Here is a 230,686-nt window from a genome sequence, read left to right on the forward strand (position 1 = left end):
TGCCGATTTCGTGTTCCTCGCCACTCCATCCTTGATTCAGAACCCATGCTCTCCTATCAATCTCCCGCATCCCAGCACCATAGCTTAGTTTAGCCCATCAGTGGCCGGACTTCTGGGGCCAGCTCAAAGGACACTGTAATGTCCCGCAGAAAGACGGGATAAACAAGAAACTCGGAAAATGGGTTAACACCATGCGGTGGCACTTCAAGCAAGGAAAACTAAGTCCCGACCGGGTCCGGCAACTCGAAATGTTGGGATTTGTTTGGAACACGAAGAGGAAAGCGGTGTGAGAGACTTTGGTGACCGTGGACGAGCCGTGCATCGAAGACACCGCCCGCGCGGTGTATGACGCGTTCGGTTTGGACAAGGTGCCAGCGTAGCGGCGATCACCGGTCGCCACGAAATGCTGGCAGACCGAGACTCTACTTCCCGGAAACTCCCTCGGCAAAAACGAAACTGGTAGATTCCTCCGGTCTCGTTCAAACCTTGCCGAATGAAAGTGCCGAAGTCGAAGCCCGGACGCTCCAAGGACCCATCCGGACTGACGGACTCCCCCAGTAGCTATTTCGAGCTTCTGGCAGCAATCAAGCAACGGGTCGCCACGGCCCAGGTCCGTGCTCATGTCGCCGTCAGCAGGGAATTGAATCTCCTTTACTGGCAAATCGGACAAGAGATCGTCGCTCGTCAAAAGCTGGAGGGATGGGGAAAGTCTGTGATCGAGGAACCGGCATCCGACATCCAGTTGGAGTTTCCCGGAATTCAAGGCTTTTCAGCAAACAATGTCTGGCGCATGAGGGCCTTCTACCTCGCGTATCTGCCCGAGCGGCCAAAATTTGCGCAGCCTGCGCAAGTTTTAGCCAGCCCCACCCATCCAATTCTGTCACAGCCTGTGACAGGGATTCCCTCCAACGCGTCAGAGTCAATTCTTGCGCAGCCTGCGCAAGAATTGTCACCACCGGAGATCCTCTCCATTCCTTGGTTCCACAACGTCATCCTCATTCAGAAAATCAAAGACCCCGCCACCCGCCTCTGGTATGCGGCGAAGACTTTGGAAAACGGCTGGTCGCGGAACATCCTCACGCTCCAGATCGAATCCTGCCTTCACAAGCGCCACGGCAAGGCCATCACCAATTTCAAGCAAACCCTGCCCGATCCCCAGTCCGACCTGGCCCAGCAGATCGTCAAGGATCCCTACAACTTCGGTTTCCTCACCCTCGGCCATGTGGCGCGGGAGCGGGATCTCGAACTCGGGCTGATGGAGCATCTCAGCAAGTTTCTCGTCGAGCTCGGCACCGGCTTCGCCTTCGTCGGCCGGCAGGTCCACCTCGAACTCGGTGGCGACGATTTCTATCTGGATCTCCTTTTCTATCATCTCAAGCTGCGCTGCTTCGTCGTCATCGATCTGAAACGCGGTGCTTTCAAACCCGAGCACGCCTCCAAGATGAACTTCTACCTCAACGTGGTGGACGACCGGATGCGGCATGCCGACGACCAACCCAGCATCGGCATCATCCTCTGTCAGGACAAAAAAGGCCTCGTCGCGGAATATGCGCCTGCGCGGCATGAGCAAGGCCATCGGAGTGAGCGAATACCAACTCACCCGCAAGCTCCCGAAAAAACTCAAGGGGACCCTGCCGACCATCGAGGAAATCGAAAAGGAACTCGGCAAGCCCTGAACATCAGCCAACTTCCACATGAAAATCCTATCAAAAGCCCGCGCCATCCGCGACGCGGTCGCCGAACGCAAACGCCTGCGCGGACCCGCGCAACTCGAATACGCGATTGCCGACAGGCTTGCGATGCTGGATGCCGGCGCATGGAACGTGCTAACAGCCGATGCGGGCTTTTTTATGTCGCATGCCTATCTCACGGCGCTGGAGGCCGTGTTGCCCGACAATCTCGCGCCGCGTTATGCATTGATCTTCGATGGCGCACAAAAGCCGGTCGCCGCGGTTTACATGCAGTTGGCTGACATCGGTGTCGCGCAGGTGCGGCCGAAAAAGGCGGTCGCGGCGGAAAGGCCCCCGCTTGCCGCGTTGGATAAACTGGCCGCGCGGATGAGCCAGCGGGTGCTGACCTGCGGCAATCTGTTATGCTACGGCCAGCACGGCGTGGCATTCGCGCCGGGCGTTGATCCGGAAACCGCATGGCACGGCGTGGCGGAAGTGCTGTATCGCGTCCGCACGGCTGACAAACTCCGCGGAACGACCCATTTCGTGCTGATCAAGGATATCCACGGGCCGCACAAGCAGAACTCATCGGGTCTATCAAATCTGAGCTACCGCTACGTCGAGACCGAGCCTAACATGGTGTTGGCGCTGGATGCCGCTTGGAAAAACCACGACGACTACCTTGCCAGCCTGGCGTCCAAATACCGCAGCGGGATCCGCAACAGCGTATTGAAACCCATCGACGAAGCGGGCTGCACGATCGAAGCCGTATCCGATGCGGGAGTATTGCAATCCCGCATCCACGAGTTGTATCAGGCGGTGCAGAGCAATGCGGATTTCCGGCCGTATGAACTGGGACCTGATTATTTCCCGGCATTGCAGCGGGTGGCGGGTGAGCGGTTGCGCTTCAGCGTCCTTAAGCGCAATGAGGCGGTGCTTGGCTTCCTGATCACGCTGGCCGACGGGGACACGGCGATTGCCTATCACATCGGATTTGATCGCGAGGCGGCGTCCGGCCTCCCGATCTATCTGCGGTTGCTGCACGTCGGCATCAGCGATGGAATCGCACTCGGCTGCAAACGGGTTTCATTCGGCCGCACGGCGCTGGAACCGAAGGCCGCCCTGGGTGCGAAGCCGGAGACCTTCGGCGTTCTGCTGCGGCATCGCCAGCCGGTTTTGAACAAGCTGATCAAGCGCCTGCTAACGGGAATCGAGCATGATGATGCGCCGGACCGCAATCCGTTCAAGAAGGCGGCGAACGCCGGCTGATACGGCGCGTGTTCGAGAAACGAAAATACCCCCGGCCGGGTGAGGCGCGAGGGTGTTCGAAATTTCAGAATCCGCAGGAAATCAGTATTTCACGCCGCAGCCATAGGGTTGGTTTTTGGCGTTTTCCACTTCCTTGCCGGCGAGGACGGCGTCGAGGGCGTTGGCGAAGAGTTTGTCGGCGGTGGCGAGATCTTCCTTCTCGGTGGTAGCCTTGGAATCGATGGCTCCGTCATATGAGAGCATGCCTTCCTTGTTGATGATGAACATGTGCGGCGTCACCTTGGCTCCGAAGGCCTTGCCGATTTTACCATCGGAATCGATGATGAAATGGGTGGCCTTGTTGCCCTTTTCCTTCACGAGTTCGGCCATTTTAGGGGTTTCCAGAAATCCTTCGTTGCCTTTGGCCGCGGAGTTCACGGTGATCCAGACGACGCCCTTGGCGGTGTAGTCGGCCTGGAGCTTCTGCATGTTGCCGGACGAGTAATGCTTGTTCACGAAAGGGCAGCCGAAGTTGACCCACTCGAAGACGACGACCTTGTCGCGGAGTTCGCCGAGTGAGACGACGTTGCCGTTGATGTCCTTGGCGTTGAAGGCGGGAGCGCCTTGGCCGATTTCGGCTGCGGTGGCGGAGACGAGCGCGAATGCGCCGACGAGGGCGGAGAGGATGATGGATTTCATAGGTTGGAGGAGGTTCTCAATTCAGCGTTAAACGTGGTGCAAGTCGTGGAGTTGTCGAATGGGTTTTTATTTCGCGGATTTCCACGTCAGTGAAATCGGTGCCTGGTCGGATTTCGCGGCGAGGACGAGGGTGAGTTCGGGAATGGCTTTGGTCGCGTATTCGCTTTTCGGAACTTCCGCGGTCCACTTCGCGCCGTCGCTGGCGAATAGAATTTTCGCCGCGGAATCAATGACTTGGGGCGTCGCAGGGAAGACTTCGTATTCTCCGAGATTCACGTTTTTGTTGGTGAGTCCTTCGATGGTGAGCAGCAGGGTTTTCGGGTTCTCGACGACTTTGAGCGTGATCCGGTTTCCGGGGGTCAGCGGGATCTTCCGCAAGGCGGCGTCGATCAATTTCGCGTCGGCGGTCGGAGCGGGTTCCCCGGCATTCAGCGCGAGTTCGAGGTCCGCGGTTCCGGGGACGCAGAGCCGGTCATTGCAGGTCAGCCAGGAGACTTTCCCTTTCAATTTCGCCTCGCCGGTGAAGCCAGCTGGCGGGGTCACGGTGACGGGAAAAACGACGGTGCCCTCGTAGCCGAAGCCCGCCAACCCGCTGGTCGTGAACCGCTTGGGGACCGGATGCTCTGGCGCGCCCGCAGTCCAGCCGTCGGGGAGCTCCCATTTCACGGAAATTTTCATGCCGCTCTCGCCCGGGTTGATCCAGTAGGTGTGCCATCCTTCCTCAACGGCCAGCTTGAGTCCGGTTTTCACGGGCATTCCCGCCTCGCAGGTTTTGGACGAGGTGATCCAATCCGCCGACGCCTTGCCCGATTTGACGGCGGCAAGGGAAACGGTGCAGAGCGAGGCGAAAATCAAGGCGGTTTGTGCGAACATGGCGACTCGACTCTAGCTGCCAATCCGCCCCGGGCAAGCTGCGGTGCGGGGTTCTTTCGCTCGACAAATCCCGATCCGCGTGTCGATTTAGTCACCATGCGCGTCCGCATTTTCAGTCTCTTGTTCGCCTCGTTTGCCCTCTCCACGGCTCAGGAAACGCCTTCCGTCGATCTGCGTGAGTTACTACAGGATCGAGACGGCAAACTCACTCAACTCGCACAAGGAGCCGTGGGGAAAAACGGCGGTAACCAGTTCTTCTATTTCCCCACCCGTGACGAGCCGTCCACTCCGGCGAAATGGGGGTTGAAATTCGAAACCATCGATTTCAAGTCGGGCGACGGCACGCCGCTCCACGGTTGGTTCATCCCCGCGAAGAACAAGGCGGCGAAACTGGCCAAGGCCACCGTTGTTTTTTCACACGGCAACGCCGGATCTATCAGCTATCACATCGGCTTCTGCGCCTGGCTCGCCGAGGCCGGATACAACGTCATCATGTATGACTATCGGGGCTTCGGAAAATCCGGTGGCAGCGTCGATCGCCGGGGGATGATCAATGACGTCAAAGCCGCCTTCGCCTATGCGCTCAAGCGGCCCGACATCGATTCCCACCGGCTCATTTCCTACGGCCACAGCCTCGGCGGCGCCCAATCCGTCACCGCCCTCGGCGAGACCCCGGTGAAAGGCCTGCGTGCCATCATCATCGACGGGGCGTTCGCTTCCTATCAGACGATGGCGCGCGTCATCGGCGGCCAGCTCGGGGCCAGTCTTGTCACTGACGAACTCGCGCCCAAGGACTTCGTCGAAAAACTTTCGCCTGTCCCGCTGCTCGTCGTCCACGGCACCCGCGACGAAGTGGTTCCTGTTTCCCAAGGACTTCAGCTTTACGAAGCTGCGGGAAAGCCGAAGACCTTGTTCGAGGTGAAATCCGGCCGCCACGGCACCGCCCTTTCCGATGACAATGGAGCTTATCGGAAGCGGATGTTGGACTGGATCGCCAAGACCCTGGACGGTTGAATACTCGCGCCTTGTGCCGGCTGAGGCGCTGGGAAAGGATGCGCCGCCGATGTTCAAGGATTTTTCATTCTCCGCCATAGTCGCCGGTTTCGTCGCGGTGTTGGTCGGTTTCACCAGTTCGGTGGCGCTGATTTTTCAAGCGGCGCAAAATCTATCCGCCACCCCAGAGCAAACGGCGTCGTGGCTGTGGGCGCTGGGAATCGGGATGGCGGTGACGAGCATCATCCTGTCGCTCGTCTATCGGCTGCCGATCCTGATCGCATGGTCCACCCCCGGCGCCGCGGTGATCGCCAGCGCTGCTGCCGAGGGGCATTTGACGATGTCACAAGCGGTGGGCGCGTTTCTCGCTTGCGCCGTCATGATCACCATCGCGGGATTCTCCGGAGGTTTTGAAAAAATCATGAACCGCCTGCCGCTGCCGATGGCTTCGGCTCTGTTAGCCGGAGTGCTTTCGAAATTCGCCCTCGATGCTTTTGCCGCGACGCCATCGAACCCAGGCCTGATTCTCCCGATGTTCGCCGCCTATTTGCTAGGGAGGAATTTTTGGCCGCGGTCAAATGTGCCGGTGATCCTGGTGTTGGGAGTCGTGATCGCGGTTCTTCAAGGTCGGTTTCATGGCAGCGCGGTGCCAATGGAATTCACCCGTCCGGTGTGGGTGACGCCGGAGTTTTCATTCCGCACGTTGATCGGAGTGGCGCTGCCGCTTTTCATCGTGACCATGGCGTCGCAGAATCTTCCCGGCGTCGCCGTCTTCAAGGCGAACGACTATCATCCGCCGGTTTCGAAGATGATCGGCTGGTCGGGTGTCGCAAACTTGTTTGTCGCGCCGTTTGGTGGTTACACGCTGAATCTGGCGGCGATTACCGCGGCCTTCTGCATGGGCACGGAAGCGCATCCGGATCCGAAAAAACGCTACGTTGCGGCGATGTCCGCGGGATTTTTCTACGGGCTCATCGGGATCTTCGGCGCCACGATCGCCGGGTTGTTCGCCGCATTTCCGCATGAACTCGTGCTGGCGCTCGCCGGCCTCGCGTTGTTGGGAACCATCGGCAGCGGGCTTGCCGCCGCGACGGCTGACGAACGCTATCGGGAGGCGTCGATCGTCAGCTATTTCGTCGTTCTATCAGGCATTTCGTTTTTCGGCATCGGCTCGGCATTCTGGGGAATCGTCGCGGGCATGATGGTTCTCGCGGTGCGTAAACTCGCGACCGCCCGCGCGTGATTGCTCAATTTCCCATTTCCGCCATCGCCGTGCGGATGGCCGCCTGGATTGCCGGATCGCCGTAAAACGGACCCGCGCCGGGACCGCCGCTGGTGTGGGTTTCGATGAGGAAAAGGTCGCCGTTTTTCACGACGAACGACGGATGCCCGCTGTCGCCCACGATGAGATTACGCTGATAGATCGGGTTCAGGTTGGGGATGGGCGTAAAGCTGATGACCGATCCATTGACCGCCGCGATGCGCTGGACCGTCAGGGTGCTCGTCTGGTCGGTCACGATCACGGGCCTGCCGATGGTGGCGTCGGTAGCATTGGCGAAACGGTAACGTTTGATTTCCGAAGGCACCGGCAGGTTCAGCTTGGCGACGGCGACGTCGCAGCCGGGCAATGATCTAACGGTGGTTGCGTAGCGCTCGATGGGATTGCCCCGCTTGTCATGGAACATGATCGGTGAGTGGGAATTCCGGATGAAATGGGCCGCCATCACCACGTATTGCGGAGCGATGAGTGTCGCAGCTGCTGATTCGTTCCACGAGACGCCGGTGAGGTCATAGGCGGACGTCCAGTTGTTCTTCCATGCCGATGCCGCCTTCGGTTGGTAATAACGGAACAGCGTGCCTTTTTCGGCCCGTGCAGGGAGAAAACCCAGATCGCCCGGCACCCGCGCATTTCCTGTCATGGTCGGACCACCTCCCGGGCCGCAGGCGGATAGCAGAAAGGAAAGCGGCAGGATCAATGCGGGAACCACGAATCGGAGCATGGGAAACCGATAGCCGCCCGCGGTCCGGGTGGCAAGATGTCTCCCTTGCGTTGTGTGGCGGGGGCTGTCTAGGCTTCGCGCATGCCCGCCGCGACAGTCACCCAATTTTTTCAAACCGGAAGCCTGACGGACCCGGTGAGGCTTCGCGATGGCGGGCAGCTCCCGGGAATCACCATCGCCTACGAAACCTGGGGCGAGCTCAATGCCGACCGCTCGAACGCCATTTTCCTGTTCCACGCGCTGTCCGGTTCCCATCACGCGGTGGGGACGAATCCGGCCATCGAGGGTGTCGGCGAACTGTGGCAACCGGAAATGCATGATGGCTGGTGGGAGTCGATGATCGGACCGGGCAAAGCGGTCGATACCGATAAATATTTCGTCCTCTGCGCGAACTATCTCGGCGGCTGTTACGGCAGTACCGGACCCGCATCGGTGAACCCGCTAACAGGCAAGCCGTGGGGCTCGAAATTCCCCGCCGTGTCCGCTGCCGACCAGGTGGAGGTTTTCGCGCGCTTATTGGAGCATTTCGAAATCGATTCGCTTCACGCGGTCGTCGGGCCGTCTGTCGGCGGTCTGGTCGCGATGACATTCGCCACCCGTTTCGCGGAGCGGGTCCATAACGTGATCATCATCGCCTCCGGATTCAAGACCACGGTTCTCAACCGCCTGATCCTTTTCGAGCAAATCCTCGCCATCGAGAACGATCCGCATTTCAACGGTGGCGACTACTACGATGCGGAGGCCCCGCTTTACGGGCTCGTCCTCGCCCGGATGATTTCCCACAAGACCTTCGTCCACTTGGATTCCATCGAGAAGCGCGCGCGGCAGGATGTCGTGCAACCCGATGATGTGTTAGCATGGTATCGCGTGCGCGACCAGTTCCAGAGCTACATGCTCCATCAGGGGAAGAAATTCGTGAAACGCTTCGATGCGAACACCTACCTGCGGATCATCGACATGTGGTCACGCTATGACGCGACGGAAGAAGGCGATGCGGAAACCCCGGCGGATTTGTTCGAGCGCGCGCGCCTTGCCGGACAACGCTGGCTGGTGTTTTCCATCGACTCGGACTTCTGCTTCTATCCGGAAGAGCAGGCCGAGTTGGTGAAACATCTCGAACAGGCGAAGGTCGATGTCATGCACATCATCGTGCACTCCGACAAGGGACACGATTCCTTCCTGTTGGAGCCGAATCTCTACACGCCACACATTTCCTGGATGCTGGGGAAATGACGCGTTAGATCTTCGGTCATTCGTCTTTTCCCGCTCCGCCGATGTGGCTGGCCTGTTCCTTCATGGGACCTGCGGGAAGAGCCGCGCGCCATGTTTCGAAAGCGTTTGGGTTCTTCATGAAATAATTCTGCGCGATCATTGCCATCGCATCCGGCGCCAAAGTCCCCGTGTTCTGCGAGACCGCCCATTTGGCAGCCTCCGCCGGGCTGATGCGTGACCACGTCGCGACCAACGCGCTGGCCGCGCCATCACGCTCCGCACCGGTGGCGAGTTGATCCAGCCAGGCCACGCCGGCTTCGGGCGATTGTTGGGCGTAAATCGTCGCGAGCTCCTGCGCGGCGGCGGTGCGCTCGGCACCGGGTGGGAGCTTGGCGAGCAGCCATTGCGAGCTGCTTTGAAGATCCATGGTCGCCCAGTTTGCGACGGTGTTGGCGAATTGATCCGGATCGTTGTTCGCCTTGCTCAGCTCCAAGCTGGAGGTGACGGCTCCTACGGGATCGCTTTTCGCCCAACCTGCCAAGGCCGCGCGACGCAGGGTGGGAGCGAGGTCGGCGATGCCGGGATTGGCTTTGAGGAAATCCAGCGCTGCGGCGGGCTCGTTGGACGCCCAGTTGAAAAGGACATTCTCCATCGCCGCGTCACGCTCAGGAGTGACGGGGAGTGTTAGGAACCACGATGCCGCCTCCGCGCCGTTCTCACGTGCCCAGTTCTCGGCGATGGCGATCAGCGTGTTGTTCAGGTCGTTGCCTGATAGGTTTTTCATCGCCCAGTCCGCGGCACCTTTCGCGTCGATGTCGGAATATTGATTCAGGGCCATGCGGATGACATCATCGCGGCGATCGCTTGCCTGTTGGCTGGCGAGCCACGCGAGGGCGTCCTTGGGGTCTTTCGCCACCCATCCCTCAAGATTTTGCAGGGCGAGCTTGAAGCGGGTCAGCGGATTTTTCTCGGCATCCAGCGCCGCGCGCAATGCCTTGGGATCAACCGCCGGTGCGCCGATGCGGCCAGGGACCGATGGGTGGCTTTCCTCGCGATGAATCCGTGCTCCTGCCTGATCGACGGAACTGGAGGTGTTAGATTGATTTTTCCCGAGGAAATACCCTCCCGCGCCGCAACCAAGTGCGATGGCGAGAACTCCGATGGATTGGGTGATAGGTTTCATAAGATGAAAAACGAGAATTTTGAAGCTGATCCGCAAGCCAGAACGCAGAAGTGCCGGGATCCGTTTGGCGGCATCCCGGCACGAGAGGGAATCATTGGATCACATCAGAGCCAGATTTTCCGAGGGAAAGTCAGGTAGTCGCGGAATTTCCACCCGCTGCTGGTGTATTCCCACAAATTCTGTTCCGGGAAACGGCGTCTATCGAGATAGATTCCCAAGCCGCTTTTGCTGACTTCCTTCACGGAAGTTCCCCCAGGCATCGGTTGCAAGCTGCGCGTCATGAGGATGATGCCGCTCTTGGAATCATAGTAAGGCATGGCCCAGAATTCCCAACTCAACGAGCCGGACCCCGAACTCGAACGGTTCGTGATGAAATCCATGCTGTAGTTGATCTTGTGATAATAATCCGCGCCGAGGTTATTGTAGCGGCCGCTTTGTGCCGGGGCCGTGCCATAAAAAGTGACCTTGGTGCCGAGGGAGTAATAGCCGTAGCCGTCGAGAGTGACGTTGGCGGCTTTGGTTTCAGGAGTCACGGCGGCCACCGCGAACAAGGCAACTGCGGCGGTGGTGAGCTTGGAGATGATGGATTTCATAGGGATGTCTAGGCGAATGTGTTTGGGGAAAGTAGCCCCTTCGACGGGACCTGCATTTAAAAAATTCAGGAAAAATTCCACGACACGAACCTCGGTGTTTTCGCGGGCAATCTTCAGAACGGGCGGGTTGGCCGGCTCAGTCCAAGCGAATCGAGTTCTGAATAAACCTTCCTCAACCACACCTTCACGCGCTGGCGATCGAGAATCCCCAAGAGTTGATCGCCGTTTTCCGAGGCATTGATCGCAGCCCAGAAGCTGGAGTTCGAATGGTCCACTTGCCGCATGGATCCTTCGTGAAGTCTCGGCAGCTCGATGATTTTCGCACCGAGTTCCTGCGCGCGCAATTTCTGCGGCGAGGCTTGGAAGGCATCAAAACGGGCACCGCGTCCGTAGTTTTGAACGATCACATAGCGGACTTCCGTTTTGAAATCCTCCAACAGCCGACCTAACATTTCCAGCGAGTCGCGGCCGTCGTCGAGAATGTGCCAGCAGTTCACCATCACGCCCGCTTCGCGGAAAAGTTCGAGCACGCCGGTGTCATCCATCCAGCCACGCAGCGACGAGCTGCTCTGTGCGGCGAGGTCCACCAGCACCTGCGTGCCGTCGTCGCCTTGGAGCGCGGCTTCGGCGAGGTGGTCGAGGCTTTGGAAATTCTCCAGCTCCACGTGCTCCGCGAATCCCTGATAGAACCGCATGAACGAACCGTGCGAACGGTCCGAGTCGAAGCCTTGGAAGGGAATATTGCGGTCGATACAATATTGGGCGAAGACCCGCGACATCACGGATTTGCCCACACCGCCCTTTTCCCCGCCGATCAAATGCACTTGGTTCATCGGAGCGGGACGTATCAGGTTCCGCCTTGCCGTCAAAGCGCGATATCACCCGATCAATAATCCGCCACCGGGCTGTTGGTCCCAACAGATTCGATTTCAGGGATTTCGGCGGCGAGTCTTGCCAGATGATCGCAAGTTTCCCGCCATTTTTTGTCCGACCAGACGAGCGGGGCGTGAAGTTTTTTCCGGCGGAAGCGCTCCACCCGGTCGCGGGCTTCCTCCGTCATCCAGTGCGGCAGCTCCGCGATGGCGCGGGCGGCGGCTTCCGCGGTGTCGGTCCGGTGGCAAATGAGTGCGATGTCGTTTCCCGCCTCGATCGCCAGCTTCACATCCTGTCCCCGGCCGTAGCGGGTGGTGATCGCTCCCATGTCGAGATCGTCCGTTAGGACGAGGTGTCTGTCGAATCCAAGCTGGTCGCGCAGGAAGCGCCGGATGATCCGTGGCGAGAGCGATGCCGGGAAATCCGGGTCGATGTTAGGAAAGTCCACGTGAGCCAGCATGATGGCATCCAGCTCCGGCATTAGCGCCGTGTAAGGGATCACATCCTCGCGCAGAAGTTCTTCGAGTGTCGCCGGCGACGACGGAAGATCGTGGTGCGGATCCGACTGCGCGCGGCCGCAGGCGGGGAAATGTTTTCCGCAGCTCGCGATGGACCGCTTACGCAGCCATCGGTTCCACTGGCCCGCATGGTCGATGACGCGCTGCGGATCGCGGCCCCAACAACGCCCGCGGAGGGCGTTCTGGGTTTCCGGAAAATGATCCAGGTCGAGAACGGGCGCGAAGTTGAGGTTGAAACCCAGCAGCCGTAACAGATCACCGGTGAACGCTCCGGCTTCCGCTGTTTTCATCATATTGGCGGCGGCCGCGAGCGCCGGTGCCGACGGCGCGGCCGGGGCGATTTCCTTGGTCCGCGTGACCCGCCCGCCTTCCTGGTCGATGGCGATGATCGGCATTTCGTTGGACAAGTCGCGGAGGTCGTCGGTGAGCTTCCGCGTTTGCACGGCGGAGACGATGTTCCGCGTGAAAAGGATGTAGCCCGCCGGTTGGAGCTTGCGGAAAAGCGCCGCTTCCTCCGGTGTCAGTTCAGGCCCGGCAATTCCGAGCACCAGCAGTGAGCCATCCATCATCGGGGGAAACAAAGCACCGGGCACGGGGTTTGTCGATGCCGTGATGGGATGATTTCCCGCCAAACCTCCGATGGAATGTCCTCTGGCCGCGTGGCGAAAATCATTCGATTTTAGGGTTTACAGGGCCCGGCTGCTATCTGCTAGGCTGTGCTTCATGCGTTTGGGTTGCCTACTGCCGTTGCTTTCTCTCGGCCTCATTATTGGGGGCGGACAATCGATTTATACAGGATTTAAAAACCGGAAAGTCACCGAGATCACGATCGATTCGCTCATCGCGAAGAAGCCGGATGCGGAATGGCTACGCATCCAGGGCGGCGTGCTGGATACCATGAATTCGTCCTACACCAGCTCGTTCGGCGTGGGCAAGGCGAACGAGTTGTATATCCCGCTGGTCCCGCCTCAGACGGATTCCCGGAAAACCCAAATCCATGTGCTGGTTCTCACCAAGGATCCCGCGTTATTGGAATTCAACAATCAGGTTCAGGAAATCGGCAAGTCGGGGCCCGGCTCCGGCGCGATGGACCGTTACGTCATGTCGAACCTCGACAAACTCCATGTCGCCCGGCCGGTGGAAGGAGTCGTCCAGTTCGGCCTGGATGCCGATGACAAGAAGACCCGGAAAATCCGCGAGCTCTATGACAATCTGGCACCTGACACGATCATCTTGGAGGAAGGGAAAAAACCGTCCATGGGCACAGGCATCGCCATGATGATCGGCGGCCTGTTTATTGGTGGTTTACTGATCCGTTCATCCGGCCGGAAAGACGCGGCGGGCGAGGCGACTCCGCCGCCGCTTCCTCCCCAGTGATCTGCCGTGGAGTTGAAACTCGAAGCGCCGAGCGGGAAATTGGAAGTCGTATTGATCGCTTTTCGCCGAGTTCAAGCAGTGTGAAGGGAACCTTGTTCCCTTTGTTCTGCGACCGTCGCAGCACCTGCTTTTCTAGCAAGATTCTGATGAGCGGAGGCAGGTTTGAAACTGAGGAGCGGTTGGATGGACAGGCGAACTTTATCTAGCAACATTGGATCAAATGATTCCGGTTGCCACAGACGACGGTGACCATTCCGTGAATGGGTTTCAACTTGTGGTGGAATGTTTCTTTGATTCATTCGTCTGATCGAATGCCCGCGTGAATTATTGTTAGGTTGAATTCGGCCGACCGATGGCTGCCTGCATGGAGGGAGGGTTTTCTGTTTGTGGCGGATTATTCACCGATGATTCTTTGTCCGATTCGCAATGCCAGCACAGCTTCCGCACGTCATGGGAGGTTGCACGACTAGTCGCGTTCGGGCATGGGGACGAAACTTTGTTTCTTTCCTTGCACGGCATCATCTTCGCAGCCGAGTGGCGCTTGTCGGGCTCACATGTCTCCTATGCGGAACACTGCATGCCCACGGTGCCTATCACGATGTGGTGGATACGCTCAGCGCGGAATTACGTGAGACACCCAACGACACCGGACTCCGTTTCAAACTCGCGGAAGCACATGCCGGCCACGATGAATGGCGGGCCTGTCTCATGCAAATCAAGCTGATCGAACGCCTTGCGCCGGGCCGTTATCCCACGGGCTATTTGCGAGGGTTATCCCTGCACGTCGGAGGCAGGGATGAAGAGGCGAGGCGGGCTCTGGATGGATTCCTGGGGGGAAATCCCAATCACGGCGATGGTCTCGCCACCCGCGGGAGGGTGCTGCTGAACCTGGGTCTGCCTTCGGAGGCGGCCGCTGATTTTCAGAAGGCGATGAATCTGGCAACGTCTCCGAATCCGGATCTGGTTGTTGATTTGGCAAAGGCTTACAAGGATTCCGGACGGCCCGAGGAAGCCAGTCGCGTGATTGACGAAGGTTTAAAGACGGTGGGAGACACGCCGTCGCTACTCCTTTGCGCATTGGAAATCGAATCCGGACGAGGTGCGTGGGAAGCCGCGCTCGGGCGTATCGATGCCTTGCAAAAAACAGCGCCTAGCCCCGAGCCCTGGATGGCGGAGCGCGCGCTCGTTCTATCAAAAGCGGGCCGCTCCGCCGAGTCCCGCGCAGCGTGGATCGCGCTGCGGAACCAGCTTCTTTCCCTGCCGAATCTCGAACGCGGCTACCCGCAGAACGCGGAACTTCTCAATAGGGCCCAGCACGCGTTGGGCGAGTCCGCACCGCAGCCCGTCGCCGCGCCTCCGGCTTCTTTTTAATAACAATCCTTCACAAACACCTCCAGCTTCATGAAACCACGCAAGATATTCTTCTCCGCAGCCACGCTGCTGTTGTTTCCCGCACTTTCTAACGCACAATCGATCGAGTTCGGGAATATCAATGTCGTGCAGAACGACGCGAACAACACCGCCACGTCCGTCACCCTGACCAAAGGAGCGGGCAGTACTCAGAATTTTACGATTCTCGGTGGAAATCGTGGTGACTATGATGTGAGTTTCGGTACTCCAAATGATGTTGCCGGCGGAGTGGTGATGTCTTGTGTCACGCAGACCACACGGGACAATGTCGCATCCGGCGACACCATCCCGACGGGTGGAACGAGCACGCTTTTCACCGCTTCCAGCATGGTTGATTTCGTGGGTTCCGGTTATCCGAACAAATATTGGATTCCAGTCGCACGCACGGCCCAGGGCGACGAGGTCAATATCAATACAGCTTGCGCATGGTTTTCCTATAACACCTGGCTCGGCGGCTTTGCCAGAAACTCCGCGGGAACCAACGGCGGTGCCAACAACGCCCTAACTGCCAGCTCCGGAATCAATCTCGGCACGCAGTTTGTCGATGCGGGTAGCGGAGTTTCCACCGTGAATCTTACCTCGCTCACCTCCTTCGGACAATCCGCGACAGCCGCCAATGGCATCCTGCTGGTGACCGGCGCGAAAAACGAGGACAACTACGCCGCCGCCAAGGCCAATGCCGACGGCACGTTCACCGTTTGGGTGCATGATAACGGTGTGAATGGCGGCGCCTACGAACAGGATCCGGTGGCTTTCGTTTACCTTCCAACGGCGGCGGTCGGAACAAACCAACTTGTCGCGACGGGACGGGTTCGGAGTGGCGGAACCACTTCAGCCGGCGGCGGCAGCTATACACTTACCAAGGGCGGCGTGGGACAGTGGTATCTCTCGATCCCGGGTCATAACAACACCACGGGCGTGCTGATGATCAGTCCCGAAGGTGGTGGCGCCAACACTCTCGATAACGTCGTCTCCTATCAGTGGGACAACGCGAACAGCCGCTGGGTGATCGAAAGCCGCGACCTCAGCGGTGCGACTGCCCTGCCAACGCTGCAGGACGGTGGTTCCACGGCTGAGGAAATGTTCAGTTTCGCGTTCCTCGCACTGAACAATATCGCCCCCACTGCTTCCATCACGGCTCCGGCATCGGGCGCGATCACCTCACCCGGCATGGTCACGATCGAGGCCGATGCCGCCGATACGGACGGTACGATCACGCAGGTCGATTTCCTTCGCAACGGGGTCGTTGTGGGCACGGACACCACGCCCCCCTACAGTTTCACCGATACAGGATTGGCAAACGGCGCTTACAATTATGTGGCCCGCGCTGTCGACAACAACGGTTCCACGGGGTCGAGCGCCACCACGACGATCACGGTGGCTTTTGATTCTAACAATATTCCCGCCAACACCGCCCTGCAGTTCGATGGCGTGAATGACTATGTCACGATGGGACCCGCGCCGGAGTTGAATGTCGGCGGTTCACCCGGCAATGGCCTGACCCTCGAATGCTGGTTCCGCAAGACGGGCACGGGTGTCGCATCGAGTTCCGGCAGTGGCGGGATCTCCGGGGTGCCGCTCTTCGGAAAAGGCCGCGGCGAAAGCGATGGCAGCAACGTGGATTGCGACATTTTCTTCGGTATCAATGCCAGCGGTTTGCTCGTGGCGGATTTCGAAACCTATCCGGCCGCCGGCCTGACCTCGGGACAAAACTATCCGATCACCGCGACGAACACACCGATCGCCAACGGCGTCTGGAACCACGCGGCGGTGACCTATGACAACGCGACGACGACTTGGAAAATGTATCTCAACGGTGTGCAGGTCGGCACGGCGACCGCCGCCGCGGGTGCGGCTCCCCGTTTCGACTCCATCCAACATTTCGGCATCGGCTCGGCGTTCAATTCGTCCGGAGTGGCCGACGGCGCGTTCGCCGGAGTCATCGACGAGGCGCGCGTCTGGAACCACGCCCGCACCGGGACGGAGATCGCCGCATCGATGGCCACCGAGCTTTCGAGCGGCAGTGGGCTGCTCGGACGCTTCGGTTTCAATGAAGGCGTCGGCCTCATGGCTTCCAGCTCGTCGGGCGTGTCGGTCGGCACACTCACCAATGGCCCGGCGTGGGTGGAGGGAGCGCCGTTCACTGCCGTCAACGCCGCTCCATCGGTCGCGATGGAGGAACCGCAGAACAATGCTTCATCGTTCATGCCTTATCCGGTGACATTCGTCGCGGATGCTTCTGATAGTGATGGCACGGTGGTGAAAGTCGAATTCAGCGTGAATGGCGTGAAAGTCGGTGAAGGATCGAGCGATCCCTTCAACTTCGTTTGGAACCCGCCGGCCGTCGGTAACTATGCCGTCACCGCGCGCGCGATCGACGACCTCGGTGCAAGCAAAGTGAGCGCGGCGGTGAACCTCACCATTGCCACGAATCCTAACCAAAGTCCCGTCGTCACCCTGGAAACTCCGTCGGACAACGCCTCCGTCACCGGCAGCTCGGTTCCCCTGAACGCGTCCGTCGTCGATCCGGATGGCGACCCGATGACCGTGACGTTCTACGGCCGCGAGACAGTGCCCGTGGCTCCTGGCGTGGATTTCTCCGTCGTGGCGATTCCAGATACGCAGTATTATTCGGAAGGTTCGCCTGCGAAGGCTAATACGGTGACCGTCCAGCAGCTCGTCGGCACCTTCGGCGCTCAGACGCAGTGGATCGTGGACAACCGGGACACCCGCAACGTGGCGTTCGTCAGTCACATGGGAGACCTTGTTGAAAACGGAAACTTCAATGGAAACCCGATCCAATGGCAGCGTGCCAGCGCCGCGATGGGCAATCTGGAAGATCCCGTCGCCACGCTGCGTGCCAACGGCATTCCCTACGGGCTTGCTCCCGGAAATCATGACATCGATCCGATTGGCAGCTACGACACCGGTTCGACCTCGTTTTACAATCAATACTTCAATCTCTCCCGCTTCCAGGGCCGCAGCTATTGGGGTGGAAATTACGGCACCGACAATACGAACAACTACGAGCTGTTCAGCGCCAGCGGACTCGACTTCATCGCGATCCACCTCTCTTACGATACAACGCCTAACCAACCGATCCTCGACTGGGCGGACGCGTTGTTGAAGACCTATCCGAACCGTCGCGCGATCGTCACCAGCCACTCCATCATCGGTCAGGGAAATCCCGCGACCTTCAGCCCGCAGGGCTCGGCGATTTATGAAAACCTCAAGGACAATCCGAACCTCTTCCTCATGCTCTGCGGTCACATTCACGCGGAAGGTTTCCGTTCGGACACTTTTGAAGGACGCAAAGTCTATACCATCCTGTCCGACTATCAGGGGCTCTCGAACGGTGGCCAGGGCTTGCTGCGCATCCTGACCTTCTCGCCTGCGAACAACCGCATCCACGTGGAGAGCTGGTCGCCAACGCAAAATCGGGCGGCGAATCTATCCGACAATCTTCCTCACTTCGACGGGCCATACGACTTGTCCTACAACATGCAGAACTCGGCCGCCGCTTGGGTGCCGCTCGGCACGGTCCAAGTGCCGGCCGGCGGGACCACCGCATCCATCGACTGGAACGGCCTGCAAGCCAACGATAACTACGAATGGTATGCGGCCGCCACCGACGGCGTGAATATCGCCAGCACCAGCTCACGCCGATTTGGCACCACGGGTGGCGTGCCACCTTCTGTCACTCTGGATACTCCGGTGACGGGTGCGAATTTCCTTTCGCCCGCCACCGTTAGTTTCACCGCCACCGCGACCGATGACGGCAGCGTGAGCCGCGTGGAATTTTATAACGGCGGAACGAAGCTGGGTGAGGACACCACCGCTCCGTATGAATTCACCTGGACCGGTGTGCAACCAGGGAACTACACGGTCAGTGCCCTGGCGTTCGACGATCTCGGCCTCGGTGCTGTTTCCAACTCGGCGTCGATCACCGTGGATCCGGGCGACCTGCCTCCGACCGTCGCTCTCACTTCGCCCACGGGCGGCGCACTGTTCAACGCACCCGCCACCGTCACTCTCACGGCGGATGCCAACGACGCCGCAGGGTCGGTCGCAAAAGTCGAGTTCTACTCGGGATCTCCAACTCCGGTTCTGATAGGTGAAGACACGACCGCGCCATTCAGCCTCACGCTCAATAACGTCGGTGCCGGCACCTACACCTACTCCGCCCGCGCCACCGATAGCATCGGACAAACGGCGACCTCGGCATCGGTGAACATCTCCGTTGTCACGGATGCTCCGGTTCCGGTTGTCGGCGACCTCTCCGTGGGTAATTTCGATCTGCCCACCTGGACGGTGGCTCATACGGGTCCTGCGCCCCATCAGTTCAACCTCCCCGGCACCGATGCGGGTGACCTGGAACTCAAGATCAACGGCACAAGCGTTCCATTCACCAGCGGTATCGCCCTCGCCACGAACTGGAACAGCCCGGGCACCATCGCTTCCGGCACCACCTCGTTTGACAACATCTGTCAGCCGTATGCGAACGCCACCACCGGCAAACTCTTTGTTAGCGTGCTGGACAATTCCAACAACAACGCCGTCGGCGCAAACCCGACCACCAGCGAGCAGAGCGCGGGTGTCAGCGTTGCTTTCCTGCCCTACGCCAGCGGTTGGACAGGTGCGAGTGTGAACTCCACCGGCGGTATTATCTCCGGCAATCTGCCAAGCGGTGTGACCATCTCGAAGACCGGTGGCGGCACCTACACGGTGAACGGTCTGTCAGTAGCCGGCAACCTGCTCGCATTCACCAACGGCGATACGGGCACGCTTGCTGACAACGTCTGCTCCGTCCGTATCGTCGGCGGACAGTGGGTGATCGATACCCGCGACAACGCAGGCGGCGCCCAGGACAATGAATTCACATTTGTCTATCTGCCAGCGGCGGCGACGGGGGTCTATGCCGCGAAGATCAGCAGTGCGGGTGTGGTTTCAAACACCAACCAGTCCTCCGGCGCGATCGGCATCACGACGGTTGCCGGAACCGATGGCGTGGACATCACCTTCGGCGATGGCAGCGTGATCAATCCTAACACCGCCACCCTCTTCATCACCGCGGATGCGACGAACGGCGGCGCAACCAGCGCGGCCGTTGACAACCTCATCGCATGGAACGCCAGCGGAAACGGTTTCCGGGTCTTCACCCAGGACCTGGAAGGTGTGAACGGCGCGAACGAAGCCATTGATCTCCGCATCCTGGCCATTCCGTTCATCCCTATCAGTATCCCGGCCGGCCCGCTGCCGGAAGTCGTCATTGCGGCAAGCGATAGTGACGCCGGCGAATACGGCGCTGACCAATCGATCGGTTTCACCATCAGCCGCACCGGTTCCACCACGGCTCCGCTCGTTGTTCCTCTCACCGCCGCTGGCAGCGCCAGCGAGGGCGCCGACTACTCCGGATTTGTTAGCAGCGTCACCATTCCCGCCACCCAGACCAGCGTCACCGTGTCACTTACGGTGTTTGCTGATACTCTGGCTGAAGGATCGGAAACCGTCACCATGACCCTGGCAGCCAGCCCGGATTTCATCGCCGGTTCCCCCGCCACCGCGAGTGCGACCATTGCCGACAATCCCTCCCAGCAATTCTACTTCATGAACATCACGGATGTCGCCAAGCGCGCGCCGGGAGAGGACGCCGATGGCGACGCCAACGCCAACATCATCGAATACTTCATGGGCACGCTTCCGGGTGATGCGAACAGCCATGGTGTTCTCGAAATTCCGAGTGCCAGTGGGAACACCTTCAAGGTCCGCTATCCGCGCGCCAAGAACCGCCCCGATGTCTCCGGCAGCCTCCGCTGGTCCGCTGACATGATCCATTGGTTCAGCAATGGTCAAAGCGACGGCGCCCACACCGTGAACTTCGCCGAGGCAGTCGTCTCCGCGCCAGAAGCGGACCCGGAAACCGTGGAAGCCACCGCCACCATCAGCGGTGACGGTGCGGCCCCGCAAATCTTCGTCCGCCTCGGTGTGGAGTGATCGCAGCTGACTGCCCCTATGAAAAATGATCGAAAATCAGGAACCCGACGGATGATTCCCGTCGGGTTCCGCGGGGGCCTGCTGGCCCTTGCCACTCTCACCGGCACGGCGCTTATCCCATCGTATGCCCAGACCCCGGGATCGTCGGTAATCCTAGCGGTCCTCCCGAACACTCAGGAAGCGGATGAGGTGTTGGAAAAAGCGGAGGCTCTGGCGGCTGGCGGTCGTGAGGATGATGCTGTGATTTTGCTAGATGACGCGATCAAGCGCTTGGGAGAACTTCCCCGACTGGTGACGAAGGCGGTGGAGATCGAGGCAAAGGCCGGGCACTTCGACGCCGCGCTCGCCCGTGTGGCGGCCATGCAGGGAAAAGCCCCGCACCCGGAACCGTGGACGGCGAAAAGCGCCGAGCTGCTGGCTCAGGCGAATCGCATCGAGGAATCCCGTGCCGTCTGGCAGTCGCTCGATCTTCATTTGAAAAACCTGCCTGGCTCCGAACGCGAATCTCCTTCGATTCGCTTGCTGGCGGAAAAGGCGGAAAAGGCTTTGAAAATGGATGGCAAGATCGACCGCCGTAATGTCTGGATCCACCCCGAGGATCTGTATGAGGAGGAAGTGGCGTTCATGAACAAGAACATTTCCGCCAATCCATCCGATGCCTCGAACTGGAACCAGCGGAGCTTGTTTTTCCTCGGCAACGGCCAGTTCGAGCAATCGCTGCTAGATTGCGATGAGACCGACCGCCTCGCTCCGCGGAAATTTCCCACCAACTATGTCCGCAGCCGGATTTTGTTTGCCAAGGGTGATCTGGCGAAAAGCAGGGAGTTGCTGGATGAGCTCCTCACCGCGTTCCCGGATCACGTCGAGGGCCGCATCACACGGGCACGGCTTTTCATGCAGGACAAACTGACAGGCCCCGCGCTTGACGATTTCCGGGCTGCTCTGGATGCCAGCGGCGGCAAGGCGGATGTGGCGCTTGTGATGGAGACCGTTGATCTGCTAGTCTCCATCGACGAACGCGACGAAGCCCTGAAGACCCTCGATCAACAGATTTCCATCCAAGGGGATCTTCCGCCGCTGCTCACCCGCGCGTTGGAAATGGAAGCTGCCGCCGGGAAGTTCGATGCAGCCGTCTCCCGCGTCGACGCCATCGCAAAAAACACGCCACAGCCCGAACTGTGGATGGCAAAACGGGCCGAACTTCTCACCCAAGCCGGCCGCAAGGCTGATGCCCGCGCGGCGTGGGAGACTCTCCTGAGCCACCTCGATTCCCTGCCAAATCTCAAGCGCGGCCAACCTGCCATGCTCGAGTTCGCCGATCAGGCGAAGAAAGCTCTCAATGCGGGTCCCTGAACACGGAGCCCCGCCTCACGCCCCATGATCCAAGCGGATCAGGGCGGCACCGAGGTCGAGCGCGGCTTGACCCGGGACGATGAGGTGGGGGCGGATTTTATAGGGATTCCCACAGCCGCGCTCGATGATGCCTGACTCCCTGAGGACGGCGCAGTGTTTGGCCACGCTGGTGGGTTTGCCGGAAATGCGGCGGGCGATTTTCAACTGCGGGTAGTCCGTGCCGGGCAAGGGTTTCAACTTGTGGCAGAAGGCGGATTCTGCGCCTTGTTAAGGAATGAAAACCCTCCTCTGCCTGATTCTCCTCTCGCGGATGGCATTGGTCTGTCCGGCGGCGGAGATCGTAGGGTGGAAAGTGCCGTTGTCCTATTATGTTGGCAGCGGGCTTGAAACCAAGGGAATTGTCCGCCGTGAGGCCGCTCCCGAATCCTCGCCTTTTTTCAAGCCGGGCGACGAACTGTGGGATCTGAAGGAAGTCATGCCCGATGGGAAACCGGATCCGAAGCTGTCCTTGGATTGGCTGGTGTGGAACGCCACCTCGGACCAGCTTGTCGCCAAGGGCGATTGGGCGGATCTTTCGGCGATCCAGGGATTGCTCCGGCTGGACGAACAAGCAAAGCAATGTCGTGTTGTGGTGAATTTCTACCAAGTTCCCGAAAACCTGGCGCCACCCGGCGCGGATTCGAAACCGGTGGGAACAATGTCCTTGATCGGAAGATCGGGAAAACGTGCCACGGCGGAATCTAGGGACGCGGGAACTCTCATGAAATTGGACACGGAGGTGACCATTGAGGAATCCGGACGACTTTCCGACATCCGCGTCACTTGCTCGGCGCAGGTGCCGAATCAACCCCGGATGGAAATCGAAACAGCGGCAACATTGAAATCCGGAGAACCCCTCTGGATCGCCCGTGATTTCGACGGAAAGCAAGGTCTGGACTTCGAGTTGATCACTTCGATCGAAACAATGGGCGGGGCTCTGATAGAGGATCAGGTGATGATTCAGGATGGAGATGTTGTCGAACGTCTCATGCCGGTGTCGAATCCACCCAGGCGCTTTCCCGCTGGCAAAGGCTGGATTTTGACTGGCTATCTGCCGCTTCAGTGGCTGATGGAGCTTTCACTTGGATCGCAGAGTGCGAATCCAAATGCGGACCCGTTCGCTGATACCGCTCCGGCGGCACCATCGAAGTTGCCGCGTCTTCTTTCGGTGAAGCCTCCCGAATTCCTGCATCCCTGGCTCAAACACGATGTGTTGGACGTGAAGGAATTGCTTGGGAAAACCATACCTCGGGTTAAGGAGAGTGAGAACCTCTCGGGCTACGATCCCATCCGCAAATGCTTTTATTTCCACTCCACGGATGAAAAATCACTGGATATGGTGGAAGCCCTTTTCACGGCAGTCTGTTATGATCCACCAGCGTTGGTGGTAACGAACCTCGATGGATTCGGAGAGTGTCGACTTGTGGCGAAATCCGGGCAAAAAGCGAGCCTGTCGCGGGTGACGGATGAGAAAGTGATCAAGCGCCGATTGGAGATTGAGCCGACCATTGGAGAGTCCGGTGACATCCTCGACATGGGCCTGCGGTTTGAGGATGAGACCAATCCTGAACTGACAACGCGAATCAAAACGGCCACCCTGCTGACCACAGGGAAGTCCAAGGAGTTATATTCCGGCGCTGGAAACGGTCCCGAAAACAAACTCCATCTGAAGGCGGAAATCCAAAGACTACCATTGGATTGAACGTGACACTCACCCGATCAATCCCATCTTCGGATAATTAGCCCCTAGAATCGGTTTCATGTTCGGGGCTTTGAGCCAGTCAGTTAGAAGTGTCCCATAAACGCTGCGGAAATCGACGGTGTGTTGGATGTCGCCCTCGGATAGATCGGTAAGGCTCGGGTGGGTGCCGTGGAGGCCGCCTTTGATGCCGGGGCCGGCGAGGAAGAGGCAGGAGGCCTTGCCGTGGTCGGTGCCGGCGCTGGCGTTCTCGGAAACACGGCGTCCGAATTCGGAGAAGGTCATCAGCACCACACGCTTGTCGTTTCCTTGTTCCTTGAGGTCGGCGAAGAAGGATTTCAGCGCGCCGTCAAGCTGGGCTAACAGGCGATCGTGGGAATTGAGCTGCTGATTGTGGGTGTCGAATCCGCCGTGGCTGACGTAGTAGACGCGGGTCGGCATGCCGCCGGCGATCATGCGGGAAACCAAGTTCAGGTTGCGGGCGATGGGCGTGCCGTCGTAGCGGACGGTGGTCTTGTGCTTGGCGGCGAGTTCGAGGATTTTCGCGGAGCTGACACGGGCGTCGAGAGCGACGCGTTCGAGGAACGCGAGATTGCCCTCGCCAGAAATGCCGCCCGTTTTGCCACCGGCTGGCATGGCGATCGAGCCACCGTCGGAGGGTTCGTCTTCATTGTGATCGTCGTCGGGCTTGTTCAGGTCGGCGAAGAATTCCTCGGCCTGAGCCCTTTCACCGCCGCCGTGGATCCAGCGGTAGAGTTCGGGGGAATTCAGGCAGACGCCGGGGTTTTTCACCGCTCCGAACGCTTCGGGCTGGGTCTTGTTGAAACTGATGCCGACAGTGGGATCCGCACCGGGGCAGGCGTTGTCAAAATAGCGGCCTAACCAACCGGTCGGCGAGTGGTTGGAGGTGTCGGCGGTTTCCCAAATGGAGGTGGAGACGAAGTGCGAGCGGTTAGGATTCGGATAGCCGACGCCTTGGACAATGCCGAGATCGCCCTCCTTGAACATCGAGCCGAGGAACGGCATCGCGTTGTTGAGGCCGACGTGGTCGCTGAGCTTGATGATTTCCTTCTCCTTTTTCCCGAGGCGCGGGCGGGCCTTGTGATAGGCGTCGTCGGCGTAGGGAACGAGCGTGTTCAATCCATCGTTTCCGCCGGCGAGCTGGAGGACGATGAGAATGGTGTCGTCCTTGCCGGTGACCGGTTGGATGGCGAGGTCGCGGGCCCCTTCATGGAGCTGGCCGAAGGTGCGGTCGATGAACATCGGGACCGTCCAGGCGGCGGAAGCTCCGAGGACGGTGGAGCGGAGGAAATCGCGGCGAGTTTTCATGAGGTTGATAAGTTAGAGTCCAGAGACAAGAATCAAGAGTTGGGAAATTTCAGCAGAGCTGATAGTAGGGCGTGCTGAGCATGAGGTGGCAGAGTTCGGCGGTTTCCTTGTTGGTGAAAATCTCACCTTTTTTCGAGGTGGCGTATTCGATGAACGAGCCGCGTGCCTTGTCGGGAAGCGGGCTTTGGAAAAACCGATAGATGAGCGCGTCGACGAGGGCGGCCGGATCGTCGCGGAGCGAGCGCGGGGCGATTTTCTCGTAGTCGGGCCCCTTCCAGCCGCGGCCCATGCGCTGGGGAGCGGGGGCCATGCCGGGCGTTTTCACCTGCTCGTTGGCCATTGCGGTCGGGTCACCCTCGGCACCCTTGGTGAGAAATCCGGCGAGGTTGTAGCGGGTGAGGAGGGTGTTGGTATTGATCCACGCCTGGCCCCAATCCCAGCCGGCGACGTTGGGCGGCATGAAAAGGACCTGGCCGAGCTGTTGTTCCGCAGTGATCGGAAATCCGTAAGGCGGAGAGTTGATCTCAAGCTGTTTGAGGAGTTCGACCAAATACTGGACAGGGGATTTGATCTGCGTCCGCATGGCGGCTTCCGAATAGAATTCCCGTGACAGGAAAATCTCGCGGAGCAGGGGACCGATTTGGAAATCCGCCTTCGCGAAATTGTCAGTTAGGGCCTCGAGCGCGGGTGCGGACGGGTTTTCGTAAACGAAGAATTCCCAGAGCTTTTTCGACATGAAACGGGCGGCTTCCTTTTTCTGGAAGATGAGATCGATCACGGTCTTGCCGTCGAACGGGCCAGTTTTGCCGAAGACCGTTTTGTCGGTGGAATCCCACTGGCGCTTGTTATGGAAGACGGTTCCGTTGGTGCGGTTGAGCTGATAGCCGGTGAACGCGCGGGCGGCCTCGTGGATGTCCTGTTCGGTGTAGTTTCCCTCGCCGAGAGTGAAGAGCTCCATGACCTCGCGGGCGAAATTTTCGTTAGGGTGGTCCCTTTTCGAACTCTGCGTGTCGAGGTAGAGCATCATCGCCGGGTCCATCAGGATCGCCTGAGTGAGATCCTTGGAACTGCCAAATGCCTTCGCGCGGAACATCTCATTTTGGCGAACCAGAAGGACCGGCTGCTTCACCTTCTGGATGGAGGTCGCGAAATGGTCGTGCCAGAACAGCGTCATTTTTTCGCGCAGCGGAGCGCGACTCACGAGAATGCGGCGGAACCACCAGCCCTGCGCTTCCAAGGCCTGCTGGCGGGCCTCCTTCTGGATCGCTTGCTGGGTCTCGCGCTTCAGTTTGTCCGCATCCGCCGCGGAGAGGCCGTGCAGGGATTTCTGCATTTCCCGGCGCTGGTCGATGCGCATCTGCATGTCGGCGAGCGCCTTTTCGTCCGTGCTCCATGCCGGGGGCGGAAACGCGTCGATCGGCTCGGTGGGAGCAAGGAGCGAATCGACGGCTTTCTCGCGGCCGAGTGCGTGAAACGCCTTGATCTCGGAAGGGCTGCCGCCGAAGCCCGCGCGGTTGAGGAGGTGGGCGGCTTCGAAAAGAGTCCAGGGTTTATCGGCTTTCGGGAGCATGGCTACCGAAGAAACTCCCTCGAATGGAGTAAGTTTCGGGACGGGGGGAAATATTAGAGAGTCTCTCTGCCTTAGGAGAAAGGAGTTCCTAACAAAAGGGCGGGGCTTTCGTCATCCTGGTTCGGGAACATGAAGTCGGCGCCTCGCCTGTGCGACGTTCCATCTTGCCGCGCCGATGCCGTTACGGGTCCGTTTTTTTGTCGAGTTGACGAACTGTTGACGTGGCGACATGGCAATTCCTGTGTATGACTCCCAGAGTGAACTCCAATCCCGAGCGCCGAGTCGTTTCCCAATCCGCCATTGCTCGCGAGGCGGGGGTCGCCCGGACGACTGTCTCGCTGGCCCTGCGCGGAGGCGAGGGCCTTAATGCGGAAACCGTCAACCGGGTGATGGAAGCCGCCGAACTTCTTGGATACCGGCCGAACAATCTGGTCGCCGCCATTCGCTCGGGGCGCACCCGGATGGTTGGCGTGATGGTGCCGCCTTCCAACTCGTTCTGGGCGGACGTTTTACATGGCATCCACGACGGTCTCATCGAGCAGGATTATGTTCCGCTCGCCCTGTGGTCGGAGCACCGCATACCGCAGATGGACGAAGCCTTGGAACTCCGCCAAATCGAACGCCTGATCGATTGGCGGGTCGACGGCGCGATCCTCTGGCCGTGGTTCGCCAACCTTTATCGCACGCATATTTCCGATTTGAAAAAGCGCGATCTGCCGATGGTCACGATCGACTCGGTCCTTCCGGATTCCTTCCATGCCGACGCGGTGCTTTCAGACGAATATCTTGGCGCGGAAGCCGTGGCCGGGCACCTCCTGGCGCTGGGGCACCAGGAAATCCTTCACTTCGCCGGACCCATTGCCGAGACTTGGTCGCGGGACCGACGCTCGTATTTTACAGAAGCCATCCGCCGCGCGCCGGGAGTAAAGCTGCATCTTGTGGAGCTTCCGCTCTCGGAGTCCCGCCTCGACCTCATCCGAGAAGCGATGACCGGCCTTGGCGGCGTCACGGCGATCTACTGTGCGACGGATGAAATCGCGGCGGAGGTTTATAAAATCGCCGCGTCGCTGGGCCGCAGGATTCCGGAGGATTTGTCGGTTATGGGTTACGGCGATGTCGATTTCGGCAGCCGCCTGAATCCTCCGCTGACGACGGTCCGCCAGCGCCCTTACCGGATGGGCAAGGCGGCGGCAAAGATGGTGATCGACCGAATCGAAGCCGAGGAAAAAGCCGATCCGCACGTCGAGAGGCTGGGTGTTGATTTCGTGGCGCGGATGTCCACCGCGCCTGTTTCGAAATAAATTGGGCGACTGAGCAAGCCTCAGATCCGGGTGATTTCTCGGCTATCCCCGGCCGGTTTGCCGTGCTTCACTCCCGCCATGGCAACGCTTGCAACCGATCCGACTCCTGAACTTCTTGCTCCGGCGGGAAATTGGGACTGCGCCCGTGCGGCGGTGGCTGCCGGCGCGGATGCGATTTATTTCGGCTTGCCGAGGTTCAATGCCCGCCTGCGCGCGGACAATTTCATCGAAGCGGATCTGGTAGAACTCATGGAATTCCTCCACCGCCACGGCGTGAAGGGATTCGTGACGATGAACACGCTCATTTTCACCAGCGAAATGAAGGCCGCCGAAGAGCAGCTTCGCAAAATCGCCGCCGCGGGAGTGGACGCGCTGATCATCCAGGACCTCGGCCTCGCCAAGCTGGCGCGCACCGTCGCACCGGATGTCGAGCTGCACGCATCCACTCAGATGACGATCACCTCGCCAGAAGGGCTCGCATTCATCGAGACGCTTTTCCCAATGGAGCGCGCCGTTCTCGCCCGCGAACTTTCGATCAAGGAAATCGAGCGCTTCCATTCTCACAATGCCGAGCACCTGAACCTGAAAACCCCGCTCGAAGTCTTCGTCCACGGCGCTCTCTGCGTCGCCTACTCCGGCCAATGTCTCACCAGCGAATCCCTCGGCCAGCGCAGCGCCAACCGCGGCGAATGCGCCCAAGCCTGCCGCATGCCGTATGAAATCGTCGTCGATGGCGAGACGCGCGACCTCGGTGCCGTCCGCTATTTGCTCAGCCCGCAGGATCTCGCCGCTGTCGATCTCGTTCCGGAGCTTGTTAGGGCAGGTGTGAAATCCTTCAAAATCGAAGGTCGTCTGAAATCTCCCGAGTACGTCTCCGCCGTCACCCGCGTCTATCGGAAGGCGCTTGATGCAGCAATGGCTCACGCCGAATCCCCGATCACTCCGTCCGACCGCTACGAACTGGAAATGACGTTTTCCCGGGGGCTCAGCACCGGCTGGTTTTCCGGCACCAACCACCCGTATCTCACCCACGGAAAATTCGGGAAAAAACGCGGCCCGCTGCTTGGCGAAATCATCGACTGCGGCCCCGGCTGGATACGCCTTGGAAATCTAACAGGCGTGCCGTTCACCGCAGGCGATGGCGTCGTTTTCGATGCCGGCGAAAACCGCGATCTCGAACAAGGCGCGCGCATCTGGGTGATCGAGGGCGACCGCCTGATTTTCCACCTCACCTACAGCGGCATCAATTTTGATCGGATCAAGCCCGGCCAAACCCTCTACAAAACCTCCGATCCCAAGCTCGACTCCGAACTCCGCCGCTTCTGGCAGAATACGCGCCCAGTTGAGAAAAAATCCGCGCTTCATTTCGTCGTCACCGGCAAACCCGGCGAGCCCATCACTGTAGCGGCGGTCTATGACCGTCGCACTTTTTCCGAATCATCGCCCATGCCATTGGTCGAGGCTGAAAAACATCCGCTTGGGACCGAAAAACTCGCCGAGCAACTCGGCCGCCTCGGAGATTCCTCCTTCGAACTCGGCTCGCTCGACAACCAGCTTCAAGGAAACTGCCACATCGCCGTCTCCGCCCTTAACCAACTCCGCCGCGCCCTCGTCAAGCAATTGGAAGATGCCGCAGCCATCAAGCCGGAGCGCTCGAAGATCACCGCGACCTATCAGGATCTTCTGCCGTCTCCCAATCTCCAATCTCCAATCTCCAATCCCCAATTAAGCGTCCTCTGCCGCACCATGGGCCAGCTCACCGCAGCCATTGAATGTGGCGTGGAATCCATCTACTGCGACTTCGAAGATCCCCGCCGTTACAAGGAAGCCGTCTTACTCTTCCGATCCACGATCTCCGATCCCCGATCCACGATCTCCCTCGCCACCCCGCGCATCCTCAAGCCCGGCGAAATGGGTTATCTAAAACTCATCGAAAAAGCCGCGCCCGACGGACTGCTGCTCCGCAACCTCGCCGCACTGCATTTCTACAAGGACCGCCATGACTTGAAAAAAATCGGTGATTTCTCCCTCAACGTCGCCAACCCCATCACGGCGAAACTCCTGATGGAAAGCGCCGCGCTCGACTACCTCACGATTTCCTACGACCTCAACATCGGCCAGGTTCTCGAACTACTCCACGGCGCGCCGCCCGAGTGGTTCGAGCTAACACTCCATCAGCACATGCCGATGTTTCACATGGAGCACTGCGTCTTCTGCACCTTCCTCAGCAAAGGCACCACCTACAAAGACTGTGGCCGCCCGTGCGAAACCCATGTCGTCCACCTTCGCGACCGCGTCGGCCAGCTCCACCGTCTGCAAGCGGACGTCGGCTGCCGCAACACCCTCTTCAACGGCAAAGCCCAGACCGGCGCCCGCTACTACGAACACCTCCGCCAAGCCGGGCTTTCGCGCTTCCGCATCGAGCTGCTCGACGAAGCCGAAGACGCCGCGAAAACCATCCGCGCCTATCAGGATCTGCTCAGCGGGAAGTCCGACGCGTTCGACCTCATCGATCAGGTCCACGCACTCGAAAAACTCGGCGTCACCGAAGGCACGCTCGCAGAGCATTGAATGCGTTAGAGCGGAAAGCGTTCGGTAAGAGTGTTCATCCGATCTTCCAGCCGGATCGTGGAGGTCCATGCGGGTGGCACATCGCAAAGTGAAACGAGTCCGCCGTTTTTCAAACGAGCGACGAGACGATAGGGATTCCGGCGGGAACTGTTATCGAAAATCGTCAGGCTGTCCGCGAAGTCGCAAAGTCCGCGTAGGTTTGAAAGGGTTCTGGGATAGCGGGCGTTGATCCGGTCCAGCGGGACATCATGACCTCCGGAGTCGGCCCGGGCGCGGACCCTTGCGGCGGATGTTTCCGGTGAATCGAGGCCGATGAAGAAGACTTCCAGGAAGTAACCCGCGTTGCGGGCATCGCGGAAGAATGCCAATTTATTGCCGCCGGAATCGGAGAGCACGGTCTCCATGATGAAGGATGTTTTTTCAGAGATGAGCCGCCGACGTTCGGCATCCGCCAGTTTCGCTGCTGTCAGCGCGTGAGTGGCTGCTTCCGTTCCGAATTTTTCGGCCGCGATCATGTCTGCATTCACAAACGGGAACCCACGCGATTTCAGCATGATCTCAAAGAAGGTTGATTTCCCCGCACCATTCGGACCGCAAAGGACGACAAGGAGGGCCGGCATGCTCAGCTACCTTCGGAAAAGGGGATGAACTCTTTGCCATCCATCCTCCCGCGGGTCTCGGTGCCGTCGGGGGTGGTGCGAACGATCACCCCGTCCTCGCGGCTGTTGGTGATCCTCCCGTTCAGAAATCCGGATGCCAGAGCGAGTTCGGTGGCTTTCCCCGGCAAGGACAATTGAGCGAGGTAGGACCGGATTTCCGCCAGATCCTGAGGCTTGGCGGAGGTTTCCCAGTCGCCTTGTTTCATAGCGATCATGGCGGAACCGGTGAGTTTTTCATCGGCATCCATGCCTAGGCGCGCCCAATGTTCGATCTGGGCCGTCAGTGACCGATCCGCCAATTTGGCTGCCATGCGTGCGGCATCGGCGATGGACGAGGTGATTTTGATGGCGACAGAGGACATGGAATTGACGTGTGGTGGCAAAGTGCCACCATTGGGGATTTTGTCAACGATGCTTTCAATTTCATCCGTTTCGAAAATCATTCAAAAGGCGTGAGCGTCATGTCCCGCAGAAAGTCTGGTAGGTGCTCGCTCCCTGCGGTGGCGGGGTGGTGTATTCCTGGGGGGCTGTATCTCCGTAGGGATCTGCGAGAACCTTGAGCAGGCGTTGCATCACGCTCAGATCCCCGGCCACCGCGGCGGCGAGGGCTTCCTCGACCTTGTGGTTGCGGGGGATGACGGCGGGGTTGTGGGCGCACATTTTTTCCGCCGCTTCGGCGGGAGAATGCGGTTGGCGGGTGAGGCGGGCGGCCCATTGCGAATGCCACGTTAGAAATCCGGCGTCGATGAAGACGGGTTCGGCGATGGCGGTTTCATCGCTCAAGGCGCGGAAGGTGTTGGTGAAATCCAGGTGGCTCGCGTGCATCCAGTCGAGCAGTTCCTGGACGAGTGCGGCGTCCTCCTTTTCCGCGGTGAAGAGTCCGAGTTTGGATCTCATGCCTAACAACCAGTAGGCTTGGAAGCGGCTCTCGAAGGAGCCGAGCGCCTCGTTCGCAAGATCGACGGCGGTTTTTTGGTCCTCGTGCAACAACGGCAGCATCGCTTCGGCGAGGCGGGCGAGGTTCCAGCGGGCGATCTGCGGCTGCTTGTCATAGGCATAGCGGCCATGGCGGTCGATCGAGCTGAAAACGGTGTCCGGATCGTAGTCGTTCATGAACGCGCAGGGGCCGTAGTCGATGGTTTCACCTGATAGAGCCATGTTGTCGGTGTTCATCACCCCGTGGATGAAGCCGACGTGCAGCCATTTCGCGATCAACGCTGCCTGACGGTCCATCACGGCTTGGAAGAAATCGAAGTAACGCGTTTCGGATTCCATCAGTTCGGGGAAATGCCGTTGCAGCGTATGGTCCGCCAAAGCGGTTAGGGCGGCCAGATCTTCATGCGCTGCGGCATATTGAAACGTGCCGACGCGGATATGACTGGCGGCGATCCGCGTGAGAACCGCGCCGGGTAGGAGTTCGGTGCGGAAAATTTCCTCGCCCGTCGTCGCGACCGCGAGGCTGCGGGTCGTTGGAATGCCGAGTGCGTGCATCGCCTCGCTGATGATGTATTCGCGCAGCATCGGGCCGAGCGTCGCACGACCGTCTCCGCCGCGGGAATAAGGAGTCCTGCCGGAACCTTTGAGCTGGATGTCGATCCGCCGGCCGCCGGGGGCGAGGTGCTCGCCTAACAAAACCGCGCGGCCGTCACCGAGATTGGTAAAGCCTCCGAATTGATGGCCCGCGTAGGCTTGGGCGATCGGCTCGGAGTCTGCGGGGATTTTGTTTCCTGCGAAGATCGCGGCTGCGTTTTTCAAAACTTCGGGATCCAGCCCCAGCGCAATTGCCAGTGGTTGATTCAGAATTACCAACCGTGGTTCGAAGACCGGGACCGGATGGATTTTGGTGAAAAACAACTGCGGCAGCCGGACATAGGAATGATCCCAATTCCAGCCGACGTCGACGGTGGAATTTCTTTCGGCGTCAGTGGGCATGGCGGAGGGTAGGCGGCTGCCGGTTCGTTTCAAGCCCGTGAATTCATCCTTCCGACGGCCGTAAATTCGGATAGGTAGTGGCTCATGGATTCAGATAAGGAGCGCTTCATCGAACTCGCCACCCGCCCGCTGGGGGAGAATGCGGAGTTGCAGCTTTCGGCGGAGGCGGAGTTGCGCAAATCCATTGAAGCGGACATGGGGAAACCGGGAGCGCTGGCGGAAGCGGTCAGATCGTTGGAAATCGCCGACCGATATCCTCTCCGGAAGCGCGGGTGGATGCTTTTGGTGGCGTTGACGGTGGTGGTTTCCCTGCCATTTCTGGTTCACACGGTTTTGCAGTTCAAGGAGTTTGCGAAAGTCCGGTGGTTGGTCTCTTCGGGTGGCTCGTCTGAAATCGAAAAGTCCAAAATCCCCAATCTAACTCCACAGCGGAAACTTCTGTTATTCGGTGACGGCGGCGGACCCAACGAGCCTGAAAAATGGAAGCCGTTGTGGGACAGCGCACCGGACAACCCGGCTTATCTCGCGGAGTACGCGGCTGGGTATTTCAGGTATTACCAAAAACTTTCTCCGGAAATCCTGGCGGCGGCGGAGAAGCTGGATCCTGACAACGCATGGTTTCCCGCGCTTGCCGCCTCCGGCATCGCGGAAGGAGCGGTGACGAAAGAAAGAGCACCCTACAGCTCCGCGAAAACGCCACCGAAGACGCCGGTATGGACGATCAATGATGGCAAACGCATGGACGAAGCACTCGCGGCGATTCATCAATTCGCGGGGAAAACCAAGTTCACCGCCTATCAGAACGAGCTTTTGCGGCAGCGGATACCGCTTTTTCCACCGCGCCGAGACGTCATCAGCCAGATTCCGCCGCTGGTTTATGTTTCTTCGATGCAGACCGCTAACATCGGGTTGAGAAAGCTCTACGAAGTATTGGCCGCCGGGGCGCAGCAGCGGGCGGCAAGCGGCGATGTGGCGGGGTTCCGGCAGATTGTGAGCGATTGGCAGGCGCTTGTTCCTCTGCTCGGCAGGAACGGGGATACGATGATCGACGTATTGATTGCGAGAGCGGTGTTTAACTTCCCTGTGCAGAATTTCCGTGATGCGGCGCGAACGCTCGGATTGGAAAGCGAGGCGCAGCACTTTGCGGAAATTCACGACCGCTCGCTGATGGAAAAGGATGAGCGCGAGAAGCGGTGGAAGGCTAGTCCGCAAGCGGAATTGGTGACGCAACGCGCATCGGTGCTGGCCAGCCTGACGCTCCCGGTGCTGGTCCGACAGGTGAAAACCCCTCCGCGTCTAACAGATGATGACCTGCGGCCGGGTCGCTATGCGGATCATGCGGTGCTGGAGCGTTTCGGTTCGTGGGCGGCGTTTTTGCTGTTGGGATTGTGCGCGGCCGGGGCTGCGGCGTTCCGGTTTCACCAAAGGCCGCTGGCTCGCAAACTCTCGGCGCGGATGGTGGATCTGCTGCGACCTTCGGATTGGGTTTGGATGTTCGTGGGTGGGATCATTTTTCCGGTGGTATGGTATTTTGTGATCTCGCGGCTGACGCCGTTCAGTGCTCGGGAATGGTCGGCGCGGTGGACGGTTTTCATCCAGCCGGGCGGGCAATTCGGCTGCATGGTGCTGTCGATGATTGTGATGACGTTGCAAATGGCGAGCTGGCGGCTGGCAAAACGCGGTGCGGCGATCGGCTTGATGACGCGGTTTTCATGGATCGGATGGCTGGCGGCTGTGGCGGCGCTTGCGGGAGTTCCCGCATTCGGCGCGATCCTGTATATCGGAATGAATGCCGGCTATGCCCTGGCCGGGATCGCATTGAGCTGGCTGATGCTGGGAGCGTCGCTGAATGTGTTCGGGCGGGCAGGGCAGGCGTTGCGGCGCGCGACTTTGGGCAGGCTGGTTTGGCCGGTCTGGGTTTTCGGGATGCTGGTAATGGTGGCGTTGGTTCCCTATCAGTATGCGGAGGAACGGCGTTGGATTCAACAGGACCGGATTTACGAAATTTCCGCGGAGTTTCCCGGACCGAACCGCTACGAATACGACGTCACCCAAGTCCTCCGGCAGGAGCTTTTGGAGTCGATCAGCCTGTCGGAGAGGTAATTTGGGAAACCGGGCCGGAAATACCGTGAACTGGAGACCAATTCCACGGGTGAGAAAAAAACCTCGTCATTCCGGCACTCATTCGCAGAAAATCGCGCCGTGATCCACCCCACCTCTATTGTTTCACCGTTGGCCACCTTGGGACGGAACGTCCGCATCGGTCCGTATTGCGTCATCGGGGCGAATGTCGAGTTGGGCGACGATTGTGTCCTGCACTCGCATGTGGTGATCGATGGCCACTCGAAATTCGGGCGCGGGAATGAGTTTTTCCCCTTCGCCGTGATCGGCGGGAAGACTCAGGATTTGAAGTACACGGGTGATCCGACCTATCTTGAAGTCGGCGATCTCAATGTTTTTCGGGAAAACACCACGGTCCATCGCAGCACACACGGCGATGGTCCGACGCGGATCGGATCGCACAATTTGTTCCTTTGCTATTCTCATGTGGCCCACGACTGCCAGCTCGGCAATCACATCATTCTATCGAACTCCGTGGCTCTCGCGGGTCATGTGGAAGTCGGCGATCATGCGATCATTTCCGGGGTTTCGGCGGTTCACCAGTTTTGTCGGGTGGGGATGCATTCGATGATTGGCGGGCTGGCGAGGGTGGTGCAGGACGTGCCGCCATTCATGATTGTGGAGGGCAATCCCTCCCAAACACGCGGACTCAACTCGGTGGGCCTGCAGCGTCGTGGATTCACCGAGGACGAAATCAGGGAAATCAAGACCGCTTACAAGAAGCTGTTTTTGAAAAAGGACGCCAATCTCGCCATCGCTCTCAGCTCGCTGAAAGCAACCCATACCGGAGACACGCCTCACGTCAGGCATCTCATTGAGTTCATCGAGAATTCCAAGCGCGGGGTGACGCGTTAGAAATTATTTGATTCCCGCGCCGTTACCCGTGAGCTTGATGTCGAACGGGTTCTCGTTCTTGTCGTTGCTGGAAATGTGGAGGGCGGCCTTGCGGGTGCCGAAGGCGGATGGCTTGAATTTCACCGTGAACTCGGTGCTTTCGCCATCGGCAAGCTGGTCCTTTTTCAAGGAGCTGACGATGAAGTCGGATTTGTTTTTACCGTCGATGGTGATGGCGAGGTTTTTGAGCGGGGCGCTGCCGGAATTTTTGATGACGAATTTCTTGGCGGCGCCGGTTTTGGTGACGAGGACGGTGCCGAAGTTTTTCTTTCCGCCGCCGTCGGTTAGTTCACTGCCTTTCGGCTGAAAGACGTCGATTTCAGGACCTTTGGCGGTGGTGGAGGCGAAGGTGAAGGTGCCGTTCAGGCTGACACCGAAAACATCCTGGATGGAGGCCTCGTAGTGGCCGACTCCGTCCATCGTATAGAGGGTGAGGGTGGCAGGCTTCTGGCCATCGACCAACTCAGCGAGAGCGACATCGGTGTATTGGCCGTTGAGTCCGGCCGAGAAGGTGGTGGAGATGTTCACGAAGTCGCCGGTGATCTTCGTCGCGGTGAAGCCGTTTCCTGAAGCGGCGAAAGCGCCCGACCAAGTGCCGTTGGTGGCGTAGGGCGCGCCGCCGTTGACGATGGTGAAGACGAGCGTTTTGCCAACGAGCGCGGCTGGCGCGATGTCGGCATCGGTGATGGCGAAGGCTGAGGCGAGGGAGGAAAAGACGAGTGTGGCGACGAGCGAGGGGAGTTTCATGATTTGGTGTTAGGCTTTCCTCGCCGATACGGCGGGAAATGCAACGATCAAATTTGAAACCCTGACGGATTCGCCGCGTTATTTGGACGCGCCTTCGCCCGTAAGCTTGATGTCGAAGGGCTTTTCGTCGGAATCATTGCTCGCGATCCTGACGGAGGCGTTCCTCGTGCCCGTGGATGCGGGTTTGAAACTCACTTTGAAGGTGGTGCTTTTTCCGGGGGCCACACTTTTAGAGCCGAGGCCGGTGACGGTGAATTCGCCGCTGTTGCCGCCGCCTTTTGCAAGGGAGATGCCCGTGAGTGGGGCGTTTCCGGCGTTTTTGATGGTGAATGTTTTCACGGTGCTGGTTTGGCCGACCTTGACGGTGCCGAAGCTTTTCTTGGACTCGCCGTCGGTTAGTTCGGTGCCTTTGGGTTGTTGGACGTTGATTTCGGGACCGTCGGCGGGTTCGGTGCTGATGGTGAAGGTGCCGGTTTGGAAGGCTGTGTCATCATCCGTCAGGCGCATCTGGTAGCCGCCGCTGCCGTCGGGAAGGGGGAAAATGCTCAGGATCGCAATCCCGGAGCCTGGTGAGACGGTGGCCAAGCTGTAGGTCTCGTAGTTTCCATCCGGTATGTAGGTCCGGGTGGTTGAGATATTCGGGGTGCTTCCGCTCACCCTGACGATCGTGAAGCTGTTGACGGGTTTGGTCTGGAATTTGCCTTTCCAGATTCCCAAGGTGGCAAAAGGCGGGGAGGAGTCTCCAATGGTGAAAACCAAGGTTTTTCCGGCGAGCTTGCCTGGCTTGATGTCCGCGCGGGTAAGGGCCATGGCCGGAACGATGGCGGCAATAACGGTGGCGGCGGCGAGGAAGAGAAATTTCATGGTTGGCCCTATCTCGCCGAATCCGCCGGGAATGCAACCCAAAAGACTAACAAAATAGCCGCAGGCTCACTTCTTCACACCCACTCCGGAAACTCTGATATCGAAGGGGTTTTCGTCACTGTCGTTGCTGGAAATGCGAATGACAGCGTGTTTGAATCCTACGAAGACGGGTTTGAACTTCACGGTGAAGGTGGTCGTTTTTCCGGGTGCCAGACTGGTTTTTCCCAGTGCGGAGACGGTGAATAAGGTCTTGTTGGCACCGGCTCTGGTGATGGCGAGGCCGGTGAGCGTGGCGAGGCCGGTGTTTTTGATGGTGAATGTCTTGGTCTCGCTCGATGTCTGCCTCTCCACCTCGCCGAAACTGACTTTAGTGAAGCCGTCGACGAGCTCGGTGCGCCCCGGTTGGCGGACGCTGATTTCCGGCACTTTGATATCAGGAGTGTAGGTTCCTGGCGCTTCGGCCAAAGCGAAAGCGGTCGTGAAGAATGAAATAGCCAAGGCAAAACCGGGAAGCGGGATTTTCATGTTTTTTTGGTGGGTGAAAAAGTGGGGCTTTGAACGAGACGGCCGTAATTGGCTCTGCGCAAGTCCGGATCGAGAAATCTTCGCGGTTGACCTGTCGGCGGAGATGCTCCTAGCTTCCGGGCGTGAGCATTCTTAACGGCAACCTTCTGCTGCGCCCCCTTCTTCTAGGGTTGGCCTCCCGTTAACTTTTTCTTTGCTTCACTTTCGTTTCCCGGCCCGCCCATCTTGAGGTGCGTCCACTCCTTTTTCCCACTTTCTCCTTTTTGAAAAATGCATCCGAATTCTCTCTCGAAATACCGGCCTTTTCCGCCGGTTTCCTTGCCTGACCGCACATGGCCGGATCAGGTTTTGTCCGCAGCTCCGCAATGGTGTTCGGTCGATCTCCGTGACGGCAACCAAGCGCTGCCGCAGCCGATGTCGATCGAGGAGAAGCTCGAATTTTTCGACCTGCTGGTGCGCGTCGGTTTCAAGCAAATCGAGGTTGGCTTCCCGTCGGCTGCGGATACGGAGTTCAATTTCCTGCGCCGTTTGATCGATGAAAACCGCATCCCGGAGGATGTGACGATCCAAGTGCTCGTGCAGACGCGCGAGCCGCTGATCCGCCGGACCTTCGAGGCCATCGACGGCGCGAAGCGGGCGATCGTGCACATTTATAATTCCACCTCGCCGCTTCAGCGCCGGGTCACGTTCAGTGATGCGTCGCGCGAGTCGATCAAGCAGATCGCGGTGGATGGTGCGGAGTTGGTGAAAAAACTCGTGCCGACGATCCCGCGCACCGAGGTGGTTTTGCAATACTCGCCCGAGTCGTTTTCCGACACCGAGCTGGATTTTGCTTTGGATTGTTGCAACAGCGTTATCGATGTCTGGCAACCGACGCCGGAGCGGAAAATGATCGTCAATCTGCCGGACACCGTGCAGTGGACCACTCCTAACATCCATGCCGACATGATCGAGTGGATGTGCCGGAACTTGAAAAACCGCGAGTCGCTCATCGTTTCGCTGCACACCCACAACGACCGCGGCACCGGTGTCGCCGCCACCGAACTCGGCCTGATGGCGGGAGCTGATAGAGTCGAGGGCACGTTGTTTGGCAATGGCGAACGCACGGGAAATCTCGACATCGTCACCGTCGCGCTGAACCTGAACAGCCATGGCGTGGCGACGGGATTGGATTTCTCCGACCTGCAATCGATCCGCAACGTTTACGAACGCGTCACCCGCCTGACCGTTCCTGAGCGCCAGCCGTATGCCGGTGAACTCGTTTTCACCGCCTTCTCGGGTTCGCACCAGGACGCGATCAAAAAAGGCCTCGACCGCCGCGAAAAGGAAACCGCCGTTGATTCTAACATTCCGTGGGGCGTTCCCTATCTGACCATCGATCCGCAGGACATCGGCCGTTCGTATGAGGCGATCATCCGCATCAACTCGCAGTCCGGAAAAGGCGGCGTCGCGTATGTCCTCGATCGCGAGCACGGCTTCGATCTGCCGAAGACGATGCATCCGCAGGTGGGCAAACGCATTTACGATCTGGCGGACGAACACGGCCGCGAGCTTTCCACCGATGAAATCCGCGAGGCGTTTTTCCGTGAATTCGTGAATCTGGCGAGTCCGCTGGATGTGACGGATTACGAACTCGTCCATCATACCACCGAGCGCGGCCAGGTCCGTTGCCAGGCGAACATCACGCTCAATGGCGAGGAGAAAGCCATCCATGGATTCGGCAATGGTCCGATCAACGCCTTCGTGCACGCCATGGAAGGCATCGGCATCAAGGACTTCAAGGTTACCGACTACCGTTCCCACGCCGTGCGCGGTGGATCGGACGCGAACGCCGCCGCTTATGTCCAGCTCCAAGCCGACGACGGCCGCATCCTCTGGGGCGCGGGTGTCGATCCGTCTATTGAAATGGCCGGACTGAAAGCGCTGGTGACCGCGTGGAATTTGCTGCGCATCTGACGGATTGCGAAATTCATTTCGCCTCTTGTGTTCGTCCCGCGAGAGCGTGGACGAAGACTCCTACGGGCGAGGCAACGGCAGTCCCATTCCATCACCTCACTGTGTTTATAGTCCGCTGATACAATTTCTGCCCATGCACCCGTCACCCACGAAGGAAATCCAGGTTTTGCTCGACCGTATCGAACACTCGCACAATATCCGCATCCTCTATGCCTGTGAATCAGGTAGCCGTGCATGGGGATTCGCGTCTCCCGATAGCGACTATGACATCCGCTTTGTTTTCGTCCGCCCGGAACATTCCTATCTATCAACTCAAGAAGGGCTGGAGTCGATCGATCTGCCGCTCGAAGGAGAACTGGATGCCGGAGGTTGGGATATTCGCAAGGCGGCAAGATTGTTAGGTAGATCCAACGGGGCGCTCGTGGAATGGCTGCATTCGCCAATTGTTTATCGCGATCTGGCGGATTTCAGATTCAGATGGCAAATTGCAGCTCGCACCGTGTTTTCACCCCGTGCCTCTTCGGATCATTATCGGGGCCTGGCGAAGCAAATGGTTCTCGGGAAACTCAACACCGAAATGGTCCGGGCGAAGGATTATCTCTACGCCCTTCGTGCTGTCCTATCCGCTGGATGGGTTGCTGCCGGGAGAGGAATCCCACCCGTGCCGTTTCCAGATCTGGTGCCAACGGCTCCACTTGAAGTCCGGAAGTTGATCCCGGATCTGCTGGAGCACAAGGCGCGCACTGCCGAATGCGAGCGGATGCAGCGTGTCCCCGTGTTGGATGCATTTCTCAAGAATTTCCTGGATGGGGCTGTTAGCCTGCCTCAGGGATCCGGTGATCTGGAGCCACTGGACCTTCTTCTCCGGACGGAAATCAGGCGTCCTGTTTCCATTCCCGTGCCTGGCGACTTCACGCTCGGACGTATCCGCCGGCCGGACATGTTGCTGTTTGATACGGTTGCCGGAAGCCATGCCTACGGTACGGCGATTGAAGGTTCTGACGAGGATCGACGCGGGGTTTTCGTCGCTCCGCGGGCTTTCCTGGCAGGTTTGGACGTCATTGGGCAAGTGGCGGACGAGCGGAGTGATCAAGTCTATTACGAACTTGGAAATTTTGTCTCGCTGTTGCTCAAGAACAACCCCAACGCACTCGAACTGTTGGCGATGCCAGTCGATTGTATCCGCCATTGCCATCCTCTGTTTGCTTTGCTCAAGCCTGGGATTTTCCTCTCCAAACTCTGCGCGAAAACCTTCGGTGAATACGCCATGGGGCAGATCCGCAAGGCGCGTGGGTTGAACAAGAAGATCGTCAATCCGCAACCGGAGCGACGGCTTTCGCTTCTGGATTTCTGTCATGTGCCCGATGGTCAGGGCAGCGTGCCGGTCCTCTTGTGGCTTGCGGAGAAGAACATCGATCCTTCGAAATGTGGGCTGACATCCGTGCAGCACACCTCCGGTTTGTATGCGATCTATCAAGATGGCGCGCGCAGCTATCGAGGGCTGGTGTCCCCTCGTGATTCGGATGCGCTTGTGTTCAGCAGCGTGCCGAAGGAAGCCGCGCCCGTTTGCTGGATGCATTTCAACCACGATGCTTTCAGAGCGCATTGCAAGGCCCACCGAGAATATTGGGAATGGGTGGGCCAGCGCAATGAAGAGCGTTTTGCCACCAATGTGGAACATGGGCGCGGGTATGATTCAAAGAATCTGATGCACACGCTGCGTTTGCTCGAAATGGCGGGTGAGATCGCGGAAGAGGGAGTCCTGCGGATTCGCAGGCCCAACCGGGATTATCTTCTTCGTGTTCGCGCGGGTGAATTCGAATATGAAGATCTGGTCAGCCGCGCGGAACAGAAACTTGCAGAGGTGATTTCGGCTTTTGAAAAATCGAATCTTCCGGAGCAACCGGATCGCGGCCAGGTAAACCGGGTCTTGGTCGAAATCCGAGAGAACTTCTGATCGGCCATCATGACGTCGGAACTTGGGTGAGGAGGTGGCCCGCATTCCTTGGCTTTACCGGGATATCCCCAATTGAGGGGGGTTGACCCAGCAAGGCGTTTGCCGCATCTTGCTAGGTCGATGGATATGCGTTGAGCCGCAAAACCTGTCCGAGATCACCTTGTTGCAGTTGCAAACAAGGGGTGACCCGGTGAACCGATTTTGAATCTGTCGGGTTTTGGCCACCAATCACGCTTCTGTTTTTAGGACTCCGCAAATCAACCCATGACTAAACCCAGTTTTTCAGCGAGGTCTCTCGCGACGTTGGCTTATTGTACTCTCGTTCCGGGGTTGCTCTTGCCAGCCAATGCCGCGCTGGTCAACCGGTGGTCATTTAACAATGCGGCGGGAAGTGCGCCTACGGGCACCGCCGTGACCGACAGTGTCGGCACCGCCACGGGGGCTGTGGTCGGCAACGGTGCGACATTCACAGGAACCGCCCTGCAATTGCCCGGAACCACCACCGGCAATTTTTCGCCGGCGAACATTTCCGCCTACGTCGATCTTCCGAACGGACTGATCTCCCCAAAGACGAACCTCACCGTGGAGATCTGGGCGACGCCGGTTTCAATCAAGACTTGGCAGAGGCTCTTCGATTTCGGGCGGATGACGAGTAGCAATACGAATCTGAGCACCAATGCGCGTGGTGCGGGAGCTCTTTCAGGAGAGATCCTACCGACGGCCACTGCGGCCCCCAACAACGCGACCTCCAGCGACGACTTCGCTTTGGCGCTCCATCGTGACAGCACTGCCAACACGGAACGCTTGATGGCTAGGTTGGATGGAGCGACGGAACTAGGGAGCAACACCGGGGCTACCCTGGCGTCGGGCACTCAGTATCACTTCGTGTGCACCTTTACCGATGGAGCGGGAACTTACGGATCTGCCGGCGGGGAAATGGCGTGGTATCTCAACGGAACGCTGGTCACCACGCTGAGTGTCAATTTCCACATGTCATCGATCCAGGACCGCAACAACTGGCTCGGCCGCTCCATGTACACTGCGGACAACAGCGCCAACATCGCCTACAACGAGGTCCGGCTCTACAATCACGTTCTCAGTCCTGCGGAAATCGCCGCAAATCTCGAAGCGGGACCGAACAGCATCGTCACCCCGCCCGGCCCGGTGGATCCTCCGGTGCCGAACCACCTTTGGACTTTCAACAACCAGGCTGCCTCCAACGCCACCTCGGGTACGACCTTTACCGACAGCATCGGCGGCACCGTCGCCACCTTGAAGGGAAATGGGTCGAGCCTGACAGGTACCGCACTGAGCCTGCCGGGATACACCACCGGCAATCAGACGGCGGCCTCCATTTCCGGCTACCTCGATCTTCCCAACGGTCTGATCTCCGCCCATCCGAGTATTTCGGTCGAGGCTTGGGTCACGCCGCTTTCCTCGAAAAACTGGCAGCGGTTGTTCGATTTCGGACGAAGCAACACCACCAGCGGAAGCGGTGCCGCCACCGGGGAAATCATCGATGGGGCCACCACGCCCGGAGCCTTCACCGGCTATGACAACGTTTCTCTAACTGTCAATACGGCGGGAGTGCTCGGCAACCATCAGCTCGAAGGGCAGTTCGGCGGTGCCGCACCGATATATAACAACTCCACCATCACCACCGCCGCCGGCACCCAGTATCATTATGTCATGGTGGTTCAGGATGGAACGGGCGCCTACGGGGCATCCGGCTGTCAGGCGAGATGGTATCGGAATGGGGTGTTAGGCAACACGCTCGACCTCGCGTTCCACCTGACATCGATGTCGGACGTGAACAACTGGATCGGCCGTTCCCAATATGCGGGAGATTCGAACTCCAACATCTCCTTGAACGAACTTCGCATCTACAATCGGGCGATCACCGGTGCCGAGGTGCAGGCCAGCTACACGGCGGGTCCGGATCTAACATCAGGTCCGCCCGAACCGTTGCCGCCGGTACCGGTTCCGGAAAACCGCTGGAGCTTCAATGCGGGCGCCGGTGCGGCACCCGGCGGCACGACATTCACCGATGTGGGCACTGGCGAGATCGCCACGGTCCGCGGCAACGGTGCAACCACCACCGCCACGACGCTGGTGCTTCCCGGCACCACCACGGGAAATGCCACCGCCGCCGCCATTTCCGGTTATCTTGATCTGCCCAACGGCTTCGTTTCCTCACGGCCGAGCGCCACCTACGAAATCTGGCTCACCCCCGTCACTAACAAGAATTGGCAGCGCATCTTCGACTTCGGACGGGGCAATGTCACCCTGAACAGCGCCAACACCGGCGAGATCATTGATGGGGCCGTCGCGCCAGGTGGCACCAACAGTTATGATGGAGCAATGCTGTCGCTCAACAACGCCGGCGTCCTCGGCAGCCATCGTTTGGAAGGCAAGCTTGGCGGTGCCGTGGTCGGCACCGTGGACACCGATCTGAGTGGCACCACCGCCGCCGGCACCGAGTATCACTACGCCATGGTCATCGAGGATGGCGCGGGTTCCAGCGGTTCGGCGGGTTGCCAAGTCCGCTGGTATCGGAATGGTTTTCTCCAAGGCTCGATGGACGTCGCCTACCGCATGCCCGCCCTTTCCGATGTGAACAACTGGATCGGCCGCAGTGCTTGGTCGGCCGACACCAACGCGAACATCGCCATCGACGAACTGCGCGTTCACCGCCGGGCGGTTACTGCTCAGGAGTTGCTCGCCTCCGCAGCCGCCGGGCCGAATACGACGTTTGCACCGCCCGTGTCCGTGGCTGACAGCGCCACGATCCACCCGAATCAAAAGGTCCTGGTCGATGTGCTCGCCAATGACACGGGTTCGCCCATTCCCTCCACTTTGCAGATTCTCAGCGCTCCCGCGACCGGCACCGCCACGATCAGCGGTGGGAAAATCCTTTACGCCCACAGTGGCAGCAGCGCCGCGCCCGTCACATTCACCTACGGCATCGGAAATATCACCGGCGCGACCGCGACCGGCACGGTGACGATTTCCTTCGCCACCTCACTGCGGCTCACAAATACGGCTCTCGCCATGCCGGCCGCCGCGCCTGCGACTTCCTGGCAGCTGGTGGACGCGCTTCCCGGCCTCACCTTCACCCGCCCCATTTGCCTGGCTTCGGTCCCCGGTGATGCGAACCAGCTTTACGTCGGCGAGCAAACGGGAGCCATCAAGCGAGTGGCCGATGTCACATCGCTCACTCCGACCACCAACGTTTTCCTCGACATTTCGACTCTGGGCGGAGGATTTAACATCGGTCCCTTGTTGGCCGGTCAACCTGAAAACGGCCTGCTCGGTCTCGCCTTCCACCCGAATTATGCGACTAACGGTTATTTCTACGTCGCCTACACGGTGGTCATCAGCGGCACCTATTACCAACGCGTCTCCCGCTTCACCCGCAGTGCTGCGAACCCGACCATCGCGGATCCGGCCAGCGAGCTGGTCCTCCTCCACATCAGCGATTTCGGCCTGAATCACAACGGCGGCGACATCCACTTCAGCCCCACCGATGGCTACCTCTACTATGGCACGGGCGATGGCGAGAACTCCACCGCCGGACAGGCAAAGAGCCAAAAAATCAACGACAACTTCTACTCCGGCATGTTCCGGATGGACGTGGACAAGCGGCCCGGAAGCCTTCCGCCCAACCCCCATGCCTCCATCCCCACCGTCAGCGGTGTGGCCGGTTTCAACGTTCCTCCCGATAACCCGTTCGTCCACACCAGCCTCGGCGGCGCCTGGAATGGCATCTACGGCGGAGTGGATTACTCCGGCTCGCTGGGTTCGGTGCGCACGGAGTTCTGGGCCACCGGCATCCGCCACGCCTGGCGCTGGTCATTCGACCCGGCCAACGGCGACCTATGGGAAGGGGACGTCGGACAGAACACCTACGAGGAAATCAACAAGATCGTGAAGGGCGGCAACTATGGCTGGGCCTACCGCGAGGGTCTCCACGATTTCAGCGGTGTGCTCGGCACCGCACCCGTGGGCTTCACTTCGATCAATCCGATTTACGAATACCTTCACACCGCGATTGCCGGTGGCGATGCCCAATTCAAGGGCAACTCGGTGGTCGGCGGCTATGTTTACCGCGGCACCCGCTTCCCCTCGCTGGTCGGCAGCTATATTTTCAGCGATTCGACCTCCGGCCATGTCTGGCAGATGAACACGACCACCGGTGCCACCGTCCGTCTCACCGGCCTTCCCGGCGCATACGGCGTGATCTCCACGCAGGGAGTCGATCCATTCAACAAGGACCTGCTCTTCGCCGCCTACCTCAACGGCAAGATCATGCGTCTCACCTTTGACAGCAGCGACTCCAGCGGATTCCCGGCCACGCTCACCGAGACCGGCCTGTTCTCCGATCTCACCGATATGTCGCCGGCGCCCGGCCTGCTGCCCTACGAGCCGAACCTGAAATTCTGGAGTGACTACGCCGACAAGCGCCGCTGGTTCACCATCCCGGATGAGGATGGCATGATGACCTGGAGCAAGGACGGAAACTGGACCTATCCGACCGGCACCGTTTGGGTGAAACACTTCGACCTCGAACTCAGCCGGGGAAATCCCGCGACCAAAAAACGCATCGAAACCCGCGTGCTCGTCAAGACGGACACCGGCAGCTACGGCGTCAGCTACCGTTGGAACGAGGCGCAGACCGAAGCCTCCCTCGTCGCGGACGCCGGTGTGGAGTTTGATCTCGCGATCGACGATCACGGCACGCCGCACACCCAGCGCTGGCAGATTCCCGGCCGCTCAAGCTGTCTAACATGCCACACCCCGCAGGGCGGCCACGCGCTTTCGTTCAACACCCGCCAGCTCAACAAGGATTTCACCATCAACGGCTTCGGCGGCAACCAGCTTGAAACGCTCTCTGCGCAGGGTTTTCTGAGTAACACCCCCGATCCTGCCAGCACTCTCGCCCGCCATGTCCGGCCGGATGAAACGGCTTATCCGTTAGAGCAGCGCGCCCGCTCCTATTTCGCCGTGAACTGCTCCTACTGCCACCAGACCGGCGGCACCGCTGGCGGCTCCTGGGACGGCCGCGCGCATCTGACTTTGGAACAAACCAACCTCATCAACGGAGTCGCGGAAAACAACCAAAGCAACCCGCTCAACAAATACATCGTTCCCGGCGACACCACCCACAGCATCGTCCTCAACCGCATGGCAGGCACCAACGGCTTCACCCGCATGCCCCCGCTCGGAAGCAGCGAGACCGACCCCGCCGATATCCAGCTCATCACCGACTGGATCAACAACAGCCTGCCAAGCCGTCCGGTTTATCAAATCTGGCGTGACGGATTCTTCACCGCGATTGATCCGAACGGCGACAAAACCGCCGATCCCGATGGCGACGGCATCAACAACTACGAGGAATATCTCCGCGGCAGCTCGCCTCTCAGCGGCACCGGCTCGTGGCAGGCAAGCGTCACTAACGGCACACTCCAATTCCTGCGGAAGGCGAACCGTTACTACACCATCCAGACCAGCGACACCCTCGGCCAATGGCAGGCGTGGCCGGTCCCGGAACTCGAAAGCAGCTACAAAGCCACCGACGAGCTGATCCAGATCCCGCTCCCGGTTGATCCGGATGGCAAGCAGTTCTTCCGCTTCAACGTCACCGAGCCGTGAGGAGCGACTTCTTCATAAGGAGGGTGGACGCCTCGTCCACCTAGCCAATGAAAAGCGAAAGAACAGAGCTCACGGCACATGTCATTTCTCTCCTCATTGGCTCCACGACAATAAGGTCGTGGCTCCTTTGTTAGCGAACAGTGTCTCCTGTTATTTCCCCGGTAGCACCGCTTCCAGAAATGCCCAGTCGCTCGCCGTTTGATCGATGACTTTAGACAAGGATGTTCCCGCCCCATGTCCCGCGCTGGTTTCCACGCGGATCAAAACCGGCAGGCCGTCCTTGGCCTGATACTCCTGCAAGCGCGCGGCGAATTTGAAGCTATGCGCGGGCACCACCCGGTCATCGTGATCCGCCGTGCTCACCATCGTCGCCGGATAGCGCGTGCCGGGCTTCAGAGCGTGATAGGGCGAGTATTTGAAAAGCAGCGGAAAATCCTCCGCCTTGTCCGAGCTGCCGTATTCGCTCTGCCAAGCCCAGCCGATGGTGAATTTCTGAAACCGCAGCATGTCCATCACGCCCACCGCGGGCAGCGCCGCACCGAAGAGTTCCGGACGCTGTGTCATACACGCTCCGACTAACAGGCCACCGTTGCTGCCGCCCTGGATCGCGAGGTTTTCCGATTTCGTATAACCTTTTTTGATCAACGTTTCCGCCGCACCGATGAAGTCGTCGAAGACATTCTGTTTTTTCGAAAGCTTTCCTGCCTCGTGCCACTCGCTGCCATACTCGCCGCCGCCGCGCAGGTTGACCACGACGAGGATGCCGCCGCGTTCGAGCCACACCGCGCGGGCCACGGAGAATCCGGGCAGCATGCTGATCTGGAAACCACCGTAGCCGTAGAGCAGCGTGCGGTTCGAGCCGTCCATTGGCGCGTCCTTTTTCCGGACGATGAACATCGGGATCTTGGTGGCGTCCTTGCTTTGATAGAAAACCTGCTCGGTCACGTATGCCGCTCCGTCGAATCCGACTTCCGGTTTTTTCCAGAGCTTGCTTTCGCCCGAAGCGAGATCGAGTTGATAGATCGCGCCGGGGTTGGTGAAACCGGTAAAACCGTAGAAAACGCGCGTGTCCTTCTCCTTGCCATCAAATCCGCCGACCGTGCCGATTCCAGGCAACTCGAGTTCCTTGGGATTTTTTCCGTCGCCATCGAACCGCATCACCCGGCTCTTCGCGTCCTTCATGTAGGTGACGATGAATTTCCCGCCGACCTTGCTGATATCGTCCAGCGGTTCGGCGGCTTGAGGGATGATTTCCTTCCAGTTCTTCCGTTCCGGATTCTTGGTGTCGATGGCGATCACGCGGTGCCGTGGCGCATCCAGATCGGTCGAGAAATAAAACACCGGGCCGTCATTTCCGATGAATCCGTAATCCGCGTCGCCGTCCGGCAGGAGCTGCACGACTTCGGCATGCGGTGTAGTTAGAGATTTGTAAAACATGCGATTTTTTGTGTCGCTGCCCTGCGAGATATTCAGAATCAGGTAAGCGCCGTCCTCCGTCACATCTCCACCGATTCCCCATTGCGGCTGATCCTTCCGCTCATAGACGAGAGTATCCTCTTCCTGCGGCTTGCCAATGCGGTGGAAATACAATTTCTGGAATTCGTTCTTCTGCGTCAGTGCCGCGCCTTCCTTGGGGGCATCGTAGCGGCTGTAGTAGAAACCGCTATTGTCCTTCGCCCACGACATGCCGCTGAATTTCACCCATTTGAGATGATCTTCCAGATCCTTGCCGGTCGCGATGTCCCGCACGCGGATCTCCAGCCAATCGCTGCCGCCACCGGATGTCGCGTAGGCTAACAATTTTCCATCCTCGCTCGGCCGGAATTGCGACAGCGAAACCGTGCCGTCTTTCGACATTGTGTTAGGGTCGAGCAAAACCTTGGGTTCTCCCTCCAGCGAGTCGGCCACATAGAGCACCGCCTGGTTCTGCAAACCGGAGTTTTTCGTGAAGAACCAACGCCCGCCCTCTTCGTCCGGCAGACCGACGCGTTCGTAGTTCCACAGCTTTTTCAGGCGTTCACGGATTTCATCGCGCTGCGGGATCGCTTTCAAAAACCGATTTGTCACAGCGTTCTCGGCGGACACCCAGGCTTTCGTTTCCGCGGAATTGTCATCCTCCAGCCAGCGGTAAGGGTCCATCACTTCCGTTCCGTGATAGACGTCCACGACGGATGAATCCTTCCGAGTTTCAGGGTAACTGATTTCAAAAGGTCCGGCGGATGCAAAAGGACCGCTGAAAAGAAAGATTCCCGGAAGGAGCAGATGTGGGGTGCGCATGGTGGAAGATTGCCGGACACCTATACGAGCCTCCGTGAAACGCCAGACAAGTTCGCTGGAATGATCCAACTTGCGCTCGTTCGACGGATCCATCATGCTAATCGCACAAATAGCCCACCGCGCTTTCCCATGTTCTCCCCAACTCAATCGCGGATTTTTGCGCCATATTTTCCCTGCCTGACGGGGATTTTCCTAGTTCTGGCCTGCATAACCGGCGGTCTGGATGCCGGACAATCGGGGAATCTCACTTACTCGGCAACCGAGACCTCGGTCACCATCACGAAATGCGCCACCGCGGCAAGCGGGCAGGTGGTCATTCCCGAGATGTTGGGAGGCAAGCCGGTCACCGGGATCGGCGCCGCGGCATTTTCAAAATGTGAAAACATGACCGGTGTGACGATTCCCGCCGGCGTCCTCGATATCGGGAACAATGCCTTCGAAGACTGCAACGGGCTCGTCACCATTGAGCTTCCAGCCGGCCTGACCTCGCTGGGCGAACGGGCCTTCCTGAGATGCCGGAACTTGGAGACGACCGCCGTTCCGGGAAGTGTGGGCGAGATTTCGGACGGGGTGTTCCTCGGTTGCTACGGACTGGTCAGCGTGACCTTGGGCAATGGCATCAAGAGCATTGGGGAAGCGGGGTTCTCTTCTTGCGGGAAGTTAACGGCCATCACGCTGCCGGCAGGAGTGAAGACCATCGGCTCGATCGCCTTCGGCAACTGCGTGGAATTGGCAACCGTCTCGCTGCCGGACAGCCTGGTTAATATCGGATACGCGGCCTTCGCCGATTGTGCGTCGCTCCAGAGCATCACCTTGCCTGCCGGATTGACGGGGCTGGGGACAGCTGCTTTCTCCCAGACCGGGCTGACGAGCGTGGCGATTCCGGGCGGCGTGAATGTCATCCCTGAAAAAGCATTCTTCAATTGCGACGCGTTGTCCGGCGTGACGATTGGAGACGGGGTAAAGAAAATCGAACCCGACGCGTTCGGCCTGAGCGACGCGATCGTCTCGATCAATCTGCCCGCCAGTATCAACAAGGTCACCCGGGGAAGTTTCCACTACTGCATGGGCCTAACATCCATTTCAGTGGCACCGGGCAATGCCACCTACTCCGGCGTGGACGGCATTCTCTTCGACAAGAAGAAGAGCACGCTGATCCTTTGTCCGGCCGCAAAAACCAGCGCGGACCTGCTGCCCGCAACTCTCAAGAACATTGAGGAACTCTCGTTCGAGAGATGTGTCTCCCTTGCAAGCGTCACCTTTCCGAATGGACTCAAGTCCATCGCACCGCGTGCCTTTGAAAGGTGCGCGGGTCTGACGGAACTCACGATCCCGGCCAGCGTCACCAGTCTCACCGCGGGGTCATTCGCCTTTTGCAGCGGCTTGGAGGACATCACGGTGACGCCCGGTGGCACCGCCTATTCCAGCGTGGAGGGCGTGGTTTATAACAAGGATCAAACTACGACGGTTCTTTGTCCGGCCATGAAACCCGGAAAGGTCAAATTGCCCGCGAGCGTGACCAAGGTGGACACCATTTCATTCCGGAGTTGCACGGAACTAACCGCCGTGGATTTGCCCAAGGGGCTTAAATCTATCGGCATAAAGGCTTTCGTGGGTTGCGCGAGCCTGAAGAAGGTGACGATTCCTGTGGGCGTCAACCGCATCGATAACCAAGCCTTCAAGGGTTGCGGGAATCTGCGTGCCGCCTATTTCGAAGGCAACGCACCGCGGATGGGTTACGGCGTGTTCTTCGAGACCGCTCCGGATTACACGACCTATTTTCTGTCCGGAAAAAAAGGGTTCACCACGCCGATCTGGAAGGGCCAGGCGTGCAGGAAGCTCGGCGCTGCCGTTTCGACGACTGGCCGGGTGTTGGAGATGTTGATAGGCCGGTGAGAATCGGGTGCGGCTCGAAGAAATATCGGCTGGCGCCACCAACGGAGATAGCAAAACGCCCTCCCAGACAATCATCCGGAAAGGCGTTTCAAAATTCAGGATAACCAACCCGTATCAGAAATGAATCGCGTGGCCTTCGGCGGCCAGCGTCGCTTCGTGGATGACTTCGCTCATCGTCGGGTGCGCGTGGATCGTCGCGTGGATGTCATCGATGGTGAGCTCCTGGTCGAGGGCGAGGCCCATTTCGGCGATGAGCTCGGTGGCGTTTTCACCGATGATGTGCGCGCCTAGCAGCTCGCCGTGTTTCTTGCCGTAGAGAAGTTTCGCGAATCCATCGGGTTCGCCGGAGGCGATCGCCTTGCCGATGGCGACGAACGGGATTTTTCCAACGACGTATTCGATGCCGGCTTCCTTGAGGGCGCGCTCGGTTTTTCCAACAGACGCGACCTGCGGGTGGCAATAGGTGCAGCCGGGGAAATTGGTGACCTTGCGGACCTTGTGACCTTCGACGTAGAGTCCTTCGACGCATTGGACGGCTTCGAACGAAGCAACGTGGGCGAGCCATGGCGGGCCGGTGATATCGCCGGTGGCATAGACGCCGGGGATCGAGGTTTCGTAGCGGTCGCCGACCTTGATGTAGCCGCGGTCGAGCTCAGGTTGCAGGCCGCCGGGAAGGACGGGCTGGATGCCGATGGCGACGAGGCAAACCGGTGCGCTGATGGTGCCGTTTTCCTTCGGACCCTCGACGGTGAGGGAAACGGACGTGCCGTTGTCCACCGCGTTGGTGATCTTGGTGTTGGTGAGGACGCGGATGCCCTGTTTGATGAGGGATTTTTCCAACGCGTCGCCGACTTCATCGTCCTCGACGGGGAGGATGCGCGGGGCCATTTCAACGAGGGTCACCTTGGTGCCAAACGCGTTGTAGATGTAGGCGAACTCGACGCCGATCGCGCCGGCACCGATGATGATCATTTCCTTCGGCTGCTCGGCGAGGATCATGGCTTCCTTGGAGCCGATGACGCTGGTGCCGTTGAAGGGCAGGTTTGGAAGGCCGCGGGATTTGCAGCCGGTGGAAATCATGATGTCCTTCGTTTCGTAAAGCGTGCGGCTGCCGTCGTTGCCGATGACGCCGACTTTTCCGGTGGCTTCCACCGAACCGAGTCCGCGGATGTAGTCGACCTTGTTCTTCTTGAACAGGAACTCGATGCCGCCGGCTAGACGGTCGGAAACCTTGCGGGAACGGCCAATCACGGCGCTCCAATCGTAGGAAATTCCCTCGATTTTGAAACCAAACTCAGCGGCGCGGTGGGCGAGCGTGTGATAGAGTTCGGCGTTTTTCAGCAGGGCCTTGGTGGGAAGGCAGCCCCAGTTGAGGCAGGTTCCGCCGGCGCGGTCTGCTTCGACACAGGCGACGGATTTTCCGAGTTGAGCTGCGCGGATGGCGGCGACGTAGCCGGCAGGGCCGCCACCGATGACAATGAGATCGTAGGCCATATGAATTGGGGAGTGCAGGTTTGCGGCGCGAAACTGCCGCCGTGATGCCGGATTGTCAAAGATGGAAAGGCGGAAACGAGGGGGTTGAATGTTTCCCGCCGCATCCGCAGTATTCGCAGCGTGAATGCCCGGCCATCGAAAGTCCTGATCCTCGTCGCGCTTGCCGCGGTGGCGGGAATTGCGGGCTTTCTGGTGCCGCGTTCGAGGTTGGCCGCATCGGCTGCGGATTCGCCGCTATCGATGCCGAAAAACGGCGAAATCGACCATCGTTTCGATTTTCCAAGCGCTTGGCAATCGGCGGAAATCCCGCTGGCGGTGCGCTTCGATCCGCCGCTGGGGACCGAGCACGGCGGGCTCGTTTACAACGCTCAGAAATTTTGGGAAATGAACAACACCCGCGGCGGCCATCACACCGGTGATGACCTCAACGGCATCGGCGGCATGAACACCGACCTCGGCGATCCGGTTTTCTCCACGGCGGACGGCTTGGTGCTCTATGCGGGCGAGTCGTCACCCGGTTGGGGAAAAATCATCGTGATCGCCCACAAGACCAGGGACGGAAAAATCCTGCATTCGATGTATGCCCACCTGAACCGCATCGACGTTGCCCGCGGAGCACTCGTCGCCCGTGGCGGAAAGGTCGGCACCGTCGGCACGGCGAACGGTTATTACCCGGCGCATCTGCATTTCGAAATCCGCGCCAGCGATGGTGTCGATATCGGTGCCGGTTACGCCGCGAACCCGCTCAACCGGCTGGATCCGATGGGGACGATTTCCGCGCTGCGGAATGCAAAGGATGACGAGTTATCGCCATCGCCGCTTGCACGCGCCCTTGCCGGTGAGGTTCAACCGCCCGCAGGCCGGTGACCGGGAAATTTTTCGTTTTAAAAATGTCTGATTCCCGGGTCGGACGGCTGTGGGTTAGGTGACGATGCAGACATTTTCAAACAGCACCCTGTCCTCTGCCGCCGATGAGGAGCTTCTCGCAAGTTTCTCCTCGACCGCAGACAACGCGGCTTTTTCCGAACTGGTGCGCCGCCACCTGCCGCTGGTGCTTGCGGTGACCCGGCGGCGTTTGGGAAACTCGGGCCTCGCGGAGGATGCCGCCCAGCAGGTGTTCATCGCGCTTTCCCGTGCGGTGAAAAAGCGCTGTGAAATCCCGTGCCTCGCCGCTTGGTTGCAAAAGGCCGCGGTTTTCGAAGCGTCCAATCTGGCTCGCAAGGAAACCCGCCACCGCCGCCGGGCCGAGCAGGCCACGGATCTTTGGGCCGAGCCGTCGAGCCGCGATGACAGCCGTCTCGATCAGGCGCTTGCCAAGCTTCCCGAGCGTGACCGCCAGATCCTCGTCCTCCATTACTACGAGAAACTCCCGTTCGCCCGCGTCGCCAGCCGCCTCGGGATCAGCGAGGCGGCGGCGCAGCGTGGCGGTCATCGGGCGCTCGAAAAACTGGCCAAAATCCTCCGTCCGCAAACCGCCGATCGGGATGCCGGTTACTGCGCGCTGTGGCTCGCGGGTTCGCTTGTTCCCGCCGGGACTTCCGTCCCTAACAACTTGGTCGTAAGAATTTCAACTCTCAAGAAAGTGGCGGCATATACCCTTCCGTGGCTGCCCGTCGCCGCAGTGCTTACCCTCGGGTGTGGTATTTGGGCCACCGTGGCGGTTACCCGGCCTTCCGCTCCGCCGCCTTTCGGCGTGGCGAACCGTCCCTCGCGCGGGCGGCCGGCGGCCCGCCCATTCAAGCCTCAGATCGCGGATGAGAATCTGAATGATGAAGTCCGCGAGTTCATTTCCCGGGCGAAGGCCGATTCGAAAGATGCTTGGGAATGGGCGAAACAACGCCCTATCGGCGCGGTCGAGTTTTTCAACCGGAACATGGCCATTCGCGCGCTGGCGGATCGGGATCTCCGGGCGGCGGAACGTTTTCTCGCGGTGATCGACGGCATCGAGCCTCGCGGGAAGGTAATCGGCGGGATTTTCGCGTCGAAGGCCGGACGTAATTTCGAATCGGCGATTCTCTGGCTCGAATCGGTGCCGGAGAACAACGGCCTGAGAGGCATCGATTTAATCCGGTGCGATTACATGAATTCCGAGGCACAGGATTACGACTACGCCGGTGCGCTCGGGTTTGCCCAGATTCCGAAACTCCGCGAATGGCTCATCCGGCAGGTGTGTGAAAAAGCGGCTGCCATTGATGAAACGGGCATTGAAAAACTCGCCCTTGGGCTGAAGGGCGAGGAGCGTCAGATCGCCCTCGGATATGCGACGTCCTTGCTTCTCCAACGTGGCGATCCGCGGGCCTTCGAATTGCTAGACCAGGTGAAACTCGATCTGTGGAAGGTTCCAAACATCGACAAGGTCGCTCTCCGCGATCCGCAGGAGTTGCTGGAATGGGTGGCAGCCCACGACGAGGCGGGCAACCGGGACAAGATCGCAGGATCAGTCTGGCGCGCTTGGTGTCTCAACGATGCCACCGCCGCCGTCGCCTGGGCCAAGGGCTTGGACGGAAACAAACGGCATGCCCTCGGAGTCGATAATTCCATGGACGCCACCGCCGAACGCCTTTTCAAGCAGCCATGAAACGCAGCTTGATACTTCTGCTTGTCCTCTTCGCCGCCGCCTGCCGCGAGGAGAAGAAGCCTCAGATCTCAAGCGCCATGCCTACGAGGCAATTGCGGCCTGCGTCCCAACAGCCGCGCTCCGCGGCTTCGCTGGGCTTGCCTCCGAATCTGTTAGTTACGCCGCGGGTTACCATTTCGTTTTCAGGAATGGCGGTCGGCTTTGGAATCGTTGACAATGCCTCTCAAGCCGAAGCCATTCTGACCGATATCCGCACCTTGCCTCCCTCCGCCGGGCGAGACCGTGCCATGGCCAGCGTCATCAGCAGTCTCGCCAAAGTGGATCCTGCTCAAGCATGCATCTTGCTCGAAAAATGGAACGACGGCCTGATTTCCCAATGGCTGGATGTGGCTGAGACCATCGCGAAAAAACTCGGCGAAAGTGATCCGCAAGCCGCTGCGGAATTTATCGAGAAATCTGTTCCGCGTGCGGCACAGGCCTCGGTTTGGAACCATTTTCTGGCCAGTCTTCCTGCCACAGCACGGCTTTCGCTTTTCGATCAAATTCCGGAAAGCTCGTCGCAAAATCGTATCGGCGCGTCGTTGGTTCTTGTATGGCTGCGGGAGGATCCCGGCTCCTGTGCCGCTTGGTTGGATCGTTTCGCCGCGGGGAAATTCCCCGACGAGCTGCAAGATTTGGGCAACCCGAGCTTCTATCCGCAACCGATGAAGACGGAGCCTGCGGCGTGGTTGGCTGCTTTTCGCGCGGCGAAAGGTGCCGAGGCGCGCATACTTTTCGCCGAGGGTGCTTGGAAAAACACCGATGCCAGCGCCAAGGCCGGACTGATTCCGGAACTGCAGGATGTCATCCCAAAATTGATCGAGGAAGAAAGGGAAAAGATCATTCTCGCGGATCCTCCGGGTTACACCGCAGCGCTATCGCCCACCCAGATCACGGAACTTTCCCACGACACAATGCAAAAAATCATCGGATCTTGGGCGGAGGCCCATCCGCAGGATGCCATCCAGTGGGCGCTCGATCACGGCAGGCCCGAAGCTGCGGGAGCGCTGAACCCGCTCTATCGCTTGGAGCCAGAATCCGCCCTTGCTCTCGCTCCCAGACTTCTGGGCGGCAAGGACCGCGATCAGGCCATTTCCTCGCTTTGTTATTCCCTGACCAGAGACCAAGGCGCGGATGCTGCAAAAGCCCTGCTGCCGCTGATATCCGACCCGCAATTCCGCGAACGCATGCGGAAGGAGATCGACCGCGATTGGGACTGAAAAACGCCGGAACCGAGAAAAACGGCATCGAGACGAGGAATACGCTTTCCGAGATTCATTAAACAACCGGGGAGCATCGAAAAACGAATTCCGGGATCCGAAAAACGGAACGGGAGCACTGGAAAATGAATCCCAACAGCTAGAAAACGAACCGGGAGCGGCGGGAAATGAAATCAGAGAGGCGAAAAATAGGTTCGGAGCGGCGGGAAACGATTTCGGAGGAGTTGAAAAAGAATCGGGTGCGATCGAAAACAAAACCCAAGCAGTCAAAAACGCCTTGAGCTACTGCATGCTCGGCTGGAATGAGGTTTGGGTGAGGAAGGCGCGGGCCTCGCCGACGAGGAACAGCGAACCCGCGATGAGGACCGGGTCCGCTTGTGAGGTGGCGGCGGCAAAGGCCTTTTCAAAGGATTCGAATGTCTCGTGCGGCGACGCGTTGTTAGGCAGATAGCCGGCAAGTTCTTCCGTCATCACCGCCCGCGGCGAATCAACCGGGCAGAGAAAAATCCGCGACGCGAGCGGTGCGAGGATTTCCAAAATTCCAGCGATGTCCTTGCCACCCACCGCGCTGAAAACCAAAGCGGCTTTTTTCCCAGAAAATTGTTGCCGCCACGTCGCTGCGAGAACTCCCGCTGCTTGCGGATTGTGGGCACCGTCCAAGACCACGCCGGGCCGGATCCTTTCAAATCGTCCCGGCCAGCTCACATGGATGAGGCCGTAGCCCACGCTGTCCGAACTCAGCGGCAGTCCGGCGCGATGCAGGGCGGCGGTGGCCAGTGCGGCATTCCACGTCTGGTGTTCGCCCGCCAGCGCCATCGGATAGCCCAACAGCGGCTGGTCCACAAACTCCAGCGGCGACCTCCGCTCGTTGGCTTCCTTTTCCAACACGGCCCTCGCGCCGCTTTCCTGCGGTGCCGAGATCGCGTGCTTGCCTGTCACGAAAATCCCCGCTTTCTCCGCGGCGATTTCTTCAATGGAATTTCCAAGATACTGCATATGATCGAGGCCGATCGGGGTGATCACGCAGACATCTGCCGGAACCGCCGTGGTTGCATCCAGCCGCCCGCCCATGCCGGTTTCCAAGACGATGAGCTCGCATTCGCGGATGCGGAACCAGCGCATCGCCAATACCAGCGTGATTTCGAAAAACGTCGGATGATTTTCCATCCGCTCGCACAGCGTTCGCAGCTCTGTGAGCATCGCGGCGCAGTTGTCCTCCGGGATTTCCTCGCCGGACACCCGGATCCGTTCGCGGAAATCGATCAAATGCGGCGAGGTGAAAAGCCCGCACCGGCGGCCGCAGGCGCGGGCGATGCTGTCGATCATGGCGCAGGTGCTGCCTTTTCCGTTAGTGCCGGCGACGTGGATCACCGTCACGCCGTGCGCGGGGTACGCCAGATACTCCTTAAGCAAATGACGCGGCCCTTCGAGTCCGAGTTTGATCCCGAACATCTGGGTGGAATACAGCCAATCGAGCGACTCTTGGTAACGCATGGTGTAGCTCCATCCATCACCCGGATTCCGGCGCATGCCAAGCAGGCAATTGCGCAGAAATGCCGCCGACTGGATCGGGGTTCCGGCTCTTCATCGATTCACTCGATGAATGGGTTGAATTTATCAATTACCCGTTGGCCCGCTGATGGTTTATTCAAGGGTCCATGCGGATTCACGAAAATCCTGTCCAGTCCAGGCAGGATACAGCCTCTCCCCGGGATGGCTTCGGGCAAGCGAGGCGAGATGCTTTTCAATCCGCGAATGGCGGGGACTATGACGTCGCTGTGATTGGTGCCGGTATCAGCGGATCCCGGATATTTCATCAGCTCTGCCAGCGCGGGTATCGCGTGCTGTTGATCGACCGCGGAGACTTCGCCTGCGGGACCAGCCAGGCATCGGGCATGATGATTTGGGGTGGGCTGCTCTATCTGAAGGATCTGGATTTCTCGACCGTCAAAAAACTTTCCGCCGCGCGCGATGAATGGATCGAGCGGGCGCCCGCAAAAGTCCGGGCGGCGAGCCTGCTCTATCTGCCGGGGAGGAAAAGCCTGCGGAACCGCTATTTCGTTCAGGCGGGGATGATGCTTTACTGGCTGATGGGTTCGATGAAACGCCGCTTCCCGGGAAGCAGGTTCGACTTCTCCGAATTGAATCTCCTGAAGGCCGGGCGTTTCCGCAACGGACTCTCGTTCGAAGAGGCGGTGTTGAGGGAATCCGATAGCCGATTCGCCCTGGAGTGGATCCTGCCATTCCTCGGTCCGCGGACAACCGCGCTCAATCACTGTGCGGCGGAAAACATGATTTTTGATAGATCCAGCGGTGTTTGGAGGCTCGATTTGCGCGACCGCCTGCACGGCCATCAATCCACCGCCAAAGTCCGCTTCATCGTCAACGCGGCCGGCGTGTGGACAGACTCGGTAAACGGGATGCTTGGCGTCGAGTCGCCTTACCGCCATGAGCTCAGCAAAGGAGTCTATATTTCGGTGCGGCGGCCGGATTCTCTCCAACAGATCCTCATCTTCGACACAGGTGAAAATGGCGACACCTTCACCGTTTCTCCCTGGGGTCCCGTGGCGCTTTGCGGCCCGACCGAAACACGCGTCACCCGCATTGGAGAAGGTTTTCGGCCGACTCCCGACGATGTCCGCTCGTTGCTCCGGATTTCCAACGAAAATCTGGATGGATGCCGCGGGGTGGACGACGTCGTGTCTCTGCGTTGTGGGATTCGTCCGCTCGCGGTGTGCCGGGGATTTTCGAAGATCACCCATCCTCTGGAACTCTCCCGCCGACATCTGATCCACCATGATCGTTCGCGGAATGTGATCTCTGTTTACGGAGGAAAACTCACGTCCTGTGGCGTGATGGGGGAACAAGTGAGCGCGCTTGTTTCTCCCCTTCTCCACACGGGGCAGATCCCGTCGCCATCCCTGTTGGAAGCGCCGCCGATGGAGAGTTTCCCCGGGGTTGAAGATCCCGTTCCCTCGGCGGAGTGGTGTCGCGACTATGAACACTGTTGGACTCTCGAAGATTACCTGCGCCGCCGTACGAATATCGCGCAGTGGATACCGCGTGGTGGCTTGGGACACAGTTCCGGGAACGTCGAAGCCATCCGCCGGATCGCACGGGTTTTCAGTCCGGACCCGGATCGTGCGGACGCATCAGTGGCGGACTATCAGGATAGCGTGCGCGTCCGTCACGATGATGTGCTCGCCATAGTTTGACATCCATGAAAATAATAACCCTTCCCCATGAGCCGGCAGTACGTTGGCCGGTGTTTGACTCGGAGTCCGAGGCCGCCGTGCTTCAAATCCTGCGTGATGGAAATGTCAGCACGCATCCGGTGATCCGTGAGCTTGAGCAAGACTACGAGGCCTTCACCGGCCGCCGTCACGCCCTCGCCCACAACAACGGCACCAGTGCGCTGCTGGCCGCGTTCCATGCTTTGGGTCTCCAGCCAGGCGATGAAATCCTCGTTCCCACCGCCACTTTCTGGGCCTCTGTCTTACCGATGATCTGGTGCGGAATCATTCCCGTCTTTTGTGAAAGCGAGCCCGTCACGCTCGGCATCGATCCGGCCGACATGTGGCGAAAAATCACTTCCAGAACCAAGGCTGTTGTCATCGTTCATTTGTGGGGACTGCCCTGCCAGGTGGATGAAATTCAACAAGTGTGCGACGAGTTCGACCTTCGCATCATCGAAGACGCTTCCCATGCCCACGGTGCTGTTTATCACGGCCGGAATTGCGGAGCTGTCGGTGATATTTCGGTATTCAGCCTGCAGGGTGACAAACTGGCACCCGCGGGTGAAGGGGGGATTTTACTAACGGACAATGCGGATTATCTCGAGCGCGCCGCCTGCCTCGGTGACATCACGCGAATCATCGAACTCGATAGCCCGGCCCGGCGATTCGCCGCCACCGGCATGGGGATCAAAACACGCATCGCGCCGATGTCCGCTGCGCTGGGGCGTGTCTCGCTGCGAAAGCTAACGGAATCCAATCGCGTCCGAAACGAAAACCATCGCTGGCTCAGCGAGTGCCTCGAAAATCTCGGCTTCGACTGCTTCCTGCCTCCGACCGGGATCGGGCGCGTCTATTTCGAATTTCTCATCCGCCATCGCGATCCCGCCTTCGAAACCTCCCGTTTCATGGATCGACTGCAATCGCTCGGTGGCCAGGTAAGCACGCCGCGCTATCCGCTGCTGCACGAACAACCGCTTTTTCGTGAAGGCCACGTAGCCAGAATCGGGAGATTTCCCGAGGATGTTCGGCTACCCGACTACGCCGGAATATCCTTCCCGCAAACCGAGCACGAGAACCGTCGGCTGATCAAGCTGCCGAATTTCTGCCATCCTTGCGAGAAGCTGCTGGAGCAATACCGTGACGCTTTCGAGCATGCGGTTAGATCTCATTGAGCGAACCCGGGATCTGAATCCGGCACATGCCGGGCAGGCAATTACCAACCCGACTGCGTCTGTGGAACATGCTTGTCGGAACCGGCCAACGAACATTCCATGTAGAGTTGGCCCTCCAGCGGAAAAACATTCGGCAGCGGGCACGAGTAGGATCCACCGGACGGGCATTGCTGCTGGCCGCGGGTTTCCTTGTAGAGAGCCGACTCGATGTAGCCCTTCGCGTAGAGATGTTCGGCGATGTCCTGGGTGCCGTTTTCCGCATAGGGATGGCCGCCGTAGTCATAACCATACAGATTCTGATAGGAGCGCGTGGCGACCTGCACGTTTCGCAGGGACAGGATGCAGGCGGTCCGGTCGCTGCCGCGTTTCCAAGCGCGGGCACCGACGAACAGGACGGAAATGAGGGCAAGTAACGTCGCGATGACAACCGTCAGTTCGAGCAAGCTCAAACCGCGATGCATCACAACCCGGGGGGAGGAGTTGTTGATCATGGGGTGGGGGGGAAGACGCCCTCAACCTACCCGATAATCAACAAACCGGAATAACGCCATCGCGTGTCGATTTTCAGGGCGCGGCTCCCGTGCCGGTCAGCTTGATGTCGAAGGGATTTTCATTCGCATCGTTGTTGACAATCTTAAGCACCGCATTGCGGGCACCCTTCGCCTTGGGTTTGAAGGTGACCTTGAAGATTGTGGAGGCACCGCCACCGGAGAGGGAGGCCGCTGTTAGGGCGGTGACGGTGAAATCACCCTGTTGGGCTCCGGACTTTTTCAGGGCCAGATTCTGGAGCGTGGCAGTGCCGATGTTTTTGATGGTGAAGATTTTGGCGGTGCCGCTTTTGCCGGTTTTTACAGTGCCGAAATTGACTTTTCCGCTGTTGTCGGTCAGGCCGACGATGCCTGCGAGGACGACGATTTCCGGCAATTTGGGAAGTGAGGGTTTCACGATGCTGAAGCCGTGGGAGAAGAAGCTGTCATTGCTGCCGGTGCCGAGCATGGCCTCGATCTGGCTGGTGCAAAAGGCGGTGTAGCTGGCATTTCCCGGAAGAAACGGGCCGTAGCGGAAATCGACGTTGCCGCTGCCGTTGGGGGAGTTGGTGACGAGGGTGGTTTTGGCGATGGAGCCGCCGCTGGCGAGATCGACGCGGAAGACATCGAAGAGGCCGTCGTTGCCGACCGGCGGGTCTGTGTTGGCGGTCACGAACTTGGTACCGGTGGAGCCGAATGCGACGGTCAGACCGTTTCCGCTTATAGTGGCAGATAGATAGGAGCCGTCGGACACGGAATTGTCGGTGGTTTTGGTGGCCCACCAGAGGTCGCCCGTACCAGCGTCTTTCACGTAAAGGTCGGTGCCGAAGCCGTTGCTCACGCTGTCGATCAGACGCTTGCCGCCGAAGGTCCCGACGAATGCTCCGAAGAACGACACCCGGCCGCCGTTCGCACTGATCCGTGGGGTACTGAAACCTCCGTCAGCCACGCCGCCGCCGGTGGTTTTGTTCAGGAGATCGATGGCTCCTGTGGATAGATTTCTTCGATAGATGCAGGTGAGCGAGGCGGGGTAAGTGCTCGGCCGGGCGGGGCTGACGTTGGTGGCATCCGAGCTGAAGACGAGGTATTTGCCATCCGCGCTGAGGTCGAATTCATTTCCCGCGGTGGCCACGCTGGTGACCACGCCGATCCCGGTATCTAGTGCTTTTCCGGAGCTGTTGAGCGAGGCGACGATGGTTGTCTGGTTCACGCTGTCATACAGGTAGGCTCCGGCTTTGCCAGCAGGCTGGAGTTTTCCGCTGTTGGAAACGATGTTCCGGGCGACGCTGGCATAAGCGACGTAGCGGCCGTCAGCGCTCATGACGGGTCGGCGCGAGGCACCGTCGGCGGCCGGTGTGATCAGCCGGGTGATGTCGGAAACGGAGTCGCGCCAATAGATGAAATTGTCGGCTCCGCGCCAGCAGAGGTAGCGGCCATCATCGCTGAACGATCCCTCGCCGCCTTGTGCCACCGAGGTGTCGCCCACGAACGTCAGCGAGTTTGTGGAAATGCGGCGCACGTAAAATCCGCCCTCGGTGATCCCCGGCGTGCTGCCCGTCGCCGGCGGACCGCTGGTGAAGAGCACCAGATCGCCATCCGCCGAGAGGTCCTGGATGGTCGAATCCTGAGGGTGGTAGGCATTGTTGTAATCGCCGGTGAGCAGTGCGACCTGACCATTTCCACAAGTGATGCCAGACAGCAGGATGCCGACGGTGGCGAGGAGTGAAAGAGTGCCAGGCGGTTTGGAAAACGAGGGGATTGGATTTTTCATGCAGCAGGGATGGTGAACCAAAAACTCATTAATGAATCCGACGCGCCGGATCAAGCGTTGAGAATTCGGCGGGGGAGATCGAGTAACCGGATTTTCAAAGATGCCATGGTTTGCACAGCGTTCATTTTAACCGGCATTCACGTCTTTAATCATATCGAAAACACCGAGGCAGCGCGCGATCACTTCGTTTTGAAACGCCGGAGGAAAAAGCAGCCCCAGCGGCACAGCCACCGCCAGCAACGCGGGGATTTTTCCAAACGGACGTCCCCGTTTCCTCTCTAACAGAGTAAGGATCCCGTGCAGGGTGAAATAGACGGTCGGCAGGCCAAAGCCGTTTCGCACCGGAAGTGTGATCGCCAGTTCATGCAGGAATCCGGATACGATGAAGATCGCCATCACGCCAGCGTTTGCACCAGCCAGCGCTTCCACCGGCCGGCCGACGAGGCGCTGCATCATCTGTGAGTAGCCGACATTCCAACGCCTGCTCCAGAAGTCGCCGATGCCGTGGGCCTCAAGCACATTGGGAAACAACGTCCTCACGGGAAACCCCGCGGCTCGCAAGCATCCTTTGAGGACTCTCAACGCACCAAAATGAAAGCCCAGACTCATCGGCACGAACATCACAAGGATCTGACGCCACTCCATCGCCCACACCAACCAAGCGCCCAGCGTCCCAACTAACATCAGCAGCAATCCCAGCCGCACATCACTCTTCCAGCTCAGCCCTTCGCGTCTGATTCGAAAACTTGCCGGATCCATTCCGAACCACAAGAAGGCGAACACGAGGTATCGCACGATCGGAAGCCTCTCCGCTCCGACCCATTCCGCATACACCAATCCCTTCATTCCACCCAGAAGAACGCAACAAATTCCAACCATTCTCAAAATCGGATCACAGCCTGATAGGGCGAAATCCGCACCCGAAACTGCCGCCACCAGAACCAGCCATCCCAAGAGACGCCTGATCCACAACCGCTTCAACGTTGCTAAAACCGGACCCGCCGCAATCCCGGCAAGCACCAGCAATGGAACCATCCACATCATTTAAATCCTCCCGTCCCTAGCCATCCGGCGTTCCAACATAACAAACCCGCATAGAGCACAACCAACCCGATGAAGAGCGCTGTCAGCAAATGCTTGGCCACCCGGTTGGTCGCGTTGCCTTCGATTTCACTCAAATCGAAACCGAAAAACTGCAACCACAGCCGCACCGTCCACCACAGCAACATGAACGTGCACATCGCCATTGCCGCGCCGCTGCCACCCATCAGCCAATCGCCGAATCTCAGCGCCAGCACGGCGAAGAACACATGACTGCTCCAGACGTAGATCGAATACGTCCACCACAACTCACGCATCAACGGAGTCAATCCCGCCAGCTTCTCACGCCAACCGAGCGCCTGGGGAATCCAAAAACTGCCCACGCTCAGTGCGACCAGCGACCATCCGCCGATCAGCAGCCCGATTTGTAACAGATCCTTCATTGGAAAATAGCCGCCAACGTGAACACCGCGCTGAGCACGGCAAAGACTCCCAAAAAGAAAACATCCCAACCCCGGTCCCGGCGGCGGAGCTCCCGATCATAATAAGTCAACTGCACCACTACCCGGCTTCCCCAGAAAATTCCGAAGAACCCGCAAAGCACCCTGCCCATTCCATCCTCTAGCAGCAAATGCGGCCACCCCAGACACAACACCGCGAGCGCCGCGATGATCGCTACGATGTAGGCGCAGTGCACATAGAAAATCTGCCGGACCATCGCCTCCGCCCCCGCCAGATTGCGGGCGTATCCGAATCTTCCGGCCGCGACGAAATTCGCCACGACCAAACCTAGCAAAATGACCCCGGCACCCCGTAATCCGAATTCCAACTGCAGCGCATTCATTTTTCAGTATTTCTAACGATTTATTTTCAATCATTTCATCACACAGAACCCATCCTCACACTCCGCCGTCCCCATGCGGTGCAACTCCTCCCGCACCTTCCGGTCCTTGCTTCGGAAGAACACCTTGCTAAGCGCATGACGGTTCGCCGGCAGTACCCGGCAGGCGTGGATGGCGACCGGCAGCAATCCCGGCCCACCCAACCGGCGCGCCGCCGTCTGGTAGTTCGCACAACTGTAAAGGCACCAAACCCAAGCCTCCGCTCCACGGAAAATCCCACCCTCACTCGTCCTCACCACCATTTCCCGCGCCGGATCCAACGTGCCCAATCCCGGAAAAACCCGCTCCGCATGGGCCGCCTGATACGGAATGAACTCAATTCCGAAAGCCCGCGGCTGCCGGTTGATCCATTCGTGAAAGCTGCAGCACATCCCGCAGCGGCCGTCGTAAAACACTTCGATTCCCTTGATTTGCTTCGGTAGGTTCATGGCGTTTCCCTTTCTGTATTTTCAGTATTATTTGAAAATTCAGAATATGCAAGATGGAATTTGCGGTGAAGGTTCCCCGAGCAACCAATGGCGAGCGGGAGTCGGCGACCTAACGTCACTTAAGGAAGCAGGCGTGGATCAAAAGAAAATGGTTCCGGTTTGCCGATGCGGATCATTTTGAAGTCCGGGTGGGAAGTGTTCAGCAGGAAATTGGATTCAATCGGGACAATGACGCTGGGCAGTTCAAGCACGGCCGCGCTGGCCCGCTTCAACCATCGGTCGCCTAACTGTTTGGTCGATGGCGGTGGCGGTTGATCCATCCAATCCGCATGGAGGGAAGACGCCATGATTTTCTCCACCAGGCTTTCTGCAAACTCGATTTTGAAAACGACATACTTGAAACGCACCAGCGGATTGAGATGAACCAGACTTTCCAACGCTGCGAGCGACACGGCACCACTGGTGTAAACCACCCGGTTTCCCCGCGAATTCCAGCGACCGCCCGTCACGGCCGCGCCTTCACCGGAAAAGGCGGTGGCGGCGTGTTTTTCCTTCACAATGCGCCAGGCCCGGATGGTCATGAAAACACTCCGTATTCGATGCGGCCTAGCAGATCCTCAACCTCGCGGGCACCCACTTCGGTCTCGGCATATTCCAAGGGGATGGCACCACCCAAGCCGAACTGGGGCGAGGTCAGCCAGGAGCGCGCACTCTGGAGGCTTTCCAAAATATCGATCGCTTTTCCCGTCAGGCGGGCGAAGCGCACGACACGGTCCGATTCGGAAGGATCCAGTCGCCCGGCCGCCTTCCGCCGATGAAGCGTGGCTTTGGAAATCCCGAGCATTGGAGCAAGCCGGTCCATGGGCAGATCGAGGCTGCTGCGGAGGACTTCAAGTTCCTCCATTTTCAGCCCCGTCTTCAATGATGCGATGAGAAGGGACGGTGGCGGGGCGCTGACTGCGGCTTGGCCAGATGATGCGTAAATGCAGGATTGGACCAAGGATGGTGCTTTTGCCGCGGCCTTCGTTTTGACCTTGGCGGAACCAGCCTTTCTCAATGAAGCGCTGAGCACCTTTCCGGCCACCGATTTCTTAACCTTGGAGGTCGGTAACGAATTTTTCATCTGAAAAGATAAATAGTTCCATTTGAAGGACCAGTCAAGCGGCGGATTCGGTCATACGCCTCCAAGAGCACTTCCGATACACGTTGAAACCGATCCGATATCGATCCACCACCCACGACGCAAGCTTTTGATTCGATGGCCACCGAGCGGGTATATCACAATTCCCATGTTGTTGCTTGTAAGCGACAAGCTGTCCGTAGCGTTCGAACCAATTTTCGCCGATAGCGTCGATGCAAGCGGCGGTGATCGTGTTGCGTAGCGTTTCCAGCGAAAGCTCGGGGCAGAATATCTCGACACGCTCCCGAAAGCGACTGTCGTCGAAACCGCCAGTGCGACCGCGCTCAACGCGCATGGTGGCGATTATTTGTGCCAGCAAATCGTCCTGTTCCTTCAAACCTTGAAGAACTTTCCAGACTTCATCGAAGTTGCTGCGGAGAACCGCTTGCTCAATCGTCTCTCCGCGTGCTTTCTCCACATAGAGCGGCACGAGCACGTAACCGAATTCCTTTCCCGTTTCGGGTGATAGGCGCATCGCTCGGCCCGTCGCCTGCACGATATCCACCAAGCTTCGTTTGGGACTCAGGAATGCAACCATGTCGACGGCAGGAACATCCACTCCTTCCGTGAGACAGCGGGCGTTAGAGAGAATGGCTCGCGGTGCGGTTGCGAAATCGCGCATGAGTCGTTCGCGGTAGGCCGTAGTCATCGCTCCTTCGATGTGCGCACAGTGAAAATCATCAAGATGTGTTCCAATGCCTTCCGGTCCGTCGGAGGTGAACGACTTTGCAGAAGCCACTTTCGAGTGGAACGTGAACACTTTTGAAACGTTGTATTTCTCGATGGCTGACTTGAGTGCGATTTGGTTGGCGACTTGCCGGGCTTTCACTTCGTCTCCATCTATCAAAACCACGCCAAGGCGGAGCGCTTCGTTGGTGACCATTTCCGAGGTCACGACGGAGATGATGACTTTGTAGTCGGTAATGATGCCCGCCTTCGCCGCCGCACTGAACGGCAACCGATGAACAACCGGCCCGTAGGTTTCTGGCCCGTCCATCGAGAAGACGACTTTTGATTCTCCAAACTTATCCTTCTTCGCCACGTCGTAGTGACGAGGTGTGGCGGTCATGAAGAGTCGGCGTGCGATGGGCAGGTTCTCATCCTTGAGAGCGAGTGCGAACCTCGCTCCCTCTCGTCCAGCGGTCTTATGAGCTTCGTCGAATACGGCGAAATCAAACGGGGGCAAACCAGCGACAGCTTCCGCGACAACTTTGCTGGATTGATAGGTGGAGAACACTAGGCGCACCGAGTCGGTCGGACGCTCAAGAAAGCGCCGCACGTCGACACTCTTGGTCGTGACGGCAAAGTCGAGGTCGGACGGACGAACGAGCAGTGAATCTTCCTCTCCCTGGACAGTCGGGTCGGAACAGACACACCGGAACTGGGGATACGGCCAACTCGTTTCATGGAGCCACACGTGCAAGGTCTGCCGAACAAGCGCGAGCGAGGGCAGCAGGATCAGCACGGTGCGCGCATCGAGTCGTTCAGCGGTCCAAAGGGCGACCAATGTTTTACCACTGCCGCAAGCCATCAACGCCGTGGCCCTTGGTCCGCGTAACAGGCCGCCGACAATTTCATCCAAAGCGACGAGTTGGTGTGGATCCGGCGTCTTCCGCTTCGGAGTGGCGGGTTGCTCCGCGAGCCAGGCTTCGATGATTTGAAAATCTTCCGGCGTGAGACGGTCAAGATCGCTGCCCCTGACGAAGATTGCCCCAAGACGTTCCTCGGCGACGCGAGCCACCACATCACAGTTGGTGAAAACCAAACGCTGTCCGCCAATTTCAGCGAGGCCATAGAAAGTCGAAAGCTCTGTCCAAGTGAGCGCGGGGCGGCCAGTGCGAAACTTCGATTGATAACAGACTGGTTCATCAGCCGCCGTGACGAACACCCCATCCACTCCCATGTCCGCCATTGGCAAGCGGAGTTGCTGCCGAAGAGCTGAAGGCATTGAGTTTCCCGGCCAGACTTCGCGAGCCTGATAGATCCGCTGTGTGGCCAGGCACGCCTCGGCGAAGATTTCGAGTGCCGCTCCTCTTGCTTGCTCGGTGGGTAGTGCTGCAATTCGCGCTTCAAGCTCGGCGAAACTCCGAACCCCTGACAGCAAGCCCAGTCCGTGGAAATGTTTCGCTTTCGGATGTCGCGGCAGGTTCATTCGTCGTTCGTTAGAATGATACGCTCAACTGCTTGCCGCCTTTGGCGATGCCGATGAGTGGATTGGAAAGACCGGAGGAGCAAACGCGGTCCCGGAGCTTGGCGTTGAGTAGCATGGGGAAATGAACGGAGCCGCGAGGGTTTCAGAACCCGAGGCGTTTAGCTTCGGCCCGGAGGAAGGCTTCGAGCTGGGATTTCTCGGGCAGTTCGAGGCGGTAGGTGGAAATGAAGAGCCGCTCGTCCATGCCTCCGAGGGCGTATTCGGCGAGGGCGTGGTCCTTGTCTGTGCAAAGGAGCAGTCCCACGGGAGGCCGATCACCCTCGCTCATCTCGTGTTTGCGGTAGTAGCTGAGGTAGGTGTTGAGCTGCCCGGCGTTCGCGTGGGTGAAAGGCTCGGCCTTGAGGTCGATGAGGACGTGGCATTTCAGCCTGCGGTGGTAGAAGACCAGATCGATGAAGTAGTCGGTGGTGCCGATGCGGATCTTTTTCTGACGGGCCTCGAAGCAGAAGCCGTGGCCCAGTTCGAGGAGGAAGCCCTGGAGGTGATCGATGAGGGCGTTTTCCAGATCCTTTTCCCGCAAGGCCTCCGCCGGAGTGAGGCCGAGGAACTCGAAGATGTAGGGGTCCCGGATGATGTCCACGGGCCGTAGCGCCTCGGAGGATTCATGGGCGAGGCGGGTGAGCTTTTCCTTGTCTGTGGAAAGCCCGGTGCGCTCGAAGAGCAGGGAGCCGATCTGGCGTTTCAGCGCCCGCACCGTCCAAGCGCCACGGATGGCTTCGATTTCGTAGAAGACGCGCTTCAATGGGTCGTCGAGTTTCATCAGTTCGACAAAATGGGAGAAGCCGAGCGACTGGAGGAGGCGTTCGGGAGGCAGGGCAAATCCCGGCCGGGCCGATCCGTCAGCGGCCGCGCGGTCCGCGACCAAGTCCCGGAGGTGCTCAAGGCTGACGACGGGGGTCTGAGAGGATTCTCCGGACAGTGTCTGGAGAATCGGCAGGAGCTGCGGTGTCCGGGCAAGAGATTCTCCAGACAGCGTCTGGAGAATGCCTGGGTATTGCACGAAGAACTGCCGACAGGCCCACAGGCTGGAAGCGCCGAGTCCCGGGAGCGCCAAATTTTCCGCGAGATCCGGCACGAGTCGCTCGCCATAAGCGGCGCGGTCGGCTCCGTCCTGCTCGAACTCAAGGATCCATGCCCCGATGACCCAGTTGCGCACGGTCAGGGCGCTATTCGCCACGGAGGACACCCCTTTTCGCAAGGAGGTGTCGAGGTGACGGATGCTGTGAACGAGGTCGGTAAACTGCATGAGCGGATCGACTAGGCGACGAGAGATTCGGTGAGTTAGAGACTAGCTGGCAGACATTGTGATGGGAAGAGTGGATTGATGAAGGACGAGTGTTGGTTTTTGATTGGAAGGCAGTGTCTGCCGAATTGAAGGAGGCGACTGAATGGTGCCGGGCAAGGTGATCGCGACAGATTCCGGCGACAGTGTCGCCGGAATTCGCGGGTCGCCGACCCGCGAATTGGGAAGAGCGGGGAATTCGACAGACAGTGTCTGTCGAATTTGCGGATAGAGAAAGCACGACGACCGGCACTGGCGCAAGATGGAGGCTCTGCCCTGTGATTGGGCTGCGGCAGAGTTGTCGGCTTTGACCGAGGCAGCGTATTTCATGCGCCAAGGTTTGAACGAGACCGGAGGAATCTACCAGTTTCGTTTTTGCCGAGGGAGTTTCCGGGAAGTGGAGTCTCGGTCTGCCAGCATTTCGCGGCGACCGGTGGTCGCCGCTACGCGGGCACCTTGTCCAAACCGAACGCGTCATGCACGGCGCGGGCGGCGTCTTCGATGCGGGTCTCGTCCACGGTCACGGCGATCTTGATTTCCGAGGTGGAGATCATGCCGATGTTGATGCCCGCGGCACCGAGGGCCTTGAACATGGTGGCGGCGACACCGGAGTGGGAACGCATGCCGATGCCGACGGCGGAAAGTTTCGCGATGCCGGCTTCGGTCTCGATCTTCGAGTTCGGCGCGAGATCGGCGAGCACCGGCTTGAGCGCGGCCTGGGCCTTGCCGAGGTCGCTGCTGTGCATGGTGAACGAATGGCGGGCGAAGCCGTCGTGCGCGATGTTGGATACGATCATGTCGAGATTGATCTCCGCCTCGGCGAGCGCGCCGAGGATCAGGCCGGACATGCCCGGGGCGTCGGGGATGCCGGTGATGGTGATGCGCGCTTGCGAGCGTTCGATCGAGACGCCGCGAATCACGACGTTTTCCATGTTGGGATGTTCTTCTAACACGAGGGTTCCTGGATTGTCGTTGAGTGAGGAGCGGACTTCGAAAATGACGCCGAATTTCTTGGCGAACTCGACCGAGCGGGATTGCATGACCTTCGAGCCGGACGATGCCATTTCGAGCATTTCGTCGTAGGAAATTTCCGGCAGCTTGCGGGCGTTTTTCACGACGCGCGGATCGCAGGTGTAAACGCCGTCCACGTCGGTGAGGATCTGGCAGACATCGGCCTTGAGCGCGGCGGCGACGGCGATGGCGGTGAGGTCGGAGCCGCCCCGGCCGAGGGTGTGAATCATGCCGTCCGGCGTGACGCCTTGGAAACCCGCGACGACGAGCGATTTCCCCTCATCGAGGAAACTTTTCATCAGCGTGGGGTCCATATTGAGGATGCGGCCACGGGTGTGGGAGCCGGTGGTGCGGATGCCGGCCTGGCTGCCGGTGACGGAGGCCGCTTCCACGCCGAGTTCGTGGAGGGCGATGGTGAGCAGGGCGATGGATTGTTGTTCGCCGGTGGCGAGGAGGACGTCGAGTTCGCGTTCGCTGGGATTTTCCGCGAGCTCCTTGGCCATTTTGATCAGGTTGTCAGTCATCCCCGACATGGCGGAAACCACGGTGACGACCTGATTTCCTTCGTCACGAGTGCGTTTCATCCGCGCGGCGACATTGCGGATCCGGTCGAGCGAGCCGACGGAGGTTCCGCCGTATTTTTGAACGATAAGGGCCATGGGTGTTTCAATCCGCGCCCTCCGGGTGGGTGGCGACCGGGCGGGAGTGAAGGGGAACTTCGCAAACTTGGCAAGAAATTGGATGAAATGGATCGAGCGCGGTCTGGATTTCCAAAACTCACCCCAGCAAATCCCGATATTCCGGATGCCGCTCGATATAAGCCGCCGCATACCCGCAGATCGGTCTGACTTGCCACCCGCGCTCGCGTGCCAGCGCCAGCACTCCGGCCATCAACCGCCCCGCCGATCCTTTTCCACGCAACGCCGGATCCGCCTCCACGTGCGGCAGGATCAGGAGGATTCCATCAAGGCGGTAGTCGGCGAAAGCCAGCTTGCCTTCCTCCACCAGTTCAAATCGGCTGCGGGCGGTGTTGTCGGTGATCGTTTCCATGACAACCCGTCGCCCTGTTTGTTTCGGAAATCAATGCTGCGGATATTTCTCCAACAGCCAGTCGTTCGCCGCGTTTTCACCGAATAACTTGGTCCGGTCGAAGTAATTCACCCAGTCGCTTTCCGGAACGGCGGTGGACTTCATCATCTCGGAAACCTTGTTCGCCGAAGCGACCAGAGCGTCCCGGCGCAGAACGATGTCGGCACGAATCTCGTCCGCCTCCGGCGATTCGTCCCCTTTCACGACCATTTTCTCATGCACCAAGCCGACCAGTTTTTCCACGACGCATGCGCCGTCCCCGATTTGGCGGGCCAACTCAAGCTGCGCGGAAACAACCATCTCCGCAGATTCATGATCTCCGGCCGCTTCATAGCCCTGCCTTAATTTCACAAGCTTGTCGCCCATGCCACGGGACTGGATCGCCTCCGGTTTCGTCAGCGAATACATCGACGAGAGCTTGGCTTCCGCAGCGGAATATCCCGCCGACGCGTAGGCCTCCTCGCCGTTCTGCCAGGAACTTCGGGTGAAATCATCAAGCGGTTTCCCCGCGGACGACCGCAACCGGGCGAATGCTTCCTCATCCTTTCCCAGATCGAAGAGCGCCTTTGCGGACATCAAGTCGACGAGGCCATTTCCGGGGGCCTCACTTCTCATCCGGTCGAGGATCTCAAGCCGTTTCGCAGGATCATTGCCCATGCGGGCGGCTTCCAACAACACTTGCGGATTGTGGGGAAATTTTTCCAACGCCTCCTTGAGATATGCCTCATCCTTGCCGAGCCGGAATGCGGCGAGCAGCGAATCCACGTTTCGGCCCGCGGAATTCACGTAGGTTTCGAGCTGTGCGGCGGAAAGCTTCGGAGGATCACCCTCGCCCATGAGCTTCACAAAGTTGGAAAACTCCTGCCGGACTTTCGGAGCCCTGCTCCGAGGCATCCCGCGCTCATCATGGCTCTCGCTCAGGTCCGAACGCGTCTTTTTCCCGGAAAGGATATCCGCCCTCGCGACGGATGAAACGGGATGGTCACCGCGCGATATCAGGATGATGCCCAACGCCGTCAGTAAAAGGACCGCCGCCGCGAGAATGAGTCGGTTTTTTCGTGGGTTCATGTGATCAGCAAACCGGAATCTATCTATTTTCATCGCGAGGTGAAGCCGGATTTTCACCGACCGATATAAAATGGGTCGATTCCCGGAATGCTTCGGGTTTCACTCCGCCCGTGACCGGTTCCACTCTCAAAGCCTGCCTCCTCGCGGCGCGTCCGAAAACCCTACCCGCCGCCATCGTGCCGGTGTGGGCGGGGTGCGTGCTGGCTTGGAAATTGACCGGAAATTTCAATCTGCTGCTCGCGCTGTGCACGCTCGGCGGATCGATCGCCATTCAGATCGCGACGAATTTTTTCAACGACGCCATCGACGCGAGGAAAGGCGCGGACACGGAGCGCCGGCTCGGCCCGACACGGGTGACCGCTTCGGGCATGATGGATTCGAAAACCGTGATGCGGCTGGCAACGGTGTTTCTCGGAATCGCAGTGGCCTGCGGCACGGTTCTCTATCAGGCGCGCGGCTGGCCGATCGTCGCCATCGGGATTCCCTCGCTGTTTCTCGCCTACGGCTACACCGGCGGACCGTTTCCCCTCGCCTATCGCGGGATGGGCGAGCTGTTCGTGATCCTGTTCTTCGGACTCGTCGCGGTGTGCGGCACCGTGTTCATCCAAACCAGCGGGTGGCCGCGCGAGGCGCTTTTGTTAGGACTGCAGATCGGGCTGCTGTCATCGATCCTGATTTCCATCAATAATCTGCGCGACCGAGAGGAAGACGCCACCACTGGCAAGCGCACGCTCGCCGTCCGCTTCGGCCCGAAAGTCGCAGTGGCGGTGATCTGGGTGGAAGTCCACCTGACGGTTTTCGCGGGGCTTGGCTGGTTTTCGTTCAACATGCCTCCACTGGCCATCGCGGGAGCTCCCGGCTTTCTCATAGGCCTGAGAATCATCCTCGGCGTAATGACGCTGGCCCCGGGGCCGGCGTTCAACCGCTTGCTCGCACTCGGCGGCGTGCAGTTGATTTTATTCGCAGCCGCCTTTCATTTCGCCGCCGTGATGGCCCACTGACGATGAACCTTATCGACCAGAAACCGATGATCGCGCGCTACCGCCTCAAGGCGCGCGGCTTCCTGAATTCCATTTCCAACCGCCGCGAATTCGAAGGCGCGTTGATCCAGATCGACGGTGGATTCGGCTGCATCCATCCGTGGCCCGAGCTGGGCGATCCGACGTTGGATAGATGTCTCGCAGATCTCGCGGGTGCCCGCCGCTGGCCCATCGTCCGCCGCGCGATCCGTTGCGCGGAGTATGACCGTGCATCGCGGGCGTTTGACAACTCGTTGTTCGAGGAAATGGAAGTGCCCGCCAGCCACGCAACGCTGGCGAAGGCCGATGTCGCGGAAATAGCACTCGCGGTGGAGGCCGGATTCACCACGGTGAAGCTCAAAACAGGCCGCGATTTATCGGCTGAAGCGAAGTTTCTCGATGAGATGACCACCGAAAACCCGCAGTTGAAATGGCGGCTGGATTTCAATGAATCGCTCACTCCCGGCGATGCCGCCGATTTTTTGTTAGGACTTGCGGAGAAGACCCGCGCGGCCATCGACTTTGTGGAAGATCCAAGTCCGTATTCGGAAACAGCGTGGACCGAAATCCGCCGCCAGACCCGGGTGAAACTCGCGGTTGACCGTGAAGCGGCCCCGCTGTCATCCGCCGCGCAGGTAATGGTGATCAAGCCCGCCATCGACGAGCCATTTTTGTTAGGTGAGGCGGCGCTCGGTCACAACCAGCGCGTCGTCGTGACCAGCTACATGGACCACCCGCTCGGCCAGGCGTTCGCGGCGTGGGAAGCCGCGCGGCTCGGGTTGCAATTTCCCGGCTTGGTCGGCATTTGCGGCTTGCAAACGCATCACCTGTTCGAGCCTAACGAATTCTCCGAGGCTCTTGGTCCTTGGTCGCCGGATTTCAAAGTTCCCGCCGGTACCGGACTGGGTTTCGACGATCTTCTCGATGCCCAGCCATGGACGCGACTTTACTGACAAGCCAGGAATTCTGGGTGGATCCGACACCGGAAAACGCCGGTGAATTCGCGGAGATCCCCGAACTAACAGGCCACGTGCTTTTCGAGACATCCGGCAGTTCGGGCAAACCCAAATGGGTGGCACTCTCGAAACAAGCACTGCTCGTTTCCGCTGCAGCGGTGAACCGATATCTGGAAGTCACCCACGATTCCCGATGGGGAATCGCGCTTCCGCTGCATCATGTCGGCGGCTTCGGCGTGGCGGCCAGGGCCTATCAGGCAAACTGCAGTTGGTCCGCCTTCGACGGCCGTTGGAATCCTCTAGTTTTCCAGGATTGGATCGAACGCGAAAACGTGACCCACACGTCGTTGGTCCCCACGCAGGTTCATGATTTGGTGAAAGCCGATCTGGCAGCTCCGTCGTCGTTAACAGCCATCGTTGTCGGCGGCGGTCACCTCGACACGCTAACAGGCCAAGCCGCGCGGGATCTCGGCTGGCCGGTTCTGGCGAGTTATGGAATGACCGAAACCGGCTCCCAGATCGCCACCCAGGGGCTCGAAGTACTAGGCATGCCGTATCGGCCCGCGCCCATCCCGTTGCTGCCGATTTGGAAGGTGGAACTGTCGGACGATCACCGGCTTCGGATCACAGGTCCGGCGTTATTTTCAGGATATGTTTCGGAAGGAAAATTCACCCCGCGGGAATCCGAGTGGCACACGGCATCCGACCGCGTGGAACTGGACCACGAAGCGCTCACCCCGCTCGGCCGTGCAGACACTTTGGTGAAAATCCTGGGTGAGCTCGTCGATCCGGAAATCATTGAACGTCAGCTTGTTGCCTATTCAAAAGGCGAGCTTAAAGCCGGCACTTTCGCCATCGTCGCCATTCCGGACGAGCGGACGGAAAACTCGCTGGTTCCCGTTTTCGAAGCGGGTGTCAATCCGGCCGTGATCCGGCGGGTTCTCACGGTTCACAAAGAGCAAGCTCCCGGTTTCCAACGACTGCAAGCCGCCCGCATGATCCCCGAATTGCCGCGCAGCGAGCTCGGGAAATTGAGACGAGCCACCTTGGCGGAACTTTGCAGAAACTTGGAAGTCATTGATTGACAGGGTTTCGAGCCACGCCAAATTTGGATTATCCCGGCAACGGCAATTTCCTGATTGTCATCTTGCCACGGATAGTAATAGTCAACCTATCTTGATTAAATTGGTCAAAGATTCGATGTCACGATTTGGCACTGCGTATGCTGGCGACGGGCTGGCACTACGCACCCTATCACCCGTCAAAATACCCAGCACCCACACCCACGATGATTCATCGCACCGAGGAAGGTCAGTCCGCATTGTTTGAGGAAAAACTTGAAGATGGAGGCGTCACCCGGAAGAAGCGAGCGGGAAGCGGTAACCCAAAACCCATGGACTTCGGACTCACCGCCCCATCGCAGCTCGCGAAAAACTACGTGCTCGACACCAATGTTCTCCTGCACGACCCCGCAGCCTTGGAACGATTCAAGGAAAACCACCTTTGCATCCTTGTCGATGTGCTGGCGGAACTGGACAAGTTCAAGTCCGAGCAAACCGAGCGCGGAGCCAACGCCCGCCGCGTCCATCGCCGCCTAACTGAAATGTTTTCCTGCGCGGACAAGGTCACGCAGGGCGTCACCACGGAAGGCGGCGGAACCGTGCGCCTCGTCATTTACGATCCCGCCAGTTGCCCGAAGAACTCGGACCAACTCAACCGCTTCCACCGGGTTTTCCCCGACCGCGAAAGAGTCGATCACCGCATCCTCGCCGCCTGCCTGCTGCTCATGCAGTACAACGACGCGCCGGTCGTGCTGGTGACCAAGGATATCAACATGCAGCTCAAGGCCCGCTCCGTGGGAATCGACTGCCAGGACTATCTGAACGACAAGGTCGATGCCCGCGAGGTTTCCAACTACGAGGTTCGTCGTATCGAAGTCGATCCCAGCGAACTGCATCGCTTCGCCAGCGCGGGCGAACTCACCGTGGACGAGGACCGCACTTCGGGCGTCGCGGTGAATGAATACGTTCTGCTAGGTGCCGGTGAGAAACAAACGATTCCCGCCCGGCTTGCGCCGGACGGCCGTTTCGTCAGGCTGAATTTACCTGAAGTGTTGAAAATCCCCGACGGACAATCGCTCAAGCCGCTCAACCTCGGCCAGCGCTGCCTGATCGACGCGCTGCTCAATCCGGACATCTCGCTGGTCACCTGTTACGGGCACGCCGGCACCGGAAAAACGCTGGTCGCCGTGGCTGCCGGACTTCACGAAATGTTCAACCGGAAATATAACGGCATCACCGTCAGTCGTCCGGTTGTTGCGATGGGCGATCAGCTCGGATTCCTTCCCGGTTCGCTCGATGAAAAAATGCGCCCGTGGCTCCAACCGATCCACGACGCGCTCGATCTCCTCATGCGCCCTAACACGCCGCTGGGCCCGCGCCGCAAGCAACAACAGAAGGCGGGAGGAGCTCCACCGGCCGCAGCGAAGAAGCCTTACGAACTGCTGATGGAACAAGGCATCCTCGAAATCGAAGCGCTCTGCTACATCCGCGGCCGTTCGATTCCCAACCGTTTCTTCATCCTCGACGAAGCCCAACAGCTCACGCCGCAGGAAGCGAAAACAATCGTCACCCGGATGTCGCGCGACTCGAAACTCGTGCTCGTCGGCGATCCGGCGCAGATCGACAATCCGTATGTGGACAGCCGCAGCAACGGCCTCGTTTACACGCGGAACCGCTTGAAAGGCCAGCCGTTCGTCGCCCACGTCGCCCTCAACCGCGGCGAGCGCTCTGAACTGGCGGAAGCCGGTGCGCAGTTGATGTAAACCTTATCACAAAAGCCCCTTCCGGATCTGCCGGAGGGGGCTTTTTTGTTTTTCGATCAAACGAATATCTCCGAAATGCTGGTCGCTTCAATTCCGTGGGCTTCGGCGACCGGCTTGCAGGTGAGTTTTCCAGCAGCGACGTTGATGCCGCCCAACAGCTCCTTACGCGTCCGGCAGGCGCCATCGAGTCCTTTTTCCGCAATCATCATCGTCCATGGATGGGTGACGTTGTTGAGCGCCTGCGTCGCGGTGCGGGAATAAGCACCGGGCATATTGGCAACGCAGTAGTGAAGCACGCCTTCCTCGACGAATGTGGGATTGTCATGGGTGGTGGGCCGGGTGGTTTCGGCGCAGCCGCCCTGATCGACGGCGATGTCCACGAAAACACTGCCATGCGGCATCAGCCGCAGCATTTCGCGGGTGATGAGCTTGGGCGCTTTCGCTCCGGGAACCAAAACAGCGCCGATGACCAGATCCACTCGCGGCAGGAGATCGGCTAGATTCGCCTCGTTTGAATAGACGGTGTGCGAACCCATGGTGATGTCGAGGAAGCGCATGCGTTCGAAATCGACCTCAAGAATCGTGACATCCGCGCCGATGCCGGTGGCGACGCGGGCCGCATTCACCCCCGCGGTGCCGCCGCCGAGGACGACGACACGGCCGGGAGCGACACCGGGAACACCACCTAACAAAGATCCGCGGCCGCCACAGTGTTTCGCGAGATGATAGGAACCGACGATGGCGGACATCCGGCCGGCGATCTCGCTCATCGGCTCTAACAAAGGCAGATGCCGGTTCACTTCGATGGTTTCGTAGGCGATGGCGGTGCAGCCAGACGCCATCAGGCTTTCCGTCAGAACCTTGTTCGCCGCGAGGTGGAGATAGGTGAAAAGGATGTGCTGCGGACCCAGCAGGGCGACTTCATCGGGTTGCGGTTCCTTCACTTTCACGATCAGCTCGGCTTCTGCGAACACGGCTTCGGCGGTTTCCACGATTTCCGCTCCGGCGGCCTTGTATTGTTCGTCGGAATAACTCGCCCCTTCCCCCGCTCGGCTTTGGACAAAAACGCGATGGCCGCGTTTGACCAACTCGGCGACGGATCCGGGAACCATGCTGACTCGATTTTCCTGTGCTTTGATTTCCTTGGGGACGCCGATGTTCATTGCGACCCAACGCTAGCATCCGGAATACCAATGGCGACGCGAAACCCGTCGCCGGACGATGAAGGAATTCGGGGAAGTCAGAATCGGTGTCAATTCCGGGTAGGAACCGATCCATGTCCCTCAGTCGTATTTGTTTTTTGGAGTGCCGCGAAACAATCATTGGCAAGTGAAAGCCAGCGACTAACATCCGCGTCTTGCACTCGCCTCGGAAACCCATGTCCCGCAAAAACCTCCTGCTGCTGGCAGCCACGCATCTGCTCGCTCTCGGTGCGGCCTATTCGTTCGCAAGGCACAACCATCCGCAGACCGAACGCGCCGGTGAGATGAATCCGCCGCCGCAGACCAAATCGCCTACCCGCAATCTGCGGAGCCACGGTGAGGGCGACGGGGCATTGCTGCTCGCGGCATTTAAAAAAGAGCAATCTGAAATCAAATCCCGCTATGAGGAACTGAAGGAAACCTTGCCCGTGGCGAAGGATTTGAAAGCCGCCGCTGTCGAAGCATTTGCCAAATGGAAAGGGAGTCCGAACGATGAGGATGCGTTCTCGGAAATGAAGGTCCGGATCCTGCATTGGCTCAGGCAAAATCCGACAGACGCCATGGATTTCATCGCGACGGCATCAGTCAACGACTCCGATTTCGGAGACCTCGGACCTCTGATTGCGCCGGATGTCTTTAAAGAAGTAATCGCGGAAAAAGGATTACTCGGATCGCTTCCATGGCTCACAAAATACCCTATCGCCTTCGCACTCCTGCGAACCGCCACCGTTGACGAAATGAAAGCGGGCGGCGGTTTCGCCATTTTCCTAAAACTCGACTCCGCCGTGAAGGGAACCCCCTGCGAGGAAGCGTGGCAGCAGGCGACGTTTCTCACGGCCATCGGCAAGGTCGCCCGATTCAGTGAAAAAGAACGCCTGTTGGAGTATGCCAAGGGACTGCCCACCCCCGGACAACAGCAAGGCCTGCTATTGGGATTTTCCCAATCCAGCGGGCAAGCGGCGGATTGGCTGCTAGATCTCGTCGAGCATGGCGAACTGGAGACCGAACTGGCGTCCAGCCTGAAAGGCGCGCTTGGCAACGAAGTGCTCAACACACCCACGATGGACATGGACAAACGCGTGGCGGCAAGGCGGGCCACCAAAGGCAACGAGAAGAAATTCCGCGAAACGATCATCGGTGAGATCGTCGGCGGCGACATCAACAAACTGTTAGTCAATGGCCGGGACTGGCGTTACGAATTCCGCAACGGAGTGTCCTCACTCGATGATGTGGTGGGTGCCGTGCGCGTCGGCTTGCCGGGAATTCCCAGCGAGGGCGAGGAAGCGATGCACATCGCGCTCTATCATCAGCTTTCGGAAGAAAATCCGGACAAGGCGCTGCCGCTGTTGGACGGACTGAGTGAGGAAAAGCGCCGTGAGGTGCTGTTTTCCGGTACCTGGAACAGTTACGGAAACAACAACCCGGACGATTTCATGAGCTTCCTCGGCAGCTTGCCAGAACCGGTGACTCAGAAGGAAAAAGACGACCGCGCCAAAGGCTGGGACTGGAAAGCCCGCGGCTGCCTCGACCGCTATGGGGATGACTACGTGGAGTGGGTGAAAGCCATGCCACCGGGCGCCGACAAAGACAAAGCAATGAATTCGCTGGTCTGGGCGACCCGCGAACAAAACCCGACCAAAGCCCGGGAACTCAGCGATCAACTTTACGCGAAAAAGCCATGACCCGGAAATCCATCGCCATTCTCACCGCCAGCCACCTGCTGGTCGTCGCGGCGGGTGTGCTGCTCGCCAGACAAGCGGCACCGGCAGGAGACGCCGCCGTCGCGGAAAACGTTTTGAAGCATCCGGACCGGGGGAGTCCATCGGGAGGAGCTTATTTGAATGGAAAAACCTCGTCGTCCCGGCCGCCGAAGGAATGGCACGGCAGCGAATTCACCCGGGCGTGGAAAGCCGTGAAAACGGCCGGCCTCACCACCGAAGACCGGGTGCGGACCCAGCGGGATCTTCTGAAAAAATGGGCGGAAGTGGACCTCGCCTCGGCGATCGAAGCGGCGCTCGGCGAGGAGTGGGACGGTGACGACCACGACTATTATAACAACGTCGGACCATTTCTCGACGTCTTCGCGGACGCGCTGGCGAAGAACCCGCAGGAGAGCTGGGAGATGATCCGCGGGCGGCAGTTCGGATTGGGAACGGGAATGCTGCGGAACGTATGGATTCAATCTGTTGGAATGAAGGATCCTGTGTTTCTAGCAACGAAAGCCGGCGATGTTTCCTGGCGCGACAAGGAACGTTTGATCAGCAGTTGCCTTGAGGGAGTGGCTGAGCAGACCGACACCTCCGTCCGCGCCAAGGTTTTCGAAACACTCAAGAGCCTGCCGGATGAAGTGGTGAGTCTGGATGAATTGAAAAATTTCCTCCCCGTGGATGGACCTTCGGACCCGGGCGCGATCAAGGACGAGATCCTGCGCCTGCAGGCCACAGATCCCCGGATGGCCAAGTTGCAGGCGATGATGTTAGGAGAGGCGCTCGCATCGAAAACCACCGATGAGATCAATACGGCAATCCAGGACCTGCCGAAAAATCTCCAAGCAGATGTCGCATGGTCAGTCCTGCAAGGGATGTCCAAGGACACGGGAAAAGTCCTGCCGCTGATGGATATGCTGGTGGACGGCGGCGCGTGGGATCGCGTCGAAAGCCAGGAAACGACCTACCGGATCCAGCAGCTGGTCCGCGAGGGAAATGCGGCGGAGGTCGCGCAATGGGCGACAACCATGCCTGTCCGCAAGGAGACGAGCGAGTTGTTCTATCGAAGTGTCGATACCTACCTCCGCGACAATCCCGATACCGCCCGCGAGTGGATCGCCGGCATCGAAGACAGCGCCTGGCGGGACCGTGCCTACATGGAATATTCGCAACAGTCGCTCAACGCCCACAAGGACCCGGCGGCCTCGCGCTGGGCGTTGAACCAGGTGAGCGACAGTAAGCTAAAGGCGCAGGCCGAAGGCTGGCGCGCGCAGTGGGAGGCGAAAAACCCGGGCAAGTGATTTTCCCCTCAGAGCCGCAAAAATGCGGTCTTCGCCCGTTCAGGTCCGCACCGTATTTCATGGGTCAGCGAATGCTGTTACCCACAGTCGCCCTCTCGCGGAGCAGTGCGCCAAGGTCACCATCTTGCGTCCATCGCTCTTGGGCAGTTTGGCAAGTGCCGGCACCGGATTTTTAAGGCCGCACCCGCGCCCCGGCGGCTCGCGGATATGAAAATGACCTCGGGCAGCGCGTTGACAGCCGGGGGGCGGATGCATCATAAGCACTCATGGTTTTTTGTCGTGGTTTACTTGCCTTTGGGGCGGCACTTTTGTCGCTGGGTTGTGCAAGCATGCCGGATGATTCCTCCTGGCAAACAGCGGTGCAGCGGCAGGTCGGCCAGTTGGGATATCGCAACTGGATTGTCATCGCCGAGGCTTCATTTCCCGCGCACAGCAAGCCGGGAATCCGCCAGGTAAATGCTCCGGTCGAAGTTCCCGAAGCCCTCGATTATGTCCTGAAAACACTCGAACAAACCGAGAACGTCAGGCCCCAGATTTATGTCTCCCGGGAACTCCGCTCGATGGAAAACGACTTCGCTCCGGGCATCGACGAACTGCGCAAGAAGCTGCAAGGCTCGCTTCACGGCCACGAAACCACCGAACTGGACCAGCAGTCGCTGCTGACCTTGCTGGAAGACGCGAGCCGCAGTTTCGACGTGCTGGTCATCCGGACGCCCACCGCCCTGCCGTATTCGTCGGTTTTCCTCGAACTGCAGCCGGGATACTGGGATGTGGACTCGGAAACCCGGCTGCGCGACCGGATCGAGCGGGAACGCACGCAAAAAATCGTGCGGCCCCTCTAGGATCGTGCATTCTCCCCGCGTGAGCCGCAAAGACGAAGAACTCCGCCAAGAAAGAGAAGCAGCCTGGGTCGGTGATGCCGTGCTCGCGCTTTTCGCCCGCCAATATGTCCTCCGCGAGCGCAATGCGATGGATGGAGAATGGTTTACCCGCCTGACTTCGAACGATTTCCTCAGCGCTTTCGGCAACCCGACACGGGTCGAAGCGTCGATCGGCAAACTCTACCTCGCGGGCGGTCTGGAAGCCGCATTCGCTTGGATGGACGCGGAGCTGATCCCGCTTTTCCGCAAGCAGATGGCTAAAAAAGGATAGGTTGTTCCACCCGTCGCGGGGGGTCCGCGGTTCGTGAAATTTCATCGCATGACCGAGAAATCCCCGCCGTGGACATTGGAGCGCTTGGTCGATTTCGAGCAGGCGGTCGCCGCATCGCCCGCCACTCCGCCATCGGTGCGGGGGGATGTCGTCGCAGCCATCCGCGGCATGGACGGAGCTGCGGCGCGGCGCGAAGGACTCGGCGTCTGGCTCGCGGGAATGCGGGCTGGCACGGCGGCCAGAAAATTTTCCTCCGCGCTTTCGCTGGTGACGACCGGGTTGGCGGCGTTTACTTTTCTAACCGGAATCTCCGCCGTGATTGGCCTGTTGGATCACGAACGGGGAGGCATCAACGTGACGCTGTTTCTCGCGATCCTGATCGGGGGTCAATGGCTGGTCTTGGCCCTTGCGACGATCGCCTGGCTTTTTCGCAGGCGTGCGGCCGAAGGTTTCAGCGGGGTGCAGGCGGTGGCGGGAAAGCTCGCACGAAGCATCGCGGGCAGCCGCGACGACGGATGGTGGCGCGGCTTGATGGACGGCGGCGGCGCGGCGAGGGCGGCGGTGTTGTGGCGGCTCGCTCGCGTGGTCCAGACTGCGGGAGTTTTTTTCAACATCGGCATCGTCTGCGGATTGGCCGGGCTGGTCCTCGTGAAACATGTCGGATTTTTCTGGGAGACGACCACCGAACTGGCGATGAGGTCGGGCCTGGAATCGACGGCTGGATTTCTATCAGCACCGTGGTCGGCGTGGTTTCCCGCGGCATCGCCAAGCGCCGCGGTGATCGATGCCTCGCGCTGGCTGCCGGGGAGAACCACCGGCCTCGCTCCCGGGCCGTCGGCATGGTGGGAGTTTCTGCTGATGGTCACGCTCGTCTGGGGGCTATTGCCACGGGCGATTCTGTGGTTGCTCGCCTGGCGGGCTGGCCGGAAAGCATTAGGAACTTTGGATTTCCAAGGAAGAAATCATCGGGCGTTGTGGCGGGAAATCACCGGCACCGAGCGAATCGACATCGACGAAAAGCCGCTCGACGGCGTGCTCGTGCTCGATGTCGGCGGCAGCGGCCTGACACAAACGACCCTTCGGCCATTCCTGCTGCGACGCCTCAGAGTGCATCCCGCAGCATGGAAATCCATCGCGGTGCTGGATGCGGGCGCCGAGCAGGAAGCCATCCACGCGCTCGCCAAAGCGCCTGCCGGAATCGTGCTGTTAGCGGAGGGTTGGGCACTTTCGCCTGCACGGATGACGGATCTGCACCGCAAAATCCGCATCAGCGCCGGAGCTGAGGCACCTGTTAAATTTCTTGTCGCCAACGTGGACGGAAATCAACAACCCATCGGGCCGACAAATGACGAATGCCGGGAGTGGGAACGCTTTGTGGATTCACTCAAAGATCCCGCAGCGGAGATCTACTTTTATGAAACGCCCAAGCCCGCCTTGTAGAGTTCGCCGAACACCATGGTGCCGCTGGCGGTGTGGAGCGTGCTGACCACGATGACGTCCGTCGTCGTGCCGATCTTGTTGATCGCATGGTTGGCGACAATCATCGTTCCGTCCGGCAGATAACCGACCGCCTGGTGGTCTTCCTTGCCCGCTCTAACGAGAGCGATCCGGATCCGCTCTCCCACGGCGATGGTCGGTTTCAACGCATCATCGAGTTCGTGAATGCTGAGGACGTCCACTCCCTGGATTTTCGCTACTTTGACGAGATTTTCATCCACGGTCATCAGCCTTGCGCCGAGCATCCGCGTCGTTTCGATGAGGCGGGTGTTGAGAGTTCCTGCATCGGCGGACATCAGGCTGTCGTGGATGGAAATCTGGACGTCGGAGGCCTTCTGCATTTGCTCCAGGCTGTCCAGTCCGCGCTGGGCTCTCTGGCGATCTCCGTTCGTTCCGGTGTCGGCCTTCACCTGGAGATCGTCGAGAACGAAGCGCGGAACAATCAAGCGACCATGGAGGAAACCCGAGCGGAAAATACCGAGAACCCGCCCGTCCATCACCGCATCGCCATCCAACACCACCGGCTGGCCGGTCGACGAATCCTGGCGGAAACGGACATAAGGAATGATGAAGGCGAAGTCATCGCGATTGCTCCGCAAGGCGAGCACCGCGCCGAGGAATCCGAGGCTCGCGAACAACGTGACATTGACCGTTAGACGCAGCACATCGAGCTCCACGCCCGCGACTCCGCTGTCTTCCTGCAGTTTGCTGCGGAATACCAACTCCAGCAAATTCGAGATTTCCACCCGCGTGAGCAGCCACGCGCAGAACAGACCGACCCCGAGCCCGAAGCTGGCGGTGGAAAACCCTCTCAGCGTGAAGCCTTTCATCAGCGACTCGATCCAGATGAAAAATCCCGCGACCCCGAGTCCGACCAGCAGTCCGGTGCCGATCGAAATATCGATGAGGCCCTTGGTGCTCAGGGCGATTGCGACACCCGCAGCCTCACAGACCAACAGATAAGTTAGCCGTGCGACGTTGACGGAAGGTTGCGATGCCATGTGAAATCTTGCGGTTTACCTTCCGCAACCCGGACGCTTTCAGCAAGGCGAATCCGGCCGACTTAACACCTCCGCGGTGTTTTACTCCTGCTCGTCGGCAGTCGCTTTGATATCCGCGAGCGCCGCAATGAAATCTCCGAGTATCTCAGCCGGCACCATGATCGTGTCACGATTTCCGCCGACATCTTCGGTGATCTTCACAACCATGCCGCGGTTGTTCTGCTTGAGATCGAGATAGAACGTCTTTCGATCAGCGAGAATTTTTTCGGTGTGTAGTAAATCACTGTCCACTTGGCCTCCCGGATTCAATTAATTAACTAATCCGAAGGATCGGCAATCGACGTTGAATGTCAATGGAATTCCCGCCGTCAGGAAGATCAAATTGCAAGGAGCAAACCACGCCGTCATTGATGCGGGACACCTCCTGCGGGTCTATCAGCCGATTCGAATTCCTTGACCCCGCGCCGCGAGCGCTGTGCCATCCCCTTCCCGCCCCATGCGAGATCTCCTTCCCATTCAACGTCCCGCGCTGGTGCTGGCACCGATGCAGGACGTGACCGACCTGCCGTTCATGCGCGTCATCGCGCGGCGGGGCGCGCCGGATTGGTTCGTGACCGAGTATTTCCGGGTTCATCCGGAGTCCTGTTTGAACCGCTACATCCTCCGCTCCATCATGGAAAATGAAACGGGCAAACCGGTGTTCGCACAGATGATCGGTCGCGATCTGCCGAGCCTCGTCCGCACTGCGAAGGAGCTCGCAAAATTGCCCATCGCCGGGATCGACCTGAATCTCGGCTGCCCCGCACCGATCGTCTGCCGCAAGGACGCGGGCGGCGGGCTATTGCGCAGTCCGGAAACGGTGGACCGCCTGATTGGTTCCCTGCGCGAGGCCATCCCCGGAAAATTCACGGTGAAGACGCGGGTCGGTTATACGACTGCGGACGAGTTCCCGGGGCTGCTGGAAATTTTCCGCAGCCACGCCATCGACGGCCTGACCATTCACGGCCGCACCGTCGTCGAACGCTATCAGACGCCGGTGCATCCCGACCGCGTCCGGCAGGCGGTGGAGGCGATGCCCTGCCCGGTCATCGCCAACGGCAACGTCGTGGACGCGGAAACCGGCCTGTCCTATCTATCGAAAACCGGCGCTGCCGGACTGATGATCGGCCGCGGCGCGATCCGGAACCCGTGGATCTTCTCCCAGCTAACATCCGCATTCGATTCCACACCGGCATTCACACCGCGCTACCGCGATCTCTGGGAATACGTGCTCGAGCTTTACGAGGAGATCGCCCGCGAGACGCCGAAGTTCGTTCCGCTCGCCCACGTGCAGCGGATGAAAAAAACGCTGGCCTACATCAGCCACGGCCTGGACGGAGATTTCGAATACGACATGCGGCGGATGAAAACGCCTGAAGATTTTCAGGAAATCTGCCGCCGCCATCTCGACCACGATCTTCCGCTTCCCGCGAAGCCACCGGTCGGCTCCAAGCTGTTCTGCGGTTTTGAGGCGCTTGGCTCTTAATTCCTCGGATTCCACCAACCGTTGTTTGCGGCAGGACCGCAGAAGCCGATTTTGGCTTCCTGATTGTTTCCACCGTAGAAGTTGGTTGCTGAATTTCCATTAGATAATTCCTCGCTGATGTGACCGTCGCACCAGGCGACGAGGGCGCGACCGTTGAAACGGAAATGCACGCTTGGTTGCAGGGAACCACCAAGCCGCCAGCTGGCGAAAACTTCTTTGGGCGGATCCGCGGAAGCGTATTCCTGAAGGCCTCCGGCTTTGGCGAGGGCGGTGGTGGCGAACATTAGCGTGCGCGCCGGATTGTTGACGCCCGCCGGGCGGTTGGGCGTGAAGGTATCCTGCGGCATTCCGCCGATGTAGATGGAGTTGTAGCCGTAGCCACCGGAACCTTCCTCCCACGAATCCGATCCGGTTAGATGCTCTTTGAATTCAGGACAGATCCCAACGCTCCGGCTTTCGCCGAGGTATTCGGAGAGGTAGCCTTTCGCGGGATCGAACTTGGCCGTCACGCTGGCCCTTCCGCCGTGCCAGCGGATCAGGTTGGCCGGGTCGCCGGCGGGCGCGTAGGTGGAATGATCGGTAGCGTAGAGGAGATTCGCGGTGGCGAGCTGGCGCAGGTTGGTGGTGGAGACGATCTGGTTCGCCCGCAAGCGGGCGACGCGGTAGCCTTGGAATCCAAGAACTGCCAGAACGGCGATGATCAGCACGACGACCAGCAGTTCCACGAGAGTGAAACCGCAATCCGAAGCATAATGACTGGATTTCCTCATGGTACAGGCGAGGCGGCGAGGCGGAAGTAACGGCGGGTTGCGCCGGTTAGCAATTGAACACTCACGTCTTTGCGGAAACCACCCGACTCGGAAACGGTGGCGGCATTCCCGTCGGCCGATTGCATGGCAGCTCCGTTGGCGGATTCCGCAAGCGTGGTCCACTGGAGGAGATCGGTGCTGGCCTGGAGTTTCAGATTTCCTCCGGTTCGATACGAAAGGCGGGAGAAATGCAGGGTGTTGCCGGTCAGTTCGACAGCGCCATTCGTTGTTAGATATTCGATGAGATTGGGGACACCGTTGTGATCCGGATCGGCGGTGGCGGCGGTATTCGTTAGCCCCTGGCTGGCCGCCCACGCGGAGTAAGTGGTGGTGGTGGGTTGGAAAGCGCCGGTCGCATCAAGGTCGAAGCCTCCGGTCGGGTAGGCCGTCGGGTAGGGATCGGCGATGATATTTCCGGTGGCATCGCGCGAGGCCAAAGTGGGATCGTTGGTGCCGATGACATCAATGACCCGGACCTGGATGATCCGCTGGGTGTCGAGCGCCGGATAAAGCGCGCGCAGCTCGGCGAGATCAAACGGAGTGCCGAAGCCGGCGACGTATTTGCCTGCGAGATTGCGGACGTTCGTGGCATTCACGTTGGTCCCTTCGCCGGGAGTGGTGCTGAGAGGAGTGAGCGAGGTGGATGGAAACCGATAGAAATGGATGCCGTCGGAGCTGACTTCGACGTGGGCAAGTTCGAGAAATGTAGTGTTGAACGAAACAAACCCGTTTTCAAACACCGCGAAGTCCGGACCGGGAATGTCGCCGAAGGGAACCGCAAACTTGAGATCGGCGCTGCCGCCATCGCCTAACGAAATGACCGGGTAAGGAGCGGCGGCTGTCGCATCGGCCGGGCCGGTCGCGTTGGCCTCGACGCCGAAGTTCACATAGACCTCGTCCTCCGGGTACGCGATGTCAACCGGCCCGCGAATGGACGAGACGGACGTGGCCCAAGTGGTGAAACGCGGATCGGCAACGGCAATGGCATCGCTGCCGGGTTGACCGGCGGCGGGAGCAAACGGCCCCGCAACGGCGCAGGTCGCGAGGGTGAAGCCGAGGGCGAAACGAAAAAGAGTGGTCATTTTGGATGTTCCCGCTTTCCCGAAATGACGGCAAAGCGGGATGGGTTGGATTTTCTATCCGTTGCGGCGGCGTCTGAAGATCACGAACGATCCGAGGACCCCTAATACCGCGGAGGAGGTCTCCGGAATCGGCGCGAAGGATGGCTGCGAAGATCCATCCGAATAAACCAGCGCGTCCGATGATCCGGGCGCGATGAGGTGGGTGGAAACGCCGTAGCCGGCCGTCCAGCTTTCAAGCGGAGGAACTCCGGGATCATAATTGTAATCAGGACCGGGCCCTTGGAAACCAAGCCCGCCCGATACCCAGTGTGCCCAGTAGAGATAGGGAAAGGTGGAGGTACCGGTCTCACCGTTGATCGAGCTGATGTAATAATTCGGCTCGGACTCGGATCCGTAGTTGGTTTTCGCAACCGTGTAGGACTCCTCGGTTGCCACTTGGCTCAGCAGGAACCAAGCGTCCTGGGGATTAAGCGAGTTGTAGGTGTAGTGGATCTCATAGGTCTGGATGCCGAGATTCGGCGATTCCAGAATGAGGTAGGATGAATCCGGCCCGCTGCCGATGACGGTGATGGCAGCGCTGGAAACGGACGGAAGCAGGCAAGCACCTGCGATGACGACAGCGAGGAATCCCCGCCGCGATTGGCTTAATTTCATGTGTATCTCTTCGGTGTTCTGTATTTTCTCACGAAGAGAGGACCGCGGACGAACTGCCCGCAATCTTCCCCCGTCGATCCCCTTTCGCGGAGGACCACTTCCCCGTTCCGCCAAATAAATGACGGACGGGTGACGAGCCGACGAAGGGCCAAGTATTCGGGCTCCCGGCTTCATGCCTCCTCCCCGCCTTCACCTTCCTTGCGGACGATTGGCTGTATGGGGATTCGTATCCGGATACCGCTGCGCGACAGCTCCGGGTTCTAACCGGATTCCATGACGCCTTCGTGATTTGTCGCGGTCGTTTTGAAACGCTGGAAAAGAGGATGCAAGACTTATCCCCCTTTTCCGAAGCCGCTTGACCTCGGGGCGGCGGGCGATTTCCTTCCCGCCATGTTTCGCAAGGTCTTGAGTCCCGCGCCCATGTTCCGTGAAGTCCTGAAATCCAAGCTCCACCGCGCCATGATCACCGGCTCGGATGCCGATTACGAAGGCAGCATCGAAATCCCGACCGACCTGATGGAAGCCGCGGATCTGTGGCCGGGCGAGAAGGTGCTGGTCGCCTCGATCACCACCGGAAACCGGCTGGAAACTTACGTCCTGGCGGGTCAGCCGGGCACCGGCCACATCATGATCAACGGCGGGGCCGCGCATTTGATCAAGGCCGGCGAGCGGGTGGCGATCATGGCGTTCGCGCTATCGGAAACACCGGTGGCCTCAAGGAATCTGTTACTGGACGAGCAGAACAACGTGGTCCGGAAGAGCCAATAGGCGTGATCGCGTGGTTGAAATGACGTTGACCGGTCCTCCCAGACGTGCCATTTTCCTGCCTCTATGAAGTTTATCCCGGGCCTTTCCGCCATCGCCGCTCTGACTCTTGTGGCGTGTGACACCATGTCCACTCCCATCAGCAGCGGTAGCTTTGATCCGCTCAGCGCGCCGGGCTCGGACCGCAGCAACGTGAACGTCGTTTCAGGTCCTTCATTTTCCGCCGGTGAATTCGTCCGCGCGACCATCGACAACACGGCGTTTTTCAAGGCCCGTCCGAAGGGCGATGCGGATGCGGACAAGCTCCTCCCGCGCGGCACCTCGATGAAGGTGATTTCCACCAGCGGAAGTTATGTGAAGGTGGAACTCGACAGCGGCGACATCGGCTTCGTCCCCTCGGTGATGCTTGAAAATCCGAACGCCACTCCGGCGGCTCCGATTCCCGGCACCAATGAGTATCAGGTTTATCCTCCACTTCCCGGCGGCTCAGGTGCCGGAATGCCACTGCCGCCTGTCGATCCTGCGGGGCTGCCACCGGAAGGAGCCATCCCGACGGTGATCGATCCCGATGCGCCGAGCCCGAACACTCCGGTGCCGCCGGTCACGCCCTCGACTGAAACTTTCCCGACTCCGCCCGAGACCAAGGTGCCCTTGCCGCCCAACGGCGAAAGTGCGCCTCCGTCCAAGGTCGAGAAGGAATAATCTAGGCGCGATAGCGCTCGTAGGCTTCGACGATCCGCCCGACCACCGGGTGGCGGACGATGTCGGATTTGGAAAATTGGTGGAACGCAATGCCTTCGATGTCCTGCAAGGCATGTTCGGCTTCGGCAAGTCCGGAACGAACACCGGGCTTGAGGTCCACCTGCGAGCTGTCGCCGGTGATGACCATCCGCGATTCCTCGCCGAGCCGGGTGAGCGCCATGAACATTTGCTCGCGGGTGGTGTTCTGGGCTTCGTCGAGGATGACGAACGAGCGCGACAAGGTCCGGCCGCGCATGAAGGCGAGCGGAGCGATTTCGATGGTTCCCTCATCGAGGTAACGCTGCGCCTCCTCGGGATCGAGCATGTCGTGGATCGCGTCGTAAAGCGGACGAAGGTACGGGGCGACTTTTTCCCGAAGATCTCCCGGCAGAAACCCGAGAGCCTCGCCCGCTTCAACGGCCGGGCGGGTCAGGATGATGCGCTGCATGATGCGGCGCTTGAGGAGAGTGAGGCCCATCGCCATCGCGAGATAATTTTTGCCGGTCCCTGCCGGGCCAAGGCCGAAGGTGACATCATGGGTCTCGATCGCGCGGACGTATTCGAGCTGGCCGGGCGTCCTCGGAATGACGGGTTTGCGGCCCCGCGAACCGACCAGGCGGACACCGGACAACTCGGTCACGCCAATCATGCCGTTGCCGGCGGCGACTTCCACCGCATGTCGGAATTCGCGCTGGGCGATGGGTCCGCCGTTGCGTTGCGCGGATTCGAGATCGGCGAAAACGGCACGCGCCCGCTCGACCGCGCCGGGAGCACCGGAAATCGTGATCCAGCCGTCGCGGGTGACTGCTTTGACCGCGAGTTCGGTTTCGAGGAAGGAGAGGTTTTTCGGGTCGTTGGCAAACAGCGAGTGGAGAAACCGCGGGGTGTCGAATTCCAGTTTGATCTCGGTTTGCTCAACGTCGTTCATTTTTCACCAAGCTAATGTGGGATGGCACACTGCGTCAAAAGTGAAAACCACCGGGCGGAGTCTTGTTCCTTGAAACTCCCCCCCGCGCTGATTGAATCCCGGGCGTGAATCCCTGTTACAGTCTTCTTGCGGTCCTTTTGCTCGGTGCCTGTGCGGGGCCGCCCGAACCTCTGGTGGTGAAACAATTCCAACTCCGCGACCAGGTCCCCAACACTGTGGACGAACCGATGGTGAGCATGGAAAAATCCCGGCGCTTGCGCGGCGCGGTGAGTATGGAGGAACGCCGCAACCGGCTCGGACAGTATTACACATTGATCTGGGACGACCGGAATGGCGTCGGCCAGGGCGAGGTCGAACTGATTTTGCAATATCAACAAGGAGGCACGGCGAGCCTCGTGAAACGAATGGTTAGAAGTTTTCCGGCATCGACGCCCGACGGAAAAGCGGAGTTCGCCATCATCGGTGAGGACTATTTCAAAAACGGCAAGGTGCTGACGTGGAAGGCGACCCTCCAACGCGGCAAAAAAGTCATCGCCACGAAGCAATCCTACCTTTGGCAATGAGTTCACGAATTTCCAGATGGGTGATTGACCAGCGGCTTCCATGATTTTATATTCGTGAACCTTTCGCCGTTGAAACGACGGTCTTTTTTCAGTGAGTACGGAATGCCCAATTTTAACCGGAATCTTCGATGGATTCAGTTGGATCCGCTGTGAAGGGAAAGGCTCGTTTCTGAATAGCCCCCCGATGAAGGAATTCGGCGATGCCCGGATCGCGGCTGGCGAGAAATGCCTGGTAGTGGATCTGGGGGCCTGTAGCGGCATGGATTCCACCTTCATGGGAACTCTCGCAGGCATGGCCGCCCGCCTTTCCGCCCATCCGGATGGCACCTTGCAGATCGCCGACGCGGGATCGCGGAATCGACGGTCGCTGGAGGATCTGGGTCTGGATTTCCTGATGGAAATTGATCCGCCTGTGTCCGCGTGGCGCGGAAATATCGATGCGATCCGGACGGATTTGAAAGTTCCGGCCATCACTTCTTCACCGAATTCGCTGCAACGAACCAAGCTCGTGCTGGAAGCCCATCAGGAGCTCGCCAGCAAGAACGAGAAGAACGCCGAGATCTTCTCCAGTGTCGTCTCATTGTTAGAAACCGAGCTGAAGGACAAATTGAAGGAGGCCGAATCCTCCGGCGAGAAGTAGAGGATCCAATCGGGATGCGCGTGAATTTCTGAACTCCCCACGATGCACATCCCCACAGTCATATCCTTCGCTATCTGTGCGCTGGCTGTCATCATCCTCTCCATCTCCCTCGGCAAACAAAGGCGTAAGGCCAAGTCGATCCGCCGGAGATTCAACGATCTGGAGTGCGAGGAGGAACGCATGTTCACCTTCCTGCATGACCTCGGTCTGGCGATCGAAAACGAACCGTCGTCCACCGTGCTTTCGCGGATTATTGTGGACGGCATCGTCAAGGTCGTCGGTGCCCGCGGCGGAGCGATTTATTTCCTGAGCCCGGAAAACGATTTCCTCAATCCCTCGTACATCTCGGAGGACTGCCCGACCCTGATCGGCATCCCGGCGGATGTTAGCAAGAAAGCGGAGCGCGATCCGCGGGCGCTGGAGAGTCATGTTAGATTATCGCGCGTGGTGGCGGGCGAGGGTATCCTCGGTCATTGCCTGAGTGTCGGCGAGCCGCTGCTGGTGGCGAACGTGAAGAGCCATCCGTCCTGCGACGGCGCGATCCATCCCTATCAGGACGACGTCTCCGCGCTGATTTCACCGCTGCGGCATGCGAACAAGGATCTCGGCGTGCTGGTGGTCGCCCGCCGTCATGCGGATGGAAATTTCACGGCGAATGATTTCGCGGTCTTCCGTTCGGCGGCCGAGCAATCATCCTTCGCCATCGGCAACGCACGGATCCACCGCGAAGCCCACGAAAAACGGGCGATGGAGAGCGAGCTGCAAAACGCCCGCGAGGTGCAGCGCATCCTCCTCCCGCAGCAGGATCCGGTCATTTCCGGATTCCGGATCAGCGGCACCAATGTGCCGGCCCGCATCATCAGCGGCGATTACTACGATTACATCAATCTGGGTGAACAAAAATTCGGTATCGTCATCGCCGATGTTTCCGGAAAAGGGGTTCCCGCCGGATTGCTGATGGCGATGTGCCGCAGCGCCCTGCGATCGGTGGCACCGGCGGCGGATTCACCGTCCACCGCCATGGCCGCCGTCAACCGCCAGTTGTTTCCCGACATCCGGGAGGACATGTTTATCAGCATGGCCTACACCGTGCTCGATGCCGCAGCCGCCACTCTAACACTCTCGCGCGCCGGGCACGATCCGGCGCTCCATTTCCGCCGCGAAACGGGAAAAGTCGAACTCCTCCGCTCGCCCGGCCTCGCCCTCGGCATCGACAGCGGCGCGGTCTTCGAACGGGTGACCAGGGACATGGAAATCGAGATGAAATCCGGCGATTGCGTGTTGTTCTACACCGACGGCGTGAAGGAGGCGGTGAACTCGCACGAAGAGGAATTCGGCATGGAGCGCATGTCCGAAGCATTCCGCCTGGCTGCTCCGTTAGGAGCCGAGGCCATTCTCGTCCGGATGCAGGCCGATCTCAAAAAGTTCACCGGCGAGGGCCCGCAGATGGACGACATCACGCTGGTGGCCATCGAGAAGCGCTAACTTTTTTCCGGCTCTCCGATCATCTTCGGCACCTCCGAAGCGTAAACCCGGGAGTCTTGACCGGCGACTCGTCTCCGGCGGGCAAATCCCAAAGTTTGACACTTCCTGATCATTAAGGTAAATCACACCTGATGTCAGAAATGGAATTCCAGCCTGAGCGCCACAATCCGTCCGAAGCGGAATTGCGGATCATGCTGGAGGAGCGTGAACGGGAAAAGGATCTCGCCCGGCAACAGACAAGCCGGAGATTCACCCGGATCGTCCTTGTTTTCATCTTGCTGCTGGCCGCCGCCATTTATTGCTTCCCGAACAAACCGCCCGTCATCGCGACCCCGGTTGTAAAACCCGTGATCGCCGCGCCAATCCCCACACCTCTCAATCCGGATCCCACGAACAAGGATCCCGCGCTGGCGCAAGATCTGAAGCCCTTCACCATCCAGCCCGGGCAGTCCAATCAAAAGGAGGACGTCCGCTTCGCCGTGGAGCTGCTCAATTTCATGGATGCGGCGGATTTGAAAACGATCATTCCGCCCAAAGATGCGGAGCCGGCGAAGAAGCCTTGAGGCGGCTGAAGCGGGTATTTCCTTGATCACCGGCGGATGCTCCCGGAGCGTCGCGCTTGAAAACAAAAAAGAGCTCCCGTCGGGGAGCCCTTTTAACGCTTCTCAATCCATGCAGATCAAGTCAGCCATTTTCAACATGAGTGCCCGCAACCTTCAATCCGCACCGGATTGGAAACGGCCCGAGTTCGCATTCATCGGCAGGTCGAATGTCGGGAAATCCTCGATGATCAACATGCTGTCCAACAAGGATGCGCTGGCCAAGGTCTCCGCCACGCCGGGAAAAACGCAGTTGCTGAATTTCTTCGTGATGAACGAAACGTGGAGTCTGGTCGACCTCCCCGGCTACGGATACGCCAAGGTCGCCAAAAGCGAAAAAATCAATTTCAACGAATCGGTCGGCGACTACCTCGAACAGCGGGAGAACCTGCGTCAGGTTTTCGTGCTCATCGACTCGCGGGTGCCGCCGCAGCGCATCGATATTGATTTCATCAACTGGCTGGGAGATTGCGCGGTGCCGTTCGCACTGGTTTTCACCAAGGCCGACAAGCAATCCACAGGAAAGACCCAGACGTCGATCGCGGCATTTCTCGAAGCCATGCCGGAACATTTGAGCGGAGTGCCGCCCGTGATCATTAGCTCGTCGAAGACCCGCAAAGGGCGCATCGAAATCCTCAAACTGATCGAACAGGGACTCAGCACCTGAGGAACCAAGGACCGTTTCCTTGATTCCCCGCAAGCGACCGGATCACCAGTTGCTTTGCTTCACATAGATCACGTCGTAGGTGCGGACATAGAACGGGCTGCTGTTTGAGCCATAAATGGCGTCATTCATGTTCAACTCGTAACGCTGGGTCTTGCCACCTTGATTGCGGACCACAATCACCTTCTTGGGATTCGCGAATTTGGTGAATCCGCCAGCTTCCATCACCGCTTCCAAGGCGGTCATCGGGTGATCCAACGGGATCTTACCGGGCCGGAGAACCTCACCGGAAACATAGACACCGGAGGCGGCTTCTTCCACCGATACGATCACGGTCGGGTCCTGAAGATGCGGCTGATAGAGCGAGGTGAGCTCACTCTGGAAACTGGTAATGCTCCGCCCGGCAGCGCTGACATCGCCCACCATCGGCAGACTGACTTTGCCGTTGGGCTGGATCTTCTGCTTGGTGTTCATTTCGGGCGCGCCCGAGTAAGCCACATTGATTTCGTCACCAGCGGCCAGCGTCGAGTTGGGCTTCGATTTGTAGGCCTCCGCAGGGATTGGAGGCGCCGAATTAGTGTTGCCGCATCCCGTCGCCACGAAAACGATGAAGACCGAGAGGGATGCCGCGAGGACCGATTGCAGGCCGGCACGGAAGCGGTGCCACGAGCGGGTCGGATTTCCCGAACGTGCGGGTTCCAAGGGGTCATTCGCAAAGCCGCCGACGGGGGGTGTTTTCATAGCAGTTTCGTTTTTCATGCTCTTCTTCATATTTGGATGCTGGTGATTTTTGTTAGCGATCAAAGTCTTCAAGTGATTGGTAACTGTGGCATACTGCTGGATTTAAACGCGGTTGTCACGGATTCTCTCCGCCCGCTGCGGCCAGATAGTCCACCCAGTCGCCGGGCAACGGGGCATTCTCAACTCCGCTTTCAATCCGGCCTTCCCAATCCGGGTTAAACGTGGTGCTCGTCCCGTAAGCCATAATCAGATCCTCATTGCCGATGCTCCTCAACGCATGGCCGACCCCGGGTGGGATAACTACCGAGACATTGTCAGCACCCGGCCGGCTGTCACCGGCGATGGTGAAGCGCATGATCCGGCGGGGCATCCCCACCCGCTCATCCACCAGCAGCATTTCACAGAGGCCGGTCAGGAAAAACATCACGTCCCACTGCTCCTTGTCGTAAAGACGGCGCGAGTAGTCCTTCGGGGACTCGATGAACAGGCTTTGAAACCACTTCCCGGCATCGACTCCCTCGGGGATGAACGGCGGGTGAATGTGAAATCCCTTCGCGCTGTCCCGATGCATCAAGGCGGAAGCCCACTGCTGCGGGGCAAGCCCAATTTCATGCAGAATTCCCTCACTGAGGCGGGTGAACTCGGAAAAATAGCCGCGTCCCTTTTGCTGATAGACCTTGCGCTGGAAAATCTCGACACCGGGTATCCAAGCATCCGCCAAATCGCCGCGTCCGGAAATCAACTCTCCGCCGCCGACACCGCTGGAACCCATGCGTTCCGCGAGTCCGCCTTTCGAGTAATCGCGGGTCTCCAGCCGGGACTTGGCGGATTCGCGCAAGCCGCTCCATCGGTTTTCGTTCGTCACTTTCATGGGATCAAAGGGTCGCGAGGTAATCGCCGTAAGGCGTGCCGGAGTATTTTCTAACCGACACATCAAGGTGATCCCGGTCGATGCGGCCTTGGTAAAATGCGATTTCCTCAGGGCAGGCGATCTTCAATCCCTGGCGCTGTTGGATCACCTGGACAAACTGTGTCGCGTCCGCCAGCGAATCGGGAGTTCCCGTATCAAGCCAGGTCGTGCCGCGCCCGAGGATTTCCACCCGCAGTGCCCCTTTTCGCAGATAGAGCCGGTTCAGGTCGGTGATTTCCAGCTCGCCGCGCGGCGACGGTGCCAGGGTCTTGGTCATCTCCACCACGTGCTTGTCATAGAAATAGATCCCCGGGACGGCGTAGTTCGATTTCGGGATCTTCGGCTTTTCTTCTAACGAAACGACGTTCCATTTCTCGTCGAATTCGACCACACCGTATTGCTCGGGTTGGTTGGTGTGATAGCCGAACACCGTCGCCCCGTCCATCCGGCGGGAAGCGGCGAGCAGGGATTTTCCGAGCTCGTGTCCGTAAAACAGGTTGTCACCGAGGACCAGACACGCCGGCTCGCCGTTGAGGAAATTCTCCGCGATCAGGAACGCCTGCGCCAATCCTTCGGGCTTTGGCTGCTCGGCATAGGAAATCTTCAGTCCCCACTGCGAGCCATCACCTAACAAATGTTCAAAACTCGGCAGGTCGCGGGGCGTGGAGATCAACAGGATTTCCTGCACACCCGCCAGCATCAGCACGGTGAGCGGATAGTAAATCATCGGCTTGTCATAGACCGGGATGAGCTGCTTGCTCACCGAATGCGTCATCGGGAAAAGCCGGCTTCCGGTTCCTCCGGCGAGAATGATGCCTTTGCGCAGCGATAATTCGCCGACTTCCAGTTTCAGGTGACTTGTTTCGATTTTGCTCATGATTTCAGCTTAGGAAAGGGTTCCAAGTCGTTCGCCGCGGTAGCTGCCATCTTCGATGGTGCGGATCCATTCGTCGTTGTCGAGATACCACTGGACCGTCTTACGAAGGCCTGAAGTGAAATTCTCAAGCGGTGCCCAGCCAAGCTCCTTGCCGATGCGGGTCGGATCAATTGCGTAACGCTGGTCATGTCCCGGGCGGTCCTTCACAAAAGTGATCAGCTCGTCCGCGGTTTTCGTCACGCGTCCCGGCGCAAGTTCACGCACGGTCTCGATGATGCCATGCACGACATCCAGATTCTTCATCTCGCACTTGCCTCCGATGACGTAGGTTTCTCCGAATTTTCCACGCAGCAAAGCCATCGCGAGTCCGCGGCAGTGATCCTCGACATAAAGCCAGTCGCGCACGTTGCTGCCGTCGCCATAAACCGGAAGCGACTCGCCTCTCAGCGTCTTGCGGATCATCAGCGGCAGCAATTTCTCGGGAAACTGATAGGGCCCGTAGTTATTCGAGCAGTTGGTGGTGACCACCGGCATCCCGTAAGTGTGGTGATAGGCCCTGGCCAAGTGGTCGCTGCCCGCCTTCGATGCGCTGTATGGACTGTTAGGGGCGTAGGGAGTGGTCTCGCAAAATGCGGCATCGTTCGGCCCCAGAGAACCATAAACCTCGTCCGTCGAAACATGGAGGAAGGCGGACTTGGAACCGTCCCCCAGCGATTTTCCGTGGGAATGCCCGATCATGCGGCCCGTTTCCACCAGATAGCGGCGGAATGTTTCGAGAAGCCGGTAGGTTCCGACGAAATTCGTCATGATGAATTCCTCGGGATTGTCGATGGAGCGGTCCACATGGGATTCCGCCGCAAGATGCATCACCGCGTCGATCTCATGATCACGGAGCAAGGAGCCGACAAGTTCGGCATCGCCAATGTCACCCTGCACGAAGACATGACGGGGGTCGTTCTCCAGTTCCGCCAGACTGGAGCGGTTCCCCGCATAGGTCAGCTTGTCGAGATTGACCACGCGGTCGATCCCGACACCGAGTTCGGCCGAGGCACCGCCAAGAAGATAATGGACCAGATTGGATCCGATGAATCCGGCACCGCCGGTGACTAATACTCTCATAATGTTTCTAAGGCTTGAAAAATCGCTGGAATCATCCCGGGTGTCAAAATCATACGGCCGACGGGCTGACTGTGTGTTTCTTGAAAAGTTCGCTCTGTTGGAGAAATTCGCGGTTGGCCTCCTGCCAGTTGCGCGGCGTGACTCCGGTGAACGCTGTGTATTTCCCGGTGGACATCGCGCTGTTCACCGGGCGCTTGGCAACAAACGCAGGAACCGAATCGACCGGCACGCCTTCGATATGATCCGCCAGAACCGGAAGCCCGGCCGCGCGTGCGGTATCGATGCAGAATTGTCCCCAGTCCCGCCAGGTACACGGCCCGGAATTGCAGAGATTGAATACTCCCGACGCCACATCCGGCCCAAACAACAGTGGCGGCAACAACCCTAACAAATCAACCGTGGAGGTCGAACAACCGATCTTGTTCCCTGGCAGCGTGACGTGAGCCTCTGCGCATGCCTTGTTGATGATCCATTCGGGAAACGCCGGCCTCCCAGGTCCGTAAAGCCATGAAACCCTCAAGACCAGATTGCCCGGTGACGCTTGAAGAACGAGGTCCTCCCCATTGAGCTTGGAAGCTCCATAAACGCTGATCGGATTCGGTGCATCCGCCTCGGAATAGGGTTCCGGTTTCGATCCATCGTAAACCATATCCGTGCTGAAATACGTCACATGGGCGTTTTTCCCGGCGGAAATCTCCGCGATCTTTCCGGGGCCGGTGGCGTTGATCGCAAACGCCTCGGCTTCGTTCGTCTCGCAGTAATCGACTCCGGTTAGAGCTCCGGCGATGATCAGCAGGTCGTAGTCGAGCGGCTCCAGCGCCGCGACAATCGACTCGGAACATCCAAGATCCAGCTGGGCGCGCGAAAGCCCCGTCACCGAATGATTGCCCCCGAAGGACTTGATCAACAAGCCGCCCAGCCGGCCCGACGAGCCGACGATCACGATTTTTTTGGGAGGATGGGGGGAAACAGGTGACATGATGAATTTGAAATTTTTCCGTGTTAAATCCGCTACGGAGTCTCTGCGGATCCCTTGCTCCACTTTCTAACAAACATCTTTTCGGCGACGGGGTATGCCGTCAGGATGAACAGATTCCGGCAAAGCGATTTCCACTTTCCGTAGGGCGCGAGACCAGCGAAGGCATAGCGCTTCGCAACAGATTTCCTGCCCAGGGCGCATGCCAGTTCCGCTTGTCTCGAAGTGAAATAATGCATGTTGTTCCGCACCCTGTCAGCCGCATCACGGTTGATAGGCAACAAGCGCCAGTAGGCTCCTGACTGGACGCGGATGTAGCAATCGTGGCGTTTGTAAGCCCCAACGGCATCGATCGAGTCCGACAAGCCCGGAGCATCGCGATCCCGGCAGATATTGACAAGATTCTCGTTCACGACCGAATAGCCGAACGCGAGGATCAGATTGTAGATCAACCGGGTGTCTTCCGCCACCTTGAGAGATTCGTCGAAAATTCCGGCACGCATCAGCGCTTTCTTTTCAACGAGCATCGACTGCAGGAACGGATGCCGCGAATGAAGGAAAAGCCTGCAATCGTCCGAAGGATAGTACCTGTCACCACCTTTCGCCAGCGTTGGATCCATTAGATGAAGGTCATCAAGCGGTTCACCCCGTTCGTCGATGCTGACACAGAAACATACCTTCGAATCCGCTTTGGAAATAGCAGCTCGCTGGCGCTCAAGTTTCGACGGTTCCCAAGTGTCATCGGAATCCAGGAACGCAATCCACTCTCCACGAGCTTCGAGAATCCCGCGGTTTCGCGCCGCGCTCACACCACCGTTCCCGGTTTTGATATAACGGATTTGATCCAGGACGGGTGCCAGCACTTCCGCCGTTTCGTCGGTTGAACCATCGTCAATGACGATTATCTCAAACGGCGCGAACGTTTGCGCCATCACGCTGCCAACCGCCCCGAGGATCTGGGATGCCCGGTTATAGGTGGGAATGATGACGCTGATTTTATCCATCGGATGTCGTTGAATTTTCGGTTTTATTGTTAGAGTTTCACCAACCCGTGTTTCTCGTATTTGCGCGGCAGCTTGCTCGCTTCGAAATGCCCACGAATCATCGCACACCGATAGACCAGATTCAGTTCCCGATCGCTGCAGCCTTCGTCCCGGATTTCAGAAGAGTGGGTGGCACGCCAGAGGGCGAGACTGGCGGAAGCCGCGAAGTGTCGCAATTTCGCCCACCGGCAGCCCCAGTGCTCCCAATGATGGCCGCGGTAGGCGTGGGAGATTCCCAATTTCTTCGCAGCATCCAGCCACGATCCACGCTTCAAGCGGGACGGTTGGAAGTGATGCTCCATGCACAGATCGGTGCGGTCCGCGATCCTGAATCCGGCGGCGATTAATTGCGCACTAAACAGGCTTTCCTCACCGCTTCCCAACGCCCCGGCGCCGAGCTCCGGATCAAACCCCGGAACTTTTTCGAGAACATTCCGGGAGAAAACCATGTTAGCACCCACCATGCTTTGCGGCTTGCCGCGGTTCAGCCATTCGGAGGATGCCAGCCAAGACCGGTGCATCGGCGACATCCACGGACGCAGCAAATTCGGTGCGATCCTCACCCCGCCCGCAACAGCATCCGCATTTCCTGATAGAATCGGCTCGCACATTCCCGCAAGCCAATCGGCGGGCGGACGCACGTCGTCGTCCGTGAAGAGGATGATGTCTCCCTTCGCCTCGGCGAGGCCGCGATTCCGGCCTCGTGAAAGTCCCGGCTGCGTCTCCAAAATGTAACGGACCGGAAGGCCCGGGATCTCGCAGGATCGCACCACCTCGGCGGTGGCATCGGTCGAGCCGTTGTCGATCACCAGCAGTTCGGCTTCGAATCCGGTAGGGATCCGGATTTCCCGCATCGCCGTTAAAGTCAGCCTGAGGTCGTCGGCACGATCACGGGTCACGATGATGATCGACGCATTCATTTTCCGGCAACAGCCCTCCGGTCATTATTTACCAACGTCAGAAGATTTCGGGTAAACTCCGCGATGGGATCCGACGGAATCGCCTCCACCGCGTCATGACGGGCTTGCAGACCGATGTCACGCCACTCGCTTCGGCGTGCCCAGGCGCGCTCCATCGCTCCGTCGAGCAAGCTAACAGTCGGAGCCTCGGCGATGAAGCCGGTGACGTTATCCCGCAGATATTCCGCATTGCCAGCAACATCGGTGGTGATGACCGGGCGTCCGCAGAACATCGCCTCGACAATCACCAACGGAAGTCCTTCGTAACGGGACGGAAGAACCAACGCATGGTTTTTCGCCCAAATACTCTTCACATCGGATACCTGCCCTTGAAAAACAACATTCTTCAAATCCAACAGGCTGGCCATCGCCTTGAGCGACTCCTCGCAAGGGCCGTCCCCATAGAGATTTAAGCGGATCGGACGCTCCCGCCATTTCGGCAGGGCAAGGACTTTCAACAGGACATCCTGCCCCTTCGCCCGTGGATCGATGCGGCCGACACAGGCAATCTCGATGACGGAGGTTTCTTCGGGCCATGCGACAGGATGGCTGGCGTCCACTTTCCATGGATTGACAACCACCTCGGCGTGATCGAGCCGCATTCCCGCCTGCATCTCCATTTGATTCAGGTTCGCTTTGGAGACAAAAAAAACCTTGCGGGCACCTGATAGAGCCTGCCGTCCCGCAGCAAGATCTTCATCCATCGGCCACCAGATCTCGCTGTGGGCATGGACGATGGGGCAATACGGAATTCCAAGCTCGCGACAGGCCGTCATCCAAAGAACGCCGTCCCACGGTCCACCTTGTGAAATCACAACGAGGTCCGGCCGTTCCGCTCTCAGCCAGTTCATATCCGCTGTGGGAAGCGGACTGGGGGACAAGCGTTGCCGGAACTTTTCCGCCACCCTTTGAGGAAACGCCTGCTCGTGTGGTCGGAATGCCAACCGTCCACCCGCCGAGGAAATTCTCTCCAACGGGGCGGGACGAGTCGGCCATTGAAAAACCGAAGCCGCGACATCGTGGCCTTCCTCTAGCAGCCGCATGGCCGTTTGACCCCAGAGCTCCTCGCTGCCACCCCACGGGACCCCCGCCATGGTGGTCACGAAGGCGATCTTCGAGGTGTTTCTGCTATTCTCCATGGGACGGACCATTACCAAATCGAGTATTCGTAAAATTCACGCTGAAGCGCACGGACCCTCTCCTGCGGATAAATTGCTAGAAGAATCATCGCAACCCCGCGGGACGCCCCCAGCGAGATCAGGCGAACCAACGAGGATGGATGGCGGACATTCGCGAGGACAAGCGGCAGCCAGATCTTCCGCAGCAACATCGGCAATGCAACGGGCTCGCTGACGTATTCCCGATAGATCGTGTCCAGCTCCGCGATGATCTTGTGTTTTCCAACCATCGATTTGTTCGCGCCGGTGAACCGATAGACGCTGAGAACGCTGTCCTCCCACTCCCATTTCGCGCTTTGGGAACAAAGATAAGTCCACAGCTCGCGATCCATGCAGTAGTGAAGATCGGTTCTGACCAGCTCCCCGCGTTTCACCAGACTCCGGCGGAAATAACAACTCGGTTGCCAGATCGCTGCCGAATAAGGAGTGAGTTCCCAGCCCTTCCAATCGACCTTGCGGACGATGTTCTTCCCGGGCTCGTCGTCATATTGGCAGAAACAGGCTCCGGCTACGGCATCAATCTCCGGCTTCAAGACGAACAATTCCGCCACGGTTTGCAACGCGCCTGCTGTTAGCAAATCATCGCTGCACATCCAGTTGAAGATCTCACCGGTGCAGCGGGAGAACCCTTTGTTGATCGCTTCGGACTGTCCGCTGTCACGTTCGCTGACCCAGCCGCTGAGCCACGGCTCGTATTTGCGGATGATTTCAACGGTGTCATCGGTGCTTCCGCCGTCGATGATGAAGAACTCGAGATCGGGATATCCTTGGAGAAGAACCGAACGAATCGTCTCCTCGATGTATTGGCCCTGATTGTAGCTCGGGGTGATGATGCTGATTTTCGGCCATGCTTTGCCATCGGGTCCGGTCGCGGGAAGCACGGCCGGAGCAACATCCCGCGGCCAGCCCGTGCGCCCGGGCGGAGGCGCGGGAAGATCGGCAAGTGTGCGGGGAGTCGTCATGCGGACTGCAACATTTCGTGTTTCGGGGTTTTCACCTCGTCCGCATTTCCCGCAGTGACGATGAACGGTTCCCAGAACGCCCGATCATACCGCGCCCACGCGTGGCAACCGAACGGCATCTTTCCTCCGTTGAGTTCCAAACAAATCCGGGGCGACACCTCAAATGCGAACCGCAATCCCTCTTCCACCGAAGCGACTTTGAAATCCGGCAGATAGTAAGCGGCGAGGTCGGACCAGAAAATATCGTTGTTGCGGTTGTTAGGCGACGGATCCTCGGTCTCGGACCACTCCTTCAACAGCCGCTTGGCAACTATCGAGAGCGGGAAAATTCCTTTGATGCGCTCAAGTTTGTCAGCCAGCTGAGGCGTCGCGCGATAGGAAAACAAATCGAGCCAGAACGTCGCCGGCTCCGCAAGATGGCGGCTTCGGAGCGCTTCCAGCGCCTTTTGAGTTCGCAGCAGCGTGAATCCGCCGTTGCCAACCCGCGGGCGATCGACCCAAGGGCTGTCCGGGCAATTGATCCACGGCGGACCAATGTAGTCCACATCGCTGTCGCACCATTCCTCCAACTGATCCGAGAACGCCAATGCGTCCAAGTGATGGAAGAAGATGAATTCGTAATCCTCGAAGTGCCTGTAGAATTCCGGGGTGTTGAGCATGCGGCCGTGATTGGCAGCCGAGCCGAAAAATCTCCGTGGGAAATGCATGACACCGAAGCCCTCGAAACTGATTTCCATTCCCTCCGGAACGATCAGGAATTTCTCATACCTGCCGAAGTAGTGAAGGATCTGCCGCATCGAGATCTCTTCTTCCGGTGTGAGTTCCGCGCGGGTGGACATCGGAATCAGAATCACAACCTTCTTCGCCGCCGGCCCCTTCCGCTTGAAAGGACCGACAACCGCGCGGGTAAATTGTTTGAACATCCAGCGGATCATCTCACTTCACGCCCTCCGTTTGGTTAGCATCCAGCGGCGGCCAGTTCCGGTCCTTGTCATCGACGACGGTCACGGGCAACGGCCACTCGATGCCGATCGCGGGATCATCGAAGCGGACTGCTTTTTCGAATCCCGGGGTGTAGGGACCGCCCATCAGATAGAAAAGCTCGGCATCGTCGGTTAATGCCTGGTTGCCGTGGGCGAACAGATCCGGAACATAGATTGCCCGGCCGTTTTCAGCACTGAGCTCCACTCCCACATGCTGGAGGTAGGTGGGTGAGTCCGGGCGCATATCGATAATCACGTCCCATACCGCGCCGCGAATGCAACGGATAAACTTGGTTTCGCTGACCGGCGCTCCCTGATAGTGCATTCCGCGAAGGGTGCCCTTTACCGTGCTGTGCGAAATGTTCGCCTGCGCTGGCAGAAAATTGATTCCATGTTGCTTCAGCTCGTTGGAGCAATAGGACCGCGCGAAGAAGCCACGGGTATCGACCTTCCGATCGAGCTCAACGATGAATGCTCCGGCGAGTTTGGTTTCGTGGAAAATCATGTCGCAGGGGTTGGTTGATTTTCACGCCGGAGAAGCCCTGCTTTTTCGAGTGACAGGGCGGCGGTTAGGATTTTCCGGAAGGTCATTCCGGAGCGTTCGGCAATCGCAAGGAGATCGTTTGTTCCGTCCGATTGGTTGAGCACCCAAAGCAACGCGAGTTCGCTGAACTCTCCGGTCCTCTGGCCGCCGCCATCGCCGTAGAGCCCGTATTTACCGAGTTTCGGCTCACACATGGGTTTCAGGTTCACGAAACATGCGTTGCTTTCCAGCACTTCGATCGCATCAAGCGTCTTCGTCAACGTGTCCGCCATGCAATGTGGTTTGATGAAATCGAGGTTGTCGGCGCTTGTGTGATACTCCGGGAAAGTTCCATGGGGCGAACGCATGAGGCAGCCGACTGGCAGGTTGATGCCGGGAGAACCGTATTGTCTCTCGTCATAGCCGTAGGGATGAAATTCCTCCACATGGTATTTGTCACCGCTGGTTTTGAGAACCTGCTGCATGGCACGATCAATCATCGCGATGCCACTCCGTGATTTCTTATAGGTCACGGCGCCCTCGTCACCGGCGCAGGTGAGAACGAGGCCGTGCTTGATCCGTGGATAGACGTTAGGGTTGGTCGCGAGCCAGGTGATCGAACCAATGGTGCCCGGGATGAAGCAAAAGCGGTAGGATAAACGACGCGGCTGGCTGGCCAGTTGTTTCGCAAGAGCCACCGCAACGGCGCTACCTGCCAGATTGTCATTCGCCAGCGACGGATGGCAGGTGTGACAGGAAATCAAAACCTCCTCGGTCGTCGCGCCGGGGATGAAATATTCACCGTAGGACAGGCTGCCTTGCGTATGGTCGGAATCGATGAAGACCTCATACTCCCCTTCCTCCAAATTTTCCAAATCCCGATGCGGAAGACAGAAGCCCCAGTTTTTCTTATAGTAACTGGTGCGATAGGGAATGAGATCCGGTTGTTCAGGGACAGTGAAAAGTCTCGGCTTCAGATCGGCCAACGACATTTTCTCATGCACCGGCACGCTGTAGCCAAGGAGGTGCAGATTGTGATTTGCGAAATCAACCACCTTTCTGCCCTTCGCATCCTTGATCCACGCCTCGCGAATGTTCCATTCCTCAGGCACGGTCCAGTCAAACACTTCGGTGCCGGTGGGCACCTCATGGATTGTCAACGGGATCTCCCGTGACAACCGCTTCAAGGTCGTGCGCACGCCGTCACCGGTGATGCTCCGGCAATGCGGATACAACTCGGTGGCCAGCGCATGCATGGCAAGCCCGACGGCCTCGATGTCTGATGGCGTCATCGCAAACAAGTTTGGTTAGACCGATCAATCAAGCACCGTGACCTCGGGAATCGGAACGACGAATTTTCCGCCCCACTCCCGGATTTTTGCCATCTCACCGCTGATTTCCTTTTTTAGGTTCCACGGGAGGATGAGCACGTAGTCCGGTTTGGTTTCGAAAATTTTCTCCGGTCCGTAGATCGGGATCCGCACTCCTGGCATGAAGTGGTTCTGTTTGTAAGGGCTCTTGTCCACCACATAGTCAACGAGGTCATCGCGAACACCACAGTAGTTCACGAGTGTGACACCTTTGGCCGCGGCTCCATAACCGACGATGGATTTGCCCGCTTCCTTGGCTTCGATGAGGAACTTGAGCAGCTTGCGCTTGGTGGACTTTACTTTCTCGCCAAACGAGGTGTAGGTCTCCATGTCGGTCAGGCCGAACGAGGTTTCCTGTTTCCGCATCGCTTCGACGCGTTCGGTGATGGCGGTTTTCGCACCGGCGTTTTCGGTGTGACGTGCGAAAATCCGCAGCGAACCGCCGTGAGTGGGAAGTTCCTCGACGTCGAAAAGTGTTAGCCCGTGATGCGCGAACATTTTCTCCACTGCGAGGAACGACAGATACGAGAAGTGTTCATGATAGACGGTGTCGAACTGATTCTCGTCGATCAAACGCTGAAGGTGTGGAAACTCGAAGGTGATGACGCCGTCAGGCTTGAGAGCGATTTTCAATCCGCCGATGAAATCGTTGATGTCAGGCACGTGGGCCATGACGTTGTTGCCCATCAGGAGATCGGCGGCCTTGCCGGTGGCGACGAGTTCCTTCGCGGTTTCCACGCCGAAGAATTTAACGACGCTCGGAATGCCCTTTTCCTCCCATGCCACCTTGGCGACATTTGCGGCCGGCTCGACCCCGAGCACCGGAATGCCCTTGGCCTTGAAGTGTTGGAGCAGATAGCCGTCGTTGCTGGCGATCTCGACGATCTGGCTATCAGCATTGAAGCCGAAGCGCTCGGTCATCATCTCGCAATACTTGCGGGCATGCTCGACCCAACTGGTGGAGAAGCTGCTGAAATAGAGGTAATCGCTGAAGATGGCGTCCGGCGACTCGAAGCTTTCAAGCTGCGAGAGCAGGCATTTTTCACAAATCCATACCTTGAGCGGATAGTGTTTCTCGGCATTCTGCGCGTGCTCGAACTTCACGTAAGAGTTGGCCATCGGTGACATGCCGAGGTCGCACATCACATGGGCGAGCGGTTCGGCGCAAAAGCGGCATTCGGGGGAGTGCTTCATGGGGAGGTGATTCGTATGAATGATGAAAGGATTCTCTCACAGATTCGTCTTCCAGAAGAAGTCCTGGTCGATCTGTTCGGTGCGGATGAGATATTCGAGTTGCTTGAGCCGGGTGAATCCGCGGGAAAGGAAGTCTTCCTTGGTGAAGTCGATCTGTTCGAAGAGGTCATGGAACTGCTTGGCACCCTTCGGCACGTCCCAGTCGCATTTGAAATCGGGAAGATGCTTGGCCAGCTTGTCGAAGCTCACGCGGTAGCTGCGGTTATCAGCACCCTGTACGCCAAAAGTGGTGGTACAACCGGGGAAATTCTCCGCAACGATCTCGGCGACTTCGCGAACGCGATAGTTCTGATCGTTGGATCCGATGTTGAGGATTTGTCCGTGAATCGCATCGACCGGGGCATCCAGCGCACAGCAGATCGCCTTGCCGATGTCGAGACCGTGAACCAACGGACGCCATGGCGAGCCATCGCTGATCATCTTGATTTCCTTGGTCGTCCAAGCGAGGCCGCAAAGGTTGTTCACCACGATGTCGAAACGCTGACGTGGCGAAGCGCCGAACGCGGTCGAGTTGCGGAAGAAAACCGGTGAGAACTTCGAATCCGCCAGCGGCATAATGTCGCGCTCGCAGAGGGTTTTGCAAATCGCATAGGCGGTCTGCGGGTTGGACGGAGTTTCCTCGGTGACCGGGGTATCTCCATCGGCGACGCCGTAAACCGAACATGAAGACATGTAAATAAAACGACGGACGCCGGCTTCCTTCGCAAGTTGTGCGAGGCGGACCGAGCCCTTGTGGTTCACTTCATAAGTGATGTGCGGGGCCAGCTCTCCGGTCGGATCGTTGGAAAGTTCCGCCATGTGGACGACGGCATCATGACCTTTCAGATCCTCCAGCGTCAGATGCCGGATGTCCTTGATCAGCGTCTTCGGCTGATTGCCCTTCGTGTTATAGAGATAGCCGGACCTATAATAGCCGGTATCGACTCCGGTCACTTCATGACCACGTTCAATCAACAATGGCGCCAACAGCGCGCCGAGATATCCTTCTGTTCCGGTAACAAGTATTTTCATGCGTAGTTCAATGTGGGGGGTGAGAGTGGGGAAAATTCAGAAACCTGCTTGGCGATCGCCTTGCCGATTTCGAGGGATGCGGTGGCGGCGGGTGACGGCGCGTTGCAGACGTGCAGGGAATTGCGGCCTTTCACGATGAGGAAGTCGTCCACCATCTTGCCGTCGTTGACCAATGCCTGGGCGCGCACGCCCGCCTTGCAGGGAACGAAATCAGCCGATTGGACTTCGGGAATCAGTTCCTGAAGGCTGCGGACGAATGCCGCCTTGAAGAACGAGCGGTGGATTTCCTTCATCCCTTCGCCCAGGTTTTTGCTAACAAGTTTCCAGAAGCCGGGGTAGGTCAGCGTGTCGCAGGTGTCGCGGAAATTGAAATCTGTTTTGAAATAACCTTCGCGCTTCAACGCGAGCACTGCGTTCGGACCGGCGTGGACCGAGCCGTCGATCATCTTGGTGAAATGGACGCCGAGGAACGGGAAGTCGGGATTCGGCACCGGATAGATGAGAGTCTTCACCAGATGGCGCTTCTCCGGAACCAATTCGAAATACTCGCCACGAAATGGGACGATCTGCGCTCCGGGATCCGCTCCCGCCATTTTGGCGACGCGGTCGCTGTGGAGGCCGGCACAGTTGACGACGAACTTCGCTTCATACTCACCGGAATCCGTGACAACAACCTGCAGCGAACCGCGGTCGATGATGCGCTCGACCTTGGTGCCGAACTTCACTTCACCGCCGCTTTCCTCGATGAGTTCGAGATATTTTTTGCAAACCGCCGGATAGCTGGTGATCCCGGTCGATTTGACGAGAACACCGGCGAGGCATTTCACGTGGGGTTCGATTTCCCTCACACGCTCCGCACCGACTTTTTCGACAGGAACCTCGTTCTGGATTCCCCGCTGATAGAGATTCTCCAGCAGGGGCAGCTCGCTCTCCTTGGTGGCGACGATCACCTTGCCACAGACGTCGTGCGGGATGTCGTGCTTCCGGCAGAACTCCACCATGCTGACTGCTCCGGACTTGGCGAACTGTGCCTTAAAGCTGCCTGGTTTATAGTAAATTCCGGAATGGATGACGCCCGAGTTGCGGCCGGTCTGGTGCTGTGCCGTGGTGGACTCCTTTTCCAAAACGATCACGCGGGAACCCGGGAACATCTCCCCGAGATGCAGCGCGGTCGAAAGTCCCACGATGCCGCCACCAATCACCACGTAGTCGTAAGTTTCCATGATCGTTAGAAATTCAGGGTCACTTGTTGTCCCAAATATTCCAAGGCTCGTTCCCCTTGGCCAGCAGCTCTTCGAGATACATCTTGTCGCGCAGGGTATCCATGGATTGCCAGAAGCCTTCGTGGCGCCGTGCCTGGAGCTGTCCGGTCCTGGCAAGAGTTTCCATCGGTTCGCGCTCCCAGACGGTGGTGTCGTCGGCGATGAATTCCATCACGTCGGGCTCCAGCACGAAGAATCCGCCGTTGATCCATGCGCCGTCGCCTTTTGGCTTTTCAGCGAAGGATTCGACGCTGTCGTTCTCGGCATGGAGGGTGAAGGCGCCGAAACGTCCGGGAGACTGCACAGCGGAGAGAGTTGCCAGTTTGCCGTGCGCCTTGTGGTAGGCGATGCTCGCGGTGATGTCGATGTCGGTGACTCCGTCGCCGTAGGTTAGGCAAAAGGTTTCATCACCTACATAATCCGCGACACGCTTCAAGCGTCCGCCGGTCATGGTCTTCTCGCCTGTTTCAACGCAAGTGACCTTCCAAGGTTCGGCATCGCAGCGGTGAATGATCGTCTTCTGGTTCTTGAGGTCATAGGTGACGTCCGCCGTGTGGAGGTGATAGTTCGCAAAGTAGTCCTTGATCATGTATCCCTTGTAGCCACAGCAGATGACAAAATCATTGATGCCGTGGGCGGAGTAGATCTTCATGATATGCCACAGGATCGGACGGCTGCCGATTTCGATCATGGGCTTCGGCCTCACGCTGCTTTCCTCGCTGATGCGGGTTCCGAATCCTCCCGCGAATATGACTGCTTTCATGGTTAAATCTGATATCTGGTAGTTTGTATGAAATGATCGACGATCAGTTGTGTCCGATGGTGCGGTATTTGATCACTTTTGCCGGAGTGCCGGCGGCGATCGCATTCTCGGGAATGTCCCGGACCACCACTGAACCGGCACCAATCACCGCTCCGGCACCAATGGTCACTCCTTGGAGAACCGTAACCCGATAGCCGAGCCAGGCTCCGTCGCCAACCGTGATTCCGCCTTTGCTCGTGATGGGCTGGTCCATGATCGGAATTCCGGGCTCGATTCCGTGGTCGTATGAAAAGAAGCCACATCCGGACGCGATCTCCACATTCCTGCCGATCCTTATTTCCGTGAGGTGGGCATGGATATGGCAACCCGGCTGCACGTGGGTTCCTTCGCCAATATGAATGCTGCCGCCGGATCCGGTTTCGAGGAAGGTATCTCCGTACAACTGCACCCGATCGCCAAGTTCGACGATGCCACCGTCGTTAGAACTGGATGCGACGACCTTGTCTCCGATGTAAACATTCCGTCCCAGCTTGAGGCCCTGATGTGAGATCGACGCGCTGGGCGCGATGAATCCTTCCGGCTGGAGATCCGCCAAAAACGCCCTGCCATGATAGGGTGCGGTACCCCACGACGCGAGGCTCGCCGCCAGTTTTCCAAACCGGCCCGGCCCCGAACGTCTGAGCCAGCCCATCCTCCACGATTGGAATAATCCATCCCGAAGCCGTCTGTAAATCCTGCGGGCAAAATTTGGCGACGAGCATTCGTGGCGGGCATGGGACTCTCCCAACGCGGCTGAATGACTTGATCCCATATATTTGTTTGATTCCGAGGCTACGATCCGACCCATTCAGGGAACAGATATGACTACATTGAGACGTGCGAAAATCCGCCCGTTTACGGCAAGCGATCGGGGAATGTAAACCTTCACAAGATCCACACCCGGCGCGGCCGCATCATTGCTAGGAACGATCACGACACCCGGAGCTCCTTGAGCGTTTGTCCAGGAACCGACGAAATCCGTGTTCCATTCCACTTTGATCGTGGTGGACGGATCGGTGTTCGCCAGATCCGTGCGGCGGTAGGTGAAGAGGAGGTAGTCTTTGTTAGGAAAATTTTCATTCGGAGGTGGATTCGCCAGAGACACCGTTGGCAGGAAAGCCGCGTCCGATTGATTGGCTGGATTTCCTCCGATGACATATTCAACCGCATTGCTGATCGAATCCTTATCGGAGTCTGCTCCGGGAGATGCGCTCAGTCCGTAACTGCTCATCCATTGGTTGAATTGGTTCACCGCGTTTACCGTGATCGAAATCGTACCAGGAAGCGAGGTGGCGATCCCGTCGTTCGCGACAAACGTGAAGCTGTCAGGTCCGCTGTAGTTTGCCGCAGGGGTATAAATCTGATTCGCTCCGGAACCGCTCAAGGTGCCGTGAATCGGCCCGTTGCTAACAGCGTAGGTCATTGGATCGTTCTCCGAATCGTTGGCGGCCAAAGTGACCGGCAAGGACACACCTTGGTTGACACTAAGATTCTGGGATTGGGCGACCGGAGCATTGTTCACATGCGGAACATCGATGGAAACCACAAAACGGGCGAACAGACTACCTTGATTCGCCAGAAGCCGCGGAATGTAAACCTTCACCAGGTCCACTCCCGGACCGGCCTCGTCATTGCCTTCCACCACGATCACACCAAGTGTGCCCTGGGTATTGGTCCAGATCGAGAAATTGGTGCTCCAGTCCACGCGGATGGAGGTCTTTTCATCGGCCTTCGCAAGGTCCGTCCTACGATAGGTGAAGAGCAGATAGTTTTTGTTAGGAAGGTTTTCATTCGGAGCGGGATTCGCCAGCGACACGGTAGGCAGCCAGTTGACGTTCGATTGATTTTTCGGATCTCCGCCGATCACAAACTCGACCGCATTGCTGATGCCGTCATGGTCCGGATCATCTCCGGGATTTCCGACGAGTCCGTATCCTGCAAGCCAGCTGGCGAATGAATCGTCGATGACCGAGTTCACCGTGATCGACACCGTCGCAGCGGTCGAACTCGCAGCACCGTCGTTGACTTTGAACGTGAAGCTGTCCGGCCCGTTGTAGTTCGCTACCGGATGATAGGTCAGATTCGGCGGGGTGCCGGTCAGGTTCCCATGGAGCGGAGTGCCGATCTCGACGAAATTCAGCGAGCTGGTTTCAACGTCGTTGCCTACCAGCGTGATCGCCAGCGTACTGTCTTCGTTGAGACTCACCGATTGGGCGAATGCGACAGGCACGTCATTGATCGAGTTCACCGTGATCGATACCGTCGCGGCAAGTGAGTCGGACGCACCGTCGTTTACTTTGAACGTGAAGCTGTCCGCTCCATAGTAGTTCGCCACCGGATGATAGGTGACATTCGGCGGGGTGCCGGTCAGATTGCCGTGGAGCGGAGTGCCGATCTCGACGAAATTCAGCGAGCTGGTTTCAACATCGCTGCCTGACAGGGTGATCGCCAGCGAGTTGTCCTCGTTGACATTCACCGACTGAGCGTTCGCCACAGGAACGTCGTTTACTGGGTTCACCGTGATTGAAACCGTTGCGGACGCCGAACTGACAGCCCCATCGTTTGCAATAAACGTGAAACTGTCCGGACCGGAATAGTTCGCACTCGGAGTGTAGATCAGATTCGGGACTGTCCCGGTGAGCGTGCCATGAAGCGGATTGCCGGCAACGGAATAAGTTAGGACGTCGTTGTTCGAGTCGGTGGCGGCAAGGGTAACCGGAAGCGGGATGTCCTCGTTGGCCGAAAGATTTTGCGCTAGGGCAACAGGAGCATTGTTCACAGAGGGCACGTCTATGGAAACCACGAGGCGGGCAAACAGCTTCCCGTTGGCAGAAAGTGAAAGCGGAATATAAACCTTCACCAAGTCCACTCCGGGAGCAGCCTCGTCATTGCCTTCGACCACCAATACGCCGGAGGTGCCTTGGGTATTGGTCCACGCCGCGAAATCGGCGCTCCAGTCTACACGGATGGAGGTGCGATCATCACCCTTCGCGAGGTCCGTGCGACGGTAGGTGAAAAGGAGGTAGCTTTTGTTAGGCAGATTTTCATTCGGGGCTGGATTCGCCAGCGACACGGTAGGCAACCAGTTGGCGTTCGATTGGCTTTTCGGATCCCCTCCGATCACAAACTCCACGGCATTGCTGATGCCATCGTGGTCCGGATCCTCGCCTGGATTTCCAACCAGCCCGTAACCCGCCAACCAGTTGGCAAATCCGTCGTCGATGACCGAGTTCACCGTGAGGGTCACCGTCATGATGTTGGAATTCAAATTTCCGTCGGTCGCATGATAGGTGAACGAGTCGGAACCCGAATAATTCGCAGCGGGAGTGTAGGTGTATCCGCCATTGGGATTCAATGTTAGGGTGCCATGGGCAGGTCCCGCGTTGAGCACTGCGGTAAACGTATCACCGTCAAGATCGGTGTCATTGGATAGCACACCCGGCGCGGCGACAACCAACGCGGTGTCCTCGTTGGTGGTTCCGGAATCGGCCGCTGCCACGGGTGCGTCATTGATGGAGTTTACCGTGAGAGTTACCGTTGCAATGTTGGAGTTCAGGGTGCCATCGGTGACGTGGTAGGTGAACGTCGCAATGCCGTAGAAGTTCGCTGCCGGGGTATAGTCGTAGCTGCCGTCGGGGTTGAGGGCCAGCGTGCCGCTCGACGGACCGACTTCGAGCACCGCAGTGAATGTGTCGCCTTCGAGATCGCTGTCGTTGGCAATCACTCCCGGGGCACTGACATGAAGGACGGTATCCTCGTCGGTGGTGCCGGAATCGGCGGCGGCCACCGGTGCGTCATTGATCGGACTGACAGTGATCGTCACTGTCACGACGTTGGAGTCCAGATTTCCGTCGGTCGTGTGGTAGGTGAAGCTCGCCACACCGTGGAAGTTTGCCGCAGGCGTGTAATCATAGCTGCCGTCAGCTTGGAGAACCAGCGTGCCGCTGGATGGACCGACATCAAGCACCGCGGTGAGCGGGTCACCGTCCAAGTCGCTGTCATTGGCGAGTATACCAGAGGCTACGACGTGCAGCACGGTGTCCTCATCGGTCGTGCCGGAGTCGGCCACTGCGACCGGCGCGTCGTTGATCGGGTTGATCGTGATCGTCACGGTCGCGACATTCGAAGTTAGATTTCCATCCGTCGCATGGTAGGTGAACGTCGCGACGCCGTGGAAGTTTGCCGCAGGCGTGTAATCATAGCTGCCGTCAGCGTGGAGCACCAGCGTGCCGCTGGTCGGAGCGATATCGAGCACCGCCATAAGCGAATCCCCGTCGAGGTCCGTGTCGTCGGACAAGACCCCCGGAGCCGCGACATGGAGGATAGCGTCCTCGTCGGTCGTGCCGGAATCCGCCAACGCCGTCGGTGCGTCGTTAATGGAGTTCACCGTGATCGTCACGGTCGCGACGTTGGAGTTCAGATTTCCGTCGGTCGCGTGGTAGGTGAAGCTCACCACGCCGTGGAAATTCACCGCAGGCGTGTAGTCATAGCCGCCGTCAGCATGGAGCACCAGCGTGCCACCAGTCGGAGCGACATCGAGCACTGCAGTGATCGCGTCGCCGTCAAGATCGCTGTCGTTGGCAAGCACTCCGGGAGCAGCAACCTGCAGCAAGATGTCCTCGTCGGTCGTACTGGAATCGGCTGCTGCTACCGGAGCGTCGTTGATCGAGTTCACTGTGATCGTCACGGTCGCGACGTTGGAATCGAGGGTGCCGTCGGTCGCGTGGTAGGTGAAGGTCGCTTGGCCGTGGAAGTTCGCTGCTGGGGTATAGTCGTAGCCGCCGTCGGGGTTGAGGGCCAGCGTACCGCTCGAAGGACCGACGTCGAGCACTGCGGTGAACGCGTCACCATCAAGATCGCTGTCGTTGGCAAGCACTCCGGGAGCCGCAACCTGCAGCATGATGTCTTCGTCGGTCGTGCCGGAATCGGCCACAGCGACGGGTGCGTCATTGATCGAGTTCACTATGATCGTCACGGTCGCGACGTTGGAATCGAGGGTGCCGTCGGTCGCGTGGTAGGTGAAGGTCGCGACGCCGTGGAAATTCGCCGCAGGGGTGTAGTCGTAGCTGCCGTCGGCCTGGAGCACCAGCGTGCCGCTAGTCGGAGCGACATCGAGCACTGCGGTGAGCGAGTCGCCGTCAAGATCGCTGTCATTGGCAAGCACTCCGGGAGCAGCAACCTGCAGCATGATGTCTTCGTCAGTGGTTTCCGAATCGGCGACGGCGACGGGTGCGTCATTGATGGAGTTCACCGTGATCGTCACGGTCACGATGTTGGAATCGAGGGTGCCGTCGGTCGTGTGGTAGGTGAAGCTCGCCACACCGTGGAAATTGGCCGCAGGCGTGTAGTCATAGCTGCCGTCGGCTTGGAGAACCAACGTGCCGCTTGATGGGCCAACATCAAGCACTGCGGTGAAGGTGTCACCGTCGAGGTCGTTGTCATTGGCGAGGACTCCAGGAGCAACGACATGCAGGACGGTATCCTCGTCAGTCGTGCCGGAATCGGCGGCGGCCACCGGTGCGTCATTGATCGGACTGACCGTGATCGTCACGGTCACGACGTTGGAATCGAGGGTGCCGTCAGTCGCGTGGTAGGTGAAGCCCGCCACGCCGTGGAAGTTGGCCGCAGGCGTGTAGTCGTAACTGCCGTCGGATTGGAGCACCAACGTGCCGCTTGATGGGCCAGCATCAAGTACTGCGGTGAAGGTGTCACCGTCGAAGTCGTTGTCATTGGCGAGGACTCCAGGAGCAACCACATGCAGGACGGTATCCTCGTCAGTCGTGCCGGAATCGGCCACGGCGACGGGTGCGTCATTGATCGGATTGACCGTGATCGTCACGGTCATGACGTTGGAGTCCAGATTTCCGTCGGTCGCGTGATAGGTGAAGATTGATTGGCCGTGGAAGTTTGCCGCAGGCGTGTAGTCGTAGCTGCCATCGGCGCGGAGCAACAGCGTGCCGTTGGCCGGAGCGACATCAAGCACCGCCGTAAGCGAATCCCCGTCGAGGTCCGTGTCGTTGGACAGGACGCCAGGAGCTACAACATTGAGAATGGTGTCTTCGTCAGTGGCTCCCGAATCGGCTGTGGCGACGGGCGCGTCATTGATCGGATTGACCGTGATCGTCACCGTCGCAACGTTGGAATCGAGGGTGCCGTCGGTCGCGTGGTAGGCGAAGGTCTCTACGCCGTGGAAATTCGCCGCAGGCGTATAGTCGTAGCTGCCGTCGGCATGGAGGACCAGCGTGCCGCTGGCCGGAGCGATATCGAGCACCGCGGTGAACGCGTCGCCATCAAGATCGCTGTCATTCGACAGCACTCCCGGAGCCGCGACATTGAGGACGGTGTCCTCGTCGGTCGCGCTGGAATCGGCTACTGCCACCGGTGCGTCGTTGATGGAGTTCACCGTGATGGTCACGGTCGCGACATTCGAAGTTAGATTTCCATCGGTTGCATGGTAGGTGAAGGACGCCACACCATGGAAGTTTTCCGCAGGCGTGTAGTCGTAGCTGCCGTCGGCATGGAGAACCAGCGTGCCGCTGGCCGGAGCGACATCGAGCACTGAGGTGATCGAGTCGCCATCAAGATCGCTGTCGTTCGACAGCACACCGGGAATCGCAACCTGCAGCACGGTATCTTCGTCAGTCGTGCCGGTATCGGCCGCGGCGACGGGCGCGTCGTTGATGGCATCTACCGTGATGGTTACGGTCGCAACGTTGGAATCCCATGTGCCATCGGTTGCGTGGTAAGTGAAGCTCGCCACACCGTGGAAATTGGCCGCAGGCGTGTAGTCGTAGCTGCCGTCGGCACGGAGCACCAGCGTGCCACTCGATGGACCGGCGTCGAGCACGGCCGTTAGAATGCCGGGTTCCACGTCGGTGTCGTTGCCCAGAACTCCAGGTGCGGCGACCTGAAGGATGGAGTCTTCATCAGTCGCGCTTGAATCCGCCACTGCCACCGGCGCGTCGTTGATCGAGTTCACCGTGAGGGACACCGCCACGATTGCGGAATTCGCCACGCCATCGAAAGCATGATAGGTGAACGAATCGGAGCCGAAATAATTCGCAGTGGGAGTGTAGGTGTATCCGCCATCGGGATTCAAGGTCAGAGTGCCGTGGGCAGGTCCCGCGTTGAGCACCGCGGTTAGAGAGTTTCCATCCAGGTCCGTGTCGTTGGACAAGACACCCGGAGCGGCGACGACCAACGCGATATCCTCGTCGGTGGTTCCGGAATCGGCCGCCGCCACCGGTGCGTCGTTGACCGGGTTCACCGTGAGGGTTACGGTCACGATGTTCGAACTGAGATTTCCGTCGGACGCGTGGTAAGTGAAAGTCACGACGCCATTGAAGTTCGCGACCGGAGTGTAGTCGTAGCTGCCATCCGCATGGAGCACCAGCATGCCACTCAACGGGCCGACATCAAGCACCGCAGTTAGAGTGCCGGGTTCCACGTCCGTGTCATTCGATAGGACTCCGGGCGCGGCGACCACCAGTGCGGCATCTTCATTGGTCGCGCCGGAATCAGCGACTGCCACCGGTGCGTCGTTGACCGGGTTGATCGTAAGCGTGACGGTGGTGATGGAGGAACTCACCACGCCGTCGAAAGCGTGATAGGTAAACGAGTCGGAACCGAAATAATTCGCTGTTGGCGTGTAGTTGAATGCACCAGTGGTGGGATTTAATGTCAGAGTTCCATGAGTAGGTCCGACATCCAACACCGCAGTGAGCGCGACAAGTTCGGAGTCGGTGTCATTTGACAAAACTCCGGCGGCAGGAACGACAAGCGGAACGTCCTCATCGGTAGAATAGCTGTCGGCCACCGCAACGGGCGGAGCATTGGGGATATAGACCGCCGTCATGTGATAGTCGGCGCTCATGGTCACGCTGGTGGCGGGGGTGACTGCGAAATCAACCCCGTTGAGCTGCCATTTCTGGAAATTCATGGCTCCGATCGCCGCCGGCACGGACAGGCTGACCAGCGGCGAGGCCAGGTAAATCCGGCTGAAGCCGGTGACGCCATTTCCTTTGGAGTTGGAATCCGCAGGACTAACCGTCACGTTCACGCCTGGATCCGGCAAGGAGGCCACCGTGAGGGTATGAGTGAGCTGGGGTTCAAGCCGGACATTGTCGAGCAACAGGTCCGAGTTGTTATTGACCGCACTCGTCAGGGGCACATCCAGAAACTGAAGGGTGGTCGTGTTGCTGTTAGCAACAAAGCTCGTCGACTTTTCCGTCCACAGGTAGGAGACGCCGCCCGGCCCGGTGATGGGGAAATCCTCGTCAGGTTTGATCCTGACCGAGGAGCTGTCGGTGAGCATGACACGCAACCTGTGTTGGAATGTGCCCGCGTAGGCACCGAGGCTGAAGAGAAGGTTATAAGGCCGTCCTGGAGTCGTTGCGAAAGTCTGCGAAAACACCCCGTTGGCAGCCGCGTTGGTGTCATTGAAAGAGACCATTTTCGAGGTGGTCGTCGGATGGGTCGAAGGCAATGACGCGGTGCCGGTCTTGATCACGAAATTTCCCGAGGTGGTCCAAAAAGTCGGGACGGATGGAGAGCCGGAGACCGTCTCGAAGCTGCCGTTCTTAAGCACGCCATTGATCGTGATGGAAACCGTGGCGGGGGCCGAGTCCGCCGTGCCGTCGTTGGCCTTGAAGGTGAAGCTGTCGGAACCGGTGAAGGTGGAAACCGGGTAATAAGTCAGATTGGGAGGGGTCCCGGAAAGGCTTCCTTGGGCGGGAGCGGTCACGATCGAATAAGTAATGGCGTCCCCGTCCGCGTCAGTGCCAGTGAGGACAAGCGGCAGGACGGTTCCTCCTGTCATCGTGAGCGACTGGCCGTTGGCCACCGGAGGGTCGGGGACCGCGCTGACCGTGATCGAAACCGTCGCCGGGGCCGTTGGGCCGGAGCCGTCGTTCACGGTGAAGGTGAAGCTATCGGGACCGTTGTAATTCAGGGTCGGGGTGTAGGTCAGGTTCGGCGCGGTGCCTGAAAGCGTGCCGTGCGAAGGGTTGGTGTTGGCAAAAAGCAGGACATCCCCGTCGATATCGGTTCCGGCGAGGGTGATTGCCAGCGGGGTATCTTCCGCGGTCACGAGCGTTTGCGGGGTCGCGGCGGAAGGGTCGTTCGTCGCGGCGACAGTTAGAGTAACGGTGGTGGTTGCCGAGTTCAATGACCCGTTCGTCGCATGATAGGTGAACGTATCGGTGCCGTTGAAATCCGCCGCCGGATCATAGGTGAAGCTGCCATCCGGATTCAATGCAAGCACGCCGTGGGAGGTGGTCGCATCCAGGACCGCAGTCATTCCGAGAGTGTTCGGCTCCTCATCATTTGTCAAAACCCCTGGAGCCACCACTGTCAGCAGGGTGTCTTCCGTGGCGGGATACGAATCCGCGGCCGCCCGTGGGGAATTGTCGATGACATACACGGCGTTCATCGTGTGGTTGTCATCCACAAGGACACTCGTTGTCAGACCGGCAGGAGTGACATCGACACCGTTTTTCTGCCATTTCTGGAAGACCTTCGGACCCGAAGTGGCGGTCGCGGTGAGCGTCACGGTTGTGCCGAATGAATAAGTCCGCGAGAAGGGGGTGGGTCCATTGGAACTACCAGCCAGATCCGCAGGAGCGACGGTCACACCCAGCCCTGCGGTCGGAGTGGAGGTAACCACCAGTGTGCGGGTGTTGCTGATTTCATTGACCGTGACATGGTCGAGGAGAAGGTCGCAGTTGGTTGCATCGCCGGTTTCCGGGTCCGCGGAGTTGTCGTGGAATATCAGCGTGGTGCTGGCGCTGTCAGCGACAAATGTATAACTCAAGGATCCCCAAAGGGCTGCCGCGGGTCCGGCGTTGAGGAATACGGTTTGGGAAAGCAGCAAGGCGTTCCCGTTCACCGTGGTGCGGAGGCTTTGCCTGCGGCCTTGCTGGCCGACGATGCCGGTGTCGAAATTCAACTGATAGGCCTTGCCGGCCTCCGTCTCGAAACTCTGGGAAATCGTGCTGCCGAAGGCTTTGTTGACGCTGTTGAACAGCGCCATATGGGTACCGTCCGTGGAAGTGTAGGTTCCGTCGTTGTTATAGATGACCGCCGCTCCGGGGACCGATTCATTGACCACCCAGACGGGGATGGGGGCGAAATTGGCGGGGGAATCCTGCTCGAAGCTCCCGTTGGCGATCAGATTGGGTGCCTGGATGGTGATGGTCACGGTCGCAACGGCCGAATCCAACTCACCGTCGTTGACGTGATAGGTGAACGAGTCGGTTCCCAGATAATTCGAATCCGGCAGGTAAGTGAAGCTACCATCTGAATTCAGCGTCAGGTCGCCGTTGGCAGGACCGTCGTTCAAATGGACCGTCAGCGGACTCATTTCCGCATCCGTATCGTTGCCTTTGACGCCGGGAGCGGAGACGCTCAGTTGCACATTCTGTGTGGTGGAGTAAGAATCCGCCACCGCGAACGGTGCGGCGTTGACCAGATAGACCGCGTTCATCGTGTGGCTTCCATCCATGGTCACGCTGACATTGGCATCGTTGGAATAATCCACCCCGTTTTTCTGCCATTTCACGAAATCCGCCGGCCCGCTGGCGAGCGGGGCGGTTAGAGAAACCGTCGCGCCAGGAGTGTAGGTCCGGATGAAATTGGTAACGCCATCGCCACTCAGGCCGAGATCGGTCGGTGATACTACCACATTGATGCCCGTGACCGGGGACGAGGTGACCGTCAAAGTGCTGTTGGCGCTGGCCACCACCTTCACATTATCGAGCAACAGATCGATGAAATGTCCGGATACTGAAACGTCGGTGAACGTGAGTGTCGCCGAGGTGCCGTCCGCAACGAACGAGTGGGTCTTCGACTCCCATTGGGAAATACCGATACCCGTGCCCGTGGCCGAATCGGTCACAGAAAGCAGCGATGTTCCGCCCGTCACCGTCACCGCGAACTCCATGACGCCCGCGAACGGACCACCGGCACCCATGTCGAAGGTGAGCATATACGACTGTCCGGGTGTCGTCGCGAAGGTCTGCGAGATCACTCCGCTGACAGGTTGCTGTCCACCGTTGAAGACCGCCATCTTGACCGGATCGGTCGCGACGTATGTGCCATCCGAGGTGTAGGCAAACTGGCTGCCGGTCGCGGTCCAACCGAACATGTCGGATTCAAAACTGCCGTTGACGAGAATGTTGGCACCTGCGGCGTTGACCGTCAGGGAGACCATCACCGTGTTGGAATTGAGGAGTCCGTCATTGGCGTGATAGGTAAACGAATCGGGTCCGGCGTAACCCGGCGCCGGGGTGTAAATGAAACCGCCATTCGAATTCAAATTCAGATTGCCGTGGGATGGCCCTACGTTTGCCACCGCAGTCAGGGAATCCATCTGCCCGTCCGTGTCGTTGGCAAGCAGGCCGGGCGCAACCACCACCAGCGGGGTGTCCTGATTGACCGAATAGGAATCCGCAACCGCCACGGGAGCCGTATTGCCCGGAAGATAAACGGCGTTGAGCGCGTGGTTTCCATCCATCGTCACGCTGATTCCCGCGTTCGTGCTATAGTCCACGCCATTTTTCTGCCATTTGACGAAGGCAGTCCCACCATGAGTGAGAGGAGCGGTCAGGTTCACCGAGGCGCCATTGGCATACACACGGTTGAATGCGGTGTCTCCGCTGGAAACGCCGTTGAGATCCGCCGGAGTGACGATCACGCTCGCCCCGCTGGTCGGCGATGAGGTTACGGACAACACTTGGTTAGCACTGGAAGTCACCCGCACGTTATCGAGTAAGAGGTCCACGAAATTGATGTTTGAGGAAACGTCGGTGAAGGTCAGCGTTGTTGTCGCGCTGTTGGCCACGAAATAATGGCTTTTCGCCGACCAAGCTGAAGCTGAGACGCCGCTTCCCGTGGCGGAATCGGTCTCCGAGAGAAGCGTGCCTGCACCGGTGACCGTCACCGCGAGTTGCTGCGATTGGCCCGAGGTTCCTACGACGCCCATGTCAAACGCCAACAGATAGGCCTGCCCCGGCGTCGTCGCGAACGATTGGAAGATTGTTCCGTTAGGCGTGGCGGTGCCACCATTGAAGACCATCAGCCTGCTCGGATCCGTAGCCGTGTAGGCACCGCTCGTTACATAACCGAAACAATTGCCGCTTTCGGTCCAGTTGGTGACATCGGCAACCACTCCGTTTCCATCCGCAGTCCCGAGTTCAAAGCTGCCATTGGCCACAAGGTTCGCAACGGGGGGATTCACCGTGATTGTGACCGTGGCGATGTTCGAATCCAGCGCACCGTCGTTGGCATGATAGGCGAACGAGTCGGGTCCGGTATAGCCTCCCGTCGGTGTGTAGGTAAAACCTCCGTTGCCATTCAAGGTCACGCTGCCATGGGCCGGGCCTACGTTTAAAACCGCAGTCAACGGATTGAATTGAGGATCCGTGTCATTCACAAGCACGCCGCTGGCGGCAACCACAAGCGGGGTACTCTGGGTCGCCACGTAAGTGTCATTCACCGCGGTCGGCACCGTATTGGCTTCCTTCAGATAGACGCGCACCCGGTCCAATAACAAATCCACGGAAGCTGCTGTCGAAGACACGTCCGTAAAGGTCAGCACCGTCGTCGCGCTGTCAGCGACAAAATCGTGACTCTTTTTATACTGCCAGGTCGAGGCAAGCGCATTGTTTCCCGTGGCCGAATCCGTCACGGTCAAGAGTGAGGCCGCTCCGGTAAGCGCCACCTGCACCTGCTGTTGGACAGTGCCCACGACTCCCATGTCGAACTCCACCGTGTATGTTTGCCCGGATATCGTCGGAAAACTCTGTGACGCCACCCCGCTCGGAACGGACGACGGACCGTTGAAAACGAGAAGCCGCGCGCCATCGGTTTTGGAATACGGTGCGTTTTCCACATAGCCGAACACTTCCCCGCTGGTTGTCCACGAGGTCACGTTCGTGACTATGCCGTTTCCATCCGGGGTTCCGAGTTCGAAGCTGCCGTTGTTGAGAAGCGAGTAAACCGCCTTCAACGTGTGGTTGGCGTCCATTGTCAAGCTGATGGCGGTGGAGGCGCTGTAAAACAATCCGTCCTTCTGCCATTCTTCGAAATTCAAGCCACCGGAAGTCGGCGGCGCGGTCAAATTCACGGATGCCCCCTCGTTGTAGGTGCGGGTGAAATTCGTGTCGCCATTTCCGTTCGAGTTGAGATCCACCGGCGTCACCGTCACACTCGCGCCGACATAAGGAGAGGAAGTCACCGTCAGCGTTGGCGTGATTTCCAAGTTCATCCGGACATCGTCCAACAAGAGATCCACGGAATTGGTCGTCGCCGATTTGTCTTCAAAGGTCACCGTGGTGGTCAAACTGTTCGCGACAAATTCAAAGTCCTTGTTCGCCCACTGTGTCGCGCCGCCGCCTGGACCGGAGAGTTGCTCGGTCTGGGATAGAAGGGGGAAATTTCCCGTCACCTTCACATTCAGGGATTGGAGGGCGCTGCTGCCGTTCACTCCCATATCGAATCCCAATTTATACTTCTCGCCGGGAATGGTCTCGACCACTTGGGAAACCACACCGTCCGGTGCTGATTCAGCACCGTTGAAAACCATCAGCTTGGTGCCGTCCGTCGCCGGAAGAGGCGAGCCCACGACACTATTATTTCCGCTAAACGACCAGCCTTGGCCATAGGATTCGAAGCTGCCGTCGATCAAGGTTCTCGAGGTAAACTCCCGTGTGGTATCAGGCAAAATAAGATTCTGCTGGGGAGTCCGGTCGCGAACCCCTTGAACGGACAAAACATAAAGCGTTCCCGGCGCTTGCGGACTGGTCGTCAGGGTGACCACCCGCTTGGAAACGGAATCCAACTCCGCTTGCAAAACCGAAACACCGCTACTCAGACTGAAATTCCCGACAGCCGCTGCCGAGTCATCCAAGGGCTTGCTGAATTTCACGGTCAAATGCGTCAAATCCGTGCGCGAATCCAGACGGGCGATCGCCGGCGGACTCGAAGTGCCCAACGGCGAAATGGCGGCAGTCACCGCAGGCAGCCAGCATTCGGCCATTTTCCCATATCCTGCGAGATTCGGGTGGACTCCATCGCTCAAATCAGCCGCTCCCAAAGCGGAGTTCATGTCGAGGAAACTCACTTGGCGTCCCAAGGCTACCTGTTCGGCGACGATGCCAGGAAGCGAAGCATTGAACTCCGCCTGAAGAGTCTGGATGCCGACGCTGTCCGTCCGAGGCAGCAAACTGGCGACAATGATTTTCGTATAGGGACGGGACGCGGAAAGACTCGCGATCAGGCTCTTCAGTTGATCCTGGGTCTGAGCGACTCCCTCACCCGCGCTGAAGTCGTTGGTGCCGATTTCAAGTAGAACAACGTCAGGATCTTCGGTCTCCTTCAGCCAGACACCCATTTGATTGCGAAGATCCTCGATACGGGCACCGGGAACCCCTTGGTGATCCACGTCAGGAAGGGAAGGATTGTTCAAATCCGACCGCGATCCGACGAAATCCACTGTGTAGCCGGCAGTTGTTAACAACGAATAAAGCCCGTTTCGATAGCCGCCTTCAACGCCACCCTCGCTGCCAAATCCTTGGGTGATCGAGTCTCCCAACGGCATGATCCGCACAGGCGGAACTTCTCCTTCACCATAGGCGACAGTCGGGGCGGACAAGACAAGTGAACCCACAAGACCAGCGAGCCGCATCATGGATCTCATTGAATGAAGAAGGGGGTAGAAAAAGGGGGCACTCATCTGAAAATAAACAGAATTCATCATTCAAGCCTCAAGAAGCAATGCCGGAACGTGTTCCGTGATGGCACTGCACCAGAGCTGTCGTTGGAGGGCTGGGGGAGAAACTGAATTCGAATGATTTAGCTCCATGGTAAGTACTCGCGTCAAGTCGTTATGCCTTACGCAGCATGCGCGCCAAAAAATATTTGTTTTACAACCCATTGATAATTCATGAATTACCTTTTTAAATACGCTCCCGACACCATCGTGAGGGATCGCAGTGCCCTGCGCCAGCAAGCGGGCGCAAAACCACGGAAAGCATAAGGAAAAGTTCATATCAGGGGGGAATTAAAGGTTCACACCACCCGGTAAATGGGAGCTGCCGACCTCTTATCGACCAGATCCTAACATGAAATCAGCCTCCTAATATCACGTGATCGCGTAATGTCAGGAGGCTGATGCATTCTCACCGATATCGAGACCAAAAGGCGGTCTCCGCAGTTGACTGGAATTGCTCGTTTGCGCGAACAATTTATCCATCAACATTACGGGACCGGTTCCAGCTTGGACTTCCGGGTCCGAATTTTAAAAATGCGTTACGATTTCGAAGGTGAGTTCATTTTGAGTCATAAAGTTCAGGCAATAGGGCCAACCGATACCTGGCCATCTGGATCACTGATGCAAACTCCATGAGTGCCGGACAAGAACGGAAGTTCCCTGCCAGCCTTCATGATGGAGTTTTCCGGTGCCGAAATAATCTCCGTCGATCACCTCGATCACGGATGCATCGTTGAGGTAATCCTGCATCGCCCGATCAGCTTCAATGTAGATATTGACGTGATAACGTCCTCCGGAAAGCGGCCAATCCGGCACAAGAAAATCGATGCGGCCTTCACCGGAAAGCTGAAGTTTGCGCCGGTCAACGAGCGCGGAGGAAAGCGCGAAATACTTTTTGAGATCCTTGCAGATCTCAACGCACACGATGCAGTCGTTCAGGACTTCACCTTCTTTGACCGAATAGGAAAGGCTCAGAATCACATTGTTCCCCGCGATCGCCTCGACGATGACATTGCCGGATTCATCCCTGAGATCGATCGCTGTCACCCTGATGTCGCCCTTGCCCGCACGGTCGCGGCGGTCCGTCAGACCACTGCTCGCTAACTCCGCACCTTTTGACATGTAGGAATTAACCACGTCCTCAGTCTCACCTTCCTGGATCAACTGGCCCCGATCCATCAGGATACACCGGGTGCACAAATTCTGGATCGCGGTCATTTGGTGACTCACCAGAATGACGGTTCTGCCCTCCTTGGCCGACACATCCTCCATTTTTCCGAGGCATTTTCGTTGGAACTCCGCGTCACCAACCGCCAGCACTTCGTCAACAATCAGAATTTCGGGTTCCAAGTGCGCCGCCACGGCGAAGGCAAGGCGCACATACATGCCGCTGCTGTAACGCTTCACCGGAGTATCGAGAAACTTGTCGATCTCCGCGAAGGCGGTGATCTCGTCGAACTTCCTTTTGATCTCCAGTCGGCTCATCCCGAGGATCGCACCGTTTAGGAAAATGTTCTCGCGCCCGGTCAGTTCCGGATGAAATCCCGTGCCGACCTCAAGCAGACTCGCCACCCGGCCGCGCAAACTGATCTTTCCCTTGGTGGGCTCCGTAATCCGGCTCAGAAGCTTCAACAACGTGGATTTGCCAGCACCGTTGCGGCCGATGACTCCCATCATCTCTCCTTGCTTGATTTCCAGACTCACATCCCTAACAGCCCAAAACTCCTCGGTCTTCTCCCGTTTCTCCCGCTGGCCAGAACTCGCCCATGCAAAGGGGGCGCGGATCGCCCGCTCGAGAACATGCCGCAGTCCGTCACCTTGTTCCGCCTGGCGTCCGATGAGGTAACGTTTTGAAAGATTTTCGACTGATATAATGGATTCGCTCATATGCCTATATGTATGACTCTATTCTCAAGATAATGTAAAATTACTGGCTCCGTCATGCTGAGCCACGGGTGAAATCGCCATCTCTTGATTCAGTCAATCGAATCAAGCTTTCCAGATTCTGCCTCTGGACGATTGGAACTCCGACATCACATTCCGTGTATCAACAATGCACGCAGCCCACTCGGCCAGTTCAGCGTAATTAATACACGTATGGGCGGTTGAGATTACCACCAGATCAAACCCGGAAATCGTCTCGCGGTTCCATTCCACTGATGGCGTCCCGGCCCACTCGGAGTGCTCGCGGGTCTGCCCGATGACTGGAACAAAAGGATCGTGATAGAAAACCTCACCGCCCTTGCGCTTCAGTAATTCCATGATCCTATAGCTGGGCGATTCACGTTCATCGTCCACATTCGGCTTATAGGCCAGACCCAGAACGAGAATCCGCGAACCATTCAGCGGCTTCTTCGCATCATTCAACGCTTCGGCAATCCGCTCCACCACATAACCCGGCATCGATGTGTTAATTTCACCTGCCAGCTCGATGAAACGGGTCGCACATTCGAACTCGTGAGCCTTCCACGTGAGATAAAACGGATCGATGGGTATGCAGTGCCCGCCCAAACCAGGCCCCGGATAGAACGGCATGAATCCGAAGGGCTTGGTCTTCGCCGCCGCGATCACCTCCCAGATATCAATTCCCATCGCGGCATAAACGATCTTCAACTCGTTCACCAAGGCGATGTTCACACTTCGGAAAATATTCTCCAACAGTTTGGCTGCCTCCGCCACCCGGCAGGATGAGACCGGAACCAGATTTTTCACCGCTCTTCCGTAAACGGCCAACGCCAGTTCAAGACATGCCGGGGTCAAACCTCCGACCAATTTCGGAACCTCCCCCACCTTGCTCGCGGGGTTACCGGGATCTTCACGTTCCGGCGAATATGCCAGATGGAAATCCACCCCGGCAACCATTCCCGATCCCTCTTCAAGAACCGCTCTCAAATTCTCATCGGTAGTTCCCGGATAGGTCGTCGATTCAAGAGCGATCAAGGTTCCCTTGCGCAAATGGGGAGCCATCGCGCGCCCAGTGTCCAACACGTAGGAAATGTCAGGGTCCCGATTTTTGCTCAATGGCGTTGGAACACAAATGATGACGGCAGCCACGTCCGCGATTTCGGAAAAATCAGTTGTTGCGGAAAAGCGCTGGTCACGCCTCGCCTCGCCAATGTCTTCGGACGAAATATGTTTGATATAGCTTTGACCGCCGTTCAATCGGTCGACCTTGGATTCGTCAACATCGATTCCGAGAACACGGGTTCCCGATCTGACAAACTGGAGCGCGAGGGGCAATCCCACATAGCCCATTCCGATGATCGCCACCCGGGTACCGACCTGGTCGTCGCGAGTTGTTTGTCCGGCTTCCGTATTTTGTGTGATGTCGTTCAAATTGATGGGCGGTTGCTTGCAGAAGGTTGAAATCTCCGGCGGCTCTTACCAAGAACAAATGTTCTTGGTCCCGAGCTCCCGAAGGAAGATCCCTCAAATCACGTCGGCAAACGTCCGCTCAGTCTTGCGGAAATACCAGATCCCCGTGACGATCAGAAAAATCACGCCTGCCACCGAAATATAAAACCCGGGCCAGTAGATGTTTGTTTCGCCAAGCAGAGCCCAACGGAACCCGTCAATGACACCCACCATGGGATTCAGCGAATACAACAGGCGCCATTCCGGAGGAACCACATTGCTGGAAAATCCCACTGGAGATATGTACAACCCGAACTGGACAACAAAGGGCACGATGTAACGAAAGTCACGGTAGCGGACCATCAGTGCCGAGATCCACAATCCAGATCCAAACGCTGTTGCGAAAGCCAGCAACACAAACACAGGAAGCACCAGAATCGTGGCTCCCGGAAGATATCTGTAATAAGCCATCATCAGACCGAGCAATACCGCCGAGATCAGGAAATCCACAAAGCTCGTGATCACGCTGCTAACGGGAACAACCAATCTTGGGAAATAGACTTTGGAGATCATGCCTGCATTGGAAACCAGACTGTTGCCGCTTTCTGAAAACGCCGTCGCGAAAAACTGCCAGGGAAGCATTCCGCAAAATACAAGTATTGGATACGGAATCCCGCCGGACGGCATCTTGGCGAGATTGCCGAAGATGAAGGTCAGCACGATCATCGTGAGCATCGGCCGGATCACCGCCCACGCCACACCGATGACCGTTTGTTTATAACGGACGAGGATATCACGCCACGCCAGGAAATAAAACAGCTCCCGATAACGCCAAAGGTCCCGCCAGTACTGACGCTCCGCACGTCCTGCTTCGATAGTGATCTCGTTCATAATAGATTTTGATAACAGAAAATTTCCGGCAGGCATCACGACTAACCGCCGCGATTTGCCTCACTCCAACCGGTCTTGTCAATCATGCAACTTGTTCATCGCATCCCGCCTCCGAGGCCCGCCGCCTGGCCGACAGATTCTTCTCTCGGTTCTTGCGGCAACGATTCAGTGAAACGGGAATCGAGAGGTTCAATGCAGGCTACGGGCCATGATGGAGATCTTCTGCGGATTGCCCGCCGGATCCGCTGGATGAAAAGCAACGCCTTTCCGGTGATGGCCGCACCTCTAGCAGAGCTACCGGCCAATCTGGTGGCAGAGATGGCCCCCATCAACTCCTCCCGCTCACGTTCCACCTCTTTTCTCAGCGAGGTACTGATCAGCGACTGATTCTGCAAAAACATGTCGAGCACATTGACGACCGCTTCCAAGTGGCGGGCGTGGTCTTTTCTCGCCGTCCCGCCCAGATTTCCGACGCTCTCGTATTTGCAGACCAGCGGGCTTCGGACAAATCCCCATTTCCCCTGAATCGACAACCGGAGCGCGAGGTCATGATCTTCCAGCAACCATAGATCCTCGTTGAATCCGCCGATCCTCTCAAACACTTCCCGCCTAACGACAACGACTTGGTTGAAAAGGACGAACCGGGTGGCAAGCAACTGCGAGAGATTGAGAATATAGCCGGCTTCCGATTTGCAATTGATCTCCGCGGCCTCGAAAGAGGTCATGGTTTTTCCAGGTTCACTTTCCAGCGTCGCATTGCAGATGCAACATGGAACGCTTTTGCCTCCCGCCTCGAGGACCTCCATCTGTCGCTCAATTTTTTCAGGAAGCCATAAATCGTCGGAATCGAGGAAAGCCAGGATTTCACCGCTCGATTCTTTCACTCCGAGATTTCTCGCCGCGGAAGGACCGCGGTTGGGCTGTTTGACGATCCGGATTTTATCGCCGTAGCTCTCCAAACTCTCACAGGTGCCATCCGTCGAGCCATCATCGGCAATGACGATCTCGATATCGGGATAGGTCTGCGCCAACACGCTTTCAACGGCTTGGCGGATCGTTCCGATTCGATTGTAGGTGGGAATAATTACTGAAACCATTTTCAATTGTCTAAAATGATAGGACCGGACGAAATATGTTTCGTGGAAACGACTCCACTCATTGCCGTCCTATTTCAAATGCCGTGGTGCGCCGGCGGAGGGTGCCGATCGTGACGGACACCCTCAATCTCGGCAGCGAAATCCATCTCATCCTCGTCCGCTTCCAACGACACACTTGAATAAAACGAACTGATGACCGCGACATTCAGCCAGAAGAAAATCATGGACTGATCGAAGTAGGCCACGGAAATGCTGGTGGCGGCGTGAGCCATCATCCCAGCCCCCATGCACCAGACCATGAACTGATCGTCCACCTCCAGAATGTCATCATACTGAAGAATCTTGCCAATCCAACTGAAGGCCTTGGTGAGAATCCAGATGACAAGGAGCATGGACGGAAGCCCTCCGAGAATCGCAAACGTGATATAGTAGTTCGTGATGTCGATGTGATTGCCGTTTCCGATCGGGACTCCATACGGCATCCAATGCCGCGTGTGGTCCGTTCCGGCGAACCACCATTCGCTAAAATGCGCGAAGAAAGTTTCCATCAACTGGGACCTGTGCCATCCGGTGCTGCCACCCGTGAGATCGATCTTCGAAATAAGATAGTACGCAGGTCGGGTCATCACCAACTCCGCAATCAGATAGGTTCCCACGGCCGCCCAGCGCAGTACGCTCACCAAAGGACGTTGATACCAAAGCATGATGGCACCAATGCCCATCAGCAAACTCATGATCGGCCCGCTCGACGCGGATGCGAAAATCATGAACAGGCAGACCATGATCCCGAGGATGGCGCTGCGGCGATGACGGGACCAGATTCCAACCATGAGAGGAAAGCAAACCGCTCCTACGGTGCCCGCAAGAATCGAATGTCCGAAAGGACCTTGCGCCCGGAACTTGCCTTCCCTCATGTCGACATTCGCGGGGACATATCCGAAAACCGAAAAATTGTTTTTCCCGGTGACGCGCTCCATGGCCATCTCGATCGCCACAGGTGTTAGGATGATGGCAAGTGCTTTCGCGATATCAGCGATTTCTCCCGCGTCGCGGATCCAGTTTCTGAACAGAAAATAGACAAAGGTGACGTTCATCACCACTCCCGAAGTGTAGATCGGCCCTGATCCCGGGATATACTGATGAAAGAAACTCGCGAACATCACCCAACATCCCCATAAGATCACCAGGGTATCGATTTTGTTGCGCCCGCCCGGTGCAAACTCCTTTTTGGCGAACACACGCACCATTCCCACAATCAACAGCATTCTGAAGATGGGAAGATTGATCAGCCCGAGGTTCAGGCTCTGTCCCATGGTCATGTAACAGCACCCTATCAGAAGTGGAACAGGAGCCAGCCTCCTGGGCACCGTCCACAGCGCGACTGCGACGGCGAAGAAAAACAGCGTGGCGGGAAAATTCATGGCGCGCGATGTTGGCAGGATATTTTTAGTATCCGGTCAAAACGAGTCAACTCTCCGCACGGCCTGTCAAAGGCCGGCAGGCATTCCTAGGAACGCATTCCGAGTTCTCCGGCAATTCTTGCCAGGCCCTCGGTAAAATATCTAAATCTCACTTTCGGTATCCCAACGAAATGCCGCAAGACCTGGCTCCCATTTGTTTGACCGTCCGTGTTCGAATACAAATCGGAGAAATATCCGGAACCCGGGAATCTGCTGGCGACCAGCGCGTAGTAAGTCTGACACGACCAGAAATGTCCTACCTCCACCCTTGGATCGGCATCGATTTTTCTCATCTGATCGTCAAGCTTCACAAAGTCTTCGATCCCGAGGCGAGGACACACCAGAAAACCCGCGCACAATCTCTGAGGAACCCGGGCACCGGTGATTTCCTGAAGAATTTCCGGAGTTGAAGAATAAGCATCCCGAAGATCCTTGCACCAGGCGAACTTCGAGGGTGATGCGCTCAAGGCATCAATCACTTCTTGTGGCTTCGAAAACGTCAGCACGTCGGAATCCATGATGAGCATCGTGGGGGCCTCTCCGAAAAAGTGAATGTCGACGAGTTGGGCGCTCGCCCAGTTCGAGCAACGCCACGGATAGAGATGAGTGGTTTTTTCGGCCAGTTCCCTCTCAACGGTCACATCGCTTTCGTTGCGATCGATGACCCTCACCTCGCCGATGATTTTTCTCCAACGATCCCCATCCTCTTCAGTCAAGGTTCCGTCGGAATGAACATAGAGACGAGCCTGGCCATCAAGAAAACGCATGATGCTCCAACTCGCCCAGATCCCCATGTCCGTGTCGCGATGACCGCACAACATGTGAAGTTCATACCGATTTTCGCGGAATGGCGGCAAGGGCGGAAGCTTGTCCAGCAGAGGGCGGTATTTTTCACGAACCGCTGGAATGGATTTCATCCTGCCGCGGTATGGCCATTGGTCCAAGACCACACACTTGATGGCACCAAGCTTTTTACGAAGGCTTCTGATAGCGGTCATGGGCTTGCTTTGCTCTGAAAATCCCTTGGTTACCGATCAAGCGCTTCCTGGTAAACCTCCAGAAGTCTTGCCCCTGCCGCATGCCAGGTGAGTTGATCGAGTTGGCTGATCGAGGCCGAGCGTAGCGTGCCCAGAAGTTCACGATCATCATTCAGCCGATCGATGTGCGAAGTGAGGGCGTCCAGGTCCCGCGAGGCGTGAACCATCGCGTTCTCGAGGTGGCTGCAAACCGCCCCGGATGCATCGGAAACCAACAGAACACATCCGGATCCCCGCGCTTCATAGGTCACCAACGCACTCCCCTCTTCTATCGATGAGAGAACAAACAAGTCCGATTGCCTCATCAACTCGGGGATATCGTTACGATGTCCAAGAATTTCGATGCTTGGATGATTAAGCTGATCACCCAGTTTTTCACGGTAACCCGGAACGAAATCACCGCAAATCATGAACCGGCCATTTTGGCTGGCCTTCGAGGCAAGCCAAGCCTGAAGCGCGTAATGCAGCCCCTTTCTGGGAGTACACAGACCCACATAGATCATCACCAGGCCCTTGCCAGGGTTGGCGGTTTGGTCTCCAGGCCAAATCGCGGATTGGTCGTATCCATACTGATGACGGAGTAGCTTTTCAGGTGAAAAGCCCTTGTCGAGAAACGTTCTCTCCACGAATTCAGAAGGGCATAGTAGAAAATCACCTTCGGCATACTCCGTCAGTTCGTGCGCAAGATTGACGGCATCGAACTTGTGTTCGTAACCGTCCGGCAATTTGAAATCGATCAGCCCGCACTCCTCGTCAACCACCTCGTAAGCAAAACCGGTGTGGGTGTTAGGTCTTTCCATGACAACGGGGATGCCCAACTTCTTGGCGGCGCGGATCGTATACAGACTTCCCAACGGCCATGTATGAACGATGTCGATTTCCTTGGAATGGGATTTGAGCCAATGTGACGTCCGCCAGTCATGAAGCATTGCCATGCGCCGCGCTCCCAACAGCCTGAACGGGATACGTAGTCGGCGCCCGAGGGACAGTGTCTTTCTCAATTTAACGTCAGCGGGAGGCACCCTCAGCGCAGACCCCACAATCGCGGTCACATCCGCGCCGGCCGAATCAAGGCCGAGGACCTGCTGCCATGCCGTCCAACAAATGCGCCCCGCTCCAAGCCTGTGCGGGAAACTGTAGAGAACCCGGACTGCCTTTTTTTCAGTGGATTTTGACATGCGGTTGTTTTGAAACAAGCGGGATTGGCGATCTCGGGAAAAAGTCAAATGATCCAAGGAACGAATGGATTCTGTCCCGCAAAACGCCTCGGGACTTTACCCTCTCGTTGGCCTGCTGAACTCCGAAGCAACGCGCTCGGCATTGTCGCTGCATCGCAGGCATTTCTAAAAACGCCATCGCACCGGTCCAGATGCCGGAATCAAAAACGTTTATTTGACCACTTTGACTCCCGTGACTTTCGATGGAGGCGTGCTGGTATCCACCGGCGGAATCGTCCCTCCGGCGATGTAGGTCTCCCACATGTCGCGGGTAAAAAACGTGATTTGATCGCTATATGCTGGAAGCACTCCCGAAGCCGTGCCCTTTTTCAAAGGATAATAACGTTCGGTAATGTAACGATAATAGGCCTCTTGATTCATTTCCGTCCTGCCGCCCATGAGGGTGACGGTGGCAATCACCGCGCAGTTCGGAGCACCGTTTACATAACGGTAACCCGGATCAGCCCAGAAGTCGGACGAAGCCCGTTCCTGCTGAGATCTCCCGTCCGAACTCCATTCAGGCATCCCAAGCATGGCTTGAGTGTAAGGTACCGCCGGTACCGACAGGCCGGTTGCCCGGGGTCTATCAATATCCGACTGGAGGATGAAATAATGGTTCTGGAATTCTTGAAACGGACCTCTCGAACCGTTTGCCTGGATGAGCATGTCACCATCTCCCAGAACTTTCGCGGCGATATAAAGCGGGAGGAATCTTCCCAAATTGTGGCCGCCGTTGGACTGCCATTGCATGCCGTTGTTAATCAACCCGTGAATATCGATTCCCCATTGGCACATATTGATCAATAGTCGTTCCTTGGTGGCGTTGCTGACATTGGTCTGCAGGAACAAACCCGCACCGCTGCTGATGTGGGAAATCTCGCGGCCATAAGTGCGGCGGGGATAACCGCCGTCTTTGTTCTCAGCCCATGAAGCTTTCCATTGGGAGTTGAGATAGTTGTAGTGCATCTCGAGCAGCGGCCTCTGAGTGGCATTCTCCAGCCAAACCCTGCTCGGAACATTCGCGGCATTCGGAGCAACCAAGCTCCTGAGCGCGGAGTAGTTCATCTTGGAGACATTCCAATTGGACTTGATGGTCTTGTTAGCTCCGGCATACGGAGGACGAAAACTTCCGGCCGGAGGCGCGGTGGACAAGATTGTCAGAACAGCGGTTTCCTTGAACCAAGTCTTTTCCATCAAATCTCCTGCCGTCCAGGTGTTCGGGTTGTTGATCGTGGAATAGAGGGAATTTTCCGGCTGGATGGTCACCGGTAGCTGCATCGCTACATTTTTATCCGCCGCATAGGCTGGCGAGTTGGTCCCTGAATCATAATATAACCCCTGCGGTTGTCCCGGTATGGGATTGATCATCGAACCATTGACACTGAAGCTGGTAACCACCGGGGCGGGTGTGATACTTGTAACAGTAACCGGGCCGATCACCCACCAGTCGCCGTTGACGAATTGTCCAACGGTGCGGTCTGTCGAAAAGGTCCACGTAATGCCGTATTGCGAAACCGAAGACGCAGCGCGTGCGGAGGATACGAAACACGCGCAAATGCAGACAGCCATCAGGGACATCCGGATCGAGTTGAGAATTTTCATGGCTGGAAAATCAAAATTTTGTTAGGAACAGCAAATAATCACGTTTCGTTTTCAAAAATGCCTTACAAAGCAGCTAAATCAAGCCGATTTTTTAAAACGACCTGTAATTCACTTGGCTCGAAGGTCTTGGCTAAATCGTTTTTTATTTGCCCGCAGGTTTCAGAAGCGAAGGCGCGAAATTTGGCTCCGATTGAGTGCATCATCCAGCGATAAAATTCAATACACTTATAATCAACGTGATACACATCTATTGATCATGAATTGACTTTGTATATGCGACGGCGACCCCCAGTTGCCGTTTATTCCCAGATAAATTGGCGGATACCGTTCACAAGTCCCTCGCTTGCGGACGAACCGATCCTTCGACTTGGCTCCAACTCATCCAAATGGTCCAAACGATAACGGAGCTCGTCCTCATCGAACGCCACATTGACGTTTCCGATTTCCTTCATCCGGACGGCGGTGGCGGTTTGATGCTCATTCCTGTGTTCACCCAATTTGGCCAACTTCGGCATGACCAGGATCGGCTTGCCGTGAAAGAGCGCGGAAAGAATCGTCCCCATTCCCGCATGGGAAATGATGATCTTCGAGGCGTTGAAATATTCGCCGAACTCAACGGGCTGAAGAAATTCCGCATGGCGAATGTACGTCGGTTTCCACCCCCCTTCGCCGATCTGGGCGAAGACATCTTGCCTTTGATTTTCGCGAGCCCAAGCATCCACGATTCTGACCATCCGGTCAAAAGGCAGGTCGGTTCCGACGGTCACCAATATCATAGCACGCTTCCCATCCATTGAGGTCCGTTTTCGCCGGCCAAATGTTGCCATTGGGTCAACCAGAGATCGACGAATTCCCCGGCCTTCTGTCCTGACATGGAGAGCTCCTCGGCATTTGCCACGCTATCTACCCAGATCACCCGCGCTCCAAGCCACTTTCCGAATCTGACCCCGAAATATCCAGGTGCGGCACCGGTTGAAATCACAACATCCGGACGCTCGCGCAAGAGGAGCAGGAAAATACCTGCCGCGCTTTTAAGGAGCTTGAATTTGTTCCAGCGATTGCCATCGCAAATCAGTCGGAATTCCGCATCGCCGACGTCCTTTCGATAACCTTCGCGCACGGTGGCATAAACTACGTCGGATCCTTCAAATGCCGGCCTCAGCCGGAGCAGTTGAACCCAATGTCCCCCACCTGACGAAATCGCCAGAACCTTTTTCTTCCGTTCAGCCATCTCCACGATTTTCAAGATGCTCCACGTCCGAATAAGACCGCAGGGACCGTCTTCAGCAGAATCTTCAGATCCAGCAGCAAAGACCAGTTTTCGATGTATTCATGGTCCATTTCCATCCAGTCTTCGAATGAAACGCTGTTACGACCGCTGATTTGCCAGATGCAGGTAATCCCCGGTTTCACCGAGAGCCTTTTCCGGAAAAGCCATTCATACCGCTTCACCTCGTCCGGCAACGGCGGACGCGGGCCGACGAGACTCATTTCCCCGCTAAGGACGTTCAACAACTGGGGCAGCTCATCGATGCTCAATTTCCGGATGAAACGGCCGATCGCAGTGGTCCGCGGATCGTTCTCAATCTTGAAGGCTGGACCATCCCGTTCGTTGAGATGCTGTAGTTCAAGCTTCCGATCCTCGGCATCGGCGACCATCGAGCGGAACTTGTAGAGACGGAACTGACGTTGATTCATTCCCACCCGGTTTTGAGAGAAGAACACGGGACCCGGGCTGGTCAGTTTGATCAAAATCGCGACCACCAACATCATCGGCATGAGGATAATCAGGACGGCCAGTGAGACGGAAGCGTCGATCAATCGCTTTGCCAACAGTTGGACTAACAATTGTTCGCGGAAAAGAGTAACAACGTACTCATCGTCGAATTCCTCGATGTACATATTCCTCAACAAGGTTCCATCGGCAAAATTCGGCATCAACCTGACAACAACTCCCAGGTCCCTGGCATTCTGGACAATCATGGTGATGTCGCTGAAGCGGGAATCAACAGGCAGGCACACCATGATTTCATCCACCCGCTCTTCAGTTAGAATGGTTCTGAGATTCTCAAGAACGCCGAGAACCCTTCGCTCATTCTTCCGCGCATCCAACTCCTCGCGGGCGGAAGCCGTCTCGGCGACAAAACCGACAATCTTATATCCCAGCTCCGGCTTGTCGTCGATTCGATCCGCGACCTCAAAGGCCCGGTCGTTCGCTCCGACCACCAGCAGGAAGCGGTAATTGTATCCCGAGCGTCGCGCGCTCAGCAGCACCAGCCTGAGCAACAACCGGGCCACAATCCCAAAAGTGGTTACAATCGCGAAGAAGATGAGGATATTGAAAATGTTAAAACTCTGGACGGAAAAAACCGCACAGATGATCATGAGCCAGAACGAGGCGAATCCGGTCGCTTTCACCAGATTCTTGACCTGCGTGTTGAGTGCGACCAACCGATCCGCTTTATATCGGATAAAGTAATCGAAAATGCCAACCCAGCCGGCGGCGAGGATAAGCATTCCAATCGTATCCTCGATGTGGAATGTCGCATTCAGGATTTGAGCTCCGCCCTGAATGACTCTCTCGGGACGGAAATAGATAATGCCGAGCCCTGTAACGATCAACATTAGTTGATCCAAAAGGCGGAAGATATGGATTAACAGTTTGTGTCTTAGCCTGATCATGGTTGTGGGGGGAGATTGAGATTTTCCTGCGGAATTCCGCATGCTTGATTGTTTACGGGATTTGAAATCCCGTCGCGATACCACTGGGCCAGTTCCCTGGCCAAGGGATTCCAAAACATTCCCTCGTAGTTCTCGCGGGCGTATTTCATAAATTCAGCGATCAAATCCGAGGAATAAGTGGAAGATGATGAACCCGACTTCGTAAAGTCGATATAGTCCGGGTGGATGTTCACAAGGGCGAGTCCGCCATGCCGCGTGATCCAATCGAGCTTCTGCTTCCAGATCCGTGGCGTCGTTTCCCGCAACAGCAGGAACAACGTCGAATCCTGAGGCAGAGTGTAGGAAAGTTCGACATATCCCGAATTTCCGTCGCCGCCCGGCGACTTCACGAGAAACGGAAATATTGTTTCCGAGCCATCCGGCTGTGGTTCAAACGGGTCCGTATCGAAGGTGGACGCGTCATATAAAATGTTCAGGTCGTGGAGCCAATCCAATTGGTGAAGCATGAACCCCGAACGAAATCCAACCGCATCCCAATCCTTGAGGTAGTCGTTGATATATTTCGCCTTCCGAGTGAAGCTCTCCCTGGATTCATACAGTTGCCCGTCGTGGTTGAGATCATGCACTCCCACTTCAAAACCATTGTCCACCAGCCATCGGCGAAGGCCCGCCGGATCCTCATAGGGCCCTTGTGGAATGAAATTGAATGAGGAGCGGAACCCATAGCTCATCTCCAGTTCAGCGAGTTGGCGGACGTTTCCAATACCATCTTTTGATTCAACGTCATGGGTGAAAACCAGCGCGAACTTTTTGCCGTCGGGCCAACCTGTCCAGCCGGGAGGTTTGCTGCCGGCCGATTCATTGATCGGCCACAGACCCGCGCTTTGCCTCATGATTCCCGGAATCCGACTGCGCCGGATGATCCAGCGGATGCTCCTTGGAATGAACGGCTTTACCCTGAAATAGGCGCGAGCCAGGATGCCATGCGATCCACTTGCCATCGCACGGGATACCGGATGCTTCGCGTGTTGCAGCATTTGATCGTGTAGGAAATGAATTCTTACCAGCGTGAACGTCTGAAATCAGAGCCTTTCAACTCTGGCCGATAAGCCAACCAGGCGCATGGGATCGGGTTTTGTTAAAGATACAGGATACATCCGCCTTTCCTTTACCTAGTTCCGAGTAACCCCACTTCAAGGCATCGCGACTGGTATTTTCCGCATCGAGGACAAGGATCACCTTGTCCATCAATCCAGCCATTGTCAGAGTCCTGCTGGTCTGATCAATCGGCGGCATGTCGAAAATGATATAATCGTAATCACTCGCCTGGAGATGAGGCATCATTTCATACAGATGCATCGGTGAAAACGTGGTGAGTCCGCTCTCGTCGCGCCGCGCCGTGGCACTCGCGTAATAGAGATTCTGATCGCTTGCTTTGAACTGCGGACCCTTCGCGAGCTGAAGCGCTCCAGTCAGACTGTATCGTGCGACCTCGCCGAAGATCGGATTATCCTCGGGATGATAGGAACTCAAATCCACCAACAACACCTTGGCCCCGTTGATCTCGGAAAATGACTTTGCCAGTCCGGCAGCGATGGTCGATGCTCCCGCGCCTTCGGACAGTCCCGTTACCGCGACCAACTTCGGCTTGTGAGTGACGTTGTTGACTTCGAAGTTGAAGATGATGCGGTCCCGAATGGTTTCCGAGTAGGGCAGGATGAAATGGTTGGCTTTCCGGATGGCGGTCTCAGGTGTGATTTTATGTTGGATGACAGACTCCTTGGTAGTACCATTGGTTCCAATTCTTGGGACGTTCGGTTCATGAGCGAGCATGAGTCCTCCACGGTCTTTCCTCTTGATATAGGGTATCGACAACAAAAGCGGCAATTGCAGGCGAGCTTGAATGTCGGTAGGCCGCTTGATCCGGCGGTCGAAGAGGAGTTCGATCAGGAAAGCAAGACCGACTCCGATCCCTATTCCGGCGGCAGCCAGACCAGCGACAATTTTCTTGGTAAGTTTGTCGTAGGTCGGTTTGGGTGTCGAAGGATCCTGAATGACCCTGAGGTTAGGCATTCTTGTCGGGTCCAGTCTCTTGTCGAGAATCGCGTCTTTCAGTTTAAGTTCCAGAGAACGATACTCCGCATCCTCGAGCTGTCTCCTCCGGTCAAGAACTTCGATTTGCGAACCCAATGCATATTGCTCTTTGTATTGCTCATCGATCTCCTCGAGGTGTTTTTCGTATGCTTTAACCTTGGCGGTAACAGACGCCAGATTCGCTTTTTCCGAAAATAAACTCATTTCGGGAGATTTTGAATCGCTATCCAACAATGCGGATTGCGTGAGGAGTTCGGGATATTTAACAACCAAATCCCTTCGCTTTGACTCCGCTTCGTTGATTCGCTCTTGAGTTGCCGAAACCAAGCGATTTCCCGATGTGAATTTCATGCGCAGTTCAAGATCTCGCTTCTGAAGAACTCCGAGCATATCCAGCAGGGCTTTGTATTCGCTGAGAACCTGCAATGGGACTTTGCCGCCCAGAGCGCCGTCCTTTGGATTTTTTTTCACCCCGTTTTCTCCTATTTCCTCCGCATACAAGGGTGATTTCTCAAGCGCTTCGATATGAGCGGCCTTTTCAGCCAGTTCCGCTTTGGCCGCCATCAAGTCTTCGCGGGTTCTCGCCTTTTGGTTTTCCAGTGCACCCGTCGCCCCTGCCAAAGTAGTAATCCCTGAATCCGATCTGAGTTTGTCCAACTCCGTCTCAGTTTGTTTCAGGCGAAGACGAACTTCTTCCGATTGTTTGGAAACATCATCAAAAGCGGCAGCGGAACGATGAAGTTCCAGATGCTTGATCGAATATTGTTTCACGAGTTCATTCAGCACCAGCACCGAGTAGTCGCGATTTGGATTGCTATAGCTGATATGCAACACGTTGTTTCCCGGCGTCACCCCCACCTCAAGGTGACCGAGGATGGTAGCGGCCGCATCCGCCAGTTTAGCCCCCTGCGGCGCGTCCGGCAGGATCTTATCGATCCCCACAGCATCGGCGACGGCCAATGCGAGATTCTCACTGGTGATGATTTCCACCTCAGTATTGATGACTTGATCGCCAGGGCCTCCCGAAGTGTTCGTTTGAGACTGAAAATCATCCACAGTGCTCCGGTTCAGCACATAGCTGACGAGAATATTCGCCTGCGACTGATAGAGCACTTCGCGGTTTACAAATACAAATGCGGAGGCACCGAAACCCAGCATGGAGAGGATCAAGATCTTCCATTTGTGTTTGAAAAGAATATAGAGGATATCCTGGACGCCGAATGCTTCCTGGGGACTTTGTTTTTGAGACTTTTGCATCAGAATCCGGTGAGTTGGATGATTGGATCGAAATTAATTAATGAATGGTCGGACGAATTGCGGCAAGTCCGTCAGGCTGCCTTGCAAGGAATAAGGACTTCCTTGACGGCCTCGATGACCACTTCGATTTGCACGTCATTCAATTCGGGAAACATGGGAATGGAGATGAAACGGTCAGCACATTGCTCGGAGACCGGGAAATCACCTTTTCTGTAACCCAGATCGGCGTATGCCGGCTGAAGGTGGATCGGGACTGGATAATGCACCCCATATCCGATTCCCTTGTCGGTGAAGGTTTCAATGAGCCTCAAACGCTCGCGTACCTGAAGGGCGTAGACATGATAGACATGCTCTGCATTTTTGTCTCTCCAGGGAGTAATGATACCATCAGTTGAACTGAACGCCTCTTCATATTTCCGCGCATGTTCGCGCCGCAATTGATTGCCTTGGTCGAGATATCCCAATTTGACCCGCAGAACCGCCGCTTGGATAGAATCCATCCTGCTGTTCCAGCCGACGATCGAGTGATGATTTTTCAGGGCTTGTCCATGATTTCTGAGGACGCGCAGCTTCGTGGCCAGATCTTCGTTGTCAGTGACCACGGCACCGCCTTCACCCATGGCTCCCAGGTTTTTAGCGGGGTAGAAACTGAAGCAACCGGCATTGCCCAGCGATCCGGCTTTGCATCCTTTGTAGACAGCCCCGTGGGCTTGCGAGGCGTCCTCAATAACGGGAATTCCGTATTTTGCGGCCATTCGATTGATCGCATCCATTGCCGCTGGCTGGCCAAACAAATGCACGGGAATGATAGCCTTGGTTCGCGAGGTCACAGCATTGCCCACTGCCGATGGATCCATGGTGTAGGTTCTCTCGTCGATATCCACAAAGACGGGCTTCGCTCCTGTCATTGTGATTGCTTCGGCTGTCGCGAAAAATGTCATCGGCACGGTGATCACCTCGTCTCCGGGGCCGACTCCCATTGCCAGCATTGCAAGCCACAATGCGTCCGTTCCGGATCCAACCCCCACCGCGTATTTCGTTCCGCAATAATCCGCAAAATCGTTTTCAAAGTCCTCTACGAAGGATCCGCCTGAGAAACTCCCAGAGTCGACCACTTCGTCAATGGCGCGACGAATCTCCTCCCGCATCGGAGCATGATGCGCTTGAAGATCGAGAAACGGAACTTTCACGGTTTCTAATTTTTCGAGGATTTCACAAGTCTCGCCGGGTTTCCGACAACAGTTGTGTTAGGAAGCACGTCCTTCACCACCGTGCTGCCGGCACCGATCATGGCATTCTCGCCAATTGTGATTCCGCCGAGGAGGGTCGCGCCCGATCCGATCGATGCGCCGCGTTTAACGAGAGTCGGGTGGCATTTCCAGTCTCCCTCCTTCCGAAGCGCCCCGTCAGCGGCAACCGATGTTGGAAACAGGTCGTTCGTAAACATCACTCCGTGGCCGACAAACACTTCGTCCTCGATGGTGACGCCCTCACAAATGAAGACGTGGCTGGAAATCTTGCACCGGGCTCCGACCTTCGCGCCTTTTTGGATTTCAACGAAACATCCGATCCGTGTTTCGTCACCGATCTCGCAGCCGTAGAGATTGATGAAATCATACAATATGACATTGCTGCCGAGCTTCACATCGGACGCAACCCGTAGGCTGTGCGTGTTTCCTTCGCTCATGATTCGAGGTGTTTGATCAACCCGCTTCCGACATCGGCAGCAGTTCCGCAGTTGGCGTTGAAATTCCGGAATTCGACAAGGTGACGGGTCCGCCTTTGGCTCTCAGCGAACTTTCGCACGCTTCAAGGACCCTCACCACGGCGAGGCCGTTGGCGCCGCATGATATGGGAGGGCACCGATGCACAATGCATTCGATGAAATGACCGCACAAAGTCTGCAGCGGTTCGCTCTGTTCGATATGGGGAATATAGCAATCCCCGTAATGGTAGGAGTAGTGAAACTCGGCAAAGCTATCATAATGTGGCGGGCATTCCACCCTCACGTCGTAAATCTTTATCTTTTCGAGGGGCTGCAGATCATCATAAACAATCATCTTGCGTGTCCCGACAAACGTCATTTGCCTTACTTTCTTGGGCTCAAGCCAACTGTTCTGGATGGTTGCGAATTTCTTGTCCGCGAAGATGAGCGAGATATTGGTAACATCCTCAACGTCCGGATTGATATGGGCGTTGCCCTGGCAGTTGACTACCTGCGGCGGCGAGCCCATGACGTGAAGAATGATCGAAAGGTCATGGGGAGCCAGATCCCATGCAACATTGATATCTTGTTGGAAGAGTCCCAGATTGAGCCGCTGGCAGTTGATATATCGGACATCGCCGATGTCTCCACTGGCGATTATTTCCAGAATTTTTCTGACAGCTTCCGAGTAGAGATAGGTGTGTCCTACCAGAAGGACCAGTTTTCGATTGCGGGCGATTTCAATGAGTTCCTCGCATTCGGCCACCGAACCCGCCATCGGCTTCTCAATGAGAACATGCTTGCCGGCAAGCAAGGCCGCCTTGGCGAGCGAATGATGGGATTTCAGCGGAGTGGCGATGACCACAGCGTCAAGCTCCGCTCCGGCGATCATCTTTTCAAAGTCCTGATAAGCGAGCGCCTCGGGATAAAGTTTCCCCATGTGTGCCAGGCGATCCTCACTAAAGTCACAAACCGCGGCGAGGCGGGCCGATGTCAATTTACCGAAGTTTCGCGCAAGATTTGGCCCCCAGTAGCCATACCCGACGATTCCAACGGCAATTGGATTTCTCATTTCATCAGCCAATTCGTTGAGTGCTGCACTTGGAATTGCCTTCGTGACGGGAGTTACGTGCAACTTGGCGAGCGGCGAATTTTTGACGAGCGGCTTGGGACATTTGATGGATCAGCACGGATGGAGTCCGCAACATGATCCCAAGATCCATGATGAGAGTGGTATGACGCACATATTGGATATCCATGGCGTTCATTTCACTGAAGGTGGACTGGTTTTTACCACTCACCTGCCAACTGCCCGTGAGGCCGGGAAGGGCGTTGAAGCGTTCCCTTTGCTGGGTGGAGAAAAAGGCGTACTCTTGGGGAAGGCACGGCCGGGGTCCGACCAAGCTCATCTCACCCTTGAGGACATTGAGCAACTGGGGCAATTCATCGAGACCGGCTGCTCTCAGCAAACAACCTCCCGGAATCAAACGCGAGTCGCATAGAAGATCGAGTTTGATCATCGGACTATCGGATTTCACAAGGTGTCTGAGATAGGTCTCGTGACGACTCGTTCCGGCATTCATTTTCATGCTGCGAAACTTGTAGAGCACAAAACTCCGGCCATCTTGACCGATTCGCTCCTGGCGAAACAGTGCGGGGCCGCGCGACACAAGCCTGATCCACAAGACGATCAGAGCCATCAGGGGCAAGACAATCGGCAGACTTAGCGCGATGCACGAAAGATCCAGACCGCGCTTCCAGCCGATGTCGGGTAAGGATCTCTGCTTCGATTCGTCGGGCGAGTCAACCCGAAGTGCCGATGTGGCAGTCAGGGAGCCGAATAAGCGATTGTAGTCGCTGGAGCTAGGCGCATGGCCTTCGGTATGAGATAGGGTACCCGGAAAAGAAGATGACTTCCTCTTGGGATTCTTTGCTTTAACAGCAGTGGTCATGGGGGGGTGGGGGGGTGGGGGGGTGGAACTGTAAATCAATTGGTTATGACATGTTCATGAAAATTTAAGAGTTTGGGTTTAAGGAGTCTGAAATGATGAAATTTTTAGAATTCGGAACAAAAACGCTGCCGCCCGTGGTCAATTAGGGCAATCAAGCACTAAAACCAAGTGGGGGAATTCGGTCAAGATGTAATGTTCGTTTCATTCCGTTGATTAATTCGACCGGAAACCCCGCTTCAGTTCAATTGCGAGGCTTCCGAACAGAGGCTGTCATAAGGACGACCTCCCGAATTTTCAAGGATAATTACGAACGTGGCAGTTTCCTATCGATTGTCAGTTGATTATCAATAAAATACGTAAAAGTTAATTAAACTCCGGTGTTAGGCAGTTTTCAAAGGTCGCTGATACCTTGATCTTTTCCGAGGCATTCGCGCAAGGTCATTCAGGTCCATTCCATTGCCACACGTCCCCCCTTCGGCGAGTGCGGTCAAATCGGAGCTATTGCGGGAAAATCCCGCTATGCCCGAATTCGAAGCCACAAGAATCTCACCCTGAATCCCGGCGCGGGAGACTGTTTCACGGACACCGGAATGGAATTGCGCTCTGTTGGGCCGACGGCTCCCGTTCGCAACAGCGAGACGGCAAGCAGCCCTTGCATGACGGATATTCAAGAGCGTGCGTGAACAATCGTAAATTTTCATCTCAATCGGGGGGAGAAAGTGGTTCCGCTAACTTCTGCCACTCAGCATGCTGATTGGCGATTCGAAACAACTTACTTGGGGGATCATGCCTTAAAAATCATGATCGATAACTACGTGATCACGTAACGTCGACATTTCCGGAGTTGCGGAATCGTCACGACAAAGCAGGAAACCCAACTCTGGCAATGCGGATGGAATGTTCGAAGACATTGAATCAGGGGAGAAAAAATTAGCGCGGTCCACACGGCAATCGCCTCGATGCGTAACACCACTCCGTCAAAATAGCAGCAAGCTTGCCAGCCCCGGTATTTTTAAGGGCGCATGTGAATCCGTTTCCGCCAGGAAACCGATTCAACACCGTTTCCGATTTCCTCAATCAGTGGCAGACTAAAACTGCACGTCCAATCCCGCAAATATCTGGAATTGATTCCAGTCGACCTGGCCATCATTCACCGAATAGCGGATCTTGGATTGGAAATCCAAACGCTCTGAGAACAACTTTCTGCGATACGAAAGGTAAGTGCTGACATTGCTCTCGTTACCCAACTGGGTACCCACGGTGCCGACTCCCTCGTAGTTTGAAAAATTCAGATCCACCCCGGCACCCACGGTCGCTCTGAGCAAATTTCGATCCACACCATTGGAAATCAAAAGATTGTTAACCACATAGTTTGTATCGGTAGGAGATGGAATCGTGATATATTGAATGGTGCTTCTCCATGCCCAGAGTTCGCTGATGGCGTAAGTCGCATTGAAATTACCGGTCATTCCAACCGTACTGCTTTCGTCATCACGGGAACTTTTCGCGTATTCCACCCCCAATGCACCGGTCACATAAATCCTTTCACCCACCTTGTATTGAGCCTGCATGTACAAGGCCCAAGCATCGCGGGTTCCCGTGTTGTCCGATTTTGTGGTCGTGTAGCGGATCGCAGGACCAAAACTGAACCGCTCGGTGGCAGACCAGTAGCCGCCGAATTGGCCGGTGTAGATCTCCGCGCCATCCAAGGAACTGGTTCCGTAATCGGACATCGCAGCAGTCCAACTTGTCGACAATGAGGTTCGCGGTGCGATCTGGTAAGCGGCCGCCACTCCGGTGCTCAAAAGCGATCCGTTCACGAATTGTCCGCTCAAACGGTCGGTCCCGGATATTTCACTGAGTCTGGTATAAGCGGTAATGACCGTTTTAGCCCCAATGATCGTCATTGAAATATCACCCGATTGATCAAACGAATTAAGATCCGGGTTATTGATATAGGCTCTCGCGACCGGATGATAGTTGGCTGCGATGGTAAACTTCGCACCTCCTTCAGGATCAGTGGTGTAGCTGAGCCACGGCGATAAGTTGGTCGAGACCTCGCTCTCCGGATCATCTTCCGAGAGAAATAGATTGGAGTCATAAACTGTCTGGACTCCCAAGCCGTAGGCAAAGCCTCCTTTGAGGCCCGGACCGGAGCCGAAATTCAATCCTTCGCCCAAGGGGACCAAATTGACCAAGCTCAACGAATCAGGGCTGCCCACTTGGGTGGTGAAATCCTGCCCGTTTACGGGACACGACAACGGCAACCACGCCCCCAGCAGGGCGATTGTTACCTTGCTGGTGGAGATTCGGGGGGTGCTAAACATAGGATGAAGGTTGAACAAAGGCAGATATTTTTAAAGAAAACCTTGATATCTGTCAATCCCATTACCGACGTCGGAAATCCCTGCCCCAAGGATGATCTTTGATTCAAAGATCCGGATATAGAAAGATCCCTATCGGAGGAGTAAGGAATCGATTTTCCCATGGTTCCTAAGCTCGTTGCGATTGCGGCATCAAAAACCGGTTCCGATTTGCAAAATGGGACGTCTATATCAGGAATTCGACTCAAATCGCGATGACTGACACATTGAATGTCAATTTGTTCAAAATTATTTACGATAATTCTTGTTAATTTTCCCATATTTTTTACATTCCGTGAAAGATCAGAGACCGGTAAGGTCCGAGATCCGATTAAAACAGTCTGCTGTCCACCACCTAAATCGACTCAAGCGACTTAACCGTCCCACTTGGGTCAAAATGAAATCTTCCTGAGCTGTAGAGTCCCTTCTTCAGTTCAGGCTGCCCGGATCGGGTTCAGTCCCAACTCGGCACGACTTCCATCGAGCCACCCTCGTTGGAAAGTGCCACATCCGAAACGGGCCGGTCGTCTCTCCCGAGAGTCCCACTCTGGAGGCCTAAGACGGCAGGGTTGCTTCTGCCTACACCCTTACAACCAGCCATGAAAATCAGCCGCTTGGCCTCACCGGCCAAATTGGGCGGAGCTTTGCACCCAAGGCTCTGCTCCTTCCTGAATCCCGTCGCAAGCTCGATCCGAGCCCAGACCGGACCCGTCCATGCCCGTCTCGCATGGATCGCCCTCGCCGCGATTTGCCTAATGGCCAATTCGTTCGCCGCCACCGCTCCCGCCGTGAATCTGGCGTGGAATGCCAATCCTGAAAGCGACATTACCGGATACCGGGTGAGTTACGGATCCCAGTCCGGAGTCTACCCAAACGCTATCAACGTAAGCACGAATCCAACGGCGTCGATTTCCGGCCTCGCAGAAGGGAGCACCTACTATTTTGTCGTCGCTGCCGTCAATCAAGCGGGGCTCCAAGGACCGGCGTCGAGTGAGGTCTCGTATCAAATACCCAATACCGTTCTCATTCCCTCAACAGGCTGGACCCTGAAATACGCGGACAGCCAGGAGTCATTGGATTACCAAGCTGCTTACGCATTTGACAACGATCCAGGCACCATTTGGCACACGTCGTGGTCGGAAAGCCCAACGCCCCCGCCGCATGAAATCCAAATCAACTTGGGAACCAATCAGAGCATCAGCGGCTTCCGCTATTTGCCACGGTCGGGCAGCTTCCTGGTAGGAAACGTCGGGCAATACGAGTTTTACGTGAGTCTGGACGGGGTGAATTGGGGAACTCCCGTCGCCACAGGCACCTTCGCGAACACACACGATCTGAAAGAAGTCCGATTCCCGGAAACTACCGGGAAATTCATCCGCCTTCGCAGCATTACCGACGCCAGCGGTGGCACCTACATGTCCGCTGCCGAAATCTATCTAATCCAAGGAAGCTCGACCCCCGCTGCCAACCACGCTCCCGTCTCCGTATCAAAATCACTCACCACTTCGGAAAGCACGTCTCTCGCGGTCACACTCTCGGGAACCGACGCCGACGGCAATGCGCTGACTTACTCGGTGCTAACCAATCCCGCCAACGGCGCCCTCAGCGGCACCGCGCCAAATCTCACATACTATCCGTTCACAGCCTACACCGGCGGAGACAGCTTCACTTATCGAGTCAATGACGGCACCGTCGATTCCGCTACAGCGACCGTTTTGATCACTGTGACACCGGTCAACCACACGCCGGTAGCGATTGCGAAATCGGTGACCACCTCCGAAGACACCGCCCTCTCCGTCGTCCTGGAAGGCATTGACTCCGATAATAACAGCCTGACCTACAATGTCGTCAGCGGTCCGGCCCATGGGTCACTCGGCGGAGCCGCTCCGAATCTAACGTATACTCCTGCTGCAAATTACACCGGCACCGATTCATTCACGTTCAGGGTCAACGACGGCACCTCCAATTCCACCACCGCGACGGTTTCGATTTCCGTATCCGCAGTGAACGACGCACCCGTTGCCATATCGAAATCCGTAACAACCGCTCAAGATGGCACCCTGCCCATCACACTCACCGGCACTGATATCGACGGCAACGCCGTGTCATTCAGCATCGTCACCGGCCCGGCGAACGGCACGCTCGGCGGAACCGCGCCCAATCTAACTTATCAACCGGCGGCGGGCTACTCCGGTGCCGATTCATTCACCTTCAAGGCCAACGACGGGACCGCGAATTCCGCGACCGCCACCGTCTCGATCACCATCACACCCGTCATTCCGGAAACGGGTGTCAGCGTGCTTGCCCGCACGGGCTGGACGCTGAAATCCGTTGATAGCCAGGAAATTTTCGACTCGCCCGGAAGCTATGCCTTCGACGGAAATCCCGCCACTTTCTGGCACACCCAGTGGAGAACCAGCACGCTCCCCACCCTGCCTCACGAAATCCAAATCAATCTCGGCGCGGTTCAAAACATCAGCGGATTCAAATATCTCCCGCGCCAGGATGGATTATCGATCGGAAACATCGGGAAATACCAATTCTTCGTCAGTCTTGATGGCGTAAACTGGGGCAACCCCGTCGCAACCGGCACCTTCGCCAATTCATCCGCCGAGAAGCAGGTCACCTTTTCCACCAAATCAGGCCAATTTGTCCGACTCAAGGCGCTCACCGAAGTCAACGGCACCTCCGATACTTGCGTCGCCGAGCTCAATATCCTGAAAGGCCCGTTCGTCAACCAGCCTCCGCTGGCCGTCGACCAATCCGTAACAACCGAGTCGGACACTCCTACAGCCCTTACACTATCAGGCAGTGATCCCGAAGGAACAGCCCTAACATTCTCTGTCGTTGCCGGCCCAACCCACGGCATCCTCACCGGCACCGCCCCGAATCTCACCTACATCCCCGAGCCGGACTACATTGGCAGCGACCAATTCACCTTCCGCTCAAACGACGGCGCGGTTTATTCCGAGGCTGCGACGGTTCTTCTCACCGTCACACCGGTCGCAGAAGTTCCGGGAAATTTCGCCCCCGCATTTCCCTCCGATTCGATTCCCGCCTCCGCCACCGAAAACGAATCTTTCTTGGGACAACTCGTCGCCACCGATGAAAATCCCGGCGATGTCCTGATTTTCCGGAAACTATCAGGTCCCGCATGGCTCACGATTTCTCCGGAAGGAGCACTCGGCGGCACACCGCTCAACTCCAACGTTGGAATCAATACCTTCACCGTGAAAGTCGCCGATCAATTCAAAGCATCCGCCACTGCCACGCTGATCGTCACCGTTGCCAACACCAACAACGCTCCTGTTTTCAAGCTCAGCCCGATCATCTATCCGGCGGGAACCGAAAAAGTCGTTTATCGCGACCAAACGCTCGCATCAATCGCCTTCGACCCGGACCTCGGAGACTCCTTTTCCTACTCGAAAACTTCCGGTCCGGAATGGCTCAGCATCTCGCCCAATGGACTCCTCAAAGGCACTCCGCCTGGCGGCAGCGCGGGACTCAATCAATTCACCATCCGCGCGACCGATTTGGCGGGTGCTTTCAGCGAGGAAACCCTGCAAATCAAAATCAACCTCAACACCCTGCCGCTGCCGTGGAGACTCGAGCGCGTGGGCACTGGAAATCTGGCAGGCCCCGCTCGTTACGCCGCTGGAGTTTTCACGGTGGGAGGATCCGGCGCACTCGACGAGAAGTCCGATGCTGGCAACTTCGGCTGGCAGAACCTCAGCGGTGACGGACAAATCACCGCTTGTATCGAGAAAATCGACGACACCGGAGCCGACACCCGCGTCGGGCTGATGATCCGAGATTCACTCGCAGCAGATTCCCGCCAAGTCTTCATCGGAGTCAACGGCAACGGCGATCTTCGCTGGCTGCGGCGATCCGAAACTGGAGCAACCGCCCGGGAAAACTCGCTCAAAAGCCCTGAATTTCATGAAACTTGGCTGAAGCTGGTTCGCGACGGCGACAACATCACCGCTTTCAAGAGCAAAAATGGCAATAAGTGGACCAAAGCAGGCACCATCGACCTGAACCTTCCGGAAAACTGCTACATCGGCCTCTCGGTGAGCAGCGGCGACAAGGATCTGCTCAATACCTCCAAATTCAGCCACGTCCGAGTCACTCCCTGACCTTGGTGAATTATTCGGGCTCGATGGGAGCCAGCGGTTCCACCGGAACAACCGGCTCCGCCGGTTCAGCTGGCGGAGCGCCTAGAGTTTGCCCGGCCTTTTTCTGCTCCTGGAAATCCTGGAAGCGGACTTGGCCTTCCACCACATCCCCGGGGGCCATGCGCTGTTCGAGCACGAAAACCATTTTTTTCGCCGCCGCGTCACCATCGGCTGACGCCAGCCTCGCCCATTTGTAGGCCTCCACGTCATCCTTCGCCACGCCGGCTCCCGTCATGTGCATCCGGCCGATCTGGCATTCCGCTGCGGGATTTCCCGTTTGCGCACTCATCATGAACCACTTCGCCGCTTCGGTGCTGTTTTTCAGAACGCCTTTTCCTGCGATGTAAATTCCACCCAACGCCATCTGCGCATCGCCATTTCCCTGCTCGGCAGCCTTCGTAAGCCATTCGATGCCCGTTTTTGCATTTTTCGTCGTGCCTTCGCCTTTTAGTTGGCGCTGACCGAGTTTGAATTGCGCTCCGGCATCTCCCTGCTCCGCCGCTTTGGTGAGCCAGAGCACGGCCGCCGCATCGTCTTTCGCGACGGCTTCGCCGCGTGAGTAAAGTTCCGCGAGTTGGATCTGCGCATCGAGCTCTCCCTTTCCAGCCTTTTCCACAAGGTCGGACATCATGTCGCCAAACGCCAGCGGTGTGGCCAGGAGGAACATCAGGAACAAACTCGGCGTTGCTTTCATCGTCGGGATTCAACCACCACCGCCCGGCCTCGCCAAGATTGATTTCAAAGCCACGCATCCCGGCCCGGTTTTGTCCGCTTGCGCGCTGACGGTCTTCGCATAAGGTCGGTTAGTCATGGCACGCCGACAGGTATTTATCACAGCAGCACTCGTTCTGATCGCCGTGTGGGCCTGCGTCTGGGGCATCCGGGCCTACGCCGGAACTCGGAAAATCACCGCGGAGCTAGTGAACCGCGAGGTCGCCGATGCTAAATTCGCCGACTGGTCCGCTCAGAAAAACGCCGCCGATTCCGCGGAAGCCGCCCGTCGCGAAAAGGAGCTCCGCAAGATCGCCGGCCTCGTCAACCGCCTCGATTTCCAAGAACGCGAGAAAAACCGCGAGAACCGCACTGGTGAGAATTTCTTCCGCAAACTCTCGCCCGGCGAAAAAGGCCTCTTCATCGACCTGACCATCGTCGAGTCCATGAGCCGTTTCATGGAAGCCATGGACGCTATGAAACCGGACCAGCGCAAGAAATTCGTCGAGCAGGGACTCAAGGAAATCCAAAACGGCAAGACCGGCGCCGACATGGCCCGCGCCGACGAACTTGGGGCTGATTTGTTAGACAAGATCAGCGAGGAGGGCATGAAAGCCTATTTTGAAAAATCCAGCACCGACACGAAACTCGACCTCGCCCCGCTGATGGAGGCGATGAACGAGCAAATGCAGGGTCTGCGCGGCAACGAAATCGGCCCACGGCAATGATGAAACGCCGCGGATTCACTCTGGTTGAAATGATCATCGTGGTCGCAATCATCGCCACGCTGTTAGGCATTGGGTTTCCAATGACCCGCTCGGTGATCAACAAATCCCGGGAAGCCACCTGCCTCAACAACCTCCGTTCCCTCGGTGTCGCGCTTCAGACCTATCTTCAGGAACACGGCAACATCATGCCCGAACTCAAAGCCGGCCGCGCGTCGAAGACTGAAGAAGTCCCGGTGCTCGACGTCGCCCTGCTCCCTTACCTTGAAACTCCCGACGCCTTCCGCTGTCCCGCCGACAAGCTGGAGTTTGAAAGATCCGGCTGCAGCTACCTGTGGAACTCGACACAGAACGGACTCGCGTTCTCGCAGCTTTCCTTCTTCGGCATCAAGGACCGTCCGGATAAAATCCCGCTCATCATCGACAAGGAACACTGGCATCCCGGCGGAACCAATTATCTCTACGCCGATCTCAGCAGTTCTAACAAACCCCGCTTTTCCGCGGGCAAATCCCCCCCCTGATTCTCATGCTCGAAGCCACCCACCTTCACAAAACCTTCGGCGGAAAACCCGCGCTGGCCGACGTTTCCTTCCACGTCCGCCGCGGCGAGATCTTCGGACTCCTCGGCCACAACGGCGCGGGGAAGAGCACCTCGCTCGGCATCATCCTCGGCATGGTCATGCCGGATCAGGGCGATGTCACCATTGATGGCGTATCCGTTTTGAAAAACCGCTCCAAGGCCCTGCGCAAGGTGGGCGCGATCTTCGAGGCACCCGCATTTTACGAATATCTAACCGGCTGGCAGAACCTCAAAATCCTCATGAGCTACTCCGCCGGCTTCGATGCCGATGCCGCCCTCAAGGTCGTTGAACGTGTCGGACTCTCGAAACGCATCCACTCGAAAGTCCGGACCTACAGCCACGGCATGCGCCAACGCCTCGCCCTTGCCCAAGCCCTGTTGCCGGAACCCGAAGTCCTGCTGCTGGACGAGCCCACCGACGGCCTCGACCCGGAAGGCATCAAGTGGTTCCGCGAGTTCATCCTCAATCTCCGCGACGAGCGCGGAATGACCGTTCTGTTCAATTCTCACCTGTTAGCCGAAGTCGAGCTCATGTGCGACCGCGTCGCCATCCTGCGCGAAGGCAGGCACGTTTTCGAAGGCAGCGTCAGCGGATTGCAGGACGACACGCCAGTTTTTGAAGTCGATCTTGAGCCCTGGGGCACCGCCTGCGGCCTCGTCCACAGCGCCGGTGGAAAAATTCTATCACCCGGCCGCATCAGCCTGCCACATGCTTCCGACCCGGCCGGGCTGGTGGAAACGCTGGTCCGCAGCGGCGTCCGCGTCCGTGCGTTTTCCCCTGTCCGCCGCTCGCTGGAGGACCTCTACATGGAAATCCTCAACGGAGCCTCCAGCCCTAACTGACCCTCATGCTCTTCCTCCAACAACTCCGCGGCGAGCTCCGCAAGCTCTTTGCACGGCCGCGCACTTGGATGGGCTACGGCGCTTTCATCCTCATGGAAGCGGTGATCCTTTTCGTTTACAAGCTGGACGCGCTCAAAAGAATCAACAAGGGGATCATGGATCGCAACGGTCTGGATTTCAGCACCTACTACAGCTCGTTGAGCGTGACCTTCGCGATCATGCTTTTCAGCATGTTTTTGTTAGGTTCGATCTACTTCGCGCTGGTCTCCGGAGATATCGTCGCCAAGGAAGATGAGGATGGAAACCTGCGGCTGGTCTTCGCCCGGCCGATCAGTCGCCTGCGCCTGCTATTGGTGAAATACACCGCGGTTTCGCTCTACACATTTTCCTTCGTCTTCTTCGTTGGCATCACCGGCTACGCCATGGCCGTCGCTGCCATCGGTTGGGAAGGCGGTTTGTTCGTGATGGTTCCCAAGATGAAAGTCTTCGCCGCCTATCCGCACTGGGCGGAAGGTGCCGGACGTCTCTCCATGGCAGCCGTCGGTATTGGCATCAGCATGATCACCCTCTCGTCGATGGCCTTCATGTTTTCCTGTTTCAGGATCAAACCCTCCGCCGCCACGATCATCACCCTCACCATCCTTTTCGTGGATATGATTCTGCGGGAGTTTCCGATCTTCGAGCCTTACGAAAGCTACTTCATCACCTGGCGGATGAGTGCATGGCTTTTCCTGATGGAGCAGCACATCTCCTGGCCGAAAATCATCGAGTCCTACGCGTTCCTCACCGGGCTGAACTTCACGTTCTTCACCATCGGCTGGCTGTCATTCCAGACCCGCGATTTCAAAACGTGAGCCGCGTTGAAACGGCCCGGCTGCTCACCAATTCATATTCTCCCCACGGGTATCGATGTGGGTGAAATTCCAGTAACCACCCACGCCACCCTTGAACAGGCCACGATCGCGGAGGTTTCTCGCCGTCGCCGTCACTTGAGAAGCGCGCACCGGGAATTTCACATCCACCGCCACGTTCGCCTGATGCCATGAGCCGGACTTCGCCCCGTCGCAATGCGCGTTGTAGGGCGGGCAGCGGTAAGCCGAAACGACCTCCACTTGATTGACGTTCATTTCCAAGGCGATCCGATCGGCGACGCGAAGCGTGTAGCCCATACGCGTCCACCAGGTTTTCGGCGGCAGCGTATTCCAGATCGAGCCATGGTTCTTCGCGTGGGCCTCAATGACTTGCTGCGGAGAAATGAATTTCAGCTTCAGATTCGTCAAATACCGGTTGTATTCCGGCAGTAGCGAACCTTGATTCCGCGCCCATTCTTCCGGCACTCCGCTCAGGTCGATCCGCCGTGGAGGCAACAATTCGAGAGGAGCCTGAGCCCTGGCTTGGGTCTGCACCGAAACCACCGGCGGCACTCCACCGGATTTTTGAAGAGGAGCCGCGCTTGCGAAATCCGAGCCGGCAAGCATTCCCAAACCCGTCAGTCCGAGGCCGCCCAGCACGCGCCTGCGGTCAAGCAACGCGGATTCCAAGGGGGTCGTCAGTGTCGGTTCGGTCGGGAAAAGCATGGCAAAGGGAAAGGGTTTGAGTCCGGCGTTTTCAGCGGATTGCGTGCCGGAACACGCAATTTTTAAAAATCCACGGCGGTCGGGATCCCGGCCAACCAATCAGGCTCAAAAAGTGCGGCAAGCAAAAAAGACCTTAAAATCCGGATTTCCGCCCCGATTCCCACTGCCGCCGAGCCCGGTTGAGGGCGGAAAGGGAACCCGCAACCGCCTCGGCGGAGAGAGAATAAAGGACTGCGGCCGGTTCCAATTCCTTTAGCTTGGAAAAGATCATGACACACATCTCTTGATCCCGGGAGGGATCAAGAAATCGGCGAGGGCTTCCATGGATTTGCTGGATCACGCGTCCGTCTCAGAATGAAGCGCGAAACAATTTCCCTCGGAATCCAACACCTCCGCACGGAAACCATGCGGCCCGATGGGATGAATGTCCCGCTGCACCGTGCCGCCGTTGGCGCGAACCGCCGCCACGGCGTCCTTGAGCCGACCACCGACTCCTAGGTAGATCATGATGCCGTCCGCCGACGGCTTGAAGTCCTCGACAGCGCAGATGCAACCCATCTGCCCGCCGTCGGAGGTGGGAATCAGACCGGTGGGAACTCCGTCGAAATCCTGTTTGTCGATCGGCACGTCCAAGACCGCGGAATAAAAACGGATGGCCCGGTCGATATCGAGCGCGGGGATGTCAAACCAGACGAGGGTAGGTTTCATGGATTTGTTCGGCTAATGGTAAAAGGTCCAGATGGATTGATCGGAAGACCGTTCCCCAAAAGTTCCCTTACGCCAGTTTCCCGGCCAGTATCGCAACGGGTAAGGCTCCTTGATCGTTGAGTCCGCTTGGGGAACTCGAACGATCTGTGATTGTTTTTTGGCCTGCTCGATACGGAAATAATCATACCCCTTGGAACGACCCATGTAGCTTGTCGAGCCCATCGACGTCCCGTTCGCCTCGTTTGAAAGTTGCCGGAACTCCTGTGCGGAAACCTCATCACCCTCAAATACGGTCCAAGCCGTGAAACCGAATAGGGCGACACAGTTTATCGCGATGCCACCGAGAACGAGTTTGGCAAGACGGCGCTTCTTCATTCGGCAATGTGGCGGTTCGATTCGTTTAGATCACTGTCGGGACCGGTGATTTTGGCGAGGGTTTTCCGCTGCAGGATGGGAAGGAAAAGACCGAAAGTCGCAATCAAGGCAAGAGCCGTATCCCCAAGAAGAGCATAGAGGGAAAAGGTCGGATGAAGCGGGATTTTCAGCTCGGTAAGAAGGGAGCCGCGGGTGAAATGGCTGCCGGTCGCATCGGTGAGTATTTGGGATTTCCAACTGTCGGGATGGGTGGTGGAGCCGGTGCTGCTGATCGCTGCGCTGACGCCGGAATTGGCACAACGGAGCATCGGCCGCCGCAGCTCGATGGCGCGGAAACGGGCGTATTGAAAATGCTGGTCGGCGGCGGCGGATTGTTTGAACCAGCCGTCGTTGGTGACGTTCACGATGACCTGCGGGCCAGGGCGGAGGAATTTCCGGGTGAGCCGGGGGACGGAATCTTCGAAGCAGATGGTGGGGATGGCACCGACCTCGGTATTGCCAATGGCGACGGGCAGCGGATCGAAGGTGGTGCCGGGGTTGAAGGAGCCGTGGTACTCGGCTCCGGCTTGTTCTTCGTAGATTTTCTTGAGGAAGGGGAAGGTGTCGAGAAACGGGATGGTTTCACCGAAGATGACAAGGTGCTCCTTGCGATAGGTCTGCATTTCGTCGGTCGGCGACATGACGGCGAGGGAATTGTAGGAAGCGCCTTTTTCATTCATAATCGGGCCTTCGCCGTGGTCCTCGGCTTCGCCCTCGGCGGCTCCGAAGAAAAGGGTGAAGGGACCGGCTTCGCGGACTTGGGAAATGGTATCCCAATTCACCTGATACATGCCTTTTTCACCGTCCAGGGTGTTGAGAATCCAGCCAGTGAGGGCGATTTCCGGCCACATCACCCAGTCGGGCCAAGAGGCGGACGGCTGGCCGTCGGGGGATTTCAAAGCAGCGAGGGCTTTGGTGGTTTCCTCCTCATAGCCTTGGTGGGTTTGCAAAGCGGTCCACAGCACGCGGTCGGCCTCCTGCGGGATGTTGAGCTGGACGAGCAAGGTCTTGAGCCGGACGGAAGGCGCGTCGTCTTCCATTTGGATCCGGATTCTGCCATAAACCGACATCATCCCAATGACTGCGACCGCGCCGACGATAGGCCGCAATTTCCGCAGCACCGCAGCCTGCACCACCACCGCTTGGAAAAACACCAGCGCCATCGACAAGCCGACGACTCCAAACAAATCCGCCGCCTGGGCAAGGTGCGGTGTGTCATGAAACGCGGTTCCCAGAACGTTCCAACTAATACCGGTGATGACCCAGCCGCGCAGCAGTTCGCAACCCGCCCACACCGCGCCGTGGCAGAACGCGACAGTGAGGACGCCCGCCCGATTTCCCGATTTCCACGGGTTCCCGATCTTCGCCGCGAATATCCCGAAAAGTCCCCAATACGTGGCCAAATACGCCGGCAGCAGAATCGCACCGAGCCATGAAACGGAAGCGACCCAGTTGAACTGGATCAAACAGGCGACCAAGCCCGTCAAATAACCGATCCCGAAACCTTTCCAGCCCGCGCGTTTTCCCTCCACCGACCACAGCGCCCACAGCAACGGCAGCATTCCCACCCACACCAGCCACGTGAAATCCAACGGCGGAAACGCTCCGGCCACCAGCAAGCCGCTCACAATCGCCGCCGCGATCCGCATCCATCCCGAACGTCGTCCCATGCGCCGGACTCTAATCGGCAGCCGCGCCCGGTCCACTGCGAAACTCGGGCGGCGTCCACCCAAGCAGCGCGCGATCTCCAAATCGCCGAGGCCCACGGGAAGATAATGAAATGCGGTTCACCACCGCTCATCGGCACCTCATGGGCAGGGGCGGATCTGAGTCCGTCCCTCCTTGATTTCCGATCACAGGAACGGCGTCACCTTCACCTTGAGCAACTCCACCAGCGCCGGGTCCATGTAAGCGTAGTTGTCCGGGATTCCCAAAACGATCACCCGCTGGCCGTTCAAGTGGCGTTTGAATTTCCGCTTCAGTTTTTCCTGATGGGTTTTCTCCATCACAAAAATCACGTCCGCCCACATGACCTGCTCCGGCGAAAGCGGAACGATGGCGTCATTGTTCAATCCTGCGGAGTCCACATCGATCCCTGGCATCCCCGCGAAAACCGCCTCAGCCGTTGGGCTGCGGAGTTTGTTTTGCGAGCAGATGAAGAGGAGGTGTTTCATGCTACCTCGGCAGAATTCCATCAATTTCAGACAATGGCGAGGGCGGGAAATTCTCTTCGTGCAGCGAGATCAGAAACTCACTGACGTAACTCAGCCACGACAAGAAAACTCTGGCAGTCAATGCGCCGCAGTAGTTGAAGCCGTGGGCACCGTCGGCAAAGTGGCAGAACTTCTCGGGCACGGATTCTTTTTATAGATCTGTCGGGGGTAAATGGGGAGAGAATGGAATCTCCTACGTGAAAAGACTCACGACCGGTTTGCCCTTGTTGCCAATGGTGAAGGGTCGGCCGCTGGGGCTGATGACGGGAGTGGCGATCGGCAGGCCACAGGCGTGGGCGACGGTCGCATGAAGATCTCCCACGGTAACGGGGTCACGTTCGACATGGCCGCCGGCGGCATCGCTGGCACCGTGGACGTAGCCGCGCTTCGCGCCACCACCGGCGATGACGCTGGAAAAGACAATCGGATGGTGACCTCGCCCGCTGCCGTCGAACTGCGGCTTGCGGCCGAACTCGGTGGCCACCACCACCATGACGCTGTCTAGCAGGCCGCGGGAATCGAGGTCGCTGATGAGCGCGGCGAAGGCGGTGTCGAATTCCGTCCCGCGATCCTCCATGCCGCCCTTGATGTCCTTGTGCATGTCCCAGCCGCCGCTTTCGACTTCGACGAAGCGGACGCCGCCCTCGACCAGGCGCCGGGCTAACAGGCAGCCCTGGCCGAAGCGGTTTTTCCCATACTTCTCGCGGAGCGGGGTGGATTCCTTGTTGAGATCGAAGCACTCCAGGTCCTTGCCCTTCATGAGGCGCAGGGAGCTTTCGTAAAAATCGTTGTAAGCCGCGACGTTGGGGTCCTTCGCGGTCGCGGTGAACTGCCGGTCCATTTCGTTGAGGAGCGTGAGGCGCTTCTGCATGGTGGCGGCATCCGCGTGGGAAACCGCGTTTTTCAGTCCCTCATCCGGATCAAGGATCGGGAGCGGGCTCATGGTGGCGGGGAAAAAACCGTTGCCGTGGTTAGACGGCCGATTGATGCAGGCGCTGCTAGGGAGTGTTTGATGACTGGGGCCGAGGTAGTGCTGAGCCCATGCCCCGAGGGTGGGGTGGACGATGGTTCCGCGTTGTTCGAATCCGGTGCGCATGAGGTAGCGGGCTTGTTCGTGGACGCCGACCTTCGCGGTCATGCTTCGGATGACGGTGATCTTGTCCGCGATCTTTGCGGTTTCCGGCAGGAAGGAGGAAACTTGGAAGTCCGCCTTGGTGCCCAGCGCCTCGCCCGGACCTTTCGAATCACCGGTCTTGGGATCGAAGCTGTCGATCTGGCTGAGTCCGCCTGATAGCTGGAGCATGATGACAGCCTTCGCCCTGCCAAAACCCGGACCACCGGAAGTGACCGGAGCCGGAGAGGCGGACTCCTCCGCGAAAAGTTTCCCACCCGGGATGAATGGCAGCAGGCTGATGCCAAACGCCGCTTGAGCCAGCCGTTCGACGAACGCCCGGCGGGAGACTTCGTTAAGTCGATAGAGATCTGATTTCATGAGGAGTGCGGGTTGGAGATCGGGTTCAAGGGACGAAGAGGAATTCGCGGGAGTTGAGGAGCACCCACGCCAGGTCAGGGAGACCGAGGCCGTTTTTCATGGCAGCGGAGGCACGGCTGGATTCGTCAGGACGCGGCTGGCGGGCGAGGAAGCTGAGATAGAGCGAGGCGATCTGGTCCGCAGGGGTGGTCGCCTTGGTGGCGGTGCCCAGTGCGGTGGATCCGCTGGTGATCATTTCCTGGATGGGTCCGTTCATGAGCTGCAGCATTTGCGGCACGCTGCCGTCGGTGGTGTTGGTATCCGAAACGAGGCGGTCGCTCTGGCCAAGGAGGCGCAGGAAATGATTTTCCGGTGCCGGCTGCTGGAGCTCGCTGGCGCGGGCTAACAGCAAGCCGGAGCGAATCTGCGGCCTGCCACCTTCATAGGCCGAGGCCATGGCTTGGGGATTTCCCCCGCCTTTCTTGCTGCCACCACCGGCAAGCGCTTTGTTAGCTCCCGCTCCTTTCGTTTTCATGTCCTCAACCATCTGGTTCACCGTCGCCAGATTGATCTGGTTGTCGTCCACCGCCATCTGTTGGAGGTTGTCGCCACGCCGGAGGAGGAGTTGGTCCGGTGCATCCCCGGACACGAGGGTGACGATGGAGTCCCACGCCTGCTCGGCGCTCATGCGGCGGAGAATGGGACCTTGGAAGCGGAAGGTCTTGGGATCTTCCGGCGCGGTGCAGGTCTGCCGTTGATAGGCTGCGGTGTTGAACAGGATGCGCTGGAATTCGCGCAGGTCGAATTTCGCCTGCTTCATGTAGGTGGTGATTTGTGTTAGCAACTCCGGGTTGCTCGCTTCGGACGGATCGTCAATATCAGCCACCGGTTCCTGAACGGCGATGCCGAAAACCTTTTTCCACAGGCGGTTGGCCATGGAGGTGGCGAAACGGGGATTGTCCGGATGCACCATCCAGTCGGCGAACTGGTTGCGGAGCTGCGAGGGTTTGGTGAGCGAGATGCCGTAGGATGGATTGTCCTTGGCCGTGCCAATCCATCGGATCAGCTCCGGTGCGACCGGATCACCCGGCTTCGCGTCCTTGTATTTGTAATCGACGGGGAACTTGAGGTGGTTGGTGGGCAGATCCACCAGGTTGTAGGCGTTCGATGTTAGAATTTGTCTCACCACCGCTTTCCCCCGCTGGGAAAGCTCCTCGGATTTCGCCAGCCTTCGGGTTTTCCTGAAAACGTCCTCGTGGAAACCGTCCGTCGCGCCAAAGAAAGCCGCCATGCTGTAGAAGTCCCGCTGCGACCACTCGGCGAAGGGGTGGTCGTGGCACTGGGCGCAGGAAACATTAGCACCCAGAAAAGTAGTTAGGAGATTCGAGACGCCGTCGAGCGGCATCTGCGCATCGCGAAGGAGAAATCCTGCCGCACCGTTCTCATTGAGTTTTCCATCGGCCGTGATCATGTCGCGCACCATCACGTCCCACGGGACATTCATTGCGATTTGCCCCTTGAGCCAGTCTTCGTAAAGATAGGATTTCGCGCCTTTCCCATAGTCGTCTTTCACCCGCAGCATGTCGGCCAGCCAGTTATACATTTGCATCGTATAACCGGGCGAGTTGAGCAGCGTATTGATGAGCTTCGCCCGCTTGTCGGGAGCGGAGTCGCCGAGGAACGCCCGGGCTTCATCGGCCGTGGGAATGCGGCCGATGGTGTCGAGGTAAAGCCGCCGCAGCAACTGTGCCTCGGAGGCCGGAGGGTTGGCCGCCACTCCATTCTGCTTGAGCGAGGCGTTGATGGATTCATCCAGCTTGGCGGCGGCCTTGACTATAACGTCCTGCGGCATCGGCTGGCGGGGCTGCGCCCTCTTGCATTCCAACGCGAACTGCTGGTCTTCAGCGCTCAATCGCGCCACTGGGAGTCGTAATTTGCGCCCGTCCTTTGCTTCCACGGTGACAATGCCGTTTTCGAAAGTCTTAAAGGTTGCCTCCAGCTTTTCCCCGTCCGACGAAGTCCAGAAATGTGGATCCTTCGAGGATGCGGGCGTCGAGTCCGGCGCGACCGGAGTCTCCTTGGGGGCGTTTCCATTCTTCTTCTTTGCCTCAGCCGGGACCGCAAAAAAAACAGCCGATGCCGTGACGACAGCCGCAGAGAGGAAGGTGAATGGTTTCATGGATTGAAGAGCTTCCATGTTATACCCCGGAACCTTCCGGAAGTTGCTACTCCATTTCCAATAATATCCCTCCAAGGTCCTTAAAGTCGATGACGCCTCGACAACGCCAGCACGGAAAACCCGAAAATTCCAGTCAGCGCGCCGTGGTGAACTTCCGATTCACCAGCCACTCGTCGAAGCGCTCGAGCCAATGGCTGACCGGGCCAGTGCTTTTCGCACGATAGCCGAAGCCGTGGTCGCCGTCGGCGTAAAGGTGGAGTTCGACGGGCACGGATTCCTTTTTGAAATCCAGATAGACTTTCGTCAACCCTTCGGAAATGTCCGGGCGATCGTTGGAGGATGCTGCTAGAAACGCGGGCGGTGATTCCTTGAACGGCACGATGCGGATCGAGCGGCCGGGATAAATCAGCGCTTGGAAATCGGGCTTGTCGCTGAGGCGGCCCAGCGGATCGGTTGCATCGGATTTCCCCGCATCGAACTTCATGCTGGAGATCGAACAAACTTCGCCACCGGCGGAAAAGCCCATCACGCCGAGCGCCGCCGGGTTGATGTTCCATTCGGTGGCGCGGCTTCTAACGAGACGAATGGCGCGGTGCATGTCGGCGACGGCGTGGTCGTCCACGGTGTAGGTGGAACCCGGCTCGCTGGCCAAACGGTATTTCAAAACAAACGCCGCAATGCCGTGATCCGCCAGCCATTCAGCGACGTTACTGCCTTCATGGGTGACGCAAAGCAAGCGGTGGCCGCCGCCGGGAGCGACAATCACCGCAGCTCCGTTCGCCTTGTCCTTGGCGGGGAGATATACGGTGATGCTCGGCTTGTGGATATTGGTGACCGTTTGCTCGCCGCTGGCCGACGTCTCGACTTTTTCTGGAGTATCCTTGCCCTCCGAACCGGGCGCGCCGCCGGGCCAGAGAAGAATGGATTCGGGAGCAGCGGCGGCGAATAATGTTAGAGCGAGGAAAAGGAGGGTTTTCATGATTCAAAGATAAAGAGTCAGGGCAAGATGCCCTGACAACGGTCTGGAGCGGGAAGCTCCAGCCACTTTCAGATGCCGGAGAGGCGGCCGGTGCTGTCGCCGAAGCGTTCGAGCGCGGGCACTCCCATGTTGTCGAGCATGTTCAGATAGAGATTGCACATCGGCGTGGTCTGGGTCTGGAAATACTGGCCGGGGTTCAAAGCTCCGCCGCCGTTTCCTGCGAGAACGACAGGCAGGTTCGCGTGGGTGTGGCGGTTTCCGTCCGAGTTTCCACAGCCGTAAACGATCATCGAATTGTGTAGGATCGTCTGGCCGTCGGCGTCGTGCTTGGACTCCAACATGGTGAGGAACTCGGCGAAGCGTTCGGCATAGAAACGGTCGATCTGCGCGACCTTCTGGATCATGTCCGGATCATCGCGGTGGTGGGAAAGCGAGTGGTGTCCCTCGGCAATTTCGATTTCCGGGAACGAGCGATTGCTGCCGTCGTGGGCGAGGATCATCGAGGAAATACGCGTGGCGTCTGTCTCGAAGGCCAGCGCCATCATTTGGAACATGAGGCGGATGTAGTCGTCGTAAGCGGTTGGAATTCCATCCGGGGTCTGGATCGCGGGGTCGGGAATGTCCTTGAAGCTCTCCGCGGTGACGATGCGCTGTTCGATCTCCCGCAGGCCAGTTAGATACTCGTCCATCTTGGCCTTGTCGCGATGGGTGAGCTGCTTTTCGACCGACTTCGCGTCGTCCATCACGAAGTCCAAGATGGAGCGCTGTTGGGTGCGGCGCTGGACGAGGCTGGCTCCGCGCTGGCCGGGAACACCCGCTCCGAAAAGGCGTTCGAAAACCATGCGTGGATTCGACTCGGGAGAAAGGGGTGAAGTGGCCGAACGCCAGGCGAGATTGGATTCGTAAGCGCAGGAATAACCGGAGTCACAGCCGCCGGATTTCCGGTGCGGATCGGTGGACAGTTCCAGCGAGGAAAAACGGGTGAGCCCGCCGATCTGGTTGGCGGCGATCTGGTCCACGGAGACGCCCGCGCGAATGTCGCTGCCCGCGGTTTTCTTGACCCGCACGCCAGTTAGAAAGGTGCCGTTCGCACGGGCGTGGTCGCCGGCACCGTCGGGACCGGCTTCGGCGTTAACGTGTTCGAGCCCGGAAAGAACTTGAACCCGGTGACGCAGGGGTTGCAACGGAGCGAGCGTGTTGCCGAAGGCGAAATCCCTGCCGCTGCCGGTCGGCGTCCATTGGTTCTGGATTGCTCCGTTAGGGAAATAGAGGAAAGCCATGCGCAACGGCGCGCCCGTGGCGGTAGTGGCAATTTTTCCCGAAGCGGCGACGGCGGCGGCCATCGCGCGGCCGGGCAGGAATGCTTCGAGCGCGGGCAGCGCGATGCAGGCTCCCACTCCGCGGAGGAAGGCGCGGCGATTGGTGTTAGAAATATTCATGGCGTGGTGCGGTGGCGTCTTTGAAACGGGGTGGAATCGATGATTCCGATGATGAGCTTTGAAAATTTACCCTCGGATTTCTCCAAATCTTCCACGATTCCGTCCACCGTGGTGATGTCGCAGGGTTCCGGACCGCGGCCAAGGGCGTAGGTGAGCATTTTCTCGGTGAGGCAGCGGTAGTAGTCGGTGCGGCGGGCGGTGACGAGGACGTGCTTGAGTTCCTTCACATCAGCGAACGTTTCGCCGGTGATCAATTTCCCCCCAACGCCCTCGATCGGCTGGCCCCGTTCCTTGTCGCGCCAGAGGCCCATCGCGTTGAAATTCTCCATCGCCAGTCCGAGCGGATCCATGCGGTCGTGGCAGGAAGAGCACAACGGCTTTTCGCGGTGCATCGCAAGCGCTTCACGCAGGGTCCGGTCATCGCCGTCGTGGGTTTTTTCCGAGGCTTCGAGCGAAGGGATGTTAGGTGGCGGTGGCGGTGGCGGGGTGCCGAGGATGTTGTCGAGAATGAACAACCCGCGCTTCACCGGAGAGGTGCGGGTGGGATTGGACGTCACGGCGAGAGTGGTTCCCATCGTCAGGATGCCACCCCGCGGGCTGTCCGGCGGAAGTTTCACGAGACGCATCTGGCCACCGTGCACGTCGGGCACGCCGTAGTGATTGGCGAGTTCCTCGTTCAGATAGGTCGAATCGTTTTCGATCAACCCGAGCACGCTGCCATCGGTCTGAATGAGATGTTTGAACATCATTTCCGTCTCGCGGCGCATCGCGGTGCGGAGCGACCCGCTGAACTCGATGCGCTTGCCATTGTTGCCGAATTTCTTGCGCATCTCGCCGCGTTCCGCTTTCAGGGAATCCACCTTTGCGGTGTCGTGGGCTTTCTCCGCCTCGTCGATATCCCGGTTGAGCTTCTGAAATCTCTCGAACCGCTGGCGCATGTCCTTCTCCTGACCGGCATCTCGGGCGAGCACGATCCGGGCATCCACGCTAACGCTCTCAACGTCGCGGGATTGCAACCACTGGCCTGCGAAATTCTCCACCAACTCGTCGGAGCGATCGTCCTTCAGCATCCGCTCGATCTGCGCGGGCAGGTTCTTCCGCAACTCACCGCGCCCCGCCATCTGATAGAGCGCGTCGTCCGGCATGGTGGACCAGAGGAAATAGGAAAGCCGCGAGGCCAGCGCGTATTCGTCCAACAACGGATGCGTCTGAGGATATTCATCCGGCAAAGTGTCTTCCATCCGGAAAAGGAATCGCGGCGACGCGAGCACCGCAGTGATCGCCCGGGCGATGCCGCGCTCGAACGAACCACCGGGAACTTCCGCGGACTCCATGGCCAGCCCGGTCAAGCGATGAACCGTCGCATCGTCCACCGGCCGGCGGAACGCGCGGGTCGTGAAACCACGCAGGATTTCCTCCGCATACTTTGTTTGTTCGGCCTTGTCCTGGGGCATTTCCTCGCGGGGGAAAAAGCGGTCGTAATTTTTCGGGCGTTTGGAAAACTCCGGCTCTAACGGACCAATCAGCGTCACTCCTTGGAATTTCAAATCGACATTCGGCGGACCGTCGCCGGGTTTTTCCTCGGGCTTCTGATCCTTGCCGACCAGCGGCTTCATCACGAATCGCAGCGTATGTTTTCCCGCCTCCCATTTCACCTCGGTGGACGACACCACCTTCCGCCCGTCCTCCCATTTCAACTGCTGCTGCATCACCCGCTGGCCGTCGATGAACCACTCCGAATCGGCGCGACCGGGATCGTAGGCAAACGAACCACGGACGACCGCATTCAGGACGACACGGTAGGTGCCTGTCTTGGCGACTTCCGGCGTGGCGGTGATGTCCGCCGGATCGTAAAGGGAAACGTTGAGTTCGGAATAGTTGCCGTTGTAGGCTCCCGTGCCATGAAAGTTGTCAGCCTCGATGTCCCGCTGCGGCGTGATCTTCCGCTCTAACGGAACCGAGCGGGCAACGATCGTTTCCGCCGCCTGCATGTATTTTTCCAGCAGCATCGACGAAGTGGATAGAACGTCGCCGATGTTATCGAAACCGTAGCCCGTATCATCCGCCGGGAATTCCTCGTCGGTGCGGTAATCGATTCCCATCAGATCGCGGATCGTGTTGCGGTATTCCACGCGATTCAACCGCCGCAAGGTGACGCGGCCGGGATCGGGATGCTGGGGATCAAGTTTCAGCGCGCCGCGTTTGATCCAGTCTTCCAGTTTCGCGAAATCATCGGGCGGGATGCGGTCCTTTTTCGCCGGAGGCATCATCCCGCTGCGGATGTTTTTCAAGGCGTGGACCCACAGCTCCGGCTGATTCATGAGCTCGCCCGTTGAACTGAATTCATCGAAGCTCACCTTGCCCTTGTTCTCGCCGTCGCCGTGACAGCCGTAACAATTGTCCTCAAGGATCGGCAGGATTTCCTTCTCGTAAATCCCCGCGTAGTCGGCCTCCGCCCGGCCCGCATGAGGCAGGACCGAACAGGAAACGAGCGCGAAAAAACGCGTTCGCCGGTACAAGGACTGGGAGTGAGGCATGAGCATCGTGGAGGTCGGAATCTATTGGGGAAATGGGCGCGCACAAGGGACAGCCGCCCGGTTTTACGTCGTCGCTATCGACAATCGTGCAGCCAATGTGAATTTCACCCCCATCGGGTGGGTAACACGAATCGTGCCGGATTGTTGCGGTTTCCGCAGGGATTTCTCGCTTCCCGGGCAAGACGGGTGGGATAGATTGGCGGCAATGAAATCGGATCGGGTGGTCATTGTCGGCGGCGGAGTCATCGGGCTTTGCTCGGCCTACTATGCGCTGAAACGCGGGCTCGCCGTCACCGTGATCGAACGCGAGGAGGCAGGCGGCGACAATTGCTCGATGGGCAACGCGGGGATGATCGTCCCGAGCCATTTCACACCGCTGGCCGCCCCCGGCATGATTTCGAAAGGCCTGCGCTGGATGTTCAATCCGGAGAGCCCGTTTTACGTTCGGCCGAGGTTGAGTCCGGATCTGATGCGTTGGGGCTGGCTGTTTTACCGACACTCGACCGAGCGCCACGTCGCCACGTCACGCGAGCTGCTGCGGGATCTGAGTTTGGAGAGCCGGCGGCTGTTTGCGGAGCTGTCGGACGAGGAGGATTTCGGGCTGGCGCAACGTGGATTACTCATGCTCTGCAAAACGCAGAAAGGCCTTGATGAGGAGGCGCACGTCGCGAAGGAGGCGCATGAAATCGGGCTACAGGCCGAAGTCCTCAATGCCGCGGCGACCTCGCAACTGGACCCGGCAATCACGATGAACGTCGCCGGCGCGGTCTATTTTCCGCAGGACTGCCACCTCAGCCCGAGCCGTTTCATGGCATCGATCCGCAAACGCGTCATCGCGGCGGGCGGGATCATCGAAAGCGGCGTGATCGTCGATCATATCGAAACCCGCGGCGGGCAAGTCGTCGCCGTCACGGGAAACGGGCGGCGCTTCGAGGGCGATCAATTCGTCGTCGCCGGTGGCTCGTGGAGCGCTGGCTTGCTGAAATCCGTGGGTTTGAATTTGCCGCTCCAAGCTGGGAAAGGCTATTCGCTCACATTGCCGTCGCCGCCGGAATTACCGCAACTGTGCTCGATTTTCGCCGAGGCAAAAGTCGCGATCACCCCGATGGACGGCAGCCTGCGCTTCGGCGGCACCATGGAAGTCGGCGGCCTCGACCTCTCGATCAATCCCGCCCGCGTGCGGGGCATCGTGAAATCGGTGCACGCCTATTTCCCGAAGTTTTCCGAAAAGGATTTCGAAGGCATCAAACCCTGGGCCGGCCTGCGCCCCGTATCTCCGGACGGCGTTCCCTATCTCGGCCCGGTGCCCGGATTAAAAAACCTGTTAGCATCCACCGGCCACGCGATGATGGGCCTCAGCCTCGGTCCTGTTAGCGGCCGGTTGGTGGCGGATTTGCTAATAGGCGACACGCCGTTCCGCCCGATCGACGCGATGTCGCCCGGGCGGTTTTGATAGCCATTCATTTCCAGTCCTTGATCCACGCATCGAATTCGGAAGGTCGCAACCGATAGCGCGCGATATTTCCTCCATGCAGGCAGCCGAGCTCGGTTTCCACGACCTCGATGAATTTCGCACGCTCCGCCAGCGGAACCATTCCGGCGGCATTTGCTGCGATCCATTTGGCCGCAACGCGCTTGTCCATACCGCCGAGCACCACTTCCCTAACAAATTTTGCGATGTCGGCGCGGTGACGCAAGCGGAACTGATCCGGATCACCCAAAGTCTGCCGGACGTTGGAATAGCGCGCGCATGAACGCCGGTAGGCTCTCACAAAAACATCCCGTAGATACTCGATGCGGTTCAGCTCATAGACGCCCAACAATCCTCCGATGTACTCATAGGATTCCACATCCACGAATGACAGCGGGCAAAGGTTGTGGCGGACGAGCGGTATGTTCGCAGCAAGCCGCGAGACCCGTTTATTCACATCCTCGAAGGGTTGCAAATAGGGCAAATGCACCATGGAGAAAAACGCCTGCTCCAACGGATCCCGGATCGCCGTCGCTTTTTCCAGGATTTGTTCAAACCGCTCTTCGATCTGCTGCGGCGATCCTAACGGATGAAAAACCGTTCCGCTGATACCGACCCGTAGCGAACGCAAACGGCCGCAAGCCCCCGGATCCGACAGGAGATTGTCCGATAACAAGGCATGGAGGTTGCAGATGGTGTAGCGGTTGAAAGCCAGTTCTCCCGCATCGTCCGCCAGCATTTCGATGGCGGCCTTGTGGTTGAGAATCATCTGGGTTTCCTGCACGGCTTTTCCTTCCGCGTCCTCGCCGAGTTCCAGCAACCGCTGGGTTTCAAGCAGCGAATAGGTGTTGCCCTCCAGCCGACTGGAATTCCACGAAAGATCAATCAGCAAGCGGTCCATCACTTGCCGGAAATAGGTGCCAGCGGGAAGGTCGCTCATGCCCACTTGGCCGATTTCCGCGAGTTCTTTCCGCAGGCCTTCCGGGAGGTAGTATGTCTTGTTTGGCTGATAGGCTTCCAAAAACGATCCCTGATAATTTACCGGATTCCGCTGCGCGAGGGGACGCTGGATGATGGCGCGGATTTCCAAGGCCTCGGGCGAAAGCCATTCGTGCCGGGTTTTGTAAACCGGCGTGTCCTCACGAACCACCAAGGTTCTGGGAAGCGGCTCCTCCTCCGGGGCCAAATAGCGCCGTGCGCGACCTTTCCCGGCCGGTTTCAACCGTCGTTCGGAAACGAGTTGGTCGAGCCTCCGCTGCAAGGTGCGTTTTGGAAAACCGAGTGCGGGTTCCGCCAACAGCTCTTTCACGGACGCGCCGGATGCCTTCCCGGCAATAATGCGGAGGAGGTTATCGAATTCCTTGGTTGGAATTTGTAGTGGCATGATTCTGTTAGTATCTGGCACGATTGACGTCAATCGTGCCAGAACCACCGCTTTTATGGCATGATTTACTGAATCGCGCCAGAAAAATTCTCATTTTTTATCGAAATCGTGCCACTTCAGCTCTCGATTTTATCGAGAGCCGAGCTTTTCTCTCACGCGGTCCAGGACCTGTGATGGAGCCTCCGTGACAGCTTCAAGATTTCCATCGGGCTTCAGACGGAAACCGCCGAGTGCTTCCGAGAGGTTGGCGATGACGGGCGCAACAATATCGGGAGGATGGAGTTGCAGGCTGCCGGTGACATCGGGTTTGGCGTTTTCTCCCGACCTGCCGAAGAGCAAAAAACTCCCGTCGGTGCCGAACTCCGCGTGGTTTTCCGTGATTGCTTCGGAAGCCGCATCGTCGATCCGACTCATCCGGTCGGAAACCGGTTTGCCGGTCGCGGTGTCCCAAACGGTGAAGGCATAGATGCCCATGTTTGGCGGATCCCACAGGAAACTGCGGGAAAGGGTGAGCTTTCCATCGGCAGATAGAGAGCTGAGAAGAACCGTGTCCGAGCTGGAATCCGGCGTGAACAGTGCGGCTTCGTCAATGACCGGGTGTTTCAGTAAATCGTTCCTGACATCCCAAATCTCGGTGGAGAAAAACTCCGTCTGGACGATGATCGCATCGTCGCCGGAGAAACGGGCGTGGGCGATAGGTGCGGAAAAACGGCGGCTCCATTCCGGCTCTTGATCCGGTTTGCCGGCACTGATGATCTTCAACTGCGTTTCATCAGCGATGATCAGTTGCCGGTTTCCCAGCTGATCGGCGATGACCAGAGGCTTTGCAGCCAGACCCTCTTCCTCATCGCCGGTCGGCCAAACCTTGTGCAGGCCTTTCGCATCGATTGTCGTTAGAGAAGTCTGCGCGGGAGAGGCGATCCGGGTGGGCCCCAGCAACCGCCAAGCCGCAGTTTTCCCGCCTTCCAGAAGAACGGAAAGGTGATCCGCGGAATCCACGTGAATCCCGGTGACCGTACCATCCACGGCGATCGGCCAACCTAACGGCTCGCCGGTTTCAAGGCTGCTGATCCGGATTGAGCGATCCACCGCGGTGCTGACGAAAAGCTTGTGCGCGGGATCGACCTCGGCGAGTTGGACCGATTGATCATGCGAATTCGTGACGAGGGAAAACAAGTCGGGGCTTTCAGGATCGGCGTCGAGACGATGGACGGTGGCATTTCCCTTGGTGGACAAGGTGACAAGCATCGGTCCGGGCGCACCCTCTTCGCGGGGTACGAACCAGAGATCCGCGAAAGCGGCACCCTGATAGTTCGGGTGGCCACCGTCAGCAGGGATCGGCTCGCCGATGCGGACGCCCTTGTTGACGTCCCAGACCTCTACGTATTGCGGAGCACGCCAGGGCGATGCGACGATGGCTGCGAAACGTCCGTCATCGGACAAGCTCGCGGAGACGATTCCGCTGAGGTAGTTGTCTCCCTGATAGTCGAGCGTGAGCCACGGTCCTAACGGTTTTCCTGAAATTTCCCAAAAGCGGAAAGTAATCGCCCCCTCGCCCGCCTCGGCGGTGCTGACCACCGTGACGCAGCGCAAGCCATCATCGCTTTCACCATACCAAGTGGGTTCCACCTCTTCTCCATCGAGATCCAGCTTGGCGAAATCCGGCCGCGGCACCACGGGCTCCAGACGATGGTGGCTCGCCGCTGGCATAATCGCGGAGGCGGGCTCGGGGAGCCAGAAGGAGCGTTGTTGAAACAAGGTCCAAATACGGGTGGCTGCGCTGGCATGTCCCGCTCTTGCCGAACGCGCGAGGTAGGCCAGACCGCTGCGGGCGGTGGTGGATTTCGCGAGACGGTTGATGCCTTCCTGAAAATCCGATGCGGCAAGCGTGGCGACCGCCTGGCGTTTCTCCGCTTCGGCCACGCCGCGTGCCGTGACCGCAGACTGACGCTGGGTGTTTGCATCGCGCCGCTGGATGTCTGCTTCCTTGCGACGCTCGTTGGCCATCCAGCCGAGCACGGCGGCAGCACCGGCGAGCAGTGCGAAGACGGAGCTCAAAGCTGCTAGCAAACGCGCGCGCTGTTTCGCCCGGCGCAATTGCCGGACCTTGTCGCGCTGAGTCAGCTCGCCGAGCGGCATGCCGATGGCTCCGGCGATGACTTTGAGCTTCGCGAGTTCGAGCCGCTCGGCGTATTCGCGAACGGCGTCAGCACGCTGAACGCGTGTCAAGCCGGGTTGCTTTTCCAACGCCTCCGCGTAGGCAGCGGCGGTGGTCCACCCTTGCTCAGATCTTCCACCGGGGCGGCAATCCGCGGCGATCGGCTCGGTCCGTTCCGACCAATCGATGCGGCCGGAATCATCCGGCACACCGAATTTCAACGGCTCGGGAAAGCACTCGGTGGCGGCTCCGAGGCGGGCGAGTTTTTCCGGATCGTCGGATGCGTTAGGCTCGCCATCGATCATCAGCGCGAGGATGCGGTTGCTCTTGCCGATTTCCTTGAAGTGCCGGATCTCGTCGGCGACGAACCTCGACTGCACCGCACGCGGCGAACAAAGCACCACAAGCAGACTGCTGTTTTCCAAGGCGCGGCGGATGTTGACCGATAGATCCGCATCGGCAGGCAGTTCCTCCTCGTCGCGGAACACCGGATAGAGCGTCGATGGCACCTGCTCGCCACGCTGGTTGACCTTTCCTATCAGATCCGCGGGAATATCATAATTCTCCACCGTCTCATGCAGCCAGGTCGCCCATTTGCGGCCCATCTCCATGTTGTCCGCATGGCGATAGGAAATGAAAATCGCATATTTGCGCGGCTGCGTCTCGCGGGGGGAATCGGTGGGGGCCATGGATTTTTTGAAATGCGGAATCAATCGCGCGCGACTTTTTTCCGATAGGCCAGCGGGCTGATGCCGACGGCCTGCTTGAACTGCCGGGAAAACGCGGATTGATCGGAATAGCCGCACGAGAGGGCGATCTGCGCGATGGGCTCGTTGCTGCCGGAAAGACACTTGCAGGCGGCGTCGATCCGCACCTTCACAAGATACTGCCCGGCGGTGACGTGAAACAGCGAGCGGATGCGCTGGTCGAACTGATAGACGGATAGCCCCGCCATTTCCGCAAGTCCCGGCAAACGCAGGGCTTCATCATAGTGACGATGAATGTAGTCAACCGCTCCCGACAACGCCGCGAAGTCCTCACCTTGCTCCCCCGGCGAATGAAGGTCGCGTGAGATGCCGCAGATCCCGGCGACTTGGCCGTTTTTCCCCATAACCGGCTCTTTGAAGGTGAGGCACCAACCGCTGCGCCCGCCCGGGTAGAGGTGGAGTTCGAGGTGATCACGGATGGGGTTTCCGCCACGCAGGATTTCCCGGTCCTGCAGCGCGAACGCATTTCCCAACGGCGGCGGAAACAATTCCTCAGCCGTGAGGCCGAGCGCCGCTTCCTTATCGGCCAATCCGCAGCGCGCGGCGAGCGTGTCATTGACCGCCATGTAGCGGCCGTCCGCGTCTTTGATGAAGAAAACGATGTCCGGCACGCCGTCGAAAAGCCGGTCCACAGGCAGGATGCCATCGAGTGATTCAAAGAACGATTTGCGAAGTGATGCGGCTTTGCCCATGCTAGTTTCCCCGGTGCGGATTTCCTATACGAATTCGGAAGCCCCCGCTAGAGCATTCGCCAAGACCCCGATGCTATAAATCATGCAGCCCATGAGCCAAGTTCCACTCCAAGTCATTGATTCGCACACTGAAGGCGAGCCCACGCGGGTCGTTGTCTCGGGCGCGCCGGATCTTGGAAATGGCACGATGGCGGAAAAAGCGAAGCGCCTGCGCGACGAGCACGACTGGCTTCGCAGCGCCGTTTGCAACGAGCCTCGCGGCCATGAAGCGATGGTCGGCGCACTGCTCTGCGAACCCTCCGAGCCCGACTGCGTCTGCGGCGTGATTTTTTTCAACAACCTCTCCACGCTCAACATGTGCATCCACGGTGCCATCGGCTTGACCGTGACGCTGGCGCACATGGGGAAAATCCGCGTCGGCTCGCACCGGATCGACACCCCCGTCGGGGTCGTGGTCGCAACCCTGCGTGCCGACGGCTCCGTCGAAGTGGCGAACGTCCCGAGCTACCGGAAAGCGGCAGGCGTCCCCGTCGAAGTCCCCGGCTACGGCACCGTGCGTGGCGACATCGCGTGGGGCGGAAATTGGTTTTTCCTCATTGAAGACCAAGGCCCAAGCGTCAAATTCGCCAATTTCGAAGCGCTCACGGATTTCACCTGCCTCGTTCGTCACGAACTCGAAAAACAAGGCATCACCGGCGACAACGGCATGGAAATCGATCACATCGAAGTGTTCGGCCCGCCGTCGGATCCCGCGCTGGCAGACAGCCGGAATTTCGTCCTGTGCCCCGGAAAAGCCTACGACCGCTCGCCCTGCGGCACCGGGACCAGCGCCAAACTCGCCTGCCTTCATGCCGATGGAAAACTCGCTCCCGGCGCAATCTGGCGGCAAGCCGGCATCCTCGACACCGTCTTCGCAGGCAGCGTCGAAGAACTGCCTGATGGAAAAATACTCCCCCGCGTTTCCGGCCGCGCCTGGGTCAACGGCGAGAGCACCTACCTTTTCGATCCTGCCGATCCATTCCTCCACGGCATCCCCTCACCAATCTAACATCAATACATCATGAGCATCCAATGGAAGGGCGTCATGCCCGCGACACTGACCCAATTCAACGCCGACCTCACCATCGACCACGGCCTCATGGCCGAGCACGGCAAATGGCTGATCGACAACGGCTGCACCGCCATCGTCTGCCACGGATCGCTCGGTGAAGGCGCCACGCTTTCATTCGAGGAAAAGCTCGCGTTGCAAAAAACCTACGTCGCCGCACTCCCTAACACCCCGATCATTCCCGGCGTCGCCGCGCTTTCCACCAAGGAAGCTGTGGACATCGCCAAAGCCGCGAAGGACAACGGCTGCCGCGGACTTATGGTGCTGCCGCCGTATCTCTACGCTTCCGATTGGCGCGAAATGAAGACGCACATGAAGGCGGTCATCGATGCCACCGACCTGCCGTGCATCATTTATAACAACCCGGTCGCCTACAAAACCGACTTCATCCCCGCGCAGATCAAGGAACTCGCCGACGAATGCCCGAACGTCGAGTCCGTCAAGGAATCCTCCACCGACGCCCGCCGCGTCGCCGGCATCCGCGAGGTTTGTGGTGATCGCCTGACACTCGGCGTCGGTGTTGATGATTGCGCGCTCGAAGGTGCGGCGATGGGTGCGAAATTCTGGATCACCGGCGTCGGCGGCGCGTTCCCGAAACACAACGTGAAGCTCTGGGACCTCGCCACCAGCGGGAAAATCGAGGAAGCCATGCCGATCTATCATTGGATGCTTCCGATGCTGCGCATGGACACCGTCGTAAAATTCGTCCAGCTCATCAAGCTCCAGCAGAACCTCGCCAGCGGCGGAAAACTCGGCAACAACCTCGTCCGCCCGCCACGCCTCGAACTCGCCGGAGCCGAACTCGCCGAAGCCACCGCGATTATCGAGCTCGCCCTTGCGACCGCTCCCGAAATCGCTTAACCGTGGCTGGAGCGTCTCGCTCCAGACCGTGCAAGGGGCGTCTCGCCCCGTTTATCAAATCCACATTCCATGATCACTCCACTTCTCGGCACCTCCTTCATCGGCTACTCCCGCTCCACCGGCACCGAGCCCTACGGAAACGCGGTCCAGCCCGGCACCGGCACCAAGCTGGAACCCGCCTATCTAACCGCCAAGCCTGAGGAAGTGGAGAAAGCCATGGACCTCGCCGCCGCCGCGTTTCCCGTTTACTCGAATCTATCAGGCAAGACCCGCGCCGGATTCCTGCGGGCCATCGCCACGGAAATCGAATCCGTCGTCGATGACATCGTCGAGCGGGGCCTCCTGGAAACCGCACTGCCCGAACCCCGCCTGCGCGGTGAAACAGGCCGCACCGTCGGCCAGCTCCGGATGTTCGCGGCACAAATCGAGGAAGGTTCCTGGGTCGATGCCCGCATCGACCGCGCCGATCCCGATCGCAAGCCGATCCCGAAAGTCGATCTCCGTTCGATGCTGCGTCCGTTAGGACCTGTCGCCGTTTTCTGCGCCAGCAATTTCCCGATGGCCTACTCGGTCGCCGGCGGTGACAGCGCGTCCGCTCTCGCAGCAGGCTGCCCGGTCGTCGTCATCGCCCACGCGTCGCATCCGGGAGTCGCTGAAATCGTCGCGAATGCCGTGATCCGCGCCGCGAAACTCACCAACATGCCGGACGGCGTCTTCTCCGTGCTTTACGGCGGCGGTCGCAAGGTCGGCCAAGCCGTGGTCAAACATCCCGTCACCCAAGCCGTCGGCTTCACCGGCTCGCGCGCCGGCGGCACCGCCTTGATGGACTCCGCCTCCAATCGCAAACAACCGATCCCCGTTTACGCCGAGATGAGTTCGGTCAACCCGGTCATCATTCTGCCCGGTGCCTTGGAACGCGGAGAGGAAGCATTGGCGGAAGCGTTCTTCGGATCGCTCACGCTCGGCGTCGGCCAGTTCTGTACCAACCCCGGCCTCGTCTTCCTGCCAGAAGGCAAAGGCGAAACGTTCCTAACCAAACTCAAGACCCTCATCGAAGCCGGCACTCCCGGCATGATGCTCAACGCGGCGATTTGCCAATCCTTCGCCGATTCCACCGCCGCATTCGCCGCGGCCGATGGCGTGGAAACCCTCGCCCGCTCCACCACCGAGGCCGACCCCGGCCAAGGCGCACCCGCCGTCTTTATCGTTTCTATCAGCGACTTCCTCAAAAACGAAGCGCTCCAAGGCGAAATGTTCGGCCCCGCGACGCTGATCGTGCGCGGAACCAAGGAAGAAATCGAAGCCGCCATCCCCCATCTCGAAGGCCAGCTCACCGCCAGCCTCCACGCCACCGACGCGGAACTCGCCGCTAACAGCAGCCTCGTCCACGCCCTGCAAACCCGTGCCGGCCGCCTCATCTTCAACGGCTTCCCCACCGGCGTGGAAGTCTGCAACAGCATCGTCCACGGCGGTCCGTTTCCCGCGACTTCCGACGGACGTAGTACTTCAGTCGGCACGATGGCCATCTTCCGCTTTTGCCGCGCCGTCGCCTGGCAAAGTTTCCCGGACGCCGCGCTTCCAGCAGAGTTGCAGGAAGCGAATCCGCTAGGCCTCAGGCGGATGGAGTGACCGGTTGGGGCTTTTCAACATTCTGATTGTAAGGCACCTTGTCGCGGTTAGCATCCGCATCATGAAATGCTTTGTTCACTCGCGTTGGTTGTTGGTTCTTGCCTTTGATTTTCTCGCACATTTGCCGGCAGTCGGGCAGGTTCCGACCTTTGAGGAGGTCTCGATCATGCAAACCAAATTCGAGCCTATGGGAAATCTCATAAACCGCGGCGACGGCTATTTCTATGGAGTTGCCCGGTGGGCCGAGGAAGCGCGCGGCGGACTCGTCTATCGAATCGCTCCCGGGCAGGAGGCGGAGGAGCTTCACGTCTTCCCTGAAATTGAGGACGATACCCAGCCGAGCGAGGGCGGCTCGAATCCAAGCTGCCCTATGGTCCTGGGTGCCGATGGCGCGCTCTACGGCGCGACGGAACTGGGAGGAGCCTATAAAATTGGAACCATCTATCGAATTTCGGCGGATGGCGTCTTCAGCGTGGTTCGCGACATGCGCAGGACTGACAAGTGTTATGATATCCACTGTCTGGTTCCCACTCCGGAGGGAGAGTTGTACGGAGCAGCGGAAGGCGGCGACTTCAGCAGCGGCACCCTTTTCAAAATCTCCTCCGACGGCGGTTTTCAATCTCTTTACTCATTCAAAAGCTCCAACCTGCCATCGGGGCCATGGCCGCATGTGGAGCCGGGGTTTGTGGTCGAGCCGCGCTACCCCTCGCACCTCGCCTTGGGTGACGATGGAAAGCTTTACGGAACCACCGATACCGGCGGACCGAAGCCTGCGAGCCCCTTTCTATTCACCTACGGGGTATTTTTCCGTTATGAAGGAGTGGGGTCGATCACCGTTTTGAATGATTTCAATACCTTGGAAGAATCTTCTTCGTCCATCACTCCAACGAAAGATGGGTTCTACATCACCACGCCGAACCACCTGCTGCTCGCCGGGACCGACGGGTCCCTCGTCGTGAAGTCGGATCTCTCATCCCAATCCGCAGGCTCGGACTTGTATCTTGGTGGTGTGATCACGCAACCTGACGGGATTTATGGCGCCACTTACTATGGCGGGGCCAACAACAGCGGCCTCATTTATCGCCTCACCCTCACGGGAACTACGGAGATCCTGCACGACTTTTCCCCGGACTATCATGACCGCCTCAGAAGTCTCGTAAACGGCAACGATGGCCTGATCTATGGCATCGCGGCGTTTCCGGAAAATTTTATCCAAAGCGCTCCCGCCGCCCAAAGCGCCCTTCAAAAACCCATCACTTCCAATGGCCCCCGTTCCTTCCGCCTCCAACCGGAAAACACGGAGGCAAATTTCGCACCTCTGGCTTCTCCGGACTCCATTTTCCTATCCACTGCTTCGTGGAACGGAAAACGGAAGGCGAGTCTCAACGTTCTCAGGAATGACCTGGACCCTGATGGCGACCCGGTATCCATCGACTCCGTATCCACGCCGGGCTCCGACGACAATGTCTGGATTCAAAAAACGGACACGGGATTGCGCGTGGTTTTCGCCACCCCGGAAAAGGATCCAGCCAGCAAGCAGGTGATCTATCAAGTGTCCGACGGCAGGGGCGGGAGATCTACGGGACATGTCACGATCAAGTCACGGGCGAACGGCGTCTATGCCGGGAATGCAGCGAAGGTCTCCAAATCCGAAGGGAAACCCTCGCCGCTGCAAGTCAAAATCCGGTGGGACAACACCCTGACCGCCACATTCACCTTGAATGACGGGGTCTTTACCGGCGAGGGTGTTCTCGAGGGAGATGACTCGGCCACTGTCACCCTCTCGGCTCCCAGCCGGACTCCGAAGAGACTTCATATCTCCGTGAAGCGCGGTGAAGCCCGCGCTTTGGTCGCCAAGATCGACACGGAAACCGCCATTTATACCGCAATCTGCCCGCAACTTTCCAAGGATTGAGCTTCATTCCAGCTCTCGCGGGAATTCAATACGGAAAAGTTAAGGATTGTCACATGGAGGCTGAAAAGGCATTTTCCCCCTCATGGTTCGTTACCGGCCAAATGTCGCCGCATTGATCGTGAATTCAGTGGGAAACCTGCTGATTTGCGAACGCTGGACGATTCCCGGTGCCTGGCAATTTCCGCAAGGCGGCGTTGATTCCGGCGAGTCGCTGGAGCAGGCGCTATATCGAGAGGTCCGCGAGGAAGTCGGTCTTGAGGCGAAGCATTACGAGGTCATCGACCGCCGCGAGGGCTACCGTTACCTCTATCCCCAGCATGCCCGGGGCAAAAAACTCCGCAAACACGGCAGCCACGGCCAGGAGCAAACCTACTTCCTCTGTCACCTGAAACCCGATGCGCCGCAGGTCAACGTGAAGCAGAAGCAGCGCGAGTTCCGCGCCTACCGCTGGATCCTGCCCATCGAGTTCGACCTCGACTGGCTGCCGGTTTTCAAACGCGATGTCTACCGGGAAGTCATGCGCGACTTCTTCAACGTCGAACTCTAGCAAAAGCTAACGGGCGTGATCGGCCGGAACGTTTTCGCCCGACCAGATCCGCTTCTGAGTCCACTCTTCGGCCGGGGCCGTCCACAGCGGATCATCCGCGGGAAGGCCCAGATGCAGCAGGCCGTCGAGACACAGATACAGGCTGCCGGTGGAAATGTAGTTCTCCTTCACCGCCGGTTGGTAGCCCGCAACTCCTGCCCTCAACCAGCCGTCGGAATCGAAGGTGCCGGGGGCCTCGATCATGCGGTGGACTACGGCATTGAGCGAGCAACGGACAGCGGCGGGCTCGATGGATTTCGACAGTTCATGGCGCAGGGCGACCAGTGAAAGCGTTTGAAATGCCCCGAACCGGTAGGCGCTCGACCTGCCGATGACAGGAAAAGTTCCTTCGGGAGAAATCATCCGTTCCTGGATCTCGGCGTAGCGTTGCGCGCGTTCGAGAATTTTCGCAAGCTGATCCGCCAGCGGCGATTTCTTCTCCTTGCAAACCTCCAGCACCGCGATCAGCGCGGGCTGGATCACGAAGCTGTTATAATAATCCCAGTGATAGTCCGGGCCGTCGCCGTAGGTGCCGTCGCCGAGATACCACTCCTCATGTTTCGTTAGAGCGTTCTCGACCGGAACCATTTCGCACTCGCCGGTGAATTTCCACAATGCAGACTCGACCAGTGCTGAGAACAACAGCCAGTTGCTTTCATACGGCTTGATCTTGCGGGTGGATTTCAACGCGGCAACCACGTTGGCCCGCTGTGCTTCGTCGAGCGGCTGCCACAGTTGGTCCGGTGCCCGCAGCAGGGCGAGTGATAGAAACGCCGCGTCCACCAGCGGCTGCCCGCCTTGGGTGAAGTTCATGAAATCCGGCGACTTCGGGTCGGTGGCTTGGACCAGCGCCTTGTTGGAAAGCCCGATGTAGCGCGCGCGCAACTGCCCTTCCGGCGTGTCGTCCGGACCCAGGGCCAACCACGGAGCAATCCCCGAAAGCGTCCGGCCGAATGCTTCAAGGCATGTATATTCACTCCGCGATTCCTCGCCTTGTCCCAGCGGCATGCGCTTCTTCAAATTTCCTTCCGCCAGCGATTCCATGACCGGCCCCGCGATGCGATCGAGAGTCTTCACCGCATACTCGCGGTCCTGGGCTCCGGTCGTCTGGGCGTTGGAAATTCGCACGCACGCCATTAAAATCGGGAACAGGAGAATCCATCGCATGCGGAACACTAGACCCGGTATCACCAAAAGCTGACAAGCGGAATGAAACGCCCGACTCTAACTTATGGATCCAGCCGCAACTTCGCAAGCGGACAAAGTGCGGCGTCAGGTCGTGATTTGAGGGCTTCCGAAATGGCCTCCGGGGCTCGCTTGACGATGCCTCGGAACGCCTGCGCACCGTTGATTTTCACGGTGATTTCCTTGTCCAAATTCACCAAGGCATCGGACAGGCGAAGCGTGATGCCTTTCGGCACATCGCCGTCCAGAGTGATCTCGTTGCCTTTGGCGGTGGCGATGATTTTCTGCCCGGCCTTGGCACTGCCCGGCGGTATTTCAAGCCAGTAGAATTGATCGTGGGTGACGTCATCCTGGAACCAGACGATTTGATCGGGCCAGGGATTGCGCGTGTGCTCCGCCATCCACGGCACCGCCTCGGCATCCTTGCCGTTCATCCAGTGTGGCAGGCCCTCGTAAACTTTGACGAAATGCTCGTAGCCCTTCGGATCCGCTTTTTGCAGAGTATCGAGTTCCTCACCCTTTTTCGCATCGATCTTATTGCGATCGTAGGCGGCATCCGCTCCGCCGACAAAGATAGCGAACGGCAGGTTCCGCAAACCGAGCAACGACGCTTCGTTCGGATGTCCGGCCATCATGGCAGCGGCGGCGAAACGATCCGCCATGCGCGGTGCGAGCTGCCACACGCCGTCGCCGCCGGCCGAGTAGCCCATCAGATAGACTCGGTTCGGATCGACGCCGCGGGTTGCGATCATGTCCGCGATGAGACGGTCGAACAGCGGATCGACGTGCACCTCGTGCCAGAGGTTCCACGTATTCGTCGGCGCGCGGGGAGCGAGGTAGATCCCTTCCTTAGGCTGATAGAGTTTGATCTGATTCTGCCATTGCTGGTCGTTCATTTCCGCCGGGCCGTTGCCGCCGCCGTGCATGGAAATCCACAGGCTGCGCTTGCCCTCGGGAGCCTCGCCGAATTCCTTCTCCAGCCAACGCAGCGTCTTGTCGCCCACCGTGATGGACTTCGCGGCAACTTCCGCGGCGCGTTCGGTTTTCAAAGTGGCCAGAGTTTCGGCCGCCAGCGTGTCACGGAGCTTTTCCGCTTGGGCGCGGGACAGCGAAACATCGGCGGCGGGCGCGGCCCAGGCATTGGCGGCGAATAGCAAAACCAGAAAACATCTCATGCCCGGTATGCCATGCGGTTTCACCTCCGATGTCCACGATTTGTTTGTCCGTCATCACCTCGCGCGGGTCAACTCGGCCATTGCAAATCGCGGCCGAAAGAGCAACCTCCGCGCGGTTCATCCGCCCACGGGTTTGCAACCCCTGCCGGGATGAAACCGCGTTCCCAACGCTTCCTCGAATCATGAGCGAACCACCTTCTTCCGCCCGCCGTTCCGCCGTCGTTTCACCACCTGTCGGGCCGCGCTGGCTTTACCGGATTTTTCATGAGCCGACTTCCCGGAGTTATGTAATCAGCCACAATTTCCTGAGCGCGATGATCTTCGTCGCCACCTTGAGCAGCGCGCTGGAAACCGTGGACACACTCAGCGAACAATACGCCACGGTGTTCAACTGGTGCGAGATCGTGGTCACCGCCATCTTCACGTTGGAATACCTCGGTCACCTTCTAACCACCCGCAGGAAACTGAGTTATGTCTTCAGCTTCTGGGGACTGATTGACTTGGTATCGATCGTCCCGACGTTTTTCCAAGTCGCCAACGTCACCGCCTTGAAATCCGCACGGATGCTTCGGGTGCTTCGCGTCCTGCGGGTCATGCGGGTGCTCAAACTTGCCCGCGAAGCCGTGGCGAAAATGGAAACCGACGTCATGGAAGGTGTCCGCCGGAGCCCGCTGAAAATCAACTTGGTAATCTATTGCCTCGCGATGTTCTCCGTCATCATCATTTCAAGCACGTTGGAATTCTATGCGGAATACCGGCACGGCGAGGTCGCCACGGTGCAACGGGTGAGCCCCACTCTTCTGCGCCTCGGGTCAGACAACCTAACCGATGAAGCGCCGAGCGCGAAAATTTCGATCAGCGGCGGATCGCCCTTCGACGGGACCTGGGACGTGAAATCCTGGTCCGCAGCCAACCACACCTTCGACGTGGTGGTGCCGGACGAGGAAGTGATGGCCCAAGCCGGAGAGGCAAGATCGATCGTCAAAGGCACTCGTGACGAACCGGTCAAATGGGCCAAGGACACTCCGTTCACCTCCGTGCCGCAGGCGATGTGGTGGTGCATCACCACTCTAACAACCGTAGGCTACGGCGACATGTACCCGGTCACGGTCTGCGGGCGTCTGGTGGCGGCGGGCACCATGCTGTGCGGCTTGGTCCTGTTCGGTATGCTGATGAATATCGTCGGCAAGGCGATGATGGTCGCGCTCTTCGGCACGGACCAGCTCGACGAAACGTCCCCCGCCCCGGCGGGACCCGGGTCCAACAATGCTCTCGCATGGGATCCGCAATGGCGGCACTGCCCGACCTGCGGCCATCGGGCGACTGAGGATCACCACCACCGCGAGGAAGCATCCGACTCCATCGTTCGTTAGAAAATCATCGGGCCGGACTCAACCGCAGGTGCACGCTGGTTCTCGGTTTTCCGCCAGCCATCCACTTCCGGTAGCCAAGTCCCTGTAGGCGGTCGGTGGCGGAGCTCAGATGTTTCAGATTCTCCTCGTTCGCCAGGCGCTGCATTTCCTCCGAAGCTTCTCCGCCGAGTGCCTCGGCCTCCTTCTTGTTTCGCTGATAGATATCACGGCACCAAGCACGGATGGGTGCGAAATCGATTTCCACAATCATGCCCGTGTCATCGCTGGTCCCCGACGTTTTCAGGTATTTCGAGAAATTCCCCGCCATCGACTTCGAGGTTCCCAACATCCACAGCTCGTCATTCATCGTGACCCCCGGAATAAAATCCCCGCCGATGAAGGGCAGCGGCGGATACCATGTCACAAGGCCGTCGGATTCGAGTGATTGCGGCAGGATCAGCGGAAGATTTTCACCGGATAGCTCGCTGGCCCATGCGGTAAGGCTCCGCCAGTTCCGAGCGAACGATTTGCCCGAAGCATCCAGCTTTGCCCGATCCTTGACCGGTCTGGCGACGACGAAACGCGGAACCCGGCCGTTTTTCACCGTCTCCTGGGAGATTCCCGGAAATGCCGGAACCTCTCCTTGGAAATCCGCCACCAGCGCCACCTCATCGCCAATCCCCGCACGGAATTCGTCGCGATAAGCTTGGTTGATGCCTTGGATCTCCGTCATCAAGCGGGGCAACACACCTTCGGGAATCATCGCCAACATCGGATTGCCGGAAGACTTCGACTCACCGATCAACGCGTCGATCAACACCCCGAAATGTTCCAACCGTTTCCACGCCAGGTCATTCCGTTCGCGGTTTTGCACCCACTGGATGCGAATCGCCGGATTTGCGGCAAGCGCGGCATCCGTCATGCGCAGCGGTGTGTCATAGTCGAGCGATGGATCCGGCCAACCACCGCGTGATTCAAACCTCCACCCGCTGTCCTCGCAAACAACCGCGGACCACGCCGAGGCGTCCCGCTTGGCCAAATCGCGATCGACATCCGCCAGGCCGGTTAGAATTTCGCGGAGCAGACGTTCCTCATGCACCGGAGGCCGGATCGCGCGGGCAAGCGAACTCCAGTAGTCCGACGAATCGAGCCACGGCAGCGCCGCCCTGACCATCGACTCGGAAAGATAGGCCACACCCGTGATCCGTTTGTCGGCAAATTCATGAGTCCACTTCAGATCATCGCTGGCGGCAATGGATTCCTCCGGAGTTTTCGCCAAACGAAACCCGTCCTTGCCGTCGCCAAAATAAATCAGAACGTGTCCATCCACCACACCGGAGGCGATGGTGAAGCGCACTTTTTCCATGGCGGCCAGCAGACGTTCGATGCGCTCCGGGGAAAGCTTTTCCAACAAATCACCGCTCCCGCTTTGCTCCGCCATTTTCTTGCGGGCTTCCGCGATGGCTTCGCCGAAAATCTCGCGCCCGCTAAACTCGAAACCGGCCAGCGTTGCCCCACTCGCCTCGAAGCTCACCGGAGCTGCGCCAGCGGTGGAAGCAAACAGGTCTTCAAGTCCCTTCGATACCCTTCCCACGCACTCCGCCTGCTTGTCCTTGCCGGGTCTCCATCCGACCACCACGCTGGGCACCTGAAGGTGGGAATCCTTTTCAAGCGCGTCCATCCACTTTCCTAACAAATCGTCGGAAAGTCCGTCCGCGAGTTTCGAAAAATCCGGAGCGGACTTCTTCCCCGCTGTGGCGTCCAACACCGTGCCCAGCGCGACGCCAATCCACGCGGATGACAAATCCCTGTAGGTTTTTCCAACCATCTGCAACTGGGTTCCCACCCCGGGCCCGAGAAACAGAAACGCTTCGTCACCCACATACGGCATCACCTTTCGGATCACCTCTTCCTTTCCGTTGTCCAACTCTGGGATACCCGCGCGGGGAATTCCGGCCATCAGGTCCCGGAGCACCTCATCCCCGTGGTATCCCGAGACAAACAAATCCGCATCCCGCGGAACCCTCGTGGCGAATCCCAGATGGGTGGCGACGGGCGACACCGCAGCAACAACGGGCGCGTTCGCCCCGGACTGAGCAACTGGGGCTTTCTTTTCACACCCGGCTGATAGAATGAGAGCAGCGGCTCCCGCGAGCATTCCAGATCGTTTGAACATGGAACCACGCTAGTCTAACTTCATCTTCCGATGCAAAGCCCAATTCCACATTATCAAATTTCCACGAAACCAGCTCACCGGACCGCCTGATTCTCCACCATACCGTTCCGCAACCCGCCCGGATCCACGCCGACTCCGGTTAGCAACGCGAGGGTCCGAAGGAAAAATTCCGCTTTCGATTTCCACGGGCGGGACGGGCGGACGATTTCCCAGCCGGATTTCCTGGCGATTTCCGTTAGCCGTGGCGATGGATTGACGACGGTGACGGATTCGCAGAACGCGAGCATTGGCAGATCCGCGCAACTGTCGGTGTAGCCGTGACAATGGCGGAGTTTGCCATTTTCGAAATACGACGCGGGCAGTAGTTCCCGCAAGCGCTCGACTTTCGCGCCGCCCTTGTGGTTTTCCAGATCGGGGAAAAAGGCTCCGGTTTCGACCGGAGTGCCGAGGGTCAGGTCGAAGCCGAGTTCGCGCCCGATTTCCGAGACATAGAATTCCGGACTGGCGGAGGCGAGGATCAGCAGATGACCGGCGGCGCGCTGGCGTTCGAGCTTTTCACGCAACTCCGGATAGATCGCCGGCATGAGCGACGCCGCGAATTCCCGCGAGTATTCCGCAAGCGTCTCCGGATCTATTTTCCAAAGGTAGCTGAGAAACACCCGCTTCATCCCACCGGCTCCCAACAGTGGGGCGAGCGGCAGGAACGCAAGGAACACGGGAAGAAAAATCCCACGCGACGCTTCGCGGCGGAGAACGAAGTGCCGGAACAACAACTGGCAATCCCACGCGATCAACGTGCCGTCGAGATCGAACAAGGCGATGCCGGAAGGAGGAGTTTTTTGGAACAATGCGGGCACGCTCACATCATCCCGTCTGCCATGGGAACTATCAAGATTCGTCTGTGGGCAATGCCTTTGAACCCATATCCGAACTTGCACGACGGCACCTGCGAGGGCACTATGCTCCCATGAGCAAAGGCGCTACGTTCACGGCCCGCATCTTACGCGAAAGCGAATGGTTCGTTGCATTCTCCCCTGAGTTTCCCGAAGGCAACGGTCAGGGACTCACCGAGGAAGAGGCGGTGGAATCCCTCCGAGAATCCATTCTGCTCCTGCTTGAGGACCGCCGCGAAGACGCCAAGGCCAGTTTGGGCAGCGGGGAAAAGCTGATTCCGCTCGTCCTTGCATGAAACGCAAGGACCTCATTCGCCACCTTGAAGCGCACGGTTGCCCACTCAAACGCGAGGGTGGCTCCCATTCGATTCACTGGAACCCCAACACCGGACGCCGCGAACCCGTCCCCAGGCATTCCGAAATCCCCGATCTACTGGCCCGCAAAATCTGCCGCGCCTTGGAAATACCGGAGCCATGAAAAATAACGTGAGAAGATCACACTGTCTCTGCAAGAAATGAAACACGCTATCGCATCACCGCCGGAATTGGGAGATGCGATCTCTCTCTATCAAGACTTCTGGTCAAAATTGAAGCTAAATGAAACAACGTTTAGCAAAAACCAGATACTTTTTGATGGCTCTCCCAAAGATTTGGACGCCCTTTTCTACTGCGTTTACGAAGTTGGATTTCCAGAAGAGGATTATTTCGGAGCATCACTCATTTGGGCGCAAGTCATGGTGAATAACACAGAAGCGCGATGGCTTGAATCGATCCGTAACAATATTGTAATAGGTGGTCCGGACGATGACTATCCGCGTTTAATATTTTTCCCACACGCACGATTGGTCGAAATTGCCAAGGGATCACAAACACAGTTTGATGTCTTTGCGATTCTCACTGATCAATTTCTTTTTCAAGGTGTTCTTTCCGGGTATTCACCGGTTGATTTGACGAAGCTTCGAGATTTAACTTTTTCTCAAGCCTACGCAAACTATTCGGATGAGACACAATCGCATTTCGATCTACTCTCGATTTCTTCTCGTCTTTTGAAAAAGCAGCGTCTCCATAGGATAAAATCCGCCCCGACAAGTCGCGCCTGAGAACCGGTCATGACACTTCAATTTTATGATCCTTCTCCTTGCGATTGCGCACCGGTTCCAGCGCTCAGGAAGTTCGTAAATCCTTATTTCCGATGACAGCAGGACGGGAGCTCGTTGGCGGCGGGCTTGGGCTTTGCTCCGTAAAAACTTTCCGGGATGGTGCCATGAAGGCGCAGGGCCAACACGAATGCGGTCACCAGAGCCAGCCCTCGCCGCATGCGGCCCATGGCGAGCGGTGTCATTTTCGCGCGGATGCGGTGGAACTGGTGTTGCGCGAGCCAGAGCAACGGCACCGTGCCGAGGCCGAAGGCGAGAGTGAATTCCGCGCCCTTCGCGGCGGAGCCTGCTAACAGAGCGGCTCCGAAGACCAGATAGAGCGGGCCGCAGGGAAGGAACGGCGTGAGAAGTCCCATCAGCGAGGCACCGCCGTAAGCGGAAAGTTTGCAGGCCTTGAAGCGGGCGCGGGCGGTGAAGCGGTTGAATATGGCCGGGCGCGGGACTTTCTTGTCGAGGCCGAGCGCCATGATCAGCAAAACGCCGACCATCACCCATGGAAGAAGGACGGCGGGCGAGTTGAAAAACCACTTGAGCGGTTGCTGGCCAAGCGCGCCGCAGATGCCGCCGATGAGCCCGTAGGAAGCGAGGCGCGAACCGTGATAGAGCGATGCCGCCGTCAGACGCTCACCCTCGGATTTCGCCAGGGTGCCGAGTCCGCACGCGATGGGTCCGCACATGCCGGCGCAGTGGAAACTGGTGGCAAGTCCGGCGACAAGGGCGGCGACGGTGGTCATGGGAAATTTATCGTTTCACCTCGATCTGCTGCGGCGAGAATTTCATGGCAACGGAGATCATGGCGGACCAGGCGGTGAGCAACAGCAGGAACGCGAACACGACGTAAAGCCACGGGTTGCGCGAGATGAATGCGGATACGGTTTTCATATGCAGTTAGGGATTGGGATGCTGGATGGATTGGGGATTCGGACCGAGAAAGCGGGCGGTTTTTTTGAGGATCACGTCGCCGGGGTCGGCGTGGACTTCGATGACGATGTCCGAGGTGCCGACGTAGGAGGCAAGCGGAGCGAAGACGACGCAGGTGCGGGACATCTCGCTCAGCGCGGGCAGGGAAAACGATTGGTCCGCCCCGCTGAGCTGGTAACCGGCCGGCGTGCCCTTGCCGAGGTGGATGGTGACGGTCGCCGTCTGGTTGCGCTTGTTGAAGACGCGGACCTTGTAGATATTTCTAACTGAAGCATCATCGCTGAAGAATCCCGCACCTCCCGCCCGTGAGATCGTGGCGATGAACGGGCGGGCCTTGTTGGAGGCGACGAGAATCAACGCCGCCAGGCCGAGACCGGCGAGGGCGCAATAGGCGTAAACACGCGGCCTCAGGTAGCGGCGTTTTTTTCCGGCGAAGCCGTTGAAGGAATCGTAGCGGATGAGGCCTTTCGGCCGGTCCACCTTGGTCATGATGTCGTCGCAGGCGTCGATGCACGCGGTGCAGCCGATGCATTCGAGCTGAAGGCCGTTGCGGATGTCGATCCCGGTCGGGCAGACTTGGACGCAGCGGCGGCAGTCGATGCAGTCGCCCTCTGCCTTGCCCTTTGCGCCACGGGGTTCGCCGCGTTTCTCGTCGTAGCCGACATTGACGGTGTCATCATCCGTTAGAGCGCTTTGCAGGCGGCCGTAGGGACACATGATGATGCAGAACTGCTCGCGGAAATAGCCGAAGCAGAACCACAGGACGAGCGTTAGGAAAAGGACGATGCCAAACGCGGTGACATGCTGGAGCGGACCTTCCTGCATGAAATCATAGAGCCTTCCCAGCGAGACGAAGTAGGAAAGAAAGACGTGGGCGATCGCAGCGGCGATCGCGGCGAAGAGAAAATGCTTGAGCAGGCGCTTCGAGATTTTTCCAGCCGTCCACGGAGCTTTCTCCAACGCGCGGCGGGCCGGAGCATCGCCCTCGATCCAGCGTTCGATGCGGCGGTAAACGTGATCCAGAAAAACCGTGTAGGGGCAGGCCCAGCCGCACCAGACGCGGCCTAACAACGAGGTGGCGAAGAATAGGACGAAGCCGAGTCCGCTGATCGCAAAGAACATCACCCACAGGTCCTGCGGCACCAGCGTCAGGCCGAAGAGGTGGAACATCCGGTTTTCCACGTCCAGAAAGACCGCGGGATTACCGTTGATGGGAATCCACGGCAGCAGCACATAAACCGCGATGAGCAAGACACCGACAAAGCGGCGGAAAATATTCCAAGGCCCTTTGACATCCGCCGGATGCAGGAAATAACGCGAACCATCGTCGTTGATGGTGGTCACGGAGACCAGGTTCGGTTGCTTGAGCGCGGACATGGGATGAGGCCGCAATGTCCCACCAAATCCGCGGATCCGCTCCGCATTCCCTGCGCTAAACCGCGCAGGAGCTATGCTAAAATGTGCGGAGAGCCTCCGCCATCCATCACATGGATGGTTCGGCGGGGCAGCCACCCGGCGGGAGCGCCGGTGGTGAATCTCGAATTTGATGATCCTCTCATTTCTCGGGCCATCGGATCGATGGCACCTTGCCCGCCCAGAATGGCTGGGCGGGATCGAAGAGATCCATGCCGTTCAAAATCACCGTTCCGTCCTGTTCGATGTCAACGGTGGTTGCACTGTTGTCCACGCGGAGGATGACAGCCTTGCCACCTAACGCCTTTCGGTCAAAAATTCCTGTTCCGGGCACCAAAGGAGTAACGACGAGCGGTCGGCTGGGGTCGCCCGCGGCATTCATCCCTGACAGATAGGAAAACGCGCATTTCTCCAGATTCATCAGTGGTTTGGGCCTGCGATCCTCCCCTTCCGGAGAGGGTTCCAGCGAAAAAAAGCTATCCGTCATGGCAAACCCGGCGGCGATCAATTGGAAAAAACAATCATTCGCGGTGGCACCCTTCAAATCCGCTTTCGTTCCCGTAGCCTCCTTCACCGCAGCGGCGGTTTCCTCATTCGGAAACGAGCCATACTCGGATTCAAACTCAAACAAAGCCAGGCCGCATTGTCGTGCATTGTCGACCGCCCGGCGTTGCAGGTCCTTCATCTTCAACGCTTCCTCAGGAGAAGGCGGTGTGACCGCACGGCTGCGGTCCACCTTCGTCTTCGCGGGCGCCGAATCTTTATCCAGGAAGGACGAGCCGGATTGAGGCGACATCGCCGATGAACTCGCACCAGGGTCGGCCAAACCCTTAGTCTCCCGGTTTTTCCAAACGCCAAGCAACGCGACCAGCGTGGCAATCAAGCCGACAACCAACATGTATTTCTTCGTGTTCATGGTTAAAAGGATGATCCAGGTGGCCCAGGAACCGCCGCTCAAGGCGGCGGAAGTGATTGCAGCGTTCGAGATGGAGCCCGCCGCCGAGGCGGAGGAAGTTCTCGTTAGGGTGGTGCCAAGTCCCGCGACGACCGTGGCAACTGAGACGCCGGCTCCACGACGCTGCAGGAGCCGAACCAGTTTCTCCAAGGCGCGGCCAGCCTGTTGACGCAGCGCCTGCTCGCTTCGGCCCGTCCGCCGCGCCACTTCGGGAAATGTCAGCCGATCGCTGTAGCGGAGGTGGATCAATTCCCGGTCGGAATCCGGCAGATCGCAGATCGCGGAATCCAGATACGGCAGCATTTCGGAAAGCGGATCACGAGCGTCGGCAAGGCGGGCGCTTTCCATAGCGGATTGGTGGCTGCGGCGGTCGCGGATCTGCCCGCGGATGACACCCCTGCACTGCAACATCGTCACGCGATGCAGCCATGAACCCAGCGAGCGCAGTTCGGTTAGCCCGGACGCTTTGCGCGCCAATATGGCGAAGACCATTTGAGCGGTGTCATCCGCTAGGTCGGTTCCCACCTGGCGGCGGGCGATTCCACGCACGAGGCCCAGATGACGTCGGACGATTTCCGTAAAATCAGCTTGCCGCTGGTGACGAACCCAAGCCTGCAAAAGCTCTGTATCCGAGATCCCAAAAATTGCCGGAACAACGGTTGATGTGGATGCATTCACTTCCATGGATACAAGTAGGTGCCAGAAAAGTCCCTACTGTGACAAAAAATGTCGAAATTTTCACGACGAGCCGGCTTGCCGGCCTATCAGATCCATTTCGGGAGCGACTCGCCTGATCTGGAAGTTCGCCCGGATCTGAAATTTTTTGTTCATTTCCCGTCATGCTCCGACAGATGATCTTTGAAGATGCTCCACATCTTCCGCTTCAAAGCAGGCGGAGCTGTGCTAAAATATGCGGAGCGCTTGCCTTTACGTCAGGCCACTGCCAGAAATCATTCATTCCAACCGGCTAGGATTCGAAAGAGAGAGCACTCAAAAAGCATGAATGAAGAACAAACCTACGACACCCGGGCCCGCCCGCAGCCAACGCTGAAAGCGGGCGTCCGTGCCATCTGTGGATGCATCTCCATTTTCTGCGCCTCTCAACAGGTTTGTGGTGAAACATTCCGGCTGAACAAGGTGGTGGCGGAAGGAGCCGCCAATTCGGAACGGGTTGAGCTCCATCATGAAGAAAAAAATGAAATCCTGTTCATCGAAAAACAGGCCATCGTCACCGGAGCGGATGTCAAATCAGCGACGCGTTATCCTGGGGACGAGGACACCCTCGCGATCACCTTGACCGAAGAGGGAGGAAAGAAACTGGGTGCCGCGACGACAGACTCATATGGCCGTATGAGACTCGCCATTTTGATCGATGACAAAGTGGTTTCCGCGCCCGTCGTGATGGCGAAATTGGGAACCGATTTCATCGTCTCCGGATTGCATGAATATCCGGATGAAGATCTGGATCTGCTCGGATGGCGGATCGAGGGAAAAAGCGATGAGGAGATCGCCAGAAGATTGCGGGCAAAAGAGATCACCCGAAAAACACCACACCCACCCCGCCCGGAGCCGGAGTACTACAGCGAAGATGAATATGCCTTGCTGAAAAAGGAGCGGGAGAAGATGGGCATGTTTTATGTCGATGAAATACCCACGGAAGAGCAATTGGCCACACGCCTGAAAGTCGGGATGACACAGCCGGAAGTCGTCGATGAAATTGGTAAAGCCACCATGACCAAATCTAACGAAGCAGGAGGCGTGGATTCGTTAGATTACCATCTGGCACCCGAGAGACGGAGTTTGACTCGCGAAATGCACCCCGACGGCTTTGAAGTCCAATTCCGGGATGACAAGGTCACCGGCTGGAAAATCAGCATTTGGAGCTCTGCGCCTCGCGAACCAAAACCGCAGGGTAAAAGCCTGAGAAGGTTGAAAGCGAAGTTTCCCGGAGAAGGCGTCGCCGACAAGGACTTCGGGAAAGTTTCGTGGATCGAAAAGGTGGAACTCTTCCTACAGCCCGGGCAGCAGAAGCCCCATGCACAGGACTATCTGGACCTGATGTCCTTGATTAATGCCACCACCGCTGCGGACGAGCATTCCCTGATCGAAGCAAATTGTTCGGTGGTCCGAACGCTGGCAGACGGTTTTCCGGAAGCCGAAGCGTTGAGAAAATCCGCCCAAGATCGCAAAATCAGCCTGCTCAAACTCAACGATCTCCTGAAGCCCTATCTACTTGGGGAAAAGCCATTCCCCGAGGCTCCGCCTGAAAAATGAAAGCGAAGCCCGCATCCACAGGCTCCGCTTGTTGATTCGAGCCATCGCTTCCCTAGCAGGAAACGGACGTCGGGACCAATCATACGTAATGCAACTCTCTCGCCTTCGCTTCGATGGCCTTGTCGTTGTCGAGCAGCTCCTGGATCGGATCCCAACGGCCTGATAGAAGTGCCTCGCGCGCCGAATCCGGCATGGTGACCGGGATGTCGAGGCCGTTGGAGGTGGTGACCTTGAGGGCTTTCACGTCGATGGTGACGACGACCGTAGGATCGGCTTCGACGGCGTCTTTGATGGCGACGATGTCAGCGGCGGAGGCCATGACGCAAGGCATGGCGAGCGTGGTGGAGTTGCCGTAGAAAATTTCCGCGAAGGACTCGGCGATGACACCGTTGAAGCCGTATTTGCGAAGCGATTGCGGGGCGTGCTCACGGGAGGAGCCGCAGCCGAAATTGACGCCGGCGACGAGGATGGAGGCTCCGGAAAAACGCGGATCGTTGAGCGGGTGGTTTGTCTTATTGCCGGTTTCGGAATCGAAGCGGACGTCGTAGAATGCGAATTCGCCGAGACCGTCGAAGGTGACGCATTTCATGAAACGTGCCGGGATGATGCGGTCGGTATCAATGTCCGCGCCGGGGATGAAAACCGCGCGGCCGGTGACGAAAGGAACTGGATCGAGTGCCATGGGAGAGGTTGAGAGTTGATGGTTGATGGAAAGAAAATTCAGTCCTCGATGCGGTTCAGGTGGTACCACGGGCGTTGGACGTCCTCGGGAAACGGATTGGATTGATAGAAGGCGGCGAGCGGCGCGGCGTAGCCGATGGAATCGAGCCGCACGATGGTGCCGAACTGGGTGTAAAGATTGCGTTTCCAGCGCTCGGAGCGGCGGAACACGAGGATCTCCGGCCACGCCTGTTCGATCAGGACGATTTCCTCGACGGAAGGAATCCGCTTGTAGTTGGTGAGCTTGTCGGTGCGATCAATCCGCGAGGTGGAATCTGACAGCACCTCGATGATGAGCTTCGGATTGGAAACGACGTGCGAATCGTCGTCGCCCGGCTCGCAGGCGACGAACACATCCGGATAGTAGTAGCCTTCCCCCAGATCGTCCGCGATCTGGACTTTCACCGCTTCGATGTAGGTGCGGCATGGGCCACCATGGAGGTGGTTTTTCAGCGAGCTATAGAGATCACCGCAGATTTCATTGTGTCTCCGGCTGGCTCCGGACATCGCATAAACCCGGCCGTCCACGAACTCATGACGCGTTTCCGAACGGAGTTCTCCTTCGAGATACTCGGTGGCGGTGATCGGAAGTTTGTGGGCGGCGGTGCTCATGGCGAGCGGGAGTTTACGCGACGGCAGCGGCGGCTTCGAGTTCGAAAAGCTCGCGGGCGTCTGAGATGTAGCCGTTGATGGCCGCAGCGGCGACCATGACGGGCGACATCAGAACGGTGCGGCCGGTGGGCGAACCCTGGCGGCCTTTGAAGTTGCGGTTCGAAGACGAGGCGCAGAGCTGGTCGCCGACGAGTTTGTCCGGGTTCATTGCGAGGCACATCGAGCAACCGGCACCGCGCCATTCGAAGCCGGCATCGGTGAAGATTTTCGGCAGGCCTTCTTGTTCGGCCTGGATAGCGACGACTTGCGAGCCGGGAACGACGATGGCTTGCACGCCCTTCGCGACCTTGTGGCCTTGGATGTATTTTGCCACTTCGCGGAAATCGGAGATCCGTCCGTTAGTGCAGGAACCGATGAACGCGACGTCGATTTTCACGCCCTTGATCGGGGTACCGGCGTCGAGTTTCATGTAAGCGAGCGCTTCCTCGATGGAGGCTTTTTCAAGCGGGGTTTTGGCCTTCGCGGGGTCCGGAATGTTTTCGGAAATGAAGATGCCAGCGTCCGGGGAAATGCCCCAGGTGACGGTCGGCTCGATTTCGGCCGCGTTGATTTTGACGATGTCGTCAAACACGGCGTCGGCATCGGAAGCGAACGACAGCCAGCGGGCGGCGGTCGCATTAAAATCGGACATGTCCACGTAAGGACGACCGCTGAGGTAGGCGATGGTCTTGGCATCCGGATTCACGTAACCGCAACGCGCGCCACCTTCGATGGACATGTTGCAAACGGTCATGCGCTCTTCCATCGACATGCGCTCGAAAACATCGCCCGCATATTCATAAGCGTAGCCGATGCCGCCGTTCGCGCCGAGGAGGCGGATGATGTGGAGGATGACGTCCTTCGCATAAACGCCGGGACCGAGGTCGCCATTCACCTCGATGCGGCGGACTTTCATTTCCTGAAGGGCGATGGTCTGGCTGGCGAGGACATCGCGAACCTGACTGGTACCGATGCCGAATGCGATCGCCCCGAAAGCGCCGTGCGTCGCGGTGTGCGAGTCGCCGCAGGCGATCGTGGTGCCGGGCTGGGTGATGCCTTGCTCGGGGCCGACGACGTGGACGACGCCTTGTTTACCGGAGGCGAGGTCGAAATAAGTGACGCCGAAATCATCGCAGTTTTTGCGGATCGCATCGATCATCTCAGCCGCGAGCGGGTCTGCCGGCTGGTCCTGATTGATCGTCGGGACGATGTGGTCGATCGTCGCGAATGTGCGCTGCGGGAATTTCACCTTCAGTCCGAGATCGCGGAGCATGCCGAACGCTTGCGGTGAGGTGACCTCGTGAATGAGGTGCGTGCCGATGAAGAGCTGCGTGCGGCCATCGGCGAGGGTGCCGACGGTGTGAGCTTCCCAGACTTTTTGGAAGAGGCTTTTTCCCATGATTAGAAATCCGCCGTGGTTCGCGGCGGGCGGGAAATTGGCCACGCGGATTCAGAATGTCAAAGCCGCATGTGCATGCCGGGCGGAAAGAACGCGCAGGGCCTTAACCCAGCTCGATGACCAATCCCGCAATGATCCCGGTGAGGGCCAGCACGCCCACGACGATGCCGGAAATTTTGAGCCAGTTTTTTGAACTCTTCTGTTTCGCCGAAGTCCCCTCCACCCAATCCTCCCACGACCGCTGGGTCTTGGCCCCGGACCGATGGTAGTGGCGCAAGCTGCCGCTGAACTTGGCTTGCACTTCGGGTGGATGGGAAGGTTTCATGGGGAGAAGCAGCGAAGCAAATGTCAGATACTGATCGCGTTAGAAAGGAATATTAGTGTAATTTTTCAAAAAAAACGCCCTCCCGGAGACCGGAAGGGCATTTGAATATTTTCGAATGTGCGAAGCGGAGCTTACTTCGAATAATGAACCTCAGGAGCCGTTTGGATTTCCTGGAATTGAGGAAGCGGGCGCAGGCCGGGTGCTTTTGGTTCACCGGTGCAGCATCCGCACGAAACGGAAAGAAGAACAAAGGCGGAAGCGACGATTGCGGAAAGAATGCGGATCATGGGAATAAGGCGGAAGGTTTTATGATGAAATAAAAATCACCGGCGATGACTCATGCCGGAAGTTGAAATTGTCCCGTGCTCCACCCGGAGAACGGAACGGAGAATGAATTACTTGGAAGGAGCGACGTAGGCAGGATGGCTTGGAGCGGGAGCGCTTGGGCAGCAGGAAGCGGCGAAAAGTGCGGCAGCGGCGGCAATGAAGGCAAGTTTCATGAGTTCGGGGAATTGGTTTTTGGTTGGATGCTGGCTCCTGGCACAGGCCAGTTAGCCGCGAGATTAGCCGTGACACCGATCCCTGCAAGGCAAAAGACGAGCCCGGGGCTTGGGACAGCGAGAGCAACAGTCCTTCTAGAATCTCCACGCCGAAGCTTATTTCAGAGCGGTCTTCGCAGCGTGGACGGTTTCGGAAAATTGCTTGGTGGCCTTCTTGTCGGTTTCCAACGATTCACGGCTGGAAGCGGCGATGACTTTCGTCAGGTCCGCATCGTAAACGGTGAACGAAACCCACGCATTGGTTGGCTGCTCCTTGAGCATCTTCTGAACATTCGACGGGAGCTTGTCCATGACCGCCTTGTCCTTGACCTGGGCCTCGGTGATGACCACACATTCCGCGGAGCCACGCACGGCTTTGACGCCGTTTTCAGCAGCAGCGGCGCAATGTGGGCAGCTGTCGTCAGCTCCTTTGTAAACAATGCAGAGCAGCTTCTTGGAGTCTTTGACCTTGGCCTGCTCGGAAGCGAGTTTGTCGATCGGCTTGGCTCCGGAAATTTCGTAAGCGTTTGCGAAATTGCAAAGAAGCACGGCAACCAGCGGGAGGAATTTTTTCATTTGGTGGAGTTAAGTCGTCTTTCGCCGCTTGTCAATTTCCGAAGAAATCAGCGGATCGGGAGTTCGAGCGCACCGATTTCCTGATGTTGCCGATGGGATGCGGAGCCGCTGCCAGCGGCAAAACGGCCACCGCGAGGGCGAAAAGAACGTGGGTTTTCATGATTGGCGGATTCCTGTTTCCACCAATGCGCTTTTTTTGTGAAGCGAATCCCCACCCCTAATCGGGGGGTATCCGAATCGCAAACAAAGCCTCCCCTCTCTGGATCCCATCCTTCCAGAGGAAACCATCCCACTCCCTCGGGAAGAAACCCGACTTCCTTGGGAGAAAGCCTGCCGCCCTCGGGAGGCGAATCACTTCCTTCGGGAGCCAGTTCAAGTCCTCGGGGAGGCGGTTCACATCCCCGGGGAGGTGGATAGGTTCCTTCAGGAGCCGACGCCCATCCCCGGGTGTCGGCTTGACTCCCCGGGGAGTCAGATCCCGTCCTCGGGGAGGATTGTTTCTGCCCTTGGGAACCGCGCTCCATACCCGGGAACGAGAACCCATCCCGCAGGAAGCGGATCACATCCCTAGGAATGAAGATCGCCTCGCCTAGGACTTGAACCGGCTCCCGAAGCAACCTCGCCCGCTCCTTGGGGAGGATCATTTCCTCCCGATTGAAGATTCATTCCTCCCCTGCTAAGTTCCTTCAGAATGAAGGAACATCGCCCGCTTCGGCGATAACAGATCGGTCCGCACCTTCCGACCTCTCAGTTCCAACTCCCCATCACCCGGTTCGTCTTATCTTGCCGAGGCTAACCCGGATCATTATCGTGCGGCACTGAACCAACAACACTGGTAGCCAAAAAATGCAGAACGACCACTCAGCATTTCTGGGAAGCGAATACGTCCGGGTGAAGGATGCGCCTGCACTCGCCGCTCTCCGTGAACGTTGCACGACTGATTCCCCGATTAGCCTTCACACTGTTTTCCCGGAAAAGATGGCTGAGTATGCCGGCGAGCGCGTCCAAATCACGGGAATCTCATATTACCACATGGGCTTTGTGCTATACCAACTTCGTGTGATTGGCGGCGCACTTATCAACGGTCATTGGCCTGAGGAGGCACTCGAAGATCAAGAACTCGGAAGAGTCAATGAGCACGAGTTTTTTGGGCTAGCCGCAGATCGCTATTTCGCCAAAGCATCAGACGACGGCTCGCTCGTGGATATACGCGATCGAGCGGACCGGCTTCTTTGCTCATTGCGGATGAGGAATGTTCCAAGCGCAGTCGAGGACATCAACCGAGTCGCTGGATTGAGGTGTAGCTTTTCATTTGCGAGGCGCTACAACTTTGAAGACGAGATTCCTGACTCGCATCAGTCGGTCGATCGTTCATCCACTACGACCAGCAACGGCTAACAAGCCGCGCCAGAGCAATCCTAACATCCGCCCTGTGCCGATGATTTTTCGTAGCTACAACATCAACCCCGTGTCCGACGCTCGCTCCCGCTGGTAGGGTTACCTGCGCTTGGACGTCCTTCACTACGATGCCGCGTTCATGGAACCGGCCATTTGACCTGCGGTTCCTTGCCGGCCCAGAAAGGCTGGTCGGGATCGAAAATATCCAACCCGTTGATCAGGACCCGGCCATCCTTTTCGATAGGAAAGGATCGGACGCTGTTGTCCACACAGAGCACCACGGCTCTCCCGCCAAACACCGCCGGATCGAAAGTCCACTTTCCGTCAAGCAACGGCGCGACTGCGAGCGGACGCTGGGGATTGCCCGCGGCAGTCATCCCTGACAGATAGGCGAACGCACACTTCTCGATGTGGTCCGGTTGCTTTGGATCCGGATGAGCACCCGGCGCCGGAATTTCGAGCGAAAAAATGCGATCCGACTGCGCGATCCCCGAGGCGATCAATTGATAGAAGCAGTCATTCGCGGTGTCCTCCTTGAAATTTGCCTTGGTTTCCGTTGCTTCCTTGACGGCGACGGCGGTTTCCGCATTCGGAAACGAGCCATACTCGGTCTCGAACTCAAACAACGCCAAACCAATCTGCCGCAGATTGTTCACCGCGAGAAGCTGCCTGGATTTCTGATTCCGCACATCCAGCAACTTGCCCGCCGCACCCACGAAGTCCTTGAACACCTTCTTGTCCTCCTCCGTGATCCGGTCGGCGTCGGGCTTCTGGGCCACCGCCCGCGGAACCGCCATCGATGCGACCGCTACCGCGAAAACCCAACAGAATGCTTTTGATGACCGTCTCATGGAAGATAGAGACTCCCGGAAATCCCCCGTCTGTCGATATTTCTTTGCGGGATGTCCGGCACCGCCGTGAACGATTCAGGCTGATCGAAATTTCGCGGATTACCGAGGGATCAATTCACCCTCGCAAAGCCCCGGCATTTTCCGCAGATTCCATGGAACGAATGACAATGTTAGCCTTCACCGCGATGCGACGAGCCCGGCTTGAGCGCTGGAGTTGCTAGACCATTCTCATGGCCAAGACGCAGACATACCCAATCAAACCACACCCATGGAAAACCCAGCCACCGTCATCATCGCCGATAAACAGCTCCGCTGCCTTCACTGCGGCCATGACCAGTTTTTCAAAAGCCTGCGACGTCTCACGACAGCGGAGTTTGATGTCCTGGACCTCGTTTTCCCCCACCAGACAGCCGAGACCTACGTCTGTTCGCACTGTGGACGGGTCGAGTGGTTCATCCCTCCGGTGAGGGATGGAATGACGGGTTCCACCGAAGGAGACTTCGATTGTCTGGAGTGTGGAGGGATCATTCCCAACGGGCAGAAAGCCTGTCCGGCATGCGGGTGGACTTATGTTCCGTGAAAAGATATTCGGGATGCAAAATTCAAGGAGGGGCGATCTCCGAATCGCCCCAGCCCATGAGGTGACCATCAGGAGCGGCCGGCCTCGATTCATTGGCTTTCCATGGACCACGGCGATTCGGAGATCGCCGCACCTTGGGTTTGAATGGGCCTCCACTTGAAGAGGGATAACGAAAAGCCACTTGGGGAAAGTGGGACTTTGGAAAAAACATCCACCCCGCCCCGCCCGTCTTCCCTCTTGTCAATCCCCCCCGGACTTCCGAACCTCCTGCCATGCCAGCAGCGCCCGAAGCCGATCCCCGGTTCAACGAATTCATCATCCTCCAGGCTCAGAACGCCGGGCTTTTTCTCGGGCAGATCCCGAATCCCCACAGCGGCGAGAAGCAGGTCAACCTGCGGGCGGCGAAATCGGTGATCGATTCGCTGGAAATGATCGCCTTCAAAACCCTCGGCAACCTCACGTCCAACGAGGAGAAGCTCCTCAATACCGCCTTGGACAACCTCCGCCCGCTCTATCAAACGGCGCTTGCTTCCGCCCGGCATTGACCCATTTTACCCGCATGAATTTCGACCCCTTCAACATTGGCAACGTCCCCGTCGGCGGACCGGTTCCGTTTTTCATCCTCGGCCCGTGCTCGATGGAGTCCGAGAAATTCTCTTGGGAAATGGCGCGTTCGCTCAAGGAAATCGCCGACCGCACCGGCATCCATTTCATTTTCAAGGCGTCGTTCGACAAGGCGAACCGCACGTCCGTCGATGCCTTCCGCGGCCCCGGCGTGCACGAAGGCTGCCGCATCCTCGGTGAAATCGGCAAGGAACTCGGCGTGCCCGTCACCACTGACATCCACACCGCCGAGCAGGCGGAAATCGCCGCCGAGCACATCGATTTGCTCCAAATTCCCGCGTTCCTCTGCCGCCAGACCGACCTGCTCGAAGCCGCCGCCAAGACAGGCCGCGCCGTGAACGTGAAAAAGGGCCAGTTTCTCGCGCCGCTCGACACGGTGAACATCGCCGGAAAAATGCGGGCGTTCGGCTGCGAGCGATTTCTCATCACCGAGCGCGGCACCACTTTCGGTTATAACAATCTGGTGGTGGACATGCGTTCGCTCTACTGGATGCGGAAAGAGGGCCTGCCCGTGATTTTCGATGCCACGCACTCGGTCCAGCGCCCCGGCGGCCTCGGTGGCGCGACCGGCGGTGATGGCGAACTCGCTCCCGTCCTCGCCCGCGCCGCGGTGGCGACCGGCCTCGAAGGTTTGTTCATGGAAGTCCACTCGGATCCCGCGAACGCCGTTTCCGACGGGCCGAATCAAATTCCGCTCGAATTTATCGAAGATCTTCTCGTCCGACTCATCGCCATCCAACACGCCTCGCACTGAGCGATTTCCTTTTCCGCCATCTTGCACCGTCTTTTTACAGCGTTCGCCATCGTCGCTCCCGCCATTTCTTTGGCCGGAGAAAAGCCTGACGCGCCGAAGAAGGGATGGGATAACATCTTCACCCTGCTTCCTCCCGGCAGCGAGCTGAAGGACGTGATGCTCCCCCGCTACGATGCGGATCACAAGCTGACCAGCGTCCTGAAGGCGCAGGTGATGTCTCTGGTCAACACCCAGCAGATCGCGGGGACGACGGTCGCCATCGAGTTTTTCAATCCGGACAACACACAGCACGGCCGGATCGACCTGACCACCGCCCTCATCGACAAGGAAAAGAACCTGCTGAGCACCAAGGAACCCGTCAAAATCAAGATGGACGAGGGAACCGCCACCGGCAGCGGGATCTACTATGATCTCAAGACGCGCAAGGTAATTCTGCTAGGCCCGGCCACCACCGTCTTCCATACTCCACCGAAATAAACCGCCATGAATACCCAAGACTCTCCCTTCCGTGCCATGGCGTTTGTCGGCATGTCGCTTTTGAGCCAATCGCTGCTGGCCGCCCCGCCGATCCCGATGACCGAGGCCCAGCTCGCCGCGATCCAGGCTGATGCCGCGACCCGCGCTCCCGCCGCCGAGGCGAAAGCCGCCGAGGCCCAAGCCACTCTGAAGACCGATCTCGAAAATTCCGCCACCGCGACCAAGGCCGCCGCGGCCTTTCTCGTTCAAAACGACCTCCCGGCCGTGAAACCGGACGCCCCGGCCGCCGAAGGCAAACCGCTCGATGTCAAACCCGGACCCGACGACACGGTTGTTAGCTGTGATGGAGCGATTTATTTCGATCCCGAAGAACGCGTGCTGGTTTACCTCAAAAATGTGAAGGTGAAGACCCCCGACTTCAACATGACCGGCAGAATCGACGAATTGAAAGTGTTCTTCGCGGAAAAGGAAATCGATGAGAAGGACAAGGAAAAGGCCGCGAAAGCCGACGATAAAAAGGACAAAGGCGGATTCGGCGCGGGTCCCGGCAGCAAAGTCGGCAAGGCCGAAAGAGTCGTCGCAACCGGAGCGATCGTGGTCGAAGCGACGCCGAAGGAGGGCGAAGACGCGCTCAAGGCCAGCGGTGCCATTTTCACCTATAACGTCAAAACCGATGAGGGAACCATCAGCGGCGGCTGGCCGTGGTTCACCAAGGGTGCCATGTATATGAAGTCCTTGAAACCCGACAACCTGCTGCGGATCCATCCGAAGCAAAACAGCATGGACACTCCCGGCGGTGGCTGGGAAATGGCCGGTCCCACGGAGGGGCTGAAAGATCCGAAAGATCCAAAAGAGAAGAAGAACCATTGATCCCGCCGTCGATTTCCACATCCCTTTACCTCCCCGTTTCCTGATGCACACCCCCGGCTCGACCTGCTCCAACACGGAATCCGCCGTTCTTTACGCCAAGGAACTCAAGAAAACCTACAACGGCCGCGCGGTCGTGGACGGGGTTTCCATCACTGTCCAACCCCGGGAAATCGTCGGGTTGCTCGGACCTAACGGCGCGGGCAAGACCACCTCGTTCTACATGATCGCCGGACTGATCCCCGCCGACGGCGGCTCGGTCTGTTTCAACGGCCACAACATGTCGCACATGCCGATGCACCGCCGCGCCCGCCTCGGCCTCGGCTACCTGCCGCAGGAGGAATCGATTTTCCGCAAGCTCTCGGTGCTGGATAATTTGTTAGCGATTCTGGAAACCCGGCCGAAGCTCAACCGCGCCGACCGCCTCGCCCGCGCGCATGAACTGCTCGACCGCTTCGGAATCACCAAGCTCTCGAAGTCACTCGCCATCACTCTATCAGGCGGAGAGAAACGCCGCCTCGCCATCGCCCGCTCGCTTTGCTCGGACCCGACGTTGCTGATGCTCGACGAGCCCTTCGCCGGCATCGACCCGATCGCCGTGGAGGACATCCAACGCATCGTCCGCGAACTCCGCGACCGCGACGGCCTCGCCATCCTTATCACCGACCACTCGGTCAGAGAAACCCTCAGCATCACCGACCGGGCGTTCCTGATCCATGACGGCCGCGTCATTCTCGAAGGCGCGTCCGACGAACTTGTGGACGACCCGATCGCGAGGAAACACTACCTCGGCGAGGATTTCCGGATGTAGCGGAACGGACCGCGGAATTGATCACCGCTTTTCATCACCAAAAACCAAGAACCCGCCCATGAAAACCCCATTGTTCCACGGCGTGATCGCCTCCTGCTTCTGGCTCGCACTTGTTAGCGCAGCCTATTCCCAACCCCAACCCCAAGCGGTCCAGCCCGAAAACAATCCCGTCGGCAAGGCTATGGATCCTTCAAAACAGATCCGCGTCCAGGTCGAGTTCATTGATGTCTCCCACGAGCAGCTCACCGAATTGATGTTCGGCCCCAAAGTCCCGGCCAACGATGGAGAACTGCGAAAGCAAGTCGCTCAACTCATCAAGGACGGCAAGGCCACCGTTTTGGACACCCTTCTCTGCACCACCATCACGGGCCAGAAAGCGACCTCCGAATCGGTCGAGGAATTCATTTATCCAACGGAATACGAGCCACCCGATCTTCCGAATGAGGTCCGTCTAGACGGTGAGGAAAAAACACCCGAGTCGGCAAAAACGACCCGACCCGACCTTGCCGTCGGACCCACGCCCACCGCGTTCGACACCCGCAACATTGGTTCAACCTTGGAGGTCGATGGCACCTGTGACGGCAAGGAGATTCATCTCAACCTCACCCCGGAAATCGTCTATCACCTTGGCAACCGGGTGTGGGGGGAATGGAACGACCAGCACGGAAGCGTTCCAATCCAAATGCCGAAATTCTACACGTTGCGGATCAAGACTTCCCTTATTCTCGATGACGGGAAATACTTGCTGGCGTGCGCTCTTTCTCCTAAAAATCAGGAAGGCTTTCCCGATTTCACCCGCAAGCTAATGGTCTTCGTGAAAGCGAGCATCATTACAAGCGCCCCCTAACGGAACCCGGTGCCATGAAGGTCATCTTCGCCGCGTTCGCCTTACTCTCATGCGGCATCCACGCCGCCAGTGAGGATTTGCCGAGGCAGATGCGTGTCAGCCTCCAGTTCATCGAGGTCACCCATCCCATGCTTTCGGAAATGCTCTCCGGTAAGGAAACCAACGGGCCAGCCTTCCACGACAGGGCCGACACCCTTTGTAAGCAGGGCAAGGCGAAGCTCTTGGAAACCTGCATGCTGGTGTGCCGCAACGGGCAGCAAGCCACGCTTGAAACCATCTGCGAAGAGATTTACCCCATGGAATACGAATCGCCGGGAAGGAGATCCGGTCCTACCGTTATAGGTGGACTTGATCCCGGCAACAATCTTCCCCCAAGCCCGCTTTTCAGGGCACCTGTCGCATTCGACACGCGCAATACCGGCGTCACATTCAAAGTGATATCGACCCTGTCTTCAACTCATACGATTGATCTCCAACTAAGTCCGGAAATTGTCACGCCGCTGCGGCTTGAAACTTGGATGGAGCACATCGATCAACGGGGCGACGCATCGATCCGCATGCCGATCTACGAAACCTGGAAACTCAACAACTCCCTTCGCGTGGAGTCCGGAAAATTCGAGCTCGTTTCCGTCATCACCCCCAAACCGAACGCGCCGGTTCCGGCGGTGTTGCGCAAGATCATGGTGTTTGTCAGGGCGGATATTCTGCCCGTTCCGGAATAGCCGGAAACGGGTTTGAGGTTTAGGAGTTGACCTTCGCAAACGATTCGTGACTTTCGTTTTCATGAGAAGTGCCTTCCGATCGACCAAAAGCTCCATCCGCCCGCTCGCGGTGGCCTGCTCCATCTTTTGTCTGACAACCGCCGCCCGGGCCGAGGAACTGCGCGTTTTCCACAGCGCCGATGGCAAACCGCTGAAAGCCAGTTTCCAAGGCGTTGCCGGCGACAAGGTCACTTTGAAACGCGAGGACGGAAAGGTGTTTGAACTGCCGAAAGACAAACTCAGCGCCGAGGACCAGACTTACATCACGGAACTTGCCGCCCATGCCGGAGATAGTGCGAAAAAGCTCAACGAAGCCGCCGGCCACGAAATTTCCAACGGCACCCGCCTGTCGGATCGCAAGGCGGAGGATCTCGCCAAATCGCTGCTGCTCCGGCCGGAATCGCAGTCGAAATATGGCCGCAGTTGGAGGCTCTACGCCGCCTACGCGAAGGGCTACATGCTCTTCGGAGCGATGCCCTACTCGGTCGCGCTTTATTCGAATGAAGCCGGTGCCGCCACGGGGCTTTCCATCGTTTACGCCAACAAGGGCGACTTCGGCAGCACCGCGGGATTTGCTCAAGAACATTTCAACGGCGGAACCACGGCCGAGCCGAAATCACTGGCCGAGGCCATGAACCGCGACGACGAAACGGTGAGCAAGGCCCTGACCACGGTCCTCGGCGCAGGCAAGGTCGAGCGCTATGGCGAGGGCAGCACCCGCCGGAAAATCACCCGCTGGGATTGGAACGGGCATGCGTTTCTCCTGTCCAACCAGGATGGCGAATATGTCAGCCTCGCCATCGTTTCCTCCGAAACCGCCGACGCCGGCGGCCGTTCCGCCCTGACCAAGGACGGCGATGTGAAAAAGCGCCTCGTCTCGAGCATCGTCAAATCACCCAACGGCGACGTTTATCTATCACAAATCCCGATGGTGGACCAGGGCCCGAAAGGCTATTGCGTCCCCGCCACCTTCGAACGGGTGATGCGGACCATGGGCCTGGAAGCGGACATGTATCTGCTCGCCATGGTCGGCCAGAGCGCCGCGGGTGGCGGCACTTCGGTGGAACTTCTGTTGGAAAACCTCCGCCATCAGGTGCTCAGCAAGGGCCGCCGGATCAAGGACGAGGACGTCAAGGACCTGCGCATCCGCGACGTGAAACGCTACATCGACGAAGGCATTCCGATCATGTGGAGATTGTGCTCGATGGAGCAATACAACGAAGTCGCCGACAAGGACACCGCGGAGCGCGCCAAGGTCACCGATTGGAAAACCTACGCCGCGAAAATTCTCACCGAAAACGCCGAACTCGCCAAGTCGCCCAAGCCGGAAGCCAACCACCATCTCTGCATGATCATCGGCTACAACGAAGCCACCCAAGAGCTCGCCGTCAGCGATTCATGGGGCCCGCGCTTCGAACTCCGCTGGGTCCCGCTTGGCGTGGCGAATTGGGCAAGCAACGGATCGATCGTGATGATCCTGCCGTGAGGGCTAGTGGATGGAGAAACGGATTTCTTCTGACTGTTAGCCCACCCCGAAGACAGGGGCACGGAGCGTAAGGAAAATTTCCCCCGGAGAATCCGCGCACCCTTCCAGACAGAATGCGGAGCACGGCGGCGTGGACTCGGGCAGGTTCTTCGTGAACCTACCCGGTCCACATGATGGTCACCAATTCCCTTTCCTCCTTCCACCAATGGCTTCTCGCCCAGCCCGATGATTTCGCGGCTTCGCGAACCATTGTCCTCCACGGCGACTCCTGTTTTTCCTGCGATCCCCTCATCGACGAGATCGCTGGATACCTGAACGAATACGACGACGAGGGAGCCGGTCGCTGGCTGCCGGCCACCATGGACTTCGTCAACCAGGTCTCGGAAAATCCGGATTTACGGAAACTTCTCGGTATGGCCGACCCGTGTCCGAACTGCCCGCCCACCGGTCCCTGCGGCATCCGCAAAACTCTAACCGCCCTCGGTCGGCGGGGCCATGTTGTCTTCCGCTCGGTCACGCCCGCGGGCAAGACTCTCGAACTGCCCGACGCGTTTCATGCGGGCATCGGCGACGGCATCGGTGAAGGCCTGAAGTGCCACCTCGTTCTGAATCCCGAACTCGTACAACCCAAGAGCATCGCCCACATCATCAGCGATGTCTTTCTCGACTGGAAGCATGAGGAGACCCGGCGCGGTTCCGTGGATTCCTCAAGAAATGCGCTGTCTTCGGCAATCGAGGACCAGACCTGATTCCGCAACCTTGCTTTCGTTCGAAAGTCACCTCCGATGAACGTCCTCGCCCTCACGATCCTGATCTCGTCCTGCCTCGCGGGGATCTTCATCGCCTGTTTTGCCGCGGAAATCCGCCGCGCGCGCCGCACCAGCCCGGAGCGCGACTCGCTTCTGCCGCTTGATCCCGAAGCGCCGCGCCCACCCGAAGACCTTCCCTAACCGCATTCGACCATGACCACCTCTATCACCTACGACGACAAATCGGTCCGCCGCTTCATGACCGCCTCCATCATTTGGGGGGCAGTCGGGATGCTCGTCGGCGTGCTCGCCGCCACCCAGCTCTCATGGTGGCAGATGAACGGAAAATTTCTCGAACTCATCACCTTCGGACTGATCAAGGCGGAAGGGATTTCGTTTCTAACGTTCGGCCGGCTGCGTCCGCTGCATACCAACGCGGTGATTTTCGCCTTCGTCGGCAACATGATGTTCGCGGGCATCTACTACTCCACCCAGCGGCTGTGCAAGGTCAGGACGGCGTCGGATCTGTTATCCAGCATCCATTTCTGGGGGTGGCAACTGATCATCCTGTCCGCCGTCGTCACGCTGCCCGCGGGATTCACCCGCGGCAAGGAATACGCCGAACTCATCTGGCCCATCAACATCGCGGTCGTCCTGATCTGGGTGGTCTTCGCGGTCAACTTCTTCTGGACCCTGGCGAAACGCAACGAGCCCAGCCTCTACGTCGCGCTCTGGTTCTACATCGCCACCATCATCACGGTCGCGATGCTCTACATCGTCAACCACCTGTCGCTTCCCACCTCGTTCACGCATTCCTATCCGATCTTCGGCGGCGTACAGGACGGGCTGGTGCAATGGTGGTACGGCCACAATGCCGTCGCCTTCTTTCTAACGACGCCGATTCTCGGCATCATGTATTATTTCCTGCCGAAAGCCGCGAACCGTCCGGTCTATTCCTACCGGCTTTCCATCGTCCACTTCTGGTCGCTCGTCTTCATCTACATCTGGGCCGGACCCCACCACCTGCTCAACACCGACCTGCCACGCTGGCTTCAAAATTTAGGCATGTTGTTCTCCCTCATGCTGTGGGCACCGTCATGGGGCGGCATGCTCAACGGCCTCCTGACTCTCCGCGGTGCCTGGGACAAACTCCGCACCGATCCGGTCATCAAGTTTTTCGCCGCAGGCATCACGTTCTACGGCATGGCCACTTTCGAAGGCCCGCTGCTCTCGATCCGCGCGGTCAACGCGCTATCCCACTACACCGACTGGGGCATCGGCCACGTCCACTCCGCCGCCCTCGGCTGGAACGGGTTCATGGCCGCCGGCATGTTCTACTGGCTCGCCCCTCGGCTATGGAAAACCGAACTCTGGTCGAAGGCGCTCGCCAACATGCACTTCTGGATCGGCACCGTCGGCATCCTCATCTACGTCGCCTCGATGTGGGCCGCGGGCATCATGCAGGGCCTCATGTTAGGCCAGATGAATCCGGGAGGAACCACTCTCAAATACGAGTTCATCGAAACCCTCGAAAGCATCCAGATCTTCTACATCCTGCGCTCCATCGGCGGGACGCTCTATCTGATCGGCTTCCTGCTCCTCGCTTACAACATCTGGAGAACCGCCCGTTCCGGCGCACCTTACGACGAAACCGTCCAGGTCGCCGTCCTCGAACGGAAGAAGAAGGACGGCATGGCATGGGGCGAGGCGTTTTTCAGCGATCCGATTGCCTACATCTTCCTCGGCATCGCCAGCACCATCCTCTGGTTCTTCCTGCCGCCGCATGCCGACAAGGCCGCTCTCGCGGTCACCATTTTGTTAGGATTCAAGGCTTTCCGCGCGTTCAAAGCCTCCAAGGAAAAATGGACCAACTGGCACGAGCGGATCGTGGAGAATTACCTGCCGTTTTCCCTGCTCGTTTTCATCGCCGTCGCCATCGGCGGCTCGGTCCAGATCATCCCGTCACTCATCGTGAACCGCGAGAAGAACATCGAAGGCCGCCTGCAAGACCTCTATACGCCGCTCGAACTCGCCGGCCGCGATTTGTACATCACCGAAGGCTGTTATAACTGCCACTCGCAGATGATCCGGACGCTGGTTCCCGATGTCATGCGCTACGGCCGCGCCGGCATCGCCGACGATTACTCGCACCTCGGGGAATCGCTATTCGACCACCCTTACCAGTGGGGCTCCAAGCGCACCGGTCCCGACCTCGCCCGTGAAGGCGGTCCGCTGGCCGTCGGCGCGAAATACATGCGCGTCGGAAAACGCGGCAACGACTGGCATTTCAATCATTTCATGAATCCGCGCCAGACCTCGCCGGGGTCCAACATGCCGAACTACCCGTGGCTGTTCGAAAATTCCGCCGATGTGAAATCACTTCCTAACAAAATTGCCGTCCAATTCCAACTCGGCGTCCCATGGCCGGCGATGAACCAGGACCAGATCCGCGACCTTGCGGAAAGCCAGGCCCAGGAAATCGCCGCCTCGCTCGTCGCCGCCAAGGTCTATCTGCCCGACAAACCGGACCTCCAAGGGGACGCCCTCCGCAACCACCTCGCCAAGTCACAGGTCGTCGCACTCATCGCCTACATTCAGAAGCTCGGAAGCTATCACGAGGTGCTCAAGGACGAGCCCGCCGGACCGGTCACCCTTGATCCGGACTCCCATCGCCGCAATCCCTAACCATATACCGCCATGTTCAAGCGCATGTTTGTCGAAGATTGGGCCACTTGGATACCGATCGTTTCATTCATCCTCATCGCCGGGGTGTTCATCGCCGTGACGATCCGGGCGCTGAGGATCAGCACTTCCGAACGCGAGCACCTCGAATCGCTGCCACTCGACGATTCCGAACCCTGAAATCACCTAACACAATTCTTCCCGAATCCCCATGAACCAGGAACCCAAGCGCGGCCACTTCGCCAAGGAAAAAGGAGAGGTCATCCTCCGTGAACACGAATTCGACGGCATCCAGGAATACGACCAGAAACTGCCTAACTGGTGGCTCTTCACGTTCTATGGCGCGATCGTCTGGTTCGTTGTCTATTGGGCGCTTTACTATCACACCAGCCTGATAAAGAGCGATGGCGATCTGGTGAAGGAGAAGATCGTCGCGATCCAGGCCGCGAAAGCGGCCGAACTCGAGAAGACCCTCGCCACGCTCGATGACGCGACCTTGGTTCACACCTGGGCCACCGATCCCGAGCGGGTCGCCGCCGGTGAAGCCACTTTCCTAACGAACTGCTCGGCCTGTCACGCCACCGACCTCAGCGCGACGATGGTTGCCGGCGGCACCAAAATCCCGCTGCCCGGCCTACCACTAACCGATCACCAGTGGAAATTCGGTGGCAAGCCGATGCAGATTTTCAAACTCATCAACGAAGGCTCGCCCGCCGACAGCACCGGCAACAATGGGGCCAAAATGCAACCGTGGGGACAAACCCTCAGTCCCAAGCAGGTCGCGGAACTTGTCTCCTTCATCATCGCGAAGGTTCCAGACGATTTCAAAGACATCCCCGCCAAATAGCAGGTCTTATTTCAAATTCACCAGTCCGACATCAAGCACCTGCCCGCCAACGCCGTTGTGACCGCGGGCGGCGAGGGTGATCTTCGCACCCGGCTTCAACCGCGCGGCGGCTTCCGGATAGATATTAAAAACCGCATAGTCGCGGGTCTCGATATCGACGGCGCGCCAGGCGAGGATTCCGTCGATGTAAACTTCCGCGACGTTGTCATGGTGAACTAACAAACGGAGCTTCGATCCGAGCTCCTGCGGCAGAGTCACCTCGCGGCGGATCCAAAGGCCCTTGGTATTCCAGGTCGTGTTGAGGATGCCGTCGGTGCCCGGAGTCTTCGCCGTGCCGAACGCGGACTTCCCTTCGTGCCATGCTTTGTCATCAAACGCCGGTTGCGCCCAGTCACGCGCCGGCTCGGCGATGGTCCAACGCCAGACCGACGGCTCTTTCGCCGCTGGCGGAATCACATCGGTGTAACCGGCCGCGAGCTGATCCTTGGGAATCGGCAGACCTTGGTTTTCGATCGCGAAATCGGTCGCGGTCTTCGGCCCGATCCAAACCGGTTGCGTGAACGCACCGTTGCCGGCGATATCCCACGCCTCAAAGCGAACCCAGGTGCGGCCTTTCAGATCGAGCGGCAGATTGATTTTTTCCTTACCGAAACTCTCGCTGTCGCTGAGATCGATGCGCTGATAGAACGTCTGCTTGCCGTTGCCGGAAACCACGTTGGCGAAGGCCATCGGGAAGGTCCATTCGAGGTTCGCCTCAAGAGCTTGCGGCGCATCCGCGTTTGCAATCACCTCGCCGCTGGCCTTGCCGCCGACCTTGAATTCCGGAATCAGGATTTCCCCCGTGGTGGTGAAGAATTTGCCGCCGCGCAGGCTGTCGAGCAGCGGTTGCCAGCCGTCCTTGAACTTCGGCAGCTTGTCGAGTTTGACGTAGTTGATGTTGAGGTGGGCGTAGGTTTCGAAGCTCGTTTCCATGCGGAAAAGATCCGCCTCGCCGATGACCTGTTTGCGGAATCCCCAGTTCGACATGTCGTCCAACAGATCGAGCACGCGCCAGCCGAGCGTCGGCCGCGAGAGATCGGCGGGCATCGCCTTCCACGCGGCGCCGAGGAAATGGTAGGACTTGTAGAAGTCGGATTTCTTGTAGAGGTCCGGGAAACCGATGGATGCCTTGATGCGGGCGTGGGCGGTCCACATCAGGCCGTTCTCCGTTTCCATCAGCTTGAGAACATCCGCCGAACTCCCGACATGATAGACTTTTCCATAACCTTCGACCTCCTCGACAAACGGCTGCTCCGACGACCGGTTCAGCACCCAGTAAACCGGCTTGGGAAACAGACTGATCCAATGGCCGCCGAGGTGGACGTTGGGCTCCTCGCCGGGAAGCATCAGGAGGTTGTCGTCGGACAGGCGGTCGCATTCGCTGTGCAATGCTTTCAACAGCGGCAGACGCCGGTCATCCTTGAGGTTCGGCGTGTCGCCGACGTGGAACTCCGCAAGATGGACGATGTTGATGCCACGCGCCTTGAAGGTCTTCACCATGCCCGGGACTTCGAGGTCTTTCGGCACGCCGTCGGTCTTCTGCTCCTTCTGCTTGCGGAGAAACTCCAGCGTGTGCTCGACATGATAGTGGCTGGTGAATGTCTGATAGCCAGGCAGCGGCTGATAGTGATCCTTGCGGGTGTATTTCGCCACCTCGTCGAGCGCCTGTTTGCCGTCACCGCTGGTTAGGAAATAGAAAGCTCCGAGCTGCTGCTTCGTTTGCGGCGGCGCGTTGAACCAAGGCACCCAGCGCTTGTCGCCATCGGGATCCAGGCGGATTCCCAAACCGCTGTCGCCCGCCAGTCCGCTGTAGTTTTTCCCGTGCCAAACGAACTTCAGGTTGAACGCCTCGTCCTCGGGGAAAAAGTAACGATGAGGCGCGGGGAAAACCGCGAGCGAGCCGTTTCCGCCTTCCGCAACGATGGTCCGGCCTGCCACTGCTAGATTCTCCGCAGGTGCCGCGGCATCGAGAGGAACGCGCTGGAGGTTTCCATCGGTATCGTTCCAGACGACGGATTTCCAATCGGGCCTCGAACTCGTTAGACCGGTGTCATAGATGATCGCGCGACCGTCCTCCTCAGTGGACAAGACCGTTTCCGCCTGCATGAGACCGCTGTTCTGATAGAACGTGAAACGGATCTCGCCCCGAAAGGAGCCTGCCGATGCCTCGGCCACGCCGACCGTCGTGCGGTTGCCATCGGTGGTCACGTGCATCGAGCGCTTGCCGAGTTTCACCAGAAAAGTCTCGCGCGCACGGGTCGAGGTCTTGTCGGAAAACGCCACCCATCCGGCGGGGTCGTCGAGGTTGCGGTTGCCGACCGTGAGCAGCGTCACCGGGTTCAGATTTCCGGCGATCACCTTGGCCGGCTGTCCATTCGCCGCAACTCCCAGCGAATCGATGAGCGGCTTGGCTTCGTCCATGTTGAAAACGGCGCTGCCGGCTTGCTCCGCGGAAATCGGCCAGGTGACCGTGACGAGGCCGTCCTTCTCAACAACTTTAACGGCGGAGTCGCCTTCCTTCGCTTCCACACCCGCCAAAAGGCAGGAGGAAACGGCGGCGATCAACGAGGCGGTGGATTTTTTCATGGGTGGTTTGAAATAGGCGAACTGCGGACAAGAACGTCCGGGAAGAGGGTAAACACACAATCTGAAGAGGAAGATAGAACCCCGAAAATTAAAGAGCTGCGGCGGACGGTCTAGCCACCCGAAAGGGGCGGCGGCATTCATTTTCTGTGGAATGCTGCTTTCTAACGATTTGCCGTGACGTCCCGATCGAATCCTCCTAGAAGCAGAGCCTCATGAAGTTATCTCCATCCCTGTTGATGTTGCCGGTCGCTCTCGGAGTCGGATTTATGGCGGGCAGGCAGGGCGAAAAGGCACCCGGCAAGGAGACGACGGTCGAACAACAGAACACCCGCGAATCCCGCGCCGCGCTTCGCAGTCCGCGCAGCGATCCGTTTGGCGGGCAAAGTTTCTCGCTGTCGTCGATGGACGATATCCACGACCTTTTTAAAAAGCAGGGCCGCTCGGTGGCTTCCGCGCGGATGACGCTGGCGGTGAATTCCCTGAAAGCCGACGAAATCCCCGCTCTCGTCGAGATGGTGCAAAAGGAATTCCGCGAGAATCCAGACCGCTACGATTCCGACAGCTACGCGCTGATGGGCGCGTTGTTCGAGCGCTGGGCCTTAGTCGATCCGGCCGCATCCATCGCGTTCGTGAATTCCTGCAAATCGCGGTCCTTCCAAAAATCCGCGGCGGCAAGCTGCTTCGGCACCCTCGGAAAAGTGGACCCCAACCGTGCGCTGTTGGAATTTGAAAAGCTCCCGAAAGGCGAAATCCGCGAGGCCGCCGGCATGCAGCTCGTCTCCGCCCTCGCCGACACCGATCCTTCGGCCGCCTGCGATTTATTAGAAAAGGAATCGAGCCCGGGTGCTTTCAGCGAGTATTACACCAGTGAAATTTTCGGCAAATGGGCTAAGACCGATCCCGCAGCAGCAGCAGCGCGGCTGGCGTTGATGCCGCCGGATCGCGTGGGTGACCAAAGCGCGAGCCAACTGGCTGCGAATTGGGCGCTGAAAGATCCCGAAGCCGCGCTGAAGTGGGCGAAGTCCTTGAAGGGCGATTGGAAATCCAACTCCGCCTCGGAAGTTTATAAAGTCCTCGCACGCGAAGATCCGGAAGCCGCATGGGAACGCTTGAAGGGCGAGCCCGGCCATCTGCGCGGGAAGATCGTCGGTGGAATCCTCGGAATTGTCGCCGACGAAGATCCTAACAAGGCCATGTCCATGCTGATGGGACTGGAGAGCAAGTCCGAGCAACGGATCGCCACCGGCCAATTTCTAAGACAACTCAACTGGGGCGACACCCGGCTCGCGTTCGAGCTGATGGACCAGATCAAAGACCCGGCGATCCGCCGCGAGAACCTCGGCAACCAGATGTATTATGCGGCCTGGTCCGCGCCGGACCTGCTCAAGGAGCAAGCCGCCAAACTGAGCGACCGCGAGAAAATCGACACCTCGGATGCCGTGCTGCGCGGCCTGATATCGTCCGATCCCACCGCCGCGGAAAAGTATTTCCTCGCCCTTCCCGAAGCCCAGCGCGACACCAACACGCTCTCGCGGATGCTTTCGCAGTATTCCAACACCGATCCTAACAAGGCTTTCGATTTCGCGGTTTCACTCACCAATCCGCAGGAACAAACCGCCGCGGTGAAAGGGCTTTTCGAAAACTGGAGCCGCGAGGATCCCGAGGCCGCGGCCGCCGGTTGGAAAAAACTGCCTGCCGGTCAAAGCCGGTTGGAAGCACTCGACAACCTCGCGGGTTCGTGGGGTCGCAGCGATCCGGAAGCCGCCAAAGTCTGGGCCGACAGCCTGACCGGCGATGAGCGCGCCCGCGCTCTGGCCTCCGTTCTCCCGGCGATGGCCCGCGACAATCCGGCCACCGCCAGCAGCCAGCTTTCCGCACTCATCGCCTCACCACCGGACGGCATGGAGAAAAATCTAGCGGATTCGGCCGGCAAGCTCGCCGGACAATGGGCCAGCGACAACCCGGCCAAAGCCGCCAGTTGGGCGGCCGGCCTTCCCGACGGCCAATCGCGTGATGAAGGTCTGAAGGCAGTTTCCCGATCATGGAGCCAATATGACGCCATCGCCACCGCCGAATGGCTCGGCACCTTGCAATCCGGCAGCTCGCGCGACGCGGCGATCCAACCGCTGGTCGATCAAATCCGCAAAACCGACCCGACCACCGCGTTTTCCTGGGCTTCCTCCATCAGCGACGACAACCAGCGCCTCAACCAGCTCCGCCAAACGCTCAGCTCGTGGCGCGCCTCGGACCTCAACGCCGCCCGCGCCGCCTTCGACGCCGCGGATCTATCCGACAAGGAACGCGAGAGCCTGGCGAAGGAAGTGAAGTAAGCCCGGTCGGATCGTCTGGGGCTGATTCTGGCGACGATTGGGGCATTGATCGGGGTTGTGGCGATCGTTTTTCGCGGCGTTTCTCTTCGACCGAACGGAGCCTTCGTGAGAAATTTCGCTTTCCCGTAGTTTCGCACCCGCCATTTTTAAAAACTTCCCCAGCGAACCTCAATTAACTTGCAAACCGGCTGTCCGGACGCTTTCTTCCGCGCTCAACCTCCAACTAGGACGGTCCGGCCCACGCTGGATCCATCCCCTACGACCATGAGCGATACTAAAGAAATCAACCTGAAAGAATATCAACTCCACGAAGGAGACACCGGCAGCGCCCCTTATCAAGTGGCTCTCCTCACCGCTCGGATTTTCCATCTGACGGATCACCTGAACATCCACAAGAAGGACTTCTCGTCCCGCCGTGGACTCCTCACCCTCGTTTCCCAGCGCCGCAAGCTGCTGGATTACATCAAGAAGGGCTCCGAGGAAAAGTATCTGCAGCTCATCCAGAGCCTCGGCCTTCGCCGCTAACCCAATTTCGCAAGCAGCCACGGGAAGTTCCCGTGGCTGTTTTGCAAAGCGGTTCGGGCGCTCAATCTCCAGCCCGGGTCGCCAGACATTCCTCTCCGCAGTGCGCTCGGTTGCGCTCTGCGGAATTTGTCTGAAAGAGATGATGCCCGCCCGGCATTCCGCCAATCGGGTTGTACGCACGAAATAAGAAAATACAGACTATGAATATCCATACACTTACGGCCGACGTCGGCACCAACCCGATGACGTTCGAAACCGGCAAAATTGCCAAACTCGCCGATGGCGCCGTCACCGTCCGTTGCGGCGACACCATCATCCTCGTCACCGCCGTTTCCGCCACCAAGGTGAAATCCGGCCAGACCTGGTTCCCACTTTCCGTGGAATATAAGGAAAAAGCCACCGCTGCCGGCGTTTTCCCAGGTGGCTACTTCAAGCGCGAAGGTCGCCCGACCGAAAAGGAAATCCTCACCTGCCGCATGACGGACCGCCCGCTGCGTCCGTTGTTCCCAAAAGGCTACCTCTACGAAACCCAGATCGTCGCCATCCTTCTCAGCGCCGACGGCGTGAATGATTCCGACATCCTCGCGATGAACGGTGCCTCCGCCGCCCTCTGCCTTTCCGACATCCCGTTCGCCGGCCCGATCGGTGCCGTGCGTGTTGGCCGCGTCGATGGGAAATTCCTCATCAACCCGACCCACGACGAGCGCGCTGACAGCGACCTCGACCTCATTTACGTCGGCGACAAGACCAACGTCATCATGATCGAAGGCCAGGCCGACGAGATTCCTGAAGACGAATTCATCAAGGCCCTCCATTTCGCCCAGGAAGCCGTCGCCAAATTGGTGGCCGCTCAGGAAGAACTGGTGAAGCTTGCAGGCAAGGAAAAGCGCACCTACGAACTCACCGTCGCCAAGGACAACCTCCTCGAGATCGCCTACGAAATCGCCGGTGACCGCATCGAAGCCGCCATCTACGCGCCATCGAAAACCGAGCGCGCCAAGAAAGTCGGCGCCCTCCGCGACGAAGTGGAAAAGGCCATCAAGGAGCGCGCTCCTGAAGCCACCGACTTCGACGTCGAGCAAGCCTTCGAATACCTTCAGAAGAAGGCGTTCCGTATTTCCATCATGGAAAAAGGCGTGCGCGCCGACGGCCGCAGCATCGGTGACCTCCGCACTCTCTACGGAGAAGTCGGCACCCTGCCACGCGTTCACGGCTCCGCCATTTTCTCCCGTGGAGAAACCCAGGCCCTCGCCATCACCACCCTCGCCCCTGCGGACGAAAAGCAACATTTCGACAACTACGCCGGTGGCGAAGACGAGAAGCGCTTCATCCTCCACTACAACTTCCCTCCATTCTCCGTCGGCGAATGCGGACGCATGGGTGGCATCAACCGCCGCGAAATCGGCCACGGCTCGCTCGCCGAGCGCTCCATCGAACCCGTCATCCCTGACGAATCCGTCTTCCCCTACGCCATCCGCGTTTCCTCGGAAGTCATGGAATCCAACGGTTCCACCTCGATGGCCTCCGTTTGCGCGGGTGTCATGGCTCTGCTCGACGCCGGCGTACCGCTCATCCGCCCGGTCGGCGGCATTTCCGTCGGACTCGTCACCGAGAACAACGAAGACGGCTCCATGAAATCCCACAAAATGCTGTTGGACATCATCGGTTCCGAAGACTTCTACGGCGACATGGACTTCAAGCTCTGCGGCACCAGCGAAGGCGTCACCGGCTATCAGCTCGACCTCAAGCTCGCCGGCCTCCCGATTGCGATGCTCGAAGAAGCGATCCACATCGCCAAGGCAGGCCGCACCGCCATCCTTGAGAAAATGGCAGAGTCCATCATTGAGCCCAAGCCGCTCAGCCCGCACGCCCCACGCATTGTTTCCGTGAAGATCCCAGCGGATCGCATCGGCGAGCTCATCGGACCTGGCGGCAAAAACATCAAGGGCATCCAGGCCGAATCCGGCGCCGAGATCAACATCGAGGACGACGGCACCGTGCACATCTACGCTTCCAAGCAGGAAGGTCTCGATCGCGCCAAGGCGATGATCGACCGCATGTTCCAGGAAATCGAAGTGGGCAAGGTTTACACCGGCAAGGTCGTTTCCATCACCCAGTTCGGCGCCTTCATGGAAGTGCTCCCCGGCAAGGACGGACTCGTCCACGTCTCCGAACTCGCCGAAGGCCGCACCGAAAACGTTGAGGACATCGTCAAAAAAGGCGACGTCATCACCGCCAAGTGCCTCGGAGTGGACGAAAAAGGCCGCGTGAAAATGTCACGCCGCGCCTGGCTCCGCGACCAAAAAGCCGCTGAGCACGAAGCCCAGCAACCCGTCGCCGCCGAGTAATCCGCGCGACGAGTTCTAACGAACTATCCAATCAAGCCGGCGTCCAAATGGGCGTCGGCTTTTTTCGTCAAAGTGGCTGGGGCATCCCTGCCCCAGACCGTTGCAGGAGGCGTCTCGCCTCCTGAAGCTTTACGTCTTCCCGATCATCGCATAAGCTGTCCGCATGAAGACCTTGGAAACCGATGCGGAAATCCATGCCGATGGCAGCGTGACGCTGCTATCGCCGATCCCATCTTGGCTCAAACCAGGCCGCACCCATGTCCTGCTGGTCGTGGATTCGGCTTCGGAAAATCGGTCCGAGGATCCAGTCACTCCTCAGCCCGGAAGTTTGAAGGGCTTCTGGATGGCGCCGGATTTCGATGAGCCGCTGGAAGACTTCAAGGAGTATATGGAATGAACCTGCTCCTGGATACCCACGCCCTCATCTGGTTCCTCGAAAACGATGCTCAACTCAGCGCAAACGCACGGGCTGCCATCAGCGACCCGGCAAACCGCTGTCATGTCAGCGACGCCACGGCATGGGAGATCGGCATCAAGCAATCTCTTGGAAAACTGAAACTTCCGCTGCCATTCGACGAATTATTCCCCACCCGTCTGCTGGCTTTGGGTTTCCTCTCGCTGCCCATCCGCCATGCCCACCTGCACGAAGTGATCCGCCTGCCATTCCATCATCGCGATCCGTTCGACCGCATGCTCATCGCCCAAGCATTGGCGGAGGGAATGACGCTGGTTTCCCGTGACCCTCATTTCCCAACTTACGAAGTGCCGCTGATCTGGTGAAAACAGTCACCATGCCTGGCACAAAGTGGCTGCGGCGTCTCGCCGCAGACCGTTGCAGGAGGCGTCCCCCCTCCCGATTATCTCTTCAAATTCTCCCTTCCAGCCGAAGTCTATTCATGTGACCCTGTGACCATGAATACGTCTTCCGACATCCTTACCGAATCTGCCAAGCGCGACGCCGAAACGGAATCCGAGTTTGGGGCTGCAAATGACGTTGCCCGTAAGGCCAATCTTGAGGGCCCTTCCTTCCGGTTGGATAAAGCCGACTCCCAACGTTTCGTGGAAGCTCTTCTTGCTTCTCCCGACAAACCCACCCCGCGCTTCAGCCAAGCTCTCAACACCTATCAAAAGTCGGTGGTCGAGCGATGAATAGTGCGAACTCATGCCGTGACTTTTTACGACATGCTTCGTCGAAAACTCAAAATCTGAAACAAAAGAGCCGGCTGCCGAAGCAGCCGACTCTGATTAGAGGATTCGAAGGGTCTCCCTTTCTCCATCGCGGGATTCGAGGACAATCTTTCCTCCTTGCTTTTGGAAATCGATAACCAGTTCGTAGATTGCGAGAGCCCTTCTAAACACCTCAGCCAGCGAGGTTGCCTCGCTTTTTACCCTAAGCTCTTTGATCTGATCTCTGACGCTTGGGGTGACTTCCAGGTTGATCCGGACTGTCTCGCGGTCTTTTGGTGAAACTTGAGCGGACATCTATGTAAACAATTACGAATGTGACCGTGAGGATCAAATAAAGCCATTCCGGCCCTTTGAGACCGCACACGGTGGCGATGGTGGCGCAGTAGCCCAAAAACAGGATACTGCCTGTTCGAGGTCTGGGCGGTACGTCCGCCGTGACTTCGATAATTCCTTGATATGCTTCGAGGTATTTTTTCAGTGGGTCCATTGTTCCGATCTTTCGAACGCGACGTCCGGAAGACCGGAGGCTTGGACAACAGTCGATGTGATGACTTGGGTCATGATCGTCGCTAGTTGACCTTCCTCCTGGGACAGGCACCGACCGGTTTTGCCTGCTTCAGAGTTTAGGTGAATTATTAAACTGTTTTCCCGATTTGGCACTCACCAGAGGGAATCTTAGGAATCCGGGGGATTCAACGCTAAGTAGATAATCCAACTTTTGGTCGGTTTGTTGGGTCTGCTTGTGCGTCTTATGACAGCGGTAATCTGATTGGTTGAATCAGATTACTTCCTGAAAGGAGACAATGAACGAAATCCGTTCATTGTCAACACGGAATTCGATCAAGAACTAAAAGCGCCTTAGCTGAATATTCTTGGGTACGTTTCAGCACTTAAATTGACCAAAATTCTGGTCAATTTATATTCACCCCGATGATCACGAAACAAATCAGCGTTTCCGAGTTCAAAGCACACTGCACCCAGGAAATCCGCGCGGTGGAGAACGGGGAAGCGATCCTCGAACTGACCCGTCACGGAAAGAAGGTTGCGGTGGTGCGCTCTGCGGCTGCTGATGAGTCTTCGCCCGCCTTGGAAAGTTGGATCGGCAGTGGCAAAGGCACCGTGACCTTTGAGGCCAGCTACGTTCCAGATGCTCCGGCATGGGAAGCGGATGATTGGGAAGATTGATTGAAATCCAATCCATCATGTCTGCAATCCTCTTGCTCGATACCTGCGCTTGGCTGGATGCTTTCGCTGCCCCCGAGCTTCTGAAGCCGGCGGTACGGAAACTTCTGGCTGGCGAGCATCTGGTGCATGTGTCCGCCATCAGCCTCGTTGAAATTGCTAGAAAGGAAGCGAGGGGCGAATTGGTCTTCGGCATGGCATTGTCCAAATGGTTTCAGCTCGTTCTGCCTGCAAACCGCGTGCGGGTTCTTGAAATTTCACCCGAAATCGCCATCGACGCAACCCGCCTGCCTGATTGGCCTCACAAGGATCCATGTGACCAAACCATCGTAGCGACGGCCCGCCTTCATGGACTCAAGGTACTCACCTCCAATTCGAAGATTCTCAAATACCGGCAGGTGGAGAGCATCGCCTCAAGATGATCATGAGTTATCGAAGATTCCGTTCCCCATCTATTCTACCGCCATGCCGTTTCTTTCCAGACTCCAGGTCGATGCTCCGGGCGAGGAGTTTCCCTTCTCCATCCCGGCGATCCGGGCGTTGGAATGCGGGCTGGAGTTACATCCGAAGGTCACGTTTTTGGTAGGTGAGAACGGGACGGGGAAATCCACCTTGCTGGAAGGGCTGGCGGACAAGTGGGGGTTTTCCAAGGAAAGCGGCAACCGCAGCAAGAGCTTCGGCAGGCGCTCCTACGACACGGTGCTGGCACCGGCGATGACTCTAACGAGGAACAGCGCGCGACCGATGGATGGTTTTTTCCTGCGGGCGGAGAGTTTTTACAACTTCGCGACCGAGATGGACAATCTCGAGAAAGAGCCGTTCTGCGCTTCCGGATACTTTTGCTACGGCGGAAAATCTCTGCATGAGCAATCGCACGGCGAGTCATTTCTAACACTATTTCTGGACCGCTTCGGCGGCCACGGACTCTATCTGCTGGATGAGCCGGAGGCCGCGCTGTCACCGACGCGGCAGATGGCGTTCCTCGTGAGGCTGCACGATCTGGTGAACGATTTCAGCCAGTTCGTGATCGCGACGCATTCACCGATCATCCTGGCCTATCCAGAGGCCGTCATCTACGAGTTCAGCGAGACGGGAATCGAACGGGTGAGCTACCGGGCCTCGCAACCCTATCAGGTGACGAGCCGGTTTCTCAAGAACCCGGAAGGGATGTTGGAGAAACTGTTCGCAGATTGATCGTTGGCATCACCGCACTGTCTCCGGCAGCCATGGCCGTCTTTCATGTCGAACCTGCAACACCGTGACCCGCGCGGCCTCCTCATCGATCATGTAAAGAATCCGCCACGCGGATGGCGTTTTCCATGGCTTGAACCGCATCTGGCGGATAGAGATTTCTGGCATCCAGCGGCCGTTTTCCGGTGCGAATCCGTATCGTTCGGGATGCTGCCTCAACGTATCGAGAGTTGTCTCTAGCAGATCCATCCAGCAGTCGGCGAGTTCCGCACCGCCACGAGTTTCATCCGCCTCATACCAAAGAAGCTGTTCTTCAATACAGCGCTCCGCTTCCGCTGAAAGCCGCAACTCATGGTCCGTCATGACGCGGTGTCCCGTCGTTTCCCGGCACGTTTGCGGAGCCTGCTCATCACTGTCTTCGCCGCCGTCCCTGAATCTCCTTTGGCGTAGTTTTCCACCGCCTCGCGAAGCCTGAGATCCATGCGATATTCCTCCGCATCGTGTGCCATTTGTTCAAAGGCGTCTAATGACAGCACGACGACCGATGCCTTGCCATTCTGGGTGAGGATTCTCGCCCGCCCGCCCGAGGCGAGCTCCTTGGCGTGTTGCTTCGTGTTGCGCGCAAAGTCCGTCAGACTCACCACGTCCTCTTTGAGGTCAATTCGCATGGGTTGAGGTTCGCACATTATTCCGTGCTTATCCAGCCGTTTTTTCTCTTCTTCAGCAGTTCTCCTGACGCAGACGGGCAAGGTCAGCGAGATCTTGAGGGCGACCTGTGGCCTGCTTGTTTTGGATGAGTTCCGTTTTCCCGATCACCTGGATTTCGAGACCATCGAGATCCACTTGGGTTCGGGAAGCCCAAGCCGCCTGCCAAGTCACGCCGCTGATACCGGTCAGGATGTCGATGCGGTTCGGGGCGCGTCCGAGCTGGATCACTTGGTCTATATCGAGAAAATCCTCGCGGGTGATGCCAGCTTCACCGAATCCGAAGTCCGCAAGAACGGCGTGAAGCTTGTCGGCATTCTCGGGAGAGACGAGCACCATCAGGTCGATGTCTTCGGTAAAACGCGGGGCACCGTGAAAAGCGAGCGCATAGCCGCCGACCAGCAGGAACTCAACTTTCCGCGAGAGGCACAATTCGATAAACTCGTGGATGTCTTGGTGTAGTTTCATCGGATTCGGGATAGAACAGCATGCCGCGTTTCAAGATCTCTTCGAACACCTCCAGCGCCGCCCGAGGATCATCGATAAGCGGAGGAATGCCTTCCGATTCGAGAGGCCTCTTGAGAGCGGTCCGTTCCATGTCGCGAGGATAGGGGCGGATGGAGTGGATGTCGAGTTGTCCCCACCGTGACCTTTGAGGCCAGCTACGTTCCCGATGCTCCGGCATGGGAAGCCGGCGATTGGGAGGATTGATTGAAATCCAATTCATTATGTCCACAATCCTCTTGCTCGATACGTGCGCCTGGCTGGATGCATTTGCTGCTCCTGAGTTATTGAAACCTGCGGTTCGCAAACTCCTTGCTGGCGAGTATCTGGTGCATGTGTCCGCCATCAGCCTGCTGGAAGTCGCGAGACAGGAAACGAAGGGCGAATTGGTTTTCGGCATGGCGTTGTCCAAATGGTTTCAGCTCGCTCTACCTGCAAACCGCGTGCGGGTTCTTGAAATTTCTCCCGAAATAGCCATCGACGCGACCCGCCTGCCTGACTGGCCTCACAATGATCCGTGTGACCCAATCATCGTGGCGACGGCCCGCCTTCATGGACTCAAAGTGCTCACCTCCGATTCGAAGATCCTCAAATACCGGCAGGTCGAGAGTATCGCTTCACGCAAGGCCTGAGCCACTGCTCACATTCAGCACTCCTTGCCACGACATGCTTCCCCGGCTAACATGGGCCATGCGTTTCCTCGCGTTCATCTTCCTCGTTCCGCTGGCTACGATGGCGGAGCGCATCAATCACGAGGGCCGCATTCTTGGGGATTTACCCGTGATCACCACGCCGCTGCTTTTTAATACTCCGGAAGCGGATGCGGTGGTCTCCGCGTTGCAGATGATGCCGCGGGACAATGCTTGGAATGAGGACGTCTCGCAGCGCCCCGCCCTAACTGGCAGCGATGCGATGATCGCACGGGTGAAGTCAGACCTCGCGGTGAATGCCGGACGCCAGAATCTCCGGCTTTTCAGCGAGATGAATTACGTCCTCGTGCCCGACAGTCAGCCGGCGATCCCCGTCAATTATTTCGTGTATCCCGCGGATTCGGATCTCGACGGCGGCACCTCTCCCATCGGCCTTTGTCCGATTCCCGAGAACATGCCGATCGAAGGTTGGCCGGTGGAAACGGACAATCTAACCAACGATCAGTGGCAGCAGGCCACCACCAACGACGACCGCCATGCCATCGTCGTGAAACCGGGAACTGGTGCCTTTTGGGAAATGTGGCTGGCCAAGCGAAACGGTGCTGCATGGGAGGCAGCCAACGGCGCGAAGTGGAATCTCGGCTCCAACGCCTTGCGCGAAGCCGGACTGACTTCCGCCGATGCCGCCAGTTTGCAAATGTTTCCAGCCATCGTCCGTTACGACGAATGCCAGCGCGGCATGGTTGAACACGCCCTGCGCCTCATCGTGAAAAACACACGCCTGGGCCCGATCTATCCTGCCACGCACCAAGCATCCGTTCCGCCGACCAGCGATCCCAACGTGCCCGCCATGGGCCAGCGATTCCGGCTCAAATCCAGTTTCGCGATCCCTTCAAATTGGACGATTCAGGAAAAAGCCGTGCTCCTCGCCCTGAAAAAATACGGCGCCATCGTCGCCGACAACGGCGGCTTTTTCTCTGTCTCCGTCGCGCCCGACAATCGCTTCCCCGCAGACTGTTTCGACCATATCCGCAACAGCATCGACGTGAACAATTTCGAAGTCATCCAAACCACCGGAGCTACCGAAGGTCCGCGTTCACCCGGCTCCCCCACCGCCGATGCCGGTGCCGACCAATGGATCGCAGCAGGAACCACTGGCCCATCGGTGAATCTTGTCGGCGCTGTCAGCGCACCCGGTGCTGTTAGCATCCAGTGGAAACTTTATTCCGGCCCTGCTCCCGTGGTTTTCGGAAACGCAACAAACGCCATCACAAGCGCAACGTTTGGCATTCCCGGAAAATACACCCTCATGCTCTCCGCGGCGGATAACATTCACGCCGTGGCCTATGATGCGGTTGTTATCACCGTCACTCTGAATCCGGCGGTCACGACGACAGGAAACGATGTCCAACTTTCCTTTCCGACAACCACGGGTCATCACTACCTCGTTCAAAAAAGCGCCGACCTCGTGACATGGCAAACCTTGGTTGCGAATTTGAATGGCACCGGCGTAACCCTAACCGTGACTGACGCGGGAGCGTTGAATCATCCGGACAAACATCGGTTCTATCGAATAACCGTCGTCGATTGAAAGTGGACGATTGACGGCCCAAGCCCGCGAATTTTCCGGTGTCAAACGACAGAACCTTCCAAGTGACTCGCGAGCAATTCATTCACCTCATCCGCAAGCTGGATCGGGAGCGCGTGTCCTGCGTTTGGAAACTCCACAAGCTTCGCTCCGGGAATTCCGTTGGCGAGTGCCCGCACCATCTCCGGACGGGCGATCCGATCCTGCGCGGCTCCGATCACCAAGGTCGGCAAGCCCTTGAGTTCGGCGAGTCGGGATGTTAAGTCGCAATTCCGCATGGCCGACATTTGTTTCATCACCACCGGCGGATAGACGCCGAGATCGTGGCCGAAGAGTGAGGCAAATTCCACTTCCATCGCATCACAGTCGGAGTTTTCCAAGACTTCATCCGGCATGATGATTTTCAAAAACGCCCGCCGCCGCATCCGGATCGGGCCGATGCGGCTGCGGATGCCCAGCCAGAGGAGATCGCGGGTCAGGCGGGTAG

General features: G+C 58.1%; 192 protein-coding genes, 1 pseudogene and 1 riboswitch (1 of these 194 cut by a window edge). Of the genes and pseudogenes, 82 read left to right on the forward strand and 111 right to left on the reverse strand.

Features of this window, described 5'->3' with window-relative positions; all coding sequences use genetic code 11:
- Positions 1 to 493: 493 nt before the first annotated feature.
- Together ABIQ96_RS11220 and ABIQ96_RS11225 are read left to right on the forward strand one after the other, a co-directional pair.
- Positions 494 to 1,676, forward strand: a pseudogene (locus tag ABIQ96_RS11220) (PDDEXK nuclease domain-containing protein).
- 18 nt (positions 1,677 to 1,694) lie between these two features.
- Positions 1,695 to 2,939, forward strand: coding sequence for a GNAT family N-acetyltransferase (locus ABIQ96_RS11225; RefSeq protein WP_348214678.1), 1,245 nt, complete (start codon positions 1,695 to 1,697; stop codon positions 2,937 to 2,939).
- Positions 2,940 to 3,020: 81 nt separating this feature from the next.
- Here ABIQ96_RS11225 and ABIQ96_RS11230 read toward each other — a convergent pair whose 3' ends face one another.
- Together ABIQ96_RS11230 and ABIQ96_RS11235 are read right to left on the reverse strand one after the other, a co-directional pair.
- Positions 3,021 to 3,617 carry a redoxin family protein gene (locus ABIQ96_RS11230; protein WP_348214679.1) on the reverse strand — a complete coding sequence of 199 codons (597 nt, stop codon included), beginning with the start codon at positions 3,615 to 3,617 and terminating at the stop codon, positions 3,021 to 3,023.
- 66 nt (positions 3,618 to 3,683) lie between these two features.
- Positions 3,684 to 4,490 carry a protein-disulfide reductase DsbD domain-containing protein gene (locus ABIQ96_RS11235; RefSeq protein ID WP_348214680.1) on the reverse strand — a complete coding sequence of 269 codons (807 nt, stop codon included), beginning with the start codon at positions 4,488 to 4,490 and terminating at the stop codon, positions 3,684 to 3,686.
- A gap of 96 nt (positions 4,491 to 4,586) precedes the next feature.
- On the opposite strand from ABIQ96_RS11235, the gene ABIQ96_RS11240 reads away from it, so the two are divergent.
- Positions 4,587 to 5,504: an alpha/beta fold hydrolase gene (locus tag ABIQ96_RS11240; RefSeq protein ID WP_348214681.1), complete on the forward strand. Its 918-nt coding sequence runs from the start codon at positions 4,587 to 4,589 to the stop codon at positions 5,502 to 5,504.
- A 49-nt stretch (positions 5,505 to 5,553) separates the two neighbouring features.
- Positions 5,554 to 6,726 (forward strand): benzoate/H(+) symporter BenE family transporter, encoded by a 1,173-nt coding sequence (locus ABIQ96_RS11245; protein WP_348214682.1) that lies wholly within the window; start codon positions 5,554 to 5,556, stop codon positions 6,724 to 6,726.
- 4 nt (positions 6,727 to 6,730) lie between these two features.
- Here ABIQ96_RS11245 and ABIQ96_RS11250 read toward each other — a convergent pair whose 3' ends face one another.
- On the reverse strand, positions 6,731 to 7,483 hold the full coding sequence (locus ABIQ96_RS11250; protein ID WP_348214683.1) for a hypothetical protein: 753 nt from the start codon (positions 7,481 to 7,483) through the stop codon (positions 6,731 to 6,733).
- Positions 7,484 to 7,564: 81 nt separating this feature from the next.
- Here ABIQ96_RS11250 and ABIQ96_RS11255 point away from each other — a divergent pair, with 81 nt between their 5' ends.
- The gene (locus ABIQ96_RS11255) at positions 7,565 to 8,716 is read left to right on the forward strand and encodes a homoserine O-acetyltransferase (RefSeq protein ID WP_348214684.1); all 1,152 of its coding nucleotides are present in this window, start codon (positions 7,565 to 7,567) and stop codon (positions 8,714 to 8,716) included.
- Positions 8,717 to 8,732: 16 nt separating this feature from the next.
- Here ABIQ96_RS11255 and ABIQ96_RS11260 read toward each other — a convergent pair whose 3' ends face one another.
- The 4 genes from ABIQ96_RS11260 to nagZ form a co-directional block, all read right to left on the reverse strand.
- Complete coding sequence (locus tag ABIQ96_RS11260; RefSeq protein ID WP_348214685.1) at positions 8,733 to 9,878, reverse strand: hypothetical protein; 1,146 nt, start codon at positions 9,876 to 9,878, stop codon at positions 8,733 to 8,735.
- A gap of 104 nt (positions 9,879 to 9,982) precedes the next feature.
- Positions 9,983 to 10,471, reverse strand: a complete 489-nt coding sequence (locus ABIQ96_RS11265; protein ID WP_348214686.1) for a hypothetical protein — start codon at positions 10,469 to 10,471, stop codon at positions 9,983 to 9,985.
- 113 nt (positions 10,472 to 10,584) lie between these two features.
- Positions 10,585 to 11,304: a mobilization protein gene (locus ABIQ96_RS11270; RefSeq protein WP_348214687.1), complete on the reverse strand. Its 720-nt coding sequence runs from the start codon at positions 11,302 to 11,304 to the stop codon at positions 10,585 to 10,587.
- Between the two features lie 53 nt (positions 11,305 to 11,357).
- On the reverse strand, positions 11,358 to 12,431 hold the full coding sequence (nagZ, locus tag ABIQ96_RS11275; RefSeq protein WP_348214688.1) for a beta-N-acetylhexosaminidase: 1,074 nt from the start codon (positions 12,429 to 12,431) through the stop codon (positions 11,358 to 11,360).
- 154 nt (positions 12,432 to 12,585) lie between these two features.
- On the opposite strand from nagZ, the gene ABIQ96_RS11280 reads away from it, so the two are divergent.
- From ABIQ96_RS11280 to ABIQ96_RS11295, 4 genes are all read left to right on the forward strand, one after another.
- Entirely contained in the window at positions 12,586 to 13,239 is a 654-nt protein-coding gene (locus tag ABIQ96_RS11280; protein WP_348214689.1) for a hypothetical protein, read from the forward strand.
- A 603-nt stretch (positions 13,240 to 13,842) separates the two neighbouring features.
- Positions 13,843 to 14,610 carry a tetratricopeptide repeat protein gene (locus ABIQ96_RS11285; RefSeq protein ID WP_348214690.1) on the forward strand — a complete coding sequence of 256 codons (768 nt, stop codon included), beginning with the start codon at positions 13,843 to 13,845 and terminating at the stop codon, positions 14,608 to 14,610.
- A 30-nt stretch (positions 14,611 to 14,640) separates the two neighbouring features.
- Positions 14,641 to 20,643 carry an Ig-like domain-containing protein gene (locus tag ABIQ96_RS11290; RefSeq protein ID WP_348214691.1) on the forward strand — a complete coding sequence of 2,001 codons (6,003 nt, stop codon included), beginning with the start codon at positions 14,641 to 14,643 and terminating at the stop codon, positions 20,641 to 20,643.
- An 18-nt stretch (positions 20,644 to 20,661) separates the two neighbouring features.
- Positions 20,662 to 21,996, forward strand: a complete 1,335-nt coding sequence (locus tag ABIQ96_RS11295) for a tetratricopeptide repeat protein (protein WP_348214692.1) — start codon at positions 20,662 to 20,664, stop codon at positions 21,994 to 21,996.
- A 15-nt stretch (positions 21,997 to 22,011) separates the two neighbouring features.
- Here the strand turns inward: ABIQ96_RS11295 and ABIQ96_RS11300 are convergent, their stop codons facing one another.
- Positions 22,012 to 22,233 carry a hypothetical protein gene (locus ABIQ96_RS11300; protein WP_348214693.1) on the reverse strand — a complete coding sequence of 74 codons (222 nt, stop codon included), beginning with the start codon at positions 22,231 to 22,233 and terminating at the stop codon, positions 22,012 to 22,014.
- Positions 22,234 to 22,270: 37 nt separating this feature from the next.
- Between ABIQ96_RS11300 and ABIQ96_RS11305 the strand changes: the two genes are divergently transcribed.
- On the forward strand, positions 22,271 to 23,737 hold the full coding sequence (locus tag ABIQ96_RS11305; protein ID WP_348214694.1) for a hypothetical protein: 1,467 nt from the start codon (positions 22,271 to 22,273) through the stop codon (positions 23,735 to 23,737).
- A gap of 9 nt (positions 23,738 to 23,746) precedes the next feature.
- Here ABIQ96_RS11305 and ABIQ96_RS11310 read toward each other — a convergent pair whose 3' ends face one another.
- Positions 23,747 to 25,063: a DUF1501 domain-containing protein gene (locus ABIQ96_RS11310; protein WP_348214695.1), complete on the reverse strand. Its 1,317-nt coding sequence runs from the start codon at positions 25,061 to 25,063 to the stop codon at positions 23,747 to 23,749.
- 49 nt (positions 25,064 to 25,112) lie between these two features.
- Positions 25,113 to 26,633, reverse strand: a complete 1,521-nt coding sequence (locus ABIQ96_RS11315) for a DUF1800 domain-containing protein (RefSeq protein ID WP_348214696.1) — start codon at positions 26,631 to 26,633, stop codon at positions 25,113 to 25,115.
- A gap of 245 nt (positions 26,634 to 26,878) precedes the next feature.
- Between ABIQ96_RS11315 and ABIQ96_RS11320 the strand changes: the two genes are divergently transcribed.
- Entirely contained in the window at positions 26,879 to 27,934 is a 1,056-nt protein-coding gene (locus ABIQ96_RS11320; protein WP_348214697.1) for a LacI family DNA-binding transcriptional regulator, read from the forward strand.
- A gap of 78 nt (positions 27,935 to 28,012) precedes the next feature.
- Complete coding sequence (locus ABIQ96_RS11325) at positions 28,013 to 30,505, forward strand: U32 family peptidase (protein ID WP_348214698.1); 2,493 nt, start codon at positions 28,013 to 28,015, stop codon at positions 30,503 to 30,505.
- Between the two features lie 5 nt (positions 30,506 to 30,510).
- On the opposite strand, the gene ABIQ96_RS11330 is transcribed toward ABIQ96_RS11325, so the two are convergent.
- The 3 genes from ABIQ96_RS11330 to ABIQ96_RS11340 all read right to left on the reverse strand — a co-directional run bounded on the left by ABIQ96_RS11330 (position 30,511) and on the right by ABIQ96_RS11340 (position 33,096).
- Entirely contained in the window at positions 30,511 to 31,125 is a 615-nt protein-coding gene (locus tag ABIQ96_RS11330) for an AAA family ATPase (protein ID WP_348214699.1), read from the reverse strand.
- Between the two features lie 2 nt (positions 31,126 to 31,127).
- Positions 31,128 to 31,526: a hypothetical protein gene (locus ABIQ96_RS11335; protein WP_348214700.1), complete on the reverse strand. Its 399-nt coding sequence runs from the start codon at positions 31,524 to 31,526 to the stop codon at positions 31,128 to 31,130.
- A gap of 97 nt (positions 31,527 to 31,623) precedes the next feature.
- Entirely contained in the window at positions 31,624 to 33,096 is a 1,473-nt protein-coding gene (locus ABIQ96_RS11340) for a protein adenylyltransferase SelO (protein ID WP_348214701.1), read from the reverse strand.
- Between the two features lie 84 nt (positions 33,097 to 33,180).
- Here ABIQ96_RS11340 and ABIQ96_RS11345 point away from each other — a divergent pair, with 84 nt between their 5' ends.
- Together ABIQ96_RS11345 and lpxA are read left to right on the forward strand one after the other, a co-directional pair.
- Positions 33,181 to 35,199, forward strand: a complete 2,019-nt coding sequence (locus ABIQ96_RS11345; protein ID WP_348214702.1) for a hypothetical protein — start codon at positions 33,181 to 33,183, stop codon at positions 35,197 to 35,199.
- Between the two features lie 99 nt (positions 35,200 to 35,298).
- Complete coding sequence (gene lpxA / locus ABIQ96_RS11350) at positions 35,299 to 36,072, forward strand: acyl-ACP--UDP-N-acetylglucosamine O-acyltransferase (RefSeq protein ID WP_348214703.1); 774 nt, start codon at positions 35,299 to 35,301, stop codon at positions 36,070 to 36,072.
- 3 nt (positions 36,073 to 36,075) lie between these two features.
- Here the strand turns inward: lpxA and ABIQ96_RS11355 are convergent, their stop codons facing one another.
- From ABIQ96_RS11355 to ABIQ96_RS11365, 3 genes are all read right to left on the reverse strand, one after another.
- On the reverse strand, positions 36,076 to 36,858 hold the full coding sequence (locus tag ABIQ96_RS11355; RefSeq protein ID WP_348214704.1) for a choice-of-anchor D domain-containing protein: 783 nt from the start codon (positions 36,856 to 36,858) through the stop codon (positions 36,076 to 36,078).
- A gap of 78 nt (positions 36,859 to 36,936) precedes the next feature.
- Complete coding sequence (locus ABIQ96_RS11360) at positions 36,937 to 37,722, reverse strand: choice-of-anchor D domain-containing protein (protein ID WP_348214705.1); 786 nt, start codon at positions 37,720 to 37,722, stop codon at positions 36,937 to 36,939.
- Between the two features lie 66 nt (positions 37,723 to 37,788).
- Entirely contained in the window at positions 37,789 to 38,247 is a 459-nt protein-coding gene (locus ABIQ96_RS11365; RefSeq protein ID WP_348214706.1) for a choice-of-anchor D domain-containing protein, read from the reverse strand.
- A gap of 270 nt (positions 38,248 to 38,517) precedes the next feature.
- Between ABIQ96_RS11365 and leuA the strand changes: the two genes are divergently transcribed.
- The 3 genes from leuA to ABIQ96_RS11380 all read left to right on the forward strand — a co-directional run bounded on the left by leuA (position 38,518) and on the right by ABIQ96_RS11380 (position 47,812).
- Entirely contained in the window at positions 38,518 to 40,203 is a 1,686-nt protein-coding gene (gene leuA / locus ABIQ96_RS11370; RefSeq protein ID WP_348214707.1) for a 2-isopropylmalate synthase, read from the forward strand.
- A gap of 133 nt (positions 40,204 to 40,336) precedes the next feature.
- Entirely contained in the window at positions 40,337 to 42,160 is a 1,824-nt protein-coding gene (locus ABIQ96_RS11375; protein ID WP_348214708.1) for a nucleotidyltransferase domain-containing protein, read from the forward strand.
- A gap of 264 nt (positions 42,161 to 42,424) precedes the next feature.
- Complete coding sequence (locus tag ABIQ96_RS11380; protein ID WP_348214709.1) at positions 42,425 to 47,812, forward strand: LamG-like jellyroll fold domain-containing protein; 5,388 nt, start codon at positions 42,425 to 42,427, stop codon at positions 47,810 to 47,812.
- A 150-nt stretch (positions 47,813 to 47,962) separates the two neighbouring features.
- Here the strand turns inward: ABIQ96_RS11380 and ABIQ96_RS11385 are convergent, their stop codons facing one another.
- Positions 47,963 to 50,089, reverse strand: a complete 2,127-nt coding sequence (locus ABIQ96_RS11385) for a prolyl oligopeptidase family serine peptidase (RefSeq protein ID WP_348214710.1) — start codon at positions 50,087 to 50,089, stop codon at positions 47,963 to 47,965.
- A 129-nt stretch (positions 50,090 to 50,218) separates the two neighbouring features.
- On the opposite strand from ABIQ96_RS11385, the gene ABIQ96_RS11390 reads away from it, so the two are divergent.
- Positions 50,219 to 51,985, forward strand: a complete 1,767-nt coding sequence (locus ABIQ96_RS11390) for a leucine-rich repeat domain-containing protein (protein WP_348214711.1) — start codon at positions 50,219 to 50,221, stop codon at positions 51,983 to 51,985.
- Between the two features lie 114 nt (positions 51,986 to 52,099).
- Here ABIQ96_RS11390 and lpdA read toward each other — a convergent pair whose 3' ends face one another.
- Positions 52,100 to 53,479, reverse strand: coding sequence for a dihydrolipoyl dehydrogenase (gene lpdA / locus ABIQ96_RS11395; protein ID WP_348214712.1), 1,380 nt, complete (start codon positions 53,477 to 53,479; stop codon positions 52,100 to 52,102).
- 120 nt (positions 53,480 to 53,599) lie between these two features.
- Between lpdA and ABIQ96_RS11400 the strand changes: the two genes are divergently transcribed.
- The 3 genes from ABIQ96_RS11400 to ABIQ96_RS11410 all read left to right on the forward strand — a co-directional run bounded on the left by ABIQ96_RS11400 (position 53,600) and on the right by ABIQ96_RS11410 (position 57,316).
- Complete coding sequence (locus ABIQ96_RS11400) at positions 53,600 to 54,346, forward strand: M23 family metallopeptidase (RefSeq protein ID WP_348214713.1); 747 nt, start codon at positions 53,600 to 53,602, stop codon at positions 54,344 to 54,346.
- A 64-nt stretch (positions 54,347 to 54,410) separates the two neighbouring features.
- Complete coding sequence (locus ABIQ96_RS11405; RefSeq protein ID WP_348214714.1) at positions 54,411 to 56,057, forward strand: sigma-70 family RNA polymerase sigma factor; 1,647 nt, start codon at positions 54,411 to 54,413, stop codon at positions 56,055 to 56,057.
- Positions 56,054 to 57,316, forward strand: a complete 1,263-nt coding sequence (locus ABIQ96_RS11410; protein ID WP_348214715.1) for a hypothetical protein — start codon at positions 56,054 to 56,056, stop codon at positions 57,314 to 57,316. The genes ABIQ96_RS11405 and ABIQ96_RS11410 overlap by 4 nt, the downstream gene beginning before the upstream one ends.
- A 282-nt stretch (positions 57,317 to 57,598) precedes the next feature.
- On the opposite strand, the gene ABIQ96_RS11415 is transcribed toward ABIQ96_RS11410, so the two are convergent.
- Entirely contained in the window at positions 57,599 to 58,810 is a 1,212-nt protein-coding gene (locus ABIQ96_RS11415; protein WP_348214716.1) for a folylpolyglutamate synthase/dihydrofolate synthase family protein, read from the reverse strand.
- 164 nt (positions 58,811 to 58,974) lie between these two features.
- Here ABIQ96_RS11415 and ABIQ96_RS11420 point away from each other — a divergent pair, with 164 nt between their 5' ends.
- Both ABIQ96_RS11420 and ABIQ96_RS11425 read left to right on the forward strand, forming a co-directional pair.
- Entirely contained in the window at positions 58,975 to 60,531 is a 1,557-nt protein-coding gene (locus ABIQ96_RS11420) for an FAD-dependent oxidoreductase (RefSeq protein ID WP_348214717.1), read from the forward strand.
- Between the two features lie 5 nt (positions 60,532 to 60,536).
- A complete protein-coding gene (locus ABIQ96_RS11425) occupies positions 60,537 to 61,724 on the forward strand; it encodes a DegT/DnrJ/EryC1/StrS family aminotransferase (protein ID WP_348214718.1) in 1,188 nt (395 codons plus the stop codon).
- A gap of 41 nt (positions 61,725 to 61,765) precedes the next feature.
- Here ABIQ96_RS11425 and ABIQ96_RS11430 read toward each other — a convergent pair whose 3' ends face one another.
- The 13 genes from ABIQ96_RS11430 to ABIQ96_RS11490 form a co-directional block, all read right to left on the reverse strand.
- On the reverse strand, positions 61,766 to 62,215 hold the full coding sequence (locus ABIQ96_RS11430) for a type II secretion system protein (protein ID WP_348214719.1): 450 nt from the start codon (positions 62,213 to 62,215) through the stop codon (positions 61,766 to 61,768).
- A gap of 73 nt (positions 62,216 to 62,288) precedes the next feature.
- Positions 62,289 to 64,022, reverse strand: a complete 1,734-nt coding sequence (locus ABIQ96_RS11435) for a choice-of-anchor D domain-containing protein (RefSeq protein WP_348214720.1) — start codon at positions 64,020 to 64,022, stop codon at positions 62,289 to 62,291.
- Between the two features lie 126 nt (positions 64,023 to 64,148).
- On the reverse strand, positions 64,149 to 64,805 hold the full coding sequence (locus tag ABIQ96_RS11440; RefSeq protein WP_348214721.1) for an MBOAT family protein: 657 nt from the start codon (positions 64,803 to 64,805) through the stop codon (positions 64,149 to 64,151).
- 257 nt (positions 64,806 to 65,062) lie between these two features.
- Positions 65,063 to 65,506, reverse strand: coding sequence for a hypothetical protein (locus ABIQ96_RS11445; RefSeq protein ID WP_348214722.1), 444 nt, complete (start codon positions 65,504 to 65,506; stop codon positions 65,063 to 65,065).
- Positions 65,503 to 65,907 carry a hypothetical protein gene (locus ABIQ96_RS11450; RefSeq protein ID WP_348214723.1) on the reverse strand — a complete coding sequence of 135 codons (405 nt, stop codon included), beginning with the start codon at positions 65,905 to 65,907 and terminating at the stop codon, positions 65,503 to 65,505. Before ABIQ96_RS11450 ends, ABIQ96_RS11445 begins: the two co-directional genes overlap by 4 nt.
- A gap of 30 nt (positions 65,908 to 65,937) precedes the next feature.
- Complete coding sequence (locus ABIQ96_RS11455; protein ID WP_348214724.1) at positions 65,938 to 66,393, reverse strand: DCC1-like thiol-disulfide oxidoreductase family protein; 456 nt, start codon at positions 66,391 to 66,393, stop codon at positions 65,938 to 65,940.
- Positions 66,394 to 66,512: 119 nt separating this feature from the next.
- A complete protein-coding gene (locus tag ABIQ96_RS11460; RefSeq protein WP_348214725.1) occupies positions 66,513 to 66,974 on the reverse strand; it encodes an RES family NAD+ phosphorylase in 462 nt (153 codons plus the stop codon).
- Positions 66,971 to 67,516 (reverse strand): antitoxin Xre/MbcA/ParS toxin-binding domain-containing protein, encoded by a 546-nt coding sequence (locus tag ABIQ96_RS11465; RefSeq protein ID WP_348214726.1) that lies wholly within the window; start codon positions 67,514 to 67,516, stop codon positions 66,971 to 66,973. The genes ABIQ96_RS11460 and ABIQ96_RS11465 overlap by 4 nt, the downstream gene beginning before the upstream one ends.
- A 34-nt stretch (positions 67,517 to 67,550) precedes the next feature.
- Positions 67,551 to 69,725 (reverse strand): helicase-related protein, encoded by a 2,175-nt coding sequence (locus ABIQ96_RS11470; protein ID WP_348214727.1) that lies wholly within the window; start codon positions 69,723 to 69,725, stop codon positions 67,551 to 67,553.
- A 142-nt stretch (positions 69,726 to 69,867) separates the two neighbouring features.
- On the reverse strand, positions 69,868 to 71,031 hold the full coding sequence (locus tag ABIQ96_RS11475; protein WP_348214728.1) for a PDDEXK nuclease domain-containing protein: 1,164 nt from the start codon (positions 71,029 to 71,031) through the stop codon (positions 69,868 to 69,870).
- A gap of 479 nt (positions 71,032 to 71,510) precedes the next feature.
- Positions 71,511 to 72,737, reverse strand: coding sequence for an aspartate kinase (locus tag ABIQ96_RS11480; protein ID WP_348214729.1), 1,227 nt, complete (start codon positions 72,735 to 72,737; stop codon positions 71,511 to 71,513).
- A 118-nt stretch (positions 72,738 to 72,855) separates the two neighbouring features.
- Positions 72,856 to 73,128 carry a GNAT family N-acetyltransferase gene (locus ABIQ96_RS11485; protein ID WP_348214730.1) on the reverse strand — a complete coding sequence of 91 codons (273 nt, stop codon included), beginning with the start codon at positions 73,126 to 73,128 and terminating at the stop codon, positions 72,856 to 72,858.
- Positions 73,129 to 73,158: 30 nt separating this feature from the next.
- Complete coding sequence (locus ABIQ96_RS11490) at positions 73,159 to 74,235, reverse strand: hypothetical protein (protein ID WP_348214731.1); 1,077 nt, start codon at positions 74,233 to 74,235, stop codon at positions 73,159 to 73,161.
- A gap of 110 nt (positions 74,236 to 74,345) precedes the next feature.
- On the opposite strand from ABIQ96_RS11490, the gene menA reads away from it, so the two are divergent.
- The 4 genes from menA to ABIQ96_RS11510 all read left to right on the forward strand — a co-directional run bounded on the left by menA (position 74,346) and on the right by ABIQ96_RS11510 (position 79,034).
- Positions 74,346 to 75,236 carry a 1,4-dihydroxy-2-naphthoate octaprenyltransferase gene (menA, locus tag ABIQ96_RS11495; protein WP_348214732.1) on the forward strand — a complete coding sequence of 297 codons (891 nt, stop codon included), beginning with the start codon at positions 74,346 to 74,348 and terminating at the stop codon, positions 75,234 to 75,236.
- Between the two features lie 2 nt (positions 75,237 to 75,238).
- The gene (locus tag ABIQ96_RS11500; protein ID WP_348214733.1) at positions 75,239 to 76,207 is read left to right on the forward strand and encodes an enolase C-terminal domain-like protein; all 969 of its coding nucleotides are present in this window, start codon (positions 75,239 to 75,241) and stop codon (positions 76,205 to 76,207) included.
- Positions 76,189 to 77,295, forward strand: a complete 1,107-nt coding sequence (locus ABIQ96_RS11505) for an AMP-binding protein (RefSeq protein ID WP_348214734.1) — start codon at positions 76,189 to 76,191, stop codon at positions 77,293 to 77,295. Before ABIQ96_RS11500 ends, ABIQ96_RS11505 begins: the two co-directional genes overlap by 19 nt.
- A gap of 203 nt (positions 77,296 to 77,498) precedes the next feature.
- Complete coding sequence (locus tag ABIQ96_RS11510) at positions 77,499 to 79,034, forward strand: PhoH family protein (RefSeq protein ID WP_348214735.1); 1,536 nt, start codon at positions 77,499 to 77,501, stop codon at positions 79,032 to 79,034.
- Between the two features lie 56 nt (positions 79,035 to 79,090).
- Here the strand turns inward: ABIQ96_RS11510 and ald are convergent, their stop codons facing one another.
- Positions 79,091 to 80,197, reverse strand: a complete 1,107-nt coding sequence (ald, locus tag ABIQ96_RS11515; RefSeq protein WP_348214736.1) for an alanine dehydrogenase — start codon at positions 80,195 to 80,197, stop codon at positions 79,091 to 79,093.
- 215 nt (positions 80,198 to 80,412) lie between these two features.
- Here ald and ABIQ96_RS11520 point away from each other — a divergent pair, with 215 nt between their 5' ends.
- The 5 genes from ABIQ96_RS11520 to ABIQ96_RS11540 all read left to right on the forward strand — a co-directional run bounded on the left by ABIQ96_RS11520 (position 80,413) and on the right by ABIQ96_RS11540 (position 85,835).
- Positions 80,413 to 81,918, forward strand: coding sequence for a hypothetical protein (locus tag ABIQ96_RS11520; protein ID WP_348214737.1), 1,506 nt, complete (start codon positions 80,413 to 80,415; stop codon positions 81,916 to 81,918).
- On the forward strand, positions 81,915 to 83,243 hold the full coding sequence (locus tag ABIQ96_RS11525; RefSeq protein WP_348214738.1) for a hypothetical protein: 1,329 nt from the start codon (positions 81,915 to 81,917) through the stop codon (positions 83,241 to 83,243). The genes ABIQ96_RS11520 and ABIQ96_RS11525 overlap by 4 nt, the downstream gene beginning before the upstream one ends.
- A gap of 329 nt (positions 83,244 to 83,572) precedes the next feature.
- Positions 83,573 to 84,085 carry an RbsD/FucU domain-containing protein gene (locus ABIQ96_RS11530; protein WP_348214739.1) on the forward strand — a complete coding sequence of 171 codons (513 nt, stop codon included), beginning with the start codon at positions 83,573 to 83,575 and terminating at the stop codon, positions 84,083 to 84,085.
- Between the two features lie 19 nt (positions 84,086 to 84,104).
- Entirely contained in the window at positions 84,105 to 84,395 is a 291-nt protein-coding gene (locus tag ABIQ96_RS11535) for a hypothetical protein (RefSeq protein ID WP_348214740.1), read from the forward strand.
- A 48-nt stretch (positions 84,396 to 84,443) separates the two neighbouring features.
- Positions 84,444 to 85,835, forward strand: coding sequence for a DUF2868 domain-containing protein (locus tag ABIQ96_RS11540; protein WP_348214741.1), 1,392 nt, complete (start codon positions 84,444 to 84,446; stop codon positions 85,833 to 85,835).
- Here the strand turns inward: ABIQ96_RS11540 and ABIQ96_RS11545 are convergent.
- Together ABIQ96_RS11545 and ABIQ96_RS11550 are read right to left on the reverse strand one after the other, a co-directional pair.
- Positions 85,808 to 86,893: a hypothetical protein gene (locus ABIQ96_RS11545; RefSeq protein ID WP_348214742.1), complete on the reverse strand. Its 1,086-nt coding sequence runs from the start codon at positions 86,891 to 86,893 to the stop codon at positions 85,808 to 85,810. The genes ABIQ96_RS11540 and ABIQ96_RS11545 overlap by 28 nt on opposite strands.
- A gap of 81 nt (positions 86,894 to 86,974) precedes the next feature.
- Positions 86,975 to 87,184 carry an RNA-binding protein gene (locus ABIQ96_RS11550; protein WP_348214743.1) on the reverse strand — a complete coding sequence of 70 codons (210 nt, stop codon included), beginning with the start codon at positions 87,182 to 87,184 and terminating at the stop codon, positions 86,975 to 86,977.
- A gap of 205 nt (positions 87,185 to 87,389) precedes the next feature.
- On the opposite strand from ABIQ96_RS11550, the gene ABIQ96_RS11555 reads away from it, so the two are divergent.
- Complete coding sequence (locus tag ABIQ96_RS11555) at positions 87,390 to 88,418, forward strand: tRNA-dihydrouridine synthase family protein (protein ID WP_348214744.1); 1,029 nt, start codon at positions 87,390 to 87,392, stop codon at positions 88,416 to 88,418.
- Here the strand turns inward: ABIQ96_RS11555 and ABIQ96_RS11560 are convergent.
- From ABIQ96_RS11560 to ABIQ96_RS11570, 3 genes are read right to left on the reverse strand one after another with little or no spacing between them, the layout of a single operon-like run.
- Positions 88,415 to 89,188 (reverse strand): prepilin-type N-terminal cleavage/methylation domain-containing protein, encoded by a 774-nt coding sequence (locus tag ABIQ96_RS11560; RefSeq protein ID WP_348214745.1) that lies wholly within the window; start codon positions 89,186 to 89,188, stop codon positions 88,415 to 88,417. The two genes, ABIQ96_RS11555 and ABIQ96_RS11560, sit on opposite strands and share 4 nt — an antisense overlap.
- The gene (locus ABIQ96_RS11565) at positions 89,185 to 90,309 is read right to left on the reverse strand and encodes a hypothetical protein (protein WP_348214746.1); all 1,125 of its coding nucleotides are present in this window, start codon (positions 90,307 to 90,309) and stop codon (positions 89,185 to 89,187) included. Before ABIQ96_RS11565 ends, ABIQ96_RS11560 begins: the two co-directional genes overlap by 4 nt.
- A 54-nt stretch (positions 90,310 to 90,363) precedes the next feature.
- The gene (locus ABIQ96_RS11570; RefSeq protein ID WP_348214747.1) at positions 90,364 to 90,963 is read right to left on the reverse strand and encodes a hypothetical protein; all 600 of its coding nucleotides are present in this window, start codon (positions 90,961 to 90,963) and stop codon (positions 90,364 to 90,366) included.
- Between the two features lie 152 nt (positions 90,964 to 91,115).
- Positions 91,116 to 91,236, reverse strand: a riboswitch (cobalamin riboswitch).
- Between the two features lie 117 nt (positions 91,237 to 91,353).
- On the opposite strand from ABIQ96_RS11570, the gene ABIQ96_RS11575 reads away from it, so the two are divergent.
- Both ABIQ96_RS11575 and ABIQ96_RS11580 read left to right on the forward strand, forming a co-directional pair.
- Positions 91,354 to 91,731 (forward strand): aspartate 1-decarboxylase, encoded by a 378-nt coding sequence (locus tag ABIQ96_RS11575; protein WP_348214748.1) that lies wholly within the window; start codon positions 91,354 to 91,356, stop codon positions 91,729 to 91,731.
- Positions 91,732 to 91,794: 63 nt separating this feature from the next.
- A complete protein-coding gene (locus tag ABIQ96_RS11580; RefSeq protein ID WP_348214749.1) occupies positions 91,795 to 92,430 on the forward strand; it encodes a hypothetical protein in 636 nt (211 codons plus the stop codon).
- 1 nt (position 92,431) lies between these two features.
- On the opposite strand, the gene ABIQ96_RS11585 is transcribed toward ABIQ96_RS11580, so the two are convergent.
- Positions 92,432 to 93,397: a PhoH family protein gene (locus ABIQ96_RS11585; RefSeq protein WP_348214750.1), complete on the reverse strand. Its 966-nt coding sequence runs from the start codon at positions 93,395 to 93,397 to the stop codon at positions 92,432 to 92,434.
- A 104-nt stretch (positions 93,398 to 93,501) separates the two neighbouring features.
- Here ABIQ96_RS11585 and ABIQ96_RS11590 point away from each other — a divergent pair, with 104 nt between their 5' ends.
- The 5 genes from ABIQ96_RS11590 to yihA all read left to right on the forward strand — a co-directional run bounded on the left by ABIQ96_RS11590 (position 93,502) and on the right by yihA (position 97,351).
- Positions 93,502 to 93,960, forward strand: coding sequence for a hypothetical protein (locus ABIQ96_RS11590; protein ID WP_348214751.1), 459 nt, complete (start codon positions 93,502 to 93,504; stop codon positions 93,958 to 93,960).
- A 91-nt stretch (positions 93,961 to 94,051) separates the two neighbouring features.
- Positions 94,052 to 94,600, forward strand: coding sequence for an STAS domain-containing protein (locus ABIQ96_RS11595; protein WP_348214752.1), 549 nt, complete (start codon positions 94,052 to 94,054; stop codon positions 94,598 to 94,600).
- Between the two features lie 42 nt (positions 94,601 to 94,642).
- Complete coding sequence (locus ABIQ96_RS11600) at positions 94,643 to 96,085, forward strand: GAF domain-containing SpoIIE family protein phosphatase (protein WP_348214753.1); 1,443 nt, start codon at positions 94,643 to 94,645, stop codon at positions 96,083 to 96,085.
- Positions 96,086 to 96,216: 131 nt separating this feature from the next.
- Positions 96,217 to 96,648: a hypothetical protein gene (locus ABIQ96_RS11605; RefSeq protein WP_348214754.1), complete on the forward strand. Its 432-nt coding sequence runs from the start codon at positions 96,217 to 96,219 to the stop codon at positions 96,646 to 96,648.
- Positions 96,649 to 96,757: 109 nt separating this feature from the next.
- A complete protein-coding gene (gene yihA / locus ABIQ96_RS11610) occupies positions 96,758 to 97,351 on the forward strand; it encodes a ribosome biogenesis GTP-binding protein YihA/YsxC (RefSeq protein ID WP_348214755.1) in 594 nt (197 codons plus the stop codon).
- A gap of 42 nt (positions 97,352 to 97,393) precedes the next feature.
- Here the strand turns inward: yihA and ABIQ96_RS11615 are convergent, their stop codons facing one another.
- The 36 genes from ABIQ96_RS11615 to ABIQ96_RS11790 all read right to left on the reverse strand — a co-directional run bounded on the left by ABIQ96_RS11615 (position 97,394) and on the right by ABIQ96_RS11790 (position 150,760).
- Complete coding sequence (locus ABIQ96_RS11615) at positions 97,394 to 98,089, reverse strand: polysaccharide biosynthesis/export family protein (RefSeq protein WP_348214756.1); 696 nt, start codon at positions 98,087 to 98,089, stop codon at positions 97,394 to 97,396.
- A gap of 115 nt (positions 98,090 to 98,204) precedes the next feature.
- A complete protein-coding gene (locus ABIQ96_RS11620) occupies positions 98,205 to 98,960 on the reverse strand; it encodes a hypothetical protein (RefSeq protein ID WP_348214757.1) in 756 nt (251 codons plus the stop codon).
- Positions 98,961 to 98,964: 4 nt separating this feature from the next.
- Positions 98,965 to 99,876, reverse strand: a complete 912-nt coding sequence (gene rfbA, locus ABIQ96_RS11625) for a glucose-1-phosphate thymidylyltransferase RfbA (RefSeq protein WP_348214758.1) — start codon at positions 99,874 to 99,876, stop codon at positions 98,965 to 98,967.
- 9 nt (positions 99,877 to 99,885) lie between these two features.
- A complete protein-coding gene (gene rfbB, locus ABIQ96_RS11630) occupies positions 99,886 to 100,995 on the reverse strand; it encodes a dTDP-glucose 4,6-dehydratase (protein ID WP_348214759.1) in 1,110 nt (369 codons plus the stop codon).
- A 49-nt stretch (positions 100,996 to 101,044) separates the two neighbouring features.
- Entirely contained in the window at positions 101,045 to 101,974 is a 930-nt protein-coding gene (locus tag ABIQ96_RS11635; RefSeq protein ID WP_348214760.1) for an NAD(P)-dependent oxidoreductase, read from the reverse strand.
- 32 nt (positions 101,975 to 102,006) lie between these two features.
- Positions 102,007 to 102,975, reverse strand: coding sequence for a glycosyltransferase family A protein (locus tag ABIQ96_RS11640; RefSeq protein ID WP_348214761.1), 969 nt, complete (start codon positions 102,973 to 102,975; stop codon positions 102,007 to 102,009).
- A gap of 29 nt (positions 102,976 to 103,004) precedes the next feature.
- Positions 103,005 to 103,934: a glycosyltransferase family 2 protein gene (locus ABIQ96_RS11645; protein ID WP_348214762.1), complete on the reverse strand. Its 930-nt coding sequence runs from the start codon at positions 103,932 to 103,934 to the stop codon at positions 103,005 to 103,007.
- On the reverse strand, positions 103,931 to 105,112 hold the full coding sequence (locus ABIQ96_RS11650; protein ID WP_348214763.1) for a glycosyltransferase family 4 protein: 1,182 nt from the start codon (positions 105,110 to 105,112) through the stop codon (positions 103,931 to 103,933). Before ABIQ96_RS11650 ends, ABIQ96_RS11645 begins: the two co-directional genes overlap by 4 nt.
- An 11-nt stretch (positions 105,113 to 105,123) precedes the next feature.
- Positions 105,124 to 106,113, reverse strand: a complete 990-nt coding sequence (locus tag ABIQ96_RS11655; protein WP_348214764.1) for a glycosyltransferase family 2 protein — start codon at positions 106,111 to 106,113, stop codon at positions 105,124 to 105,126.
- Positions 106,110 to 107,036: a DUF5672 family protein gene (locus ABIQ96_RS11660; RefSeq protein ID WP_348214765.1), complete on the reverse strand. Its 927-nt coding sequence runs from the start codon at positions 107,034 to 107,036 to the stop codon at positions 106,110 to 106,112. Before ABIQ96_RS11660 ends, ABIQ96_RS11655 begins: the two co-directional genes overlap by 4 nt.
- A gap of 13 nt (positions 107,037 to 107,049) precedes the next feature.
- Positions 107,050 to 107,601, reverse strand: a complete 552-nt coding sequence (gene rfbC, locus ABIQ96_RS11665; protein ID WP_348214766.1) for a dTDP-4-dehydrorhamnose 3,5-epimerase — start codon at positions 107,599 to 107,601, stop codon at positions 107,050 to 107,052.
- Positions 107,598 to 108,911, reverse strand: coding sequence for a DUF4910 domain-containing protein (locus ABIQ96_RS11670; protein ID WP_348214767.1), 1,314 nt, complete (start codon positions 108,909 to 108,911; stop codon positions 107,598 to 107,600). Before ABIQ96_RS11670 ends, rfbC begins: the two co-directional genes overlap by 4 nt.
- 24 nt (positions 108,912 to 108,935) lie before the next feature.
- Positions 108,936 to 110,183 (reverse strand): class I SAM-dependent methyltransferase, encoded by a 1,248-nt coding sequence (locus tag ABIQ96_RS11675; protein ID WP_348214768.1) that lies wholly within the window; start codon positions 110,181 to 110,183, stop codon positions 108,936 to 108,938.
- Positions 110,184 to 110,219: 36 nt separating this feature from the next.
- Complete coding sequence (locus ABIQ96_RS11680; protein WP_348214769.1) at positions 110,220 to 111,254, reverse strand: SDR family oxidoreductase; 1,035 nt, start codon at positions 111,252 to 111,254, stop codon at positions 110,220 to 110,222.
- Positions 111,251 to 112,477, reverse strand: a complete 1,227-nt coding sequence (gene lhgO, locus ABIQ96_RS11685) for an L-2-hydroxyglutarate oxidase (RefSeq protein ID WP_348214770.1) — start codon at positions 112,475 to 112,477, stop codon at positions 111,251 to 111,253. Before lhgO ends, ABIQ96_RS11680 begins: the two co-directional genes overlap by 4 nt.
- A 19-nt stretch (positions 112,478 to 112,496) precedes the next feature.
- The gene (rfbF, locus tag ABIQ96_RS11690) at positions 112,497 to 113,279 is read right to left on the reverse strand and encodes a glucose-1-phosphate cytidylyltransferase (RefSeq protein WP_348214771.1); all 783 of its coding nucleotides are present in this window, start codon (positions 113,277 to 113,279) and stop codon (positions 112,497 to 112,499) included.
- A 43-nt stretch (positions 113,280 to 113,322) separates the two neighbouring features.
- Positions 113,323 to 113,970 (reverse strand): acyltransferase, encoded by a 648-nt coding sequence (locus ABIQ96_RS11695; RefSeq protein ID WP_348214772.1) that lies wholly within the window; start codon positions 113,968 to 113,970, stop codon positions 113,323 to 113,325.
- Between the two features lie 156 nt (positions 113,971 to 114,126).
- Positions 114,127 to 128,004, reverse strand: coding sequence for an Ig-like domain-containing protein (locus ABIQ96_RS11700; RefSeq protein ID WP_348214773.1), 13,878 nt, complete (start codon positions 128,002 to 128,004; stop codon positions 114,127 to 114,129).
- 696 nt (positions 128,005 to 128,700) lie between these two features.
- Entirely contained in the window at positions 128,701 to 129,972 is a 1,272-nt protein-coding gene (locus ABIQ96_RS11705) for an ABC transporter ATP-binding protein (RefSeq protein WP_348214774.1), read from the reverse strand.
- Between the two features lie 102 nt (positions 129,973 to 130,074).
- Positions 130,075 to 131,340, reverse strand: coding sequence for a nucleotide sugar dehydrogenase (locus ABIQ96_RS11710; RefSeq protein WP_348214930.1), 1,266 nt, complete (start codon positions 131,338 to 131,340; stop codon positions 130,075 to 130,077).
- A 174-nt stretch (positions 131,341 to 131,514) separates the two neighbouring features.
- Positions 131,515 to 132,330, reverse strand: a complete 816-nt coding sequence (locus tag ABIQ96_RS11715; protein ID WP_348214775.1) for an ABC transporter permease — start codon at positions 132,328 to 132,330, stop codon at positions 131,515 to 131,517.
- 95 nt (positions 132,331 to 132,425) lie between these two features.
- On the reverse strand, positions 132,426 to 133,427 hold the full coding sequence (locus ABIQ96_RS11720; protein WP_348214776.1) for a glycosyltransferase family 2 protein: 1,002 nt from the start codon (positions 133,425 to 133,427) through the stop codon (positions 132,426 to 132,428).
- A gap of 74 nt (positions 133,428 to 133,501) precedes the next feature.
- Positions 133,502 to 134,848 (reverse strand): hypothetical protein, encoded by a 1,347-nt coding sequence (locus ABIQ96_RS11725; protein WP_348214777.1) that lies wholly within the window; start codon positions 134,846 to 134,848, stop codon positions 133,502 to 133,504.
- Positions 134,849 to 134,934: 86 nt separating this feature from the next.
- Positions 134,935 to 135,804, reverse strand: a complete 870-nt coding sequence (locus ABIQ96_RS11730) for a hypothetical protein (RefSeq protein ID WP_348214778.1) — start codon at positions 135,802 to 135,804, stop codon at positions 134,935 to 134,937.
- A gap of 110 nt (positions 135,805 to 135,914) precedes the next feature.
- Entirely contained in the window at positions 135,915 to 137,102 is a 1,188-nt protein-coding gene (locus ABIQ96_RS11735) for a glycosyltransferase family 4 protein (protein WP_348214779.1), read from the reverse strand.
- A gap of 210 nt (positions 137,103 to 137,312) precedes the next feature.
- The gene (locus ABIQ96_RS11740; protein ID WP_348214780.1) at positions 137,313 to 138,743 is read right to left on the reverse strand and encodes a hypothetical protein; all 1,431 of its coding nucleotides are present in this window, start codon (positions 138,741 to 138,743) and stop codon (positions 137,313 to 137,315) included.
- A 299-nt stretch (positions 138,744 to 139,042) separates the two neighbouring features.
- Entirely contained in the window at positions 139,043 to 139,570 is a 528-nt protein-coding gene (locus tag ABIQ96_RS11745) for a glycosyltransferase (protein WP_348214781.1), read from the reverse strand.
- A complete protein-coding gene (locus tag ABIQ96_RS11750; protein WP_348214782.1) occupies positions 139,516 to 139,974 on the reverse strand; it encodes a UDP-N-acetylglucosamine--LPS N-acetylglucosamine transferase in 459 nt (152 codons plus the stop codon). The genes ABIQ96_RS11745 and ABIQ96_RS11750 overlap by 55 nt, the downstream gene beginning before the upstream one ends.
- A gap of 11 nt (positions 139,975 to 139,985) precedes the next feature.
- A complete protein-coding gene (locus ABIQ96_RS11755) occupies positions 139,986 to 141,368 on the reverse strand; it encodes a sugar transferase (protein WP_348214783.1) in 1,383 nt (460 codons plus the stop codon).
- 53 nt (positions 141,369 to 141,421) lie between these two features.
- Entirely contained in the window at positions 141,422 to 142,318 is an 897-nt protein-coding gene (locus tag ABIQ96_RS11760; RefSeq protein ID WP_348214784.1) for a hypothetical protein, read from the reverse strand.
- A gap of 199 nt (positions 142,319 to 142,517) precedes the next feature.
- Positions 142,518 to 144,776, reverse strand: coding sequence for a Wzz/FepE/Etk N-terminal domain-containing protein (locus ABIQ96_RS11765; RefSeq protein WP_348214785.1), 2,259 nt, complete (start codon positions 144,774 to 144,776; stop codon positions 142,518 to 142,520).
- 71 nt (positions 144,777 to 144,847) lie between these two features.
- Complete coding sequence (locus tag ABIQ96_RS11770) at positions 144,848 to 145,966, reverse strand: DegT/DnrJ/EryC1/StrS family aminotransferase (protein WP_348214786.1); 1,119 nt, start codon at positions 145,964 to 145,966, stop codon at positions 144,848 to 144,850.
- A 5-nt stretch (positions 145,967 to 145,971) separates the two neighbouring features.
- Positions 145,972 to 146,463 carry an acyltransferase gene (locus ABIQ96_RS11775; RefSeq protein WP_348214787.1) on the reverse strand — a complete coding sequence of 164 codons (492 nt, stop codon included), beginning with the start codon at positions 146,461 to 146,463 and terminating at the stop codon, positions 145,972 to 145,974.
- Positions 146,464 to 146,479: 16 nt separating this feature from the next.
- Positions 146,480 to 147,616, reverse strand: a complete 1,137-nt coding sequence (locus tag ABIQ96_RS11780) for a Gfo/Idh/MocA family oxidoreductase (RefSeq protein WP_348214788.1) — start codon at positions 147,614 to 147,616, stop codon at positions 146,480 to 146,482.
- Positions 147,558 to 148,433 carry a sugar transferase gene (locus ABIQ96_RS11785; RefSeq protein ID WP_348214789.1) on the reverse strand — a complete coding sequence of 292 codons (876 nt, stop codon included), beginning with the start codon at positions 148,431 to 148,433 and terminating at the stop codon, positions 147,558 to 147,560. The genes ABIQ96_RS11780 and ABIQ96_RS11785 overlap by 59 nt, the downstream gene beginning before the upstream one ends.
- Before the next feature lie 1,088 nt (positions 148,434 to 149,521).
- A complete protein-coding gene (locus ABIQ96_RS11790) occupies positions 149,522 to 150,760 on the reverse strand; it encodes a hypothetical protein (RefSeq protein ID WP_348214790.1) in 1,239 nt (412 codons plus the stop codon).
- 635 nt (positions 150,761 to 151,395) lie between these two features.
- Here ABIQ96_RS11790 and ABIQ96_RS11795 point away from each other — a divergent pair.
- Positions 151,396 to 154,932, forward strand: coding sequence for an Ig-like domain-containing protein (locus ABIQ96_RS11795; RefSeq protein ID WP_348214791.1), 3,537 nt, complete (start codon positions 151,396 to 151,398; stop codon positions 154,930 to 154,932).
- A gap of 10 nt (positions 154,933 to 154,942) precedes the next feature.
- Here the strand turns inward: ABIQ96_RS11795 and ABIQ96_RS11800 are convergent, their stop codons facing one another.
- Positions 154,943 to 155,665, reverse strand: a complete 723-nt coding sequence (locus ABIQ96_RS11800; protein WP_348214792.1) for a tetratricopeptide repeat protein — start codon at positions 155,663 to 155,665, stop codon at positions 154,943 to 154,945.
- A gap of 115 nt (positions 155,666 to 155,780) precedes the next feature.
- On the opposite strand from ABIQ96_RS11800, the gene ABIQ96_RS11805 reads away from it, so the two are divergent.
- Genes ABIQ96_RS11805 through ABIQ96_RS11820 form a run of 4 tightly spaced genes read left to right on the forward strand, consistent with a single transcriptional unit; the run spans position 155,781 to position 158,684 of the window.
- A complete protein-coding gene (locus ABIQ96_RS11805) occupies positions 155,781 to 156,410 on the forward strand; it encodes a hypothetical protein (RefSeq protein WP_348214793.1) in 630 nt (209 codons plus the stop codon).
- Complete coding sequence (locus tag ABIQ96_RS11810; RefSeq protein ID WP_348214794.1) at positions 156,407 to 156,928, forward strand: type II secretion system protein; 522 nt, start codon at positions 156,407 to 156,409, stop codon at positions 156,926 to 156,928. The genes ABIQ96_RS11805 and ABIQ96_RS11810 overlap by 4 nt, the downstream gene beginning before the upstream one ends.
- Positions 156,929 to 156,933: 5 nt before the next feature.
- Positions 156,934 to 157,830: an ABC transporter ATP-binding protein gene (locus tag ABIQ96_RS11815; RefSeq protein ID WP_348214795.1), complete on the forward strand. Its 897-nt coding sequence runs from the start codon at positions 156,934 to 156,936 to the stop codon at positions 157,828 to 157,830.
- Positions 157,831 to 157,835: 5 nt separating this feature from the next.
- Positions 157,836 to 158,684, forward strand: a complete 849-nt coding sequence (locus tag ABIQ96_RS11820; RefSeq protein ID WP_348214796.1) for an ABC transporter permease — start codon at positions 157,836 to 157,838, stop codon at positions 158,682 to 158,684.
- A 24-nt stretch (positions 158,685 to 158,708) separates the two neighbouring features.
- Here the strand turns inward: ABIQ96_RS11820 and ABIQ96_RS11825 are convergent, their stop codons facing one another.
- The 11 genes from ABIQ96_RS11825 to ABIQ96_RS11875 form a co-directional block, all read right to left on the reverse strand.
- Positions 158,709 to 159,407: a D-Ala-D-Ala carboxypeptidase family metallohydrolase gene (locus ABIQ96_RS11825; protein ID WP_348214797.1), complete on the reverse strand. Its 699-nt coding sequence runs from the start codon at positions 159,405 to 159,407 to the stop codon at positions 158,709 to 158,711.
- Between the two features lie 336 nt (positions 159,408 to 159,743).
- The gene (locus ABIQ96_RS11830) at positions 159,744 to 160,115 is read right to left on the reverse strand and encodes a VOC family protein (protein WP_348214798.1); all 372 of its coding nucleotides are present in this window, start codon (positions 160,113 to 160,115) and stop codon (positions 159,744 to 159,746) included.
- Positions 160,116 to 160,127: 12 nt separating this feature from the next.
- Positions 160,128 to 160,490 (reverse strand): hypothetical protein, encoded by a 363-nt coding sequence (locus ABIQ96_RS11835; RefSeq protein WP_348214799.1) that lies wholly within the window; start codon positions 160,488 to 160,490, stop codon positions 160,128 to 160,130.
- Positions 160,487 to 162,199, reverse strand: a complete 1,713-nt coding sequence (gene lnt / locus ABIQ96_RS11840) for an apolipoprotein N-acyltransferase (protein ID WP_348214800.1) — start codon at positions 162,197 to 162,199, stop codon at positions 160,487 to 160,489. Before lnt ends, ABIQ96_RS11835 begins: the two co-directional genes overlap by 4 nt.
- A gap of 183 nt (positions 162,200 to 162,382) precedes the next feature.
- Positions 162,383 to 162,703 carry a low molecular weight protein tyrosine phosphatase family protein gene (locus ABIQ96_RS11845; protein ID WP_348214801.1) on the reverse strand — a complete coding sequence of 107 codons (321 nt, stop codon included), beginning with the start codon at positions 162,701 to 162,703 and terminating at the stop codon, positions 162,383 to 162,385.
- A 1-nt stretch (position 162,704) separates the two neighbouring features.
- Positions 162,705 to 162,884, reverse strand: coding sequence for a hypothetical protein (locus ABIQ96_RS11850; RefSeq protein WP_348214802.1), 180 nt, complete (start codon positions 162,882 to 162,884; stop codon positions 162,705 to 162,707).
- Between the two features lie 51 nt (positions 162,885 to 162,935).
- Entirely contained in the window at positions 162,936 to 164,234 is a 1,299-nt protein-coding gene (locus ABIQ96_RS11855) for a DUF1501 domain-containing protein (RefSeq protein ID WP_348214803.1), read from the reverse strand.
- Between the two features lie 25 nt (positions 164,235 to 164,259).
- Entirely contained in the window at positions 164,260 to 166,392 is a 2,133-nt protein-coding gene (locus ABIQ96_RS11860) for a DUF1549 domain-containing protein (RefSeq protein WP_348214804.1), read from the reverse strand.
- Positions 166,393 to 166,525: 133 nt separating this feature from the next.
- Positions 166,526 to 167,371 carry an alpha/beta hydrolase gene (locus ABIQ96_RS11865; RefSeq protein WP_348214805.1) on the reverse strand — a complete coding sequence of 282 codons (846 nt, stop codon included), beginning with the start codon at positions 167,369 to 167,371 and terminating at the stop codon, positions 166,526 to 166,528.
- A gap of 68 nt (positions 167,372 to 167,439) precedes the next feature.
- Positions 167,440 to 168,810 (reverse strand): DUF1552 domain-containing protein, encoded by a 1,371-nt coding sequence (locus ABIQ96_RS11870; RefSeq protein ID WP_348214806.1) that lies wholly within the window; start codon positions 168,808 to 168,810, stop codon positions 167,440 to 167,442.
- Positions 168,807 to 171,347, reverse strand: coding sequence for a DUF1592 domain-containing protein (locus ABIQ96_RS11875; RefSeq protein WP_348214807.1), 2,541 nt, complete (start codon positions 171,345 to 171,347; stop codon positions 168,807 to 168,809). The genes ABIQ96_RS11870 and ABIQ96_RS11875 overlap by 4 nt, the downstream gene beginning before the upstream one ends.
- 205 nt (positions 171,348 to 171,552) lie before the next feature.
- Here ABIQ96_RS11875 and ABIQ96_RS11880 point away from each other — a divergent pair, with 205 nt between their 5' ends.
- Complete coding sequence (locus ABIQ96_RS11880) at positions 171,553 to 172,800, forward strand: FAD-dependent oxidoreductase (RefSeq protein ID WP_348214808.1); 1,248 nt, start codon at positions 171,553 to 171,555, stop codon at positions 172,798 to 172,800.
- A 7-nt stretch (positions 172,801 to 172,807) separates the two neighbouring features.
- Here ABIQ96_RS11880 and ABIQ96_RS11885 read toward each other — a convergent pair whose 3' ends face one another.
- The 3 genes from ABIQ96_RS11885 to ABIQ96_RS11895 form a co-directional block, all read right to left on the reverse strand.
- The gene (locus ABIQ96_RS11885) at positions 172,808 to 174,202 is read right to left on the reverse strand and encodes a Fic family protein (protein ID WP_348214809.1); all 1,395 of its coding nucleotides are present in this window, start codon (positions 174,200 to 174,202) and stop codon (positions 172,808 to 172,810) included.
- Positions 174,203 to 174,331: 129 nt separating this feature from the next.
- On the reverse strand, positions 174,332 to 177,049 hold the full coding sequence (locus tag ABIQ96_RS11890; RefSeq protein ID WP_348214810.1) for a toll/interleukin-1 receptor domain-containing protein: 2,718 nt from the start codon (positions 177,047 to 177,049) through the stop codon (positions 174,332 to 174,334).
- Positions 177,050 to 177,069: 20 nt separating this feature from the next.
- Positions 177,070 to 177,819, reverse strand: coding sequence for an AraC family transcriptional regulator (locus tag ABIQ96_RS11895; RefSeq protein WP_348214811.1), 750 nt, complete (start codon positions 177,817 to 177,819; stop codon positions 177,070 to 177,072).
- Between the two features lie 91 nt (positions 177,820 to 177,910).
- On the opposite strand from ABIQ96_RS11895, the gene ABIQ96_RS11900 reads away from it, so the two are divergent.
- From ABIQ96_RS11900 to ABIQ96_RS11920, 5 genes are all read left to right on the forward strand, one after another.
- The gene (locus ABIQ96_RS11900) at positions 177,911 to 178,867 is read left to right on the forward strand and encodes a proline racemase family protein (protein ID WP_348214812.1); all 957 of its coding nucleotides are present in this window, start codon (positions 177,911 to 177,913) and stop codon (positions 178,865 to 178,867) included.
- Positions 178,868 to 178,879: 12 nt separating this feature from the next.
- Positions 178,880 to 179,788, forward strand: a complete 909-nt coding sequence (locus ABIQ96_RS11905) for a dihydrodipicolinate synthase family protein (protein ID WP_348214813.1) — start codon at positions 178,880 to 178,882, stop codon at positions 179,786 to 179,788.
- Positions 179,789 to 179,857: 69 nt separating this feature from the next.
- A complete protein-coding gene (locus ABIQ96_RS11910; protein WP_348214814.1) occupies positions 179,858 to 181,417 on the forward strand; it encodes an aldehyde dehydrogenase (NADP(+)) in 1,560 nt (519 codons plus the stop codon).
- A gap of 187 nt (positions 181,418 to 181,604) precedes the next feature.
- Positions 181,605 to 183,332: a choice-of-anchor tandem repeat GloVer-containing protein gene (locus tag ABIQ96_RS11915; protein WP_348214815.1), complete on the forward strand. Its 1,728-nt coding sequence runs from the start codon at positions 181,605 to 181,607 to the stop codon at positions 183,330 to 183,332.
- 82 nt (positions 183,333 to 183,414) lie between these two features.
- A complete protein-coding gene (locus ABIQ96_RS11920; protein WP_348214816.1) occupies positions 183,415 to 183,879 on the forward strand; it encodes an NUDIX domain-containing protein in 465 nt (154 codons plus the stop codon).
- Positions 183,880 to 183,885: 6 nt separating this feature from the next.
- On the opposite strand, the gene ABIQ96_RS11925 is transcribed toward ABIQ96_RS11920, so the two are convergent.
- Together ABIQ96_RS11925 and ABIQ96_RS11930 are read right to left on the reverse strand one after the other, a co-directional pair.
- Positions 183,886 to 185,085, reverse strand: coding sequence for a DUF2264 domain-containing protein (locus tag ABIQ96_RS11925; protein WP_348214817.1), 1,200 nt, complete (start codon positions 185,083 to 185,085; stop codon positions 183,886 to 183,888).
- Between the two features lie 62 nt (positions 185,086 to 185,147).
- Positions 185,148 to 186,278 (reverse strand): dienelactone hydrolase family protein, encoded by a 1,131-nt coding sequence (locus tag ABIQ96_RS11930; RefSeq protein ID WP_348214818.1) that lies wholly within the window; start codon positions 186,276 to 186,278, stop codon positions 185,148 to 185,150.
- A gap of 182 nt (positions 186,279 to 186,460) precedes the next feature.
- Here ABIQ96_RS11930 and ABIQ96_RS11935 point away from each other — a divergent pair, with 182 nt between their 5' ends.
- A complete protein-coding gene (locus tag ABIQ96_RS11935; protein WP_348214819.1) occupies positions 186,461 to 187,651 on the forward strand; it encodes an ion transporter in 1,191 nt (396 codons plus the stop codon).
- A gap of 4 nt (positions 187,652 to 187,655) precedes the next feature.
- On the opposite strand, the gene ABIQ96_RS11940 is transcribed toward ABIQ96_RS11935, so the two are convergent.
- Both ABIQ96_RS11940 and ABIQ96_RS11945 read right to left on the reverse strand, forming a co-directional pair.
- Complete coding sequence (locus tag ABIQ96_RS11940; RefSeq protein WP_348214820.1) at positions 187,656 to 189,806, reverse strand: hypothetical protein; 2,151 nt, start codon at positions 189,804 to 189,806, stop codon at positions 187,656 to 187,658.
- A gap of 74 nt (positions 189,807 to 189,880) precedes the next feature.
- Positions 189,881 to 190,663: an HAD-IB family hydrolase gene (locus tag ABIQ96_RS11945; protein WP_348214821.1), complete on the reverse strand. Its 783-nt coding sequence runs from the start codon at positions 190,661 to 190,663 to the stop codon at positions 189,881 to 189,883.
- Between the two features lie 110 nt (positions 190,664 to 190,773).
- On the opposite strand from ABIQ96_RS11945, the gene ABIQ96_RS11950 reads away from it, so the two are divergent.
- Genes ABIQ96_RS11950 through ABIQ96_RS11960 form a run of 3 tightly spaced genes read left to right on the forward strand, consistent with a single transcriptional unit; the run spans position 190,774 to position 191,799 of the window.
- Positions 190,774 to 190,995: a type II toxin-antitoxin system HicB family antitoxin gene (locus tag ABIQ96_RS11950; protein WP_348214822.1), complete on the forward strand. Its 222-nt coding sequence runs from the start codon at positions 190,774 to 190,776 to the stop codon at positions 190,993 to 190,995.
- Entirely contained in the window at positions 190,992 to 191,177 is a 186-nt protein-coding gene (locus ABIQ96_RS11955; RefSeq protein ID WP_348214823.1) for a type II toxin-antitoxin system HicA family toxin, read from the forward strand. Before ABIQ96_RS11950 ends, ABIQ96_RS11955 begins: the two co-directional genes overlap by 4 nt.
- Before the next feature lie 37 nt (positions 191,178 to 191,214).
- A complete protein-coding gene (locus tag ABIQ96_RS11960) occupies positions 191,215 to 191,799 on the forward strand; it encodes a hypothetical protein (protein WP_348214824.1) in 585 nt (194 codons plus the stop codon).
- An 83-nt stretch (positions 191,800 to 191,882) separates the two neighbouring features.
- On the opposite strand, the gene ABIQ96_RS11965 is transcribed toward ABIQ96_RS11960, so the two are convergent.
- The 4 genes from ABIQ96_RS11965 to ABIQ96_RS11980 form a co-directional block, all read right to left on the reverse strand.
- Positions 191,883 to 192,590 carry a sulfite exporter TauE/SafE family protein gene (locus ABIQ96_RS11965; protein WP_348214825.1) on the reverse strand — a complete coding sequence of 236 codons (708 nt, stop codon included), beginning with the start codon at positions 192,588 to 192,590 and terminating at the stop codon, positions 191,883 to 191,885.
- Positions 192,591 to 192,597: 7 nt separating this feature from the next.
- Positions 192,598 to 192,738 carry a hypothetical protein gene (locus ABIQ96_RS11970; protein ID WP_348214826.1) on the reverse strand — a complete coding sequence of 47 codons (141 nt, stop codon included), beginning with the start codon at positions 192,736 to 192,738 and terminating at the stop codon, positions 192,598 to 192,600.
- A gap of 6 nt (positions 192,739 to 192,744) precedes the next feature.
- Entirely contained in the window at positions 192,745 to 194,154 is a 1,410-nt protein-coding gene (gene ccoG, locus ABIQ96_RS11975; protein WP_348214827.1) for a cytochrome c oxidase accessory protein CcoG, read from the reverse strand.
- Between the two features lie 178 nt (positions 194,155 to 194,332).
- Positions 194,333 to 195,829 (reverse strand): sigma-70 family RNA polymerase sigma factor, encoded by a 1,497-nt coding sequence (locus tag ABIQ96_RS11980; RefSeq protein ID WP_348214828.1) that lies wholly within the window; start codon positions 195,827 to 195,829, stop codon positions 194,333 to 194,335.
- A 180-nt stretch (positions 195,830 to 196,009) separates the two neighbouring features.
- On the opposite strand from ABIQ96_RS11980, the gene ABIQ96_RS11985 reads away from it, so the two are divergent.
- Positions 196,010 to 197,419, forward strand: a complete 1,410-nt coding sequence (locus ABIQ96_RS11985) for a hypothetical protein (RefSeq protein ID WP_348214829.1) — start codon at positions 196,010 to 196,012, stop codon at positions 197,417 to 197,419.
- A 79-nt stretch (positions 197,420 to 197,498) separates the two neighbouring features.
- Here ABIQ96_RS11985 and leuD read toward each other — a convergent pair whose 3' ends face one another.
- The 6 genes from leuD to ABIQ96_RS12015 all read right to left on the reverse strand — a co-directional run bounded on the left by leuD (position 197,499) and on the right by ABIQ96_RS12015 (position 201,789).
- Entirely contained in the window at positions 197,499 to 198,101 is a 603-nt protein-coding gene (leuD, locus tag ABIQ96_RS11990) for a 3-isopropylmalate dehydratase small subunit (RefSeq protein ID WP_348214830.1), read from the reverse strand.
- Positions 198,102 to 198,139: 38 nt separating this feature from the next.
- Positions 198,140 to 198,751 (reverse strand): Uma2 family endonuclease, encoded by a 612-nt coding sequence (locus ABIQ96_RS11995; RefSeq protein ID WP_348214831.1) that lies wholly within the window; start codon positions 198,749 to 198,751, stop codon positions 198,140 to 198,142.
- 13 nt (positions 198,752 to 198,764) lie between these two features.
- Positions 198,765 to 200,189, reverse strand: a complete 1,425-nt coding sequence (leuC, locus tag ABIQ96_RS12000) for a 3-isopropylmalate dehydratase large subunit (protein WP_348214931.1) — start codon at positions 200,187 to 200,189, stop codon at positions 198,765 to 198,767.
- A gap of 103 nt (positions 200,190 to 200,292) precedes the next feature.
- Positions 200,293 to 200,514, reverse strand: a complete 222-nt coding sequence (locus tag ABIQ96_RS12005; protein WP_348214832.1) for a hypothetical protein — start codon at positions 200,512 to 200,514, stop codon at positions 200,293 to 200,295.
- A 656-nt stretch (positions 200,515 to 201,170) separates the two neighbouring features.
- Entirely contained in the window at positions 201,171 to 201,629 is a 459-nt protein-coding gene (locus ABIQ96_RS12010) for a hypothetical protein (RefSeq protein ID WP_348214833.1), read from the reverse strand.
- 31 nt (positions 201,630 to 201,660) lie between these two features.
- Complete coding sequence (locus ABIQ96_RS12015; RefSeq protein ID WP_348214834.1) at positions 201,661 to 201,789, reverse strand: hypothetical protein; 129 nt, start codon at positions 201,787 to 201,789, stop codon at positions 201,661 to 201,663.
- A gap of 686 nt (positions 201,790 to 202,475) precedes the next feature.
- On the opposite strand from ABIQ96_RS12015, the gene ABIQ96_RS12020 reads away from it, so the two are divergent.
- The gene (locus ABIQ96_RS12020) at positions 202,476 to 203,027 is read left to right on the forward strand and encodes a hypothetical protein (RefSeq protein ID WP_348214835.1); all 552 of its coding nucleotides are present in this window, start codon (positions 202,476 to 202,478) and stop codon (positions 203,025 to 203,027) included.
- Positions 203,028 to 203,164: 137 nt separating this feature from the next.
- On the opposite strand, the gene ABIQ96_RS12025 is transcribed toward ABIQ96_RS12020, so the two are convergent.
- Positions 203,165 to 203,878, reverse strand: coding sequence for a hypothetical protein (locus tag ABIQ96_RS12025; RefSeq protein ID WP_348214836.1), 714 nt, complete (start codon positions 203,876 to 203,878; stop codon positions 203,165 to 203,167).
- A gap of 268 nt (positions 203,879 to 204,146) precedes the next feature.
- Between ABIQ96_RS12025 and ABIQ96_RS12030 the strand changes: the two genes are divergently transcribed.
- From ABIQ96_RS12030 to ABIQ96_RS12095, 14 genes are all read left to right on the forward strand, one after another.
- Positions 204,147 to 204,458, forward strand: a complete 312-nt coding sequence (locus ABIQ96_RS12030; protein WP_348214837.1) for a hypothetical protein — start codon at positions 204,147 to 204,149, stop codon at positions 204,456 to 204,458.
- 272 nt (positions 204,459 to 204,730) lie between these two features.
- On the forward strand, positions 204,731 to 205,003 hold the full coding sequence (locus ABIQ96_RS12035) for a DUF1844 domain-containing protein (RefSeq protein ID WP_348214838.1): 273 nt from the start codon (positions 204,731 to 204,733) through the stop codon (positions 205,001 to 205,003).
- 14 nt (positions 205,004 to 205,017) lie between these two features.
- Entirely contained in the window at positions 205,018 to 205,836 is an 819-nt protein-coding gene (kdsA, locus tag ABIQ96_RS12040) for a 3-deoxy-8-phosphooctulonate synthase (RefSeq protein ID WP_348214839.1), read from the forward strand.
- A gap of 21 nt (positions 205,837 to 205,857) precedes the next feature.
- Positions 205,858 to 206,313, forward strand: a complete 456-nt coding sequence (lptC, locus tag ABIQ96_RS12045; protein ID WP_348214840.1) for an LPS export ABC transporter periplasmic protein LptC — start codon at positions 205,858 to 205,860, stop codon at positions 206,311 to 206,313.
- Positions 206,314 to 206,319: 6 nt separating this feature from the next.
- Positions 206,320 to 207,183, forward strand: coding sequence for a hypothetical protein (locus ABIQ96_RS12050; protein ID WP_348214841.1), 864 nt, complete (start codon positions 206,320 to 206,322; stop codon positions 207,181 to 207,183).
- A 43-nt stretch (positions 207,184 to 207,226) separates the two neighbouring features.
- Positions 207,227 to 207,991: an LPS export ABC transporter ATP-binding protein gene (lptB, locus tag ABIQ96_RS12055; RefSeq protein ID WP_348214842.1), complete on the forward strand. Its 765-nt coding sequence runs from the start codon at positions 207,227 to 207,229 to the stop codon at positions 207,989 to 207,991.
- A gap of 58 nt (positions 207,992 to 208,049) precedes the next feature.
- The gene (locus ABIQ96_RS12060; protein ID WP_348214843.1) at positions 208,050 to 208,838 is read left to right on the forward strand and encodes a hypothetical protein; all 789 of its coding nucleotides are present in this window, start codon (positions 208,050 to 208,052) and stop codon (positions 208,836 to 208,838) included.
- Between the two features lie 14 nt (positions 208,839 to 208,852).
- A complete protein-coding gene (locus tag ABIQ96_RS12065; RefSeq protein ID WP_348214844.1) occupies positions 208,853 to 209,560 on the forward strand; it encodes a hypothetical protein in 708 nt (235 codons plus the stop codon).
- A gap of 61 nt (positions 209,561 to 209,621) precedes the next feature.
- Positions 209,622 to 211,085, forward strand: a complete 1,464-nt coding sequence (locus ABIQ96_RS12070) for a hypothetical protein (RefSeq protein WP_348214845.1) — start codon at positions 209,622 to 209,624, stop codon at positions 211,083 to 211,085.
- A gap of 170 nt (positions 211,086 to 211,255) precedes the next feature.
- Positions 211,256 to 211,834 (forward strand): hypothetical protein, encoded by a 579-nt coding sequence (locus ABIQ96_RS12075; protein WP_348214846.1) that lies wholly within the window; start codon positions 211,256 to 211,258, stop codon positions 211,832 to 211,834.
- Positions 211,835 to 211,870: 36 nt separating this feature from the next.
- Positions 211,871 to 212,035 (forward strand): hypothetical protein, encoded by a 165-nt coding sequence (locus ABIQ96_RS12080; RefSeq protein WP_348214847.1) that lies wholly within the window; start codon positions 211,871 to 211,873, stop codon positions 212,033 to 212,035.
- A gap of 12 nt (positions 212,036 to 212,047) precedes the next feature.
- Positions 212,048 to 214,519, forward strand: a complete 2,472-nt coding sequence (gene ccoN / locus ABIQ96_RS12085) for a cytochrome-c oxidase, cbb3-type subunit I (RefSeq protein ID WP_348214848.1) — start codon at positions 212,048 to 212,050, stop codon at positions 214,517 to 214,519.
- Positions 214,520 to 214,531: 12 nt separating this feature from the next.
- Positions 214,532 to 214,696, forward strand: a complete 165-nt coding sequence (locus ABIQ96_RS12090; protein ID WP_348214849.1) for a hypothetical protein — start codon at positions 214,532 to 214,534, stop codon at positions 214,694 to 214,696.
- A gap of 31 nt (positions 214,697 to 214,727) precedes the next feature.
- Positions 214,728 to 215,363 (forward strand): cbb3-type cytochrome c oxidase N-terminal domain-containing protein, encoded by a 636-nt coding sequence (locus ABIQ96_RS12095; protein ID WP_348214850.1) that lies wholly within the window; start codon positions 214,728 to 214,730, stop codon positions 215,361 to 215,363.
- A 6-nt stretch (positions 215,364 to 215,369) separates the two neighbouring features.
- Here ABIQ96_RS12095 and ABIQ96_RS12100 read toward each other — a convergent pair whose 3' ends face one another.
- Positions 215,370 to 217,988 carry a hypothetical protein gene (locus ABIQ96_RS12100; RefSeq protein ID WP_348214851.1) on the reverse strand — a complete coding sequence of 873 codons (2,619 nt, stop codon included), beginning with the start codon at positions 217,986 to 217,988 and terminating at the stop codon, positions 215,370 to 215,372.
- Positions 217,989 to 218,200: 212 nt separating this feature from the next.
- Between ABIQ96_RS12100 and ABIQ96_RS12105 the strand changes: the two genes are divergently transcribed.
- The 6 genes from ABIQ96_RS12105 to ABIQ96_RS12130 all read left to right on the forward strand — a co-directional run bounded on the left by ABIQ96_RS12105 (position 218,201) and on the right by ABIQ96_RS12130 (position 224,340).
- The gene (locus ABIQ96_RS12105; protein WP_348214852.1) at positions 218,201 to 220,318 is read left to right on the forward strand and encodes a hypothetical protein; all 2,118 of its coding nucleotides are present in this window, start codon (positions 218,201 to 218,203) and stop codon (positions 220,316 to 220,318) included.
- Between the two features lie 264 nt (positions 220,319 to 220,582).
- Complete coding sequence (gene rpsO, locus ABIQ96_RS12110) at positions 220,583 to 220,843, forward strand: 30S ribosomal protein S15 (protein ID WP_348214853.1); 261 nt, start codon at positions 220,583 to 220,585, stop codon at positions 220,841 to 220,843.
- Between the two features lie 200 nt (positions 220,844 to 221,043).
- Complete coding sequence (locus ABIQ96_RS12115) at positions 221,044 to 223,191, forward strand: polyribonucleotide nucleotidyltransferase (RefSeq protein WP_348214854.1); 2,148 nt, start codon at positions 221,044 to 221,046, stop codon at positions 223,189 to 223,191.
- 163 nt (positions 223,192 to 223,354) lie between these two features.
- Positions 223,355 to 223,588: a DUF2281 domain-containing protein gene (locus tag ABIQ96_RS12120; protein ID WP_348214855.1), complete on the forward strand. Its 234-nt coding sequence runs from the start codon at positions 223,355 to 223,357 to the stop codon at positions 223,586 to 223,588.
- The gene (locus ABIQ96_RS12125) at positions 223,585 to 223,971 is read left to right on the forward strand and encodes a type II toxin-antitoxin system VapC family toxin (RefSeq protein WP_348214856.1); all 387 of its coding nucleotides are present in this window, start codon (positions 223,585 to 223,587) and stop codon (positions 223,969 to 223,971) included. Before ABIQ96_RS12120 ends, ABIQ96_RS12125 begins: the two co-directional genes overlap by 4 nt.
- Before the next feature lie 132 nt (positions 223,972 to 224,103).
- Positions 224,104 to 224,340, forward strand: a complete 237-nt coding sequence (locus tag ABIQ96_RS12130) for a DUF1778 domain-containing protein (RefSeq protein ID WP_348214857.1) — start codon at positions 224,104 to 224,106, stop codon at positions 224,338 to 224,340.
- A 96-nt stretch (positions 224,341 to 224,436) separates the two neighbouring features.
- On the opposite strand, the gene ABIQ96_RS12135 is transcribed toward ABIQ96_RS12130, so the two are convergent.
- Positions 224,437 to 224,673: a hypothetical protein gene (locus tag ABIQ96_RS12135; protein WP_348214858.1), complete on the reverse strand. Its 237-nt coding sequence runs from the start codon at positions 224,671 to 224,673 to the stop codon at positions 224,437 to 224,439.
- A gap of 636 nt (positions 224,674 to 225,309) precedes the next feature.
- Here ABIQ96_RS12135 and ABIQ96_RS12140 point away from each other — a divergent pair.
- From ABIQ96_RS12140 to ABIQ96_RS12150, 3 genes are read left to right on the forward strand one after another with little or no spacing between them, the layout of a single operon-like run.
- The gene (locus tag ABIQ96_RS12140; protein WP_348214859.1) at positions 225,310 to 225,564 is read left to right on the forward strand and encodes a type II toxin-antitoxin system Phd/YefM family antitoxin; all 255 of its coding nucleotides are present in this window, start codon (positions 225,310 to 225,312) and stop codon (positions 225,562 to 225,564) included.
- Positions 225,565 to 225,581: 17 nt separating this feature from the next.
- Complete coding sequence (locus ABIQ96_RS12145) at positions 225,582 to 225,983, forward strand: type II toxin-antitoxin system VapC family toxin (protein WP_348214860.1); 402 nt, start codon at positions 225,582 to 225,584, stop codon at positions 225,981 to 225,983.
- A gap of 43 nt (positions 225,984 to 226,026) precedes the next feature.
- Complete coding sequence (locus ABIQ96_RS12150; RefSeq protein ID WP_348214861.1) at positions 226,027 to 226,755, forward strand: AAA family ATPase; 729 nt, start codon at positions 226,027 to 226,029, stop codon at positions 226,753 to 226,755.
- Positions 226,756 to 226,764: 9 nt separating this feature from the next.
- Here the strand turns inward: ABIQ96_RS12150 and ABIQ96_RS12155 are convergent, their stop codons facing one another.
- From ABIQ96_RS12155 to ABIQ96_RS12165, 3 genes are read right to left on the reverse strand one after another with little or no spacing between them, the layout of a single operon-like run.
- Positions 226,765 to 227,115 (reverse strand): type II toxin-antitoxin system RelE/ParE family toxin, encoded by a 351-nt coding sequence (locus tag ABIQ96_RS12155; protein ID WP_348214862.1) that lies wholly within the window; start codon positions 227,113 to 227,115, stop codon positions 226,765 to 226,767.
- A complete protein-coding gene (locus ABIQ96_RS12160) occupies positions 227,112 to 227,420 on the reverse strand; it encodes a type II toxin-antitoxin system Phd/YefM family antitoxin (protein ID WP_348214863.1) in 309 nt (102 codons plus the stop codon). The genes ABIQ96_RS12155 and ABIQ96_RS12160 overlap by 4 nt, the downstream gene beginning before the upstream one ends.
- Before the next feature lie 52 nt (positions 227,421 to 227,472).
- Positions 227,473 to 227,925: a nucleotidyl transferase AbiEii/AbiGii toxin family protein gene (locus ABIQ96_RS12165; protein WP_348214864.1), complete on the reverse strand. Its 453-nt coding sequence runs from the start codon at positions 227,923 to 227,925 to the stop codon at positions 227,473 to 227,475.
- A 260-nt stretch (positions 227,926 to 228,185) separates the two neighbouring features.
- Here ABIQ96_RS12165 and ABIQ96_RS12170 point away from each other — a divergent pair, with 260 nt between their 5' ends.
- Together ABIQ96_RS12170 and ABIQ96_RS12175 are read left to right on the forward strand one after the other, a co-directional pair.
- Complete coding sequence (locus tag ABIQ96_RS12170; RefSeq protein ID WP_348214865.1) at positions 228,186 to 228,593, forward strand: type II toxin-antitoxin system VapC family toxin; 408 nt, start codon at positions 228,186 to 228,188, stop codon at positions 228,591 to 228,593.
- A gap of 34 nt (positions 228,594 to 228,627) precedes the next feature.
- Positions 228,628 to 230,202 (forward strand): hypothetical protein, encoded by a 1,575-nt coding sequence (locus tag ABIQ96_RS12175; protein WP_348214866.1) that lies wholly within the window; start codon positions 228,628 to 228,630, stop codon positions 230,200 to 230,202.
- Positions 230,203 to 230,243: 41 nt separating this feature from the next.
- Here the strand turns inward: ABIQ96_RS12175 and ABIQ96_RS12180 are convergent, their stop codons facing one another.
- Positions 230,244 to 230,686 carry the 3' portion of an alpha/beta fold hydrolase gene (locus ABIQ96_RS12180; protein ID WP_348214867.1) on the reverse strand. Its footprint extends 385 nt past the window's final position, so 443 of the gene's 828 nt are visible here — the last part of the coding sequence; the start codon falls outside the window, past its right edge; it ends in the stop codon at positions 230,244 to 230,246.

The organism is Luteolibacter sp. (assembly GCF_039920825.1).
Taxonomy (GTDB): Bacteria; Verrucomicrobiota; Verrucomicrobiia; order Verrucomicrobiales; family Akkermansiaceae; genus Luteolibacter.

What these genes read in the sequence shown, in the direction of transcription:
- ABIQ96_RS11225 (WP_348214678.1), top strand. Translation starts at nt 1,695, where the DNA reads ATGAAAATCCTATCAAAAGCCCGCGCCATCCGCGACGCGGTCGCCGAA.
- ABIQ96_RS11230 (WP_348214679.1), bottom strand. Translation starts at nt 3,617, where the DNA reads ATGAAATCCATCATCCTCTCCGCCCTCGTCGGCGCATTCGCGCTCGTC.
- ABIQ96_RS11235 (WP_348214680.1), bottom strand. Translation starts at nt 4,490, where the DNA reads ATGTTCGCACAAACCGCCTTGATTTTCGCCTCGCTCTGCACCGTTTCC.
- ABIQ96_RS11240 (WP_348214681.1), top strand. Translation starts at nt 4,587, where the DNA reads ATGCGCGTCCGCATTTTCAGTCTCTTGTTCGCCTCGTTTGCCCTCTCC.
- ABIQ96_RS11245 (WP_348214682.1), top strand. Translation starts at nt 5,554, where the DNA reads ATGTTCAAGGATTTTTCATTCTCCGCCATAGTCGCCGGTTTCGTCGCG.
- ABIQ96_RS11250 (WP_348214683.1), bottom strand. Translation starts at nt 7,483, where the DNA reads ATGCTCCGATTCGTGGTTCCCGCATTGATCCTGCCGCTTTCCTTTCTG.
- ABIQ96_RS11255 (WP_348214684.1), top strand. Translation starts at nt 7,565, where the DNA reads ATGCCCGCCGCGACAGTCACCCAATTTTTTCAAACCGGAAGCCTGACG.
- ABIQ96_RS11260 (WP_348214685.1), bottom strand. Translation starts at nt 9,878, where the DNA reads ATGAAACCTATCACCCAATCCATCGGAGTTCTCGCCATCGCACTTGGT.
- ABIQ96_RS11265 (WP_348214686.1), bottom strand. Translation starts at nt 10,471, where the DNA reads ATGAAATCCATCATCTCCAAGCTCACCACCGCCGCAGTTGCCTTGTTC.
- ABIQ96_RS11270 (WP_348214687.1), bottom strand. Translation starts at nt 11,304, where the DNA reads ATGAACCAAGTGCATTTGATCGGCGGGGAAAAGGGCGGTGTGGGCAAA.
- nagZ (WP_348214688.1), bottom strand. Translation starts at nt 12,431, where the DNA reads ATGATGGATGGCTCACTGCTGGTGCTCGGAATTGCCGGGCCTGAACTG.
- ABIQ96_RS11280 (WP_348214689.1), top strand. Translation starts at nt 12,586, where the DNA reads ATGCGTTTGGGTTGCCTACTGCCGTTGCTTTCTCTCGGCCTCATTATT.
- ABIQ96_RS11290 (WP_348214691.1), top strand. Translation starts at nt 14,641, where the DNA reads ATGAAACCACGCAAGATATTCTTCTCCGCAGCCACGCTGCTGTTGTTT.
- ABIQ96_RS11295 (WP_348214692.1), top strand. Translation starts at nt 20,662, where the DNA reads ATGAAAAATGATCGAAAATCAGGAACCCGACGGATGATTCCCGTCGGG.
- ABIQ96_RS11305 (WP_348214694.1), top strand. Translation starts at nt 22,271, where the DNA reads ATGAAAACCCTCCTCTGCCTGATTCTCCTCTCGCGGATGGCATTGGTC.
- ABIQ96_RS11310 (WP_348214695.1), bottom strand. Translation starts at nt 25,063, where the DNA reads ATGAAAACTCGCCGCGATTTCCTCCGCTCCACCGTCCTCGGAGCTTCC.
- ABIQ96_RS11315 (WP_348214696.1), bottom strand. Translation starts at nt 26,633, where the DNA reads ATGCTCCCGAAAGCCGATAAACCCTGGACTCTTTTCGAAGCCGCCCAC.
- ABIQ96_RS11320 (WP_348214697.1), top strand. Translation starts at nt 26,879, where the DNA reads ATGACTCCCAGAGTGAACTCCAATCCCGAGCGCCGAGTCGTTTCCCAA.
- ABIQ96_RS11325 (WP_348214698.1), top strand. Translation starts at nt 28,013, where the DNA reads ATGGCAACGCTTGCAACCGATCCGACTCCTGAACTTCTTGCTCCGGCG.
- ABIQ96_RS11330 (WP_348214699.1), bottom strand. Translation starts at nt 31,125, where the DNA reads ATGCCGGCCCTCCTTGTCGTCCTTTGCGGTCCGAATGGTGCGGGGAAA.
- ABIQ96_RS11335 (WP_348214700.1), bottom strand. Translation starts at nt 31,526, where the DNA reads ATGTCCTCTGTCGCCATCAAAATCACCTCGTCCATCGCCGATGCCGCA.
- ABIQ96_RS11340 (WP_348214701.1), bottom strand. Translation starts at nt 33,096, where the DNA reads ATGCCCACTGACGCCGAAAGAAATTCCACCGTCGACGTCGGCTGGAAT.
- ABIQ96_RS11345 (WP_348214702.1), top strand. Translation starts at nt 33,181, where the DNA reads ATGGATTCAGATAAGGAGCGCTTCATCGAACTCGCCACCCGCCCGCTG.
- ABIQ96_RS11355 (WP_348214704.1), bottom strand. Translation starts at nt 36,858, where the DNA reads ATGAAACTCCCCTCGCTCGTCGCCACACTCGTCTTTTCCTCCCTCGCC.
- ABIQ96_RS11360 (WP_348214705.1), bottom strand. Translation starts at nt 37,722, where the DNA reads ATGAAATTTCTCTTCCTCGCCGCCGCCACCGTTATTGCCGCCATCGTT.
- ABIQ96_RS11365 (WP_348214706.1), bottom strand. Translation starts at nt 38,247, where the DNA reads ATGAAAATCCCGCTTCCCGGTTTTGCCTTGGCTATTTCATTCTTCACG.
- leuA (WP_348214707.1), top strand. Translation starts at nt 38,518, where the DNA reads ATGCATCCGAATTCTCTCTCGAAATACCGGCCTTTTCCGCCGGTTTCC.
- ABIQ96_RS11375 (WP_348214708.1), top strand. Translation starts at nt 40,337, where the DNA reads ATGCACCCGTCACCCACGAAGGAAATCCAGGTTTTGCTCGACCGTATC.
- ABIQ96_RS11380 (WP_348214709.1), top strand. Translation starts at nt 42,425, where the DNA reads ATGACTAAACCCAGTTTTTCAGCGAGGTCTCTCGCGACGTTGGCTTAT.
- ABIQ96_RS11385 (WP_348214710.1), bottom strand. Translation starts at nt 50,089, where the DNA reads ATGCGCACCCCACATCTGCTCCTTCCGGGAATCTTTCTTTTCAGCGGT.
- ABIQ96_RS11390 (WP_348214711.1), top strand. Translation starts at nt 50,219, where the DNA reads ATGTTCTCCCCAACTCAATCGCGGATTTTTGCGCCATATTTTCCCTGC.
- lpdA (WP_348214712.1), bottom strand. Translation starts at nt 53,479, where the DNA reads ATGGCCTACGATCTCATTGTCATCGGTGGCGGCCCTGCCGGCTACGTC.
- ABIQ96_RS11405 (WP_348214714.1), top strand. Translation starts at nt 54,411, where the DNA reads ATGCAGACATTTTCAAACAGCACCCTGTCCTCTGCCGCCGATGAGGAG.
- ABIQ96_RS11410 (WP_348214715.1), top strand. Translation starts at nt 56,054, where the DNA reads ATGAAACGCAGCTTGATACTTCTGCTTGTCCTCTTCGCCGCCGCCTGC.
- ABIQ96_RS11415 (WP_348214716.1), bottom strand. Translation starts at nt 58,810, where the DNA reads ATGCGTTACCAAGAGTCGCTCGATTGGCTGTATTCCACCCAGATGTTC.
- ABIQ96_RS11420 (WP_348214717.1), top strand. Translation starts at nt 58,975, where the DNA reads ATGCGGATTCACGAAAATCCTGTCCAGTCCAGGCAGGATACAGCCTCT.
- ABIQ96_RS11425 (WP_348214718.1), top strand. Translation starts at nt 60,537, where the DNA reads ATGAAAATAATAACCCTTCCCCATGAGCCGGCAGTACGTTGGCCGGTG.
- ABIQ96_RS11430 (WP_348214719.1), bottom strand. Translation starts at nt 62,215, where the DNA reads ATGATCAACAACTCCTCCCCCCGGGTTGTGATGCATCGCGGTTTGAGC.
- ABIQ96_RS11435 (WP_348214720.1), bottom strand. Translation starts at nt 64,022, where the DNA reads ATGAAAAATCCAATCCCCTCGTTTTCCAAACCGCCTGGCACTCTTTCA.
- ABIQ96_RS11445 (WP_348214722.1), bottom strand. Translation starts at nt 65,506, where the DNA reads ATGAAGGATCTGTTACAAATCGGGCTGCTGATCGGCGGATGGTCGCTG.
- ABIQ96_RS11450 (WP_348214723.1), bottom strand. Translation starts at nt 65,907, where the DNA reads ATGAATGCGCTGCAGTTGGAATTCGGATTACGGGGTGCCGGGGTCATT.
- ABIQ96_RS11455 (WP_348214724.1), bottom strand. Translation starts at nt 66,393, where the DNA reads ATGAACCTACCGAAGCAAATCAAGGGAATCGAAGTGTTTTACGACGGC.
- ABIQ96_RS11460 (WP_348214725.1), bottom strand. Translation starts at nt 66,974, where the DNA reads ATGACCATCCGGGCCTGGCGCATTGTGAAGGAAAAACACGCCGCCACC.
- ABIQ96_RS11465 (WP_348214726.1), bottom strand. Translation starts at nt 67,516, where the DNA reads ATGAAAAATTCGTTACCGACCTCCAAGGTTAAGAAATCGGTGGCCGGA.
- ABIQ96_RS11470 (WP_348214727.1), bottom strand. Translation starts at nt 69,725, where the DNA reads ATGAACCTGCCGCGACATCCGAAAGCGAAACATTTCCACGGACTGGGC.
- ABIQ96_RS11475 (WP_348214728.1), bottom strand. Translation starts at nt 71,031, where the DNA reads ATGCAGTTTACCGACCTCGTTCACAGCATCCGTCACCTCGACACCTCC.
- ABIQ96_RS11480 (WP_348214729.1), bottom strand. Translation starts at nt 72,737, where the DNA reads ATGGCCCTTATCGTTCAAAAATACGGCGGAACCTCCGTCGGCTCGCTC.
- ABIQ96_RS11485 (WP_348214730.1), bottom strand. Translation starts at nt 73,128, where the DNA reads ATGGAAACGATCACCGACAACACCGCCCGCAGCCGATTTGAACTGGTG.
- ABIQ96_RS11490 (WP_348214731.1), bottom strand. Translation starts at nt 74,235, where the DNA reads ATGAACCCACGAAAAAACCGACTCATTCTCGCGGCGGCGGTCCTTTTA.
- ABIQ96_RS11500 (WP_348214733.1), top strand. Translation starts at nt 75,239, where the DNA reads ATGAACCTTATCGACCAGAAACCGATGATCGCGCGCTACCGCCTCAAG.
- ABIQ96_RS11505 (WP_348214734.1), top strand. Translation starts at nt 76,189, where the DNA reads ATGGACGCGACTTTACTGACAAGCCAGGAATTCTGGGTGGATCCGACA.
- ABIQ96_RS11510 (WP_348214735.1), top strand. Translation starts at nt 77,499, where the DNA reads ATGATTCATCGCACCGAGGAAGGTCAGTCCGCATTGTTTGAGGAAAAA.
- ald (WP_348214736.1), bottom strand. Translation starts at nt 80,197, where the DNA reads ATGAACATCGGCGTCCCCAAGGAAATCAAAGCACAGGAAAATCGAGTC.
- ABIQ96_RS11520 (WP_348214737.1), top strand. Translation starts at nt 80,413, where the DNA reads ATGTCCCGCAAAAACCTCCTGCTGCTGGCAGCCACGCATCTGCTCGCT.
- ABIQ96_RS11525 (WP_348214738.1), top strand. Translation starts at nt 81,915, where the DNA reads ATGACCCGGAAATCCATCGCCATTCTCACCGCCAGCCACCTGCTGGTC.
- ABIQ96_RS11530 (WP_348214739.1), top strand. Translation starts at nt 83,573, where the DNA reads ATGCCGGATGATTCCTCCTGGCAAACAGCGGTGCAGCGGCAGGTCGGC.
- ABIQ96_RS11540 (WP_348214741.1), top strand. Translation starts at nt 84,444, where the DNA reads ATGACCGAGAAATCCCCGCCGTGGACATTGGAGCGCTTGGTCGATTTC.
- ABIQ96_RS11545 (WP_348214742.1), bottom strand. Translation starts at nt 86,893, where the DNA reads ATGGCATCGCAACCTTCCGTCAACGTCGCACGGCTAACTTATCTGTTG.
- ABIQ96_RS11555 (WP_348214744.1), top strand. Translation starts at nt 87,390, where the DNA reads ATGCGAGATCTCCTTCCCATTCAACGTCCCGCGCTGGTGCTGGCACCG.
- ABIQ96_RS11560 (WP_348214745.1), bottom strand. Translation starts at nt 89,188, where the DNA reads ATGAGGAAATCCAGTCATTATGCTTCGGATTGCGGTTTCACTCTCGTG.
- ABIQ96_RS11565 (WP_348214746.1), bottom strand. Translation starts at nt 90,309, where the DNA reads ATGACCACTCTTTTTCGTTTCGCCCTCGGCTTCACCCTCGCGACCTGC.
- ABIQ96_RS11570 (WP_348214747.1), bottom strand. Translation starts at nt 90,963, where the DNA reads ATGAAATTAAGCCAATCGCGGCGGGGATTCCTCGCTGTCGTCATCGCA.
- ABIQ96_RS11575 (WP_348214748.1), top strand. Translation starts at nt 91,354, where the DNA reads ATGTTTCGCAAGGTCTTGAGTCCCGCGCCCATGTTCCGTGAAGTCCTG.
- ABIQ96_RS11580 (WP_348214749.1), top strand. Translation starts at nt 91,795, where the DNA reads ATGAAGTTTATCCCGGGCCTTTCCGCCATCGCCGCTCTGACTCTTGTG.
- ABIQ96_RS11585 (WP_348214750.1), bottom strand. Translation starts at nt 93,397, where the DNA reads ATGAACGACGTTGAGCAAACCGAGATCAAACTGGAATTCGACACCCCG.
- ABIQ96_RS11600 (WP_348214753.1), top strand. Translation starts at nt 94,643, where the DNA reads ATGCACATCCCCACAGTCATATCCTTCGCTATCTGTGCGCTGGCTGTC.
- ABIQ96_RS11605 (WP_348214754.1), top strand. Translation starts at nt 96,217, where the DNA reads ATGTCAGAAATGGAATTCCAGCCTGAGCGCCACAATCCGTCCGAAGCG.
- yihA (WP_348214755.1), top strand. Translation starts at nt 96,758, where the DNA reads ATGCAGATCAAGTCAGCCATTTTCAACATGAGTGCCCGCAACCTTCAA.
- ABIQ96_RS11615 (WP_348214756.1), bottom strand. Translation starts at nt 98,089, where the DNA reads ATGAAAACACCCCCCGTCGGCGGCTTTGCGAATGACCCCTTGGAACCC.
- ABIQ96_RS11620 (WP_348214757.1), bottom strand. Translation starts at nt 98,960, where the DNA reads ATGAAAGTGACGAACGAAAACCGATGGAGCGGCTTGCGCGAATCCGCC.
- rfbA (WP_348214758.1), bottom strand. Translation starts at nt 99,876, where the DNA reads ATGAGCAAAATCGAAACAAGTCACCTGAAACTGGAAGTCGGCGAATTA.
- rfbB (WP_348214759.1), bottom strand. Translation starts at nt 100,995, where the DNA reads ATGAGAGTATTAGTCACCGGCGGTGCCGGATTCATCGGATCCAATCTG.
- ABIQ96_RS11635 (WP_348214760.1), bottom strand. Translation starts at nt 101,974, where the DNA reads ATGTCACCTGTTTCCCCCCATCCTCCCAAAAAAATCGTGATCGTCGGC.
- ABIQ96_RS11640 (WP_348214761.1), bottom strand. Translation starts at nt 102,975, where the DNA reads ATGGATAAAATCAGCGTCATCATTCCCACCTATAACCGGGCATCCCAG.
- ABIQ96_RS11645 (WP_348214762.1), bottom strand. Translation starts at nt 103,934, where the DNA reads ATGAATGCGTCGATCATCATCGTGACCCGTGATCGTGCCGACGACCTC.
- ABIQ96_RS11650 (WP_348214763.1), bottom strand. Translation starts at nt 105,112, where the DNA reads ATGGAGAATAGCAGAAACACCTCGAAGATCGCCTTCGTGACCACCATG.
- ABIQ96_RS11655 (WP_348214764.1), bottom strand. Translation starts at nt 106,113, where the DNA reads ATGACGACTCCCCGCACACTTGCCGATCTTCCCGCGCCTCCGCCCGGG.
- ABIQ96_RS11660 (WP_348214765.1), bottom strand. Translation starts at nt 107,036, where the DNA reads ATGTTCAAACAATTTACCCGCGCGGTTGTCGGTCCTTTCAAGCGGAAG.
- rfbC (WP_348214766.1), bottom strand. Translation starts at nt 107,601, where the DNA reads ATGATTTTCCACGAAACCAAACTCGCCGGAGCATTCATCGTTGAGCTC.
- ABIQ96_RS11670 (WP_348214767.1), bottom strand. Translation starts at nt 108,911, where the DNA reads ATGACGCCATCAGACATCGAGGCCGTCGGGCTTGCCATGCATGCGCTG.
- ABIQ96_RS11675 (WP_348214768.1), bottom strand. Translation starts at nt 110,183, where the DNA reads ATGAAGCACTCCCCCGAATGCCGCTTTTGCGCCGAACCGCTCGCCCAT.
- ABIQ96_RS11680 (WP_348214769.1), bottom strand. Translation starts at nt 111,254, where the DNA reads ATGAAAATACTTGTTACCGGAACAGAAGGATATCTCGGCGCGCTGTTG.
- lhgO (WP_348214770.1), bottom strand. Translation starts at nt 112,477, where the DNA reads ATGGAAACTTACGACTACGTGGTGATTGGTGGCGGCATCGTGGGACTT.
- rfbF (WP_348214771.1), bottom strand. Translation starts at nt 113,279, where the DNA reads ATGAAAGCAGTCATATTCGCGGGAGGATTCGGAACCCGCATCAGCGAG.
- ABIQ96_RS11695 (WP_348214772.1), bottom strand. Translation starts at nt 113,970, where the DNA reads ATGGGCTGGCTCAGACGTTCGGGGCCGGGCCGGTTTGGAAAACTGGCG.
- ABIQ96_RS11700 (WP_348214773.1), bottom strand. Translation starts at nt 128,004, where the DNA reads ATGATGCGGCTCGCTGGTCTTGTGGGTTCACTTGTCTTGTCCGCCCCG.
- ABIQ96_RS11705 (WP_348214774.1), bottom strand. Translation starts at nt 129,972, where the DNA reads ATGAGCGAATCCATTATATCAGTCGAAAATCTTTCAAAACGTTACCTC.
- ABIQ96_RS11710 (WP_348214930.1), bottom strand. Translation starts at nt 131,340, where the DNA reads ATGGGCTATGTGGGATTGCCCCTCGCGCTCCAGTTTGTCAGATCGGGA.
- ABIQ96_RS11715 (WP_348214775.1), bottom strand. Translation starts at nt 132,330, where the DNA reads ATGAACGAGATCACTATCGAAGCAGGACGTGCGGAGCGTCAGTACTGG.
- ABIQ96_RS11720 (WP_348214776.1), bottom strand. Translation starts at nt 133,427, where the DNA reads ATGGTTTCAGTAATTATTCCCACCTACAATCGAATCGGAACGATCCGC.
- ABIQ96_RS11725 (WP_348214777.1), bottom strand. Translation starts at nt 134,848, where the DNA reads ATGAATTTTCCCGCCACGCTGTTTTTCTTCGCCGTCGCAGTCGCGCTG.
- ABIQ96_RS11730 (WP_348214778.1), bottom strand. Translation starts at nt 135,804, where the DNA reads ATGAAATCCATTCCAGCGGTTCGTGAAAAATACCGCCCTCTGCTGGAC.
- ABIQ96_RS11735 (WP_348214779.1), bottom strand. Translation starts at nt 137,102, where the DNA reads ATGTCAAAATCCACTGAAAAAAAGGCAGTCCGGGTTCTCTACAGTTTC.
- ABIQ96_RS11740 (WP_348214780.1), bottom strand. Translation starts at nt 138,743, where the DNA reads ATGAAAATTCTCAACTCGATCCGGATGTCCCTGATGGCTGTCTGCATT.
- ABIQ96_RS11745 (WP_348214781.1), bottom strand. Translation starts at nt 139,570, where the DNA reads ATGGCAACATTTGGCCGGCGAAAACGGACCTCAATGGATGGGAAGCGT.
- ABIQ96_RS11750 (WP_348214782.1), bottom strand. Translation starts at nt 139,974, where the DNA reads ATGGCTGAACGGAAGAAAAAGGTTCTGGCGATTTCGTCAGGTGGGGGA.
- ABIQ96_RS11755 (WP_348214783.1), bottom strand. Translation starts at nt 141,368, where the DNA reads ATGTTGATCGTTACAGGGCTCGGCATTATCTATTTCCGTCCCGAGAGA.
- ABIQ96_RS11760 (WP_348214784.1), bottom strand. Translation starts at nt 142,318, where the DNA reads ATGAGGCAAAGCGCGGGTCTGTGGCCGATCAATGAATCGGCCGGCAGC.
- ABIQ96_RS11765 (WP_348214785.1), bottom strand. Translation starts at nt 144,776, where the DNA reads ATGCAAAAGTCTCAAAAACAAAGTCCCCAGGAAGCATTCGGCGTCCAG.
- ABIQ96_RS11775 (WP_348214787.1), bottom strand. Translation starts at nt 146,463, where the DNA reads ATGAGCGAAGGAAACACGCACAGCCTACGGGTTGCGTCCGATGTGAAG.
- ABIQ96_RS11785 (WP_348214789.1), bottom strand. Translation starts at nt 148,433, where the DNA reads ATGACCACTGCTGTTAAAGCAAAGAATCCCAAGAGGAAGTCATCTTCT.
- ABIQ96_RS11790 (WP_348214790.1), bottom strand. Translation starts at nt 150,760, where the DNA reads ATGTTTAGCACCCCCCGAATCTCCACCAGCAAGGTAACAATCGCCCTG.
- ABIQ96_RS11795 (WP_348214791.1), top strand. Translation starts at nt 151,396, where the DNA reads ATGAAAATCAGCCGCTTGGCCTCACCGGCCAAATTGGGCGGAGCTTTG.
- ABIQ96_RS11800 (WP_348214792.1), bottom strand. Translation starts at nt 155,665, where the DNA reads ATGAAAGCAACGCCGAGTTTGTTCCTGATGTTCCTCCTGGCCACACCG.
- ABIQ96_RS11805 (WP_348214793.1), top strand. Translation starts at nt 155,781, where the DNA reads ATGGCACGCCGACAGGTATTTATCACAGCAGCACTCGTTCTGATCGCC.
- ABIQ96_RS11810 (WP_348214794.1), top strand. Translation starts at nt 156,407, where the DNA reads ATGATGAAACGCCGCGGATTCACTCTGGTTGAAATGATCATCGTGGTC.
- ABIQ96_RS11815 (WP_348214795.1), top strand. Translation starts at nt 156,934, where the DNA reads ATGCTCGAAGCCACCCACCTTCACAAAACCTTCGGCGGAAAACCCGCG.
- ABIQ96_RS11820 (WP_348214796.1), top strand. Translation starts at nt 157,836, where the DNA reads ATGCTCTTCCTCCAACAACTCCGCGGCGAGCTCCGCAAGCTCTTTGCA.
- ABIQ96_RS11825 (WP_348214797.1), bottom strand. Translation starts at nt 159,407, where the DNA reads ATGCTTTTCCCGACCGAACCGACACTGACGACCCCCTTGGAATCCGCG.
- ABIQ96_RS11830 (WP_348214798.1), bottom strand. Translation starts at nt 160,115, where the DNA reads ATGAAACCTACCCTCGTCTGGTTTGACATCCCCGCGCTCGATATCGAC.
- ABIQ96_RS11835 (WP_348214799.1), bottom strand. Translation starts at nt 160,490, where the DNA reads ATGAAGAAGCGCCGTCTTGCCAAACTCGTTCTCGGTGGCATCGCGATA.
- lnt (WP_348214800.1), bottom strand. Translation starts at nt 162,199, where the DNA reads ATGGGACGACGTTCGGGATGGATGCGGATCGCGGCGGCGATTGTGAGC.
- ABIQ96_RS11845 (WP_348214801.1), bottom strand. Translation starts at nt 162,703, where the DNA reads ATGAAACACCTCCTCTTCATCTGCTCGCAAAACAAACTCCGCAGCCCA.
- ABIQ96_RS11855 (WP_348214803.1), bottom strand. Translation starts at nt 164,234, where the DNA reads ATGAAATCAGATCTCTATCGACTTAACGAAGTCTCCCGCCGGGCGTTC.
- ABIQ96_RS11860 (WP_348214804.1), bottom strand. Translation starts at nt 166,392, where the DNA reads ATGAAACCATTCACCTTCCTCTCTGCGGCTGTCGTCACGGCATCGGCT.
- ABIQ96_RS11865 (WP_348214805.1), bottom strand. Translation starts at nt 167,371, where the DNA reads ATGAAAACCCTCCTTTTCCTCGCTCTAACATTATTCGCCGCCGCTGCT.
- ABIQ96_RS11870 (WP_348214806.1), bottom strand. Translation starts at nt 168,810, where the DNA reads ATGAATATTTCTAACACCAATCGCCGCGCCTTCCTCCGCGGAGTGGGA.
- ABIQ96_RS11875 (WP_348214807.1), bottom strand. Translation starts at nt 171,347, where the DNA reads ATGCCTCACTCCCAGTCCTTGTACCGGCGAACGCGTTTTTTCGCGCTC.
- ABIQ96_RS11880 (WP_348214808.1), top strand. Translation starts at nt 171,553, where the DNA reads ATGAAATCGGATCGGGTGGTCATTGTCGGCGGCGGAGTCATCGGGCTT.
- ABIQ96_RS11885 (WP_348214809.1), bottom strand. Translation starts at nt 174,202, where the DNA reads ATGCCACTACAAATTCCAACCAAGGAATTCGATAACCTCCTCCGCATT.
- ABIQ96_RS11890 (WP_348214810.1), bottom strand. Translation starts at nt 177,049, where the DNA reads ATGGCCCCCACCGATTCCCCCCGCGAGACGCAGCCGCGCAAATATGCG.
- ABIQ96_RS11895 (WP_348214811.1), bottom strand. Translation starts at nt 177,819, where the DNA reads ATGGGCAAAGCCGCATCACTTCGCAAATCGTTCTTTGAATCACTCGAT.
- ABIQ96_RS11900 (WP_348214812.1), top strand. Translation starts at nt 177,911, where the DNA reads ATGAGCCAAGTTCCACTCCAAGTCATTGATTCGCACACTGAAGGCGAG.
- ABIQ96_RS11905 (WP_348214813.1), top strand. Translation starts at nt 178,880, where the DNA reads ATGAGCATCCAATGGAAGGGCGTCATGCCCGCGACACTGACCCAATTC.
- ABIQ96_RS11910 (WP_348214814.1), top strand. Translation starts at nt 179,858, where the DNA reads ATGATCACTCCACTTCTCGGCACCTCCTTCATCGGCTACTCCCGCTCC.
- ABIQ96_RS11915 (WP_348214815.1), top strand. Translation starts at nt 181,605, where the DNA reads ATGGGAAATCTCATAAACCGCGGCGACGGCTATTTCTATGGAGTTGCC.
- ABIQ96_RS11920 (WP_348214816.1), top strand. Translation starts at nt 183,415, where the DNA reads ATGGTTCGTTACCGGCCAAATGTCGCCGCATTGATCGTGAATTCAGTG.
- ABIQ96_RS11925 (WP_348214817.1), bottom strand. Translation starts at nt 185,085, where the DNA reads ATGCGATGGATTCTCCTGTTCCCGATTTTAATGGCGTGCGTGCGAATT.
- ABIQ96_RS11930 (WP_348214818.1), bottom strand. Translation starts at nt 186,278, where the DNA reads ATGAGATGTTTTCTGGTTTTGCTATTCGCCGCCAATGCCTGGGCCGCG.
- ABIQ96_RS11935 (WP_348214819.1), top strand. Translation starts at nt 186,461, where the DNA reads ATGAGCGAACCACCTTCTTCCGCCCGCCGTTCCGCCGTCGTTTCACCA.
- ABIQ96_RS11940 (WP_348214820.1), bottom strand. Translation starts at nt 189,806, where the DNA reads ATGTTCAAACGATCTGGAATGCTCGCGGGAGCCGCTGCTCTCATTCTA.
- ABIQ96_RS11950 (WP_348214822.1), top strand. Translation starts at nt 190,774, where the DNA reads ATGAGCAAAGGCGCTACGTTCACGGCCCGCATCTTACGCGAAAGCGAA.
- ABIQ96_RS11955 (WP_348214823.1), top strand. Translation starts at nt 190,992, where the DNA reads ATGAAACGCAAGGACCTCATTCGCCACCTTGAAGCGCACGGTTGCCCA.
- ABIQ96_RS11960 (WP_348214824.1), top strand. Translation starts at nt 191,215, where the DNA reads ATGAAACACGCTATCGCATCACCGCCGGAATTGGGAGATGCGATCTCT.
- ABIQ96_RS11965 (WP_348214825.1), bottom strand. Translation starts at nt 192,590, where the DNA reads ATGACCACCGTCGCCGCCCTTGTCGCCGGACTTGCCACCAGTTTCCAC.
- ABIQ96_RS11970 (WP_348214826.1), bottom strand. Translation starts at nt 192,738, where the DNA reads ATGAAAACCGTATCCGCATTCATCTCGCGCAACCCGTGGCTTTACGTC.
- ccoG (WP_348214827.1), bottom strand. Translation starts at nt 194,154, where the DNA reads ATGTCCGCGCTCAAGCAACCGAACCTGGTCTCCGTGACCACCATCAAC.
- ABIQ96_RS11980 (WP_348214828.1), bottom strand. Translation starts at nt 195,829, where the DNA reads ATGGAAGTGAATGCATCCACATCAACCGTTGTTCCGGCAATTTTTGGG.
- ABIQ96_RS11985 (WP_348214829.1), top strand. Translation starts at nt 196,010, where the DNA reads ATGCTCCACATCTTCCGCTTCAAAGCAGGCGGAGCTGTGCTAAAATAT.
- leuD (WP_348214830.1), bottom strand. Translation starts at nt 198,101, where the DNA reads ATGGCACTCGATCCAGTTCCTTTCGTCACCGGCCGCGCGGTTTTCATC.
- ABIQ96_RS11995 (WP_348214831.1), bottom strand. Translation starts at nt 198,751, where the DNA reads ATGAGCACCGCCGCCCACAAACTTCCGATCACCGCCACCGAGTATCTC.
- leuC (WP_348214931.1), bottom strand. Translation starts at nt 200,189, where the DNA reads ATGGGAAAAAGCCTCTTCCAAAAAGTCTGGGAAGCTCACACCGTCGGC.
- ABIQ96_RS12005 (WP_348214832.1), bottom strand. Translation starts at nt 200,514, where the DNA reads ATGAAACCTTCCCATCCACCCGAAGTGCAAGCCAAGTTCAGCGGCAGC.
- ABIQ96_RS12010 (WP_348214833.1), bottom strand. Translation starts at nt 201,629, where the DNA reads ATGAAAAAATTCCTCCCGCTGGTTGCCGTGCTTCTTTGCAATTTCGCA.
- ABIQ96_RS12015 (WP_348214834.1), bottom strand. Translation starts at nt 201,789, where the DNA reads ATGAAAACCCACGTTCTTTTCGCCCTCGCGGTGGCCGTTTTGCCGCTG.
- ABIQ96_RS12020 (WP_348214835.1), top strand. Translation starts at nt 202,476, where the DNA reads ATGCAGAACGACCACTCAGCATTTCTGGGAAGCGAATACGTCCGGGTG.
- ABIQ96_RS12025 (WP_348214836.1), bottom strand. Translation starts at nt 203,878, where the DNA reads ATGAGACGGTCATCAAAAGCATTCTGTTGGGTTTTCGCGGTAGCGGTC.
- ABIQ96_RS12030 (WP_348214837.1), top strand. Translation starts at nt 204,147, where the DNA reads ATGGAAAACCCAGCCACCGTCATCATCGCCGATAAACAGCTCCGCTGC.
- ABIQ96_RS12035 (WP_348214838.1), top strand. Translation starts at nt 204,731, where the DNA reads ATGCCAGCAGCGCCCGAAGCCGATCCCCGGTTCAACGAATTCATCATC.
- kdsA (WP_348214839.1), top strand. Translation starts at nt 205,018, where the DNA reads ATGAATTTCGACCCCTTCAACATTGGCAACGTCCCCGTCGGCGGACCG.
- ABIQ96_RS12050 (WP_348214841.1), top strand. Translation starts at nt 206,320, where the DNA reads ATGAATACCCAAGACTCTCCCTTCCGTGCCATGGCGTTTGTCGGCATG.
- lptB (WP_348214842.1), top strand. Translation starts at nt 207,227, where the DNA reads ATGCACACCCCCGGCTCGACCTGCTCCAACACGGAATCCGCCGTTCTT.
- ABIQ96_RS12060 (WP_348214843.1), top strand. Translation starts at nt 208,050, where the DNA reads ATGAAAACCCCATTGTTCCACGGCGTGATCGCCTCCTGCTTCTGGCTC.
- ABIQ96_RS12065 (WP_348214844.1), top strand. Translation starts at nt 208,853, where the DNA reads ATGAAGGTCATCTTCGCCGCGTTCGCCTTACTCTCATGCGGCATCCAC.
- ABIQ96_RS12070 (WP_348214845.1), top strand. Translation starts at nt 209,622, where the DNA reads ATGAGAAGTGCCTTCCGATCGACCAAAAGCTCCATCCGCCCGCTCGCG.
- ABIQ96_RS12075 (WP_348214846.1), top strand. Translation starts at nt 211,256, where the DNA reads ATGATGGTCACCAATTCCCTTTCCTCCTTCCACCAATGGCTTCTCGCC.
- ABIQ96_RS12080 (WP_348214847.1), top strand. Translation starts at nt 211,871, where the DNA reads ATGAACGTCCTCGCCCTCACGATCCTGATCTCGTCCTGCCTCGCGGGG.
- ccoN (WP_348214848.1), top strand. Translation starts at nt 212,048, where the DNA reads ATGACCACCTCTATCACCTACGACGACAAATCGGTCCGCCGCTTCATG.
- ABIQ96_RS12090 (WP_348214849.1), top strand. Translation starts at nt 214,532, where the DNA reads ATGTTCAAGCGCATGTTTGTCGAAGATTGGGCCACTTGGATACCGATC.
- ABIQ96_RS12095 (WP_348214850.1), top strand. Translation starts at nt 214,728, where the DNA reads ATGAACCAGGAACCCAAGCGCGGCCACTTCGCCAAGGAAAAAGGAGAG.
- ABIQ96_RS12100 (WP_348214851.1), bottom strand. Translation starts at nt 217,988, where the DNA reads ATGAAAAAATCCACCGCCTCGTTGATCGCCGCCGTTTCCTCCTGCCTT.
- ABIQ96_RS12105 (WP_348214852.1), top strand. Translation starts at nt 218,201, where the DNA reads ATGAAGTTATCTCCATCCCTGTTGATGTTGCCGGTCGCTCTCGGAGTC.
- rpsO (WP_348214853.1), top strand. Translation starts at nt 220,583, where the DNA reads ATGAGCGATACTAAAGAAATCAACCTGAAAGAATATCAACTCCACGAA.
- ABIQ96_RS12115 (WP_348214854.1), top strand. Translation starts at nt 221,044, where the DNA reads ATGAATATCCATACACTTACGGCCGACGTCGGCACCAACCCGATGACG.
- ABIQ96_RS12120 (WP_348214855.1), top strand. Translation starts at nt 223,355, where the DNA reads ATGAAGACCTTGGAAACCGATGCGGAAATCCATGCCGATGGCAGCGTG.
- ABIQ96_RS12125 (WP_348214856.1), top strand. Translation starts at nt 223,585, where the DNA reads ATGAACCTGCTCCTGGATACCCACGCCCTCATCTGGTTCCTCGAAAAC.
- ABIQ96_RS12130 (WP_348214857.1), top strand. Translation starts at nt 224,104, where the DNA reads ATGAATACGTCTTCCGACATCCTTACCGAATCTGCCAAGCGCGACGCC.
- ABIQ96_RS12135 (WP_348214858.1), bottom strand. Translation starts at nt 224,673, where the DNA reads ATGTCCGCTCAAGTTTCACCAAAAGACCGCGAGACAGTCCGGATCAAC.
- ABIQ96_RS12140 (WP_348214859.1), top strand. Translation starts at nt 225,310, where the DNA reads ATGATCACGAAACAAATCAGCGTTTCCGAGTTCAAAGCACACTGCACC.
- ABIQ96_RS12145 (WP_348214860.1), top strand. Translation starts at nt 225,582, where the DNA reads ATGTCTGCAATCCTCTTGCTCGATACCTGCGCTTGGCTGGATGCTTTC.
- ABIQ96_RS12150 (WP_348214861.1), top strand. Translation starts at nt 226,027, where the DNA reads ATGCCGTTTCTTTCCAGACTCCAGGTCGATGCTCCGGGCGAGGAGTTT.
- ABIQ96_RS12155 (WP_348214862.1), bottom strand. Translation starts at nt 227,115, where the DNA reads ATGACGGACCATGAGTTGCGGCTTTCAGCGGAAGCGGAGCGCTGTATT.
- ABIQ96_RS12160 (WP_348214863.1), bottom strand. Translation starts at nt 227,420, where the DNA reads ATGCGAATTGACCTCAAAGAGGACGTGGTGAGTCTGACGGACTTTGCG.
- ABIQ96_RS12165 (WP_348214864.1), bottom strand. Translation starts at nt 227,925, where the DNA reads ATGAAACTACACCAAGACATCCACGAGTTTATCGAATTGTGCCTCTCG.
- ABIQ96_RS12170 (WP_348214865.1), top strand. Translation starts at nt 228,186, where the DNA reads ATGTCCACAATCCTCTTGCTCGATACGTGCGCCTGGCTGGATGCATTT.
- ABIQ96_RS12175 (WP_348214866.1), top strand. Translation starts at nt 228,628, where the DNA reads ATGCTTCCCCGGCTAACATGGGCCATGCGTTTCCTCGCGTTCATCTTC.